Origin of the sequence: Steroidobacter denitrificans (genome assembly GCF_001579945.1) — a bacterium.
GTDB classification, from domain to species: domain Bacteria; phylum Pseudomonadota; class Gammaproteobacteria; order Steroidobacterales; family Steroidobacteraceae; genus Steroidobacter; species Steroidobacter denitrificans.
The window spans coordinates 885343-1116028 of the sequence record NZ_CP011971.1; the positions used below are offsets into that span (position 1 = coordinate 885343).

The window sequence follows — 230686 nt, forward strand, 5'->3', positions numbered from 1 at the left end:
AGCGTGAAGTAGGTGACGTACCCGCCGCCGCTGGGGCTGCAATCCAGCGCAACGTAGGGCGGTTCGATCGGCTCGAGCCATTCGGATGCCTTATGAAAGAAAGGATCTTCACCTTTGGCGGCGTGCCGGTTGTAATACTCCATCGTCTGCGCAAGCGCTCCGGCAGGTATTTTTAACTCTGCCTCCAATTCTTCGAGGGTGAAACCCGTTCCTGCAATGGGCGGATTGAAGAATTTAGGTGGCTTGAAATCGTCGCTTGCATGCAGGATCAGGTAGCAGCGGCTGTCCGGTTGTAGCATGGAATAATAGGCAACCCGGGTATGGTAGCTGTCTTCGTTCACGTAGCGTTGGCCGTTGGCGTTGACGAAGATGCCCGAACTGTTCCTGCCCGGAGGGTAGAATGCCATCGATATGAAGCCTTCCGTCATGTTGATGACCGAGGCGCCGAGCGCCATCCCCATACGGATGCCGCTACCGTTGTCGTTGGGGTTACCCAGCGGTGCATTGCCCTTGGCCAGCGTCGGCGCAAATTTCTTCAGCATTTTCTGGTTCATGGCGAAGCCGCCGGTGCAAAGCACCACGCCGCGCGTGGCTCTGACGTTGTATTCCTTCATGTCGTGCCTGATCGCGACTCCGGACACTTCATTGTGTTCGTCGGCAATCAACGCCAGGACGCGCGAATCGTATTGAACCTTGATCCCGCGCTGCTCGACGGCACCCGAGAGTGCCTGCCACAACAGCGGGCCCCCGTTATCCCCCTCGATCCGGCCTTTGTGCCCGCGCGGGCAGGGAAGCGCCTTGTCCCGATAAGGCCAGGCTTTTTCGTTGCCGGAGTAAATCAGGCAATCATCGGTCAATTGGATGATTTCCCGTGTGGCTACAAAAGACGGCTTGTAGCGTAGACCCTTGTCGACGATCCAATGATAATGATCGAGGCTGCCGTCTACGTACGCCCTGATCTTTCGTTCATCGGCATTGGGCCCACCCGACGCCATCAGGTAGTTGTACATATTCTCCGAGGAGTCCTCGAAGCCAGTGGCCTTTTGGATGGGCGTTCCGCCATTGCCGCCGTAGTAGATTTCGCCGCAGGACAGTGCAGTGGAACCGCCACCGCCGCTGGCGGTCTCGAAGATGATGACTTCGGCGCCGGCATCCTTCGCTTCGATGGCGGCGCAGGCTCCCGCGCCGCCATAACCGACGATGGCCACGTCGGTGACGATATCCCAATGCGTGATTTCCGATAAGCGGCGCGGCAGGATCGAAGTATCGCTCCGTCCAGTCTCCTCTGCCTGCTTGTCACCTAATCCGCGAGGCTCGCTCATATGCGTCACGCTGCGCCTGCCTGGGCGAGTTGCCGCCTCAGGGCATTAATATCCCAGTAGACCTTCAGGCTGATGATCTTGCCGCTCGCATTCACTTCATAGATGCCCACCATGTCGATGTAGGTCTTCAATTCATCGAGGATATTGGTCGCCGTCATGGCGACTGCAGCGATATTCTCTCCGCAAGGGAGGCGCTTGACGGGAGCGATGACGAGGTTGCCCTTACCGATCATCAGATCCCAGAATCTGGCGATTTCCTCTTTGCCGCGGAAGCCTACCCCGTTGGGGTCATGCGGTGAGGTGCCTACGGGGTCGTGCACGACGGCGTTTTCATCGAACAGTTCCAGCCACTGTGCTTTTTTTCCCGCCATGGCATTGGCGATGGAGTTCTTGTGGGCCGTGATGGCCAAGGTATCGGTGCTCACCTGTCGTCTCTCCTGCATAGATCAGACTTTTAGAATGACGCGTTCGGCATATTTCTCGAGCGCAATCAGCTTTTGTGCCAATGGCTGACCAGCCGATCGCGGATCATAGATATTACGAAAACCAACGATGACATCGGTCACTCCCATGTCTTCCAGTCGCCTGATCCCGTCGGGGGTGAAGGCGTCGACGGAAATCACGTGGATTTCGAAGGACTTGTCGGCGACCCCGAGTTCCCGCCGGATTTGTTGCAGCCGATCGAGCAGCGATTTCAGGTCATCCCTATCGCCTCCGGCATGCATCCAGCCGTCGCCCATCGACACGGCGCGGCGCAGCGCCGCCTCGGCATGCCCGCCAAGCAAAATAGGCATCGGTCTAGTGGGTGTCGGGTTGAGCTTGATCGGCCCGAAGTCATAGAATTTTCCATGATATTCGAAGAAGTCGCCGGCACACAGGCCGCGCACGATCTCGATCATTTCGCTCATGCGATCGCCACGTTTTTCCCAAGGCTGACCACACACGGCGAAATCCTCCGGCCAGGGGCTGAGACCGACACCGAACCTGAAACGGTTGTTGCTGAGCGCTGCGAGGGAGGATACGGTCTTGGCGACCAGGACCGGATTGCGAACCGCTAGTTTGGCGACGAAGGTAGTGAACTGCAGCGTCTGGGTGTATGCCGCCATGTGGGTGGCGAGAATGAACGGATCCAGCATCGGGGCATTGATGAAGGACCGGTCACCCGAAGACAAATAGGGATACTTGGAATCGGTTTCCTTGGGATACATGATGCTGTCGGGTAGCGCAAAAGAAGAAAAACCAGCCTTCTCGACAGCCACCGCGAGGGGACGAAAGTGGCTGATGTCGCAAAGACTTTCAAGATAAGTGAAACGCACGGTGCCTCCATTCGTTGAGATCGATCATCGCGCAGGTTGCACCAAAGCCCCCGTCATCATGCCGCGTACAAGTTCGCGGGTCGCGGACATCATGGCGACGCTCAGGCCAGCTGCTTTGCCGCAGTCGATAGCCAATCCGAGGTCTTTCTCGCCAATCCCGGCTTGGCTAGCCAGAAATTGATCGCGGACCGGGTTGGTGCCGGGAGGAGACTGCTGTTTGCCATCGAGCATGGCGGTGACGGTCGGAGTCAGATTGCCGTTCGCTGTCATGACGCGACGAAGCTTTTCATAGGTGACGCCATGGTAGGCAGCGAGGTTGGCGGCCTGCGAGCCGACGACCAGGTGTGTCCAGGTGACGAGATTGTTGGCTATCTTGGCCGCCATGCCCGCGCCCAAGGGGCCGAGATGCTCGACATCCGTTGAAAAAGCTGTGACCAGCGTGCGGGCTCGCTCCACATCGCGGGTATCGCCTCCTAGCAGGGTGAAGACGAAGGCTTCCTCATCGGTGCTGCGGGTACGTGAGACCGGCGCATCGACGAGTGCAATCCCGCGTGGCGCCAACTTTGCCTGCAGCGCATGCAGGGTGGCGATCTCCACGGTGCTGTGGATGAGTATCAGCGAGCCGGAGGCAAGCGTTTGGACGAGCCCGGCATCCCCCAGCACGACTTCATTGACTTGTCGATCATCCCGGACACATACGCAGGCGATCTCAGCGTCCTGTGCGGCATCGGCGGCGGAGTCGGCGATCCTGGCGAGGCTGCGAAACGCCGCGCGTGCAGCCGGGAAGGCATCGTGGACGGCGAGTTGGTGCCCGGCGCGAGCGATCAGGCGTGCCTGGGGGGCGCCCATGCTTCCCAACCCGATATAGGCGACTTTCATGATGCTCTCCTGGGGCTAATTCATCTCGATGCAGTAGGCGGCGGTGATCGGCGGCGGTTTCGCAGCGGTTATGATGCCTGGATGGGCGGCACAGACCGTGGGAATGGCGTGAACCGCATTCATCGCCGTGGTGGTGCCGCTGCCGGTCTTGCTCTTCTCGGTATAAAAACTTACCCGGACGCTGGGCTCGCCTTGGATCTCGATCACATAGCCCTCCACCTGCCAGTCGGGCGTCATCGCATAGCCGAGCCGCCAGATGAGTTGTAGCTCGACAATTGATTTGTCTCCGATGAGGCCGCAATAGGACATGCGCGGTGCTCTGACGCCGCCCTGCCGGGAATCGACGACGGTACGTACGGGTGAGGCGGGATCGACGATCGCGCGTACGGGTATCTCGGCGACGTGGATGGCGCCGTTTTGCAGAATGGCCGCCTTCATGTGCGGCTCCAGTCCTGCCTTCCCGCCCAGGTCCGCATATCGGTCATTTGGATCGGGATCAGCGCCAGCACCTTCTTCATGTCGGCTTGGAACGGCTTGAGCGGCGAGTGGTCGACAAAGTCATAGAAAGCTTCGAGGTCGGCCGCGTATTCATCGCGTGTCACACCTGCGAGCACGCCCCCGGTCCCTTGTCCGGCCACGGTCAGATCGTAAAGATCTTCGCCGAGTTTGCGGGAAGTGATGTACTCGTAGCGTATCGGCCGTCCAATAGCCTCGGAAAGAATGGCGATTACTTGTGCGGTGGTCAGCCGCTCCCGCCCGCCGAGATGGATTTTACGACCCGCCAGGTCCGGTCGCTGCAACGCCGCGATCATGAATTTCGCGAGATCCTCGTGACAAATCCAGTCGTAGGCGGCATCGAGCGTGTGCGGATAGCGATAAACGCCTTCGTTGACGAACATCGGTTTCATGAAGGGCGTTGCCAGGTTATCCATGAAGATTCCCGGCCGGAATATGACCAGCGGTACGCCTGTGGCGCGGAAGGTCTCCTCGAACTTCAGAACATAGTCGTAAATCGGCACGCCGCAGGGCGTATCCGGTCCCCAGTTGCTGGTGTTGTAGACGATGAGCCGGACGGTCGATTTTTTGATCGCGCTCGACAGGTTCGCACACTGTCCGAGCGTATGTTCGAGATTTCCCCCGGACGGCAGCTGGACGAGTACCGCGTCCATTCCTTCCAGCGCCGCCTCGAGCGAGGCAGGAACATCGTAATCGGCACTGAGCGTTTGGACATCCTTGTATTCAGGATCGTTGAAGGCGTCCAGACGACGGCTGACTGCCCTGATTCGATAGCCCTGGCGCAAGGCTTCCCGCACCTGTGGCCGCCCCTGTTGTCCGGCGGCACCGAAGATAATTACATTCTTGATGTTCACGGAGGCTTCCAATGGCGGCATCACCCAGCTGATGAGTCTACGTGTAGCGCAACAAGATATCCGCCAGCTCGCGCGGCCGAGATATGAAGGCATCATGTCCCGCCTCGAATGCCACCACTTCATCGACACCGGCGTTTCGCGCCTGCTCGCGCTGGTATGCAGGCGGTAATGCAGCGTCGCGTTCCAGAAGAATGTAGGTCGATTTCAAGCCGACGGCTGCGGCAACGGTGGGAACAGGCTCGCGCATGGGACCCGGCGGCTCGGGTTCGAGCTTCGAGAGCAGCCACGCCGCAGCATCGTCATCCAGGTCGTTGCAGAACATGCCCCGAGCGTCGAGGCGTCGCGAAACCGGTGACAGGGGGTGCCTCATGAGATCGGCGATCGACTGGCCGGCCGGGGGATTCGAAGTCGAGAGATAGATGAGCCGCCGGATCCGCCCGGTGATCCGCTCCGCGGCTCGAGGGAGGGTGATACCGGCAAGCGAGTGGCCGACGAGCACGACTTCATGAAGATTTCGGGTTTCGATCTCGCCGACAACATCGTCGATATAGTCGGCGAGAGTGATCGCATCGGAAGACTTCGCGCCGCGGCGCGTGCCATGACCGGTCAGATCGACGGCCACCACCGATTCGACACGGGAATCGGCCTGGAGATGAGGTATCAGACGTTCCCAGCACCATGCGCCGTGCGAGCCTCCGTGGACCAGTACAAAGCTCGTCATCGTGGGTGAGCCTCGAAAGGATTGGCGGAGCTGGCCGTTGCCTGGTTCCGAATCTGGTTCAGGACTTGGCGTCGTTCGCCGCGGCGATCGCTTCCTCGGTGACGGGTAGCAGCCCGCTGGCGCGCGGATAGCCCGCGTACTGGGCAAGATGGATCAGTGCCTCGCGCGCCTGTTCCGCTGTCAGTTCGCCATTGGCGAGCGCCGCACGCACCTGGATGCCCCAGGTGTTCGTCTCGCCCAGCGCGGCGATCACACCCATGGTGAGCAGGCGCCGGTCGCGGACCGAGAGTGCCTCGCGCGTCCATACTTCGGCGAACAGCTGCTCGAGCATCAGATCGGCGAAGGCACTTTTTCCCTCGGGCGGTACGGGTACGATGCCGGCGTACACCTTTTGCAGCATCGCCGCCCCCCGGGCCCGTCGATTCGAGTCGCTCATCGCCTCACCTTCTGTCATGACATCGTTGCGAATCATCCCGGCCGGGAGCGCGGCTATGAAGCCGGTCGTGAAAGCTGGCTACGAAGCCGGGAATTCATGTCGCGGCAACTCATTTAATATGAGTGCGTAATCGCCCGAAGCTATTCAGCTTCTGGTATGAAGGCATCGTCCACTTGGATTACTAGTCTTTGCCGGATTAAGGGTCTATGCTAGATGGCGTCCATCAAAGATTAATAAAGATTAAACTTGATCAGTGAACTGAACTCGGCTGGCGATGTAATTTCCGACTCATCCTCGAGTCGCCCCCGAGTTACCCCCCCCCAGAGCCACTGGGGAAGCCGGCCGGCATGGTGCTGGCCGGCGTAGTCTTGTCGGACGATGCTGCGGTCGAGGCGGGTTTGCAAGCTTGTCCTTTATTGCCGGCATCGGCGCACTTCGAACGTCTTTCGCGACGGATACCTAAGTTAATGGGGAGGATAGTAATGAAGAATCCTGGACATGCCATTCATGAGCTGTGCTTTGCGATGCTCGCCGCGCCCGCTCTGGCGCTGGCATCGACGAGCGTGCAGGCACAGTCGACCGGTCAATCTTTTGTGCTCGAAGAGATCGTGGTGACGGCGCAAAAGCGCGAACAGAACATCCAGGACGTGCCGGTGGCGGTGACCGCGCTGAGTGCCGATTCCATCATCGGTAATCGTATCCACGGTATCAGCGATCTCAATGCCGTCACGCCCAACCTGACGATCCGTCCCGGCGCCGGCGGAGCTCGTTTCCCGCAGTATTCGATGCGTGGTCTGTATACCTATGGTTCCGCCCTGGGAACGGACAAGGGCGTATCGCTGTACATCGATGATGTATACGTGCAGGCTGCCGGCGGTTCGCTGTTCGAGTTTGCCGATGTCGAACAGATCGAAGTGTTGCGCGGCCCGCAGGGAACACTTTTCGGCCGAAACTCTACCGGCGGCGCGATCAGCGTTCGCACGCGCAAGCCCACCGGCGAGTTCGGGATCCACCAGGAGCTCACCACCGGTAATTACAACCAGTTTCGTTCCAAGACGCGCATCGACTTCCCGCGTGTCGGACCGCTCAGCCTGACGGCCTCCTATCTGCGTTCCGAACGTGATGGCGACACCCGTAACCTCGGCGCCGGTACGGCCTGGGACCATAGCGTGAGCGGCAAGGGCATTCTGACCTCGCCCAAGCGGCTGGGCGATGAAAGTGTCGATGGTGTTTTCGTGGCGGCCGACCTGGATTTCCACGAGGATTTGGATCTGTCCTACAAGTTCGATCTGTCCGATACCGATTACACGCCGAATGCCTCGGGTATTGCCTATCTGGTGACCCCGGCTACCGGTATATATGGCGGTGTCCCGACTAATTTTTATAATGCCAATGCGTTCTATGGTGCCAGTAATCCGGCTCTGATGACGCCCATTACGACCAAGCGTCCGAAGGCCGTCAACAACTGGTACTCCACCGAAGGCACCAACAAGGTTTATGGCCACAATCTGACGGCCACCTGGCGAGTGAACGATTGGGCGACCTTGAAGAATGTTCTTGCCTATCGCAAGATGAATCTTTACACCAACTATCACTTTGACGGCCTGGGCGGCCTGTACATACCAGGTACCAGCCTGCCTTTCCTGTTCACGGCAACCAATGCCAAGGAAATAAACAAGCAGTGGAGTGACGAGCTGCAGCTGAACATTACCCACGACCGGTTCGATCTTACCGCCGGCGTCATTCATTTCCAGAATGACCAGGAAGTGTCCGGTATCGCCGGGGAATACAATATGATTGCGGGTGCGGCCATCATGGGCCAGGGTACGCCGCAGGTGGGAACTCCCTTCGTGGTGCCGGCCAATACCGGCTATGTTCCCCCGACCGTGAAGGCAAAGTCGGATGCCTTCTATATTCAGCCGGAAATCCATTTGACCGATCAAGTCGATTTCGTGGTCGGCTATCGTATCACTCGCGATAATAAGAAAGGCAAGGACGTCATTCCTGGGGTGATCCAAGGCACACTGCCGCCTAATGGTATATATGAGACCTCAAACGGTCGCTTTGAACCTATTCGTTATAAGGATACCCGCGATACCTATCTGGTCGGCTTCAACTACAAGCCGGTGGACAATATCCTCACCTATGTCAAGTATGCGACGGGCTTCATCTCCGGTGGCCAGCTGGCCACGATCGAATTTGCCCCGGAGAAGGCCAAGTCCTACGAGCTGGGTGTGAAAAGCGAGCTGTTCGACCGTCGTCTACGCAGCAATCTGGCGCTGTATCATGTCGATTACAGCCTGATTCAGCAGATTACGCTGGGTTCACAGACGGGTCAGGCGTCGGCGGCGAACTTCGGGCAGGCCGTCGTCCCCAGTGCCGATGCCACGGCCTACGGCTTCGAGTGGGAGAACACCCTGGTGGCCATGGACGGACTCACGCTGGGCGCCAATGTCGGCTTCACCCACTTCAAGTATGATCAGGACACCGTATTCAGGGGGTTTGACGGTAGTGGAGGTTTTGTCTATGTCTCCGGAGCGCCTGGGTTCCAGAGTTTCAATCGTCCGAAGTGGACGGGTAATCTTTTTGCCCAGTACGATGGTCCGCAGAACATCGCCGGCGGATACCTGTCGCTGCGCGTCGACGGGCAGTTCAAGGGCAAGTACTTGATGACTTCCGACCTGACTCCCGGTGCCGGTCCGACGGCGCAGGAGGATCCGGCGCTGCGCAAGGCGGCGACCTCGCCCGATCAGTGGCTCGTCAATGCACGTCTCGCCTTGAGCGATATCGAACTGCGCAATGCCAGACTCGGGGTCTCGCTCTGGGGTAAGAATGTCTTCAATAATCGTCATATAGCCCAGTATGTCCCGGCCGGCTTCATCGGCTTGGCCATCTATGAGCAGGCGCGGACTTACGGTTTGGATCTGACCGTCGATTTCTAGTCGGATCAGCAGGAAAGATCAGGCTTCGAAAGGTGAGCTGGAAGGGGTGCATACACCCCTTCCGCTCACCGCGGAAATCCAGCCTTCGATGGGCGCAACTTTGCGCCTCCAATCAAGAACCTCTACTTAGATATTAATTAGGAGGCTGCCGTTGACCGTGAGGCTCGGCTCCGATAGGCGTGGGGCGTCATGCCAAAGGATTGGTGGAAGCTCCGAGAGAAATACTGGGGATCAGCATAGCCTACGGTAAACGATATCTGCTTGATCGGCATCTGGGTCGTCTCGAGCAGGCTACAGGCGTGCTGCAGGCGCATACGAATGAAGTAACGCATCGGCGCAAGGCCGGTCAGCTTCTTGAAAGTCCTTAGAAAATGATAGGGTGAGAGATTGGCGATTCTCGCCATTTCTTCCAATCGCGGAGGATCATCGAGTCGCTCCACCATGAAACCACGAATCCGGTCTAGATCGATGCGATTCTTCTTCTCGTTAGCCTCGTGCGAAGCGAGCATGGGAATGCTGGTCAGAAGCGCCTTCAGAAGATTGGCACAGTTGACGAATCTATTGATCGTGAAATTTGCCAGTTGCAGATCATGTAGTTGGCACAGCTTCTCGAATTGAACGATCAACTCAGGATTCAGGCCGACGCGAGTCACCTGTTCGGAAGGATCGATGAACTGGATGTAGTCTGTGCTCAGAGTACCGGAGAATGCCAGCCAATAGAACGTCAGCCGCTTCCCCTTCGTCGTCGCCGTCAACTGAACTCTGCCCGGTGGGCTGACTGCGATTTCGCCGGGACCGAGCCGCCAGTCATAGTCGTCCGACCTCAACCTTACCTCGCCGCCGACACAATAATAGATGACGTGACACGCCTGTAGGAAGGCGTTGTGTCCAGGATCCCGGCGGTAATGACCGGCTGCTCGAGTGTAAAGATCGCTGCTCAGTGCGTGTCCGTGCAATGCCCGACGCAGATCGGTCGGCAGGATGAAGCGCGAGCATCCGTTCGGGATTGGGTACTCCCGGATCGGGTAATCGCGGATCCCGAGGTTGCGCACCTCGTGCAGGTTTGCAGGCATGTGGGCAAGAATCTCCATGCGTTGAGCAACCCCGTGTAGCGCAAAAAAATGCTACACCAGCTAGCCTTGACAGGCAATTCCAGCCAGGGGGTTCAGAGCATGATGATGAGCATAGCCCGGTCGGACGACATGGCGGTGAGAAAGGCCCACAGCCTGCGCTCTGTGATACTTGCAGGAGCGGCGCTGGCGACGGTTCTGCCTATCGTGCAGACGCTGGCAGCCGATCAGGCCTTTGTACTCGAAGAAATTGTGGTGACCGCGCAAAAGCGCAAGCAGAACATTCAGGACGTGCCGATCTCGGTCACTGCGTTGAGCTCCGATTCGATCGTCGCCAATCGCATCGAGAGCGTGAACGATCTCAGCGCGATCACACCGAATCTCACGGTTCGCCCTGCTGCAGGTGCCAACAGGAGTCCTCAGTATTCGATGCGCGGCATCTATACATTCGGTAGCGCTCTAGGAACGGACAAAGGCGTATCGCTCTATATCGACGGCGTGTATGTGCAGAATGCAGTGGGTTCGCTCTTTCAGTTCGCCGACATCGAGCAGATCGAAGTGTTGCGTGGGCCTCAGGGTACACTGTTCGGCCGCAACTCGACTGGTGGTGCGATCAGTATCACCACCCGCAGACCGACCGGAGAGTTTGGTTTCCGTCAGGAGCTGACCTCCGGTAACTACAGCCAGTTTCGGTCGAAGACGCGCATCGATTTGCCGCGCATGGGGCCGCTCAGCCTGACGGCTTCCTATCTATACTCCGATCGCGATGGCGACACCCGCAATCTCGGCGCCGGAACGGTGTGGGATCATGGTCCAGCGACCGGCGGTGCTAAGGGGTTTTTGACTTCGCCAAAGAGGCTGGGCGATGAGAAGGTCAAAGGTGTCTTTGTCGCCGCCGAGTTCGACTTTCATGAAGATTTCGATCTGTCCTATAAATTCGACTTATCCGACACAGATTTCACGCCGCCCGCCGTAGGGGTTGCCTACCTGGCGACGCCGGCTGCCGCGGAGCTCGGCGGCACCCCTCCTTCCACCACTCCATACGTATTTTACAACGCCAGCCCGAACCTGATGACACCCATCACGACAAAGCGCCCGGACGCCGTGAATAACTGGTATAGCACTGACGGTGTGACCAAGACCTATGGTCATAACTTGACGGCCAACTGGCGGGTAAACGATTGGGCAACGCTCAAGAACATCCTTGCTTATCGCAGGACGAGTCTATACATAAATAACCAAACCGATGGTCTGGGTGGACTAATCGTACCGGGTACCGAGACGCCATTCGTGTTCGTGGCGAACAATTCCGGAGGATTCGATAAGCAGTGGAGTGACGAACTACAGCTCAATATCACCAGGGATCGATTTGATCTTACCGCCGGACTGATCCACTTCCAGAACGATCAGGAAACGTTAGGCATTGCCGGTGCATTCAACTCGCTGCAGGGTGCGGCTCTGATGGGACAGGGAACACTCTTTGCGGGAACTCCCTTCGTGATACCTGCGAATTCCGGATTCTTTCGTCCAAGTGTAAAGGCGAAGTCCGACGCCTTCTATATTCAGCCGGAAATTCATCTTTCTGATAAGTTGGATTTCGTGGTGGGCTATCGCATCACCAAGGATGACAAGAAGGGAACGGAGGTCATGCCCGGTTCGGTTAGTCCCGTGTACTCGCCATCGTTGGGTCAGTCCTCTCCGATCCGCTACAAAGATACCCGTGATACCTATCTCGTCGGTTTCAACTACAAGCCGGCGGATAATCTGCTCACCTATGTCAAGTATGCTACAGGGTATATCTCGGGCGGGCAGTTAGCCACGATCGAATTCGCTCCGGAGACGGCCAAGTCCTATGAAGCCGGCGTGAAGAGCGAACTCTTAGATCGGCGACTGCGCAGCAATCTCGCCGTATATCACGTGAAATATGGCTCGATTCAGCAGGCCGCTTTGGGATCACAGACCGGCATTCCTTCGTCGATTCCTTTCGGTCAAGCCATTATTCCAACCGCTGATGCGACGGCTTATGGTTTCGAATGGGAAAACACGCTGGTTCCGGTCGATCGGGTGATGCTTGGCGCCGGTGTGGGATACACCCGCTTCAAGTACGATGACGACACGGTATTTTCGGGATATCGCATTACTCACGGGGCGCCTGGATTTCAGGAATACAATCGCCCGGAGTGGACCGGTAATCTTTTTGCTCAGTATGATGGCCCGCAGATCTTTGCTGGCGGTCATCTCTCGGCGCGAGTGGATGGACAGTTCAAAAGCAAGTATCTGATGACCTCCGATACGTCGCCTGGATCCGGGCTGACCGCACAGGAGGATCCTGTCTACCGTAAAGCTGCAACGGCGCCCGACCAATGGCTCGTAAATGCCCGGTTCGCGTTGAGCGGTCTGGAGGTGCGAGGTTCAAAGGTGGAGCTCTCGCTCTGGGGCAAAAATATCTTCGATAACGGAAATATCGTTCAGTATTCCGGGCTGGGTTTTGCGGGCGCGGTCATCTATGAGCGGGCGCGAACCTACGGTTTGGATTTGAATGTCGAGTTCTAGAAGGCCTCGATGCACTCAAATGCTGAAATGCTGATGTGAGGATTTTCGGATCATGAAAGTCTGGGCTACGGCGGACTTCCAGATGCCCTACAGGCAGTTGGGGGCATTTGCCCAGCGTGCTGAAGCGCTAGGCTTCGACGGCATTAAGGTTGCGGATCAAGTTTCCGATGGTTTTCTGAACGCGGCAGCAGCGCTCAGTGCCACGACCCGCATCACTGTTTGTGCGCCGGCATTGGTTGCTTTTGCTCGCAGCCCGATGATCGTCGCGATCGCAGCCTGGGATCTGCGCGGCGCCTTCGGGAAGCGATTCGAGCTTGGACTGGGTCCACAGGTTCGCGGCAACATCATCCGCCGCTACAGTGAACGATGGGTCCCTCCTGCGCCTCGTATGCGGGAGTATGTACAAGCGTTGCGCATGATTTTCGACTGCTGGCAACACGGTATCCCGTTACATTTCGAAGGGCGGCACTACACTTTTACGCGAATGCAGGAATTCGTCAAACCGCCACCCATCGAGTATCCCGACGTGCCGATCATCGTTGCGGGTATCGGCCCTCTCATGACCGCGGTAGCAGGTGAGGTGGCTGATGCATTGGCGACTCATCCTACCAATGTCGCGCCTCGCTTCATCCGCGAGCGAACTCTGCCGCAACTCGAGCGTGGTGCGGCAAGAGCCGGTCGCTCTCCAGATGACATTGATCTACGCATTAACTGTCTTTCGGCGACAGGTGTGGACGAGCGTGCGACACGAGAGAGTCGCGAGAAGCTGCGAACGATCATGGGCACGCTATTTTCGACCCCGAGCTACTGGCCGATTCTTGAACTGTACGGCTGGCAGGATCGCGGGGCACACTTAAACCGCCTCGTGCGCGAGGGGCGATGGCAGGATTTGGCTTGCGTGATCACTGACGAGATGCTCGACGTGTTGATCCCTACCGCACCTTACAGTGAGATCGCCGATGTCCTGCGTGAACGCTACGCCAATCTCGCCGACAATGTCTCGCTTGCGCTGCCCGAGAATCCGATGCTGGACACGGAGGTTGCCAGGGTGATCCAGCGATTGCACGAGTAACGCGCTACGATGAATGATGCATCGTTGCCAATAGTGCCGGCCTCCGGCGGCGCGCTCGAGGGTCTGCGCATCGTGGAACTGGCGCAAGGTGTCGCCGGACCCTTCTGCGGAAAGCTGCTCGCTGATTATGGAGCCGATGTTGTCAAGGTGGAGCCGCCGGAGAAGGGTGACGTCACGCGCAGCTGGGGACCGTTCCCCAGCGATCAGGCTGACGTAGAGAAGAGCGGCCTCTTCTTTTTCCTCAATACGAATAAGCGTAGCGTTACGCTCGACATAAACGTTGCAGGTGACAAGGAACGGTTGCTCGACTTGATAAGCAGAGCCGACGTGCTAATCGGTAGCTCACGTCTACGAGAGCTGCAAGAGCAAGGTCTTGACTACGACTCACTCGCACGCCTCAACCCGAAGCTCGTGATGATTTCGTGCACACCCTACGGTCAGACCGGGCCGTATGCGGAGTGGAACGGATATGATCTGAATGCCTACCATCTCTCCGCTACGGGTAGCCGCTACTGCGGACTTCCCGATCGTGAACCACTGGAGAACGGTACCTTCACCGCGGATTTCTTCGGCGGTTTTGCGGCAGCTGCATGGGGACTGGGTGTGGTTCTAGGGCGCGATCAAGTTGGTGGTGGTCAACACGTCGACTGTTCTTCGGCGGAAGTTCTAGCCGCACTTGTTGTCGGTTCCTTGAACGTCGGCGGCTACGTTCAGGATAGCGTTTTCAACCGGCGTACCGGCCAAGGAATGGGGCTGGCATGTCCTGCCCGCATCTATCCATGTCAGGATGGCTGGGTTTTCATCATCGCCCTGGAAACCCGTCAGTGGAAAGGTCTGTGCCGTGCGATGGGTGATCCAGATTGGGCCATGCCGGAGTTGTTCCACGAGTTGCATTCTCGTGGTGAAAACCGTGATCTGATCGACCCCATGGTCGAGAAATGGACGCTGGGACGCTCGAAGAACGAGATTATGGAAATTTGCCAGGCTCATGGCTGTCCTGCGACTGCACTCTACGATATGGCCGATCTCGCCGGGCTTCCGCATCTTCTGGAGCGGGGTTACTGGACGGAACTGGAACATCCTGCGCTGGGTCGCGTGCGTACCCTGGGTGCAGCCATGAGATTACCTGACTGCCCAGGCGGACCACGACTGGGCGCACCGTTGCTGGGGGAGCACAACGCGGAGATTTTCGCCGAGTGTAGATCGGCAAAAGCGGTGTCTGCGGTGCAGGTGGAGAGTGCATGCGCTACGAAACCGCAGGCTTCCAGCCAGCTTCCGCTGAGCGGCATGCGCGTAGCGAACTTCGGTTGGGGGCTGGTCGGTCCGATGGTGGGGCAGCTGCTGTCCTTCCTCGGTGCCGAGGTATACAAGATCGAGTCGAACGCCCGAATCGACTTCCAGCGTAAAGTACCGCCTTTTCATCGAGGCATACCGGATCCAGATCGTAGTATCCAGAATCATGCCTGCTGGGCGGGCAATGGCAGCGTTACTCTCGATCTGAAGCGGCCCGAAGCCCAGGAGTTGGCGCTGAAGCTCGTGGCGAAGTGTGACGTAGCGATCGAGAACTTCAGCCCCGGTGTGCTGCAGCGGATGAACCTTGGCTATGAGCAGCTGAAATCGGTGCGGCCGGATCTGATCATGGTGTCGATGCCAGCTGCGGGCTTTACTGGTCCGCTGCACAAGCTGCGTACCTACGGCAACAGTCTAGCGTGCCTTGCCGGGCTCGACTCCGTTACCGGCTACTATGATTCATCTCGACCATTGGGTATGGAGACCGCGCCGGCTGACATGTTGGGTGGAGTGATCGGTGCGCTCGCCGTGCTGATAGCCGCCTACCATCGCCGGCGCACCGGTAAGGGGCAGCATATTGAATGCTCGCAGCAGGAGGCGTTCATGCATTTGATCGGACCCGGCTTCCTCGACTACGTATTGAATGGACGCGTGGCTGGACCGCTCGGCAACCGGCATCCCCTCCAAGCGGCGGCGCCGCACGGCGTCTTTCGCTGCCGCGGCGAGGATCGCTGGATCGCTCTTGCGGTGACCACAGACGAAGAGTGGCGGGGACTCGTGGCCGCGCTAGGCAACCCAGCATGGGCGTTCGCTCCGGAACTGGCGGAGCTGCGCGGCCGATTGCGCGATATTGACGCCATACACATGCATCTGGCAGCGTGGACTCAGGGTCACGATGATTACGAACTGGCGCAGCTCCTGCAGCGTCACGGTGTCGCGGCAACGCCAGTTCTGAACGTTGCTGATCTGCTGAGCGACCCACATTTTCGCGCACGCAGCACTTTTATCGAGGTCATGCACCCACTCGGTTTCACTGAGACTATTTATGGAGCGTACGTTAAATGCAGCCGCAGCAAACCGCACGTGCATCCCGGTCCGGCGCGCGGCAGCGACAATGAACGAGTGTTTAAGGGATTACTTGGCCTGACGGAGGCGCGCTATAGGGAACTGGTCGAACGACAGATCATCTATTAGATCGCGCGAGGAGAAACGAAGTGTTTCATGGCTGGTGGATCGTGGGCGTGGCCATGCTGGCTCAGGCTGTCAGTATCGGGCTGGCCATCTACTCCTACGGCCTGCTAGTGGTTCCGGTCGGCGCCGAGTTCGATGCCAGCCGCCTGGAGATGATGTGGGGCAAGACCGGCCTGTCGCTGATGACCATGATGGTCTCGCCGCTTCTCGGTGCTCTGCTCGATAGCCGCTCGACCCGCCTGTTGATGGTTCTCGGTAGCCTGGCGCTGGGCAGCGCCTTTCTCTGGATCTCGCTGTCGCGCAGCCTGTGGGAATTCGTATTCGCCTATGCTCTGCTGCCTGCCGCAGCGGTCACCCTGCTTGGAACGCTCGGGACGAGCACCCTAGTAACGCGTTGGTTCATCGGCAAACGCGGCCGTGCATTGAGCCTGGCCGCCCTGGGCAGCTCCCTTGGCGGACTGTTCATTCCCTATGTTTTTCAGGCGCTCATCGATGCTTTGGGCTGGCGTGCCGCCTGTGCGTGGATCGGTGCCGGCACTGTGACTTTGTTGCTGCCCTTGATCCTGGTGCTGGTCCGTGACCGGCCTGCCGACCTTGGCCTACATCCGGACGGCGTGGCAACGACGGTAAATTTCACCGCTCACACTGCATCGACCTCGATGCCCGTGGATGGTCTATTGCGTAGCGGCCGCTTCTGGCAGATCGCGATCGCCATCGGTGCCGTGTTTGCCGTGAGTGCCGCGCTGCTGGTGAATATCGTGCCCTTCGCCCAGGGCCAGGGCATTGCCTCGAAGCCGGCTGCACTCCTGGTATCGGCCTATGCCATCAGCGGCGTCGGCGGCAAGCTGCTGTTCAGCCTCATCGCCGATCGTGTCGATCTCAAGCGCGCCCTGCTGGCAGTCATGACGCTGCTGGTTCCACCCGTCCTTACACTGACCTGGACGGATTCTTACGAGGTGATGATGATTTGCGCCATGGTGCTCGGTGCGGTCTCGGGTGGATTGATGCCCGGATGGACCGCTTTGCTGGCGTATCTTTACGGACCGATGCACTATGGTCGAGTCATGGGCCGGATGCTGCTGGTCATCGGCATTATGGCAGCCCTGATCGTTCCGCTCGTGGGTTTTCTTTTCGATCGGCGCGGCGACTACGATATCGCTTTCCTTTGCCTTGCGGTCCTGGTGCTTGCGGCGACGGCGCTACTGGCGCGAATACGCCAGGACGACCCTCCTGCGGCAGTGGCCGTGCTGCCGGTACGGGAAGGGACTTGATCGATTGATTTGGGAGGAGTAAGCAGATGCAGACCATCGAGCACGGTGCCATCCCGCTCCGGGAGATGGCGGATCGCATGGCCATCACCGAGGTGATTTACAGCTACTGCAGGGCGATGGATCGCATCGATGCCGAACTTGGCTACTCCGTCTGGCATGAGGACGGCGAGGCCGACTATGGCGCGATCTATCGCGGCAGCGGCCGTGGTTTCGTCGACTGGGTCTGCGAGGTGCATCGCACCATGCAGACGCTCTCGCATCAGGTGTCGAACGTGCTCATCACACTCGATGGTGATCGGGCGAGGAGCGAAAGCTGCGTCACCGCGACGCTGCGCCGCCAGGACGGCGGACGGCTCCTGCAGACCACGGCGTGGGGGCGTTATGTCGATCGCTGGTCGCGCCGCGGCGGACGCTGGGCGATCGACCGGCGCATCTATTTGCACGATTTCGATGAACTGCGTGAGGTCACGGCCAGCGCCACGCCGGTCACCGGTCGCCACGATCGTAGCGACCCGTCGTACTCGGTGCTGGACCCATGAAACTCGGCATCGAAGGCCGCCGGGCACTGATCGTCGGCTCGAGCAGCGGCATCGGCGCCGGCATCGCTGTCATGCTCGCCGCCGAGGGAGTCGAGGTGATCGTGCACGGCCGGAGTCTCGAGAATGCCGAGGCGGTGGTGGCGGAAATCCGGGCGGCAGGCGGCAGGGCGTCCGCATTGATCGGCGTGCTGGACAAGCCGGAGGCGGTCGAGCGGCTTGCCGCTGAAACGCTTGCTACAGGTCCGATCGATATCCTTGTCAACAGTGCCGGCGCCACGATCTCCGTCCGTGGCTGGTTCGAGGTGCCGATGGAGGTTTGGCAACAGCAATACCAGTTCTCGACGCTGTATGCGGTGCAACTGATCCGTGCCCTGGTGCCCGCCATGCGCGAGCGTGGCTGGGGACGGGTGCTGAACATCAGCAGCGGTGCCGCTTTCAAGCCGATGGCCTTTCATCCCGAGTATTCGGCAGCGAAACTGGCGCTGCACACCATCGCCTGCTCGCTGGCGCGCGAACTCGGTGACTGCGGTGTGACGATCAACACCTTGATCTCCGGGCTGGTGATGACCATGAACACTCGGGCGATGATACAAAAGACCGCCCAGGCACAGGGCTTCACCGAGACCGGTGTGGAACTGGAGCGGCGCGTGCTGCGGGAAGTGTGGCGTTCGGCCATTCCGATCGCCCGCGCCGGCAGGGTGGAGGAATTGGCCGCCGCAGCCTGTTTCCTGGTGTCGGAGCAGGCTGCCTATATCACTGGTGCATCGCTGCGTGTCGATGGTGGAGGGGCAGGCTACGTGAACTGAAAGGCGGCGGGTTGATTTTGAACGACTCACCCGCGATCGGATGGACCCACGAATAGATGCGCCCGCGCCAGGGTGACAGGCGCGCTTTCGTCGCTCTGCCAGCAGCTGATGCTGACTGCCGCCACCCGGCGGCCGACGCGCTGAAAACTGCAGCGGGCCAGGAGATCCTGCGGCTTGGCCTGACTCAAATAATCGATCGAGAAGTTGATGAAGCGGGGCGGGCGCTGTTCGCCGAGTTTGGCGAACGTGGTGACGAGGGCCGTGATCTGCATGAAACTGCCGATGGCTCCGCCATGGATGGACGGTAGATGGGTATTGCCGATCAGGCGCTGCTGGAATGGGAGCCGCAGCACGATACCGCGATCGTCGCTGCATTCATCGAGGCAGGCGCCTATCTGGCGCGCGTAGGGCATGCGGGCCAGGAGCAGTGCGGCACGCTCGGCGATGATCTGGGTGCCGGGCATCGCGGCACCTTCAGACCGGCCGTTCATCGGCATTCCCCTTGAATGAATAAAAAGTTCGCATGAAGGCTCCGGTGGCGCTGGCCACCAGCCGTTGGTGTGGTCCTGAGTGCAGCTCACAGCGGACAAAGATGACCGAGCGGGTGACTTGGCAGCAGTCGGCTTCGGCCACCAGATCGTATTTCAGGGGCGCCGACGCCAGGTAATCGACACGCAGATCCAGCGTAGACATGGGCTCGGGACGTTCGAGCTGTCGCCCGGCGGCGAGTCCGCAGGCCGTATCGGCCAGACTGAACAGGACGCCGGGAAAGAAATAACGCGCCTCGGGATCGGCCGCCAGCATCGGCTGCGCGGGAATGCGCATGCGAATTTTTCCGGGCGGCGAATCGAGATCCACTTTCATGCCCACATCCATTGCGTGCGGCATCTGCTGCTCGATGAGGCGCGCCATATCTTTGATTGATAGTTCGTTCATGCAGTGTCCTTTACGGCATCATAGACCATGCGGACGGCGCCGTAGTCCAGCATCGGTCTATAAGCCAGCGCCGGTTTATATTTCGAGCGGCTGTTCGAGGAGGTTTTCGGTGAGGTTGAAGGCATGAATGCAGCGACTGCACACATCGTCACTGAAAGACTTCAGGGGGTGTTGCGGGTGGAGATCCGCCGCCCGGAGAAAAAAAATGCCCTGACTGCGGCGATGTATGGGCAATTGGCCGATATTTTCCAGGACGCTGCCGGCGACAAGGACACCCGTGTGCTGCTGCTCCACGGACAGCCGGGCGTATTCACGGCCGGAAACGACCTCGGCGAGTTCCTGAATGATCCGCCCATGAACGAGGATGCGCCGGTCTTTCGGTTTCTAGCGGTCTTCCGGGACTTTCCCAAGCCCTTCATGGCCGCGGTGACGGGACCGGCCGTCGGCATCGGCACGACGATGCTGCTGCATTGCGATCTGGTCTACGCAGGCGAGGGAGCGAGGTTTCAACTGCCTTTCGTCGGCCTCGGTCTTTGTCCGGAGGCGGCTTCCAGCCTGTTGCTTCCGGCCTTGGTCGGTCACGCCCGGGCGGCGGAGATCATTCTGCTGGGCGAGCCTTTCGGCGCGCAGCAAGCCCGCGAAATCGGTCTGGTCAATGCAGTATTGCCCGATGCCGGACTGCTGGATCATGCGCTTCTCCAGGCCCGCAAGCTGGCGGCGCAGCCTCCGGCGGCGGTGCGGCTGTCGAAGCAGCTTCTGAAGCGCTCGCAGACGGCCCTGATCGCGGCGGCCATGGAGGAGGAAGATCGGCAGTTCAAGGTGCGGCTGGTTTCGCCGGAAGCCAAGGAAGCCTTCGGTGCATTTCTGGACAAGCGGCCGCCGGATTTTTCGCAGTTCTCGTGAGTCGAGTGCCGGGACAGCCCGGCCTCTACCATGATGCCGTAGCCTCCATGCATTTTTCTCCGGCAGCCGATTGTGTCCAGCAACGCAGACTGCCGTCGGTCTGACGCCGGCCGCAGACAAGAAATGTTCCGCCGGCAATCAACGGGGCGACACCGCGATAGTCGAAGATGCGCGGCGTACCGCCGCCGATCGTGGCCGCGAGATTCAGCAGCAGGCTGGCCTGTAGCGGGCCATGGACGACCAGACCTGCGTAACCCTCGGTGCCGGTTGCGTAGGGCAGATCGTAATGGATGCGATGGCTGTTGAAAGTCAGGGCGGAATATCGAAACAAAAGGACGGGCGATGCCGGTACGCTCCACATCAGATCGCATTGTGGGGCGGGAGCGCTTGTGGCTGCGTCCATGGCGCCTGTTCGAGGCTTGTCCGAGGCCGGGTCTGCGGCCGGGCTGGAGGCTGGCTTTGCGGCCGGCGGCGCGACGTCCCGATAGACCAGGTCCTGGCGTTCACGGATGGCCGGACCGCGTTCCGTGGTGAACTCGTGCTCGACGGTGACGAAACAGAGGGTGCCCGAACGGCCTTCCTTGCGGGTGATGGCACCGATCCGGGAGCGACGCATCACCGGGTCGCCCGGTTGCAAGGGGGCAATCGTTTCCACGCATCCGCCCGCCCACATGCGTCGCGGCAACGGTATCGGCGGCAGGAAATCCCCCGTCACCGGATGGCCGTCGGCGCCGATCCGGGAGGCCTCGGCGGCTTCGGGTGCAAGACACCAGTGGATCGCCGGCGGTGCCTCGCCGGGCGTGGCGCCGGCGAGATTGGGTGCCAGGGTGGCGCGGTAGGCGTCGATCAGGCGAGGCGTGAGCGTATCGGCATGCTCGCGAGTGCGGCCGATCCACTGTTCCAGGGCGGAGAGTTCCAAGGCGGCGTTCTCAATAACCGCTATACTTCGGCTCGCGGCCGTCGCGTATGGCGCGGAGCACTTCCTTGGCGTCCTCGCTCGCACTGCATTGCATCATGTTATAGGCCTCGAGTTCGATGACCTGCTCCAGCGTCATCGATTCCGCGGCATTGAGGCTGCGCTTGATATAGCGGTAAGCCACCGGCGGGCCGCGGTCCAGGCGGTTCGCGAACGCCTGGGTTTCGGTTTCGAGTTCGGTATCGGGGACGACACGATTGACCAGACCGATGCGCAGGGCCTCATCCGCTGCGATCTTGTCGCCGAGCAGATAGAGCTCCCGCGCCTTGGCGGGGCCGACGACACGGGGGAGAAGATAACTGCCGCCGAAGTCGCCGGGCCGTGCCGCCCTGACGTAGGCCGTGGCGAACGAGGCCGTCTGCGAGGCGATGCGGAAATCGCATGCGGCAGCCAGGCACAGACCGGCGCCGACGACAGGGCCGCGCAGCATCGCAATCGTCGGCTTGGGCATGGTGTGCAGCAGGATCGGCGATTGGCTGAGCCGCTTGACATGCGAAGCCCGCATGCCGACCGATTTCCACACCGGATCCGCGGACCATCGGACACTGACAGGATCCCCCGCATCGATCTGTTCGCGGCTGCGCAGATCCCCGCCCGAGCAGAATCCTCGGCCCGTACCGGTCAATACGACGACTCTCACGCCGGGGTCGACGCTGGCTTCTTCCAGCGCCTCGTTGAGCAGCCGCATCAGCTCCCAGGTCAGCGCATTGAGCTGCGCCGGCCGATTGAGCGTCAGGGTCAGAATGCCCTCGATCTGCTGTTTGAGCAGCACGGATGTCATGTCACTTTCTCGGGTCAGGCATACTGGGCGATGACCGTGCCGGCGAAGCGGCGCGGGGCATCGAGCTTGAGCTGCAGATCCTCACCGCCTTCGTGGCATTCCAGGGCGTGGCGCAGCCATCGGTGACGCCGGGTAAAGCACACGACGATCCTTCCTGATTGCAATCAGGCTAGTGTCGCAGATATTCACACTCATCGTCCATCCGGACTATCGTCTCGTTAGTCCGATCAGACGATGGGGCCGGACGATTCCGGGTCTAGCATGCTGTGTCCGACATCGGCGGAACAGTGCATAATTCTTACCGGATCCCGACCACAGCGTACGGATCCTGATCATAGAGGTGATTGTCAGATGCAGCGATTTCTCGCCGCCTGTGACGCAGGCGGGACGATGACCGACGTGATCCTTGTCGATGAAACGGGCCGTTCCGTCGTAGGCAAGGCAGCCACTACCCCACACGACGAGAGCATCGGCTACATGGAGGCGCTTTTCGAGGCGCTCGATTATTTCGAGATTCCCAAGGAAGCGCAGCAAAGCTTCGGAGCTCATCTCGAGACCGCGATCTATACCGGCACCTCGATGCTCAACTGCGTGATCAATATGTCCGGCTACAAGACGGGCCTGATCACCACGCGGGGCTTCGAGGATATCAATGCCCAGGGCCGCGGCAAGCAGACCTTCATCGGCCTGCAGTGGTCCGAGATCAGCCACATGCAGTACCGCCGGCATCGCACGCCGCTGGTACCGCGGAAGCTGGCGCGCGGCGTCACCGAGCGCATCGACATGTTCGGCAAGGTCATCATTCCACTCTACGAACACGAAGTGGAGCAGGCGGCCCGCGAGCTGATCGTCGATGAGCAGTGCCAGTCGATTGCCATCGTCTTTCTGCAATCCTACAAGAATGCCGAGCATGAAGAGCGTGCCGAGGCCATTGTGCGAAGCGTCATGCAGAAGGCCGGCCGCGATATCCCGATAGAACTCTCGAGCCGGGTCGCGCCGACCATGCGCGAGATCTCCCGCGCCAATTCGACCATCGTGCAGGCCTATGCGACCGATCCGGCCCGCAAGCAGCTTTTCCGCATCGAGGCCGAGCTCAAGAAGATCGGCTACCGGCACAGTCTCAAGACCGTGCTTGGTTATGGTGGCGTGACCAATATTCGCTATCCGCGTCTGTTCGAAGCCGCCATGTCCGGTCCGGTCGGCGGACTCATGGGAGCGAAATATCTCGGCAGTGTGATCGGCGAGCAGAACATCGTCTGCTCGGACGTCGGCGGCACCTCCTTCGATGCCGGCTGCATCACGGCCGGCGCCGTGCCGATCGAGCGGGAGCCTGGATTCCAGGACATGTATTTGACGGCGCCGATGCTGAGCATCACTTCGATCGGTGCCGGAACCGGCACTTACATCCGTATCGATCCGGCCACCAACCGCATCAAGCTGGGGCCTGATTCCGCGGGCGGTACGCCGGGACCGACCTTCATGGAAGCCGGCAATACCACGCCGACCATCAACGATGCCAATCTGCTCCTGGGCATACTCAACGAGCACAACTATCTTGGCGGCAAGGTCAACGTCAACAAGGAAACCTCCTATCGCCTGTTCAAGGAAAAGGTTGCCGAACCGCTGGGTCTCGATGTCTACGATGCCTGCGAAGTCTGTATCGACCTGCTGAACATCCAGATGCGCGAACATTTGGTGCGCAGTCTCATGGTCGGCCGGGATTTGCGCGACTATGTTCTGCTGGGCTATGGCGGCGGCGGGCCGCTGCACCTCCTGCCCTATGCGGGCGATCATCCCTATAAAGCCGTGATCACCGTTCCCTGGGCGGGCGGGTTCTCGGCCTGGGGTGGAGCCTGCATGGATTACGCCCATCGGCGTCACAAGACGGTATCCGTGGTCGTCGCACCCGACGCCAGCGACGCCGAGCGTCTGGCCGCGGTGCAGCCGATGGTGGAAATCTGGGATCAGCTGCGCAATGAACTGGTCGAGGAGCTGGTGGCCGAGGGTTTCGCCAAGAATTCCATACGCATTCAACCGGTGGCCTATGTGCGCTACTACGGTCAGCTGGAGGACGTCGAAGTTCCGCTGCCAGTGGCCAACATCGCCTCGACGAGCGATCTGCAGGCGCTGATCGCGCGCTTCGAGGAAATCTACACGCGCATGTTCACGCTTGCCGGCAAGCCGGATGTCGGGATCTACCACATCACCGAGGTCTGCGTGGTGGCCACGGTGGAAACCGTCAAGCCGCGGCTGGTCCGCAATGAGCTGGCGGACAAGGCTCCGCCGGCCAACGCCGTGAAGGGTACGCGCAAAATCTATCAGAAGGGCAAATGGCTGGATGCCAACATCTACAAGATGGAAAACATGCTGCCGGGCAATGAGGTGGACGGTCTGGCCGTGATCGAGGCCTCCAACACCACTTTGTTTGTTCCACCCGAGTGGCACGTCCGCATCGACGAGTACAACGTCTACTGGATGACGAGGAAGGATCGATAAATGACCAGCCAGCTGAAGCTCAAAGAGCAGCTCAAAGTAAATGATGAGCTGTTCGCGAAAACGGGCTGCATGTTCGGCCTCGAGAAGCTCACAGAAAAGGAAAACAATCCCGGGCTCTACGAAGCGGTGTGGCATATTCTGCTGAGTGTATGCAATACGGCGTGGGAAGTCGGTTGCAAGGTCTCGGCCTCGCCGGTCGCCGCAGAGGGCGGCGATGCGCTCTGGGCGCTGCACACCCCGACGGGTGAATGTATTTGTACCTCGTACGGCATCACTGCGCATGTCGGCTTGCTGGCCGCCATGGTGCGCAAGTTCATCGAGATGGGTTACGAGGATTCGCCGGGCTTCAAGCAGGGCGATATTTTCGAGAACAACGATCCGCACTATGGCGGCATCCACATGCCCGACATGGATACCGCCATGCCTATCTTTTACAAGGGCAAGCTGGTGGCCTGGGCATCCTCGGTGACCCACGTCGCCGATGCCGGCGCGGTGCTGCCGGGATCGATCAACTTCATGAATCCCGACACCTTCTCCGACGGCATGCCGGTATCGCTGGAAAGGATCGGTGAGAACGATCGTTACTATCCGTGGTATGAACTGCGCATCAAGTCGCGCACGCGGGCGCCGGATTGGGTGCTGGGCGATGCGCGCGGTCGTCTCGCCGGCCTCATCACCGTGCGCGAGAAGCTGCTGGAGACCATCGAGAAGTATGGTCTGGAATTCTTCGAGAAGGCTTCGCGGGAATATATCGAAGACAGCCGCCGCTATGCGGTGGCGCGCATCCGCAATCAGGCGGTGCCGGGACGCGTGCGCAAGTCGCAGTTCAAGGATCTGACCTTGAAGGGCAAGGTCGTCATCATGCCCAAGCAGGATATCGACCTGCTGTCCAATGTGCCGATGGAAATGCGCATCGATGCGAATGCCAATGTACACCTGTCTCTTGCCGGGGCCAGCGGCAGCGTACCCTTCGGCCAGAATATCACCCCGACGGCGTTGTCCTCCGCGCTGCTCATGGGCTATTCGCATGTCGTGGGCTTCGACATGTTCAACTCGGGGCCGACTTTTGCGCTGACGGTCGATACGCCGCCGCCGGGCTCGTGGTGCAATCCCTTCCCGGTCGACTGGTTCGCCTCCACCGGCATGGGCTGGTCATCGGCGATTCGCTGGCTGAGTTCGCTCTACGAAGTCACGGGACGGCTGTATTACATGCGTGGTTTCGTGGAGGAGATGTCCGCCGGTGCGGGCACCACCATGGCAGCCGAGTGGCATGGCACCAATCAGTACGGGCAGTATGCCGTTTGCCTGACGCTCGAGCAGGCCAGCAACGGCTCTCCGGCGCGCGGCATCGCCGACGGAGAACCAGCCGCCTGGTGTCTGTATACCGCGAACGCCGACTTCGGCAATGCCGAGGTGATGGAGCTGTATTATCCCTTCATGTATCTAGGCCGGAACATGGAGCCGGATTCGGGCGGCTATGGCAAGTTCCGCGGCGGCATGGGCCATACCACGGTATGGATGGTGATGAACACCCCGGAGATCCATTATTCGGCGGCCTGCGCCGGCGCAAACAGCAAGATCACGGCCAATCACGGCATGTACGGCGCATATCCGATGCCCGGCGATCGGGTTGCCTATGCGGCCGGAACCAACGTCAAGGAATTGATCGAACAACGTAAGCCGCTGGTGCATGAGCGCGGCCTGGATCCCGATTATCCGACACTGTCCCAAAATATCGTGGCGGATGTTCTGAACAACGATGTCGTCGTTCCCGCAAACATTCCCGAGACGCTGCACGAGTACGATCTCGTGATCAATCCGACCTCGGGCTCCCAGGCCATGGGGGATCCCATCGAACGGGATCCGGCGCTCGTCAAGGACGACCTTGACAAGGGGTTGACCCGGCCCTGGGTGGCCGAGAACATCCACGGTGTCATTGCCCGCAAGGAGGCCAACGGCGATTGGCTCGTGGATGAGGATGCGACGACGGAGAAGCGCCGTCTCATATGCGAGGCGCGCAAGCAGCGCGGCGTACCTTTCAGAGAGTGGTGGCAGCAGGAGCGCAAGCAGATCGTGGCGGGCGCGAACATGGATGAAGCCGTGAAGCGAATGTGGCGCAGCTCCATGAAGCTGTCACCCGGATACGCGGCCGAACTGCGCGCGTTCTGGAACCTCCCTGCCGATTTTGAATTTTGAGGAGGTCGCCATGGCCGAGTATGACATTTACGACGTCGAGGACATCCGCAAGCTGGTAGACGGGGAGCTTCCCTGGACCACTGTCCAGCAGATGATGAAGAACGGCAAGGATCGCGACCGCTTCGACAAGTGGCTCGTGATCCTGCAGGGGCGGGTGCCCTGGAAGGAGAAGATTCTGTTGCCGCTGACCCCGGCGCTGTTCATCGTGCAAAAGCCGAAGGAGCGCGTGGTGAAATGCCGTTGCGGGCATGAGTTCGGCGATTATCGCGTCAACTGGAAGCTTTCGGCGCTTATCTACGTGCGCGATAGCGACGAGAAGATCTCCGAGGTGTATCGCGGCCATGAAAAGCCCGACACCGAGTGGATTCAGTTGCGCGAATATTACTGCCCCGGTTGCGGCTCGCAGCTGGAAGTGGAAGCCATGCCGCGCGGCTGTCCGCCGGATTTCGAATTCCTGCCCGATCTCGACACCTTCTATCGGGAATGGATCGGCCGGCCGCTGCCCGAGACGGTCGAATTCGTCGATCGGACGCCGGAGCGAATCAAGGAGTGGACGTCTCGATAGCGCCGGGCATGACAGAGACCGTCATGCAACTGCATCAGGACGCGAGTAAATAACCAGCGCCGGCGTGTGCCGGCGGCCGGGCAGTCCCTCGACAGGGCGCTGCCTAATGTCCTTCCTGAAAAAATTAAGTAGGACCGAACCATGGATTTCGAATTTTCTTCGGAGGAACGCCGCTTCCTGGCAGAGGTGGACCAGTTCCTGCAGGATAACTATGACCCCAAGGCCATGGACGTCACGCGCGAGAACATGGCGCAGATCTGCGATACACCGGAGCGCCGGGCGTTCGCCAGAAAGCTTGCCAAGAAAGGCTGGCTGGGGATCACCTGGCCGAAAGCATACGGTGGACAGGAAGGCAGGGGCTTCTACGAGTATCTGTTGAACGAGAAGCTGTCTTCCGTCGGCGCGCCGCAAATCGGCAAGGGTGTCGGGATCATCGGCAAGACCTTGATCAAGGTCGGTTCGGAAAAGCTCAAACAGGAGTTTTTGCCGAAAATCCTTAACGCCGAAATCGAATTCGCAGTGGGCTACTCCGAACCCTCGGCGGGCTCGGACTCCGCCGCCATGCGCCTGAAAGCGGAGCGCCGCGGCGATGGTTGGGTGCTGAACGGACAAAAGGTGTTCAGCACCTCGGCGCACTTTGCCGACTGGTATTGGGTCGGCGCACGCACCGACCCGGAGGCGCCCAAGCATCATGGCATCACCCTGTTCCTGGTTCGCATGGACGATCCGGGACTCACGCTGCATGCCATGCCTACGATGGGCGGGGAGCGCACCAACGCGGTGTTCTTCGACGATGTATTCGTACATGACGACTATCGGGTCGGCCAGCTCAACAAGGGCTTCCAGTACATCGCCGAGGCGCTCGATATCGAGCGCTTCACCATGTTCACCTTTTCACCGATTCGCGCCCGGGTTGAACTGCTGTGCGACTATGTGAAGCAGGCCACGCAGGATGGCAAGCCTCTGAAGGAGGATCCCGTCATACGCCAGCGGGTGGCGCAGCTCGCCACCGAGTGCGAGGTGGCACGGCTGCTCGGCGTACGCTTCGTCGATTCCGCCCTCGATGCTTCGAAAACCCCGACGGTGCCGGCTTCGGAGTACAAGCTTTATGCCACCGAGCTGTCGCGCCGTGTGGCCGACGCCACCATGGATATCGCCAGCCCGGGTTCGCAGCTAGCCTTGGGTACCGAGGATGCGCCGCTCAAGGGTCGCGCGGAAAGCTGCTACACCTATACGGTGATCGACACCATCGGCGGCGGCTCCTCGGAGGTGCAAAAGAACATCATCTGCAAGCGCAAGCTTGGGCTGCCGCCGAACTTCTAGGTCGAGATTTCAGGCATGGCATTGCTCAGCGGTTATAAGGTTCTGGATCTCGCCAGTGTGGGGCCCGCGGCGCGCGCCTCGCGTATCCTGGCTGATTACGGCATGGACATCATCAAGGTCGCGCCGGTCTCGGCCAAGGGAGCCAAGCAGATCGAGCCCGTGTTCCATGCCTATGGCGCAGGACGCGGTACCCGGCAGATCCGTGTGGATCTGAAGTCGCCGGAGGGCAGGCGAGCCGTCGAACGGCTCGTCGAAGGCGTCGATGTGGTGATCGAAAGTTATCGCCCCGGCGTGGCGCACCGGTTGGGCGTCGGCTACGAGGATCTCAGGGCGATCAATCCCAGGATCGTTTATTGCTCGACCAGCGGTTACGGCCAGGATGGGCCCTGGTCGCAATGGGCGGGTCATGACATCAACTACGTGGCGGTCAGCGGCTACCTGGCCTGCAGCGGCCGCGATGCCGAGGGCCGCCCCGCCATGCCGGGAGCCACAGTCGGCGACAGCGCCGGAGGCGGCATGCAGGCGGCATTGGCCGTGATCGCCGCGTTGCTGCATGTGGCGAAGGGGGGTGAAGGCCGGCATCTCGATGTATCGATCACCGACGGCATGCTCAATCTGATGTCGCTGTATATCGATCGGTTCCTGGCGACGGGCGAAGAGACCCATCCGGGTTCCGATGTGCTGACGGGCAGGTACGCCTGGTATGGCGTTTACACTTGTGCAGACGGGCGATATGTCTCGATCGGCCCGGTCGAGGGGCATTTTTTCAAAAACCTTTGCCGCCTGCTGGAGCTGGAGCAGTACAGCGCCAGCCAATATGACGATGCCAAACAGGACGAGATGCGTGCGGCGTTCGCGCAGCGCTTCCTGACCAAGGAGCGCGATGCCTGGGTGGCTGCACTCGCCGGCCAGGATACCTGCCTGGCGCCGGTGCTTTCGATCGCCGAGGTTGCAGCGAGTCCGCATCTGCGGGCGCGCCGGAGTTTCATGCGTGCGCGCCATGCCGAGCGGGGCAGCTTCGAGCAGCTCGCGCCGGTATTGGCCGGCGGTGAGCGGCAACAGCCCGAACATCAGGTGCGTACCGCCGGCACGACGGATACGGAGACCGTACTGGCGGCGGCAGGATTTTCCACCGACGAAATCGCGGAGTTGCGCCGTTGCGGCGCGGTCGAGTAGGCGGCCAGCGAGTGGCCGGCGAAGTCAGGAGTAACGACAGGTGACAGAGATAGCGAGTGATCTGCCTGCAGTAGTGCGCGAGCTGATCGGCAAGCCGCACTACGTGGAGCAGACCGAGTTTCCCATCGAAATCGGCTACGTCTATAACATGTGCGCGGCGGTACAGGACGGTAATCCGCTGTACTGGGATCCGGAAGCGGCACAGGCCATCACCGGTGGGCAGATCGCACCGCCGGCGATGTTGTCGGCCTGGTTCAAACGGCATCATTGGATGCCGGGCGCCGAGGGCGATCGCAAGCCGATGCAGCTGTATTTCGACATCAAGGATATGGTCGGCCTGCCCGAGGGTATCGTCGCCAGCAACGAAGTAAGCTTCGGCGAGCCGGTGCGTATCGGCGATATACTGACCACCAGCCAGTACTGCCGTTCACTGGGTGAACTCAAAGACACCAAGCTCGGCCGCGGCCGCTTCTGCACCATGGATGTCGTGACGGTCAATCAGCACAACGACTGGTGCGGCACCGATACCTATCATTTCCTCATCTACATCAAGGGTGCCCGATGAGCACCGTGCGCAATCTGACTTTCGGCGAAGTCGAAGAGGGCCAGGAGCTGCCGCCGCTGACGTATCCGGTGACGGCCACCACGGTGGTGCTCGGAGCGATCGCCAGCCGCGACTGGCGGCCCATGCACCACGATCGGGATTTCGCGATCAACCGCAGCGGTACTAAGGACATCTTCATCAATACGCCGACCAACGCCGCTTGGTTCCAGCGTTTCGTGACCGATTGGACGGGCCCCAAGGGGCGGCTCGGCAAAATGAAGTTCAAGATGAAGATTCCGGTATTTCCCGGTGACGCGATGACTCTGTCGGGCCGTGTGACACGCAAGTCGGTGGATGATACCGGCTGTTGCTGGATCGATCTCGATCTCGCCGTGTCGGTGGGCGACAAGCTGAATACCGAGTGCCAGGCGCGCTTCGCGCTGCCTGCCGATGCCGACGATAACCCCTGGCAACGCCGCGGCGAACGCTGGCGGCCCTGACCCAGGCGCAAGACGAGGAACTCCGGATGGATCTGAAATTCACCGATGAACAAAACATGCTGCGCGAGACGACTCGAGCGCTATGCCGCGACACGAGCGGCGTGGACGTCGTGCGGCAGATGGAGAACGATCCTCTCGGCGTGCCCGAGAAGCTCTGGGCAAACATGCGGGAAGCCGGGTTGACGGGGATTCTCGTACCCGAGCAGTACGGCGGCCTGGGGCTGGATCAGCTGAGCTGCGTGGTCATCTATGAGGAACTCGGGCGGGCGCTGGCTCCGGGACCGCATTTTGGCTCTGCAGTCATGAGCGTGCTGGCGCTGCGCGAAGCCGGCAGTGCGGCACAGCAGGAGGCATTGCTGCCGGGGCTCGCCAGTGGAGAGACCATCATCGTGCCCGCCTGGCTCGAACCGGATCGCGGCTACGGTCCCGAGGGCGTGCGGCTCGTGGCCAAGCGCAGCGGCGAGGATTATCGGTTGACGGGTATCAAGCGCCACGTGTTCCATGCCAAGGCGGCCGAGAAGCTCCTGGTGCTGGCCCGCACGGGTGAGGGCGCCGATGGAATCGACCTGTTCCTGGTGGATACGAACGCCAAGGGCCTCACGCTCGAACAACAAAAAAGCATGGCTTCCGATACCCAGTATCGCGTCGCTTTCGACGACGTCGTGGTGTCGGCCGCCCAGCGCCTGGGGGCTTCCGGCTGCGGCTGGCGCAGTTGGGAGGCGGCCATGTACCGCGGCATCGTTCTGCTGGCTGCCTTTGCCGCCGGCGGGGCGGAGCGGGCACTGGAAATCACGGTGCAGTACTCGAAGGATCGCCAGCAGTTCGGCAAACCCATCGGCGCCTTCCAGTCGCTCGCCCACTACATGGCGGATGCCAGTCCGGTATCCGAGGGAGCGAAAATGCTGGCCTACGAGGCAGCCTGGGCGCACGATCAGGGCAAGGATATTCTGCGTCTGGCACCGATGGCGAAGCTGTTTTGCTGCAAGGCATTCCGCGACATCACGCATATGGCCCAGCAGGTGCACGGCGGAATCGGCTTCACGCTGGACTACGATATCCAGCTCTATTACCGCCGGGCCAAGCAGCTGCAGCTGAACTGGTGGGATTCGCGCTATCTGGAGAAACTGATCGCCGCGGATGTGCTCGACCGGCCGAACGTGCGCACCATAGCCGATCCATTTACGCCCTGAGCGGCGGCACCGTGCCAGTCCTGTCATCGATCAAGGATCAGCTGACACTGCCGGTGCTGTGCTCGCCGATGTTCATCGTGTCGACGCCGGCGCTGGTGTTCGCGCAATGCACGAACGGCATCATCGGCTCCTTCCCCGCGCTGAACGCACGCGGGGAAGGCATGCTCGAGGAATGGCTGACCGGCCTGGAGCAGCAGCTGGAAATCCATCGCGCGGCGAATCCGGAAAAAAAGGTCGCGCCGTTCGCCGTGAATCAGATCGTGCATCAGAGCAATACGCGTCTGGATGCGGATTTCGATGTACTGGAAAGGCACAAGGTGCCGCTGGTCATCACCAGCCTGCGTGCGCCCACCGAGTATGTGCCGCGCATTCATGCCTGGGGCGGGCGGGTATTGCACGATGTGACCAATATCCGGCATGCGGAAAAGGCGCTGGAGGCGGGCGTCGATGGATTGATCCTGGTCTGCGCGGGTGCCGGCGGACACTCGGGCGCACTCAGCCCGATGGCGTTGGTGAGCGAAGTGCGGCGCATCTACGACGGCCTGGTGGTACTGGCCGGCAGCATCACCCGGGGTGAGCATATTCTGGCGGCGCTGGCGATGGGTGCCGACCTGGCATATATGGGCACGCGCTTCATCGCCACCGAGGAGGCGAATGCGGTACCGGATTACAAGCGCATGATCGTCGAGGCAGGCGCCAGCGACATTCTGTATACGCCTTACTTCTCCAGCACCCACGGCAACTACCTGAAACCTTCCATCCGCGCTGCCGGCCTGGATCCCGACAATCTGGTGCGCGCGCCGGGCGAAACCGCAAAGATGGCCTTCATCAGCGCCGATGGTTCCCGCAGCGTGGGGGTCAAGACCTGGAAGGACATCTGGAGCGCCGGTCACGGTGTGGGGGCCGTCGATGACATCCCGTCCGTAACCAAACTGGTCGCGCGTCTGCAGACACAGCTCGCTGCAGCGCGGGCACATCTGTGCGCATCGCTGTAATGGAGGCGGCGCGAGGAGGTTCTCTTGAGTTTGTGGCGTGAGATCGTTGCCCGGCGCATAGCCACCCTCCACGACAGCGCAGCGGACAAGCGCATGGATCTGGCGGCGGCGATTCGGCGCTTCGTCCGGCCGGGGATGAAGATCAATCCTGTGACCATGCAGGCGCGGCCGCAGGCGGCCATGTATGAACTTTGTCGCCAGTTCGCCGGGACCCGGCCGGGCTTCGAGTTCGTTTCCTCGGCGCTCAGCGGCAGTTATCTGCAGCTGGCGCATCTTGGGCTGCTCAGGAAGGCCGTGGTGTCGTTCGCCGGTGAGGGATATCCCACTCCGGGCCCCAGCCCCGTGACGCGCTGGGCCCTGGAGCGCGGCGATTTCGAGCTCGAAAACTGGACCATGCTGACCATCTCCCAGCGTCTGCTGGCGGGCGCCATGGGAGTGCCGTTCCTGACCACCCGTTCCCTGATCGGCAGCTCCCTGGCCGAGGAGCGGCAGACGGCAGGCGGCTACGCCGAGCTGCCCGATCCGTTCAACCCGGGACAGGTTCAGGGTGTCATCAGCGCCTATCAACCGGACATTGCCTTCGTGCATGTCTGGGCGGCGGATCGTGCGGGCAATGCCGTTTGTTTTCCTCCGTATCAGGAAAACATCTATGGCGCGCTGGCGGCGCGACAGGGCGTGGTGCTTACGGCTCACCAGCTGGTGTCCACGGAGTTCATCCGCCGATATTCGCATCTGGTGCGCATTCCCGCCGAGATCGTGCTGTCGGTGAGCGAGGTACCCTACGGGTCGCACCCCTACGGCAACTACAGCGCAGGTATCCCGGAATTGCGCGCTTATGCCAACGACTACAGCTTCATGAAGGAGCATCGCGAAGCGCAAGGCAGCCGGGAGCGATACGATGCCTGGATTCGAGAGTGGATACTCGATAGCGCAGACCAGGATGCTTATCTCGCAAAAGTCGGCGACGAACGCTTGCGGGCGCTGCATCGGGCCGCCGAGCCTGACGCCTGGCAGGACGAGTTGGAACTTCACTCGGAATCCTTGGACCAGGTGCGCAGGGGGGGTAACGTCGAGGAAATGATCGTCCAGGCGTCCCGCGAAGTCGCCAAGCGTATCGTCGACAACGGCTACAAAACGGTGTTGGCCGGGGCGGGGCAGGCCTCGCTCATGTGCTGGCTGGCCGCTCATCGGCTGCGCGAGGAGGGCGTGGAATTTGCCCTGCTCGCCGAAACCGGCATGTACGGCTTCGATCCGCGGCCGGGCGATCCTTTCCTGACCAGCTATCGCAATCTTCCCACCTGCACCTTGCTGACGGATGTCTTCGAGGCGCTTGGGCTGCACGGCTGCGGCGGCGTCAATGCCTGCATGGGCACCATCGGCGCCGGTGAGATCGACAAGTACGGCAACGTCAATTCGACGCGCACTGCCACGGGCGAATTCCTCGTCGGCTCGGGGGGCGCCAACGACATCGTCACCTCGGCCGCCGAGACGGTGGTGGTTGCGGCTCAGCGGACCCAGACCTTCGTGGAGAAGGTCGGCTATGTGACCAGTCCGGGCGCCAAGATCCGCTGTGTCATCTCCACCATGGGCCGGTTCGAAAAACTGGACGGCGATGAACTGGTGCTCACCGGGTATCTTCCCGCCGCGGGCCGCGATCGCGAGCAGGCCATCGCGCAAATTCGCCGGCGCTGTGGCTGGGAGCTGAAGGTTGCCGATCAGGTCGAGGCGCTTCTACCGGCGAGCGAGGAAGACCTGGCCTTGCTCAGACTGTTCGATCCCGAACGCTTCTTTTTGGGCAAGCCGGCCGACAAATAGCGTCAGGCGACACCGATCCCATGGGGCATGCAGGCCGTAAATCCCACTGACCGGCGGGCACAGGTCACGGATGCCGATGCCGCTTTGGATGTTCCGGTCGATTTTTCCAGGGTTGCGTTGAAATGACTTCGAGCGAAGCCGGCCTGGCGGTACGCCGGGCCCGCCGGCATTCGAGTCATCGATACGTTGGATTGCGAGATCGAGGCAGGCGATTAGACTTTCATCGGCTGACTTGTATCGAGGCGTGTGCATGAACGCTGATGCTCCTTTGGAAACTTCCACCTTGCATGATTTGCATGGACGCTGGCCGCAGGCCGAGTCCGTGGAAGATTTTCAGCGAAACCTGGCCGCAGTCCGGGACCGCATCGCGGCAGCCTGCCGGCGGGTCGATCGCGACCCGGCCGGTGTGCGCCTGTTGCCGGTGAGCAAGACCAAGACGGAAGCCAGCATTCGCTTGTGCTATGCCGCCGGGTGCCGCCTGTTCGGCGAAAACAAGCCGCAGGAGGCTTACCGGAAATGGGCGGCGATGGCCGACTTGCCGGATCTGCGCTGGTCGGTGATCGGTCATTTGCAGACCAACAAGGCCAAGCTGGTAGCACGCTGCGCGACGGAATTTCAGGCGCTGGATAGTCTGCGGGTGGCCGAGGCGCTGGAGCGGCGCCTGCAAGCCGAGGGCCGCGGGTTGGACGTGCTCGTTCAGGTCAATACCTCGGGGGAGGCCGCCAAGTACGGTCTGCCGCCGGACGAGTTGGCGCCATTTCTACGCAAGCTGCCGGCTTTTTCCGCCCTGCGGGTGCGCGGTTTCATGACCTTGGCGCTGCTGTCGGCCGAGGCCGTGCGCGTGCGCCGGTGTTTCCGGCTGCTGCGCCGATTACGTGACCGATTGCGCCAGGATGTCCCGGATGGGATCGTGCTGGACGAGTTATCGATGGGCATGTCCGGGGACTATGAGATCGCCATCGAGGAAGGCGCGACCATCATACGTGTCGGACAAGCCATCTTTGGCGCGCGCAACACACCGGACACCCACTACTGGCCTGGTTTTTAAAAAGGGGACAGATTTATTTTCGCGTATTTTCGCGATCTTCGTTAACTCGGCTTGACTTTCTTCTAGACTCTCGATCAGGAGTGTCATGCTGAGGGAACGGTATGCTAAGGATCGGCCGGTTGGTAGTGGAAGGATATCCCCATCATGTGGTGCAACGCGGGCACAATCGACACGTCGTATTCGCAGCTCATGAGGATTACGAGCGGTACTTGAGCGACGTACGAGAGTTGAAGCAGACGTTTGGAGTTCGGCTGCATGCCTACTGTCTGATGACCAATCACGTACATCTGTTGTTGGAGCCGCGAGAGACACGTGCGGCGCTGGGCACGTTCATGAAAGCCCTGGCGGCGCGCGCCACTCGCTACCGCAACCGTCTGGAAGGGCGTTCAGGCACGTTGTGGGAAAGTCGCTACAAATCCAGTCTGGTTCAGACGGACACCTATCTGCTGGCCTGTTGCCGCTATATCGAACTCAATCCCGTTCGTGCTCGTGTAACAGCCAGTCCAACGGATTATCCGTGGTCGAGCGCGCCGGAGCGGTTGGGGCAGAAGCCCGCAGACCTGCTGGACTGGAGTCCAAGCTACCTGTCACTGGGGTGCAGCGAAGCCGAGCGCCAGAGCGCCTATGCACGCTATTTGCTGGAAGCCATCCCGGACAGCGAATGGGTGTTGATTCGAAAATCCCTGCAGCGCGGACAATTGACCGGAGCCGGCAAGTTCGTCGACGAAATCGAGAAAATCACGGGTATCCGAGTCGAACATCGAGGCCGGGGGCGGCCCAGGAAGCAGGTCGTTGAGGGGAGAGGGCAATAACAGGGGAGGGCGAATAATAAATCTGTCCCCATTTGTCCGCATTTGTCCGTGTCACGCAGCGATAATAAATCTGTCCCCATTTGGAGGGAGAGCCTGTCATGAATTCGATTCGTAAAATCGTCGCGGCGACCGACTTTTCCTTCAATGCGCATCGCGCTGCCCGCCGGGCGGGCGTGCTGGCAAAAGAACAGGCGGCTGCGCTCCAGTTGTTGCATATCTTGAATCGTCCCACGGGCAAGGCTCTGAAGATGATGCTGGGCGCATCGGCCGATATCGAATACGAATTGCTCGGCGAAGCGCAGCGCGCGTTGGATTCGCTGGCGCAAGACGTCGTCGCGGCCGGCGGTACGGTGGATGCGAGCAAGGTGCGGGAAGGTGTCGTCATCGACGAAATCCTGGCGGCAGCGGCCGGTGCGGACTTGCTGGTTCTTGGGCCGCGGGGCCTCAACCCGGTGCAGGATTTCGTTCTCGGCACGACTGCCGAGCGGATCGCGCGCATGATCGTGCGGCCTTTGCTCCTGGTGAAACAGGATCCCGCCATCCGCTACGAACATGTGTTGGTACCGGTCGATTTCTCGGAACATTCCTTGCCGGCGCTGCAATTCGCGCGCATCTTGGCGCCCCAGGCCGTCATCCACGTGTTCCATGCCTTCGACTGCCCCTTCGAGGGGCGGCTGCGCAGCGCCGGTGTGCCCGAGGACGCGATAAATGAGTACAGTGCGGCGACGGCCCGCGAGGCTCATGTCAGCATGACCGCGTTGCTCGAACGCGCTCAGGATCAAGGTGCCGTTCCGCTGATCGAGCGGGGGGATGCACGCAGTCTGATCACGGCCAGGGCGGCCGACCATGGCTGCACGCTGATCGTCATGGGAAAACAGGGGCGGTCATGGCTTTCGGAGTTCATTCTCGGCAGCGTTACGCGGCTCATGCTGGAGCGCTCGGCCTGCGATGTCCTGGTCGTGCCGCAGCCGCGCCCCCTGTAGAGCAGCAAACGAACGACTGCTTGCAAAGGAGCGCCTGTCGCGGGGTGGGGTAAGACGCCTCTCCGGTGATCTACTTAAGGAAGCGTCGGCTTTCACGACTGTGCCGACACCAACGTCGTGCTAACCTGAACTTTCAACTAATGGTTCAGTGCGCCTGGCGTGGGATGCCGCGCCGCCCGCGGAGATTCAATGATGAACGTCGCGACGAGTGGCAGCAGCCCAAAATCTGTCAATCCACATCGCTGGGCGCTCGTTCTTGCCGCCGGCGAGGGTCGCCGGCTACGGTCCTTGACGACGACCCCGGCGGGTATTTCGGTGCCGAAGCAGTTTTGTTCGTTGCACGGCGGTTCATCGCTGCTGGATGATGCGGTACGACGGGCGCAGGCGATTGTCATGCCGCAGCATGTTTGCGCCGTCGTTGCCGCCGATCATCGCCACTGGTGGACATCGCTGTCCGAGTCGATTCCGCTGGCGAATATCATCGTCCAGCCCGACAATCGCGGCACGGCGAACGGTCTGTTGCTGCCGCTGCTGCATATCTTTCGACGAGATCCTGAAGCGATTCTACTGGTACTGCCTTCGGATCACTATGTCCGCAATGAGGGTGTGCTGGCGGCGACGTTGGCTGATACCGCGGCGCATCTCGAATCCGGATGTGCGGACATCGTGATGCTGGGTCTGACGCCCGAGGAGGCCGATACGGAACTTGGATACATCCTGCCGGCCGGCGGTGCGGATGTCGGCGGCGCCAGCCATATCAGCAGTTTCGCCGAGAAGCCCGATGGACCGCAGGCGCGTGAACTCATCGGCCAGGGCGGCCTGTGGAATTCCTTCATTTTCCTGGCGCGCGCCTCGGCGCTGGTGCAGTTGTTCGAGCGGCAGTTCCCCGAGATCGTCATGGAAATGCGCGGCGTACTGGAGCATTCCGGTCACGATCCGCAAGGCGGACCGAGTTTGGCCGAATTGTATCGACGGCTGCCGGTGATCGATTTTTCACGCGATGTCGTCGAACGCTTCGCCAGGCAGTTCAAGGTCATGCGGGTACCGCCCTGCGGTTGGAGCGACCTGGGTACGCCGCGTCGTGTCGCCGAGGTGCTGAATCGGGCCGAGGTGCCGAATCGAGGCAGGCGTTCCCATCGTGCCGGGGTATCCGGCGAGCGTTATGTCGGTGGATTTCTCGATCTGGCCTCGCAGTACCTGGAATGGCAATCCCAGGTGCCAGCGTCCCGCGGGATGATGACGTGACGCTGCGCGTACTGCTGGCGGCGGTTTGCGCCGTCCTTGCGGGATGCATCAGTACCGAGCCGAATTCCCGTCGAATGACGGACTTGTCCGGTCCCGAACTTTTCGAACGATGGTGCGCGAGTTGCCATGGCATCACGGGGCGGGGCGACGGTCCGGTTGCGCCGCTCGTCAAGGCGGGGGTGCCGGATCTTACCCGTATCGCCTTTCGTGACGGCGGCGAGTTTCCCGGCGAAGATGTGCGTCGAATCATCGATGGCCGTGCCGAGCGTCCGGCGCATGGTCCTCGGGACATGCCGGTCTGGGGATGGCGGTTCTATGACAGCACGAATCCAGACGATTCCGCCGAGCGGGCGCGTGTCGATATGCTGATTTCCCGCCTGGTCGATTATCTACGTTCGATTCAACGGCAATAAATAATAAATCATGCGATCTATCTACCATGGGGTACTGGGCGCCGCGTTACTGATGACGGGTGCGATACTGCCCGGCGCTGCAAATGCTGCGGACTACGTGGCCTTGTCGGGCCGGCAGCTGTACGAGCGATTCTGTGCATCGTGCCACGGTGTGCAGGGGCGCGGCGACGGCCCTGTTGCAGATTCGCTGAGGGTCGAGGTGCCGGACCTGACGCGGATCGCCCAGCGCCGGGGAGCTGCGCTGCCGCGCGATCGTATTGCGCGAATCATCGACGGGCGGCATGTGCTCAAGGCGCATGGCTCGCGCACGATGCCCGTATGGGGCGAGGATTTGTCGCGAGCCCATGCCGGTGACCCGGATGCGGAGCGAAACACCGAAATCATCATCTCCAGGCTGGCCGAGTATGTTTGGTTCCTGCAGCGGCCTGGAGACCAGGACGTGCCCCTCGCGGCGCAGGCACCGGATGCACCGGCGGGCGTCGATCAATGGATCCATGCCGCGCTGGAACTCGACCGGAATGCCGAACGCGGTGCGCTGCTGTATGAGCAGCACTGCGCCGATTGTCACGGCGGGCAGGCCTGGGGCGATGCGGCCCGATCCATCCCTGCCCTGGCAGGCCAGCGGCGTGCCTATCTGGTGAAGCAATTGGCCGATTTCATCGAACTCGAGCGTCGGGGGGATCAGGAGGCACTTCGGGGGGAGCGTCAGGGACGGGATCAGGGCCGCTCGATGCATGAGGTGGTGTCGTCCGCGGGGCTCGATGATCCCCAGGTCTGGGCCGACATTGCCGCCTATGTGAATGGCCTGCCGCTTGCGCAGTCCACACAAACCGGCGATGGCACCGGTCTTGCTCTGGGCGAAGCCGTCTATCGTGAACAATGCGCCACCTGTCATGAAGAGGACGCCCGCGGCGATGATGAGGGATTCGTACCCTCGCTGCGCAATCAGCATTACGTCTACCTGCTGCGCCAGATGCGAGGCTTGACCGCCTGGCATCGATCGAATGCCGATGAAGGCCTCATACGCTTTCTGGACAGTCTCGAGACCGAGGAGATGACTGCCGTGGCGGACTACCTGTCGCGCTTTCGCGGGCCTGTCCGGGATCGCCTGCGAATGCATAATGATGGTACCGTCGGCGACTGACTAGCAGGAACCGTGTCGATGCGACAGATCAACAAAATCCTGGTAATCGTCGATCCGACGGCCGATACGCATCCGGGCGTGGAAAAGGCCGGTGCGCTGGCGCAAAAGCTGGATGCGCGCCTGGAACTGTTCATTTGTGATTCGAAAGCCGTCCGCCAGGCGCGCCTGGCGGCCCGTGCTCGTGTCAGGACGCCGCCCGATCCAGCTCGATCGTCCGCGGCCGATCCGGCAGCCCTGCTGGAGTCGCTGGCGGAACCGCTGCGTGCCGGCGGCATCGCGGTCACGACCGAGACCGAATGCGTGGACCTGCTCCTCCTGGGGCTGATCGATCGTACCCGCCGCACGACGGCCGATCTCGTCGTCAAGGATACGCATCATCACTCGCTGCTGCGCCGCACCTTGTTGACCAATACGGACTGGCAGCTGATCCGCAGTTGTCCGGCGCCGCTGCTGCTGACCAAGCCGGCGCCGTGGCGAGCGCCGCCGCAGATCGTCGCGGCCATCGATCCTGGACATGTGAACGACAAGCCGGAAGCGCTGGATCATGACATTCTTGGGTATGCCGCCGCCGTCGCCGCGGGCCTGCATGGCGACCTGCACGCCCTGCATGCATACCTGCCCATGGCCGTCATGGCGGCCGCGGCGGCGGTGCCGCCTCTGGTTGCGGCAGTCTCGGATCAGGATCTCAAGGCGGAGGAGGAGGCCAGGCGCAAGGAAATTGCGGCCCTGGTCGCCGGCTATGGGATCGATCTGAAAAGAATCCGGCTGGAGGTGGGCGGGCCTGTGGAAGTGCTGCCCCGCGCCGCGGCTTCGTTGCATGCCGATATCATGGTGCTCGGGGCGATTTCCCGCAGCGGCCTGCAACGTGCGTTCATCGGCAGCACGGCGGAAGACGTGCTCGAACAGCTGCCCTGCGATGCATTGATCGTCAAGCCGCCGAACTTCGCCGATCTGCTGCCCTTCTGAGCTGCCGTGGGAGGCAACGCAAAGCATAAAACGGTTCTCGCCGCATCCATCCTGGCCGCCATCGTGGTGGCCCTGGTGTTGTGGCGCGCACTGCAGCCCGCGGGGCCGGGCGAAGGCTTCATCAGCGGCAATGGCCGTATCGAGGCGACGGAAATCAACGTTTCCGCCCTGCTAGGCGGTCGAGTGGAGAGCATGCTGGTCAGGGAAGGTGATTTCGTGAAGGCCGGTGAACCACTGGTCCGGATGCAAACCACCGTTCTGGAGGCGCAGCGTGACGAAGCGCGTGCCTTCCATCAGCAGGCGATCACTGCGGTGGCGACGGCCAGGGCACAGCTCGCCATGCGCCGCAGCGAGGTGGCCGCAGCGCGGGCGAATGTCGTCCAGGCCGACAGTCAGCTGGATTCTGCGCAGCGGCGCCTCGCCCGTTCCGAAGCCCTGGCGCAGCAGGGCGCATCTTCGTTCCAGGAGCTCGACGACGATCGTACTCGTGCGGGTGCTGCGCGCGCCGTGGTCGCGGCGATGCAGGCACAGACAATTGCCGCGGAGGCTGCGGTTCAGGCGGCGCATGCGCAGATCGTGGGTGCCGAAGCCAACGTTGCCGCCGCTGCGGCCACGGTCGCCCGCATCGAGGCGGACATCGCCGATAGCACCCTCACTTCACCGCGCGATGGCCGGGTGCAGTATCGTATCGCTCAGCCCGGTGAAGTGGTCGGCGCCGGCGCACCGGTATTGAATCTGGTCGATCTAGGCGACGTATACATGACGTTCTTTCTGCCGGAGAGGGCAGCCGGACGCGTCGCCCTGGGCGCCGATGTGCGCCTCATCCTGGATGCCGCGCCGCATTGGGTGATTCCGGCGCAGGTATCGTTCGTGGCGGATACCGCGCAGTTCACGCCCAAGACGGTTGAAACCGCCAGCGAGCGCCAGAAGCTCATGTTCCGTGTGCGCGCCCATATCGATCGGGAATTGCTGGAGCGGCATATCACCCAGGTGAAAACGGGGCTGCCCGGCATCGCCTGGCTCAAACTCGACCCGCAGGCGCAATGGCCGGCGAATCTGGCAATCAAGGTACCTGAATGAACGATGCTGCAGGAGCCGACGCGGCGCCGGTGGCGGTGTTGAGCGGCGTCGGGCTGCGCTATGGCAGGAAGCCAGCCTTGAGCGGTATCGATTTGGAACTGCCCGGCGGCTGCATGATCGGTCTGATCGGCCCGGATGCCGTCGGCAAGTCCAGTCTGTTGTCCTTGATCGCCGGCGCCCGCGCGGTGCAGCAAGGCAGGGTGCAGGTGCTGGGCGGCGACATGGCGAACGCGCGGCATCGCCGCCGCGTCTGTGCCGAGATCGCGTATATGCCGCAAGGCCTGGGCAGGAATCTGTATCCGACCTTGTCGGTGGAAGAGAACCTGCAGTTTTTCGGCCGTCTGTTCGGTCATGATGCGCACGAGCGCCGCCGGCGCATCGAGGCACTGACGCAGGCAACGGGACTGCACGCCTTTTTGAGTCGGCCGGTCGGCAAACTCTCCGGCGGCATGAAACAGAAGCTGGGTCTATGCTGCGCGCTCATTCATGATCCGGCTTTGCTGATTCTCGATGAACCCACCACCGGGGTCGATCCGCTTGCAAGGCGCCAGTTCTGGGATTTGATCGATCGTATCCGCCGTGAGCGTGCCGGCATGAGTGTCCTGGTGGCGACAGCCTACATGGACGAGGCCAGCCGTTTCGACCGGCTGATCGGTATGGACGATGGCCGTATTCTCGCCATCGGTACGCCGCGCGAGCTCTATGAGCGCACCGGTACCCAGTCGCTGGAGGCGGCGTTCATCGCCCTGATGCCGGAGGCCAAGCGGCGCGGACATACACCGATCGTGACTACGCCGCCGCCGGACGGCAGGGATCGTGATATTGCTATCGAAGCGCAGGATCTGACCATGCGCTTCGGCGATTTTGTCGCGGTCGATCAAGTCAGCTTTCGTATTCCGCGCGGGGAGATCTTCGGTTTTCTAGGTTCCAACGGCTGCGGCAAGACCACCACCATGAAAATGTTGACGGGACTGCTGCCCGCCAGCGCCGGCCACGCCAGGCTGTTTGGCCGCAAGGTCGATCCGCACGACATGGCTACCCGACGCCGCGTAGGCTACATGTCGCAGTCGTTCTCTCTTTACAGGGAATTGACGGTGCAGCAGAACCTGGCGCTGCATGCAAGGCTCTTCCAGGTGCCTGCACACCGGATTCCAGCGCGCATCGAGGCGATGGCCGTGCGCTTCGGTCTGCAGAATGTACTCGGAAGCCTGCCGGGCAGCCTGCCGCTGGGCATGCGACAGCGTCTGTCGCTGGCGGTGGCGCTGGTGCATGGACCCGAACTGCTCATCCTGGATGAGCCGACGTCCGGGGTGGATCCCGTTGCACGCGATGATTTCTGGCGTCTGCTGCTGGATTTGTCCCGCAAGGATCGGGTCACAATTTTCATCTCGACGCATTTCATGAACGAGGGAGAGCGCTGCGATCGTATTTCGCTCATGCACGCAGGCAGGGTGCTGGTCAGCGATACGCCGGCAGCGCTGATGCGCGCGCGCGGCGCCGATACGCTGGAGCAGGCGTTCATCGCCTATCTGCAAGATGCGGGGCTGCAGCAGGATGGCGAGCGGGTTGGGCGGGCCGGGGACGAGAGCGCATCACATGGCGCATTGTCACGGGCTGCGCCGCCGCAGGGTGATACAGCGGCGCGGAGCGCGCCACCGCCACCGCCACCGCCGATGCCGATGCCGATGCCGGCGATGGCGCCGGCGATGGGGCACCGGCATCGCTTCAGTCTTCGCCGCGCGCTGAGCTACACCCGGCGTGAGACACTCGAACTGCAACGCGATCCGGTGCGCGGCACGCTTGCCTTGGCGGGGAGCCTGTTGTTGCTGTTCATCATCGGCTTCGGCATCAACATGGATGTGGAAAAGCTGCCTTACGCCGTGCTCGATCGGGATCAGACCGTTTTGAGCACCGACTATGCTTTGAACCTCTCCGGGTCACGCTATTTTGTCGAGCGAGCCTCGCTTGCGGATCATGCCGATATCGACCGGCGTATGCGCAATGGCGAGTTGGCTCTGGCCATCGAGATTCCCTCCGGCTTCGCGCGTGATGTACAGCGCGGCAAGCCGGTGCAGATCGGTGCCTGGGTGGATGGCGCGATGCCCCAGCGTGCCGAGACCGTGCGCGGCTATGTGCAGGGCATGCATCAATCCTGGCTGGTCGACACGGTAAAGCGAAGGTTGGGGCAGGTACCGGTTGCGCCGATCGACATCGAAACGCGCTTTCGCTACAACCCGGATGTGCGCAGCCTGCCGGCGATGGTGCCGGCGGTGATCCCGCTGCTGTTGCTGCTGATTCCGGCGATGCTCACGGCATTGTCGGTGGTGCGCGAAAAGGAATTGGGTTCGATCATCAATTTCTACGTCACGCCGGCCACCCGCAGCGAATTTCTGCTGGGCAAGCAGTTGCCCTATCTGGCGCTCAGCATGGTGAATTTCCTGCTGATGGTCTGGCTGGCGGTCAGCGTCTTCGGGGTGCCGATGACCGGCAGTTTTGCGACTCTGGCCCTGGCCGCACTCCTGTTCTCCGTGTTCGCCACGGGATTCGGCCTGTTGTGTTCCGTCTTCACCCGCAGCCAGATCGCGGCGATCTTCATCACCATGCTGGCAACGCTCATTCCGGCGGTCCAGTATTCGGGACTCCTCAACCCCGTTTCTTCGCTCGAAGGAGCCGGTTATCTGTTCGGTCGGGCGTTTCCCGCGACACACTTCCTGACCATCAGCCGCGGCGTATTCAGCAAGGCGCTGGGCTTCGCGCAGCTGCAATCCTCGTTCTGGCCGCTATTCATCGCCGGACCGCTGGTGCTGGGGTTGTGCATGGCGCTGCTGAAAAAGCAGGACGGCTGAAAGCAGGACGACGGAAAGCAGAACGGCGGAAAGCAGAATGACGGAATGGGCAGCGTAGCCAACATCTATCGCCTGGGCGTCAAGGAGCTGTGGGGCCTGCGGCGCGAGCCGATGATGCTGGTGCTGATCGTCTACAGTTTCACGATCGCCGTCTATACCGCCGCCACCGCCTTGCCGGAAACGCTGCACAAGGCACCTATCGCCATCGTCGATGAAGACCGCTCCCCGTTGTCGACGCGCATCGTATCGGCCTTCTATCTGCCGCACTTCACCGAGCCGGCCATGATTTCGCTCGCCGCGGTCGATTCGGGGATGGATGCCGGCGATTTCACCTTTGCGCTGAACATTCCGGCGAATTTCCAGCGCGATGTGCTGGCCGGCCGGCAGCCGGCGCTGCAGCTCAATGTCGATGCCACCCGCATGAGCCAGGCGTTCGCCGGCAGCGGCTACGTGCAGCAGATCGTCATGGGCGAGGTTACGGAATTCGTCCAGCGCGTTCGTGGCACGGCCGATCCGCCGATCGATCTGGCGCTGCGCATGCGCTTCAATCCCTCACTCGATCAGTCCTGGTTCGGCAGCGTCATGGAACTGGTCAACCTGGTCACCATGCTGTCGATCGTGCTGACCGGCGCGGCGCTGATCCGGGAACGCGAGCATGGCACCATCGAACACCTGCTGGTGATGCCGATCACGCCCATGCAGATCATGATGTCGAAGATCTGGTCGATGGGGCTGGTGGTGCTGGCGGCAACCGTGCTATCGCTGATATTTGTCGTCGAAGGCGTATTGCGTGTACCCATCGAAGGTTCGCGGCTGCTGTTTCTGCTGCTGGTGCTGCTGCATCTGTTCTCGACCACCTCCATGGGCATATTCATGGCGACTCTGGCACGCAGCATGCCGCAGTTCGGTCTGTTGCTCATGCTGACGCTGATGCCGCTGCAGATGCTCTCCGGCGGGGCGACTCCGCGTGAGAGCATGCCGGAAGCGGTACAGATTCTGATGCTGGCCGCACCGACCACCCATTTCGTCGCTGCCAGCCAGGCGATCTTGTATCGTGGCGCAGGGTTCGGCGTCGTCTGGCCGCAGCTGTCGGCCATCATTCTTATCGGCGCATTGTTTTTCAGCATTGCGCTACGACGCTTTCGCAAGACGCTGGCGCAGATGGCGTGACGGCGGGATAGCGGCACCGCGAGACAGCGGCACCGCGGCACCGCGGCACCGCGATACAAGACAAGCAAGCACTGGAAGCGTCTATCGGGGCCATTTCTCCAAGAATACCTAGGTTATCGGGGTTGAAGTTCTGCTCTCATCCGGTCTAATAATCCTAAAACAGAATTAATCCAGAGGAAGAGGTCTGGAGGGATATATCGATGCCGGATACACGGGTAGGAATGGCGCGATCCGCAATTCGATCCAGGACGATTCGCGACGGGCGGCTGGCGTCATGGTTCGTCGAATGGCGGGTGCCCATCCGCAAATGGCTGTCGAGCCGTTCGTCCGTACCCGCTGCGGACCTGGACGATGTGGCTCAGGAAGTATTTCTGCGCCTGCTGCGCTACAGCGACGACATTGTGATCGACAATCCGCAGGGCTATCTGTTTCGCGTGGCCGCCAATGTCGCCAGTGAATGGCGCGAACGGGCGCGTCTGCGCTGTCCGCACGATCAAAACTGGCTGCACGATCTATCGATCGAGCCTGCCAACGAACCGGAGAATGCCGTGGCCCGCGCCGTCCTGGGGCAGCATGTTCGGGCAGCGATCGATCGGCTGCCGCCGCGCCAGCGTACGGCCTTGCTGCTGCACGTCAACGATGGATTGACCTACATGCAGATCGCCGAGCGGCTTGGATTGTCCTACCGTGCCGTGATGCGGGATCTGACTCGCGCCTACAGCCGGCTGCGGCTGCAATTGAACGCCGAAGATCCGGGTGGCCCGAACCGCTGCTGAGGGTGTTGCTATGACGAGGCAACTCGATCGAATCAGGATTTCACTGACGAGCCGGGAAGCCGCCGAATGGTTCATCCGTCTCAAGGACACTGCGCCCAGCCGTGCCGACCATCGCGAATATCTGCACTGGTTGAAGGCCTCGCCCAGCCACATGGCGGAGGCGTTGCATATCGGACGAATGTATGGACTCCTGCGCCGCGCGCAGTCCGTTTCGAGCGATGCGCCGCAGCAGGCCGGCTCTTGACCCCAGTGCTTCCGCGGATGCTCCCGCAGGTACTCAAAAAGCCTTCGAACACGTAAGCTTCGTGCCTTTCGCGCCTCGTCAGGCCACGGTACCTATCCGGCGCCGTGGGCCGGCGCCGCGCCGGCCCGGCCGGTGGATGGCCGCATCCGAGGCGTTTCCCTCGCATCGGCGAGGATTTGCAGGAGCTGACGATGAGCTTCGATCTGGTGGCAACGGTGGCGCTTTCCGGGGGGCTGCTGTTCGTGGGTTACGGCATGCAGCGCCTGATTCCTTGGCTGGCGCGCTTGAATATTCCTGCTCCCGTGATCGGCGGCTTGATCGCATCCGTTGCGGTGTTGTTTGCGCGTATATATGGGCTGCCGGTGCCGATGTTCGACACGACATTGCAGCGGCCCTTGCTCGTGGCCTTTTTCACGACCATCGGCTTTTCCGCCAGCGTGGCGCTGCTGCGGGTGGGAGGGCCGCAGGTGGCCTTGTTGCTGGTGATCGTCACGGTGTTTGCGATCCTGCAAAATTTGATGGGCATGGGAATCGCGATCGCCTTCGGGCAGGATCCCTTGTTTGGCGTATTGACCGGCTCGGTGACCTTGATGGGTGGTCCGGCCACCGGATTGGCTTTCGCGCCCTTGTTCGAAGCGGCAGGAGTGGAGGGCGCGGCATCGATCGCGATCGCCGCCGCCATGGCAGGCATCGTCATCGGCGGGTTGGTCGGCGGGCCGGTGGCCACCTTCCTGATCGAACGCCATCGATTGCGTGGGCCGCGCGCCGCGGGGAATGCGCCTGTCGAGGCCGCTGCCATGCAGGTGCGGATCGATCCGCAGCCGGCGCTGCAGCCGGAGGATGATGCCGCGCGGGCATATGTAGCGCTCAAGACGGTGGTGATCGTCTTGATGGCGATGTGGTCAGGCTCATGGATCAGCGCAGCGATCAACTCGACAGGGGTGACCTTGCCGGAGTACATCGGGGCGATGCTGGCGGCCGCATTGATACGGAATTTCGATGACCGGACCGGCTGGATCGGTCTGCCTCACGCAGCTGTGGATCTGTTGGGCGCCGTTGCCTTGTCGCTGTTCCTGGTCATGGCCTTGATGACTCTGGATCTTACTCAGTTGGCAGGTCTCGCCTTGCCCTTGATCGTGATTCTGACGGCGCAACTGGCACTGGTGGCGGCATTGAGCATCTGGCCGATTTTTCAGCTGCTGGGCCGCGATTACGATGCGGCCGTGACCACCGGCGGCACGATCGGTTTTGCATTGGGCACGACTGCCAATGCCATGGCAGTCATGCGTACCCTGGTGGAGCGGTTCGGTGCTTCACCACGCGCCTTTCTGGTCGCACCGCTGGTGGGGGCATTCTTTATCGATTTCACCAATGCGCTGGTGATCACCGGCTTTCTGAATCTTTTCGGCTGATTCGTGCTGCCGGGCTCTACTATGATCCCCCGTAGGTTACCCGCGGGGCCAGGCTGCGCAGCACGGCCGGGAGCTCGTGTTCGGGAGAGATACCTTCGCCGGGAATATCCGGGTACTCGGGATCCCAGGGCATGATGACCGTCCGGGTGCCGGGGAGGATCTTCGGCATCATGGGGATGACGTTGCGCCGCGCCTCGGCGGACAGCAGGGCCGACAAGGTTGTATGTTCCTGCAGAGCCGCGATCAGTTCGATCGTGGTGCACAGGGTCGGCGTTGCGATCGGCAGCGTCCCTGCGGTTTTGGCGGCGACGAGTGCCGCGGGGCGCATCCATGCCTGCTCCACCGTCTCGACATCGTCGATCATGGAGGTTTGTCCCGGGGGTACCGCCGCGAGGAAAAAACGGGTATCGAAGCGTTTGGGAGCGAGTGAGGGCGTGATCCAATGCGCCCAGTAGATCAGCCGGTCGACCTCCAGGAACAACGATTCCTCCTTCAGCAGGCTGGCGAAGCATTCCGGTTGTGCGGCGATGGTGCGCCGGCTGGCTTGCAGCCGGGCCGTCTGCGCCTGGCTGCAGGGGACGCCGTCCGCCGTGGAGGCCAGCAGCACACCGCTTTCCTCGAAGGTTTCACGGCAGGCGGCAACGGACAGTCCCAGGCATTGCTCACGAAGCAGAGGCTCGCCGTACGGGCTGGCAAGACGGGCACAGGCTGCCTGAGAGGCAGGTGGAATACGCTGCAGTGTCGGGGGCGAAAAATCCGTTGTGGACAAGGCGCCGCCGGGAAAAACCCAGAGGCCGCCCAGGAATGCAAGTTTCTGGTGCCGGCGGGTCAGCAGGACTTCCACGCCTTCGGGCCCGTCACGCAGCAGCAGCACCGTCGCGGCATGTCGTAGCACGGGAGCTTGGGGTCGAGAGTCGATTGAAGTGTTCACAAGGCTATTCTTACATGAAATACAGCCGTCGAATCACGCCGGTTCACGCCGTTACAGGCGGATGCATGCCTGGCTCGAGGCCGCTCCACGGTAATCGGCCGGCCTCGCGCGCCACACGGAACCGATCGTGACGGGGAATCCGAAAAGGTTAAACTAGCCGTCCGATTCATCGCCGGCACGCACTCCCATGCCACACGAAGATCCGAGCCTCGAGACACTGCTCGAGCGCAACCGTTCATGGGCTCGCAACGTCAAGCAACAGGATCCCGGATTCTTCGAGCGTCTCGCCCGGCAGCAGGCGCCGCACTATCTATGGATCGGCTGCGCCGACAGCCGCGTGCCGGCCAACCAGATCATGGGCCTGTCTCCGGGGGAGATATTCGTCCATCGCAATGTCGCGAACATCGTGGTGCACAGCGACCTGAATTGTTTGTCGGTCATCCAGTATGCGCTGGAGGTGCTGAGAGTTCGTCACATCATCGTATGCGGTCACTATGGCTGCGGCGGCGTGCGCGCCGCGCTGCATGACAGGCGTTCGGGCCTCATCGACAACTGGCTGCGCCATGTCCAGGATGTGCGTAATCGTAATCGTGATGAATTACGGGAATTGAAGGATGATCATCTTCGCCTGACGCGGCTTTGCGAGTTGAACGCGTTGGCACAGGCGATCAATGTGGCGGAGACCACCTTGCTGCAGGACGCCTGGAGCCGTGAGCAGCCGGTCTCGATTCATGCGCTGGTCTATGGCCTCGAGGACGGCATCCTGCACAAGCTCGGCACCAGCCTCACGGATGAGGAATCCCTGCAGCGCCGCAAGCGCGAGTTGGGGTGGTAGCGGACGCAGGGTTGCCGATGGGCGCTCGGAACCAGACGCTCAAAACAGTTCGATGTCGTGCTGCGGTTCGGCCGGTGCAGCCGAATCGACGCTATCCTCGATCAAGCGCCTGAAGATCTGCTGCTCTTCTTCGGTGCGATACAGTTGCCGCAGGCTGATCAGCAATTGATCCCATTGCTTGCGTTGAGAACGTTGCGTGCGATCGCAGGTGAAGGCCGCGAGGCGCAACAGGCTGTGACGCACGTGATCGAGGCGTTGCGTGAGCTTGTCGTGGAATTGCAGGGCGATGACGGCCGAGTTCATCTGGCTGCGAATCGCGTCGAATTGTCGATTCAAGTTGCCGATGCCCTGCAGATGCAGCGTGTCCTGCAGTTCGCCGGCCGAGGCACGCATGCTGCGCGAAGTTTCCGATACGGCATTGAAGGCCTGCAGCAGCGTATCGATGGCTGTTTCGGCATCATGCATGGCGGCGCCGATTTGAGCCTCGCACAATTCGAGCAGGCGTACGATCTGCTGTTCCGGCGACCAGTCGTCAGTCCGGACTCTCGTCTCCAGCGAGGAGGGTAGGCCGAGTTCCGATGTATTCATCTTGGGAGCTTCCGTATCGATGACTTGCGCAGCCGCGGTGCGGGCGGACCGCGGCCTACAGCACCCGTTCGATCGTTTTGAGCAGCTGAGCCGGATTGAACGGCTTGACGATCCAGCCGGTCGCTCCCGCCTGCTTGCCGCGCTGCCGAGTCTCCTGCCCGGACTCGGTGGTGAGCACCAGCATGGGAGTGAACTTGTAATTGTCGAGCGCGCGCAATTCGCGCACCAGGGTGATGCCGTCCATGCGCGGCATGTTTACATCGGTGAGCACGAGGTCGGCACCGGCGTGCCGGGCGTAAGCAAGAGCATCGACACCGTCGGCGGCCTGCACGACGGTGTAGCCGGCGCCTTCCAACGTGTATTTGACCATCTGGCGCATCGAGGCCGAGTCATCGACGGCGAGAATCGTACGGTGGGGGAGAGGGCGGTTCGCCGCTGACATGCATCACGCTCCTTCCACGCAGACGGTCGAACCGGTGGATGCCGGATGCATCACGGGGGAGCCGGTAGCGACCGCGGTGGGCAGTTCTTGTAACGGCGTGCCGCAGATGGAATTGAGCCTGCCGCCCTCATGGCCGGGCAAATACGGGGAATCCCCTAACGGTGTCGTCAGGCTCCGGTGGTGAGGGGGATTTTGCCGATGTGTCTGCGCCATTGCGCCGGGCCGGTTTGGTGCACGGACTCGCCGCGCGCATCGACCGCGACCGTCACGGGCATGTCCTTGACCTCGAATTCATAGACCGCTTCCATGCCGAGGTCGCCGAAGGCGACGACCCGGCTGGAGCGGATCGCCTTCGATACCAGGTAGGCGGCGCCTCCAACGGCCATCAGGTAGGCGGCCTGATGCCGGCGGATCGCCTCGATCGCTTCCGGTCCCCGCTCGGCCTTGCCGACCATGGCGATCAGGCCGGTCTTGCCCAGCATCAGTTCGGTGAATTTGTCCATGCGGGTTGCGGTGGTCGGGCCCGCCGGGCCGACCGCTTCGCCCTTCACGGGATCGACGGGGCCGACGTAATAGATGACGCGGTTGGTGAAATCCAGACCCTCCGGCAGAGGCTGGCCCGCTCCGATCAATTGACTGATGCGTTTGTGCGCGGCATCGCGTCCGGTCAACATTCGCCCGGACAGCAACAAGCGTTCACCGGGCTGCCAGGCTGCGACTTGCTCGCGAGTCAGGGTATCGAGATTCACGCGCCGGGATTGCGCCGAAGCTTGATAAGTGAGTTTCGGCCACAGGTCCAGATCAGGAGGATCGAGCCTCGCCGGTCCGCTGCCGTCCAGGACGAAATGCGCGTGACGCGTGGCTGCGCAATTGGGAATGATCGCCACCGGCAGCGAGGCGGCATGCGTGGGATAGTCCTTGATTTTCACGTCGAGCACGGTCGTCAGTCCGCCCAGGCCCTGTGCGCCGATGCCCAGCGCATTGACCCTGTCCATGATTTCCAGGCGCATTTCCTCCAGCGTATTGCGCGGGCCACGGGCGCGGACCTCGTGAATGTCGATGGGTTCGAACAAGGATTCCTTCGCCATCACCATGGCCTTCTCGGCGGTGCCGCCGATGCCGATGCCCAGCATGCCCGGCGGGCACCAGCCCGCGCCCATCGTGGGTACCGTCTGCAGAATCCATTCGATGATCGAATCCGACGGATTCAGCATGACCAGCTTCGACTTGTTTTCCGAGCCGCCGCCCTTGGCGGCCACGGCGATTTCCAGCGTGTCGCCCGGTACGATTTCCATATGGATCACCGCGGGAGTGTTATCGCGGGTGTTCCTGCGGCTCGATGCCGGCTCGGTCACGATCGAGGCGCGCAGGGTATTGTCGGGATGGACATAGGCGCGGCGCACCCCCTCGTTGATCATATCGGCGAGGCTCATGGTGGCATCCCAGCGCACATTCATGCCGACCTTTGCAAATACAGTGACGATTCCGGTGTCCTGACAGATCGGGCGGTGGCCTTCGGCGCACATGCGCGAATTCACCAGGATCTGTTTTATCGCATCCTTGGCGGCCTGACTTTCCTCGCGTTCGTAGGCCGCGGCCATGGCTTGGATGAAATCCGGCGAGTGATAGTAGGAAATATACTGCAGGGCATCGGCGACGCTCTGGATGACGTCGTCTTGTCGAATGATGGGCATGGGCTCGAACAGTCTTTGAGTTGAGGGAACCGGGCCGGGAAACCGGGAATCCGGGAAACCGATAAAGGGTTGAAAATCCACCAAGGGCTGAAAATCTACCATCTGCGCCCGCGCAGCGCACTCGCCGAGACATAATGTTGCGATTGCGCAACATCATACCGTGGCGATGCTCTGTCAGGAACTCCGGGGCTTGGGGCCGGGATCGGCAGCGGCGCGACGGATCGCTGCCATGAGCCCGCGGGGCCGCAGGACCAGATTCAGGAGATGCCGCGCACGCGCTGCAGGTAGGCTTGTTCATCCGGGGGGCGCCCCGCCCGCTGCGCTTCCCACAGCGCCTCGGCCAGGCATTCGGCGAAGCGGTGTTCGGCATCGTGCTGCGAGGCCAGCCGGCGCACGGCCTTGTGGAATGCCTCGCGGATGCCGCGCGGCCGATCGGTCGCCAATTGATCACGTACGGCAAGGTGCAGGCCCATGTGCAGAAACGGATTGGATTCATCCCCTTCCGGCATATAGTCACGAGCGAGCGCGCCGACAGGCTGTTCCAGTGCCGCCTGATATTCCGGATGCAGTTCGATCACGTCTGCGATCTGTATTTCCAGCGGCTCCATCGGCAAACCTTCGCGGCGTTTGCGCCAGGCTTGCACATAGGCCTGCCGCAGCTGGTCGCGGGAATGGGTGTCGAAGAAAGGCATGAGGGTGATTGTACTGCGGGTGAGGTCCATGGGCATGGGCGCACCGGTGTGCCGGATATCGCGGCGCCTATCGCTGTGCCTCGGGGGTGGGGAGAGCCGTCAGTTCGATTCAGGCGGATGAGCCGGCGTCTTGTGCGGATACTCGCATAAATCGGCGATCAGGCATTGCGGACACTTGGGTGTGCGGGCGAGGCAGACATAGCGGCCGTGCAGGATCAACCAGTGATGAGCATCGTGCAGGTACTCCTGCGGCACGCGCTTCAGCAGCCGGTCCTCGACCGCGCGCACGGTGGTGCCGCGGGCGATACCGGTGCGGTTGGCGACCCGGAAGATATGGGTGTCCACGGCGATGGTGGGATGACCGAAGGCGACGTTCAGGATGACGTTCGCCGTTTTGCGTCCCACGCCGGGCAGGGCTTCCAGCGCCTCGCGCGATTGCGGTACCTTGCCGTCGTGCCGCTCGATCAGCAATCTACAGGTCGCAATGATATTGCTTGCCTTGGTGTTGAATAGGCCGATGGAGCGGATATATCCCGACAGGCCCTCCACACCCAACGCCAGGATCGCCTGGGGTGTGTTCGCATGTTTGTACAGTTCGCGCGTCGCCAGGTTTACGCTTCGGTCGGTTGCCTGTGCCGACAGGATGACGGCCAGCAGCAGTTCGAAGGAACTGCGGTACTCCAGTTCGGTCCTGGGCGCGGGATTGGCGGCTTTCAGACGCGCAAAGAGAGCGGCTATTTTCGTCTTGTTCATCGGCTGCAGGATGGATTCATTGCTGGGCGGTGGTCATTGCCGGGAAGCCGTTCTAGGCGGCAGCCGCCTCGACGAAACTGCCTCGACGAAACTGCCTCGATGAGAGTGGCCTTGACGGCAAGCTGCCCTCGACGGGAAGCCGTTCTGGATGGGAAGACATCATCGATGATGACTACCGTTTTGGTGCATTGTGTTTCGAGCCTGCCGCAGCTCGAGGCCGTTATTTGTGGATTCGGCGGCGGATATCGTTCTTCTTCGATGCAGCCGGTTGCGCAACGCCAGCAGCAGCCCTAGCGCCAGAAAGGCGCCCGGCGGCAGCGTTGCCAGCAGCAGGCCGTCGATCCGGAACACCTGGATTCCCAAGCCGCTTGCCCAGCTCCCGAGGAGGTGGGCATCGTGCAGCAGTGAGCCGTGTCCCACCAGTTCACGGACCGTGCCCAGCAGCAGCAGCAGGGCCATGCCGCCCGCTGTCCTCAGCGCCATCTTCAAAGCGATCCCGAGAGAGATTTCGTCCGCGATCTCCGAGGTACTCTCCGGGGCGGTCTCCCGAGTGGCTTCCGGGGTGACTTCCAGGACGATCGCGGGCGAAATCTCCGCGGTCGCCTGCGGAGCGGACACCGCGGCGGGCGGGGGCTGTGCAAACGCCGGCAGGTCGCCGATGCGCGTGGACCAGAAGCCTGCGACCTGATCCAGCAGCACCAGATTGACAGCCACCAGCGGCAGAAAAAGTCCGAACGACAGCCGCAGCTCCTGCAATCCGGCATCCAGCAGCAGTTCAGCACCGGCGGTCAGGCCGGCCAGGAGAAATGCCGCGGCGACGAGTCGGGCGGCTGTATCCAGCCAGCGTCGCAGGCCCCAGGACAGCACGACCGCGGCCGGATGGATGAGCAGGATCACACCGCTCATCGCGATCGCCTTGGCGAGCGTGTCGCCGACGGCCAGCAAGGGACACAGTGCGAGCAGCTGCACAACGGCGCCGTGTCGAGCACCGGCATCGATGTCATCGCCGGCCCACGGACCGGGCGCCTTGCCGTAGTAGGCGTGGCCGGATGAAGCCGCGCTCATCGCCGGCAGCTTCCGATCGCCAGCGGCATCGTCGCTGCGGCGGTCTGGAAGGATGAAGCCGCGCGCATCACGGCGCCTCCCCGGCGGGGCCGGCAGGCGAGTGTCCGGGTGAATCGGCGGGGACGTCCGAAGAGGGCAGCGCCGGGGCCCGATCCGGCCGTGCCGGGATGCCGCAGAGCTGTACGCGCTCCTGCTGGTGATATTCCAGTGCGCGCCGCACGGCGGTGACGATGGCGCGCGAGGTGATCGTTGCGCCGGTGAGCGCATCGAAGTCTCCGCCGTCGTGCTCGAGCGCCCAGCGCGCTTGCGGCGGATGGGACAGGGACAAGCCGCTGAATCGTTGCAGCCACTGCGGCTCGCGTTGTTCGAAGGCGTCGCCCAGGCCCGGCGTCTCATCGTGATTCAGCACCCGCACGCCGATCAGCGTGCCGTCGCAGTCAATGGCGACCAGCAGTTCGATAGGGCCGCGATAACCGGGCGCAACGGTGCGCATGACGATTGCGGTGGGCTCGCCCGCGCGACGCGCCCGGTAGATCGTGACGGGCCGGGTTGTGCCCAGCATGTCGGGCGCGGTCACGACGAGCCTATCGTTCAGCGGATCGTTGTCGGCCAGTTGCGCCGGCAGCAGGGCCTCGAGATGTTCCCGGATCCAGGCTTGCGAGTCATGCTCGCCATGATCGCGCGTACAATGCGCGATGCCGGCGAGCACGGCGCCGATCGATGCCGCCAGCAGGATGATCACCACTGCCTGCTTCCAGGGCGCCGGCGGCACGGTGGTCGGTCGTTCAGTGCGCATGGCCATAGATCCGTGGAATGGTGAGGCGATCGATCAAAGGTACCGATAGATTCATCAACAGTACCGCGAAGGCGACGCCGTCGGGATAACCTCCCCAGGTACGAATGACATAGGTCAGCACGCCGATGCCCGCCGCATAGATCAATCGTCCCCGATTGCTGGTCGCTGCCGATACCGGATCGGTGGCGATGAAGAAGGCGCCGAGCAGGCTGGCACCGGAAGTCAGATGAAATATCGGTCCGGCGCAGCTGCCAGGATCAAGCGCCGCCATGATCGATGCGCAGCCGGCGATCGCTCCCAGCATGGCCACCGGAATGTGCCAGCGGATGATGCGGGCGGCGAGCAGCCAGAGGCCGCCTGCCAGCACCGCGAGATTGATCCATCGCCAGGCATCGAGGCCGAGCGGATCGGCGGCGGGAGCATGCGGCTCGTCCAAGGTCATGTCCCTGTTCAGGCTCTCGCGCAGTGCCGTCAGCGGCGTAGGCGAGGTGACGGTATCCCAGCTCAATCTTTGCGGCAATGCACCGGTGGCGATCGTCTTCAAGGTTTCCGGCAGATTCAGCCGGGTGGCTTGCCGTTCCAGTATGTGATCCATCCGCTGAGTCGGCGGTTGCGGCGGCAGCCATTGCATCAACTGCAGCGGGAAGGACACCAGCAGGATCGCATAGCCGGCCATCGCCGGATTGAAGATATTTCTTCCCAGGCCGCCGTAGGCATGCTTGACGAGCAGGATGGCGAATGCGGTGCCGGTGACGATGAGCCACCAGGGCGCAAGCGGCGGCAGGCACAAGGCCAGCAGCACCGCGGTGAGAACCGCGCTGCCGTCGCTCAGGAACGGCATGAGCGGCCTGCGCCGCAGTTTCAGCGCCAGCGCCTCGCAGGCCAGAGCGGTGAGGGTGCCGAGCAGGATCTGGATCAACAGCCCTATGCCGAAACAGGCCACATGCATCAGCACCGCGGGTACCAGGGCGTACAGGACGGTGCGCATGACCCGCCCGACACTGTTGGACGCGACGACATGCGGAGGTGCCGCGGTGTCGAAGATCATGGCCGCTGCCGCCCGGCCGGTTGCCTCGTGGCATGGCGCGCGCGCCGTCCCTGCCGGGAGGGCGCCTGGGGGCGGCATGCGGGGCGGTAAGTCATCCGGACCGCGGCTCCCCGGGCCGCCGGCGTTTCGCGGCCAGCCTGGCGCGATGCTCCTCCTCCAGGCGCGCGAGCCGCACATTGCGCGCCTGGAAGCGAGCCCGGGCTGCGGCGGCTTCGACGGGCTGCATCCGTGCCCGTTCCAGCGCCGGCTTGGCCTCCCGGAAGCGTTCCACCAGCGGGATTTGACTGGGACAGACGTAATCGCAGCAGCCGCACTCGATACAATCCATCAGTCCATGGCGTTCCAGCGCCTCGAGATTCCCCGCGGCCTCGAGATTCTCCATGTGTACATGCCAGTGAAGCTGCTGGGGCAGCAGGCGTGCGGGACAGACCTGGGCGCAGTCGCCGCAGCGTATGCAGGGCATCTCGGCCGAGCGCGGCTGTAGATCCAGGGACGATGCCGCGATGATGCACTGGCTGGCCTTGATGATCGGCAGTGCATCGTGCGGCAGCGAGACACCCATCATGGATCCTCCCATGATGAGCCGGCTCATGCGCGGGGTATAGCCGCCGCAGTCCTCGATCAGCGTTGCGATGGGCGTACCGAGGAGAACCTCGAGATCGGCAGGCTCCCTGACACCGTCGCCCGTCACGGTGACGATGCGCCGGATGAGAGGTTCGCCATCGCGCAGCCAGCGCGCGGCGGCGGCGGCGGTGCCGACGTTCTGGCAGATCACACCCACATCGGCGGGCAGGCCGTCGAACGGGACTTCGATGCCGAATAGGGTCTCGATCAACTGGCGCTCGCTGCCGGCGGGATAACGCCGCGGCAGGATCACGATACGGATGCGTTCATCCGCGGCTTCGGCGAGCGCCTCGCGCACGGCCTGCTCGGCCTGCGGAGTGTCGTCTTCCAGGGCGATCGTACAATGCCGGGCGCCGATCGCATGCATCAGGATGCTAGCGCCCAGCAGCACGTCGCGAGCATGCTCGCGCAACAGCATGTCATCGCAGCTGATATAGGGTTCGCACTCCATGGCATTGAGCAGCAGCCATGTCGGTCTGTCGCCGGTCGTTGCCCGGCGGGTGTGGATGGGAGCGCTCAGCAGTTTCGAGGCGGCGGGAAAGGCGCCGCCGCCCAGGCCGACGATGCCGCCGCGGCCGATGTGTTCGCATAATTCGCGCGGCGAGTATTGCTCGAACGAACGCTTGGTCTGGTATTCACCCCGCCGGTCACGCCCGTCGTTGGCGATGACGACGCTGAGCGTGGGGGCACCGAGATGCTGCGCGGCAGGGCGCAGTTCGATCGCCTTGACGATACCCGAGACCGGCGAATGCAGCCAGGCACCCGCCGCCTCGCCGATCACCTGGCCTGTTAGCACCGATTCACCCGGGCGGACTCGTGGCGTGGCCGGTGCGCCGACGTGCTGGTCCAGCGGCAGCACATACATGTCCGACTCGCCGGCCGCGCGTAGCGGGCGGCGGGTCGAGCGTTGTTTATGGCCATCCAGGCGCAGGCCGCCGTGCATGCGACCGCCCGGCGCCGGCGGGACCGTGAGACTCGTGTCACGCGCCTCGCGCCGCGGTGCCGGACTCATGAGGATCTTTGCCGCGGCTGCGCCGGGGGTGGACGCATTTCGATGCAGTCCACCGGACAGGAAGGCACGCACAGTTCGCAGCCCGTGCAATGAGCGCTGATGACCGTGTGCATGTAGCGCGAAGCGCCGACGATCGCATCGACGGGACAGGCCTGGATACATTTGGTGCAGCCTATGCATGCTGCTTCATCGATCCAAGCCGCGAAAGGCACGGCGGGTACGACTCCGAACGCCGGATCCACCGGCTTGGGCTCGCGGCCCATCAGCCGTGCAAGCGCGGCAGCGGTCCGTGCGCCGCCCGGCGGGCATTGATTCGTGTCGGCCTCGCCCTGTGCGATCGCGTGCGCATAGGGCAGACAGCCGGCGTAGGTGCACCGGCCGCACTGGGTCTGCGGCAGCAGCGCATCGAGCCGATGGACCAGAGTGCTGCCGGGTTCCGTTTCCGTGATGCTGCGTTGCGCGCCCAGGATGCTCAGCATTGCCAGTCCCGCCAGCAGAGTCATCAGCAGCATGGCCGCCGGCACGGTGGCCGTAACCGGCAGTGCGGCGAGCAGACTCATTCCTGGAAAAGTCCCGTAAAGCCCATGAACGCCAGCGCCATGATGCCCGCGGTGAGCAGCGATAGCGGCGCATCGCCAAAGACTGCCGGTACGTCGGCATGACGCAGACGCACCCGCAGCGCAGTGAACGCGAGCAGCAGGAAGCCCAGCGCGACGGCGGCGGCCAGCGAAAAACCGAGTACAGCCAGGGGAGTCTGCAGTTGGCCGCTCGCCAGCAGCGCGGTGCCAAGTAGAGCGGCATTGGCGATCATCAGCGCCATGAAGCCCGGACGTTCGGGAATCGATCTGCCGCAGCGCCGCAACATGATTTCCACCAGCGGCACGATGGTCAACACCCAGGCGACAAAGACAGGCGTACGCAGGTAAGTCATCGCCAGGGGTTCCAGAAGCTGCGTGAACAACAACCAACTTCCCAGTACGAGCGGCGGCAGGGCGATCAGGTGGGCGAGGGCCAGTGTGCCCGCCGCCGCGAACTCATCGTTCATCGGTGTGAACGGACGCCAGTGCGGCGCGCCGTTCATGGCGACGACGTTGATCAGCATGCTGCCGAGCAGGAGCACCAGCAGTGTGCTCATGCTCGGCATACCCCGCATACCTGGCATACCCGGCCTGCGGCTGGACGCAACGAGATCATTTTACTTTCATCCCCGGCGCCGCGCCGGCATCCGGGGAAAGCAGGAAAATATCCTTGCCGCCCGGGCCTGCCGCCAGCACCATGCCCTCGGATACTCCGAAACGCATCTTGCGTGGTTTCAGGTTCGCCAGCGTCACCGTCAGGCGCCCCACCAGCTGCTCCGGAGCATAGGCCGAGCGCACTCCGGCGAAAACGATGCGCTGACCGCCGTCTTCATCCGGGCCGAGGTCGAGGCTGAGTTTCAACAGCTTGTCCGCACCCTCCACGGCTTCGGCAGCGACGATCTTCGCGATGCGCAGATCGATTTTCGCGAAATCCTCGATCGTGATCTCGGCGGGCCGGCTGGCGGCCGGCTCGGGTTGCCGGGCGGCCGTTTTCGCCGACTTGGCGCTCGCGCCGTCTGCCGGCGAGGCGCCGGTATCTATGTCCAACAAGGCATCCAGCTGCTGCGGATCCACGCGCGTCATCAGATGCTCATAGGCGTTGATTTCATGGCCGGCCGGCAGCGCCTCGAACGGTCCCCAGCGCAGCGGTCCGCTGCGCCGCAGGAAGGCCTGGACCTTGGCGGCGGTCTGTGGCAGGACCGGCGCCAGCAACACGGTGAGACACCAGAAAAAATCCAGGCTGCTGGAGCAGATGGCGTGCAGCCGCTGGTGTTGTGCCGGATCCTTGGCCAGTTCCCAGGGCTTCTGGCCATCGATGTACTGGTTGACGCGATCGAGCAGTTCGCCGATTTCGCGCAGCGCCTTGCCGAATTCGCGTGCCTCGTACAGTGCGCCGATGCGTGACCAGCAGGTATCGGCGCGAAACAGCGTATGCAGCGCTTCGGCCTGCGCATCGCACGGCCCCAGGCGGCCGTCGAAGCGCTTGGTGATGAAGCCGGCGGTACGGCTGGCGATATTGACGTACTTGCCGACCAGGTCGGCGTTGACCCGGGCGATGAAATCGTCCGGATTGAAATCGATGTCCTCGACATTGGCGTTTAGCTTGGCGGCGATGTAATAGCGCAGCCATTCCGGATTCATGCCGATATCCAGATAACGCAGGGGGCTGATGCCCGTGCCTCGCGATTTGGACATCTTCGCACCCGATACCGTGATGAAACCATGCACATAGACATGGTCGGGCACCTTGCGCCCCGCATATTTAAGCATCGCCGGCCAGAACAAGGTATGAAAGTAGATGATGTCCTTGCCGATGAAGTGGATCTGCTCGACCGTGTCGTCCGCCAGGAACTCCTCGAAGCTGCGCCTCTCGCCTTGTGCGCGTGCCTTGCCGCTTTCGAAATAGTGCTTGAGGGAGGCCAGATAGCCGATCGGCGCATCCAGCCACACATAGAAATACTTGCCGGGCGCATCCGGAATTTCGATACCGAAGTAAGGCGCATCGCGCGAGATGTCCCAGTCGCTCAACCGCATGTCGCCCTTGCCGCTCAGCCATTCGCCGGCTTTGTTGGCCACCGAGGATTGCAGGCGTCCCGGTTCGCCGACCCAGCGGGTCAGGAACTCGACGCAGCGCGGATCGGACAGCCGGAAGAAGTAGTGATCGGAGGATTTGCGCACCGGCGTGACGCCCGAGAGCGTCGAATAGGGATCGATGAGGTCGGTGGGTGTGTATACCGTGCTGCAGACCTCGCAGGCATCGCCGTACTGATCCTTGGCGTGGCATTTGGGACATTCGCCCTTGATGTAGCGATCCGGCAGGAACATCTGCCTGGCCGGATCGTAGAACTGCTCGATCGGCTTCACATAAATGAAGCCGGCCGCCTTCAGGCTGCGATAGATGGACTGGGACAGTTCGATGTTTTCCGGCGAGTGGGTCGAGTGCCAGTGATCGAAGCTCAGATGAAAGCCTTGCAGATATTTCGGCCGCTCCGCGGTCACCTTCGCGACCAGGGCCTCCGGGATGAGACCTTCGGCCTGCGCCTTGAGCATGATCGGGGCGCCGTGGACGTCGTCGGCACCCATGAAATGCACGGTATGGCCCTGCATGCGCTGAAAACGCACCCAGATGTCGGCCTGGATGTATTCCATGATATGGCCGATATGGAACGGCCCGTTGGCGTAGGGCAGGGCGGTGGTGACGAACAGGCTGCGGGGACTGGACATGGCGGATCGGTCGGAGCTGCGGAGGATGCAGTGGCCGATTATGCCATGGCGCTGCCGTCTGGACGGTCTTCGGCCTGCGGCGTCGGCAGTTGATTGTTGAATCCTGCTTTCGTTGAATATTTTTTCGTTGATATCGAGGCAGTCCCGCTCGAAGCCCTTGCCGGCCGTGCCTGCGGGATTCACCGCCGGCAAGGGCTTCGAGCGGGACTGTCGCTGTAAACGGGTTCGTGGAACGGTACCGAATTCGCGGCGCGGCCTCAGCCGCGGTCTTTCACGGCCTCGAACTTGCTCTTGTTGATTGCCTTCTTGTAGGCCTCCTTGCCGGTGATGATGGCCTTGTCGAGCAGATCCTGGATGGCCGAATCCATGGTGCGCATGCCGTGGGCAGCGCCGCTTTGCATGGTATTTTCGAGTTGATCGAGCTTGCCTTGGCGAATGAGGTTTGCCACTGCCGGCGTGTTCACCAATATCTCCAGCGCCGCGACCCGTCCGGGCTTGCCGGCCCGGGGAATCAGTTGTTGGGAGATCACGCCGCGCAGGGACGTGGAGAGCATAGCGCGCACGTGCGATTGCTTGTCGGCCGGAAAGGAGTTGACCATGCGATCGACGGTCTGTGCCGCGCCGTTGGTATGCAGGGTGCCCATGACCAGGATGCCCATCTCTGCGGCGGTGATGGCGATGCTCATGGTTTCATAGTCGCGCAACTCGCCGACCAGGATGACGTCGGGATCCTCGCGCAGGGCGGAATGCAGGGCGTGGGTGAAGGACGGGCTGTGGGTGCCGACTTCGCGCTGGCTGATCAGACAGTTCTTACGCGGATGCACGAATTCGATCGGGTCCTCGATCGTGAGGATGTGCCCCTTCAAGCGGGCATTCATGTCGTCGATCATGGCCGCCAGGGAGGTCGACTTGCCCGAGCCGGTCTTGCCGGTGACCAGGATGAGGCCGTTGTTCACCTTGCATAGATTGTGCACGGCGTCGGGCATATCGAGTTGTTCCAAGGTCAGCGCCTTGGAGGGGATGGCGCGGCACACGCAGCCCAGGCCGTACAGATGGCGCATGATGTTGACGCGAAAGCGCGAGACGCCGGGAATGATGTAGGCGAAGTCGGCGCCATGCTTTTCCTCGAGGCGCGCCAGCGCGGCGCGCGGCATCATTTCGCGCAGCGTTTCTTCCACGAATTGGGGCGAGAGAACCTCGGAACGCAGGGGTTGCAGCTCCCCATACAGGCGCACGCGCGGCGGATCGCCGGCGATGAAATGCAGGTCGGAGCCGTTCTTGCTCAGAACTTCCTTGAGGAACTCGTCGATCCGGCGCGGGACGTGGGTTCCGGTGGCGGCCAAGGTGGGTTGCTCTGCGCTCAAGTGTGAAAACCTCGGGATCTCTAACCCGGCGCCAGGTCGAGCTTGGGCAGGATGCTGGTGTCGGTTACATGACGGGCAAACAGGCGCTTGTCGGTGGCATAGACATAGGCGTCATCAGGGTCTATTTCCTTGGCCTGGATGTTGGCGAGCAGCGCTTGATCCAGCATCTGCATGCCCAGATCCTTGCCGGTCTGCAGCTGCGAGGGGATCTGGTGGGTCTGGTCGGTCATGATCAGCTTGGCGATGGCGCGCGTCACCAACATGACTTCGCAAATGGCCTTGCGACCGCGCTGATCGGCGGTTTTCACCAGAACCTGGGTGATGACGGCGATCAGGCTTTGCGCCAGGAAGCTCTTGGTCTGTTCGCGTTCATCGGCAGGCAGCGCATCGACGATACGGTCGATCGTTTTCACCGCTCCAGTGGTGTGCAGTGTGCCCAGGACCAGGTGTCCGGTCTCCGCCGCGGTCATCGCCCAGCGAATCGTGTCGGCATCGCGCAATTCGCCGACCAGGATGACATCCGGATCCTGGCGCATGGCGGCACGCACGCCTTCCGAGAAGGAGGGCAGGTGGGTGTCGAGTTCACGCTGGATGACCTGGCTTTGCTTGCTTTTATGCACGAACTCGATCGGATCCTCGAGGCTGATGATGTTCAGCCGGCGGGTGGCATTCAAATGATCGATCATCGCCGCGAGCGTCGTGGACTTGCCGGTGCCGGTCGAGCCGGTGACCAGGATCATGCCCTGATGATGATCGCACAGCTTTTTCACGATCGGCGGCAGGCCCAAGCGGTCGATCGTAGGCACTTCCGCGGGGATGGCACGGAAGGTGGCGCCCACACCGGTGTCCTTGCGAAATACGTTGACACGAAAGCGGCCGCCGTTGGCCGCGACATAGGAGAAATCCACGTCATGCCCGCGGCGCAGCTGGTCCTGGTGGGTACGGCTGGTGATCTCGGCGATATAGCCTTCCAGTTCCGGCTGACTCAAGTCGCGGAACTTGATGGGCAGCAAATCGCCATGCATCCGCAGCATGGGCGGCAGGCCCACGGCGAAATGGATGTCCGAGCAGCCTTGATCGGTGCCGAGCTTCAGGAATGCATCGATGCGTGCCATAGAGGTCCGTGCATGATCAGGAATGAACCTGGGTGCGTGGCAGTCCGCTCGCAGTTCTTGCCGGCCATGAATCCGCAGGCATGACCTCCAGGCGTTCTTGCGCGATGCCGCCCTGGGGGGGAGCAGTCCGCTCGTAGTCCTCGCCGGCCATGAATCCGCAGGCATGACCGGCGAGGACTACGAGCGGACTGCCGCAAGCTTCGATCGGAATGGACTGGCCGGCTGCTCACAGCAGCTTCTCCAGTGCCGTCCGCAGCTCTTCCATGCTCTGGAAGCGCTTGAGCTTGTCCACGGCCATGGCCTTGGTGACCAGGGCGGAGACTTCCGGCGGCAGCTGCGGGTTGACGTCGAGCGGCGATTTGGCCTTGCCTTGCACGTGCTGATACATCACGGACATGTGGTCGCCGCGGCTGTAGGGAGGCTGACCGGTCACCATCTCGTACAGGATCACGCCCAGGCTGTAGATATCGGCGCGCTCGTCGACTTTTTTGCCCAGGATCTGTTCGGGCGCCATGTATTTCGGCGAACCGATGACATAGCCGGTCTTGGTCAGCTGGGTATCGCCTTCCTTGTGAGCGGCGGCCACGCCGAAGTCCACGATCTTGAGCAGCCGCTCGTCGTTGATCAGGATGTTGGCGGGCTTGAGATCGCGATGCACGATGCCGGCCTGGTGCGCGATCGTCATGCCGGTGGCGATGTCGATACCGTACTGCAGCGCGACGGGCAGGGGCAGCGGCTTGTCGTTGACGATTTCCGCTCCCAGCGTGTGCGAGGGGAAATATTCCATGGAAATGGCATAGTTGCCGCGCATATACAGGAAATCGTAGATACGGATGACGTTCTTGTGCGTGATTTTTCGCGAATAGCGCAGCTCATGCACGAAGCGCTTCATCATTTCCTCGTCCTGGGACACGTTCGGATTCAGGAACTTCAGGATCAGACGCTCATCGACAACCGTGTCCTCGACCAGCACGACCGTGCCGAACGCGCCCTTGCCGATCTTTTCGATGTATTTGTAGCGCCCTTCGATGATGTCCCCGGATTTGAGCGTGGAAATATCGAGCTTCATCGTGGCCGCAGCGGCATCCTCCGCCTTCTTGATGACGGCATCGACGTCGCTGCGTTCGATCAGCAGGGTGCGGGCGGGCTCGGCCATGCGCGCGGCCTGCGCCTGCGCGGCCAGGGCGGTGCCGGAATAACGGCTGTCGATGTCCTCGATCGCGCGGATGGCGGCGTGCTGGATGGTCTGGTCGGCGATTTCCGCGCCGGCGGCCTGGATGTAATTGCGGACAGTATCGGCGCGCTTGTCGTCGGCCAGTCGTGCCAGTGCATTGATGGTCTCGACCTTGATTTCCTTCTCCGGACGATCGAGCAGGCGGACCAGAGGCTCGATGACCCGAGTGTCACCCAGTTTTCCCAGGGCACGGGCGATCGTCGGCAGGGACCGGGTGTTATTGGTATCGAGCAGTTCCAGCAGCGCCGGTACGGCTTTTTTACTGCCGATTTCGGCCAGTGCGTCCACTGCCCGTTCGCTGACCCACCAGTCCTTGTCCTTGGTGGCTTCGATCAGGAAGTTGACGGCACGTTCGTCCTTGGTCTGATTCAGGATTTCGATCGCCGCGCGCCGCACATCCTCGTCTTCGTCGCGAATGAGTTCGATCACGGCGTCCACCACCCGCGGACCGCCGATTTTGCCCAGCGCATCGGCTGCCCGTGTTCGCACCCACCAGTCGTCATCCTTGATGGCCTGCAGCAGATGCTTGATGTCCCTGGCGGTGCCGAGGTGATTGAGCACCTCCACCGCGGCGCGCCGGGCGTAATCGTTCTCATCCTTGAGCACATCGATCAGGTGCTTCATGGTGTCCGGATCCTTGGCGCGTACGACCACATCGATCGCGTGGTTCGCCACCTCCAGGTCCGGGTCGCGCAGCATCTGGCATACCGGGCCGACATTGACGGGGCCGCTGATGCGCGACAATGCGGCGAGCGCCGCCTGACGGATCATCTTGTTCGGATCGCGCAGCTGGTTTTGCAGTGCCGCGGATACTTCGGGCCGGTCGAATCGCCCCAGAATATTGATGATATGTATGCGCGCCGCGGAATCCTTGCCCTCGATGCGGCTGATCAGCTCCGGAATCGTGGACTCATCGGCAAGTTCGCCGATGATGCGAAACAGCGCGGCTTTCTCGTTTGCCTCCTGACCGTAGGCGTGCTGCAGCAGGTCGCGCACCGGATAGCGGTCTTTCTGTGCGCCGATGATTTCCAGCACCGCGGCCTTGGGGATGTCCGCGCGGCCGAGCAGCTCGATGAGCAGGCCGGGGGTGTAATTGGTGCTGCGGGTGAGCGCCCAGCCGATGGCCGAGATCGTACGCGAGTTGCCGTCGGCCAGTCCCTGCGCCAGATAGGGAAAGGATTTGTTGTCGATCAGCTGGGAAAGAATCTCCATGTACGAGGCGCTTTCCTTCTTGTCCGCGACGGCCAGAGCGTCGAGGATCTTGGGGATGGCGCCCGCGCCGAGACGGGCAAGCTTCTGGAACGCTTTTTGGGCGTTCGGATGCGTGGGATCGTTGATCCCGCGGATCTCCGCGATCAGGCGCTCGGCTCTCAGATCGGAAAAGAAGCTCATCGACTCGTTCCGGTACTCAATCTGGCGTATTGCGGAGCGCAGTTCCCCGGGGCGGCGCGTATTCCGCGACGGTCCGCAGGCCGGCTTTTTCTCCAGCGCGAAAACGGTGCCGTCGGGCAAAACGGCTATTTACATTAAGAGTTAGTCCGCATTATGCCATGCCCGTCGCATCGAAAAATGCGCACCGCGGCAGGTTATGACAAACACAAAGAGCCATACCGGATCTGCGGCCATGGAAAACCGGTTCGATGAGGCGGACAGGAATGCCGGCCGGAGCGGCGATACGGCCGTTCCGGTCCCGCTTGAAGCTACTTCAACGAGCAGGACCGGCTGCGCCGAGAGCGGCGGCACGGCCGTTCCGGTCCCGCCCGATGCCGTTTGCTGCTGGAGTGTCGGCGGCGCCAGGGCTGATTCGGCGCCACACCCGGCCCTGAGAGCGGTGCCGATCCATTATAATAAGAGCTCGTTCCCGGTGGCGCCTCCGGGATCCCGGACCGTTTGCTTGCTTCGGTGCCGCCGTTCGCCGGCTGTCCGACCGGGGTATATCCGGAGGCGGCGGGGACGGTCCTGGAGCCATCCCTGACAGCGATCCCATCCCGGATATGACCCCGGATATGATCCACAAGAGACATCATGAGCACACAGCGTGAAGCTGCCCTGCGCAGCGCGATGGAAACCTATACCGATCCCTACCTTGGCATCGACCTGGCAAGTGCCGGGGCGGTCAAGTCCGTCGAGATCGACGGCGATCGCGCGGTGGTGCTGGTGACGCTGTGCTTTCCGGCCGGGACGTACGGGACGGAACTGGCTGCCGCGCTCAGGGAGCGTGCATTGGGGATCGAGGGCATCCGCCAGGCCGATATCCAGGTCGATTGGCAGATCGGCTCGCATGCCGTCAAGCACAACCTGAAGCCGATACAAGGCATCCGCAATATCATCGTGGTCGCCTCGGGCAAGGGTGGAGTCGGCAAGTCGACCACGGCGGCGAATCTGGCGCTGGCGCTGGCGCACGAAGGCGCCAAGGTCGGCCTGCTGGATGCAGACATCTACGGGCCGAGTCAGCCGCAGATGATGGGACTGAGCGCCGAACGTCCCAGCACGACCGACCAGCGCAGCATGGTGGCGCCGGTCGCCTATGGGGTGAAAGTGATGTCGGTCGGGTTTCTGGTGGATGTCGACCAGCCGATGATCTGGCGCGGACCCATGGTGACTCAGGCGTTGGTGCAGTTGCTGGAGACGACTCGCTGGGAAGAGCTGGACTATCTGGTGGTGGACATGCCGCCGGGCACGGGCGATACGCAGCTTACGCTGTCGCAGCGGGTGCCCGTCAGCGGTGCGATCATTGTGACGACGCCCCAGGACATTGCACTGCTGGATGCCCGCAAGGGGCTGCGCATGTTCCAGAAGGTGGAGATACCCGTGTTGGGCATCGTGGAGAACATGAGCACGCATATATGCTCGAACTGCGGCCATGAAGAGCATATTTTCGGCGCCGGCGGCGGGCAGCGCATGGCGCAGCAGTACGGTGTGGCCTTGCTGGCCGAGCTGCCGCTGGATATTCGCATTCGCGAGCAGACCGACGGCGGCAAACCCACGGTCGTGGCCGAGCCCGACGGCCCGCTGGCGCGGGCATATATCGAGCTGGCACGACGGGCTTCCGCAGGTCTGGCGCGCAGCTCGCTGGAGGGCGGCGCGGCATTTCCCTCGATCAGCATCGAAGATACCTGATCGCCACGGACGTCCGCCCGGTTTTCGCAACGCGGTGCCGTTCACGGCGCATAAATTCCATTCGGGAGATTGCATGAGCATCAAGTCCGATCGCTGGATTCGGCGCATGGCCGGACAAGGCATGATCGAACCGTTTGCGGCGGATCAGGTTCGGACGGGGAAGGATGGCCAGCGGATCGTATCCTATGGCACATCGAGCTACGGCTACGATGTGCGCTGCGCGAGCGAGTTCAAGATCTTCACGAATATCAATTCCACGATCGTCGATCCGAAAAACTTCGAATCAGGCACTTTCGTGGACCTGACCGCGGAAGTCTGCATCATTCCGCCGAACTCGTTCGCACTGGCGCGTACGGTCGAGTATTTCCGCATTCCGCGCAATGTATTGACGATCTGCCTGGGAAAGAGCACCTACGCGCGCTGCGGCATCATCGTCAACGTCACGCCCCTGGAACCGGAGTGGGAGGGGCATGTCACGCTGGAGTTCTCGAATACGACACCGCTGCCGGCGAAGATCTACGCGAACGAGGGAGTGGCGCAGATGCTGTTCCTGGAGTCCGATGAGGTTTGCGAGACCTCATACAAGGATCGTGGCGGCAAGTATCAGGGACAGCGCGGCGTCACCTTGCCGCGCACGTGAGCTGAATGCCTGACCTGCGCACACGGCAAGATTCTGCATTGGCTGCCGTGAGCGCTACTGCGACAGTGACAGCAGCTCCATTACGGTTTCGGTCCGGCCTTTCCTGATCTGTTCGACACGCACCGGCAAAAAATCGAATTTGGGCGCGAGCCACAGGCGTGATACCCGGCTCGAGCCCGGGCGCGAGCTTTCATACATCAGCGTATCGAGCGTGCCTATTTTCGTCGACCGGCGTTCCTGGCCTTGCAGGACATAGCTGTAGTGCTTGATGCGATTATCGTCGACGAGCGGAATCGTACCGGGTTGGCGGCCTCGCAGCAGGGCGGTGCTCACGGCAATCTGCAGGGAGGAGCGGTCCTGCAATCCTGTTTCGATGGGCAGATCGACGGGTTCGGCTTCGACCTCGCCGCTGACGCGCCGGTCGATCCAATCGAAGTGCAGCTCGCCGTCCTTGTTACCGGATGTGCCGTCGTCCAAGGTCCAGAGCAGCGGCCGTACACCTTGCGAGTCGATCTGCATCACGCTGCGCTCCACGGCTCGGCGGCTTACGAACAGCCGCGCCAGTGCACTGGGATGCGGGCGGGTTTCGAAGTGATAGTGGCCGCCGGCGGCATCCTGGGCGAAGGTGAAGGTGATCGTGCCGGCGCCGAGACCGCGATAGGTCACCGTGTAGGTGGCGGCGAATGCGCGCGGGACGGCGGTCCGCACGCCGTTTTCGACTGCATCTTGAGCCGATGCCGGGTGCGGGACTTCGTGACCCGGGATTTTGTGACCTGGGGTTTCGCTGCCTGGGATTTCGTGGCCTGGTATTTCGTGACCCGGGGTTTCGTGACCTGGGGCTTCTCTGGCGGCGGCGTGCGCATGCACGGCCGGCAGGATGCAGGCTGCAACGCCGGCGAGCAGCGCCACCACCAGCTCCGAGGCACTGCGCCGCGCGGGATGCGGGACGAAAGATTTCGCGGCAAGTCTCGGGCTCATGCTCGACATCATCATTGCATTCACGCCTTTGCCCGGCTTTTCACCAGACCGGGCATTGTCGGGCGCCGCTCATGTTCATCGGCGCCGGCCATCGGTGCGGCTATTTCGTGGCGGGATCGAGCGGCTCGTCGAGACGCTTGCCGTCCAGCCAGGCATGGTGGTCCCGAAACGCCAGCCGACCTTGTGCGTACCACTCCAGAACCCGCGGATAGATTCTGTGTTCGCATTGCTGAACTCGGGCTGAAAGGCTGTCTTCGGTGTCCGCCGGCGTGACCGGGATGCGGGACTGGAGAATGACCGGGCCGCCATCGAGTTCCTCGGTGACGAAGTGCACACTCACGCCATGCTCGGCGTCTCCCGCCTCGAGTACGCGCCGATGAGTGTGCAATCCCCGGTATTTCGGCAGCAGCGAAGGATGGATGTTCAGGATGCGTCCGGCGTAGGCGCCGATGAAGTCCGGCGTCAGGATGCGCATGAAGCCCGCCAGCACGATCAGTTCGGGTGCGTAGCCTTGCAGCACTTCGAGCAGTGCCCGATCGAAGCTGGCGCGATCGGGAAACTTGCTTGGTTCGAGTACTTCGGTGGGGATGTTCATCGCACGTGCGATACCGAGCCCCGCGGCGGTCGGCTGATCGCTGAGGACGACCCGCACGTCGGTCATGAGCGCACCTTTTGCGGCCTGCTCCGCGATGACGCGCATGTTACTGCCGCGGCCTGAAATCAGGATGGCGATCGGCAGCCGCCTCGTCGCGGCCTCGGCTGTGACCATCAGCGGATGATCACGCCGCCGCTGCCGCGGCGTACCTCGCCGATGACGATGGGCCGCTCTCCATGCTGACGCAGCATTTCGAGGGCCTGATCGCAATGTTCCGATGCGACGCATACCGTCATGCCGATGCCGCAATTGAAGGTGCGATACATTTCATCGTCGGGGATGCTGCCGGTGCGCTGCAGCCAGTCGAAGATAGGGGGACGTTCCCAGGTCTGCGTGCCGATGAACGCTTCCAGGCCGCGCGGCATGACCCTGGGCAGATTCCCGGCGATGCCTCCTCCGGTGATGTGGGCGATGCCATGCACCGGAATGGTTTTGCTGAGCGCCAGCAGGGGCTTCACATAAATACGCGTCGGCGCCAGCAGCAGGTCGTACAGCGTGCCGCCCTCGATCCGGGTCATCGGCGTTGCCTTCGCGGTCTGCAGCAGCTTGCGGATCAAGGAATAACCGTTGGAATGCGGGCCGGAGGAGGGCAGGCCGATGATGGCATCGCCTGAGCGGGTACGGCTGCCGTCGATGATGGCGTCCTTTTCGACGATGCCGACGCAGAATCCCGCCAGATCATAATCGCCGGCGGCGTACATGCCGGGCATTTCCGCGGTTTCCCCGCCGATCAGGGCCGCGCCGGCCTGCACGCAGCCCTCGACGATGCCCTTCACGACCATCTCGGCGACATCCACGCTGAGCTTGCCGGTGGCGTAGTAATCCAGGAAAAACAGCGGCTCGGCGCCCTGTACGATTACGTCGTTCACACACATCGCCACCAGATCGATGCCGATCGTGTCGTGCCGCTCGGTATCGATCGCCAGCCGCAGCTTCGTGCCCACGCCGTCGGTGCCGGACACCAGCACGGGGCGACGATAGCGCTCGAGCGGCAGCTCGAACAATGCGCCGAAGCCGCCGAGACCGCCGAGCACTTCGGGGCGCAGCGAGCGTTTGACATGCGGCTTGATGCGCTCGACCAGCGCATCTCCAGCTTCGATGTCGACACCGGCGTCTTTATAGGTGATCGGCTTGTTGGGGGGCATACGGCCTCGAAGGAAGTGGGCCTGTGTTATTTTACACGACGTTTCTCATGGTCTCTCACAGGAATACCGAGCGTTTGCGTCCATGGCGTCCTTGGCCACCTCTTTCATCATCTTGTATACCCGGTTATTCGTCTCCTCGGTGCCGTGCGCGGACCCCGCCGGCCGGCGGGAGGACGTGGCGTTTGCGGGCCTCGGCGGTCCGGGATCCTGCCGGCGGGAGACGCCGCGGCGGCTTCCGGGGCGGATTCTACGAGGATGCGTGGCGCAGTTGCTCGCCGTCCTCGGCATCCTGCCGGCCGCATTGCTCGCACCGATGTCCGGCTCGCCGGCCTGGGCCGCTACGGTCCCCGACTTATACGAGGCCGTGCAGCCGCTCGGTACATCGCACGATGCCGCCTTCGTCGAGGCGCTGAAAAGCGTGGTGGTGCGGGTCAGCGGGCAGCGGGATGCGCCTGAGCGCCTGGGTGCCGCGCTCAATTCTGCCCGCCAGCATGTACAGCGCTTCGGTCAGACCTCCGAGGGCCTGTTGCAGGTCCGCTTCGACGCCATTTCCATCGATCGTCTCTTGACCCAGGCGGGGCTGCCGATCTGGGGTCATGAACGCCCGGCCATCCTGGTGTTGCTGGACATCGAGACCGATGAGGCAGTGCGCCAGCGCATCGCCGGCGTGGCCCGCGAACGAGGCTTGCCGCTGAGGTGGCCGCTCATGGATACACCGATGACGAATGATCCCGTCCTGCTGCGGCAGGCCGCTGCACGCTATGGCGCCAACGCCACTTTGCGCGGACATGTGCGCGGCGGCCTGGTGCACTGGACACTGTTGTCCGCCGAGGGCGAGAGCGATGCCAGCGGCGGATGGGACGAGGGCGTACATCTGGCCGCCGATACCTTCGCGCGTGTGTTTGCCGTGTCCGGCAGCGCCCTGGACAGCGTGACGGTCGAAGTTTCGGGTATCGCCGGCCTGGACGCTTACGCGGCCACGCTGAATTACCTGGAGGGCATGACCTTGGTGCGCTCCGTGGCGTTGGAACAGGTCGTGGGTGATACCATGCGCTTTCGCCTGCTGGTGCGGGGCGGCGCCGCCACCTTGCGCCGCGCGATCGCGCTCGACGACAGACTCGTGCCGCAGGGGATGCCGGCGCCGACGCCGGCCACAAGCCTTGCATTTCGCTATCGGCCCTGAGGATCGGCCCTGAGGATCGGCCCTGAGGACCGACCCTGAGGATCGATCCCGAGGATCGGTTTTGAGGGTCGACCCGGGGCTGGCCCTGGTCAGCGATTCAGGATCACCGGCTGCGATGATGAATCATGCGACATATTCCTAACGCACTGTGTGTATTGCGCATGTTGCTGCTGGTGCCGATCGCCGTTCTGCTGCTGGCGGACGAGTATCGCCTGACGCTGTTGCTGTTCGGTTTCGCCGCGGCGACGGATGGACTGGATGGTTTCCTGGCCAAGCGTTACGGCTGGACGTCGGATCTAGGCAAAATCCTGGATCCGCTGGCCGACAAGATCCTGCTGGTGGGCGTGTTCGTCATCCTGGCGGTGCTGGGCCGGGTACCGGTGTGGCTGGCCGGCGTGGCGGTTGCGCGTGATGTGGTGATCACGATAGGCGCGATCCTCTACCGGCGGCTCTACGGCCCTTTGCAGGGGCGGCCCACCATCGTCAGCAAGCTCAATACCCTGTGTCAGATCCTTTATTTGTTGTTGATCGTCGCCGCCGGTGCGCTGGCCGGCGACTGGCAGGTTGCCGCGACCGTGCTGGGAGCACTGGTATTCGTGACGACCGTCGTCAGCGGCCTGGATTACGTCATCACCTATATGCGCAAGGCGCTCGACGCGAGCCGCCGCCTGGAGCTGCCGGACTCCGGCCTGCGGTGATCTGCGCGATGACGAGTCATCGATGATGATCCATGGGGACGATGAGTCATGGGCAATGAATCATGGACGATGAGTCATTGCGGATGGATCGGGGGCAATTGCCGCTGCAGGTGCAGCTGCGCGACGCCTCGGTATTTTCGAGTTACTACGCGGGCCGCAACCGCTCCATCGTGGATGCCTTGCGCTCGCTCGATGCCTTGCGCAGCAGCGCCAACAAGGCCACGACCTGCATTTTTCTGCAAGGCGCCGTCTCGCTCGGTAAAACCCATTTGTTGCAGGCGTTGTGCGCGGGCGACGGCGACGGTGGTCCCGCCGCCTACATCCCGTTGCGCCTCAGCGTGGAGCTGGGCGAGGAGTTTTTGTCGGGTTATGGCGAGTATCCGCTGGTGTGTCTGGATGACGTCGAGGCTATCGCGGGTGACAAGGGCTGGGAACGGGCGTTGTTTCGCTTGCATCAGGAACTCGAGGAACAGGGCGGGCGCATGGTCGTCTCGGGATGTCAGCCGCCGGCGGCGCTGGGATTTCGCTTGCGCGACCTGGCCTCGCGCCTGAATGGCGGTTTGGTACTGAGCCTGCGGCCGCTGTCGGAGCAGGAGCAACTCGCCGCACTGCAACTGCGCGCGCAACTGCGCGGCTTCGAGTTGCCCGAGGAGACGGGTTGGTTCCTGTTGCGGCGGCTGCCGCGGGATATGGCCAGTCTGTGCGCGTTTCTGGACAAATTGGATGTGGCCTCGCTGATCGCGCAGCGGCGCCTTACGGTGCCCTTCGTGCGGGACGTGATCGAACGGATGCCTTAGAACTTCCAACAAAATGATATTCATGGTGATTTTGATGAACCTTCACGGCGTTGCCGCGGCCGAACAATCACCAAGAGCATTATTTCGTTGGAGCCTCCTGGAGGCGCGGGCGGCTTAGCCGCAGGTAGGCGATCACCAGGACGAAAACGGTCAGCGTGACGAACAGGCCCAGGGCCGCCCATCGGCGGGTGGACGGATTCGCCACCGTTTCCATCAGCGCCAACACCAGGTAGAAGGCGAGCGCAAGGCTCGTCCACGCATAGGTGCGGCGTGTGCCGCGCTGCAGTCCCGGCAGGGCCAGCCACAAGGGTGCGCTCAGCAATGCCGCCAGCGTGACGGCCGCAACGGAAAAGCCGTCTTCCAGGCAGCCCATCGCGACTTCGGCGATGAGCAGCACGACCCCGGCGAGCACGCTGCGGCGAATGCGGCTGGTGTGGCGGGCTGCCGCGGGCGGCGTGGCGGGCCGGTTCATGAGCGTAGTTTGCGTGCAAGTTCGGCCACGCGCCGGCCCAGCAGTATGGCCAGCACCCGTTCTTGCTCCGACAGCCGCGGTGCGGTGGTCTCGCCGGCGACATGGCTGGCGCCATAAGGCGATCCGCCGGTGCGCGTATGGGTCAACGCCGGTTCCGTATAGGGTAGACCGACGAGATACATGCCGTGATGCAACAACGGTATCATCATCGACAGCAGGGTCGATTCCTGACCTCCATGCTGGGTCTGTGTGGAGGTGAATACGCCGGCGGGCTTGTCGGCCAGCGCGCCGCTGGCCCACAGGGCGCTGGTTCCATCCAGGAAGTATTTCAGCGGCGCCGCCATGTTGCCGAAACGAGTGGGACTGCCCATGACCAGTCCCTGGCATTCGCGCAGGTCGTCATGGGTGGCGTAGGGCGGACCTTCCGCCGGCACCGGCGGCTGCGCCTGGCCGATGACCGTGGTCACTTGCGCAACGGTGCGCAATCGCGCCTGCGCGCCGGCGACGGATTCCACGCCGCGGCATACCTGTCTGGCCAGTTCGGCTGTGCTGCCTTTGCGGGAATAAAACAGAACCAGTATTTCGGTCATGCAGTGAACTCTGGAAATTCGCAGTGCCGTTTCATATCGGCGTTTTTGTGTGGGAGGAATGCAACGGGGAAAGTATGCCGCGCAATGCCTAGACCGCACATTGTATTCATGCCGCGGCTTGACGCTGTAGGCTTCGATTGCTACGGTCGATTGAACAATCCACCATGGCCCACTCCATTTCGCAACGTCTGGTTTCGTTTTGCCTGCTACTGGTGAGTATCGGGTTGAGCGCCTGTGTCGGCGCGCCGGTCCAGGAAATGAGCAATGCCCGCCAGGCGATCCGGGCCGCCCGGGATGCGGGAGCCTTGCAGAAGGAACCGCAGAAGCTGACCGAGGCTCAGGCGCTGCTCGATCGCGCGGAAGGCAATTTGCACAAGCGATCCTATCGCGACGCGCGCCGGGATGCGATCGCCGCACGCGACAAGGCCGCCGAGGTACTCGACGCGATGCAATTGGCGAGCCATACCGGCACCGGCAGCTGACGGTATCGTAGCGAATGCCGGTCACCGCAAGGCGTTGCTTGGTTGCAGGGCGAGTCCAGGGCGTTTTTTTTCGTGCTTCGACCCGGCAGCGTGCTCTGGAACTCGGTTGCTACGGCCATGTCCGTAATTTGGCGGATGGCCGGGTCGAGGTGCTGGTCGCGGGGGAAGCCGCGGCGGTGAATACCTTGATCGACTGGCTGTGGCTGGGGCCGCCGGCGGCGCAGGTGACCCATGTGGAGGTGCAGGAGGTCGATGCCGCCACGGTCGGGACGCCTTCCGAATTCACCATCCGCTGACTGAGTTCTGCTGATTGGGGTCCAGGCCCCAGGGGGGGTGCTGATCTCGGCGTGCCGCCGCTCAATGGAACTGCCAGCGATTGGCGAGACGAGTCAGAACCAGATCCGCGTAGTTGCGGCGTCCGACACTGCCGTTGTAGCGCGCCAGCGCCTTGGTGTAGTCGCCTTTCTCTCGATCCAGGTAGAACCTCAGGATGGTGCAGCCCATACGTACGTTCTGGGCAATGCGCACCAGTTCATGGTTCGTCATGCCGAGTTCCCCGGGCCAGAACGGCATGATTTGCATCAACCCCACCGCGCCGGCCGAGGAAACCGCCCAGCGGTCGAAGCGGCTTTCGACGTCGATGACGGCCATCACCAGGCCGGGCGGCAGGTCCAGACGGCGGGCCTCGCAATGCACATGATGAAGGATGTCGGCACGTTCCTGATCGTCCGCAACCAGTTTGAGGAGCTTGGGCTCCATCGCCGCCCGCCAGACCTGCTCGGTGAACTTGTCCTCGAAACAGGCATCGGCCGCCAGCGCCTGTTGCAGGAGCCGGCCCAGCCGGGGATCCTGCTGGCGGTCCGCGCAAGCCGGTGCGCTCAAAAAGCACAGCAATAAAAACATCAATGGGCGCAGTGGGTTCCGCATGAATCCGAATGCATGTTGTGTGCGCTGCGGGCGGCACAATATCATGTCGGACAATGAGCGCCGAGCACGAAAGTCACAGTGTCGCGCCGGTGACCCACGGTCGTGGTGTGTACTGGCTGCCCAATCTGTTTACCACCGGAACCTTGTTCGGCGGCTTCTACGCCATCGTGGCCGCGATCGACGGTAATTTTGGACGGGCCGGAATCGGCATCCTCATCGCCATGGTATTCGATGGCCTGGATGGCCGGGTGGCGCGCTGGACGAATACCCAGAGCCAATTCGGCAAGGAATATGACAGCCTGTGCGACATGGTCGCCTTCGGTGTGGCACCGGCGATCGTCGCCTACCAGTGGGGTATCGAGCGCATCGCCAGCGCCGACTACGGCATCGTATGGGAGCGTTTCGGCTGGCTGGCGGCTTTTTTCTACACTGTGGGCGCCGGTCTGCGCCTGGCGCGCTTCAATTCACGCGCCTCGAGCGAAGACAAGAAATACTTCGAAGGTCTACCCAGTCCCTCGGCGGCGGCAGTGGTGGCGTGCTTCATCTGGTTGGCGAGCAAGTTCGATGTCAGCGGCCTGCCGGCCCTGATCCTGGGCTTTGTGATCACGATCTGCGCCGGCTTGCTCATGGTCAGCCGGTTTTCCTATTGGAGCGGCAAGGAACTCGACCTGCGCGCCCGCATTCCCTGGGTTTACGCGGCCTTGATTCCGCTGATCTATATCGTCATTTCGCTCAGTCCCGAGTCCCTGTTCGTGATGTTCGGCACCTACGCCCTGTCTGCGCCGGCACAATGGGCATGGCGCCGATTGCGGCGCCGAAGACGGCACACGGACCCTGGAGCATGAACATGCGCCGCCTGGCTTACCTGCAGGCGCTGGGTGTGGATGCCTGGGTGCGCCGTGCGGGTGGGCTTTTGCCTGCCGCGGAGCAGCGAATGTCGGCTTTGGACCCGGCTGCGACCCCGATCCAAATCTCGACTTCGGCCCCGGTTCAGGCCGCGATTCCGGTTTCGATGTCTACTCCAGCATCCGCTTCGGCTTCAGCTTCGAGCCCGGCTTCTCCCCTGTCTCCAACTTCTCCAGCCCCGGTCTTGGCGCCGGCCGGCATCCATGCGCCCGAGGGCGATGCGGGTTGGACGGCGCAGATGGGATGGGAGGCGCTGGAGCAGGCGGTGCGCGGCTGCACTCGCTGCGCCTTGCATGCGACCCGTACCCAGGCCGTCTTCGGTGTCGGCGATCGGCTGGCGCGCTGGATGATCATCGGTGAGGCGCCGGGGGCGGAAGAAGATCGTCAGGGCGAGCCTTTCGTGGGCCGTGCCGGCCAGTTGCTCAATGCCATGCTCCAGGCTGCCGGCCTGTCGCGCGAGCAAGTATTCATCGCGAATGTCCTGAAATGCCGTCCTCCGGGCAATCGCGACCCCAAATCCGAGGAGACGCAAGCCTGTCTTTCCTACTTGTACCGACAGATCGAACTGATCGATCCGGTGGTGATCCTGTGTGTCGGACGCATAGCCGCACAAACCCTGCTTCGCACCGACGCGCCGATCGGTAAGCTGCGCGGTATGCTGCACCATATCGCACGTCGGCCGGCGATCGTTACTTATCATCCGGCTTACCTGCTGCGCAGCCCCGCCGAGAAGCGCAAGTCCTGGGCCGATCTGGTGCTGGCGATGCGTACCTTCGAGGAATACTCGGGAAGCCGACCATGAGTGCCGAACCTGGCCGCCAACGCGCCTATGATCGGGTGCGGTTTCGGCCCATGACCCTGAACGATGTCGAGGCGGTGCTGGCCGTCGAGCAGGCCTCCTACCCGTTTCCCTGGAGCGAAGGGATTTTCCGGGACTGCATCCGGGCGGGCTATTTTTGTCGTATCGTCGAGTGCACCGGGGAAATCACCGGCCATGCGATCATGTCCCATGGCGCCGGGGAGGCGCATATCCTGAATATTTGCCTGCGGGCCGACATGCGCGGCTTGGGGGTCGGCCGGCAGCTGATGGAATTCCTGCTGGAGCGTGCCCGCGCGGTGCATATGGAAGATGTCTTCCTGGAGGTCCGACCCTCCAATCCGATCGCGATCCATTTGTACGAGTCACTCGGCTTTGTCAGGATCGGCGTGCGCAAAGGCTACTACCAGGCGTCCGGCGGGCGCGAGGATGCCTGGATCTACAAGCTCGTTCTGGAGCCGCGCTGAAGCAAGGCTTTCGCGGATCACGCCTTCCTGGAGTGCTTGCGCGAGGCGCATTGAGCGCAATCACCATACAGGATGAGCGAGTGGTCGCGCAGTACAAAGCCCAGGCTCCTGGCGATGGCCTTCTGACGGTCCTCGATGAGTTCGTCGGTAAACTCCTCGATACGCCCGCAACCAAGGCAGACGATGTGGTCATGATGCTCGTCCGACTTGAGTTCGAAGACCGCCGTGCCGCCTTCGAAATGATGGCGTGTCACCAAGCCCGCAGCCTCGAACTGCGTCAGGACACGGTAGATCGTCGCCAGCCCGATATCCTCGTGCGACTCGAGCAGGATGCGATAAATATCTTCGGCCGACAGATGCCGCGTCGAGTTACGCTCGAGGATTTCGAGAATCTTGAGGCGCGGCAGCGTGATTTTCAGGCCGGCACTGCGCAGGGAATTGTCTTCCACATTCAGAATCTCCGATAGCCGTCCGGCGCTTCGGTGCGTGGGACACGATGCATTCTCCGCCGTGTGACATGGGCGCTCAAGAGGAAGAATACTTGGTAGCGGCATATCTTCATGGCCACCCCATAACTGTTCCATGACTGCCCGGCGGCTCTTGTCCGGCATCCGGCCGGCAATGAATGAAATGCACGAAGGTGCAGTCTGTTTGCGGTATATTCCGGTGCAAACGAGAACGGCCTGAACAAAAAAACAACCCAAGGGGGACCTGGCATGTCATCGCTCATTGCTGCAAGCGTCTTCTTCCTGGCGATTCATTTCGGTGTTTCGGGCACCCGACTGCGCGACGTGTTGACATCGCGAATGGGCGAAGGACCCTATCGCGGCATGTTTTCGCTCGCCTCCATTGTGGGAATCGTATGGATGAGCATGGCGTATAGTCGTGCGCCGGCCGTCGAACTATGGGGACAATTGATCGGTTTGCGGCCTCTCGCTTCCGCGTTGGTGTTGCTCGCCTTCCTGTTCGCCGGGATCGGACTGGTAACGCCGTCGCCGACCGGCATAGGCATGGAATCGAGGCTGACTCAGGGCGGGGAGATCATCCGGGGCATGGTGCGGATTACACGCCATCCGTTTCTGTGGGGCGTGGCACTGTGGGCGCTTGCGCATACGATCGTGAACGGCGATCTACCATCCTTGATCTTTTTCGGCTCGCTGCTGCTGCTTGCCCTGGGCGGCACGCTGTCCATCGATGCCAAACGTCGCCGCCATTGCGGCGAAGCATGGGAGCGCTTTGTGCGGGAAACCTCGAATGTGCCGTTCGCTGCGATCGTTGCCGGACGCAATCGGCTGGTGCCCGCGCTGCGTGAAATAGGTCTGTGGCGGCCGTTGATCGCCATCATAGCCTATGCACTGCTGCTGGTATTGCACGGCCGGTTGTTCGGTATGCCGCTCGTGTAACTCTGCTTTTGTCGGATAGCTCAAGCCGGCGAGCTGGTAAGCCGCCGCGTCCGCCGGCGTGATCGCGAACTCGCCGGGGGAGGGCTTCCCCCAGCGCGGATCGGGTACTGCGCCTGACGAAGCAACGGTCGCAACAGCGTCGAGCTGACCGACTCGATCTCCTGACGGCCAGCCAGGCGCGCGGGCAGCGTCGGGAGTGAGAAACGCCTCCAGAGTGCCTCCTCGGCCGTCTGCGGGCCGGTGCTCGGCTTCCCTTTGGTATCATTTCCACCTTTCCCTCGAGCGACTTGGTCGGCGTCCCTTGCATCGGAACCGCGGCGCCGCAGGGAGGTGTGCGCCGAGCGGCCTCGTAATTCCCTGTCTTCGGCCCCGGGGGCCGTCCTGGGCGGTCGAAATGGGGGACTTTCGGATTTGTGTCCTTAGATGTGTCCTTAATGGGGTGTGGCGGGTCATGTTGGATGATGTAAGTATCGGAAATATAAGGAAAAGAAGGACTTTTGCCATCATTTCCCACCCGGACGCGGGCAAGACCACGCTGACCGAGAAGCTGCTGTTGTTCGGGGGCGCGATCCAATTGGCGGGATCCGTGAAGGGTCGCAAGGCAGCCCGGCATGCGACCTCGGATTGGATGGCCCTGGAACAGCAGCGCGGTATTTCCGTGACCTCTTCGGTGATGCAGTTCCCCTACGACGGGCGCATGGTGAATCTGCTGGATACGCCCGGGCACGAGGATTTCTCGGAGGACACCTATCGCACCCTGACGGCCGTCGATTCGGCGCTGATGGTGATCGACTGTGCAAAAGGCGTCGAGGCGCGCACCATCAAGCTGATGGAAGTCTGCCGGCTGCGCGATACGCCGATCATGACCTTCATCAACAAATTAGACCGTGAAGGCCGCGATCCCATGGATCTGCTGGATGAGATCGAGAAGGTCCTGAGAATTTCCTGCGCCCCGATCACCTGGCCGATCGGCATGGGGCGGGAACTGCAGGGCATCTATCATTTGCTGGAGGATCGCATCTACATTTATCAGGAAGCCGCCAAGGGCCGTGCCGGCACCTATGCGACGATCGATGGATTGGAGAGTGATGCCGCACGTGACTTTCTGGGGCTGCGTGCGGCGGCCATGCGTGACGAGGTCGAACTGGTGCGCGGCGCGATGCCCGAGTTTTGCGCGCAGGAATACCTGGCCGGCCGCCAGACGCCGGTGTTCTTCGGCTCGGCGATCAGCAATTTCGGTGTGACGGAACTATTGTCCATGTTCGTGCGCCAGGCGCCCGGGCCGCAGGCCCGGGAAACCACCGTGCGCAGCGTCGAACCGCTGGAAGATAAGCTCACCGGGTTCGTGTTCAAGATCCAGGCGAACATGGATCCCGGGCATCGCGATCGCATCGCCTTCATGCGCATCTGCTCCGGGCGCTACGTGAAGGGCATGCGCCTGTTCCATGTGCGTCTGCGCAAGGAGATGCGCGTCAGTGACGCTCTGACCTTTCTGGCCTCCGACCGCCAGCACACCGATGAAGCCTATGCAGGCGACATCCTCGGTCTACACAATCACGGCACCATCAATATCGGCGACACCTTCACCGAGGGTGAATCATTGATGTTCACCGGCATCCCCAACTTCGCTCCCGAGTTGTTTCGCCGCACCGTGCTGCGGGATCCCTTGCGGATGAAAGCCTTGCAAAAGGGGTTGGATCAATTGTGCGAGGAGGGCGCTACGCAGGTGTTCCGGCCGCTGCGCAACAACGACGTGATCCTGGGCGCGGTCGGTCAGTTGCAGTTCGATGTGGTCGCCTTTCGTCTACAGGACGAGTACTCGGTGCAGGCCGCCTTCGACAACGTCAATGTATTCACCGCCCGGTGGGTCTATTTGAAGGACACCGGCGGGGCAAAGGATGCCAAGGGCCAAAAAAAGCTCGAGGAATTTCGCAACAAGGCCTATGAGAACCTGGCGCTGGATCATTCCGGCGCGCTGGTGTATCTCGCGCCCACGCGGGTCAATCTGCAGCTCACCATCGAGCGCTGGCCGGAACTGGATTTCCGGGAAACACGCGAACAGCTTGCCGCCGCGGCTGCCTGATGAAGGTGTCGCCCAGGCTGGCGCTGTTCGAGAAAAAGGTCTTTGCCTGGGCCCTGTACGACTGGGCGAACTCGGCGTTCGCGACCACGGTGATGGTCGTGTTTTTTCCGCTGTATTTCCGGCAGACCATGACGGCGGGACTGGATGGGGCCACCAGCACCTTCTGGCTGGGTATGGTCAACGGCATCTCCAGTTTCGTACTGGCCGTGCTGGCGCCCTGGCTGGGCGCGCTGGCCGATCGCGGTAATGCCCACCTACGTTTTCTGATCGCATTCACCGTGATCGGCGCGATCCCCACGGCGCTGCTGGCCTTCGTGGGACCCGGCGACTGGATTGCAGCGGCCGTGCTGTTTGCGATCGCCTCGCTGGGATTCTGGGGCGGATTGACGTTCTACGATTCGATGCTGGTGCAGATCGCACCGCGCGAGCGCATGGATCTGGTCTCGGGTTTCGGCTTTGCAATGGGTTATCTCGGCGGTGCGCTGCTGTTGAGCCTGAATGTGTCGATGTATGCCCGGCCCGCTCTGTTCGGGCTGGCGGATGCGCAGATGGCGATTCGCGCCTCGTTCATCACCGTGGCGCTGTGGTGGCTGGTGTTTGCGATTCCCTTGTTTCGCCATGGACCCAGGGGTGCGACGCGGCCCGCGATCGGCGCGCTGCGGGCGGCGCGCGAGGGCTTCGTGGAACTGGCGCGCACTTTTCGCGCAGTGCGGCGCTACCGCCCGATCGTGTTGTTCCTGCTGTCGTATTGGCTATACATCGACGGCGTGAACACCATCATGAAAATGTCCGTCGACTATGGCCTGGCGCTGGGGCTTCCCCCGGGCAGCTTGATCATGGCGATCCTGATGATCCAGTTCATCGGCTTTCCGGCAACGTTGCTGTTCGGCTGGCTGGGGCAGCGCGTCAGCCCGCTGGCCGGCATCTTTGTGGCGATCGGCGTCTACGGTGCAGTGACGTTCTACGCGGTCTCGATGACCACGGCCGGAGAGTTCTATGTCATGGCGGCCGCCATCGGCTGCGTGCAGGGGGCCATCCAGGCCATGAGCCGTTCCTATTACGGACGGCTGATTCCCGTCGAGCGGGCCGGCGAGTTCTACGGTTTCTACAACATGATGGGCAAGTTCGCCGCGGTACTGGGACCGTTGCTCATGGGAACCACCGCGCTGCTGACCGGCAATTCGCGTACGGCCATTCTGTCGGTCGGCGTGCTGTTCCTCGGCGGCGCGGTCATGCTGGTCGTGACCATGCGCGCGGCGGGCCGCGCGCCGTCGGCATGTCAGGCCGGTTCGGTGAAGGCGGGCCAGCGAGCGGGATCCACGCGATAGTAACGGCGCAACTGCTCGTACAGGCCAGGGTGCTGCCGTTCCAGTTCGCGCCCCTGCCGGTAGAATGCTTCGGTCACAACGGCAAAGAACTCCGCCGGTTCGCTGGCCGCATAGGGATTCAGGAAGGTCGGGCGTCCAGCTTCGAGGTCCGCACGCAGCCGCTCGTATTCGGCCCAGAAGACGCCGGCCCATTGCTGGTAGGCGCGCCGGCTGCCCAGCCGGGGGGCGCCATCCATGCTTTCATCCTCCATATCCAGATAGTGCGCGAACTCGTGCAGCACGACATTGTGTCCGGTGCGCATGCCCTCTTCGATATCTTCCCAGGACAGCAGGATGCGCTGGGCATTCCAGGCCTGGCCGGACAGGATCCGCGGGCCTTCCCTCACGACGCCATGGCCGAGATGCTGTGTTTCGCGAACCACGAAGGCGGTGGGATAGACCAGGATGGACATCAGCTCGTCATAGAAATGCACGCGGGGCACGTCGGGTCGGTTGACCAGCAACAGGCAGGCATAGGCGGCGATGACGACGCGCATTTCCTCGGTGACCGTCAGCCCGTTGCAGCCCACGAAGCGTTTTTCGTGCACGAAGATCCGGATCAGCCCTTGTAGTTGCCTCAGCAACATCGGCGGCAGCTGCTGCGTCAGATCCGTGCGTTCATACAGCCATTGTTGCCAGCGGGCGGGAAAGGGTTGCGCGGCGAGCGCCAAGCGCCGCCGACGGCGCCACCAGGGCTGTCCGAAAAACCAGCCGGTCGCGGTCAGTATCGCGCCTAGCAGCAATAAGGCAGGCAGCACGGCATTCCTGGCATCCTGAACTCGTTCATTCGTGTCATGGCAGACGGCACTCAGACTTTCAACCGGCCGATCAGGAATTTGAGCCGGCTCAACTCCGACTCCAGCGGATCGGGACCATAGCGCAATCTCACATACAGGCAGCGGATCTCCTCCAGAGGGTCAGCCAACCGCGGCAAGGCGGCCTGGGCGCGGGCCAAGTAGTCGTTCGGACCCTCATGCGGCTGCCGTGTCACCTGGCGGCGTGCAAGCAGGGCGCAGAGCCGATCATATAGCTTCGCCACCGGATCGCGCGCTGGAGGCCGGAACCGCCAGGCCAGCCAGACCGACAGGATCGCAAAAAATCCGCTCAGGATGGCCAATAGCGCCGCGCCCAGGTATTCCCAGCGCGGCTGTTGGATCGACAGGCGCTCCAGCAGCCAATGCTGCTGCTGTTCGCCGAATTCGACGATCTGATTGTTCCAGAAGGTGTTCACGGCATCCCAGGCCAGGCGCAGTTGCGATAGCACGGGGCTGGCGCGCAGCATCCGGCCGGGGACGGGTTCGCCCGCCGGCAAGGCGGCATCGATGCCGCGCTCTATACGTTCGGGGGCGATCGCGGCCGTGGGATCGACGCGCACCCAGCCACGCTCTTCCAGCCAGACTTCCGACCAGGCATGGGCATCGGACTGGCGGACGATCAGATAGCCGCCCAGGGAATTGAACTCACCACCCTGGTAGCCGGTGACGACCCGTGCCGGAATGCCGGCCGCACGCGCCAGCGTGGTGAACGCCGAGGCGAAATGCTCACAAAAGCCGCGGCGCGTGTTGAATAAGAGATCGTCGACGGCATCCGCGGCCAGGCGCGGCGGCTCCAAGGTGTAGAAGTAGTCCTGGTCCCGAAACAGCGCCAGCACTGCCTCGATGAACTGCATGTCGCTGGCTGCGCCTGCCCGCAGCGAATGCGCCAGGGCGATCGTGCGAGGATTGCGCTCCCGCGGCAGGCGCGTGTCCATGTTGCGCATCACTTGCGGCAATGCGCCGGTGATGCGATAGCGGGTACCGGAGCGCAATTCGAAGGAACTCAGGGTGGCGATCGGATCGCGGCTGAGCAACTGGAAATCGGCGGTGCGCGTAATGCCGCGGCCCTGCCAGCCGGTCACGACATCGAGCGGGAAGATCCAGCGGCGCTGGTGCGGCTGCAAGGTGATGCGATAGTCGTAGGCCTCGCCGTCGATTTCCAGCGGCTGTGCCACGAATCCGCTGCGTGTCATGCGCCAGGCGCGGCCATCGAAATCATGCAATACCGGCCCGCGCCAGTAGCGCTCGCGCGGCGGCGGCGGCGCTGCAGCGAAATGCACCCGAAAGGCGATCTCGCCGGACAGGCTGAGCTCGGACACGTCCCCGGGCGACATTTCCTCGCTCAATCCGGTGGTCGCGTGGCTGCGCGCGGGCATGGCCCAGAATTGCCCGGGCAGGCGCGGAAAAAACAAGAACAACAGTACGGCCAGGGGCAGCGCCTGCAGAAACATCCTGCCGGTGAGCGACACCGCTTCGCGCACCGGCATGTCGTCAGCGCTTTGATGGATGCGCATCAGGGTGGCGGTGAGCAGCCAGGCGCATAGCAGCATATAGGGCAGGCGCAGCAGTTCCTGGTTGTACAGGAACGCCGAAAATAGGGCGAAGTAACTCAAAAATACGATGACTGTCAGATCGCGCACCGTGCGCGTTTCCAGCAGTTTCATGCCGGCCATCACCACCAGCAAGGCGGTGCCGGCTGCCACGCCGTTGAGCGTGCGATAGGTGAACAGCACGCCGAACAGCGCACCGGCGGCGGCCACGATGCGCAGCCAGCGCGGCGGCAGCGGCCAGCGTTTCACTTCGATAGCGATACGCAGGATGGCGGCGGCGGCGGCAAACGAGAAAGTCCATGGGGAAAGGTGCGGCAGATGCGGCAGCACGGCCAGTGCCAGTCCGGCAATGACCCACAGCAGACGCTGGGCCGGCATCGAGAGGCGTGTATCGACCCTGCTCGGCACGCCGGCATGGATCGCGGGCTTCCGGCTAGGCATCGAATGTTCCGGAACCGAACGACGCTCCTGAATCGAACAAGGCCAGCGTCGTCAGGCAGCGTCGGCGATGCGCGGCACCGACATTCGGCGGGATTTCAGTGCCCGGCATTCTGAGGCCGTAAGCGCGCCCGGCCGCATGTGCATCCTCGATCCAGCGGCACAGCTGCGACAGGCGGGTTTCCACGTCCATACCGGTCAGGCCGTTCCAGGAAAACAGATGCGAGGTCACCGCTGTACCCGTATATTGCTTCACATACAGCCCTTGTTCCTTGGCGTAATTCTTCCAGGCGATGCGCTTGGGTGAATCGCCCGGGTGGAAGCTGCGCAGGCCGGCGAAGTCTTCTTCACCGCGGTGTGGATCCTGGGCGCTGCCGGTGTCCGTTTCTAGCGGCGGCGGTGCCAGGCCGTGCGGTGCGGGACGCGGATAGACGATACAGCCGATGTCCATGTGCAGGAACGCCCAGGCGCGAAACAGGCCGAACGGATAGCGAGTGGCGACCTCGAAGTGATCCAGCTTCAGCATGCCGCGCCGCGGCGCCGGCAGTTCGAGTTCCAGGATGGTGCGTTCGCCCGCGGCCATGCGTACCGCCGGCGCGCTGCCGTGTTCATTCACGATCGTGATCTCGTGACGGGCGAGGCGGGCGGAATTCTCCAGCGCGATGCGGAAACGCGCCAGCTGACCCGCAAACACCGGCGGACTGGCGGCGGCGCGCACACGCAGGCCGACAAGGTTGCGATGACAATGATGCATGGCCGTCAGGCTCAGAGCGCCGAGCAGGAACGTCAAGCCCAGCGCCAGGTTGTTGGCGTAGTTCATCGCGCCCAGAAACATCAGCAGCAGCATGAGCGCAAAGGCGATGCCGAGCGCGCTGGGCGCGATATAGATCCGGCGCGCGGACAGGATCACCGGATCGGCATCGATGCCATGACGCCGCCGTGCCCAGGCACGAATTCTGCCGCGCAACAGGCCGATGAGCCGCTCCCCCCGGCGATTGCCCCGACTATCCGGACGCTTGCCCAAGGGACGTCTCGTGTCGTCGGCTGGCGCTGTCTGCGCTGGATTCACGACGCTGATCCTGCTGAATACTACTTATGGGTGTCTTGGATTCACGGATTCCGGATTCCGGATCCCGGATCCCTGCTGGATGTTGCTTGGATGTCCGGTCGGCTTCGGGAGACTCAAGGCACCGGCACGGACTGGAGCAGTTCCTCGCCGAGGGCGGCGGCACCGAGGGTTTCCGTGGCGTCGCGCAATTTCAGCCGATGCCCGGCGACGGCGCCCAGCACGGCCTGGACATCCTCGGGAACCACTCCCGAGTGGCCATGGATCAACGCCCAGGCTTGGGCGGCGCGCAGCAGCGCGATTGCGGCGCGCGGCGACAGCCCGGCCTCGTAGCGCGGCGATTCGCGCGTGTGGCGCACGATCGCCTGCACATAGTCGAGCAGGGCGTCGGCGACATGGATCTTCGGCACCATGGTCTGCATCAGCAGTAGCTGTTGCGGAGTCAAAGCGGGAACGAGGGTGGCGAGCAGATCCCGGCGATCCTGTCCCATCAGCAGTTGCCGTTCCAGCGCCGGATCTGGATAGCCGAGTTCCAGGCGCATCAGGAAGCGATCGAGCTGGGATTCCGGCAAGGGATGAGTGCCGATCTGGTAGATGGGATTCTGGGTCGCAATCACGAAAAAAGGCGCAGCCAGCGGATAGGTCTGGCCATCGGCGGTGACCTGGTGCTCCTCCATCGCCTCCAGCAGGGCGCTTTGCGCCTTCGGCGTCGCCCGGTTGACTTCGTCGGCCAGTACCAGCTGCGAGAACACCGGACCCTTGTGAAAACGGAACTCGCCGGCATCGCGATCGAAGATCGAGACGCCGATGATATCGGCGGGCAGCAGATCGCTGGTGAACTGGATACGCTGGTAGGACAGCCCGAGGGATTCGGCCAGTGCATGCGCCAGCGTGGTCTTGCCCACGCCCGGAATATCCTCGATCAGCAGATGGCCCCGCGCCAGCAGACAAGACAGGCACAGGCGTAGCTGATGTTCCTTGCCCAGGATGATGCGGTTGAGCTGGGTGAGCGTCGCCCCGACCAGGGCGACCGGATCGGCCTGGGCGATCAAGGTCGGGATCGCGCCGTCCATTTCAGGACTCCTGCAGCAGTGCCACACGCCGCTCCTGTTCTTCCAGCTGCGCGATGTCGCGCTGAAATTCCGCCACGCGTCCATGTTCCTGTTCGATGATATGCGCCGGCGCATGAGCGGCGAAGTGCGGATTGGACAGCTTTGCCTCGCAGCGCGCCAGGTCCTGCAGCGCCTTCGTCTTGCGCTTGGCAAGGCGTGCAAGCTCTGCCTGCGGATCGTCGATCAGGCTGGCGAGCGGGGCGTGGATGCTGTAGCCGTCGATCAGCTGCATGGCTGTCGGCGGCAGGACGCTGTCGTGGGCGATCGCCTGCAGATCGCTGAGGTTGGCAAGATGGCGGATCAGCAGGGCGTTTGCCTCGATGAGTTCCCAGTCCTGCGGAGTGGGCGCCAGCACATACAGCGGTATGCGCCGCGAGCGCGGCACATCCAGCTGTCCGCGGATCTGGCGCGCGCCCAGGATGACTGCCTTGAGCGGTGCGATGGCGCGCTCGGCCGCCTCGTCGCGCGGAAAGTCGGTAATGTGCGGATAGGGCTGCAGCATGATGGTCGGCGGGCGCTCCCCGGTTGCCGGCATCGCGGCTTGCCAGATTTCCTCGGTGATGAACGGCATCATGGGATGCAGCAGACGCAGATAGGCTTCGAGGACTTCCAGCAGCGTGCGTCGCGTACCCTGTTTCTGCGCCTCGGCGGCATGTTCGCTCTGCAGCATCGGTTTGCTGAGTTCCAGGTACCAATCGCAGTATTCGTACCAGGCGAACTCGTAAAGCGCCTGCGCCGCCAGATCGAAGCGATAGTCGGCCAGGCGTGCGCGCACTTCCTGAATGGTCGCACCCAGGCGTGAGCGGATCCAGCGATCCGCAAGCGTGTATTGATACGGCGTCCGTGCCTGGTCCCGATCCCGGCCCGTGGCCGATTCCCCGGCCGGTGTTTGGCTCCAGGGACCGGCCGATTGCTGGTCGATTGAAGGAGCGGCCGAGGCGCCGGTCGTGTCTTCGACATTCATGAGCACGTAGCGCGCGGCATTCCACAGCTTGTTGCAGAAATGGCGATAGCCGTCGATGCGCCCCAGGTCGAAGCGGATATCGCGGCCCATGGTTGCAAGTGCGCAGAACGTGAAACGCAGCGCATCGGTGCCGTAAGCGGGGATGCCTTCCGGGAAGCGCTTGCGGGTGGCTTTTTCGATCTTGTCCCGAAGATGCGGCTGCATCAACCCGGTGGTGCGCTTGGCGATCAGTTCCTCCAGCGAGATGCCGTCGATCAGATCGAGCGGATCGATCACATTGCCTTTGGACTTGGACATCTTGTCGCCGTTCTCGTCGCGAATCAGGCCGGTGATGTATACCTCGTGAAACGGGACGTCGCCGGCGAACTTCATGCCCATCATGATCATGCGCGCGACCCAGAAGAAAATGATGTCGAAGCCGGTGACCAGCACGCTGGTCGGATAGAAGGTTTTCAGCTCGGTCGTTTCCTGGGGCCAGCCCAGCGTGGAGAACGGCCATAGCGCCGAGGAAAACCAGGTGTCCAGCACATCCTCGTCGCGGCGCAGCGCAACGGTTTTCTCGGGCGGCAGGCCTTTTTTTTCTCGTGCCTGAGCCAGGGCTTCGGCTTCGCTGCGAGCCACATAGACATCGCCCTGCTCGTCGTACCAGGCAGGGACCTGATGACCCCACCACAGCTGGCGGCTGATGCACCAGTCCTGGATGTTGTGCATCCACTGGAAATAGGTCTTGCTCCAGTTCTCGGGGACGAAGCGAATGCGTCCATCCTCGACTGCTTGGATCGCGGGCTGCGCCAGCGGTCCGATGCGCACATACCATTGATCGGTGAGCCAGGGTTCCAGCACGGCGCCGCTGCGATCGCCGCGCGGCACTTGCAGGGTGTGATCGTCGATCTTGTCCAGCAGGCCCAGGGCCTGCAGATCGGCGACGATGCGCTTGCGGGCCTCGTAGCGTTCCAGGCCTCGATAGGCGGGCGGTACGTTGTCGTTGAGGTTGGCGCTGGCGTCGAGAATGTTGATCAGCGGCAGGTCGTGGCGCTTGCCTAATTCGTAGTCGTTGAAGTCGTGACCGGGCGTGATCTTGACGCAGCCGGAGCCGAAGGCGGGATCGACATAGTCGTCGGCGACGATCGGGATCAGGCGTCCGGCGAGCGGCAGGCGGATCTGCTTGCCGACCAGGTGACGATAGCGCTCGTCCCGCGGATGGACCGCCACCGCGGTGTCGCCCAGCATGGTCTCGGGACGGGTGGTGGCGACCACCAGATAGGTCGTGCCGTCCGCGAGCGGCTCGGCGAGCGGATAGCGAAAATGCCATAAATGCCCCTGCTCCGGCTCGGCAAGCACTTCCAGGTCGGACAAGGCCGTATGCAATACCGGGTCCCAGTTCACCAGGCGCTTGCCGCGATAGATCAGGCCTTCCTGGTGCAGGCGCACGAATACTTCGGTGACGGCCTGCGACAGGCCTTCATCCATCGTGAAGCGATCGCGCGACCAGTCCACCGAGTTGCCCAGGCGCCGTTCCTGATGACAGATCGTATTGCCGGACTGGGCCTTCCATTCCCATACCCGCTCGATGAAGGCTTCGCGGCCTAGATCGCGGCGCTGCTGGCCGGTAGCGTTGAGCTGGCGCTCCACCACCATCTGGGTGGCGATGCCGGCATGATCGGTGCCGGGTTGCCACAACGTCTGGTCCCCCTCCATGCGGTGCAGCCGGGTAAGGGCATCCATGAGGGTGTGCTGGAACGCATGCCCCATGTGCAAGGTGCCGGTGACGTTGGGCGGCGGAATGACGATGCAGTAGGGTTTGCCCTGGCCCGCGGGCTTGAACCAGCCATGGGCCTCCCAGTGCCGGTATAGACGTTGTTCGATGTCCTTGGGGTCGTAGGTCTTTTGCATGAGGCGATGGGCCGCCGGCGGGCGCGGCAAAGGTGACGGGATGCAGCAAAGGCAAGTATAGGGGATGCGTCCGGAACCCGGCGTGACCGGGCACCGGAACCCTACAGATGATGTGATTCCAGGGTACAGCCGCGCTCGCGATATTGCTTGTAGCGCTCGCGCGCCAGACGCTTGTGTTCGGGGTCGAGTGCGACGATCTCGGCGATATGCTCGTAGTCCTCGAGTTTCTCCGGCAGGGCATCCCTCAGGTTGATGAGCAGCTGGCGGTGCGAGCGGGGCGCGGGCATGTCACCCAGCAGAACCAGGACGCGGGTATGGGAGGGCGCCGTGCCGGCGTAGATTTCGTGGGGCAGGAAGCTGCCGTCCCGAAACGACCACAGCAGTTCATCGAGCTGGCGTGCCTCGGCAGTGGAGGCCGTTTGCACATAGACGCGGCGGGTTTGCGCCGCGGCGTGTTCGGCCAGCCGGCAGGCCTGTAGCAGACGTGTCTCGGACTGCGCCTGTGACAGGATATAGAAGTCGACCCGGCTCATCGGACATCACTGACTCAGCAGGTAATCCACCAGCAGGGGTACGGGCCGGCCGGTGCTGCCTTTCTGGGCGCCGCTCTGGTAAGCGATACCGGCGATGTCCAGATGCGCCCACTTCAGCCCCGCGGTGAATTTTCCCAGGAAGCAGGCGGCGGTAATGGCGCCGGCCTCGCGTCCGCCGACGTTGGCGAAATCGGCAAAGTTGCTCTTGAGCGCCTCGAGGTATTCCTCGCTGGTCGGCATGCGCCAGGCGCGATCCTCGGCGCGCCGGCCGGCCTGCTCCAGAGCGGCGGCCAGTTCATCGTCGTTGCTGAACAAACCGCAGTAGTGATTGCCGAGCGCAATCACGCAGGCGCCCGTCAACGTGGCGATATCGATCACTGCCCTGGGCTTGAAACGGCGCGCATAGGTGATGGCATCGCACAGGATCAGACGGCCTTCGGCGTCGGTATTGAGTACTTCGATCGTCTGTCCCGACATGCTGGTGACGATATCGCCGGGTTTGGTGGCGCTGCCGCTGGGCATGTTCTCGCAAGTCGGGATGACGCCGACCAGGTTGATCGGCAGGCCGAGCGTCGCCACGGCCTTGAAGGCGCCGAACACGCTGGCGGCGCCGCTCATATCGAATTTCATTTCGTCCATGGCTGCCGGCGGCTTGAGCGAAATGCCGCCGGTGTCGAAGGTGATGCCCTTGCCTATCAAGGCGATGGGCGCCTGGCTGCGGGGGGCACCGTGATATTCGAGCACGATTAGATAGGCAGGCTGCTCGGTACCGGCGGTGACCGACAAGAAGGCGCCCATCTTCAGCCGGCGGCATTCGGCCTCGGTCAAGATGCGCGCATTCAGATTGCGATGCTGACCCGCCAGCGCTCTGGCGGCCTTGGTCAGGTAGGCGGGGGTGCAGACGCTGGCGGGCTGGTTGGCCAGATCGCGCATCAGCGACATTCCGGCCACGATGCCCTTGCCGTGGGCGATGGCGCGCTCGGCATCGTTGCGCTGACCGCGGCCGGCGACCGCCAGGCCGAAGCGAACCAGGCTGGGCTTGCGGCGCTTCTCGCCGGTCTTGTGATCCGGAATGTGATACTGGGAATTCGCCGCGACCTCGACCGCCGTGCGTGCCAGGGCATAGGTGTCGGCATCGCCGGGCGCTTCCAGCCCCAGGTAGCTGACGGCATCGCGCGCGCCGGTGCGTGCCAGCAGCGCCAGCGCGCCGCTCAAGGCCTTGCGGTACTGCTGGCGCTTGAAGGCATCACGAACGCCGAGGCCCATGACGATGATGCGCCGGCAGGGAGCACCGTCCAGGTCTGTCAGCAGCAGGCTCTCGCCGCTCTTGCCGGACAGATCACCCTGCTTGATCAGGCTGGCGATACGCCCGCCGATGCGCCGATCCAGGTCTTCGGCGGCCGAAGACAGGATGCCCTTGTCGTATACGCCGACGATGGCGCAGTCGGTACGTTGCCGGGAAACAGCGGTGGAGCTGACGAAAAAATCCATGAACCTGCCTCGTAACGATGCCAGCGGCGAGCGATTTTCGTTTGACGATGCCGTAGTCTACCGCATTCGCTGCTATGCTCGCCGTCCTCGCATCGCCGTCCTTGCACGGCCGTCCTTGCGCGGCCTTCCTTGCGGCAGAAAGGCCGGCGATGGATCTCGAGGCGCTCATGGATGCTCGTGAAACGGGTGCTCGTGTGTGTTCGCCGGTATGTTTGCCGGTCCCGCCGGTACAAGGGTGCCGGCGTCCTGCCGCTGAGCGTTGGCCGGCCAGGTTTCGTTGCAGGATTCATTCGTTGCGTACGCTGGATCGCTACATCTTTCGGGAAGTCACTCTGACCTGGATCGCAGTCACGGCCGTGCTGCTGGTGATCCTGTTGTCCAATCAGCTTGCGCGCGTCCTGTCGCAGGCGGCGGCGAACGATTTTCCGCGCGGCGTGGTGTTGTCGCTGATCGCCTTGACGTCGGCAGGCTACTTGACCGTGATCGTGCCGATCGGTTTTTTTCTGGCCATCATGCTGGCGTTGGGGCGGCTGTACCATGAGAGCGAAATGACGGCGATCCAGTCCTGCGGAGTCGGCCCGGCGGGTTTGTTTCGTCCCATTGCCATACTCGGCGCAATCATCGCAGCGCTGCTGGTATGGCTATCGTTTTGGGCGATCCCGGAGGCGATGGCGCGGGCCCGAAGCATCCGTATGGAGGCGCTGCAGGAGGCGCAGTTCGGGGCGCTGGAACCGGGCCGATTTCGTACTTTCGGCGGCGGCAACATCGTGTTCTATGCGGAGCGTGTCGATGACCAGGGCATCCTGCACAACGTCAATATATTCGTCGATCGGACCCAGGAAGAGGCCGGCCATGCCGGCAAGGGTGCCGGTGCGCCGGCCGACGGCGGGCGCATGGAGGTCTGGGTCGCGGATAGGGCCGAGCAGCGCGGAGTGGGGCAGGCCGAGCAGACCTTCGTGCTCTTTGACGGTGAACGTTATGAGGGTGTGCCCGGTAGCGGGGAGTTCAGGATCATGCGGTTCGCCGAGGGAGGCATCCCGCTGCGCATGGCGGCACCGGGCGGAGCAAGCCGCAAGGCGGAGATGAAGCCGACGCGGGAACTGCTGCAGTCGCACTCGGCCGAGGATCGGGCCGAATTGCAATGGCGCATGTCCACGCCGCTGTTGGCGTTGATCCTGATGCTGCTGGCAGTGCCCTTGTCGCGCCTGCGGCCGCGGCAGAGCCGTTTCGGACGCATCGGCATCGCGATCCTGGTGTATTTCGTGTATTCGCAACTGCTGGCGGCGGCGCGTACCTGGGTGGAGAGCGATGTGGCGCCGCGCTTCGCGGGGCTGTGGTGGGTACATGCCATCGCGTTGTGCGTGTCGTTGTGGCTGCTGGTGCGCGAGAATCCGCCGGGACGGACGCGCACCGCCGCGGTGACGGCATGAGGCCGATCCTGGCCCGCTACCTGAGGCGCGCGATCATCGGCCATACGCTGCTGGTCATGCTGGTATTGCTGGCCTTGAGCAGCCTGTATCTGTTCATTACCGAACAGGACGACATCGGCGTGGGTACGTACACGCTCCAGCATGCCTTGCTGTACGTGGGACTGAAGCTGCCGAAATACGCCTTCGATCTGTTGCCGATCGGCGCGTTGATCGGGGCGCTGCTGGCGCTGGGCAATCTGGCGCGCTCGATGGAACTGATCGTGGTGCGTGCCGCCGGAGTTTCAACGCTGCGTATCGGCGCCTGGGTGGCCGGCGCCGGCGTCATCCTGATGCTGCTGACGGGGCTGCTCGGCGACTTCGTGGCGCCGCAGATGGAACAATACGGCCGGCGCATGAAAACCTTCGAGAAATTTCAGGATTACAGCCTGACGGACAATCGCAGCGCCTGGGCGAAGGATGGCAATGCGGTGTTCTCGGTGCGCCAGCAGGCCGGCGACAATCGCTATGGAGGGGTATACGTCTTCCAGTTCGATGCGCAGCGCCGCCTGCGCAGCGTGGGTCAGGCCGGCAGTGCCAGTATCGATGCCGACAATCGCTGGCGCCTGGAAAATTTCCGTGAGTCGCGTCTCGAGGACGATCGAGTCGTCGCCTCGCAGCAGGCGGCTGCGGAAATCGAAACCGGGCTGTCACCGGAGTTCCTGGGCCTGGCGGTACTGGACGCCGAAGAGCTCAGCAGCCGGGGGCTGCTCAACTACATGCATCACCTGCGGGCGAATGGACTGGACTCGAGTGCGTATGAGACGGCGTTCTGGGCGCGTATCGCGCGGATCGCCGCAGTGGCGATCATTGTGGTGCTGGCGGTGCCCTTTGCCTTCGGTCCGATGCGCTCGATCGGAACGGGCGTGAGAACCGTGGTCGGGATCATGATCGGTGTCGGTTTTTTCCTGCTGGCGAAGCTGCTGGAAAACGGCGGAGCGCTGTTCAATCTGCCGCCGCTGGCCATCGCCTGGATTCCGACCGTGGTGCTGATGTTGATCACCGTCATCGCCATGGCACGCCTGCGATGAATCCGCCAAGTCCCCGTGCCTCTGCGGCGCCATCCCGGGCTCGGGATTCGGCCGGCGTCACGCGCCGCTTCGGCGCCATGCTGTACGACTCGCTGGTGGTGATCGCCTTGCTGATGGTCGTGACGGCCCTGTTGATGATACCGCTGGACGGAGAGCCGATCAGTGCCGAGCGCGTGGGCATCTTCGAGTATGTCTATCAAGGTCTGCTGGTGTCGATGACCGCGGGCTTCTTCGGCCTGTTCTGGACGCGCCGCGGACAGACCTTGGGGATGATGGCGTGGCGCCTGAAACTGCAGCGCATGGACGGCCGGCCGATCGGCTGGAGGGATGCATTGCTGCGCCTGGCAGGCGCCACGATTTCCCTGGGTCTGCTGGGGCTGGGCTATTTCTGGATCTGGATCGATCGCGACCGGCTCGCCTGGCATGATCGCTGGTCCCGCACGCGGGTGTGCGTGTTGCCCAAGCGCTGAGCGCAGTCGGGCGGGAGCGCATGGTTTTGCCGGAAGGGGTGCCGGGGAGCTTTGCCGGGGAATGGTTACTTCGCCAGCAGTTCCTCGGCCGGCCTGAAGATGCTCTCGTACTTGTAATCGGGAATCTCATAGACCCAGCCGGCGAGCCTGGCTTGCAGGGCCTGCGCTTGCCGGGCGATCTCATCGTTGTCGATCGGATCGCCGGCCGGCCGAGTCTCGGGTGAGCCCGTATCCGAGGCGTTTGCCGGCGCGAAGCGGGCCGCCTGTTGCGGATCGAAAGAGATCCGCGCCGCGATGAAGCGCCGGTCATCGCGCCGCCAGCCGTCCAGGCCGACGATCAGCCCGTCGAAGGTTCTGAATTCGGCATGCGCATCGGCGGCGCCGGCTGTAAATGCGGTGGCCGGCTGTACATCGTTGAGCGTCAGGCCGGTCAGCGCGGTGGCGGCGGAATTCGCCACGGAGGCTGAACCGAGCTTCTTGCCCCGAGGCAGTCCCTCGACCTTGAAATCGGTGTCCGTCCGAGCCGCCTTCGAGGCCGTATAGGTTTGTGTTCCTCGGCGAGTCACGGCCGCGGACTGGATGCGGTCGGCGGACACGTCGAGCAGATCCTTGTGCAGCCAGTCCGCGGGTGTGGCCGGAACGTCGATGGCGGCGTCGATGAGCCAGCTTTGCGGCTCGCCCGCGTGCCGAACGTAATACGACTGGGCGCCGGCACCGCGTTTGCCCACGATCAGGTTCACCGCTCCGGGATCGATCTGGATGCGCATGCCCTCGGCATGGGCGGCATCGAGATCCTGAACGCCCAGGCTGGCATATCGTTCGGGATCGGAGGTTTTTTCCTCGACGATCTTTGCCGCGGCGATGCTCAACAGAAGTTTGCGCAGCCTGGTGCCATCGACAGGATAGCCCGCGCGCTGCGCGACGCCCCAATGCATGCCTCTGCGCACATCCGATGCCGGCGCATCGTCCTGGTGAGCGTCCGTCGCTTGCGGCGATGCCGTTCCAGGATCGTCCCGGCGTGTCAGTTCGACGGCGAGCGTATCGCCTGCTGCGAACAAGCGTACGGTGGATACGGCATCGAGCTGCTGTTTGAGGTGTGGATAGAGCAGGCCCTGGGCGCTGCCACCGGAGGATATCTGCCGCCCGGCGAGCCACAGGCCGGCGGCGATCGCCAGGATCGCCGCGAACGACAGCAGCAGGAGTTTTTTCGAAGTCATCGGATGCGCCTCCCTGTTTCGGGGTATCAGCCCGTGTGCACGGCCGCGCGGCCCGCGCGCAGCCGGCGGCGGCGCGCAATCGTCAGTGCGACGGCGCCGATTGCCAGCAGCGCGGGGATGAGCGCGATGTTCAGTACCTTCAGCACGGTACCGAGCCGCTCGATTTCCACATCGAGGTTGCGGCGCACGTCGCGCAGATCCTTACGGATGCGCAGCCGCTCATGCTGGAAGCGTTCCAACTCCGCTTCCTGCTCGGGCGTAAACATCAGTGCGTTCTGGCTGCCGCGTCCGGCTTCCAGTTCGGACAGTTTTCGCTCGGTGTCCTTCAATTCCCGATCCAGCTCCGTTTCCTTGGCGCGCAGCCGATCATCGGCGCGGCGGCGCAACTCCTCCACCTTCGTGAAGGGACGAAAGAAGCTTTGACGGCCGCGGATGCTGATCAAATCGCTGCTGCCGGTGAGGTTGTCGAGCGCGTTCGCCAGGAAATCGCCATTGTTGGCCCAGGCCATTGCGACTCGCTGGCCGAACACGTTCTGAGTGCGCACCCACAGGGGGTCGGACAGGATATCGGTATCGGCCACGATGATCAGGTTTGCGGCATCGGCAGATTCGGTTCGATGCGGGGCGCCCGGCGCGGTGTCCGTCTCCGGTGTCGTTGTCTCGCCGGCTGCCGGCCTGCCTTCCGGATAGGCCGATTCAAGCTTGCCGCGCACGCGTGCCGCCACGATATAACGCTCACCCGTGGCCTTGAAGCCATCGAGCAGCGAGCGGCTGTCCTGCATGAACGCCAGCTGCAGGGCGGCCAGCGGCGCGGCGTTGGCGCTGGACTGGATCAAGGGCTCCAGTTCGATCGTCGCGCCCTCCCGCCTGCCCAGGAAACCCGCTGTCATGACGTTGATGCTGTCCAGCGAGGAGGTCACTACGTCCTCGGGATTCATGCTGCCGCGGTTGAAGCCGATGATCGCGATGTGCTGCGAGGGTGCTTCGCCCTGGCGCATGGCGACGGTCAGGCCGAGTTCCCGGTCTCCGAGCACCTGCGCCGGGTCGTACTGCACGCCCCAGGCCTCGAACAGCGGTCCCAGCGTGGAGGCGCGCGAGGCTGCGCCCATCGGCCCCATACCGGCGTCCTGCATGTCGTTCTCGGACAGGGGGTCGACGAAGACGGCGAGTTTGCCGCCGCGCATGACGAACTGATCGATGGCGTACAAGGTCCGTGGCGCGAGATCCTTGGGATGAACGATCATCAGCACGTCGATGTCTTCGCCGATCTCCTCGGTCGTGCTGGCCACGTTGCGCACCTCGAACTGCTCGCGCAGCTGCGCGATGCTGGTCCAGCCTTCGCGCATGCGTCCGCTCGCCGGGTCGAAGGAGGTATCGATCTGCAATGCGCTCATCAATCCCACGACGGGGCGCTTGGGGTTGCTCAAGCGATAAATCAGGCTGGCGACGTCGTACTCCAGGAATTCCTCCTTGTCGGGCAGGAAAAAACCGATGATTTCGCGCCCATCGGTGGAATTGGTCCCGGCAAGGCCGAAGTACAGCGACTCGCCGCGGGTGCCGAGCGGCATCGCCGACAAGCCGAATTCGGCGGCGCGGTCTTCTTCCTCGGAAAAAGGCTTGGGGTCGATGATGCTCAGGCGCAGCTTGCCGCCGGAGCGCTGCGCCATTTCCTCGAGCATCTCACGCACGCGTTGAGCATAGGTGCGCAACGGTGCCGTCTGGACACTGGCATCCTGCGAAAAAAAGAAATAGAGATTGATCGGCTCATCCAGCGAGCCGACGATTCGCTGTGTCCCCGGTGCGAGCGAATACAGCTTGCTTTCGGTCAGATCGAGGCGTGCGCCGCGCAGCGAGAACATGATCAGGATCGTGACGCCGATGAACAGCACGGCCAGCGCCACCAATGCGGATGTGCCGTAGGTTTTCTTTCCGGCGCCGCGCTTGCCGGATGATGGAGTGGAGGTCGTCATGATCAGTCGGCCTTTTTCATGTCGAGTACGATCGTGGTGGCGATGAGCCAGGCGATGATCAAGGTGCCGAAGTACAGCAGATCACGCAGGTCGATCACGCCCTTGGAGATCGATCTGAAATGGGTCAGGAACGACAGCGAAGCGATCGCGTCGACCAAGGCCTGCGGCGCCCAGCCTTCGAACAGGCTCAATACCATCGGAAAGCCGGCCAGCAGAAAGCCGAAGCAGATCACCACCGTGAATATGAATGCGATCACCTGATTGCGCGTGGCGGCGGACAGGCAGGCGCCGATCGCCATGAAACCGCCGGCCATCAGGAAGCTGCCGATGTAGGCGGCGAAAATCGCGCCGTTGTCGGGATCGCCCAGGTAATTGACGGTGATCCAGATCGGGAAGGTCAGGGCCAGAGCCACGCCGGCAAATGCCCAGGCGGCGAGATATTTGCCGACGACCGCCTGCCAGGTGGTGATCGGCAGGGTCATGAGCAACTCGATGCTGCCGGATTTGCGTTCCTCGGCCCACAGGCGCATCGACAGCGCGGGAATCAAGAACAGGTAAAGCCAGGGATGGTAGGTGAAGAACGGCGCCAGATCGGCCTGGCCGCGTTCGTAGAAGCCGCCCAGATAGAATGCAAACGCACCTGCCAGCGTCAGGAAGATGACGATGAAGACGAAGGCCAGCGGCGTGGCGAAGTAGCTGGCGAACTCGCGGCGAAAGACCGTCATGGCATTATGCATGGGCGCTCTCCCGTGCATCCCGGCGGCCGGCGCCGGGTGTCTTGCCGGGTATATCCGTATCCGTCCCGGGCGTATTCAAGGTGATCTGCCGGAAGATGTCGTCGAGCCGGCCGCTGGGCGCCCGGGCGGCCAGGCCCTCCGGCGTGTCATCGGCAAGAATGCGTCCGCCGGCGATAATGATCGCGCGATTACACACGGCGTCGACTTCCTCCAGGATGTGGGTCGAGATCACGATGATCTTGTCTTTCGACATGTCGTTGATGAGCGTGCGTACCTGATGCTTCTGGTTCGGATCCAGGCCATCGGTGGGTTCATCGAGAATGAGGACCCGCGGATCGTGCAGCAGCGCCTGTGCCAGGCCGACACGGCGCTTGAAGCCCTTGGAAAGAGTCTCGATCATCTGTTCCATGACGCTCTCCAGGGCAAGACGCTGGATGACGTCGTCGAGGCGGGCGCGGCGCAAGCCGGCGGACAGGCGACGGATGTCGGCGATGAAATCCAGGAAGGCGCGCACCGTCATTTCCGCATAGGAGGGCGCGCCCTCGGGCAGATAGCCCATGCAGGCCTTGGCCGCCAGCGGCGCGGCCTCCACGTCGTGACCGCACACCCGAACGGAACCTGACGTGGGCGTCAGGAAGCCCGTGATCATTTTCATGGTGGTCGACTTGCCGGCGCCGTTCGGGCCTAGAAAACCGAGAACCTGTCCGGCCTCGACATTGAACGAAATGTCGTCCACCGCGGTCAGCGCACCGTAGCGCTTGGAGAGATGGTTGATCTCGATCATCTTGCGGGTCTACCCCTTCACGAGAGTGTTTTCAGACTGCGCTGCGGCGCCTCGGTTCCGGACTTGCCAAGGGGCGCTGCGCGTTCATGCCTGTCTCGCGCTCGGCGACAGGTCATGCTGCGGTCGGCTGCAGTGTCCGCCTGGCGGCGGGAATTCTGGGCCAGGAAAGTTTTGATTTTCAAGCCATCGGGGCCAGAGAGCCGATGCATGAATGACTTTTAATGTCGCGGCGCGAGCGGTGCGCATAATATTGCGTCTCGACTTGCGTCCTGGCCGGATGGCGCTTGCGGGGTCGGCGAGCGTGCAATCGTGCGATGGCGGTCCATCCATGATGGCCGTTCGTGAAGGAATCCCGGGGCAGGCTGAAAGACCCAGGACGACCGGCTGCTTCGTTTTTTTGCAAGGACGCCTTTTTTGCAAGGAATCGAAAAAGATTCCGGGCGAGACTTGAAGCAGATCCTTTCGACCTCATATTTCATGTCACCGAATGCTGTGGCGCCGACGAGCCGCTGACATCCGGTCCCTTGGGACGGGTGGTCGGTGACGTCGGGGTTTAGCTCGAATCCCCCTGATTGGCCGGGTTATCGCAAGATTCCCGGCCTTTTTTTTCGGCTTTTTACTCCTCCCAGCCGGCCCGGTTCTTGCCGCCGCCAGGTCGCTCGGTAGCCAGGCGGCTCGATTTTTCCGCCTCCCGGCCTGTTCGATTCCTCACCCTGCTCGACGCTGACGGCCGGCGAGCCAGAGCAGAGGAAGGCGGCGCTACCATCGGCTCAGCGCAGTGCCGTCTTGGCTTCGATATCGCTCTTGTTGGCACGCAGGATCTTGCGCACCTCGCCCACCGGCGGACGCTCGGCGATGCGTGCGATCAGCTCGGCGAGTTCATGCCAGGGTCTGCCCCATTTCAGCAGGCGCACGGCATCGGCAATGATCCTGTCCCTCATATCGGCGGGGGTGCTCGTTGCGTGAGTCTTCGTGGCAACGGTCTTCGTGGAGTTGGACTTCACCGGAACCTTGGATGCTGGACTGCCCGGTGGCAATGCACCGGTGGATCCGCCGGGATTTTTTCCGGGATCCTTTTCCCGTTTTTTTTCGGGAGCGACCGGCGCGGCCGCCGGCATGCCGGCGGCGCGTGTCAGGCGCGGCATTTCCCGTGTCGTGTCATCGCCCACCGAGCGCACCGGCCGTGTCGCGGCGATCCCGGGTGCTTCGAGCGTCAGGCTCGATGCAGATACCGACGGTTCTTCTTGTTGTCCGGGGTGCGCGCCGGCCAGCGGAATGAAGCGCTGGATGTGCTGAATGCCGACGAGATTTGCCAGGAATGCCATCAGCTCCAGTGATTCGGCGAATTTGGCATCATTCATGTTGCGGCGGGATTCCGCGTGAGCCTGCAGCTCCAGTATTTTCTGACGCGCCACTTCCAGTACCCAGCGCGTCGGGCGGTCATGCTTCGGCCAAGGCTGCACATGCGCATAGTCGGTGTCGCCGAGCTCGACGTACTTCAGATGAAGATCGATGCTCGCGAGCCACTTGTCGATCAGTTCCTTGATACGCCGGTCCGCTGGGGTCATCGCAGGCTCCAGGAAGAAGCGTCCATTATGCACAAGCCGCCGTCACGCGGGCATGCCTCCCGACAGGCGGCGAGGATGAGCGGCGAGCGGCCACCGTGTGACGGATGGGCGAGCGAGGATGGCACGGCGGGGGAGCGGATCGTCCGGGATGGAACGGCCGGGGAGCGGGTCATGCGGAATGGGTGCATGGATGACATGTCGGATGCGGCCGGCTGCCGGCTTTTCGCCTGAGGCTAGGCGTCGATGGGCAGCGCCAGGGTTTCCTTGATCTCTTCCATCACCACGTAGCTGCGTGTCTGCGCGGAGGCGGGCAGGCGCTTGAGGATCTCGCCCAGCAACTGGCGATAGGCCGACATTGCGGAGATGCGCGCCTTGACCAGATAGTCGAATTCGCCCGACACCAGATGGCATTCCAGGATCTCCGCTATGTTCAGCAGTTCTTTTTTTACCTTGTCGAAGGCATCGCCGGACTTGGCCGATAGATTGATTTCCAGGAACACCAGTAGCGGACGGCCCAGGGCTCGAGGCGAGATGCGGGCGTAATAGCCGGAGATGACACCGGTGCGTTCCAGGCGGCGTACCCGCTCGGTGCAGGGCGTCGCCGACAAGCCGATCCGCTCGGCCAGTTCCGTCATCGATATACGGCCGTCGCGCTGCAGGATGTCGAGGATCCTGCGGTCGGTGCGATCGAGGGAGCGTGATCCGGGGTCCGGCATGACAGAAGGCCCGTATAGTGGAATTTTACGGTAGCGGTAAAAATGATACTGGAAATTCCCTGTTAATTTTCAATGAATGGGCTGTATCTACTGTCAGCGGGTTTGTCATGAACGAAATCTATATCAGCACGGATGTCGAGACGGACGGTCCTATTCCGGGGCCGCATTCCATGCTCAGCCTGGGTTCCGCCGCCTATCTTGCCGACAAGCAACGGTTATCCACGTTCTCGGTAAATCTGCAGACCTTGCCGGGTGCAAATGCGCACCCGCGGACAGCGGCATGGTGGGCCACTCAGCCCGAGGCATGGGCGGCCTGCCGGAAGGATCTGGAGGATCCGGCAACAGCGATGAAGCGCTACGTTGCCTGGATCAGGGCGCTGCCGGGGAAGGCCGTGTTCGTCGCCTATCCCGCCGGCTTCGATTTCCTGTTCGTCTACTGGTATTTGATACGCTTCGTCGGCGAGAGCCCCTTCGGCTTCTCCGCCCTGGACATCAAATCCTTCGCCATGGCGATGCTGAAAAAGGATTTTCGGCGGGTGTCCAAGAAAACCATGCCTGCGCGCTGGTTCGATCCCTTGGCGCACACCCATGTCGCGCTCGATGATGCCATCGAGCAGGGAGCGTTGTTCTGCAACATGCTCAGGGAGAATCGCGCCAACACTGCCGCGGACGGCCTGAGTGTGCCGATCGTGACCGGACCGGGGGAATGAGTCCGTCCTGCCCGGTGCCGGAGCGGCAGGGGTGCCGCCGTGCCTCGTCTCGATTGTCGAACGGGGCATGAGACTGTATATTGATACAGTCTCGTCTTTCGGGATGTGTGAGTTCATGCAAGATCTGGCATCTCAAGCATCCGCTGCGGATTTTCAGGCCCGCGCGATCATGCCGGCGCGGGAGCTAGGGGCCTACGAGGCGCTCTGGGCCAAAGAGGGGACGAGCTTCAAGACCCTGGCAGCGATGTTCCAGAGGCATCCGGAGTCCCTGCCGTCGGATTTCGTGCCGCCGTCGACGGCGCAGCGGTATGCGCTAATGGCGCTCGAGATGATTCGGGCGGCGGGCATCGGGCACTTCGGCATTCGTGTACATGGCGCGGGGGAGTATCCGGAGGGATTGCGCGACGCCCGCCATCCGGTCGAACTGCTCTACTTTCAGGGCCGTTGGGACATCGTCCGTTCACGCTGCGTGGCGATCGTCGGGACACGCCATCCCTCCGCCAAGGCAGTGAAACGAGCCGAACAGCTGGCGCGCCGCTTCGTCGCGGATGATTTCACCGTGGTGTCGGGATTGGCGCGGGGCATCGATACATGCGCACACAAGGCGGCCCTGAATGCAGGCGGGCGAACGCTCGCCGTGCTGGGCACGCCGATTACCTCCTGCTATCCGCCGGAGAATCGGCAGTTGCAGCGACGCATAGCCGATGAATTCCTGATCATCAGCCAGGTGCCGGTCGTGCGTCATTCACGCCAGGGATTGAGGCGCGATCGATGGTTTCCCGAGCGCAATGCGACCATGTCGGCACTGACGGATGCGACCGTCATCGTGGCAGCGGGAGACAGGTCGGGCGCGCTGATTCAGGCTCGGCATGCGATCCAGCAGGGGCGCAAGCTGTTTATCCTGAATAGCTGCTTCGAGAATTCTGAGCTGACATGGCCGGCCAGATACCTGGAAAAAGGCGCTATCCGAGTGTCCGATTTCGACGAAATCAGGGCGCATCTTGCGGCGCGGGCGGTTGAGGCCCGCATCCCACTAAGTCACTGATTTGTATGGCGCTCCCAGGGGGATTCGAACCCCCGTACCAGCCTTGAGAGGGCTGTGTCCTGGGCCTCTAGACGATGGGAGCGCAGATCGAAGATCCGGCGAACGCCGGTGCGGACGGGTTATTATACGTAGTGATCCCCCAGTCTCCAAGCAACAGTCTCCAAGCAACAGTCTTCAAGCGATCCGCTATTGAACGATACGAACACTCTTCTCGCCGATGACGTGAAAGGCCCCCGGGTCGTGGCGCGCAGCGAACACCCCATTTCACGGGCCAACATCTCTTCGAACGCACTGAAGGTACTGTACCGGTTGAAAGACGCCGGCTATCAGGCCTTTCTGGTGGGTGGCGCCGTGCGCGACCTCATGCTGGGCCTGAGTCCCAAGGACTTCGACGTGGCGACCAGCGCCCGTCCGGAGCAGGTCAAGCAGCTGTTTCGCAATTGCCGGCTGATCGGCCGGCGTTTCCGCCTGGCGCATGTGCGCTATGGCTACGAGATCATCGAGGTCGCGACGTTCCGGGCGGCGCATACCCAGATCGATGACGACAACGGCGTCGAGGAGGCGGGCCATCGGGTCCTGGACGAGCGCGGGCGGATATTGCGCGATAATCTTTATGGCCGCATCGACGAGGATGTCTGGCGTCGGGATTTCACGGCCAACGCCCTGTATTACAACATCGAGGACTTCTCCATCTGGGATTATGTGGGAGGCTTCGATGACGTCCGCAATCGAGTGTTGCGGCTCATCGGGGATCCGCAGACCCGCTACCGTGAAGATCCGGTACGCATGCTGCGGGCGGTGCGTTTTGCGGCCAAACTCGGCTTCACGATTCACCCGGACACGGCGGCACCGATTCCAGAGCTGGCCAGGATGCTGGACGGAGTACCGCCGGCGCGCCTGTTCGATGAGATCAACAAGCTGTTCCTGGCCGGCAGCGCCTTGCGCGGATTCAGCCTGCTGGTGGAGATGGATCTGCTGCGGCATCTGTTCCCCGACCTGGCCACGGCACTTGCGCGAGCGCCCGATCTGCCGGCGGCGCGCCTGTTGAGGCTGGGCCTGGCCGGTACCGATGAGCGGGTGCAGACCGACAAGCCGGTCACGCCGACCTTTTTGTTTGCGATATTGCTGTGGCCGGTCATCCAGCACCGCTTCGGACCGCTGCGTGGCGATACCGATGTGCAGGCGCTGCTTGCCGTGTGCGATCAGGTCATCGCCGCGCAGCAGTCGCGTATCGCGGTGCCCAGACGGTTCACGCTGCCGTTGCGCGAGATGCTGGCCTTGCAACTGCGTTTCGAACGCCGTGAAGGACGCCGGGCGCTGCGCCTGCTGGATCATCCGCGATTTCGCGCCGCCTATGATTTCCTGCTGTTGCGGGCGGCGGCGGGGGAGGTCGACGATGAACTGGCGCAATGGTGGACCGATATCCAGCCGCTGGACCCGCAGGCGCGCATCGCCCTGGTCGAGGGCAGGGCGGGCCAGGACCACGGCCAAGGTCACGGCCAGGGTCACGGCCAAGGACAAGACGAAGGCGCACTGCGAGCCGGGACTGGACGGGACAAGCCGCGCCGCCGCCGGCGCCGCCCGCGCCGCCCGCCTGCCGCCGTGTGACTACGGTTCCATCGCCTTGGGCAGCGGGTCCGCTCTGGGTGCCGGTCTACGTGGCGCTCGGCAGCAACCTGGATGGTCCTGCGACACAGATCGAGGCGGCGTTCACACGGCTGGCCGCCCTGCCGCAGACGCGGCTGGTACTGCGCTCGCGGCTATACCGTACGCGGCCGCTCGGACCGGTGGACCAGCCGGATTTCATCAATGCGGCCGCTGGTCTGCTGACCCGGCTGGGGCCGCGGACGCTGTTCGGCAAGCTGCAACAGCTGGAAACGGATCAGGGTCGTGCGCCGCCCATCCTGCGCTGGGGGCCGCGGCGTATCGATCTGGACCTGCTGCTGTATGGCGAGGATCGTCTGGACGAACCGGACCTGGTGATTCCCCATCCCGGCCTGACGCAGCGCAACTTCGTTCTGTATCCTTTACGTGATATTGCCGCCGAGTTGCGGATCCCCGGGTACGGGCGGATCGCCGATCTGGCGGCACGCGCGGGGCCGGACGGTCTCGTGCCCCATGAACCAAAGTGAGAGATGACCAGCGAGCCGCATGAGCGAACATCCTCCCGTTTCGACTCCGCATCGTCTGGTCGTCGTCGAAGGGCCGATCGGCGTGGGCAAGACCAGTCTCGCACGCCGCCTGGCACACAGTTTCGGCAGTGAATTGATCCTGGAACAGGCCGATGAAAACCCGTTCCTGGAGCGTTTCTATCGCAACCCGCGCTCGGCGGCCTTGCCGGCGCAGCTGTTCTTTCTGTTCCAGCGAACCCGCCAGCTCGAGGATATCCGCCAGCACGATCTGTTCGATACGGTGCGGGTCGCCGACTATCTGCTGGACAAGGATCGTCTGTTCGCGCAGCTGATTCTGGATGAGAAGGAGTTCGCTCTGTACGAGCAGGTCTATGCACGCGTCGCGGTCGATGCGCCGACACCGGACCTGGTGATCTATCTACAGGCACCGGTGGATGTGTTGCTGGACAGGATCGAGCGCCGCGGAATCCGTTATGAGCAAAAGATCGAACGCGGCTACCTGGAACGGTTGCAGGAAGCCTACGCGCGTTTTTTCCATGACTACGATGCCGCCCCGCTGCTGATCGTCAATGCCGCACAGGCCGATTTCGCCGCTAATGCGCGCGACTATGCCCAGCTTCTGGAGCAGGTGCTGAAGATCCATCATGGCCGGCACTACTACAATCCCTTGAAAAGCGCCGCCGATGACTGAACATGGACCGGCGGGCCAGGCTCGCTTGCCGTCGCTTCAGCGCCCGGTCCGAGGGTTCGCAATGCCCCTCGAGGCCGGCCGCCGCCGCCGGTGCCGGGCGGGATTCGAAGACCGAATATTGATGTTTGCGGCACCCTCGGTCATTCTTGCCGCCCCCTAGACTTGGCTCAGCGGCCGATTCCAGCCGGATCAACCATGTACAAGCATCTGCAAGAGCGCTATGCACCGCGGCCACCGGTCAATACCGCAAGCCTGACGCGCATGAAGGCGGACGGTGAGAAAATAGTCGCCATCACCGCCTATGACGCCAGCTTTGCCACCCTGGTGGATGATGCCGGGGTGGACGTGGTGCTGGTAGGTGATTCCCTTGGGATGGTGATCCAGGGGCACGATACGACGGTGCCGGTCACGCTGCAGGACGTCATTTATCACTGCCGGGCGGTGTCCCGCGGGCTGTACCGGCCGTTCCTGATGGCGGACATGCCGTTCATGACCTACGCCTCCAAGGAGCAGGCGCTGGAGAATGCGGTGCGCCTGATGCAGGACGGCGGCGCCAAAATGGTCAAGCTGGAAGGCGGCGCGAGCCAGGTGGAGATCGTCGACTTTCTCGCCAGCCACGATATCGCGGTGTGCGCGCATCTGGGCCTGAAGCCGCAGTCGGTGCACAAGGTCGGCGGGTTCAGGGTACAAGGGCGCGAGGACACTGCGGCGGCGCAAATGATGCACGATGCCAAGGCGCTGGAGTCCGCCGGCGCGGATGTGGTGCTGCTGGAATGCATTCCCGCGGAGTTAGGCAAGCAGATCACCGAGGCGCTGCAGGTGCCGGTGATCGGGATCGGTGCGGGTCCGGACACGGACGGACAGATTCTGGTGCTCTATGATGTCCTGGACATCACTTCCGGGCGCAAGCCGAAGTTTTCAAAAAATTTCATGGAAGGCCATGACAGCGCGCTCGAGGCGGTCAAGGCGTATACGGAAGCAGTCAGGACCGGGACTTATCCGGGGCCTGAGCACTGTTTCTCGGGGCTCACCCGGGTTCCGAACACCGTCTCCGTTCCGAACACCGTTTCTAAGGACACGTTGATTCAATTTCCCGTTACCGATCCTCCATGCAAGTAGTCGCTCGCCCGCAGGAGTTGCGTGAACGAGTCGCCCACTGGCGGCGCCACGGCGAGCGTATAGCGCTCGTACCCACCATGGGCAATCTGCATCCAGGCCATGGCAGCCTGGTTGCCGAGGCGCTGCGGCGTGCCGAGCGCGTCATCGTCAGCGTTTTCGTCAACCCGCTGCAATTCGGGCCGAACGAGGATTTCGCCTCCTATCCACGCACGCCGCAGGACGATCGCGAACTCCTGGAGCAGCTCAGGGTCGAGATGCTGTTCGTACCGGAAGTCGAGGATATCTATCCGCGCGGACAGGTTTCTACGGCGCGCGTGCATGTGCCGGCGCTCGAGGACATTTTGTGCGGCGCCTATCGGCCGGGGCATTTCATGGGCGTCGCCACCGTGGTGACCAAGCTGCTGAACATCGTGCAGCCCGATGTCGCCTTGTTCGGGGAAAAGGATTTTCAGCAACTGATGATCATTCGCCGGGCGGTGACGGATTTATACATGCCGGTGGAGATCGTCGGCGTACCCACAGCGCGTGAGGCTGACGGCCTGGCGATGAGCTCGCGCAATCGTTACCTGACGCCCGAGCAGCGTGTGCTGGCACCGCGCATCTACGCCGAGCTGTCGCGCGCGCGCGCGGCGATCGAGGCGGGCGGTGAAGACTATGCAACGATAGAGCGTTCCGGTTACGAGGCGTTGCAGCAGGCGGGATTCCGGCCGGATTACTTCAGCGTGCGCGATGCCGCGACATTGGCTGATCCGGGGATGCCCAAGGACTCCGCCCGGGAACTGGTGATACTCACCGCGGCACGCATCGGCCGGGCGCGCCTGATCGACAATATTCGCGTTCGGCCGCGCACGAAAACCCCGGCCGGCTAGACCCTCCGGTCCGACAGCCTCTCGATCCGGCGAGCCGTGGTGGATCGGAGGACTCTGCGGCGCCCTCGATCAGGGGGTGTCCCGATGCTGCGCGATGGCCCACTGCACATGTTCGCGCACCAGCGCGGAGGGATGCCGGGCACGGCTATGCAGGGCGGCGAGCACCTCGGGAGAGGTGGGTGCGTTGCCCAGTGCGACGGCGATATTGCGCAGCCAGCATTCATGACCGATGCGCCGGATCGCGCTGCCTTCGGTGCGCGTCAGAAACTCCGCCTCGCTCCAGGCGAACAACTGCGTCAACGCCGCCGCATCCAGGCCATGGCGAGGCATGAAGTCCGGCTCGATGCTGAGTTGTGCGAACTTGTTCCAGGGGCAGACCAGCTGACAATCGTCGCAGCCGTAGATGCGATTGCCCATGGCCTTGCGGAATTCCTCCGGGATCGCCTCGCGCAGCTCGATGGTGAGATAGGAAATGCAGCGCCGCGCGTCCAGTTCGTAGGGCGCGACGATGGCCTGGGTCGGACAAATATCGATGCAGGCGTGGCAGCTGCCGCAATGCGCGCTCGCCGGCGTGTCCGCCGGCAGGGGCAGATCGGTCAGTATTTCGCCCAGGAAGAACCAGGAGCCGGCGTGCCGGTTGATCAAGGTGGTGTGTTTGCCGATCCAGCCCAACCCGGCATTGCGCGCGAACGCCTTCTCCAGGACCGGTGCGCTATCGACGAAGGCGCGCTGTTCGAGCGCCAGGCTGTGCGACTGGATCCGTTCGGTCAGCCGGGCGAGACGCCGGCGCATCAGCTTGTGATAGTCGCGCCCCAGTGCATAACGCGAAACATAGCCAAGCGCCGGTTGGGCCAGGATATCGTACGCAGCCCGGGTGCCGGGCGGCAGGTAGTCCATGCGCGCCGAGATCACCCGCAAGGTGCCGGGCAGGAGTTCCTGGGGCCGGGCGCGCATCCGGCCATGGCGCTGCATATAGCCCATGGCACCGTGGCGCTGCTGCTGCAGCCATTGCATGAGGCGTTCTTCATCCTCGCGAATGTCGATGCCGGCGATGCCGATCTGCTGAAAGCCGAGTTCATGTCCCCAGTTGCGGATCGCCTGCTTCAGTTCAGTCATTTCCCCGGGCGTTGCCCCGGCTTCCCTCGAGCCGGCCTCGCTCGGGCCGTTCATGCCCGCATCATCCGATCCTTCACGGAAACGCACGGCCGCTCGAGCGGCTGGAGCCGGCGCAGGGACGGGTGGCGGCGAGGAGGATTCGGTCATCGTGCATCCGGCCGCCGGTGCAGCATCGATTCGCTGCCCTTCATGCGGCCCGGTGCAGTATACGGGCCGGTCATGATGATAGTCTGCGAGCATGAGCCATTTGCCGATCGCCATTCATACCGCCGCGCAGGTGCGGGCGCTGGATCGTCATGCGATCGACGATCTGGGAATACCATCCTATGTCCTGATGACTCGTGCGGGCGAGGCGGGGCTGGCGCTGCTGCGTCGCAGCTGGCCTGATGCACTGCGGATTCTGGTGCTGTGCGGACCGGGCAACAATGGGGGCGACGGCTATGTACTGGCGCGCGCCGCGCGTATGCGGGGAATGGAGGTGTCGCTGATCGCGCTGAGCGAGCCGCGGCGTCTGGGCGGGGATGCCCGCCGCGCCTACGAGGATTTCATTGCGGCGGGCGGGGCTGTCCTGGCATGGGATCCGCAGCATCTGGCGGGTTGCGAGGTCATCGTGGATGCCATTTTCGGCACGGGCCTGATGCGCCCGGTGGAAGGCGATGTCGCGGCCGCCATTCACCGGGTCAACGCCAGCGGCCTGCCGGTGCTGGCCCTGGATATTCCCAGCGGGCTGCACGCCGATACCGGAGAGGTGCTGGGCGGCGCCATCATGGCTCGGTGCAGCCTGTCCTTCATCGGACTCAAGCTGGGTTTTTACTTGGGCGCCGGTCCGGATCATGCCGGTGTCGTGCACTTCGATGCGCTGGGTCTGCCCGAGACGGCGCGCACCTGCGTCGATGCGGCGGCCCATCGTGTCGAGAGATCATTGCTGGCTCGAGTTCTGCCGCGCCGTACCCGCCTGGCGCACAAGATGCAGCAAGGCAGCGTGCTGGTGATCGGCGGCGGACCGGGCATGGCGGGCGCGGCCCGCATGACGGGTGAGGCGGCTTTGCGGGTGGGGGCCGGCCTGGTGAGCGTGGCCACCCATCCGCAAAACGTCACCGCGCTGGTGGCCGCCCGACCGGAGTTGATTTGCCGCGGAGTGGAGCAGGCTGCGGATCTGGAGGCGCTGATCCAGCGAGCCGATGTGCTGGCGCTGGGCCCGGGGCTGGGCCAGGACGACTGGGCGCGTGCCCTGGCGGCGGTGGCGCTGGCCAGCGGTCTGCCGATGGTCATCGATGCCGATGGCCTGAATCTGCTGGCTCACGGGTCGACTCATTGCTCGACTCACCGCTCGAGCGATACGCCGGCACCGGAAACAACCCGTCCGGCGATACCCGGACAGCCCGCGCCCCCCCGCGGCGCGGGCTGGATACTGACTCCGCATCCGGGTGAGGCGGGACGACTGCTGGGGTGCTCCACGGCACAGGTCCAGGCGGATCGTCTCGAGGCGGCGCAAGCCATTGCCGAGCGTTATGTCGCCACGGTCGTGCTCAAGGGAGCCGGTTCGCTGATCGCCGCCCCCGGCCGCCTGCCGTCGATCTGCGATCGCGGCAATCCAGGCATGGCCTCGGCCGGCATGGGCGACGTGCTCACCGGCGTCATCGCCGGAATTGCCGCGCAATATGTGCATCGACTGCCGCCGCGGACGGACGGATATCCTGAAGCGGCCCCGTCTTCAACCGGCGCATCCTGCGCCCCCATGTCATCGGCTTCGGCGGGCGGACAGGAATGGCTGTGGGATGCGGCCCGCGCCGGGGTGCTGGTGCACGCCATGGCGGGTGACGAGGCGGCCGGCCGGGGCGAACGCGGCCTGATCGCGACAGACCTGTTTGCGTATTTGCCTCTATGCGTCAATCCCGTTCGATAAGCTTGCATGCCGGCTCGGCCCCGGCGATGCATGCCCTGGGGAGAGCCCTGGGAAACGCCCTGGGGAGCGCCCTGGATGAGGCGCCTCGCGGCGGCGGCGCGCTGGTCATCGGCTTGGAGGGTGAACTCGGTACGGGCAAGACCACCTTGGTGCAGGGCGCCTTGCAGGCGTTGGGTGTCAGGGGTGTGATCCGCAGTCCGACCTATACCCTGATCGAGCCTTACGAGGCGGCGGGGCGACGGCTGTATCACCTGGATTTGTATCGCTTGGCGCAACCCGACGAAATCGAGGCGCTGGGTCTGCGTGATGCGCTGGAGGACAGGGCGATATTGCTTATCGAATGGCCCGCGCGCGGCGCGGGTTTTCTGCCGCCGGCGGATCTGGAGATCAGCATCGAATATCGGAGCGCCATCGAATGCCCGCGTGACGGCGAAGGCCAGGGCGCCGCTGAAGGCCAGGGCGCCGCTGAAGGCCAGGGCGCCGCCGAATATCAGGGTGGCGGCGATGACCTCGATCCGGCGGATGAACTACATCGCCCCGCCGGGGAGGGCCGCATGCTTTGCTTGCGGGCCGGCTCGCCGGCAGGCGTTCGATTGATCGAGCGATTCCTTGCGGCAACATCACAATAATGATGTCTATCCCCATAATTTAATTGAATACTTCCATGACTAAGGGGTAGATTACCGGCCCATGCGAGGTCGGTTTCCCAAATCCACTTGCCGGAGCCGGTGGGCGAGCCGCTGCCGGCGCGGCATGGCGGTGGTCCTGATGACCACGCTGAGCATCGTTCTTGTCACGGTTTCAGGTCTGGATCAGGTGCGGGCCCAGGTACCCGCCTCAGCGGCGCGGGCAACCTTCGAGCAGCCGGTGACGATCCAGGACCTGCGTCTTTGGGCCGGACCGCAAGCCACTCGTCTGGTGTTCGATCTGTCCGCGCCAGCCCGGTACAGCGTCATGACCTTGCGGAATCCCGATCGGGTGGTCGTGGATCTTGCCTCGGCTCGCCTGGCCGGCAGCCGGCTGCCCGAGGGTCAGGGGTTCGTTCGTCGCCTACGAATCGGCGAACAGACCGGTGGAGCCCTGCGAGTGGTCATCGACCTGACCGGCCCGGCGAAGCCGAATAGTTTCGCGGTGGCCCCGGACGGACCCTATGGACATCGCCTGGTGGTGGATCTGGCGGCGGCTGCCGGGCACGCCGCACCGCTGAGCGCCGCTTCGGCCGCACCGGGCCAGGCGCCTGCCGCGAGGACGTCCACTCCAAAGACGCCCGCACCGCCTACCATCGTGAAATCGACGCGCGATACACCGGGGCGGGACATCGTCATCGCCATCGACGCCGGTCACGGCGGCGTGGATCCAGGCTCGATCGGCAAGCGCGGCACCCATGAGAAGCATGTGACCCTGGCGATCGCCCGCCGTCTCAAGGAGCGTATCGACCGTGAACTCGGCATGCGTGCGGTGCTGACCCGCGATGGCGATCATTTCATCGGGCTGCGCGAACGGATCGTGCGCGCGCGCCGCCAGCAGGCCGATATGTTCGTCTCGGTACATGCGGATGCCTATCATGACCGCTCGGTCGCGGGCTCCTCGGTGTATGTGCTGTCCGCGCGCGGAGCCAGCGACGAGTCGGCACGCTGGCTCGCCGACCGGGAGAACGCCGCCGATCTGCTGGGCGGTGTAAGCCTGGATGACAAGGACAGCGTGCTGGCCTCGGTGCTGCTGGATCTATCCCAGGGCGCCAGCATGAGCGCCAGCATCAAGGCAGCCGATCTGGTCATGGATGAGTTATACGGCATCGGCAACGTGACCCGCCGCGGCGTCAAGCACGCCGGTTTTCTGGTGCTGAAGTCACCGGACATTCCCTCGATCCTGGTGGAAACCGCGTTCATTTCCAATCCGGCGGAGGAAGCCCGTCTGCTCGATCCGAAACACCAGCGGCGGCTGGCCGAAGCCATTCATGCCGGCGTACGCGCCTATTTCCATGCCAACCCGCCGCCGGACAGTCTGATCGCCCAGCGCCGTATGCAGGGCGGTTCATCCGTCATCGCCCGCGCCGGCGCGCGCGGTTCCGAGCCGGCCGCCGCGCTGCATTGAGCCGGGCGGGATCCGCATGCGGATCCCGAATCCCGCGCTGAAATGCACGGCGGCCGGGAACCTGGAGCGGGTCCGAGGCGGCGGGCATGCGCGCGCATCAGCTCTGTTATTCTCCCGGGCCCTTCCCGATCCTCTTGCATCCATGTCGATTCGTGTACTGCCTGAGCAATTGATTCATCAGATCGCCGCCGGCGAGGTGATCGAGCGCCCGGCATCCGTCCTCAAGGAGTTGATCGAGAACAGCCTCGATGCAGGAGCCAAGCGCATCGAGGTGGATATCGAGGAAGGCGGCGTGCGGTTGTGTCGCGTGCGCGACGATGGCAGCGGCATCGAACGCGGGGAACTGGCGCTGGCCTTGTCGCGCCATGCCACCAGCAAGATCGTGACGATCGACGATCTGGAGCGGGTGGGGACACTGGGCTTTCGCGGCGAGGCTCTGCCCAGCATCGCTTCCGTCTCGCGCATACAGTTGATTTCGCGCACGCCCGACAGTCCGATGGGCTACAAGGTCGGCGCCGACAATGGCCGGGTGAGCGAACTGGAGCCCGCCGCCCACCCCGTGGGCACCACGGTGGAAGTGCGCGATCTGTTTTTCAATGTGCCGGCGCGGCGCAAATTTCTGCGTACCGAGCGTACCGAGACCGGCCATATCTTACGCATGGTGGAACGCCTGGCTCTGTCGCGCTTCGAGACGGCGTTCGTACTGCGCGCCGGCCGGCGCGTGCTGGGAGACTATCCCGCGGCGGCGGCGCGACACGAACAGGAGCGGCGCGTGGCGCAGATCGTCGGCGATGAGTTCATCGCCAATGCGCTGTATCTGGAACACGAGTCGGCCGGCTGCAAGCTGCGCGGCTGGCTGTGCCAGCCGACCTTCGCGCGTGCGCAGCCGGACTTGCAGCACTTCTATTTAAACGGACGCATGCTGCGCGATCGCCTGGTCGCCAGTGCGATCCGATTGGGCTACCGGGATGTGATTTTTCATGGCCGCCATCCGGCGTTCGTGCTGTTCATGGGCATCGATCCACGGCAGGTCGACGTGAATGCGCATCCGGCGAAGCTGGAGGTTCGTTTTCGCGACGGCCGGCATGTCCACGATTTCCTGTTCCGCTCCGTGGAGCGGGTGATGCGCGATACCTTCGCCGGTACGACCCTTCGCGACCGCCCGCCGGCCGCGGCCGGCGCATTGCTGCCCGCCGGGGAGCCGGCCTCGCCGGACAGCGCCATGTGGCCGGCAGTCGGGCCGGGCGACTCCGGCGTAGGTGACGCTGCGCGCGGTTGGTCGGGTACGGGATACCGCCATCAGTCTTCATTGGCGCTACGCGAGACTCCGGCTGGAGACCGAGTGGAGGCCGCTGAGCATAGCGCGGCGCTCATCCCGGGCGCCGGCCAGGCCGATACCGCCGGACAGGTGCCGCCGCTGGGCTTTGCGCTGGCGCAGTTGCACGGCATCTACATCCTGTCCCAAGCCCAGAATGGGCTCATCCTGGTGGACATGCATGCCGCTCATGAACGAACCACCTACGAGCGCATGAAGGCTGCCCTGTCGAGCGGCGGCATCGCCAGCCAGCCCTTGTTGATGCCGGTATCGATCGCCGTCTCACCGGGGGAAGCCGAGGTCCTGGAAGATCATGGCGAGACCTTGCTGCGTACCGGACTCGATATCGTTCGATCCGGACCCGCCGGTGTCCAGGTAAGAGCCGTACCGGCCTTCCTGGCGGCGCTCGACCTGGCGGAACTGGTGCGGCGCATCGGTGCGGATCTGTCCATGGATGGCGCCAGCCGGGGAGTCGAGGAGGCGCTCAACGAGGTGCTCGGCACGATCGCCTGTCATGGCGCGGTACGGGCGCACCGCCATCTGACGGTGCCGGAAATGAATGCCCTGCTGCGGGAAATGGAACGGACCGTGCGCAGCGATCAGTGCAATCATGGCCGTCCCACCTGGACCTATGTGAGCTTGGATGAGCTGGACCGGCTGTTCCTGCGCGGTCGATGAACAAGATATCCGGCGAGGCTGCCGGCACCGATGAGCACAGCGCGCCGGCGAGGCGAAAACCGGTGGCGCTGATCATGGGGCCTACCGGCGCGGGCAAGACCGCGCTGGCGCTGCGCCTGGCCGAGCGGCTGCCGGTGGAAATCGTCAGCGTCGATTCGGCGATGGTCTATCGCGGCATGGACATCGGTACGGGCAAGCCGCCGCAGGTGGTGCTGCAGCGCCATCCGCATCACCTGGTGGACATCCTGGATCCCTCCCAGTCTTATTCGGCGGGCCGGTTCGTGCGCGATGCACGGCGGGCGATCGATGCCATCCATGCGCGCGGGCGGCTGCCGCTGCTGGTGGGCGGCACGATGCTTTATTTCCGGGCGCTGCGGCGAGGATTGGCCGAGATGCCGCCGGCGGATGAAGCGGTGCGCCGCGAGATCGATGCCCGGGCGGCGCAACTCGGTTGGCCGGCGCTGCATGCCTATCTTGCGCAAATCGATCCGCAGTCGGCGCAGCGTATCCAGCCGCGTGACGCGCAGCGCATCCAGCGGGCGCTGGAAGTACACCGGCTGAGCGGCAGGACACTGACCGAACTGCACGCCGCCACGCGTCCGCCGGATGCCGAGCTGGTCTTCGGCGCCTGGGCCTGGGTGCCCTCGGATCGCGAACGACTGTACGCGGACATCGAGCAGCGTTTTCAGGAAATGCTGCGGGACGGCTTGCTGGAGGAGGTGCGGGCTTTGCATGTCCGGCCTGATCTGCATGGCGACCTGCCGGCGTTGCGTTCGGTGGGGTACCGGCAGCTGTGGGAACATCTGTGCGGCCGGGACGATTTGGAATCCGCGGCACGGCGGGCCGTCCATGCGACCCGGCAACTGGCCCGCAGGCAACTGATCTGGCTGCGCGCGGAGGCCGGCGTGGATTGGATCGACTCCCTTGAATCCGGGGCGGCTGCCCGCATTGAACAAGCAGTGGCCCTCCTGCGCCGCAAAAGCGGGTGATGGCTGAACGAACCATTGAGCGAACAGTCCAAAGAAAATCGGCGTGAGAGCAAGAATCAGCCAGTGAGCGTTCGTCTCGGGCGAAATGACGCTGTGTTAAGCTGCGGCTTCGCAACGAGTCCTGGACGGTGGGCGCCGACTGTCCTCCGGCTGTATGGAAGCAGTGTCGTCGGAAACGCTCGTTGAAGAATTCTAAAGTCACAACAAGGAGATCAATGATGGCCAGAGGCCAGTCATTACAAGATCCGTTCCTGAATACGCTGCGCAAGGAGCGTGTCCCCGTATCCATCTATCTGGTCAACGGCATCAAATTGCAGGGTCAGATCGATTCGTTCGACCAATTCGTGGTCCTGCTCAAGAACAGCGTCAGCCAGATGGTCTACAAGCACGCGATTTCGACCGTGGTGCCGGCTCGGGCCATCCGTTTGCCGATCAGCGACGAGGATGGCGTGGAGTCCTCATCCTCAGGCGAATGATGGCGCTGTGGATGGCGGAGCGCCGGCTTGTTTGAGCGTCCCCGCAGCGGGGAGCGCGCGCTTCTGGTACGTATCGGTCTGGGTGCGCCTCCCGGTGAGGAAGAACTGAGCGAATTCGAGGCACTGGCGCGTTCCGCTGGAGCGGAAGTGGTGGGTGTCGTCACGGGCACACGGCGTGCGCCCGATCCGCGGCTGTATGTCGGCAGCGGTAAAGCGCAGGAGATCCGCACTCGGATCGAGGCCGAAGGAGCTGATCTGGCGGTATTCGATCATGCGCTTTCGCCCAGTCAGGAGCGTAATCTGGAAGCCCTTCTGCGCTGCCGGGTACTGGATCGTACCGGCCTTATTCTGGATATTTTTGCGCAGCGCGCCCGCAGTTTCGAGGGCCAGCTGCAGGTCGAGCTGGCGCAGCTGAAGCATTTGTCCACACGGCTGGTGCGGGGCTGGAGCCACCTGGAGCGTCAGAAAGGCGGTATCGGCCTGCGCGGCCCGGGTGAAACCCAGCTGGAAACCGACCGCCGCTTGCTGGGCAAGCGCATCAAGACCTTGAATGCCCGCCTTGACAAGGTCATCACCCAGCGCGAGACCACGCGCCGCGAGCGTCGGCGCGCCGAGATTCCCACGGTGGCGCTGGTGGGTTACACGAACGCCGGCAAGACGACCTTGTTCAATCGCCTGACCGGTGCGCAGGCTTATGCGGCCGATCAGTTGTTCGCGACGCTGGACCCTGCGGTACGCCGCATCGAATTGGCCGATGCGCGCCAGGCGTTGCTGGCCGATACCGTCGGATTCGTCCGGGAACTGCCGCACGAGCTCGTCGCGGCGTTTCGTTCGACGTTGCAGGAAGCACGCCAGGCGGCGTTGCTGCTGCATGTCATCGACGCCGCCGATCCCAACCGGGGCGAGCGTATCGCGCAGGTCAATCAGGTGCTGGCGGACGTGGGGGCTGCCGGATTGGCGCAGATCGAGGTATACAACAAGGCGGATCTCATCGGCGAGACGCCGCGGGTGGAACGGGACGAGTCCGGCGATGTGCGGCGTGTCTGGCTGTCGGCGCAGACCGGTGCGGGCATGCCGTTGCTGGTGGCGGCCATCGGTGATTTTCTGGGGCCCCGGATCGTGCGTCGCCGCATCGTGCTGTCGGCCGGGGAGGGCCGCGCCCGCGCGCGCTTTTTCGAGGCCGGCGCGGTCTTGTCAGAAAGCATTCGCGCCGACGGCGGCAGCGAACTGGAAGTGTCCATGCCCGCCCGGGCGTTCCAGCTGCTGTGTCGCACGGAGGGCCTGGAGTCCGGATTGGATGCTGCGGATCGGGATATTGATCGGGACATTGAGCTGGATGGCGCTGTTCGGGCCGCCGGATTGGATACCGTCGTTCCGGGGAGCGGCCTGGACATGAAGGGTCCTGAGCCTGCTTCCCTGGAGCGTCCGGATGCCGGACATGCGGTGGTGCATCCTTAGATGCGTGATGCAAAAGCTTGTGCCCATCCCGAGGCGTTCCTACAATCCCGCCTCCCTTGCACCCTCGCATTCTGAGGGGAAACCCTTGGCAGCCGCGGTCGACTGTACTTTCGGAATCAGAGCAACAATCCACTATGGCATGGAACGAATCCGGCGGTCAGCCCGGCAAGCGTAACCCTTGGGGCGGCGGCAACAAGTCCAACCAGGGCCCTCCGGACCTCGACGAAGTGGTCCGCAATCTGCAACGGCGCCTGGCAGGACTGTTCGGCGGCGCGGGCAGCGGCGGCGGCTCGGTGGTCCCCGGTCCGGGAGCCGGCGGCTTCAGTCTGGGTATCATTGCGCTGGTCCTGCTGGCAGTTTGGGCCTTTACAGGTCTGTATACGGTGGACGCCGCGGAGCGCGGCATCATCCTGCGCTTCGGCAAACACGTCGCCACCACCATGCCCGGTCTGCGCTGGCATCTGCCCTGGCCGATTGAAACCAAGCAGATCGTCAATACCCAGAGTGTCGAGAGCATCAGCGATCAGACTCGCATGTTGACCACGGACGAAAACCTGGTGGACATCAATCTCGAAGTGCAGTTCCGGCGTTTGAATGCGCTGGACTACGCCTTCAATGTGCTGCGGCCGGAGGACACGGTCAAGGACGTGACCGAAAGCGCCATCCGCGAGGTGGTCGGGCGCAGCACCCTGGACAGCGTGCTGGAGTCGGGCCGGCAGGACATCGTCGCGCGTACCAAGGAACTGGTGCAGCGCACACTCGATGCCTACAAGACCGGCATCGAAGTGACCTCGGTCAACCTGCAGGACGTCAGGGTGCCCAGCGAAGTGGCGCCGGCGCAGCAGGATGCGATCAAGGCGCGCGAAGACCGTGATCGCCTGTCGCTGGCGGCCCAGGCGTATGCGAACGATATCATTCCGCGTGCGCGCGGCGCCGGCGTGCGCCAGACCGAGGATGCGCAGGCCTATCGTGCCCGCAAGATCTCCAATGCCGAAGGTGAGGCGCAGCGCTTCCTGCATCTGCTGGATGAGTATCAACGATCTCCGGGGGTGACCCGCGAGCGTCTGTACATCGAGACCATCGAAGCCGTGCTGAAGTCCAGCAAGAAAGTCGTCATCGACACCGACGGTACCGGTAATCTGCTGTATCTGCCGATCGACAAGCTGCTGGAGCAGAGCCGTCGCAGCGCGCCGAGCAGTTCCGCGGCGAATATCACGATCGAACCGGCAGATGCCGCCGGCTCCGCAGCCAGCGCCGAGCGTCGCGCCCGAGGTACACGATAATGGCGAATCGCGCCTTTCTGGTTCTCATCGCCGGCATCGTTGCCGCCATGCTTGTTTCGATGGCCGCCTTCACGGTGCGCGAGACGGACCTGGCGATCAAGTTCCGCTTCGGTGAAATCGTGCGGTCGGATTACGCTCCCGGACTGCATTTCATGCTGCCCATGGTCAACAATATCCGCAAATTCGAGCGCCGCATCGTGACGCGCAATTATCCGTCCGAGCAGTTCTTGACCAGCGAAGGCAAAATCCTGCGCATCGACTTCTACATCAAGTGGCGTATCGCGGATGTGGCCAATTATTACCGCGCGACCGGTGGTGACGAAGAGGTGGCCGCGGGCCGTCTGGGGAGCATCGTCAAGGACGGCATCAAGGGGGTGATCGCGCGCCGCACCATTCAGCAGGTGGTCGCGGCGGAGCGCACGGAGTTCACCGGTGAGATTCTCAAGATTGCCGAGGCGAATACCGCCGGCCTGGGTTTGCAACTGGTCGATGTGCGTGTCAAGAAGATCGACTTGCCCGAGGAAGTCAGCGAATCGGTATTCAGCCGCATGCGCCAGGACTTCGACCGGCAGGCCAAGCGCCTGCGCGCCGAGGGTGAGGAGAATGGCGAGAAACTGCGCGCCGAGGCCGATCGCGAACGCACCGAATTGCTGGCGGAAGCCTATCGTCAGGCGGAAATCATTCGCGGCGAGGGCGACGCCAAGGCCGCCGAGGTGTATGCCGCCGCCTATGCGCGCAACCCCGAGTTCTACTCGTTCTTTCGCAGCCTGCAGGCCTACCAGGAGTCCCTGGGTACAGACAGCGATGTACTGGTGATCTCACCCGACAGCGATTTCTTCAAGTATCTCAATCGTTCCGGCAGACGCTGAAGCCGGCTGCCATGGATTGGTCGGATCTGCTGGCGGCGCTTGCCCTCTACCTCGTGCTCGAGGGTATCCTGCCTTTCCTGAATCCTCAGGCGATGAAGCGTGTGATGGCCTCGTTCGCCAATATCGCCGACGCGCGCCTGCGGGTATGGGGCCTGGTCAGCATGGGCGCAGGCATCATGCTGCTGTACTTGGTTCGTTCATAGAGATCGTCATGCACAGGAATGTCGTCGTCATCGGTGCCCAATGGGGCGATGAAGGCAAAGGTAAGATCGTCGACCTGCTGACCGGCGGGGTTTCGGGGGTGGTGCGTTTTCAAGGAGGGCACAACGCCGGCCATACACTGGTCATCGGCGGACGCAAGACCATCCTGCGCCTGATTCCTTCGGGTATTCTGCATGAGGGGGTCACTTGTTTCATCGGCAACGGCGTGGTGCTGTCGCCGCAAGCCCTGTTCGAGGAAATGGAGGAATTGCTGCGGGCCGGCGTCGATGTGCCCAGCCGCTTGCGCATTTCCGAGGCCTGTCCGCTGATCCTGCCATACCATATCGCCCTGGATCAGGCCCGCGAGGCGGCCATGGGCGCCGGCAAAATCGGCACCACGGGCCGCGGCATCGGTCCGGCCTACGAAGACAAGGTGGCGCGGCGCGCCATTCGCGTCCAGGATCTGTTTGCACGTGAGCGTTTCGCTGCGAAGCTCGGCGAGGTGCTGGACTTCCATAATTTCGTGCTGCGTAATTATTTCAAGGCGCCGACCATCGACTTTCAGGAGACCCTCGATGATGCCTTGCAGCTCGCGGAGCGGCTGCAGCCCATGGTGGCGGATGTTTCCGGCGAGGTGAACGCCCTGATTCGTGCCGGCCGGCGGCTGCTGTTCGAGGGGGCGCAGGCCGCGCTGCTGGATATCGATCACGGCACCTATCCATTCGTCACGTCCAGTAATTGCGTTGCCGGCCAGGCGGCGGCCGGTGTGGGCGTCGGCCCGCAGCAGTTGCACTATGTGCTGGGCGTGGCCAAGGCCTACGCGACACGGGTGGGCAGCGGGCCGTTCCCCACTGAACTGGAGGATGAGGTCGGCGAGCATCTGCGGGTGCGCGGCAACGAGTACGGTTCGGTGACCGGCCGACCGCGCCGCTGCGGCTGGTTCGATGCCGCCGGCTTGAAGCGTGTCGTGGAGCTCAACGGTATCACCGGGCTGTGCATCACCAAGCTCGATGTGCTCGACGGACTGGACACGGTGCGCGTCGCCGTGGGCTACAGGGTGCACGGCGAGTTTCGCGACCGCTTGCCGGTGGGCGCGGCGGCGGCGGCCATCTGCTCGCCGGTCTATGAGGAATTGCCGGGTTGGAAGGAAAACACCCTGGGTGTGAAATCCTTCGAGGATCTGCCGCAGAATGCCCAGGCCTACCTGCATCGGCTCGAAACGCTGGTGGGCGCACCCATCGTCATCGTCTCGACCGGTCCGGACCGCGAAGAAACCATCATTCGCTCGAATCCTCTGGCCTGAGCCGATCGGCATTCGCCGCTGCGGCGAGGCTGCGGTGTGACAATGCGGCGTCGGCACCTGGAAATGCGGCGCCGGCACCTGGATCGGACGGCCAGGCGGCGCGGCGGACTTACCGCGAAATCGCGTGGTACCTGCGGGAAATCCCGGGTTAGCGCGGGATGGCGGGTCTCGTTACCATGGTGAAACTTCTGTTTTTCGAACGCGTGGACTATCAACACCATGTATAAAAAGATACTCGCTCCGATCGATGGCAGCCCGACGTCGGCACGGGGGCTGGAGGAAGCAATCAAACTGGCGAAGGGCACAGGCGGCACATTGCGCCTGGTGCATGTCGTCAATGAGTTTGTGATGGACTCCGCCTACGCGTTCCCGCAGTACTACGAGCAGGTCATTGCAGCCATGCGTAAAAGCGGCGCCGACTTGCTGGCCGAGGCTGTCGCGGCCGTACGCAAGCAAGGCGTCGAGTGCGACAGTCAATTGATGGAAACCGTGGGTGGCCGGGCTGCGGACGCGATCGTCGCGGAGGCTCGGCGATGGCCGGCGGATCTGATCGTTCTGGGTACCCATGGACGCCGCGGTCTGCGCCGTCTTGCACTGGGCAGCGATGCCGAAATGGTGCTGCGCAGTTCGCCGGTACCGGTCCTGCTGGTGCGTGAAACACCAGAAGCGGCTTGATTGCGGCGGCGCCGCGCCGCAACGTCTTCGAAGTCCTGCATCACCCCGTCACCAATGCCCGCAAGCCGGGTCTGCAAGGAATACATCATGTCCGCAGCGAACATCCCGTCACGATATGCCGCCGATACCGACGAACTCAGGAAGGAATTCGCTTCGGTCGACAAGAATGGTGATGGACGTGTGAGTTTCGAGGAGTTCAAGCAGTTGCTCGATGGCCTCGAGAGCGGCCTGTCCGAGCCGGAAATGCGCATCGGCTTTCGTGAAGTCGACACGGACCGCGACGGACGTATCGATTGTCGGGAATTCATCGAGTGGTGGACCAGTGATTGACACCCGCAGGAGCTTGCCGCCGCGCAGGAAATCCGCGTTGCCGGGAAAACCGCAGGCAGTCGTTTGAAGCAGGGCGGGGCCGATCCGGAGCCGGACGCGGCGCTGGCGGCGATAGCCGACTATGCCGTGTCGTTCCGTATCGCCAATGATGCCGCTTACGAGACGGCGTATTACTGCCTGATGGATACGCTGGCATGCGGCTTCCAGGCATTGCAGTATCCCGCCTGCACCCGGCTGCTGGGACCGCTCGTGCCGGGGGCGACCATGCCGGGCGGTGCACGCGTGCCGGGCACCTCCTATGAACTCGATCCGGTGCAGGCGGCCTTCAATATCGGCGTCATGAGCCGGTGGCTGGATTTCAACGATACCTGGCTGGCAGCGGAATGGGGCCATCCGTCCGACAATGTCGGCAGCATCCTGGCGGTGGCGGATTATGTGTCGCGGCGTAATGCCGCCTTGGGTCAGCCGGCCCTGCCGGTGCGCGACGTGCTGACCGGCATGATCAAGGCATATGAGATCCAGGGTGTGACCGCACTGGAAAATGACTTCAACCGCGTCGGCCTGGATCATGTATTGCTGGTGCGGCTGGCGTCCACGGCGGTGACGGCCGTGATGCTGGGCGCCACGCGCGAGCAGGTCATCAACGCGGTGTCGAATGCCTGGATCGATGGTGGCGCGCTGCGTATTTATCGTCATGCGCCACACACGGGTTCACGCAAGAATTGGGCGGCCGGCGATGCCGGCAGCAGGGCCGTGCGTCTTGCGTTGCTGGCGCTGAGCGGTGAGACGGGCTGTCCGTCCGCGCTAACGGCCCGGACCTGGGGCTTCCAGGAGGTGCCGTTCAAGGGCCAGACGTTGAAGTATCCGCGCTCCTTCGGCAGCTACATGATGGAAAACATATTGTTCAAGATTTCCTATCCGGGGGAATTCCATGGACAGAGCGCGGTGGAGGCGGCGATGAGCCCGCATGCGCTGGTGAAGGACCGGCCGGAGCGGCTCGAGCGCCTGGCGGTGGACTGTCCGACCGGCCATCGCAGACGCCGCGCGGAGGGCGTGCCGTTATTGGTGAAGAAATTCGAAACCTCGGTGGCGGCACACTTCCGGCCTAAACAAACCGAGGCGATCAAGGCGCTGTTTGCTGATCGAGCACGGCTCGAGCGGTTGCCGGTACAGGAATTCATGGCCGGATTAGTCAGGAATTAGCGGGGTGGGTCGAGCAAGAACCAAAGGCGGTTCGTGTGGGCAAGGAGGGCTGGCGGTAGGATGGTTCAGGTACAGCGGGGCGACGTCGATACCGGACTTGCGCTAAGCTGCGGCACTTCCGCGGAGGAATCTTATGTCGGATCAGCCTACCTATTCCCGGAGCCCGGCCTGGAGCAGACGCCGTTTCCTGCGCTATTGGAGCGCGGCGGCGCTGGGCTCGACGCTGATTTCGGTAGCCGCTCCGGCGGCGCTGGCGCTCGGCCCGGAGCGGCGGACCTTGAGGTTCGTGCATACCCACACCGGGGAAAAGCTGGTCGCGCCCTATTCCCAAGGGGGATGCTATCTGCCGGAATGTCTGGATCGGGTCAGGCACTTCCTGCGTGATTTCCGTACCGGGGAGAGCCATCCGATCGATCCCGGCCTGCTGGACATCCTGTATGACCTGCAGATCCAGGCCGGCCGGGAAGATGCCTTCCAGATCATCTCCGGTTATCGATCACCGGCGACGAATGCAAATCTACGCAGCAAATCCACCGGGGTCGCCGAGCGCAGCCTGCACATGCAGGGCAAGGCGCTCGATATCCGGCTTACGGGGTTTTCGACGCGCAAACTCCGCGATCTGGCCCTGTCGCTGCAGCGCGGCGGGGTGGGCTACTACGCCAGCTCGGATTTCGTGCATATCGACACCGGACGCGTGCGTTTCTGGTGACCAAAAAGAATCCGATACTCGACTCTTTGTTCAATGAAAAGTCATCCTTATTCGAAAGGTAAGGATGCGCCGCATTTCGAGCCAGTCTTCAACGCGCGAGTCGCGCGTACGATTTTATCCATCCCTGCCTACGACGGTACATATCCATGCGCTGCGCCGGAGCGCATAGGCATCAGCTTGACGTTTGCGTGATATGTTTGTGCAGCTGCATGCATCGAGCATGCACGAGCGTATGACGGTTATTCGCAAAGAAAAGCTGAAGGAAAGCTGAAGGAAAGTCGTATGAGCAAGTGGTTGATCGGGCTGGCCGCATTGGCGCTGGCCCTGGGTGCCATTTTCGGCGGCAAGTACTATCAGAACAGACAGGCCGCAGCGGCTGCAGCCAGGCAGAGCTGGCCGGCTGCATCGGTGGCCACGGCCAGGGCACAGCAGGCATCCTGGGACACGCGGATACGTGCCGTGGGCACGCTGCGCGCGGTCAATGGCACGCGGGTCAGTGCGCAGCTCGCCGGCAACGTGACGCAAATCGCCTTTGAATCGGGTGCGCGCGTCAACAAGGGCGATCTACTGGTGCAGCTGGACGATTCCAGCCAACGCGCAGCACTGCGCTCGAATCAGGCGCGGCTCAAATCCGCGGTCATGGACCTTGAACGTGCCAGGAAGTTGATCCGATCGCATGCGGTCAGTCAGGAGCAGCTGCAGGCCGCGCAGCGGGAGCACGACATGGCTGCTGCAGCGGTGGCCAGCGACCAGGCTGTGCTGACCAAGCTGCGCATCACCGCGCCCTTCGACGGAATGCTGGGAATACGTGAAGTCAGTCTGGGCCAATACGTGGCGCCCGGCACGGGCATCGTGGATCTGCAGCACTGGAATCCGTTGCTGCTGGATTTTGCCTTGCCACAGGAGGTACTGATGCAACTGGAGTCGGGACAGGCTGTCGAGTTCAAAACCAGTGCCCGCCCCGATGAGGTCTTTACCGGCAAAATCGCGGCCATGGCCGCGCAGATGGATCCGCAGACACGCAACATCGAGGTGCAGGCGACGATCGACAACCAGGACGATAAGTTGCGCCCGGGCTTGTTCGGCCACGTGACGCTGAGTCTGGGACGCGCCATGACGGGTATTGCGGTGCCGCAGTCGGCGCTCACCTACAGCACCTTCGGCAATTCGATCTTCGTACTGGCCGGCGCCGAGCATGGAGAACAAGTGGTGCGCGCCAAGGTCGTACATGTACTGCACGAACGTCAGGGCCAGGTACTGCTCGAAGCCGATGATCTGGAGGACGGAGCCATCGTGGTGACAGCGGGGCAGAACAAGCTGCGGGACGGCGCTGTGGTGAGCATCGACAACAGCGTGTCGCCATGAAATTCACCGACTTTTTCATCCGGCGTCCGGCGCTGGCCACGGCGCTCAGCCTCATCATCCTGCTGCTGGGTCTGCGTGCCTGGACACAGATGGAAACGCGTCAGTATCCCAACATCACCAGTGCCGAGATTACCGTCACCACGGTCTACCCGGGTGCCGGTCCGGAGACGGTCCAGGCCTATGTCACCGTGCCTTTGCAGCAGGCCATCAGCAGCGCATCCGGCATCGATTACATGACCGCCACCAGCGAGCAGGGGCAGTCGGTCATCACGATCGAGATGCAGCTGGGGTTCGATCCGGATGCGGCGCTGGCGCAGATTCTGTCCAAGGTGAATCAGGTGCAGAACCTGCTGCCGGCCGGTAGCCTGGATCCGCGCATCGACTCCAAGGTCGGCGGTGCCAGCGCCAAGATGTGGATCATGTTCTATGGCGATGAGCTGGAGCAGGCGCAAGTCAACGACTATGTGCTGCGCGTCGCCAATCCTCGTATCCACAGCGTACCCGGCGTCGGTACGATCGACGTCGTCCCCGCCGGTACCGATCCCAACGCCAACGCCTATGCACTGCGCGTTTGGCTGGATCCGATGCGCATGACGGCACGCGGCGTCGTCGCTGCCGACGTGGCCGGCGCGCTGGCGGCCAACAACTTCGTCTCTGCGGTTGGACAGACGCGCAATCCGCAGCGGCAGATTTCAATCAACGCCAGTACGTCGCTGCACGATGTCGATGAGTTCAAACAACTCGTGGTACGCAGCGTAGGTACCACTCAAGTGCGCCTCGAGGACGTAGCCGACGTCACGCTGGATACGCAGAATCACAATCAGATGTCGTTCTTCAACGGCCACGAAGCGGTAGCCGTTGGCGTGAACACAACCCCGGCAGCCAATGAGCTGGAGGTATCGGCCGGAGTGCATGCTGTGATCGATGAGTTGCGCCAATCGTTGCCGCCGGGGCTGCACATCGGCATGGCTTACGATGCCGCCAAGTTCATCAACGCGTCGCTCGAAGAGGTGTTTCTGACCATTGGCATCACACTGCTGGTGGTGGTCGTGGTGATCTTCCTGTTCCTGGGTTCGCTGCGCTCATTGCTGCTGCCGGCGATCGCCATTCCGCTGGCGATCGTGGGGGGTGGCCTGCTCATGCTGGCGCTGGGGTTCACGATCAATCTGCTGTCGCTGCTGGCCATCGTACTGGCCATTGGCCTGGTGGTGGACGACGCCATCATCGTGCTGGAGAACATCCAGCGCCTGATCGATGAGGGGCAGCCGCCGTTTCAGGCGGCGATCAACGGCGCCCGCGAACTGGCGACACCCATCATCGTCATGACGACCACAGTCGTGGCGGTGTTTCTGCCCATCGGTTTCATGGGCGGCCTGACGGGCGCATTGTTCACCGAATTTGCATTCACGCTGGTGGCCGCGGTAGTGATCTCGAGCGTCATTGCACTCACGCTCACACCCATGCTGTGCTCCAGGGTACTGCAGCCGACTTCATCGACGGGACTGACGCACTGGCTGGAGCGCGGTTTCAACGCACTGCGCCGCGGCTATGACCGCTCGCTGGAAGAGGTGCTGACCGTGCGTCCACTGGTCCTGCTGGCGGTCGGCGCGGTGCTGGCCAGCACGCCGTTTTTGTTCCTGGGGAGTGAAAGCGAGCTGGCACCGGACGAGGACCAGAGCATCGTGACTTACGCCGGCGTCGGACCGGCCACCGCCACCCGCAGCTACCTGGACAAGTACAACGCGCAGATCCATGAATTTCTGAGTCCGGAGAATTATCCGGAAACCGAGCTGGTATGGCAGATCAGCGGCGTTCCGCCGCAGGGCGGCGCCGGTGCCAATGCCGTATTTGGCGGCGCCAATCTCAAGGATTGGAACGAGCGCGCGCGCACGCAGATGCAGCTCATGCCATTGATGCAAGGTGACTTGAGCAAGGTCACCGGCCTGCAGACGGTGGCGTTCTCACAGCCGGTGCTTCCAGGCGCCGCGGGACTGCCCGTACAGTTCGTGCTGACCTCGGCGCTCGGCTATGACGAGCTCAGCAAGGCCGCCGACACCCTCATGGGCGCGGCCTATCGAAGTGGTCATTTCGCCTTCCTGCAAAAAGATTTGCGCATCGATGCCCCGGCCATTTCCCTGGACATCAAGCGCGACGTGGCCGCCAGCCTGGGGCTGAGCATGAGCGATATCGGCCGGAATCTTGGGACCTTGCTGAGCGAAGGCATGACGGGCCGCTTCGAAATGTCGGGTCGCAGCTACCAGGTGGTTCCCCTGGTGCCCGACGCACAGCGCGCCGACATCAATGCTCTGAATGAATACTATCTGCGCGGCGCCGGCGGCGAACGGGTGCCCTTGAACACGGTGGTCGATACCCGCCGGACCGTGCAGGCTCAATTCCTGCCGCAGTTCCAGCAACTCAACTCGGTCACGCTCCAGGGCGTGGCCGCCCCCGGCGTTACGCTGGGGCTGGCGCTGGATACGCTCGGGAATCTGACCCACAGCGAGCTGCCTGGCGATTACAGCATCGATTACGGCGGCCAGTCGCGCCAGTTCGTACAACAGGGCAGTGCCGTGATTCTTACCTTCGTGCTGTCCATCCTGCTGGTCTACCTGTTGATGGTGGCGCAATTCGAAAGCTTCCGCGATCCATTCATCGTGCTGGCGGCGGTGCCTATGTCGGTCTTCGGCGCCCTGGTGTTCGTCTATCTGGGATTCACCAGCCTCAACATCTATACCCAGGTCGGCCTCATTACGCTCATCAGCTTGATCACCAAGCAGAGCATCCTGGTGGTGGAATTCGCCAATGTGATCCAGGAAACAGAGGGGCTGGATCGAATGGAGGCGGTCAAGAAGGCATCCAGCATTCGCTTGCGTCCCATCATCATGACCACCGCGGCCATGGTGTTTGGCGTGGTGCCTTTGTTGCTGGCCTCCGGCCCGGGCGCCGTCAGCCGCTATGCCATCGGCCTGGTGATCGCCACGGGACTTACCATTGGCGCGCTGATTTCGCTTTATGTGGTACCGGTCATCTACAGCTATATCGCCGTGGATAAACGCGCGCAACGTTCGGCCGGCGCTATTTCAGGGTCATGAGGATGTAATAGACGATGACGCCCACCATGCTCATGACGCCGCCCCAGATCAGAATGGGCCCGAAATTCCGCTCGCGGTTCGTATAGCCGATCATCAGACAGAGCAGACCCAGGAAGGTGATGGCGATACCCGTGCGTATGATTGGATCCATGGCTCCTATGCTCGTCTCTCGCGGGTTATGAGCCGTTCCACCACCACGAAAAACAGGGGGATGAAGAACAGACCGAGGAATGATCCGGCGATCATGCCGCCCACGACGCCGGTACCGATGGCGCGCTGCGCGCCGGAACCGGCGCCGGTGGCGATGGCCAGCGGCAGCACGCCCAGCCCGAAGGCAAGCGACGTCATCAGGATGGGGCGCAGGCGAATGCGTATCGCCGCCATCGTGGCGTCGATCAGATCCATGCCTTTTTCATAATTGGTCTTGGCGAACTCGACGATCAGGATCGCGTTTTTGCTGGACAAGCCGACGGTGGTCAGCATCGCTACCTGGAAGTAGATATCTCGCTCCATGCCGCGCAGCGTGTTGGCCAGTACCGCGCCGAGGATGCCCAGCGGGGCGACCAGCAGTACGGCGGTCGGTATGCTCCAGCTCTCGTACAGTGCCGCAAGACAAAGGAACACGACCAGCAGCGACAGTGTGTACAGCAGGGGTGTCTGGGCACCGGCCGCACGTTCCTGATACGACGTGCCGGTCCACTCCAGGCTGATACCCCGCGGCAGTTGCTCGACCAGTTTCTCGACCTCGGCCATGGCGGTGCCCGAACTCACGCCCGGAGCGGCTTCGCCGCTGATCTGCACCGCCGGTACGCCGTTGTAGCGTTCCAGCCGTGGCGAGCCGTAATCCCAGTGGGCGCTGCCGAAGGCGCTGAACATGACCATCTCGCCCCGTGCATTGCGCACCGACCAGCGCATGAAGTCCTCGGGTCTCATGCGAAATTCCGCATCCGCCTGCATGTACACCCGCTTGACCCGGCCGCGGTCGATGAAGTCATCGACATACTGGCTGCCCCAGGCGGAGCCCAGCACGGCATTGATATTCGCGGTGGACAGACCCAATGCCGCGGCGCGGTCGTTGTCGATATCGATGCGTAGCTGCGGAGCGTCGTCCTGGCCATTGGGACGAACATTGACCATCAATGGATTCCGCGCAGCGGCGCCCAGGAACTGATTGCGTGCCGCCAGCAGCGCCTCGTGGCCCAGGCTGGCATCATCCTTGAGGTAAAAAATGAAACCTGCCGATACGCCCAGTTCCGGCACGGCCGGGGGAGCGAACGCAAATACCATGGCGTCTTTGATCTGGCTGAATGCCCGCATGGCGCGTCCGGCGAGGGCTTTGACATGCAGCTCCGGCGCGGTGCGCTCGTCCCAGTTCTTGAGATGAATGAATGCCGCGCCGGTATTTTGCCCGGAACCGCTGAAGCTGAAGCCTTGTATCGTGAGCACGGAACCGATGGCTTCCTGTTCCTGCTCCAGGAAAAACTCACGGACCTGTTTCAACACTTCCAGCGTGCGTTCCTGTGTTGCACCGACGGGTGCCAGCACCTGGGTGAGCAGCAAGCCCTGGTCTTCCTCGGGCAGGAACGACGTCGGCAGGCGCAGGAACAGTACGGCCATCACCACGACCATGGCCGCAAATACCGCCAGATAGCGTCTGGTGCGGGACAGAATGCCCTGCACCGCGCCCTCATAGCTGCGTTGGCTGCGCTCGAAGAGGCGATTGAACCAGCCGAAGAAACCTTTTTTCTGGTTCTGCGGATTCTCGATCGGCTTGAGCATCGTGGCGCACAGTGCCGGCGTCAGGATGATCGCCACGATCACCGACAGGAGCATCGCGGCCACGATCGTGGCGGAGAATTGCCGGTAGATCACACCCGTGGATCCGCCCATGAAGGCCATCGGCACGAACACCGCCGATAGCACCATCGCGATGCCGATCAATGCGCCGGTGATCTGGTCCATCGACTTGCGTGTGGCTTCCAGCGGCGAGAGACCTTCTTCGGCCATGATGCGTTCGACGTTCTCGACGACCACGATCGCATCGTCGACCAGCAAGCCGATGGCCAGCACCATCGCAAACATGGTCAGCATGTTGATCGAGAAGCCCAGCGCCGCCAGCACCGCGAATGTTCCCAGCAACACCACGGGCACTGCGATCGTCGGAATCAAGGTGGCGCGGATGTTCTGCAGGAACAGGTACATCACCAGGAAGACCAGCACGATGGCCTCGATGAGCGTATGTACGACGCTGATGATCGAAACTCGCACGAACGGCGTGGTATCGAATGGCACGACCGCCTTCAAACCTTCGGGAAACGCCGGTTGGAGCTGCTCGATCATCTCCCTCACCCCGCGGGCGGTGGCCAGCGCGTTGGCGTTGGTCGCCAGCGAAATCCCGATGCCGGCGACGGGTTCGCCATTGTAGCTGCCGACGACGGTGTAGCTTTCCGAGCCCAGCTCGACGCGGGCGACATCGCCGAGCCTGAGCACCGAACCGTCGGTGTTGCTGCGCACGACGATGGCGCGGAACTGTTCGGCCGTGCGCAAGCGGCCGCGGGCGTTGATCACGACGTTGAGCTGCTGGCCCGTCATCGCCGGCGTGCCGCCGATCTGCCCCATCGCGACCTGCTGGTTCTGGCCGCGGATGGCGGCCATGAGATCGGCCGTGGTCAGCTTGTATATGTCGAGCTTGTTCGGATCCAGCCAGATGCGCATCGCATACTGGGAGCCGAGCAGATGTGTGGAGCCGACGCCGGCTACGCGCGAGAGCGGGTCGACGATGTTGGCGGCAAGATAGTCGGCAATGTCGATCCTGCTCATGCGCTCGCCCTCGGACACGAAGCCGACGATCATCATGAAGCCTTCGCTGGCCTTGGTGACGCTGACGCCTTGCTGTTGTACGTCCTGAGGCAGCAGCGGGAGAGCCAGCTGCAGCTTGTTTTGCACCTGGACCTGGGCGATATCCGGATCGGTGCCGCTGGCGAAGGTCAGCGTGACCGAGGCGTGGCCGTTGGATTCACTGGTCGCCGACATGTAGATCAGGCCATCCAGGCCCTTCATGTTCTGCTCGATGATCTGTGTCACCGAATCCTCGACGACTTGTGCCGATGCGCCGGGATAATTGGCCGAGATCGATACCGTCGGCGGCGCGATGGTGGGGTAGCGGGAAATCGGCAGCTGGAAAATGGACAGCGCACCGGCCAGCATGACGATGATCGCGATGACCCAGGCGAAGATCGGCCGGTCGATGAAGAATCGCGCCATGATGCGCTCCGTTTAATGTGCTGGGGATGCGGCAGGTGCGGAGGGATCGCCGGGAGCCGCGGCGGTGGGCAACTCGCTGGCCTGCACCGGGATACCGGGCTGGATCTTCTGTAGTCCCTCGACGATTACCCGCTCGCCCGCGGCCAGGCCGCTTTCGACCAGCCACTGATCCCCGATCGTCCGGTTGACTTGCACGACACGCCGTTCGACCTTGCCGTCGGCATCCACGATCAACGCGCTGGTATGGCCGGTGGCATCGCGCAGAATGCCGCGCTGGGGCACCAGCAGTGCGCCATGACGTATGCCGGCGGCGATGATCGTGCGCACGTACATGCCGGGCAACAAAAGATGTTTGGGGTTGGGTACGTCCACCCGCAGCGTAAAGCTGCCGGTGGTCGGATCCACGGTGACCTCGAGAAAAGCCAGCTTGCCGTCGTGATCGTAACGCGAGCCGTCTTCCAGCAGGATCGTCACCGGTAGATCGCTGGTCTTCTCGAGCCTGCCGGCGGCCAGTTCCCGGCGCAGCGATAGAATTTCGTTACTGGGAGCGGTGACATCGATATAGATCGGATCGAGTTGCTGGATGGTCGCCAGCGGTTCGGCCTGATTGGCGGTGACCAGGGCGCCCTGGGTGACCGAGGATCTGCCGATGCGGCCGCTGATCGGCGCGGTGATCCGTGCATAGCCAAGCGTGACCCGGCTGCTCTGCACGGCGGCTTCCGCAGCCATCACGTCGGCTTCGGCCTGGCGCGCGACGGCGGTGGCGTCCTCGAAGTCCTGGGCGCTGACCGCGTCGATCTTCACCAGTTCCGCCGTCCGCTTGAAATTGAGTTGTGCGGTCACGAGCGTCGCCTGTGCCCGCCCCAAGGCGGCCTTGGCGCTGTCGTAACCGGCCCGATAGGTTGCATCCTCGAGTTGGTAGAGCGCCTGGCCGGCCTTGACCAGGCTGCCTTCGGTGAACAGACGGCGCTCGACGATGCCGCTGACCTGAGGACGTACTTCGGCCACCAGGAACGGCACCGTGCGTCCCGGCAGTTCGCGGGTCAGCACGACGGTCTGGGGCTTGATGGTGACCACGTTGACCGCGACGGGAGCGGCCGGCGGCGGGGCCTTGGTGCCACAGGCGGCCAAGGTCAGAACGAGCGGTGCCGACGCAAATAGCGCTGTTAAGGCACGAGCGGGGACAGCCATCGAAACCTCGGGCGCCTAGGGATTAAAGGGAAAACGAGCGGAACGATACCGATGGGAAAAATAATAATGGAATGAAGCTATACGAAACCGGCGTGGGTACGCAACACAGGCAGGCGGTGAGCGGTGTGCGCAAGTGTCACCTCGAGCAGGGCGAACATGGAAAGCAGCCGTCGCAGATGAAGGATCATGGCTGTTCTCCCGGCCCGCCAGCCGATAACATTACCGCTGGAGCGAGCGATCGCGGGGAGAATTACATGACCATGTCCAGGAAACGCTTCAAGCTGGAGCGTCGCCTCAATTTCGGCAATGCCTATGAGGCGCAAAGCGGCGGCGGCCTGGAGCGAGTACTCGCCGAACCGGACTGGACCTGTATCCCGGAGCAGGTGCGGGAAACGGAGCATCTGGGTTATGACGCGCTGGTTGCCGCGGAGATCCCGATCGATCCCTACCTGCCGCTGGTCATTGCCAGTCAAGTGCCCGCTCGCCTGACCCTGGCCACGGGAATCGCCGTGGCGCTGGCCAGAAGTCCGGTCTCGACCGCGTATACCGCCTGGGAACTGCAACGCATGAGCCAAGGCCGCTTCATGCTCGGGCTGGGCTCCCAGGTCAAGGGGCACATCGTGCGGCGCTTCTCGATGCCCTGGTCCAGCCCGGCGCAACGCATGCGTGAGTATATAAAACTCGTCAAGGCTTGCTGGCATACCTGGCAGACGGGTGCGCCCTTGGATTTTCAAGGCGAGTGCTACCGCGTCAATCTCATGCCTCCGGCCATGTGTCTTCCGCCGCAGTCCCATCCGGATATTCCCGTGCAGCTGGCCGCAGTGGGCGAACACATGCTGGGGGTCGCGGGCGAGGTTTGCGAGGGGGTACGGCTGCATAGTTTTTGTTCGCGCAAGTATATCGAACAGATCGCCCTGCCCAGCCTCAGGGCAGGTTTCGCACGCTCGGGCCGGTCTGAAGAGGAATGGGAGCGTTTCGAGGTGGCCGGCGGCGGCATGGTGGTCACCGGCGCCGATGCGGACGAGGTGCAGCGCGGGGTTCTGGAGGTCCGCAAACGGCTGGCTTTCTATGCCTCCACGCCGGCCTACCGGATTCAGATGGAGATCGAGGGTTTCGGTGAGCAGGCGGAGAAATTGACGTGGATGTCGAAGGAGGGCCGATGGAACGAAATGCTCGAGGTCTTCACGGAGGAAATGGCGCATCGCTATGCCGCTATCGGAACTTATGACGCCATCGTCGAGCGTATCCGCGAGCGCTTCGATCTGGTGAGCGCGGTGCAGTTCTCGATTCCCATTCGTACCGCGGCCGATTCGGGCATGCTGCGAGAGCTCATCCAGGATCTCAAGGCTTAGGATCTCAAGGCCCAGGATCTCAAGGTTTAGGCAGGATCTCCCGGCCTTATCGTCTACTCTCCTTGCGATAAGTCCGGGGCGTCACGCCGGTCCATTGCTTGAAGGCCCGGATGAACGCGCTGGCTTCCGAAAAACCGGTCTTGAACGCGATTTCTTCCACGCTATGCCGGTGTCTGGCGAGCAGGTGGATGGCCAGGTCTCTTTTGACTTCCCTCTTGAGGTCGATGAAGGCATAGCCCTCTTTCGCCAGGCGCCGGCGAAGACTGTAGTCGTTGGTTCCCAGCCGGCGGGCAATTTCCGATAACGAGCCGGCGCCTGCCGGATCGTGGGCGATGAGTTCCCTTACGCGAGCGGTCCAGCTGGAACGATCGTAGTCCTGAACGATGATTTCGTACATGGGCTGGCGCAGGAATTCGGCGAGCGAAGCCGGATTCTGACGCACCGGCAGTGCCAACAGGCTGCGCTGGAAGCTGATCGAACAGCTGTCCTGATCGAAATATACCGGGCAACCCCGGAACATGTACTGGTACTCGCGATGATGGCCGGGCATGGGGTAGGGCAGATTCATGCGCTTGATGGGCACCTTTTCCCGGGTCATCCAGCACAGCAGACGGTGGAAGGTGAACAGGAACAATTCATAACCGTATACCGACGGCTTGTTCGAAGTCGCCCAGGGAGCGACCTCGACCGCCGCGGTATTCTTCGTCATCCTCAGGCGAGCATCGAAGCCGCGTTCCATCAAGGCGTGAAAATGGCAGAAACGCTTGATGGTCTGCCCCAGAAACCGGCTATGAATCAGCCAGTGGCACAAGACCGACCAGGAGCCGAGCCGCACCGCTCGAGCGCCATAGCCGAGAAATTCGTCCTCCATCGCCCGCATCACCGCGGTCTGCAGGTCCGCGAACTGGCGGGCGTTGACCCGGGCGTCCTCCAATTGGAGCAACTGGGGAAAGATGCCGCATCTGGCGAGCAGAGCATCGGTATCCAGGTGCTGCGCCCGGGCGTTTGCCAGCGTGACGCGGACAAAGTGGATGTGGACCGACTGATTGTGCATCTCGCTTGTTTTGCCGGCTCGCCTATCCTGATTGTCAGGAAATGTCTATTTTTATGTTTGCGGCTACCATTGTCTATCGAAATCCTCTCGTCATACTTGATATTTTCATGAGACTGGTAGCAGGCGATTTTCAGCCATGATGCGGTGATTTGGCGTCGTTCATGCACAGCGGCGTTCATCCGGAATCTATCGCGGGCAGGCTGGGCGCCGATTCCGTATTGGAACCTCGAGGTGTAAGGCATGGTCAACACGGCGTATATCTATGACGCAATCCGCACCCCGCGTGGGCGGGGCAAGGCGGACGGATCGCTGCACGAGGTCAAGCCCGTGGTGCTCGGCGCGGGCCTGCTTCGAGAGCTGCAACGCCGCCATGACCTTGATACCGCACGCGTGGACGACGTGGTCATGGGGTGTGTGACCCCGGTGGGCGAGCAGGGCGGCGACATCACCAAAACCGTCGTCCAGTATGCCGATTGGGACATCAGCGTTCCCGGCGTCCAAATCGACCGTTTTTGCGCCTCCGCTCTCGAGGCGGTCAACCTGGCGGCGATGAAGGTGGCTTCCGGCTGGGAAGAACTGGTGGTTGCCGGCGGCGTGGAATCGATGTCCCGGGTCAGGATGGGCGCGGCGGGCGGCTCCTGGTTGAATGATCCCGGGATCGCGATCAAGGAGCGCTCCATCCCACAGGGTGTCGGTGCCGACACGATTGCGACTCTCGATGGCTGGAAACGCCGGGATGTCGATGCATTCGCATTGCTTTCGCAACAGCGCGCTCATCATGCACAGGCCAACGGTTTTTTCGACAGGTCCGTGGTGCCGGTGCGGGATGTCCTGGGATCGATGATTCTCGAGAAGGACGAGTTCATCAAGCCGAATACGACGATGGAGGGGCTGGCGAAGCTCAAACCCTCTTTCGCCGCGATGGGCGCCATGGGTTTCGATGAAATGATGATCGGCAAATATCCGCAACTCGGCTGCATCGATCATGTGCACACGCCCGGCAATTCCTCGGGCATCGTCGATGGCGCTTCCGCGGCGCTGATCGGTAGCGAACAGGCCGGCAAGGATCTGGGCCTCACGCCGCGCGGGCGCATCGTGGCTACCGCAGTGATTTCCACCGATCCCACCATCATGTTGGCGGGGCCGGGTCCCGCCGCGAAAAAGTGCCTGGCCAAGGCCGGCCTCGAGGTGGCCGATATCGACCTGTTCGAGATCAATGAAGCCTTTGCATCCGTGGCGCTGCGCTTCATGCAGGATCTCGGTATCGATCGAGAGATCACCAACGTCAACGGCGGCGCGATTGCGATGGGGCATCCCCTGGGAGCCACGGGCTGCATGCTGATCGGCACGCTCCTCGACGAATTGGAGCGGCGCAAGCTCAGGCGTGGCCTGGTGGCCTTGTGCGTGGGCGGCGGCCAGGGTATCGCCACGATCATCGAACGCGTCTGAAGCGGCAATGCCGGCAAAGAGAGCAGGTACGAAGCCATGAGCGAGAATTTCAAAGGTTTCATCTACGACAAGGATGCCGACGGCATCGTCACGCTGACGATGGATATGGCGGGTCCCGTCAATGCCATGAACGCTGATTTCCGCGCTGCCATCGAATGGCTGGCGGACAGGCTGGAGGCTGAAGAGGGCCTGACGGGCGTGGTCATCACTTCCGGAAAAAGCACCTTTTTCGCCGGTGGCGACATCAAGGAGATGGCACAGGCTCGAGCCGCCGATGCCGGGCAGTGGTTCGAGATCATCGAACGCATGAAGGCGCAGTTGCGCCGCATCGAAAAATTGCCGGTGCCGATCGCCGCTGCCATCAACGGTGCCGCGCTCGGTGGCGGCCTGGAAATCTGCCTGGCCTGCAATTACCGCGTTGCCTGGAATTCCTCCAAGGTCGCGATCGGCCTGCCCGAGGTGACCTTGGGGCTGCTTCCGGGCAGCGGGGGGGTCGTGCGCAGCATCCATATGCTCGGCCTGGAGAAGGCCCTGCCGTTGATCCTCGAGGGCACACGCCTGGCGCCCGCCAAGGCGCGGGAATCGGGTCTCGTCGATGCCTTGGTCGATGACCTCGAGGAACTGCTGCCTGCCGCCAAGGCATGGGTCAAGGCGAATCCGGATGCCGGTCTCAAGCCCTGGGACAAGAAGGGCTATGCCATGAGAGACAGCATCTATGATCCCCGGGTCACCGGCCTTCTCAGCGCTGCCAGTCCGCAATATTTCGCCAAGACCCGCGGTCTCCTGCCGGCTCCGGCACGCATCCTGTCGCTGGCGCACGATGCGGTATGCGTGGATTTCGATGCGGCGCTGCGCATCGAGACGCGAAGCCTGGTGGAACTGATGCTTTCCCCGGTGTGCAAGAATCTGATCAACAGCACCTTTTTGCAGATGAACCGGATCAACAGCGGTGCCAGCCGCCCCAGGGATATCGGCAAGACCAGCGTATCCAGGGTGGGCATCCTCGGCGCCGGCATGATGGGTCAGGGCATCGCTTATGCCTGTGCGATGGCCGGTATCGAGACGGTGCTCAAGGATGTGTCGCTGCAGGCGGCCGAGAAGGGCAGGGCTTACACCGACAGTCTGCTTACCAAGCGGCTCGCCAAAGGCAGTCTGACCGAGGAACAAAAGGCGGTCATTCTCGCCCGGATCAAGGCCACTGCCGATAATGCCGACCTTCGCGGCTGTGACTTGATCGTCGAGGCGGTGTTCGAGAGCATCGATCTGAAAAAGAAAGTGATCCAGGAGACCGAGTCCCTGCTGGCCGAGGGCGGAGTATTCGGATCCAACACCTCCACCCTGCCCATTACGCTGCTCGCCGGGGCGAGCCGGCGGCCCGAGAATTTCATCGGCGTTCACTTCTTCTCGCCCGTGGACAAGATGCCGCTGGTCGAGATCATCTGCGGCAAGCAGACCAGCGAGGCGACGCTGGCCAAGGCCTACGACTTTGCCCGGCAGATCGGCAAGACGCCCATCGTGGTGAACGACTCGCTCGGTTTTTTCACCTCCAGGGTCTTCGGTACCTATCTGGATGAGGGCTGTCGTCTATTGGTGGAGGGATTGGATCCCATATTCATCGACAATATGGGGCGCCTGGTCGGCATGCCCGTCGGTCCGCTCACCGTGTTCGACGAGGTCAGCCTGGAACTCAACCGCAAGGTTGCCGAAACACAGCGGCAGCTCGGCATCTATGGTTCCAGGTCCGATAGCAGCGTGGCCGTCGAGGTGGCCGAGCGCTTGACGATGGAGTTCGGCCGCGGCGGCCGTCATCATGGCGGCGGATTCTATGAATATCCGGCCGGCGGCCCCAAGCTTATCTGGCCCGGACTCTACGAGCTTTATCGTAAGCACGATGTCGGCATCGACGCAGGCGACGCCAAGGACCGGCTGCTGTTTCGCCAGGTGGTGGAAGCCCTCAAGTGCCTCCAGGAGGGTGTGCTGCGTTCCGTGCCTGAAGGCAATATCGGCTCCCTCATGGGTATCGGCGCGCCGGTCTGGACCGGCGGTTTCATCCAGTTCGTCAACACCTACGGACTGCAGCGTTTCATCGACCGCTGTGACGAACTCGCGAGCCGGTATGGCGAGCGTTTCAAGGCGCCGGGCATCGTCGCCGAGAAGCTCGCCGCGGGTGAAGTCTTCGAATGACCGGGGCGCCGTCATACATCAATCATTCAACCGGATAAGGGGTTAGATGGACATCAAGGACAAAGTGGCAATCGTCACGGGTGGCGCCTCCGGACTGGGCCGCGGCACGGTCGAGCGCTTCATCGCCGATGGCGCCAAGGTCGCCATCTTCGACATGAACGAGAAGCTGGGTACCGAAGTGGCGGGCCGGATGGGTGAGAACTGCGCCTATTGCAGCGTCAATGTCACCGATACTGCGTCGGTTCAGGCGGCTCTGGACGGCGTGGTTGCCAAGTGGGGTGCCTTGCACATTTGCTGCAACTTCGCCGGGATCGGGTCCGCTCATAAGACCTATGGGAAGAAGGGACCGCACCCCATCGACGAGTACCTCAAGGTGATCAACGTCAATCAGATCGGCACCTTCAACATGTGCCGTCTCGCTGCGGAGAAAATGGCGGCGAACGAACCCGTCACCGCCGACGGCGGGCGGGGTGTGATCATCAACACGGCTTCGATTGCCGCCTACGAGGGGCAGATCGGTCAGGTTGCCTACAGTGCCAGCAAGGGCGCCATCGTGGCCATGTGCCTGCCAATGGCACGGGACCTCGAGCCGTATGGCATTCGCGTCAATACGATCGTTCCCGGCCTGATCCACACGCCCCTGTTCGAGACCGTGGGAGAGGCGTACTACAAATCCCTGGAAGCATCCGTCGTCTTCCCCAAGCGCCTTGGCAAGCCCGCCGAGATCGCGAAGCTTGCCGCCTTCCTGGTGGACAACGATTATATGAACGGTGAATGCATCCGCATGGACGGGGCGATCCGTATGCAGCCCAGGTAGGGGGTGGGCTCACGGGCCTGAGTGAGTGGATCCCTGGGTGGTCGGGTACAAGGCATGCGTGCTGAGCGAAGGTTTTCGTCCCGGCGCCGCTGGCGCCGCAGTAGATCGCTGGCGTAATATACTGAAAAATATATTATTTCTTGATTCCGCCCAAGCTGTTCGACCGATGCCACGCTCGCTGCTGGCTCTCATCGCAAGGTGGCCCGCCCGTCAGGGGCGGTAACCGAAAGGTTGCTTAGGCTAGACTGCGGCTATTCGATGGTTTTGGTTGGCCGCCGAAAGGCAGGCAACGGCCTCTTCATGAGTTCGGCAATTCGCTCTTCGGGTGCCCCCAGGCCTCGGAGGACCACGACGGTGATCTGGTCGCCGTAATTCTTCAGTTTCGGATTTTGATGCATACGGTGCATCGCGCTGGTGGCCGTGCCTTCCATTAGGTCGATGGCCGCCTCCAGCGACGGTATGGTCAACAGCCCAGCCTTTCGAGCCTGCTTCAGATCCCGGATCGGCCGTTCTCCCGCAGTGGTATTGGCAAGGCGAACCTGTGCCACGAAACCACACCACGCGCGATCGTTTTCCGCCTTTTGCATCCACATTCGGATGCCGGTGCCGAAGCGTAACAGAGGGTCCTCGATGCCCCGGATGGACTCACCGATGGACTGATGAAGGTCATCGGTGAGCCACTCACTTGCCGCGTGTAGCAGTTCATCCGTGCTGCGGAAATAGTTGTAGAAGGTTCCGCGCGCAATTCCCGCCGCCGTGATGAAATCGTCGATGACTGCGCCCTGTTTGCCTTTCTCGGCGAAGACATGAATTGCCGCAGCGAGTGAGAAGAAGTTGACACCCCCAGAGGTGTATAACTTCCGGCTTCGCTGAGATACCTCCGTTGATACCCCTGCGAAATTATTAAAATTATTAATATATCTGAATTATATATTTTAGTGTCGCGGGATGGTGTCCCGTAGGGATAGTAGTCAGCCGTCGTCGCGCAGTTCCTCGCGGATGGCGTAGTTGACGATGCCCCCGAGGTACTGACGCGCTTTGGCGGCCAAAGCGGGCGCCTTCGCGGCGATACCAGCCAAGGCGTCGGCCGCGTCCTTGGACTTCATGGTTGTGATCGACCGCCGGCGCAGGGTGGGGATGAGGTAGGTGTCGAGGACGTACTCGGCTTTGCGGTAGGTCTTGGCGGCCATCGGGTCAATCCCGTCGCGCAGGAGGGCGCGTGCCGCATTGCGATGGCGGCGCGCCTCGGCCAAGCTGACCTCCGGGTAGAGGTCCAAGGCCAACAACCTCTCGCGCCCGGCAAAGCGGTACTTCATTCGCCAGTAGCGAGCACCGTTCGATCGCATGTCGAGATACAGACCCCCGCCATCAATGTCCTTGGAGGACCCGCGCCTCATCTCCCGTCCAGTCGACCTGATTTAATTGGTATTTATTAAATAAATATCTATCAGGAATACCCGCTATTTGCATTAGTGGATTTCCCGCTAAACAGCTGCGGTGTTTGGCCGCTAATCCGCCCACGAATGAAATAAGGGTAACACCTTGTCCGCTTCCCCAAAAAATTTCGGGCGGCGATCAGGTGTGCTGCCAGGTAAATGCCGGTGGATGCAAATGAGTGACAACGTTCAGGATACAGCGAGCGTCGTGCGCGTGCAGGGAGAGATGACAATCTATCGCGCACATGAGCTGCTGCAGGAAGTGTTGGCGATCGTGCGTAAGCGATCGGCCACTACCTTGCTCGATCTGTCGAAAGTCATCGAATTCGATACAGCCGGATTACAGCTTCTGCTGATGGCGCATCGCCTGGCCGCGACCGCTGGCAATCGCCTCAGTGTGATCAATCCAAGCGAGTGCGTCAGCGACGTATTGGAACTCTGCAATCTGACAAATGATTTCGTTGCGCCGGAGTCGGAATCATGAAAGTCGACCTGGCGTTGAGCACTTTTGTAGTCGAAAGTTGCGAACTGCTGCGAGAGATGGAGGCCGCGCTGCTCGCTTGCGAGCATGGCGGGGCCGACGATGAGGCCATCAATGCCATCTTCCGCGCCGCACACACTATCAAGGGCTCCTCTGGTTTGTTCGGGCTCGATGCGATCGTGGCGTTCACGCATATCGTGGAAGGCGTTCTCGATCGAGTTAGAAGCCACGAAATTAAATTGGACCGGGAACTCGCCGCTGTGCTGCTGGAATGCCGCGATCACATGCAGTCACTGGTCGATGCGGTGACCAGCGCCGACTGCGGCAGCAACCCTCAGCACGAACTTACCGGCGCCGGTCTTCTCGAGCGCCTCACGGCGATGACCGACGGCGGCACCTCTCAGGAGCCCCGGAAGCCCGCAACAGTACCCGCGATGCACGCTCTGGAATCTGAATTCCACAATGGATGGCGCGCCCGTACCGATAGCTGGCACATATCGGTGCGCTTTCATGCCGACGTGCTCAAGAACGGTATGGATCCGCTTTCGTTCATACGCTACCTGACGACACTCGGCAGCATCACCGGACTGCAGGTCGTGGACGAGGCGTTGCCTGATCCGGAGCGGTTTGACCCGGAAAGCTGCTATCTCGGGTTCGAAATCAGTCTCAAGTCGGATGCAGAAAAACAGCAGATCGAGGCGGCGTTCGAGTTCGTGCAAGAAGATTGTGCCTTGCGCATTCTGCCACCGCGTTCCCTCATCGCAGAGTACGTCTCACTCATCCGGGATATGCCGCAGGCGCACGGGCGGTTAGGAGAATTGCTGGTGAACTGTGGCACGCTCACCCGTCGGGAACTCGATCGTTGTCTTGCACTTCAGAATGAATTGCAGGTGGATCCCGCACTAACACATCCTCTCGGGCAGCTGCTCGCGCAAAGCCACCTCGTACAGCCGCCAGTGATCAAGGCAGCACTGCAGAAGCAGCGCGAGGCCGGAGCCGCAGGCGAAGGCAGGGGCACGGACAGCCGTTCCCTTCGTGTCGATGGGGTCAAACTTGATCACCTCATCGATCTGGTCGGCGAACTGGTGATTGCCGGTGCCGCTACCAATCTGATCGCCCGCCGCGTCGGATTCGCCGAGCTGCACGAATCAACACAGCGGTTGGCGCGCTTGGTCGAGGACATCCGCGATCAGGCGCTACAGCTTCGTATGGTACCTATCGGTGCGACCTTCGCACGCTTCCGGCGCGTGGTGCGCGACGTGGCGCGTGAAACGGGCAAGCAGATCCGCCTCGAAGTCAGCGGTGCGGATACGGAACTCGATAAGACACTGATCGAAAGTATTGCCGACCCGCTCACGCATCTGGTGCGCAACGCCATCGACCACGGTATCGAACGGCCAGATATACGCCGTGAACGCGGTAAACGCATGGAAGGTCTGTTGCACCTGAACGCGTATCACGACTCCGGATCCGTGGTCGTTGAAGTGAGCGACGACGGTAATGGACTCAATCGGGAGCGCATCGAGCGCAAGGCGCTCGAGCGCGGCCTGATCAGCGACGCCGCCGGGCTTAGCGATGCGCAGGTCTATGCACTGATTTTCGAACCGGGATTTTCCACTGCTGAACAGGTGACGAATCTGTCCGGCCGCGGCGTCGGAATGGACGTCGTCAAACGCAATGTCACGGCACTGCGAGGGACGGTCGAGGTCGACAGCCGTGAGGGCGCCGGGACCCTGGTGCGCATACGCATGCCGTTGACGCTTGCCATCATCGACGGTTTCCTGGTCGGAGTCGGCCGTTCCTCCTTTGTGATACCGCTGGATCTGGTGGAGGAGTGCGTCGAGCTCACGCAAGACGAGCGGGCAGCAGCCGTCGGTCATCGTTATATCGACCTGCGCGGCTCTACTCTGCCGTTCATTCGTCTGCGTGAGCTGCTTGGCATCCCCGGAGTGGAGGCCAAGCGCGAGAGCATCGTAGTCGTACGCTGCGGCGAGCAGCGCGCCGGCATCGTCGTCGACGAACTGCTCGGTGAGCTGCAGGCGGTCATCAAGCCTTTATCGAAAATTTTCAGCGGACTGCAAGGCATCAGCGGCTCGACCATCCTGGGCAGCGGCGAAATCGCGTTGATCCTTGATGTCGGAGGGATGATCGAGCGCTCTCTTGCGCTAGGCGATCGGCACGCTGATCGTGGCAGTGCGGCTGCGGCGTCGAACATCCTTGGTTCTTTCTCTGCAAACAAGTTCTCCGGAGTCATGTCATGTTGAAGAATATGAAAGTCGGCATGCGCTTGAGCGTTGCCTTTGCACTGGTCCTGCTTTTGCTCGGTGCCGTGTCGATGCTGTCAGAGCAACGCCTCGAACAGATCAAGCTTGCAACGGATCAGATCGTCAACGATCGTTATCCAAAGATCGTGGCACTCAATCAGATTACCCGAAACATCGACGCGATGGATCTAGCACTACGAGATTCGCTTCTCACGACCGATCGCGAGCAGATGAAAAATCGTATCGCAGCGATGGACACCATGACCGCACAGATCACCAAGGCCTACGAGTATCTCGAAGGCGTCGAGCATCTCGCGGAGGACAGGCAGCAGCTGGAAATCATCAACGCCGCACGTATCCCCTATGTCAAGTTGCGCGCGAGCATAATGGAGAAACTACTGGCGGGTCAGCGTGAGGCAAGTACGATCGAGGTGCAGACACAACTGCAGCCGCTCCAGGATGCCTATTCGGCCGCTCTGCGAAAACTTGTCGATATGCAGGGCGAGCTCATGCAAGCGGATAGCGACAGCGTTGCGGCTGTGTATGTGCAGTCGCGCAAAATTGTACTGCTACTTTCCGGCGTGGCGGCTGTGCTGGCCTTGCTCGCCGCCGTCTGGGTGACCCGTTCGATCACCCGGCCGCTTACCGACGCTGCGCAAGTCGCCAAGCGTATGGCCGACGGCGATCTCACCATGCGCATTCAGAGTACCTCCAAGGATGAAGCCGGTTTGCTGTTGGCAGCGATGGGCGTCATGGTCGACAAGCTCTCGCAGGTGATCGGCGAAGTGCGCTCGGCCTCCGATCATCTATCCGCGGCAAGCGAGGAAGTTTCCGCGACCGCACAGTCCCTGTCGCAATCAGCAACGGAGCAGTCCGCTAGCGTCGAAGAAACCTCTGCCTCGGTGGAACAGATGAGGGCTTCGATCGGTCAGAACACCGAGAACTCCAAGGTGACCGACCAGATGGCGACCAAGGCAGCCGGCGAAGCGATCGAAGGCGGCGAGGCGGTCGGTAGGACCGTAGATGCGATGAAGCAGATCGCACAGAAGATTTCGATCATCGACGACATCGCTTACCAGACCAACCTGCTGGCTTTGAACGCTGCGATCGAGGCGGCGCGGGCCGGTGAACATGGCAAAGGCTTCGCAGTCGTAGCAGCCGAAGTTCGCAAACTAGCCGAGCGGTCACAGGTCGCGGCACAAGAGATCGGCGAAGTCGCCAGTTCCTCCGTACAGCTCGCCGAGAAGGCCGGCGAGCTTCTGGACGAGATGGTGCCATCCATCAAGAGGACTTCGGAGCTGGTGCAGGAAATTACGGCGGCGAGCCAGGAACAGTCCTCAGGCGTCAGCCAGATCAACACCGCCATGAATCAGCTTTCGCAACTCACCGAGCAGAACGCCTCCTCCAGCGAGGAACTTGCCTCGACGGCCGAGGAAATGAGCAGTCAGGCGCAGCAGTTACAGGCGGCGATGGCCTTTTTCCGGGTCGATGTCGACGGCGTCGCGCGTACGGTTACACCCGCGGCCAAACCGGAGCCGGCAGCGCGTCACTTTAAAGACGTTTCTAAACACGCATCCATTGCGCGCCATGCATCGGAGCAGCTGCAACCGCAACCTCTGGCTGCGATGGCGGCCTACGGTAACGGCAAGGCTAATGGACAGGGTAACGGTGTTCTGAACGAGCATCACTTCGTGCGCTTCTAGGAGCCGTCATGACCTATGCAGCAGCAAGTTCGAATGCAGCAGTACCCGCGCCGGTGGAGGTGGAGCCGCGGCACGATCTGCATCAATACCTGACCTTCATGCTCGGGCGCGAGACCTTCGCGTTCAGCATCCTAGGCATCAAGGAGATCCTCGAGTATACGTCCCCAACCGACATCCCCATGATGCCCGCGTTCATTCGTGGGGTCGTGAATCTGCGCGGGGCCGCCGTGCCAGTGGTCGATCTGTGCGCCCGATTTGATCGTTCCTGCACGCCGATTACCAAGAAGACCTGTATCGTCATCATCGAGAGCGGTACAGAAGACGAGCGGCACGTGCTGGGCGTGCTCGTCGATGCAGTCAATGAAGTGCTTGAAATTCCCGATGCCGATATCCAACCGCCACCGCGTTTCGGCGCCTCGATCCGGGCGGATTTCATTCACGGCATGGGTAAAGTACGCGGAAAGTTCGTGATCATTCTGGACCGTGCGAGCGTGCTGTCTGTCGAAGAAATGGCAGCGATCGCACATTCGGATGCAGCTGTTACCCAACCGGCTGATTGAGTGTGCGGCGATCATGCTGAATATCCTTAGGCGCCAGCCAGCCGCAGCAACACCGCAAAAGGAATCGATCGGCGCGGAGCATGTATGCATGGCGGCGTTGCCGATCTTGGCCAAACAGATCGAATCCGCTCGCGACCAGACTACGGAGGCGATCGTCTCATTGAGTCAACGCTTCGGTGGAATTGTCACGAGTCTCGATGCAGCGCTCACCGCATCCCAACATAACACGGGTGGTGACGATCTGATTGCCGCAATGAATGACGGCCTGCAGCAACTGGCTCACGTCATGAACACGCTTTCAGCGATTCAGGACTGTCGTACCACGCTTGCGGCGGAGATCCGCTCTCTGGCCATTTACACGAGTGAGCTCGGCAAGATGGTTGAACAGGTCGGGATGATTGCGTTCCAGACCAATATGCTGGCGCTCAACGCAGCAATCGAGGCCGCACATGCCGGTGAGTCCGGAAAGGGCTTCGCGGTGGTGGCGCACGAGGTGCGGCAACTGTCGAATGCATCACGCGACACCGGCAAAGAGATCGCCGAGAAGATCGGCGTCATCAACGTGAGGCTCGCGCGCGTCATCGACAGCAACGAGACGGCGGCGGCACGAGAACGGGAGGCGGTCCACGACTCGGGCGCGCGTATTCAAGGCGTACTGACCAGATTCCGTGACATAAGCCTGGATCTGTCGCGTTCCACCGAGGATCTCAGAGGTAGGAGTGCCGACATCAAGGATGAGGTCGCCGAATCCATGATTCAGCTGCAGTTTCAGGATCGCGTCGGTCAGATTCTCAGCCATGCCATTGCGGTTATGCACGATCTGTGCCGGCACACAAGTACGACAGCATCGGGCGGCGACCGTTCGCTACTTACCTCACAGTATCTGACAGAGATGGCGCGCGGATATACAACTGAAGAACAGCGGCTCAACCATCAAGGTGCATCGCCGGCAGCGGTGACGACCCCGGAAGTCGAATTCTTCTGAACGGAGCAACATAATGGCGAAGCGGATTCTGATTGTCGATGACTCAGCGTCGGTGCGGCAGGTCGCCGGCATCGCGCTCACGCGCGCCGGCTATGAAGTCGTCGAAGCCTGCGATGGACAGGACGCGTTGGCCAAGCTCAGTGGCAAACTGCATTTGATCATCAGCGATGTGAACATGCCGCGTATGGACGGCATCAGTCTGCTCAAGGCCGTCAAGGCACATCCGAGCTACAAATTTACGCCGGTGATCATGCTGACGACGGAATCGGGTGTAGAGATAAAGAACGAGGGCCGCTCCGCCGGCGCCAAAGCTTGGATCGTCAAACCATTCCAGCCACAGGCCATGCTGGATGCCGTTGCCAAGCTGGTTCTGGCATAAGCCGACGTTCGGCTCGATCACTGCCACGTTACTTGACCGCACAGTGGCTCGGAGGGAATCGTGGGTGGATCTTCAGCAAAGCATCGAGCGGACACGCTGGCGCAATCAGTAGGCCTCACGAAAGCGGAGTTCGACTGGATTCGTGCACTGATATTGCGTCTTACGGGTATCAATCTTCCGCCCTCCAAGAAGGCGCTCATCATCGGGCGTTGGAATCGGCGTCTGAATTATTTCGGCTACACGAGTTTCCGGGAGTACATCGAGCTACTTTCAAGTGAAGCGGCAGGCGACGAGCTGCAGATCGCGATCAATCTCCTGACGACCAACGAGACATATTTTTTTCGTGAGCAGCGTCATTTTGATTTCCTGCGCGATCAGGTGCTGCGACAAGTCTGTCGCGGTGACAAGTTCAGAGTATGGAGCGCCGCCTGCTCCAGTGGTGAGGAGCCGTACAGTATCGCAATGCTACTCAGAGCGGAGCTTGGGGAGTCCGGCTGGGAAGTGCTGGGCTCCGATATCAGCACGCGCGTGCTCGAAACGGCCCGCCTCGGCCTATATTCCATGGATCGCGCACGCTCGATTCCTCAAGAATATCTACAGCACTACTGCCTGAAAGGCGTTGGACCGCAGTCCGGAATGTTTATTGTCGATCGCGCCCTGCGCGAGCGCGTACAATTTCGTCAGATCAATCTCAACGAGCGGCTGCCCGATATCGGGCAGTTCGACGTAATCCTGCTGCGCAACGTGATGATCTATTTCGACGCCGATACGAAGTCAAAGGTGGTCGCGAGAATGCTGCCATTGCTCAAGCCATCCGGTCACTTCCTGGTCGGGCATTGCGAGACGCTCAATGGCGTGACAGACAGCTTGAATATGCTCAGCGCCTCCATTTACAGCAAGCTCCCGCTTCGTGGCGCCTCGAAAAGAGATGCCGTGATTGCTGTCGAGGCGCGCCCATGAGACGGATCCGCGTACTCCAGTGGATACGACCGCGATTCATCAGATGCCATCCGCACAGCTCATGCGCGACCCAGAGATCCCGGTGATGGCTGCGGCGGACGATCTGCCGTTTGCGAGGCACGCAGGCAGAAGGAATGGTTGGATGTCATCGTTTTGGCAATGAGATGCCTCGTAACGTTCAAGTGCAGCGGTACCTGCTATTACATACAAGCGATCGATGGATTGGTTGTGAACCGGCACCGCTCTTTTGTTGATGTCCTGTCGCGTTCGATCGCAGCGTGCGTCAGTGCGAATGCATTCGGTATCATCATGACCAGCACGGGGGATGACGAAGCCCGCGGATTGAAGGAGATGCGCGCTGCAATCGGCAGCACCATTGTACAGAATGAAGCAAGTTGCATGATGCCGGGAATACCGAAGGAGGCAATAAGTCTCGGTGGTGTTCGGCATATTTAGCTACTTTCGGCGCTGCTTCGAACGGTACAGGATAAGAGGTCATGGTTTCGCCCACTAGCCTAGCGCATCTCACCTCGGTGCTGATAGTTGATGACAGCGAGGTGCAGCGCAACCACAGTGCGAGCCTATGCAGCGAACTGGGTATCGCTACTATCCATCAAGCAGGCAACGGTCGTGAAGCCTTGGCGCTGCTTGCGACGCTTTCGCCCAGTCTGCTGATCGTGGATCTAGAGATGCCAACGATGGACGGGGCCGAGCTGTTGCATAGATTGCAGCAGCAGGCAATCGATATCCCGGTCATCGTCGTATCCTCGCACGAACGGATGCTGATCAACGCGGTGCGCGATATGGGCAGCGTACTCGGGCTGCGGATCGTAGGTGCGCTGCAAAAGCCATTGACTGTCAACTTACTGCACGAAATCTTGCACAATCACGCCGGCACCGGCACCGGCACCGGCACCGGCATCGAACCGCAAATCCGCGCACAACCGCCGGTCGATGCGGAAATGCTCCGCAGCGCTATCGAGAACGGCGAGATCCAGGTTCACTATCAGCCTAAAGTCGATGTCCGAACCGGGATCATGCGCGGCGTGGAGGCGCTTGCGCGCTGGCGGCATGCGACTCTTGGTGTTGTGCCGCCGGAGCAGTTCGTCCGGCTGGCCGAATGCAATGGGCTGATCCATGCACTTACACTGCACGTAATGAACTTGGCGATGCTGCAGATCAACGCCTGGAGAGCGCGCGGGTTGCACCTCTCCGTATCCATCAACCTTTCGCCGCTTTTGCTCGAGCATTCGGATCTCGCGCATGAGATATCCTCGCTCCAGCGGTGTTATGGATTGTCCGCGGATCAGATCGTGCTGGAAGTCACCGAAAGCTCGCTGGTGACACAACTCGGCGTAGCGCTCGGTGTGCTGACGCAGCTGCGGCTGCGGGGCTTCGGCTTGTCCATTGATGACTACGGCACGGGATTTTCCTCGTTGCAACAACTGGCAAGAATTCCCTTTACCGAACTGAAGATTGACCGCGAGTTTGTGCACGGCGCACATGAACGCAAGAATCTGCAGATAATCCTGCGCTCCGCACTGGAGATGGCTAATCAGCTCGGCCTCGTCACCGTCGCAGAGGGCGTGGAAACGATGCAGGACTGGCGCTTGTTGCAGGAGTTCGGCTGCAAGCTGGGGCAGGGCTGGTTCATCGCCAAGGCCATGCCCGCGGCGGAGGTCCTGCCTTGGCTGAGGATGTATCCTGCGCGGCGCCGGGCACTGGAACGCAAGCCGACGGAGTCCCCATCGCTGAATCGACCGGCATGACGGGCTTCTCCCGAAGATGAATAGATTAATTCATATCTGATGTTCATCCTTTCAAGAGCAATATTTTGACGAGATCGACATGAATCCGCGGGCTGTGGAGGTCTCCCGGTCGCTCGCGACGGTCTTGACTCCGCGAAATTGTATTTGTGTGCAGTAACTCCCGCCAATTTCAGGGAGTCGGTCATGTCAGCGGCCCCGCTGCCTTTGCCGATGATCGGTCGCCAAGCCTGGCCCCGTTTGAGCGGATTTTTGTCCAGACGGTCCTGGAGCGTCGTGGAACCAGCAATCAACCGACCGTGGCTGAAGTCACCGCAGCACTGAAGCGAATCTCATAGCCGTCCACGGCCTTGACTACGGCTCCCAAGGACGCCGGTTCGGTGGCGCCTAAGGACGTGTCGATTTGGTCAGTATTACTTCGACGCTGACGGTAACCTCAAGACGTTGCCACGTTAGTCATTTGTTTTCCGGTAACTCATAATGCTTTGGCAAGTCACTGGTTTCAACACACCATGATGCTTTTGAGCCCCAAAATATATTTTGCTCCGGTCTTATTTTCGGATCTTCGTCCAGCGTTCCTGCAGGGACCACCATGTTTTTACCGCTTTTCACCTCCCAAGGTAGAGACGACCCGCACTTATTGCAGAACGCCGTGGCCAGATATTTGGCCTGCGATAAATCATACTTGCCCACTTGCTCTGCGCCTTTTAACCAATGAAACTGGGCCAGTGGAACAAAGATGTTTGCCGAATGCAGACTTCCCGTAAATTTCCTGCATCTCGAACAATGGCAATACTGAAACCCTTTAAACGGCGGTTCAATTTCGTATTGAACACCACCACAAAGACAACTGCCTTTCATGTTTTCCTCATCCAAACAATACGATATTCAGGCTGAAGATGGGTAGATTGGATTGTATGATACCGCCACGCAGTACGGTTTCCGGGTAAGTAGTAACCTCGCGGCGTCCTTCCATGCTCTTCGCGCAAGCGGACTTAATGTCGCTCCGGATTACATACTCGCGGAGTGAACGATGAGCAAGCGACGATTGAGCGCGGAGATCTAGCGCGAGTTGGTGACACAGTGTAAGCGTCCGGTGTCGGGCGTGAAGTCTCACGCCTCCTGCACGGCGGCGACGCGCGCTTCATGCGGCCCTCGGCGGCCGATATCGATGCCCTGAAGCCGGACGACTTGCCCGCCCTGCTGAGCGCTGCGCTGGCGGGCCCGGCTGACATGACCGTCATCGGCGACATCACGGCGGACCGGGCGATCGCGGCGATGCAGTCCATCAAACCCGCATGCGTACGGAACGTCGCGGCATCTTCCTTGTCTGTATGAGTGCATGTGCCCAAACACGGGAGGGTTTCCCTTGTCACTGACCAATGCCCGGATTCCTGCCGGCACGGTGAATGCACCCGACGTGCCAGTGGGCCGGATACGCATCGTCGACTACGATCCGCAGTGGCCCGAATCATTTCGCCGCGAGGCTGGGAGGATCCGCCGGGCGCTCGGCGCACGGGCACGCACCCTTGTCGGCACACGATAGTTCCACCACGACACTGATCCGCTGCTACCGCAACAACAGGGAGCGTGTCTCATGACCGAATCCATCAGCCCGTTGGCCGGCAAACCGGCACCAGCCTCCATCCTCATTGATGTCGCCAAGCTCGTCGCAGCCTACGCGAACGTGCACCCCGACCCGGCCAACCCGGCCGAGCGCGTCAGCTTCGGCACCTCGGGGCACCGTGGCAGCTCCCTCAGCGCCAGTTTCAACGGCGACCACGTCGCCTGCATCACTCAGGCAGTGTGCGACTACCGCACCATGAGGGACATCGATGGTCCGTTGTTCATCGGCATCGATACCCACGCGCTTTCCGCTCCCGCCTTCGACACCGCGCTCGAGGTGCTGGCCGCCAATAACGTCACCACCATGGTGGCCAAGGGTGGTGAATTCACGCCGACGCCGGCCGTATCGCTGGCCATCCTCGAGCACAACCGCGGCCGCGAGCGCGGCCTCGCCGACGGCATCGTGGTCACACCCTCGCACAACCCGCCCGACAACGGCGGCTTCAAGTACAACCCGCCCAACGGTGGCCCTGCCGATACTGACATCACCGGCTGGATCGAGCACCAGGCCAACGGCTACCTCGACCGCAAGCTGATCGGCGTGCGACGCATACCGTTGGCCCGGGCCCGCCAGGCCGACAGCATTCGTGAATACGATTTCCTCGACGCCTACGTCGGTGCGCTGGTCGCGGTAATCGACTTTGACGCCATCCGCGCCGCCGGCGTACGCATGGGTGTCGATCCGCTGGGCGGTGCTGGCGTGCACTATTGGGCCCCGATCGCCGAGCGCTACCGCCTCGACCTCGACGTGGTCAGCGAGGAAGTCGATCTCCGCTTCGCCTTCATGAGCGTGGACTGGGACGGGTGCATTCGCATGGATCCATCCTCGCCCTACGCGATGCAACGCCTGATCGGCCTCAAGGACAAGTACGACGTTGCCTTTGCCTGCGACACAGACCACGACCGCCATGGTGTGGTTACCCGCAGCGCCGGCCTGATGACCCCCAACCATTATCTGGCGGTGCTGTCGCAGGATTTGTTCCAGCGCCGCACGAACTGGCCCACCCGCGCCGCGATCGGCAAGACCGTGGTCACCACCGTGCTGATCGACCGCGTGGCCCGCAAACTCGGTCGCGAACTTTACGAAGTTCCTGTTGGCTTCAAGTGGTTCTCCGACGGTCTGCTCGATGGCAGACTGGGGTTCGGTTGCGAGGAGAGTGCCGGTGCCTCGGTGCTGCGCCGCGACGGTTGCCCTTGGACCACCGACAAGGACGGTATCGTGTCGGCATTGTTGTCCGCCGAACTTATGGCGCACGGTGGCCGCGATCCTGGCGAACTTTTCGATGCCCTCACCGCCGAACTCGGGCGCTCTTGCACCGATCGTGTGCAGGTATCCGCCACGGCCGCGCAGCGCCAAGCGCTGAAGGGTTTGCACGCCTCCGACATTGCCATCGATAGCGTGGCCGGCGACAAGGTTACGGCCAAGATCGATCGTGCTCCCGGCAACGGTGCGTCCATCGGCGGCATTCGCGTCAGCAGTGACGGCGGCTGGTTTGCGGCCCGTCCCTCGGGCACCGAAGACGCCTACAAGATCTACGCCGAGAGCTTCCGTGATGAGGTCCACCTCAAGCAGATGCTCGAGGAAGCCCAGCACATCGTCGACAAGGCGATCGGGAGCGCATGATGCGCCGCGGCCATGGTGTTCGGCGTGATGCCCTTGATCACCGCAGCGGCGCGGGTGCGGTGAGCCGCTTCAGCATGGCCTGGTTTTGGTAAGGAGTGAGCATGAATAACCCCACCCCGTCCGGCCATCCGAAGGAATTTCTGCTTCCCACGGATATCGAGGGGTTCGATTCCCTGGCCGAACTAGCCCTGGACATGCGTTCGTCGTGGAACCATGCCACCGATCCGGTCTGGCGCAAGCTGGATCCCGAACTCTGGGCGCTGACGCGAAATCCCTGGGTCGTGCTGCAGACGGTGTCGCGCGAGAAACTGCGGAACGTGCTGACCGATCCCGTTTTCCGCAGGAATCTTGACACCCTCGTGCAGGCAAGGCGGGATGCCAGCGAGGCGCCGGCATGGTTTCAGCAGGCCCACCCGCACGCGCAACTCGGTTGTGTCGCCTACTTCAGCATGGAGTACATGTTGAGCGAGGCCTTGCCCATTTATTCGGGCGGGCTCGGCAACGTGGCGGGCGATCAGCTCAAGGCGGCCAGCGATCTGGGCATTCCGGTCATCGGGGTGGGACTGCTCTACCAGCAAGGCTATTTCCGCCAGGAGATCGACAAGGACGGCATGCAGCAGGCGCGCTTTCCCTACAATGACCCCGGACAGTTGCCCATTACGCCCCTGCGCAAACCGAATGAAGAGTGGCTGCGGCTGGAAATCGTGCTGCCCGGATACTCGGTTTGGCTGCGTGCCTGGCAGGTCCAGGTCGGCCGCGTGAAGCTTTACCTGCTGGACAGCAACGACGCCGCGAACTATCCCGCGCATCGTGGCATCACCAGCGAGCTATACGGTGGCGGTCCCGAGTTGCGGCTCAAGCAGGAAATACTGCTGGGAATCGGCGGCTGGCGGCTGCTCCAAGCGCTCGGCATCCAGCCGGAAGTCTGTCATCTGAACGAAGGGCATGCGGCCTTTGCGGTGCTGGAACGCGCCTGCAGCTTCATGCAGGCGAACGGGCAGCCGTTCGAAGTCGCGCTCGCCGTCACCCGCGCGGGGAATCTCTTCACCACGCACACGGCGGTCGCGGCCGGATTCGACCGTTTCGCGCCGGCCCTGGTCGAGCAATATCTGGGCGGATACGCCGAGCAGAAGCTCGGCATCATGCGTCATGACTTGCTGGCCCTGGGCCGGCAGAACCCGAACGACGCCTCGGAACCCTTCAACATGGCGTATCTGGCGATTCGCGGAAGCGGCGCGGTGAATGGCGTCAGCAGCTTGCACGGCCGGGTGAGTCGGCATCTGTTCGCGCCGCTCTTTCCGCGCTGGCCGGTGGACGAAGTGCCCGTCGGCCACGTGACCAACGGCGTCCATATGCCGACCTGGGACTCGGCCGCGGCCGACGTGCTGTGGACGGAAGCCTGCGGCAAGGACCGCTGGCTGGGTGGATCGGGTACGCTGGAGCAGGGCATACACCGGCTCTCCGACGCCAAGCTCTGGGAGTTCCGCACGGCCGCCAGCGCATCCCTGGTTGACTACGCCCGCGAACGCCTGTCCCGGCAGCTTACGGCGTCCGGCGCGCCACCCGAAGCCATCGCCGAGGCGAAGCACCTGTTCGACTGCAATACCCTGACGCTGGGTTTTGCCCGCCGTTTCGCGACGTACAAACGACCGAATCTGCTGCTTCATGATCCGGAACGCCTGCTGCGCCTGTTGTCCAATCCGCAACGCCCGGTACAACTCATCATCGCCGGCAAGGCCCATCCCGCCGACTTGGCCGGACAGGCCCTGATCCAGCAATGGATCCATTTCATCCGCCGTCCCGAGGCACGCCCGCACGTGATCTTCCTCAGCGACTACGATATGCGCCTGACCGAACACCTGGTGCAGGGCGTGGACGTTTGGCTCAACACGCCGCGACGCCCCTGGGAAGCGTGCGGAACGAGTGGTATGAAGGTGCTGGTCAATGGCGGCATCAATCTGTCGGAACTGGACGGTTGGTGGGCGGAAGCCTACACGCCGGAAGTAGGCTGGGCACTGGGAGACGGCCAAGAGCATCATGACGATCCGGTCTGGGACGCGACCGAAGCCGAAGCGCTCTACGACCTGCTTGAGCGCGAAGTGATCCCGGAGTTCTATACGCGCGACGGGCAGGGCATCCCCGGCGCCTGGGTGGCGCGGATGCGGGAAAGCATGGCGCAATTGACGCCGCGCTACTCCACCAACCGCTCGGTACGCGAATACACCGTCCAGCATTATCTCCCGGCCGCTTCGGCCTATCTCGCGCGCGCCGCCGAGCAGGGCGCGCTCGGTGCGCAACTGGTGAAAATGCGGCACACGCTGGAACAGGATTGGACGGCCCTGAGGTTCGGGGAAGTAAAACTGGACAGTGCGGACGGGCAGCACGTATTCGAGATCCAGCTGTACCTCGACGACGTCGATCCCGATACGGTGCGGGTCGAACTGTATGCCAACGGAGTGGACGGTGCGCCCTCAGTGAGGGTGGCGATGCAGCGGGTGCGGCAACTGGTGGGGGCGGCCAACGGCTATGCATATCGTGCCGTGCTCCCTGCAACCCGTCCGGCAACGGACTACACGGCGCGCCTCATTCCGTTCCACGACAGCCTGGCGGTCCCGCTGGAGGATGCACATATCCTCTGGCAACGTTGAGGCCGTACGATCGTGATCTCCCCGGAGCGCCCGCTGCACGACTACGCCGCCGAGGTGTCTGATGCATCGGCATACGGCGGAGCGTGCCTTGGCCACTGGGGATCCATGCGTCCGAAGGGAGCGCGAACTTCGTCATGTTCAGCCGATCTGGATCAGGTCCGCAATCGCACCGGCGGCGTCTGGTGCCCAAGGAGCCCACATGAATACCACGCCAAAGATCCTTCCGCGGGACCTGCTGAACAGGATGGACGCCTATTGGCGCGCAGCAAACTATCTCTCGGTCGGGCAAATCTATCTCTACTACAACCCGCCGCTATGGTCGCCGTGAGACATCCCGATACAAAAAAACCCGCGTTTGGCGGGGTTTCGGATCATTCAGAGACTTTGTGAGACGTCTCGGAACTCTGTCATGGTGCCCAGGAGAGGACTCGAACCTCCACGGTGTTACCCGCTAGTACCTGAAACTAGTGCGTCTACCAATTCCGCCACCTGGGCAGGAGGGGATGCCGGGGCCGGGCCCCGAGGAGGCGCGCAATGTACCGACGGCGTTTATGAGTGTCAATGACGCTCGCCGGCGCCGCAAGGATGACTCATCTCTCCCAAGGATCCGCTGCACGTGCGGATCGCGCCCGGCGGTATCCCCCACGGGTTACACTGACTTATATGCCATCCAGAAAAAAGACCAAGAAGCCCCCCCGATCAAAATCTCCCGGATCCGGTGCCAGGCACCCATTCCGGGAATCCCGGGAGCGATATCCGGTGGCGGAGGCGTTGCGCGAGGCCGGGCTGCCGCTGCAGTTCGACGAGTTGGCACAGCGCCTCGGCCAGACCGGCGCGGCCGCCCGCGGGCGCTTGACGGGCGAGCGCGGGCGCTTGACGGGCGAGTTGGAGAAGTTGATCCGGGCCGGGGACATCATCCGCAACCGCCGCGGCGAGTATTGCCTGCGCGAACGCCTGCCGCTGATCGTCGGCACCGTGAACGGCCACAAGGACGGCCATGGTTTCGTGATCCCCGACGATCGCGGCGCGCCGATCTTCCTGCCCCCCCGGCAGATGCTGGAAACGATGCATGGCGACCGGGTCGCCGTCCGCCTCAGCGGCACCGACCAGCGCGATCGTCCCCAGGGCTCGATCGTGAAGATCCTGGAGCACAATACCCAGGAGATCGTCGGGCGGCTATATGACGAGGGGGGCATCTGTTTCGTCGTGCCCGACAATCCACGCATCAGTCACCGGATCCTGGTGCCCCGTGCCCACCAAGGCGGCGCGGCGGCGGGCCAGATCGTACTGGTGCGGCTCATCGAGCGGCCCGCGCGCACCGCTCAGCCCGTGGGTCACATCACCCGCGTATTGGGCGAGCATGGCGCGCCCGGCATGGAAACCGAGATCGCCATTCATGCCCATGGACTGCCGTTTGAATTTCCCGTGGAAGCCGGCGCCGAAGCCGCGGCCTTCGGCAGCACCGTCGGTGCCGCCGCCAAGCGCGGCAGGGAGGACCTGCGCGACCTGCCCCTGGTGACGATCGATGGCGAGGATGCCCGCGACTTCGACGATGCGGTGTATTGCGAGCCGGCACGCGGCGGCGGCTGGCGCCTGATCGTCGCGATCGCCGATGTTTCCCACTATGTGGCGCCGGACTCGGCGCTGGATCGCGAGGCACAGCATCGTGGCACCTCGGTGTATTTTCCCAACCGCGTCCTGCCGATGCTGCCCGAGGCGCTGTCGAACGGCTTGTGTTCGCTCAACCCGGGCGTCGACCGTCTATGCCTGTGTTGCGAAATGCGGGTCGACACGAACGGCAAGGTGACCCGCGCACGCTTCTATGAGGGATTGATGCGTTCCGCGGCCCGGCTGACCTACACCCAGGTGGCGGCCTACCTGGCCAGCCCCGGCGCGGCGCATGAGCCGCAAGTCCGCGCTTTGGAGGCACAGCTCGGTCATCTGCACGGTGTGTTCAAGGCGTTCCTGGTCGAGCGTACCCGGCGCGGCGCGCTGGATTTCGATGCACCCGAGTTGAAGGTGCAATTCGGCCAGGACGGCCGCATCGCCGCCTTGGTCGAAACCACTCGCAACGACGCGCATCGTCTGATCGAGGAATGCATGATCGCCGCCAACGTACAGGCGGCACGGTTTCTGAAAAAGCATCGTCTCCCGAGCCTGTATCGGGTTCATGGCCAGCCCGAGGCCGACCGCCTGGAAACCTTGCGCCAGTTTTTGCAAGGCTTCGGCATGCATCTGCCGACGGATCGCGACATTACCCCGCAGGATCTCAGCGCGGTGCTGCAGCGGGCGCTGGGCAGCGAGGAAGCCCACCTGATCCAGACCGTGGTGGTGCGCTCCATGCCGCAGGCGGTGTACCAGCCCGAGAATATCGGGCATTTCGGCCTGTCGCTGGGAGAGTATGCGCATTTCACTTCGCCTATCCGGCGCTATCCGGATCTGATGGTGCATCGAGGCATCCGCCATGTGCTGCATGGCGGGAATGCCGCCTCGTTCGAAGGATCGACGGCGACGATGGCCGCGCTCGGACAGCAATGCTCCTTTACCGAGCGCCGCGCGGACGAGGCGACCCGCGACGCCATGTCCTGGCTGAAGTGCGAATACATGAGCGACAAGCTCGGCGAGGAGTTCGACGCACTGGTCACCGGCGTGGTGGACTTCGGCCTGTTCGTTCAGGTCAAGGGCATGCAGATCGACGGCCTGGTGCATGTCGCCAGCCTGGGCGCGGACTACTTCACGCGCGATCGTTCCGGGTTCCGGATGGTGGGCTCGCGCAGCGGCCGGACCTTCCGGCTCGGCGATCATTTGCGCGTGCGCTTGATCAACGTGGTCATCGATGAGCGCAAGATCGATTTCGAACTCGCCGAGGCCCGCACCGCGCAGCAGCGCGTTCGCACTCCCTGGCAGCGGCGGCGTCAGCGCTGAATCCCAGGCCGATGGCGTCGGTTCATTGGATACGGCATCGCCCTGGGAACCCAGGCCTCGGGCAGATCCCGTCTTGCATCATCACGCCGGGGGTATACTGCGCCGTTCAGACAGATCGACTTGACTAGACTGGCTTGATCAGATCGACTTGCCGGATCGACTTGACCGAGCCGACTTGACCGGCCCCGTAGGAGCTTCATGATGACATTTCCCAAGTCCAAACCTATCCCCGCAGAGTGTCATGACATCCTCAAGGACCGGCCGACCGGTCACCTGGCGACGCTGCATCCCAATGGCCGCCTGACAGTGAATCCCGTCAGCCCGATGTTCGATGGCCAGCATGTACGCATCAGCACGGTGAAGTCGCGCCAGAAGTACAAGAATCTGGTCGCGGATCCCCGGATCGCGATTTCGATCCCTCATCGCAACAATCCCAACCGCTATGTGGAGATTCGCGGCATCGCCGAACTCACGGACGATGTGGACCGGTCATTCGTCAATTCGATCGCGCGTCACTATATGAACGTCGACGTCTACCCGTTCGACAAGCCCGGGGATGAACGCGCCACGATCACGATCCACGCCGAACAGGTATTGAGCCCCGACATTCCGCTTGCCGCCGCGCCTCCCGGAGCGCCGGATCGCGGACGGGACCATGGCAAGAAAAAGCCCATGTGAGTGATCGCGTAGATCGCCTGGCCATCCCCCGCCTTACCTTGGCGGCCCGATCAACAGCCTGATCAGCAGCCTGGCGGGCTGCGGCCCGTCGGCATGCAAGCACATACTATGAGCGATCAGACGATCGTGTTCGGCATACACGCCGTACGCACCCTGCTGCAGCGCCGGCCGGAACGTGCCGCCAGGCTGATGCTGCAGAAAGGCAGGCAGGATGCACGTGTGAATGCATTGCTGACCCTGGCCCAGAGCGCCGGCGTCGATACCCGTTACTGCGACACGCGTGAACTGGATCGATTGGCCGGCCATCAACGTCACCAGGGCGCCTGCCTGCAGGTTCATGCCATGGGCGCGTTGGGCGAGGGCGCGCTGGATGAATTGCTGGACCGGGCCGCGGCGGCACCCTTGCTGCTGGTGCTGGACGGTGTTCAGGATCCGCACAACCTCGGCGCCTGCCTGCGCACGGCCGATGCGGCCGGTGTCACCGCCGTGATCGTGCCGCGGGATCGTGCCGCCGGGCTGTCGCCTGCCGTACGCAAGGTGGCGTCCGGCGCCGCGGAAACGATGCCTCTGATCCAGGTCGTGAACCTGGCGCGCACGCTGCGCTGGCTCAAGGAGCGCGATATCTGGATCGTCGGCGCCGATGGTCAGGCCACGACCCGCGCCTATCAGGCCACTCTGGATGGCCCTCTGGCGCTGGTCCTGGGCGCCGAGGAGCAGGGACTGCGGCGCCTGACCCGGGAACAGTGCGATCTGCTGGTCGGCATCCCCATGCAGGGCGTGGTGGAGAGCCTGAATGTATCGGTAGCCAGCGGGATCCTGCTGTACGAGGCCGTGCGCCAGCGCGAGACGGCCGCGGCGAGGAGACGCTGACGCCGATCTTGCCAGGCCGATCCGCCGAACCCGTTCGCCCCTGTATTTGCATGATCGGGTATTTGCATGACCGGGCTGCCTTCCGCTAACATGCGCGGCCCGCCGCAGGTATCTGCGGCGTTTTTCCCATCTCCTTGCCTCACTGCGGCCTTCCGGCTACCGGGAAGGACCGACGGGAGGCATTTCCACGAGGAGCGAGTGTGAGACATTACGAGATCGTGTTCCTGGTTCATCCGGACCAGAGCGAACAGGTTCCGGCCATGCTGGAGCGCTACAAGGGCCTGGTCACCGCCGGCAACGGCACGGTGCATCGACTCGAGGACTGGGGCCGGCGCCAGCTGGCGTTCCCGATCACCAAGGTCCATAAGGCCCATTACGTCCTGATGAACATCGAGTGCGACGGCAAGACTCTGAACGAGCTCACCGGCAGCTTCCGTTTCAGCGATGCCGTGTTGCGCCATCTGGTCATCAAGATGGATACCGCCGTGACCGAGCCTTCGCCGATGGCGAAGGGCGAGGAAGAGCGCGATGAGCGCTTCGTCGACGATGGCGATGACGATTCGGCGTCGCAGTCCGCGTAATTCTTGGCACGAGAGGTTGTAGCCATGGCCCGTTTTTTCCGCCGTCGTAAATTCTGCCGCTTCACTGCCGAAGGCATTGAAAGAATCGACTACAAGGATCTCGGCATCCTCAAGAGCTATATCACCGAAACCGGCAAGATCGTTCCGAGCCGGATCACCGGCACCAAGTCGCATTATCAGCGCCAGCTCGCGATCGCGGTGAAGCGCGCCCGCTACCTGGCGCTGCTGCCGTATACCGATCAGCACTGATCGGCCCGAGGTCTGCGCCGCGCTCGCGCCGCGCAGGACCGTATGCACCGCGCCATTGCTGCCTGGTTGACCACGCATCCCTGGCGCGCCGCCTGCGCCGGTGCGATCTGCGGCGCCCTGTCGCCGCAGATGATGCTGCCGTTCATGATTCTTGCCGGTGCGATTCCGGTACTGGCGGCATTGCGTTTCGATGCCAGAACCGCCCTGGGCATTGCCGCGACCGGTGCCGCGGCGGCGGCCTGGGTCGTCTTCTCGGCAAGCCAGCCGCTGTGGTGGATTCTGGCCGGGATCCTGGTGCTGTTCTTCAGCCCGGCGCTGCTGGCCTTGCTGCTGAAGCGTACCGGCTCGATGAATTTGTGCTTTCAAGTGGCGGTGCTGGGTAGCGCGGGCCTGCTGATCATGGTCTATCTTGCGCTGGCCGATCCGGTGGCGGTGTGGACCGAACTGTTGCTGCAGGTGCTCGATTCCATGGCGGCCGCAGGCTTGCGGATCGAGGGCGATCGTACGGCGCTCGTACAGGTCTGGGCACGGACCATGTGGGGTGCGTTGGCGGCGCTGACGCTGGCCATGACCTTGGGGGGATTGTTTCTCGGCCGCTGGTGGCAATCCCTGCTGCAGGCGCCGGGCGAGTTCGGCCGCGAATATCGGCAGCTGCGCCTGGGGCTGACGCTCGGGGCGATCATCACGGGCGTATTCATCCTGGCCCTGACGACGGAGAGCCCGCTGGCGGCCTCCCTGGCCTGGATCGCCTTCGTGTCGCTGGCCTTCCAGGGGTTGGCCGCAGCGCATCGCAGCAAGGCCGGGGGACGCCTGAATCGGGGCTGGCTGGCGGCGATCTATGTGCTGCTGATCGTGCCCTTGTCGATGTCCATTACGGTGTTTGTGCTTGCGATCTGGGGATACGCCGATAATTGGCTGCGGCCGCGGCCCGGGACAAGCCATTGAACTGCATTATGATCGAGACTGCTTGCGTCTTGATGAATAATGCAGATCATGGGTCGGAAAGGTTCGAGCAATGCTGTTCGCAGCCTAATGAATCGTTCAGATAAGGTGTGTCATGGAAATCATTCTTTTGCAGAAAGTGGCCAATCTCGGCAGCATCGGCGACCGTGTCCAGGTGAAGTCCGGGTACGCCCGCAATTTTCTGTTGCCGCAGGGCAAGGCGACTCTGGCCACGGCCGACAACATCGCCAAATTCGAAGCGCGCCGTGCCGAGTTGGAGAAGATGGCGCTCGATGAGCTCAACGAAGCCCGTGGCCGTGCGGCCAAACTCACGAGCATCAAGCTGACACTCAGCGCCAAGACCGGCGGGGAAGGCAAGCTGTTCGGTTCGATCGGCGTCACCGACATCGTCGAGGCTCTCAAGCAGGCCGGCCATGAGGTGGAGCGTTCCGAAGTGCGTCTGCCGCTGGGGCCGATCCGCCAAACAGGCGAGCATGTCGTACAGCTGCATCTGCATACGGACGTGAATGTCGAGATTCCGGTCATCATCGCCGCTCAGGAGTAGTCCGGCACTCATCCGGCGCAACCGGCTCCATCGCGGCAATGGCCGAGACCGGCTACAAGGTGGCGACGGGCGCGCGGCGTGCTCGTGAGCAGGCTGCGATCGAGGGTATACGGGTACCGCCCCACTCCGTGGAGGCGGAACAGGCGGTGCTGGGCGGCCTGATGCTCGATAACCGGGCATTCGACGCCATCGCCGATCGTCTGTCCGCGGAAGACTTCTATCGCCGCGATCATCAGCTCATTTACGAAGGCATCGCCGAACTCGCCGCCCGGGGCGAGCCCTACGACGCCGTCACCTTGTCGGACTGGCTCGAGCGCAAGGGCCTGGGCGAGGAGGCGGGCGGACTGGCCTATCTTGCCAGCCTGGTACGCGATACACCCAGTGCGGCGAACGTACGTGCCTACGCCGACGCGGTCCGGGAACGCTCCACGCTGCGTCAGCTGATTCATATCGGCGGGGAAATAGCCGCCAGCGCCTACGATCCGGAAGGCCGCGAGGCCGGTGAAATTCTCGACGAGGCCGAGCGGCGTGTATTTCAGATCGCCGAGAACCGCAACAAGGCCGGCTCGGGTTTCGTGGCGCTGCGCGATGATTTGGGCGCGCTGATCGATCGTCTCGACAGCTTGAATGCCGCCAGCGGTGCGCTCACCGGAGTGAGCACCGGCTTCAACAGGTTGGATGAAATGACCTCCGGGCTGCAGCGCGGCGACCTGGTGGTGATCGCCGGCCGGCCGTCCATGGGCAAGACCAGCTTCGCCCTGAATATCGCCGAGAATGCGGCGTTCGGCCCGCCGCGGGCGAAGGTCGGCGTGTTCAGCATGGAAATGTCGCGCGAGCAGCTGGCGTTTCGCATGATTTCATCGCTGGGCAGGGTGGATCAAAGTCATCTGCGCACCGGCCAGTTCGGTGACGACGAGTGGTCGCGCATCAACACGGCGATCCAGATGATGAAAACCTCGTCGATCTATATCGACGACACCGGCGCGCTGACGCCCACCGAGGTGCGCGCGCGCGCGCGGCGCCTGAAGCGCGAACACGGCCTGGACCTGATCGTACTGGATTACCTGCAGTTGATGCAGGTGGCGGGCACGCGCGAAAATCGCGCCACCGAGATTTCCGAAATCTCGCGTTCCCTGAAGGCGCTGGCCAAGGAGCTGTCGATTCCCGTGATCGCGCTGTCGCAGCTCAACCGCAGCGTCGAGCAGCGCACCGACAAGCGGCCCGTCATGTCGGACCTTCGCGAAAGTGGCGCGATCGAGCAGGATGCGGATGTGATCATGATGATCTATCGCGATGAAGTGTACGATGCCAATACCACGCGCAAGGGCATTGCCGACATCATCATCACCAAGCAGCGCAACGGTCCGATCGGCGATGTGCAGCTGACCTTCCTGGGCAAATACACCAAGTTCGAGAACTACGCGCCCGAAACCGCCTATGGCGATGCGCCGTTCGGCTGATCGTTCCGGCTTTCCGGCGGTAACGATCGACGCGACGGCGCTGCGCGACAACCTGGCCGTCGTGCGTCGCCTGGCGCCGCGCTCGCGCATCGTGGCGGTGGTCAAGGCCAACGCTTACGGACATGGGCTGGTGCCGGTCGCCCGGGTGTTCGCCGGGGCCGATCCTCACGGCGCCGGCGATGAAGCCGGCCAGGGCGTCGGTCATGAAGTCGACCCTGGAGTCGGGCAGGGCGTCGACCGGAGTGCCGGCCAAGGTGCCGGCCGGGGTGTGACCCAGGATGTTACGTTGGGAGTCGCGCGGCTGGAAGAGGCGCTGGCGCTGCGCGAGGCCGGCATCGCGGCGCCCATCCTGCTGCTCGAAGGCGTGTTCTCGGCCGCACAGCTGCAATGCGCCGCACGGCATCGTGTCGAGATCGTGGTGCATTCCGGCGAACAGATCCACATGCTGGAGCAATTCACCGGCGCATATCGTTTCACGGCGTGGCTGAAACTCGATACCGGCATGAATCGCCTGGGTTTCAGGGTCGGGGAGTTGGCGGCGGCGCGCACGCGGTTGAGCGGTTGCGCTGCCGTGGCGGGCATGCGTCTGATGACTCACCTGGCGTGCGCCGATGAACCGGACAGCGCGCTCACGCGCGCGCAGATCGAGACCTTCGGCGCCGTTGTCGATGCACTGGGAGGCGATGCGCTGGGACTCGATGAGCCGGGAGCCGGGGCACCTGGGGCCGGCGCATCGAGACTGGAGCGCAGCATCGCCAACTCGGCCGGATTGATCGCCTGGCCGCAGACCCGGCTGGAGTGGGTGCGCCCGGGGTTGATGCTCTACGGTCTTTCACCGCTCGCCGGACGCAGCGCCGCCACCCTGGGACTGCGGCCGGCGATGACGCTGTCCACCCGGCTGATCGCCCTGCATCGGCTGGCGGCCGGCGAAACCGTCGGATACGGAGCGATCTGGCGGGCGCCGCAGCCGGTGTCGATCGGCATCGCCGCGATCGGCTACGGCGACGGCTATCCCCGCGGCATGCGCAATGGCGCGCCGGTGCGGGTCGATGGTCACGAGGCCAGGATCGTGGGCCGCGTTTCCATGGACATGTGCGCGATCGATGTCACGAGTGTGCCGGGGGTGCACATCGGCAGCGCCGTCACGTTGTGGGGCGAAGGTTTGCCGGCGGAGCAGGTCGCTCCCCATGCGGATACGATCACCTACGAGCTGGTGTGCCGGATCACCGAACGCGTGAAGCGGCAGTGGCAGGGGATATGACAAAGAGTGAGTCGATCCGCGATCTTGTCCGTCGCGAGCAGGAGCGCGCTGCCGAGGCTGAGGTCATCCGGCAAGCGCTGATCGAAGGGGAACGGAGCGGGGCGCCGCGGCACTTCGATTCCGCCGCCTTTATGCGGCGCAAGACCAAGCGGTATCGCGGCTGAAGCATGGCTGAATTTCGCCTCGGCCCGGCCGTCCGGGACGGGTCTCAGGCCTCGAAGAAACCCATCTTGACGCCGGCCAGCAGGATCACATCGTTGTCCTGGAGCTTGCGCGCCTGTTCGCCGATCGTGACGCCGTTGACCTGGGGATAGTCCTTGGGTTTGCCGCTGTCGACATGCACGATGAAAAACCCGTCGGCGCGCCGCGTGATCGCGGCGACCTGCACGCCGGGACGTCCCAGGGTGGTCAGTGCCTTGTTGAGCTCCAACTCGCGGCCGGCGAAGGCGCCGCTGAGCACCTGGAGCTTCGCCTTGGCCAGCGCCACCGGGGGTTCCGTTCCGGCATGCGAAGGCACGGCGGCCGATGAGCGGGCCGGCGCCGGACCGGAGGTTGCGCCGAAGCTCGAGGCCTTGTGTGCCGCGGCGGCGGCCACGGCCGAGCCCGGCGTGATCACCATGGTTTTTTCGAATTCGTCCGGCTCGTTCTCGCTACTGTCGGTGTCGATGAAGCGCAACTGGTGATGGCCGACGGTCACGACGTCGCCATGCTGCAGGGCATGCTTCTTGATGAGCTTGCCGTTGACATAGGTACCGTTGGTGCTGTTGAGGTCTTCCAGGAACGAGTCGTTGAGGATATTGATCACCAGAGAATGGTGGCCGCTCACTGCCGGATTATCGATACGGATATCGTTATCCGGCAGCCGGCCCACCGTGTAGCGTTCCTTGTTCATGTTGTATTCGGCCAGTACCTGACTGTCCAGGCTCAGAATCAACCGTGCCATGTCTCGTCCCCACTACTCGGATTCGATTGCCAAATCACCGCCGGCCGGCCAGCCGCGGCTGGACCCGGATGATCACGAACGGCCCGCGGAGTACCCCTGAGGTCCACTAGCCGAACCATCGCAAGATTCTGTCAACCACGCCATTCCGTGCTGCGAACGAGTCGACAACTTGGGCAAGAATGATCGAGACATTATCCCGACCGCCATTATCGTTCGATAATTGAATCAATTGCTTGGCGGCGATTTCAAGATTGGTGCCGAAGGTGCTCATGGTCAAGTGGATATCCTCGTCCTCCACCATGTCGGGCAGCCCGTCCGAACACAGGACGAAAAAATCGCCTTTCTGCACCCCTAGCTCGTGCACCTCGACATCGACGGTCGGCTCCACGCCCAGCGCCCGGGTCACGTAGTTCTTGTTGGTGGCGCGCTGGGCCTCGGCCTGGGAATAGAAGCCGCGGTCGACCAGTTCCTGGAGCAGGGAGTGATCCAGGGTCATCCGCTCGAAGCGGTTGGCGCGCAGACGGTACAGGCGCGAGTCGCCGACGTGTGCGGTGGCCACCTTGTTGTCGTAGAACAGACAAGCAACGATCGTGGTCCCCATGCCCTCGCATTGCGGCTGGGTTCGGGCGGTCTGGTAGATGATCTTATTGGCGCGCACGATCGCGTCGCGCAATACGATGGCGCAGCGCGCCAGTCCCGTCTCGGGATCGGCGCTGTTCATGTCCTGGTGCTCCATGGCTTCCTTGACCAGGCTCATGACGGTTTTCACCGCGATGCCGCTGGCGACTTCCCCGGCGTTGTAGCCGCCCATGCCGTCGGCGAGTACGAACAGACCGATGTCGGCATCCACGCCGATGGTGTCTTCGTTGTGATCGCGGACGCGCCCGACGTCGCTCAAGCCGACCGAGCGGATCTTGCCCCTCATGACCGACATGGACAGCCTCCCTGGCGAGCGGTGAGGCCGGGCGGCATACCCCTCCTGGTGCGGTATAGGGTGCGACGCCCTTTCATGGGATGAGCCATTCGTGCTTCGGCTCGTGTTGCGGCGCCATTGCGCCGGCGCATTCGCGCAAGGCGGCGCCGAACTCGGCGCAGTTCACATAGCGATCATCCGCGGACTTGGCCAGTACCCGGGCAAAGATCGAATCGATGCACTCCGGCAATTCCGGTTGCAGTACCCGTATCGGCGCATGCGGCTCGGTCGCGATCTTGTGCATCAGGCGCGGCATGGAATCGGCGCGAAACGGCAGCTGTCCGCACAGCAGCTGGTACAGGCTGATACCCAGCGAGAACTGATCCGAACGTCCATCGATGCTGCGGCCTTCCAGTTGTTCCGGTGACATGAATGACGGGGTGCCCAGGACGATTCCGGTTTTGGTTCTGCTGACATCGGCCAGGCGTGCAATGCCGAAGTCGGTGATCTTCAATTCGTCGGTATCCGCATCGAACATTATATTAGCGGGTTTGATATCGCGGTGAATGACGTTCTGGCGGTGCGCATAGTGCAGTGCATCGGCAACCCTGGCGGCCAGTTGCATGACGCGCCGGGCGGGCAGCAGCTGCGCCGGCGCGGTGAAATGGCTCAGGTGCTGTCCGCGCAGGTATTCCATGGCGATGTAGGCGAGACCCTGATCCTCGCCGGCATCGTATACCGTGACGATGGCCGGATGATTCAGGCGGCCAGCCATTTCCGCTTCACGGAAAAAGCGGGCGCGAGCCTCCTCCAGATCATCCTCGGCGAACTCTTCGGCCAGCGGAATCGCCTTGATGGCGACCACCCGGTTGATGTGCGGGTCGCGCCCCAGGTAGACGGTGCCCATGGCGCCTTTGCCGAGCTCGCGTTCGATCTGGTACCGGCCCAGGGTACGCCCGCCGGAGCCGAGTGCATAGCGGTCGAACGGCGCCAGACTGTCTTCCGGCTCGTCCAGTGCGGGAATCGTGGTGGCCCAGGAGGAGGCGGCCGAGCCGGGATCGTTGCGGCCGATGCTTGCCGCTTCGCCATTGCCGCGTGTCTTCGAGGCAGCTCGACCGCCATTTTGCGCCAAGGCCGGCAGACCGGCCGGTCCTGGCCGCTCACCGCGCTCGACGTGGGTGCCGAAGTTTCCTGTCGGCCGGGCCAGGGGCTCCTCGCGGACCCGGCTCATGCGGTTCTTCAAGTCCCGGTAGTGCGGGTCGCGGCTGGCGATATAGGTATACACGGCAGAGGCTTTCGGGCGCTGCGCGCGCCGCTCGAAATCCAGTCCGAGCTGATACATGAGCTCCATCGTCGGGGCATCCAGCGGATAGCGCCGATAGGTCTCGAATGCCAGGTCGAGTTGCCCCTGGCGCTGGAAGGTCTGGCCCAGAGCGCGCAGGTTTGCCGCGGAATCCACCGCGTCCTTGGCATGGCGGATGTTTGCTCGCCGGAGCAGTTCGCTCACCAGGTAGGCGGCCAGGCCGGCCAGGGCAGCCGTGCAGGCCAGCATGAACTTGGCCCACAACTGTGCCGCGCCGAGCAGCCCCACCTCGGTGAGGGCCAGTACGGCGATCAGCAGGATCGTCGCCAGGGAACCCACGGCGGCGCCCATGGCAGGCAGGGCGAGGGCGGCGAAGGCGACGACCGCGGCCCCGGCGATCCATTCCGCCAGGACGATGGCGCTCGGGCGGGCATACAGGGTGCCGGACAGCAGGCTGGAGACCGTGCCGGCAATGATAAGTACCGGCGAGGAGGCCAGATTTTCATCGGTTCCGGCATACGGTGCGATATCCATCGGCAGGCGTTTGCTGGTGATGCCGATCAGCACGATCTTGTCACGCAGTTGCTCGGCCGGCACCTCGCCGGCCAGAACCTGCCAGTAGGGATACTGGCTGATCGCTCGTGAGCCGCTCTCGGGGAAGCGATGCGGGCGCAGCCGCAGGCCCGCCTCCAGGGGAACGTCGTGGCGGGCCAGTTGCAGCGTGTCGTCCACGAAACGCATCTCGTTTGGCGCCAGCCCCGTGGCGCGTGCCGCGATCGCAACGGCCAGCGAAGGCAGCAATACACTGCTGACGCGCGCCGCGGCCAGATCGGTGCGTACCTTGCCGTCGGCGTCCGCCGGCAAGTATCCGTGACCCACCGCGCCGGCGGCATTGGTGAAGATTGCTCCCGGCGCGCGCACGATCGCCGCGGCGGGAGCGGCTCGCGTCGGTGCGCTGCCGGCTTCCGGGAAGAAGCGTGTCGACAGATCGACGGGCTGGGTGCTGGGCTCGCCCACGCGCAATTCCACCGGCAGCACGACATTGCCGTGGGCGCCGATGAGCTTGGCCAGATGTGTATCGGGGTCGCGCCCGCGGCTGGGAGCGCCCAGCAGGCGGCGCAGTTGACGCGCCTGGTCGGAGGCCCCCAGATTGGAGGATTCCAGCAAGGCGAGCGCCGCGCGCAGACGTTCAGTCTCGCTGGTGCGCCAGGCATCGTCTATCGGCATGGTGAAGGCGACAACGCGGGCGTGTGCGCCGCGCAAGTGCTCCAGCAAGTCGGCGTGGACATCACGCGGCCAGGGCCACTCGCCCAGCGCCTCCAGGCTGGCATCGTCGATCGCGACGATGGCCACGTCCTGGGCTGGCTGGGTAGCCATCGTGGCCATCACCCGGTCGTACAGCCCGGTCTCCACCGACTCGCCGAGGGAGGGGAAGGCAATACGGCCGAAGGCGATGACCAGGGCTGCCGCCAAACCTCCGGGAATCCACGAAAAGCGCGCCAGTTTTACCGCCACGGCCGTACCGATATGTTAAGTCGGCGCGAGTATAGACGAACGTTCGGCCGTGAAATTGCAGCCGGCGTCACAGCTCGGAGTATCGCCTGCTTCCGACTTGCGATGGTTGCCGGATGCGTACACATAATGGCCGATGGCTGCCAAAACCAAATCCCGTGAAGTCTTCGTTTGCGATCAGTGCGGCAACGAAAGCCTGCAGTGGCAGGGGCTATGTCCCGCCTGCGGCGCGGGCGATGCTCTCAAGCGGGTCACGGTGGCGCGCGCCGCGCCGCCGCACCGGGCGCTGACGGCCGGCAGCGGGGAGCCGCGCCTGCTGTCGCAAGTCGCCGAACAGGATGAACCGCGCATTCCCACCGGGCTGGCCGAGCTCGACCGGGTGCTGGGGGGCGGACTGGTGCTGGGGTCGGTGACCTTGCTGGGCGGGGATCCGGGCATCGGCAAATCGACTCTGCTGCTGCAGGCCGGCGATACGCTCAGCCGCGCCACCCCCACCTTGTATGTCACGGGCGAGGAATCGCTGCGCCAGGTCAGTCTGCGGGCGCGGCGCCTGGAGGTTTCCGGGGAGCGTCTGCAGTTGCTGGCGGAAACCTCCGTGGAAACACTCCTGGAACAGGCGGTGCAGTCGGGCGCGCGCGTGCTGGTGATCGACTCGATTCAGACCATGTTCGCCGCCAACGTGGAGTCCTCGCCGGGCTCGGCCTCGCAGGTGCGCGAATCGGCGGCGGCGCTGGTGCGCTTCGCCAAAGCTTCCGGAGTGTCGGTGCTGATCATCGGCCATGTCACCAAGGAAGGAATCATCGCCGGTCCGCGCATCCTGGAGCATATGGTGGATACCGTGCTGTATTTCGAAAGTGACGCCGGCAGTCGCTACCGGCTGGTGCGTGCGGTGAAGAACCGCTTCGGCGCCGCCAACGAAGTCGGCGTGTTCGCCATGACCGAGCAGGGTCTGAAGGAAGTCAAGAATCCTTCCGCGATCTTCCTGTCGCAGCATGCGCAGCCGGTGGCGGGCAGTTCGGTCATGGTGGCGCGTGAAGGCAGCCGCCCCATGCTGATCGAGGTGCAGGCCCTCACGGATGAATCCCAGGGCATGAATCCGCGCCGCGTCGCCGTCGGTCTGGAAGCCAATCGGCTGGCGTTGCTGCTGGCGGTCCTGCATCGCCATGGCGGCATTTCCACAGCCGGGCGCGATGTGTTCCTGAACGTGGTGGGCGGCGTGCGTATTTCGGAAACGGCCGCCGATCTGCCGGCGGTGCTGGCCACCGTGTCCAGCGCGCGCGATAAACCTTTGGCAGGCCGTATCGTGTGTTTCGGCGAACTCGGTCTGGCGGGGGAAGTACGGCCGGTGCCCTACGGCGAGGAGCGCCTGCGCGAGGCGGCCAAGCATGGTTTCGAGCGGGCGATCGTGCCGGTCGCGAATGTCCCGCGCCGGCCGATCGAGGGCCTGGAGATCATCGGCGTGGAGCGCCTGACGGAAGCGCTGCACGGCGCATTCTGAAGTACAGGCGCACTTGGAAGCTGTTGCGCTGAATAGTGTGTGGAGATTGCTAAGAAGGTTGCGCAAGCTCGTTGACAGGCTTGATCGCGCTGATTGTCTTGCTGGCTAGCTCGATCCACTCGTTGCTGCCTTCATCCACACTAATCAACAAACGCCCCGGTTGCCTGACGGTAAGCGGCACAGCTGCAAATATGAGGACGCCATCGCTCATACCGGTAGGAGGCGCGTCGAACTTGGTTTCTACAAGTATTGGCTCGGCGTCCTCGTCCTGATCCGCGACTTCAATCTTGAACTTTGCAATTCCAGGGCGGGCATTCTTACGGGCGCGTCCTTGTAGCCAGAAGCTCAAGCGCAGATTCACCGGAAAGGCTGATACCAATATATCGCCAACATAGACGCCTATCAGAATCGCCTTTCCGTTATCCTCGCGACGAATATCATCACATACAAGAACTTCCCTGATTTCCAGGGGAATGCTCATCCGAGCTGCACCATCTTCCAGTTTCCGCCGTTGCTTTGTGCATCTTCGCCAGTGATCTTTGGGCTATTTCCCCAAGCAAACATTACTCTTGTTGGTGACTCGCGTAATTCCAAAGGCTCGATGCGGTGATCCAATTCGCTATTCATTGCCAAAAGAAGATCGCTGACGGTATCGAGCGTCCAATTACCAGGCCCGGAGAGCCAGCGCGTTATCTGCGCTGGATCTTTCCCCAGGCTCACGGCGAGATCTTTTTTCGTCAATCCTTCTTTCTCGGCTTTTTCGGCGAAGAAGGCCACGAGGGATTGAAACAGACGATTCTTGCATCGCTGTCTGAAGTAAAAGATTTCGCGCTCGCTCAGCGCACGTTTACCTGAAATATTTTCCATCGATCGCTCCTGTAACGAGATTCCTGGCGTCTGTATCCCGCATCGGATCGTAGGCTGGGAATAGGTGGCGCCAAGTTGTCTGCGCCACTTGCTTGACGTACTTCCACTGCGGTGTATTCCAACCCGGTAACTCATCTCTGGATGCAAAGTTGGTCGCCACAAAAACATCTTTAGCCGCGAACAGTCCTAGTGTTCTAATGCCCGGATCTGGCCGGATGATACGTATCTCCCAGACAGACTCTCTGATGGGGCTCAGCAAAAAAGATACTTGGGATCTAAGGTTCGGCTCGTCACGAACTCTCCCAGGTCGGCTTCCATTTGCGCATAACGCTCAATCTCTGCCGAGTCGGTTCTGTGCTTATTGATCGCGTCGAACACCTCCGCAGTCAGGTACATGAACCGCAACCTCGGCGCTCTTTTCGCTGACGGCACCAGTTGAAAGAGACGTCCTTCCTGCACCCTCCAAAATATGCTCTGAAAAATTGACATTAAAGTCAATCAGGTAATGATGAACGAGTGATGTGGTTCATACGGCCGGTACGGGTTCGTCCCGTCTCGATTGATCGTAAATAGTTTATCCCTGAATTACCCTCGAGAGTTGCCATGCCCTATGCTGACCGATCCAGTCGATATCTTGCGGCGGACTCCAAGGCGCCGGTCGCGGCCGTTCCTCAGCTACGTTAGACTGTCAGGCTATGCTGCAAAAGATTCGCGAAAAAATAACCGGGCTGGTGGCGTTCCTTTTCATCGGCCTGATCGCCGTGGTGTTCGTGTTCTGGGGTGTCGATTTCGGCGCCGGCGTGCAAAGCTATGCCGCCAAGGTCGATGGCGAGACGATTTCCGCGGACCTGGTGCGCCGGGCCTGGCAGCAGCGCCAGTCGCAGCTGCGGCAGGTGTTGCACGATGAGATTCCGGAGGAACTGCTGAAATCGCAGCAAGCCGCGCTGCTGGAACAGTTCATCCAGCAGAGCTTGCTGACGCAGCGCGCGCGGCAGTTCGGCTATCGCGTCAGCGACCAGGCGCTGGTCGAGCGTCTCAAGCAGGTGCCGGCCTTCCAGGTCGATGGCGAGTTTTCCAAGGACCGCTATCTGGCGCTGCTACGCTCCAGCGGTATGCATGAAACCCAGTTCGAAGCCGATCTGCAGTCGGAACTGCTCATCACCCAGTTGCAGGAGGGGATCGTCGAATCCTCGTTCGTGACACCGCAGGAATTGGACCGGCGCTATGCGCTCGAACAGCAGGCCCGCGAGGTGACCTATGCCCTGATTCCGGCCAGCGGATTCGCGCGCCAGGTCGAGATCGACGATGCACAGGTCGAGCGCTGGTATCAAGAGCATTCCGCCGATTATCTGCTGCCTGAAATGGTCGATCTGCAGTATCTGGAACTGACGCGCGCGCGGGCCGAGCAGGCCGTGGAGGTGACCGAGCAGGCTCTGCGCGAGTACTACCAGCAGGTCAAGGATCGCTACGAATCTCCCGAACAGCGTCATGGCCGGCATATCCTGATCACGGTCGATGACGGCGTGAGCGACGCGCAGGCGCGCGACAAGGCGCAGGAGCTCACCGCGCAGATCAAGAACGGCGCCGACTTCGCCGCCTTGGCCAAGGCGTATTCCAAGGATCCCGGCTCGGCGCAGCAAGGCGGCGATCTGGGCTGGGCACAGCGCGGCATGTTCGTGGGTCCGTTCGAGGATGCCTTGTTCGGCATGAGCGAAGGTGAAACCCGCGGTCCGATCAAGACGCAATTCGGCTATCACGTGCTGCAGCTCGAAGGCATCCGCCCCGGCAGCCTGCGCAGTTTCGAGGACGCTCGCGCGGAGGTCGAGGACGAGTATCGTAAGGAGCGTGCCCAGACGATTTTTTACGATGAGACCCAGAAGCTGGGTGACGAGGCGTTCGCCAGCCTGACCGAATTGGACTCGGTGGCGCAGTCGCTGGATCTGCCGTTGCAAACGCTCGAGGGCTTTACCCGTGAAGGCGGCGGCGAGTTCGACGCCAATCGTGACGTCATCGCGGCGGCATTCAGCGAGGAGGTGCTGGATCGCCGCGAAAACAGTCCGCTCATCACGATCGGCGAAGACCGTGCCCTGGTGTTGCGTGTGACCGGCCATACGCCGGCCACTCCGCGTCCGCTGGCACAGGTACAGGAGCAGATCCGTGCCACATTGAAGACTCAGCGCATGCGCGAACTGGCCAAGCAGCAGGGTGAGGATGCCGCGGGGCGTCTGCATCAGGGCGAGTCATGGGCGCAGGTCACCCATGCGCTGGGTGTCGATGCGATCGCCGCGCGTTTCGTGACGCGCGATGACAAGGTGATCCCGGGCGCGGTGCTCGCTGCCGCCTTCGCCGTGCCGACGGCACAGATCGGTACCGACAAGCCCTATATCGCCGGTGTGACCACCGATGAGGGTAACTATGCCGTGTATGCCGTCAGCCAGGCGCGTGCCGGCGACCCTGCCGCGGAATCCGAGCAGGAGCGCAGGGACCGCCGCCGGCGCGCCGAACGCCGGAACGGCAACCAGGAATTTTCCGCCTACCTGGCGCAGGCCGAGCGCCGCGCCAAGATCGTGCGCAACGACACGCTGTTCGACTGATGAGCCGGGAGATCCCCCTTCGGCTTGCCGGAAGAGGGTTGCTGCGAATGACAGGAGTGACGGGACTGCCTGAGGCGTGAGGAAAGCGTCGATGGCGTCCGCCGCCAGGCTCAGGACTCCGCCCCGACCGTCATGCCGACCGTGCTGTAGCCGTTGTCCACGTAGACGATCTCGCCGGTGATGCCGGAGGCGAGATCCGAGCACAGGAACGCGGCGGCATTGCCCACATCCTCGATGGTGACATTGCGCCGCAAGGGAGCCACCGCGGCCACATGGCCCAGGATTTTGCGAAATCCGCCGATGCCCGCAGCCGCCAGGGTGCGGATCGGGCCGGCCGAAATACCATTGATCCGGATTCCTCGCGGACCCAGATCGGAGGCCAGGAAACGCACGTTGGCTTCCAGGCTCGCCTTGGCCAGACCCATTACGTTGTAGCCCGGCAGGGAGCGCATCGCGCCGAGATAGCTCAAGGTCACCAAGGCGCCTTGGCGTCCCGCCATCAAGGGTTCGGCGGCCCTGGCGATCGCGGTCAGGCTGTAGCTGGAGATGTCATGCGCGATGCGAAAGTTCTCGCGTGTGGTGGACTCCATGAAGCCGCCGTGCAGCGCGTCCGAGGGTGCGAACGCCACGGCATGCACGACGATGTCCAGGCCGTCCCATATGCCGCGTAACTTGTCGAAGGCGCCGGCGATGCTCTCATCGCTGCCCACGTCCATCCCGAAGACCGCGCTCGAGCCGAACTCCTGGCCCAGGCGCTCGACCCGGTCCTTGAAACGTTCCTGGTAGCTGAACGCCAGTTCAGCGCCTTCGCGACGCATCGCCGCGGCGATGCCGTAGGCGATGGAGCGCTCCGAGGCCAGGCCAATGATCAGGGCGCGCTTACCGGCAAGAAATCCCATGAACTGCTCCGTATGGATGTGATGATGGACGCCGGATGGATTGTAATACAGCGCCGCTAGATTCCCGCGCGGCGACGCTCGTCGATGTACATCACCAGGCGCTGGCCTGGCATGATGATGCTGTCCGAGTGCAGCGAATTCCAGTTCATCAGGTCGCTCAGGCGGATCCGGAATTGATCGGCGATGCGCGACAGGTTGTCGCCGCGCCGTACCACGTAGGTCGTGGAGCGCGTCTCGCCGCCGGCGCTGAGCGCAGCCATGCGGGTAGTGCCCGGAATCGAAATGACTTGGCCGACCGATAGCGTGCCGTGGGTGGGCAGACCGTTGCTGCGGGCGAGATGGTCCATGTTCACGCCATGCCGGCGGGCAATGCTCCACAAGGTGTCACCCGGCTGCACGATATGCCTGCCGCCCTTGCCGCCGGCTCGGGGCGATGATTCGGCAGCCAGTGCTGCGGCGTGGATGGCGGCGGCAGGCGCTGCGCCACCGCCGGTGCGTGCACCAGGTGCGGCGGTCACCAGCAGGTCCTGCCCGGGGTGGATGAGGGTGCCGTGCAACTTGTTGCCGGCGCGCAGGGCGGCGACCGTGACGCCGTAACGGTTGGCGATCGCGCCCAGGGTATCGCCGGCACGTACCCGATGATAGACGACGCGTACCCGCTCGCCGGGCGGCAGCGCGGCGATGCCTCGGACGAAGCGGTCATGCCGGTCGACCGGCACCAGCAAATGGTGCGGACCTTCCGGATCGGTCACCCAGTGGTTGAAGGCGGGGTTCAGCGCCAGCAGTTCCTCTTTCGACAGCTCGGCCAGTTCGGCCGCCACCTGCAGGTCGATCTGGCCGCCGACTTCGACTTTGACGAAATAAGGCTGGTTGGCGATGCTGGAGAACGCCAGGCCATGGGCGGCCGGATCGGCGACGATGCGGCGCATCGCCAGCAGCTTGGGCACATAGGCGCGGGTTTCGCGCGGCAGCTGCAGATGAAAGAAATCCGTGGGCTTGCCGGCCGCGAGATTGCGCTTGATCGCGCGCGCCACGTTGGCCTCCCCGGTGTTGTAGGCGGCGACCGCCAGCAGCCAGTCGCCTTCGAACATCTTGGCCAGGGCTTCCAGATAGTCCAGAGCCGCCGTGGTGGCGGCGAGCACATCGCGCCGGCCGTCGTAGTACCAGTTCTGCTTCAGGCCGTAACGCAGCCCGGTGGCGGGAATGAACTGCCACAGTCCCGAGGCACGTGCCCGCGAGTAGGCGACCGGGTTGAATGCGCTTTCCACCACCGGCAGCAAGGCCAGCTCCGAGGGCATGCCGCGCGCTTCGATCTCGGTGACGATGTGATGCAGATAGCGCTCGCCGCGCTTGAAGGTGCGGTCCAGGTAGGCGGGGTGGCGGGCGAACCAGTCGACTTCATACTGTACCGCGGCCTGATCCACATCCGTCAGGCTGAAGCCGGCGCGAATCCGTTCGAACAGGTCATCGGGCGCCTGGCCGGCGGCGCCTTCGCCGAGTTCGCTCACCAGCGGGCGCTGCGATTCGGTGCGGGCATCCAGCACTTCGATGGCGTCCTCGATCTGCTCGGGGCCCAGGGTGCCGATGGACGCTTCATCCAATTTCGTCGGGTCGAACTCGATGGCCTGGAAATCATCATTCGCCGTATGCTGCGCCAGATGCCCGCAGCCTCCCAGCACCAGCGCCAGAGTCAGGGCGAGCAGCCGCGCGCCGATTCCGCGGCCGCCGGTTCGAGCGCCGCGTGGCCGGCGGCCGGTGGATCCGGAGCCGGAGAGTCGGAAATGCAGTGCGGCTAGTGGGGGGTGCGCGATGGACCATCGGCGTTGCGCCTCGATCATTGGACCTCTCTTCTTTTCACGCACGCCGCGCGCACGCTGTCATGCTTTGAGTTTGCAGATCCAGCGCCGAGAGGAATCCATTTCGATCCCACGGGATCGAAATGGATTCGCATCGGTCGCTCAGACCCCGGTAGCAGCTGCCGGAACGAACCCGGTTCAGGCACGAAAACCATCTTTCCAGCGGCGCAGCACCGCGAATACGTCCGTCGGACTATGTAGCGCGTGGCCTGCCCGGCGTTCCGCGGCCTGTTTCACAGTCCGCCGGTCACAGCGCAGGAACGGATTCACATTCCGTTCCCGCCCCAGTACCGAGGGTACCGTCGGCTCATCCCACGCTCGCCGCCGGCGGCATTCGTCGAGATAGTCGGCCACATCGGCATTGCCGGGTTCCACCACCCTGGCAAATGCCAGATTGCCGAGAGTGTATTCATGTGCGCAGTACACCAAGGTGTCGGGCGGCAATGACGCCAGCTTCGCCAGGGATGTGACCATTTGTTGTGGCGTACCCTCGAACAGCCGTCCGCAGCCGGCGACGAACAAGGTATCGCCGCAAAACAGCGCGCCATGCCCCACATAAGCGATGTGTCCGGCCGTATGGCCGGGTACATCCAGTACTTGAAACGACAGCCCCAGCTCGTCCAGCCGCACCTCGTCGCCTTCGCGCAGCGGCCGGGGCTGTCCCGGTATGGTCTCGCCCGCCGGACCGAACACCGGTACCGGGTGGTGCCGCAGCAACTCGGTCACGCCGCCGACATGATCACGGTGATGATGCGTGATCAGCACGGCCGCCAGGCGCAATCCGCGGGCCGCGAGCAGCGCCTCGACCGGGCCGGCATCGCCCGGATCGACAGCCACCACCTGGCTGGTATCCCGCGGCGCATGGATCAGCCAGATGTAGTTGTCGGAAAAAGCCCGAACCGGGGTGACCTGCAGCATCGATTTTCCCGGCCCGGATTTTCCAGTCTGGATTTTCCAGTCTGGGGCAGGTGCCGAAAGTACGGCGCCAAAAAACTGGCGGTATTAAACCCGTCATGCTCCGCGCGGGCAAGTGTCACGGTTTGCGGGAATTTTTTCGACCGGCCATCCCTGGTCTACCAGGAAGATCAAAGTGCGACCTCGCGCGGCAGGCTGCGGTCGCGCTCGAATTCGATGTCGTCCCGGCCCTGTGCGGCCTATCCGGGCTACGCACTCACTTGCGCCCGTAGGTTGCGTCGTGATCGGGCGGAATGGACAGCAGGCGGATGAAAGCGCCGTCGCGGTAGGCCACTGCTCGGCGAGCCTGGGTGATACGGAGGCTGTAGAGTGCGTTGATACTGGAGGGCGGCTTGACGCTGGCAATTTTCTCCCAGCGCAGTCCCTTGTCGCAATAAACCTGATTCCAGGTGAGCTGGTGCAGCTTGGCCAGCGTATCCAGCGCCGCGTGGCGTTCGGCCTTTTGCAGACCGAGCAGGTCGCGCTGAAAAACGGGGTTGTTCAGGTCCAGCCGTACCGTGGCGTCGCGCTCAGCCTTGCTCATCGCGCAGATGCTTCAATAAGCTGTCGGTGGCTTCGTCGCTGGCGGGATGGGTTTGTGCCCAGTGCAGTGCCTCACGCAGGTCGGCAGCGGCCACCTCGCCGTGCAGCCAGCGTTCGTTGTCGGGTACCACGGTGGCGGTACGCACCAGCCATACGCCGGGCTCGTGTTCTTCCACCAGCACCTGGCGTCCGGCATATTGCTTGCCCAGGGAAATCTGTCCGTTGGCACCAATGAGCTTTACTATGGGAGGGGATGAGGGTGTGGACACCAGCGTCTCCTGCTAATACTAAAATAGGAAGGCACTATAGCACGAAATAAAAAAGATGACTGGCGGAAGGTGGATTTTGGTTATCACCACGACCCGACGCGGGTCACACGCAACACCAAGGACTTCGTAGACCTGAACCTGCGTTTGATCGATCCCTGGGAGAGCTGATCGCGCGAGCTTTCCCTCATACCCTGCCTGTACAGAAACGTTCTCCCTTCGCTGCGCGGCCCGTGGGGCGTTCCGGCGCGCTATCCTTGTACGCATGCCGCCCGCATCCTCCTTTCAGCCACCGCCGAAACCTGCACCGGATCTGCACGCCTGGCTACGCACGCCACTGGGGCAACGGGTCTATGCGCTGGAGCGCCGGCTGGCCGCTGAAGCGCTGGCGCAGGTGTTCGGCTGGCAGATGCTGCAGATCGGCGTGTGGGGAGATGAGGATGGACTCATCGGCGAGGGCCGTACGCAGCGTCGCTGTATGCTCGCCTGGCATGGTGCGCACGCGAGCGATGCCCCTGCCTTGATCCGCTCACGTACCGATGCCCTGGCGATCGCCTCGGATAGCGTGGATGCCGTCATGTTGCCGCACACGCTCGAGTATGAGCCCGAGCCCCATGAAATCCTGCGCGAGGTCGAGCGCATCCTTTCGGGAGAGGGTCATTTGATCGTGTTCGGCTTTCGGCCTCTGTCGCTGTGGGGCATGCGCCATGGGTTCGCGAAACAAGGCTTTCCGCCTGGACTGGAGCGTATGATTTCCGAAGGGCGGTTGCGCGACTGGCTGAAGCTGCTGGGCTTCGAGGTCGTCGATGCCCGCCGCTACCTGTTCACGCGCCCCTGGGGTACAACGCCGCCCGCCCCGCACAGCGTCTTCGAGCGCATCGGTCCGCAAATATGGCCGGCATTTGCCGGCGGCTATATGGTCAAGGCACGCAAGCGCGTCTATGCATTGACGCCGATCCGGCCTCGCTGGCGCCTGCGCCCCAAGGTGGTCGGCGGTCTGATCGAACCCACCACGCACGGCTGATGCGGGCTGAGCGGCCTGAATTGAGCTGCAGCGGATTGAATCGGGTTGAACCGGGCCGTATCCGAGCCGGCGAAGGAACGGGCGAAGGAGCGAAGGTGACAAGAATGAATGGCAGAAGGATGCAACGGTGACGGTAGACGTCGTGATCTATACCGACGGCGCCTGCCGCGGCAATCCCGGGCCGGGGGGCTGGGGTGTGCTGCTACAGGCCGGCGCACACATAAAGGAGTTGAGCGGTGCGGAGCCGCAGACCACCAACAATCGCATGGAGCTGACCGCGGCGATCGAGGCGCTGGCGGCGTTGAAGCGGCCCTGTTCGATCGTGCTGTACACCGACTCGCAGTATGTACGCAAGGGTATCACCGAGTGGCTGGCGCAATGGAAGGCGCGCAACTGGCGCACCGCCGATCGCAAGCCGGTGAAGAACATCGATTTATGGCAGGCGTTGGAACACCAGATCGAACGCCATCGTATCGAATGGCATTGGGTCAAGGGGCATGCCGGCGTGCCGGGTAACGAACGCGCCGATGCACTGGCAAATCGCGCCATCGACCTGATGCAGCGGCATGCCGCGGCGGGCGGCAACGGTTGAGTTGGGGGATCGAACGGCCTTTCGGGAGCCATCGGCATTCGCCGAAATAGAAATTTGAAGACCCGATGAGTCGGCATAGGTACTCGATTGATAGCATGGGTGCTATCATTACTCCCGATGAGCCCACCCCGGATCGTCCTGGACACCAACGTTCTTGCCTCGGCCTTCACGAGTGGTCGTGGGGCATCGCGGGAAGTTCTGCGGTGCGTCCTGCGAAAAGAGGTGCATGCGCTGATTTCGGTGCCGCTGTTCACGGAATATGAGGACGTACTGGCCCGTCCGCAGGTGCAAAGGCGGTGCAGTCTAAGTTCGCGGGAGCAGCAAGTGCTGTTTGACGCATTCCTGGCCTGCACCGAGCTGGTGGAGGTCTACTACCGCTGGAGGCCGAACCTGCCGGACGAGTCCGACAATCATGTTCTGGAACTGGCCGTAGCGGCCGGAAGTGCAACGATTCTGACGTTCAACGGGAGAGATTTCTCACGTGGCGAACTGCGATTTCCGGATGTTGCCATCCGGTCGCCTGCGCAATGGCTGAAAGAGAATTGAAGGAGAATACATGTCGACTCTCACGATCCGACTGCCCGACACGAAGCACGAGCGGCTGAAGGCATTTGCCCGAACGCGTGGCGTCAGCGTCAATAAGTTGGTCGAGGAGTTGGCCACGATCGCACTTGCCCAAGCGGATGCCGAGAATCGCTATCTGCTGCGAAAGGCTCGCGGCAAGCCAGCGATGGGTCTGCAGCTGCTCGACAAGCTTGATCGGAAGACCAAATAGCCTTGGCAGTGGATGGCATCCGGTCCGGCGTCGATGCCTTTCGGGTTCTATCGATACATGGCGATTAAATCAATTAAATACAATTAAATAGATCCAATTAAATAGATCAGATTTAATTGTTGAATTGTTGGTTGCATCCATAATCAATTAAATGGATCAGATTTAATTGTTGACCGTCGCTCGCGACTGATCCAGTCGGTCCGCCAGCCAGAGCTTGATCAGGGACTGCCGAGTGACGCCCAAGCGGCGCGCTTCGCGGTCTATCGATTGCACCATCCACGCCGGGAAATCTACGTTGACACGCTTCGTTTTGGTGCCGACCCGACGCGCCTTGTCCACGTCCAGATGATCGATGATCGACTCGTCGGCATCAAACTTGCGGTCAAACGTTTCTGCCTTCGTTTTCGCCTTCATAGATCTTTACCTCTTCATTCCGGGATCGTCTGATCGAAATGAGATGGATATTCTTGTTTCTGCGCGTGAACACGGCGGACCAGTGCCTGTCGCCGATCATTCCAATCGCGATTCAGCGGGACTCGTCGGATACTCTGGCTGGATCTCGATCAGGGTGGGGTCGTTCCAAAGCGCCTGAGCCGCCGTGAAATCAATGCCATGTTTGAGCTGATTGGCACTGCTTTTATCCGGGTCGTACTCGAAGCCCATGGATGGGTTGTAGTATCTTTAAAGGTATAAATAAAGTATGAAAACTATACCTTTTCAATAGGGAAATACCAAATTTGGGCGGTAACAGATTCCTGTAGGGTGTTAACCGCACATCGCACTTCGGACGTGGATTTTCTACACTAGCGTGATCGAGGCGATCATCCGCCTGCCACGGCCACGGACTTCTCATGGATTTCATCGACCTGAAGACCCAGTATCAGCGTCTGCGCGAGCCCGTGAACGCGCGCATCCAGAATGTCCTGGATCACGGCCAGTATGTGCTGGGCGCGGAGGTCGTGGAACTGGAGCAGCGCCTGGCCGACTATGTCGGCGTGGCGCATTGCGTGAGTGCTTCCAGCGGTACCGACACCTTGCTCATCGCTTTGATGGCCTACGGCATCGGGCGCGGCGACGAGGTGATCACCTCGCCGTTCACGTTCATCGCCACGGGTGAGATGATCGTCCTGGCCGGCGCCACGCCGGTTTATGTGGACATCGATCCGCGGACCTACAATATGGATCCGGCCCTGATCGAGTCAGCCATCACGCCGCGTACCAAGGCCATCATGCCGGTGTCGTTGTATGGGCAGTGCGCCGACATGGAGGCTATCGGCGCGATCGCGCGGCGCCATGGGATTCCGGTGATCGAGGATGGCGCGCAGAGTTTCGGCGCCGAATATCACGGCCGGCGTTCCTGCGGGCTCAGTGAAGTCGGTTCCACCTCCTTCTTTCCCTCCAAGCCTCTGGGTGCCTACGGCGACGGCGGAGCGCTGTTCACCAACGACGAGGCGCTGGCGAAGCTGATGCGTGAAATCCGTGTGCACGGCCAGGACCGCCGCTACAACCATCCGCGCCTGGGAATCAACGGGCGCCTGGACACATTGCAGGCGGCGGTGCTGCTGGCCAAGCTCGACATCTTCGCGGAGGAAGTGCAGGCGCGCGCGCGTATCGGCGCACGCTACGGCGAGCTGATCACCGAGGCGTTCGCGCGGGAAAGCGATCCGGCACGGCGCGTGGGCGTGCCCTACCTGGCGCCGGGCCGCACCAGCGTCTATGCGCAATACACCGTGGAGCTCGATGAGCGGTCCAAGGTGGAGCAGGGCATGAAGGCGCGCGGGATTCCGACGGCGGTGCATTATCCCGTGCCGTTGCATCTGCAGCCGGTGTTCGCCGCAACGGGGCGGGGAGTGGGCAGCTTCCCGGTGGCCGAGGCCGCCAGCGCACGCGTGATGAGTCTGCCGATGCATCCGTACTTAAGCGAGGCTCAGCAGACGCAGGTCGTGCAGGCACTGTATGAAAGCGTGTGCGCCTGAGGCCATGCGCCAGATCATCCTCGATACCGAAACCACGGGCCTGGAACCCGCACAAGGCCACCGTATCATCGAGATCGGCTGTGTCGAGTTGGTCAAGCGGCGCAAGACCGGCCGCAGCTTTCATCGCTATCTGCGCCCCGATCGTGCGATCGATCGCGGCGCGCAGCAGGTGCATGGGTTGACCAACGAATTCCTGGCGCAACAGTCGCGCTTTGCGGACATCGTCGAGGAGTTCCTGGCGTTCATCCACGGAGCGGAGCTCATCATCCATAACGCGGCCTTCGACCTGGCATTCCTGGATGCCGAATTGGAGCGCCTGCCCGGGCCGCGGCGGATGATGCGTGAGCTGTGCCCGGTCATCGACACTTTGCCGCTGGCGCGCCAGATGCACCCGGGCCAGCGCAACAGCCTGGATGCGCTGTGCAAGCGCTATGGTGTGGATAATTCGCATCGCGAGCTGCACGGCGCGCTGCTGGATGCGCAAATCCTGCTGGACGTGTATCTGGCGATGACCGGCGGCCAGGAAGTCTTGGGACTGGGGGGGCACGCCGAGGCCGAGGCCGGCGAAGGTATCGAAACACCGGCGATGGCCGTTCGTCCCCGCGGCGAGCTGCGCATCGTGCGCGCCAGCGCCGAGGAACTGGCGGCGCATGAGCAGCAACTGGCGCTCATCGACCAAGCCAGCGGCGGCAAGACGGTGTGGCGCGGCCTGTAGCCGGTACCCCCAGGCAGTGACGCAGGTCTCCATCGGGATCCGGCGGCTATGGCATTCTTGACAATTCGAGATCCAAAGGAACAGGGGCTCAGGTCCCGGCAACACAGGTATGTCACAACTCGATCCGGCCAATTGCAGAATCGGTGTCGTGGGCCTCGGCTATGTGGGATTACCGCTGGCCGTGGAGTTCGGCAAGATCCATCCGACCGTCGGCTACGACATCAAGGCTGCGCGCATCGCCGAACTGAAGAAGGGGCGCGACAGCACGCGGGAAGTGGAGCCGGCCGAACTGCGCGCCGCGCACCGGCTGCGCTTCTCGGGCCAGCTCAAGGATCTGCGCGCCTGCCAAGTGTACATCGTGACGGTGCCCACGCCGATCGACGATTACAAGCGGCCCGATCTGGCGCCGATCGAGGGCGCCAGTGAACTGATCGGCCAGGTGCTCAAGAAGGGCGATGTCGTGGTGTTCGAATCCACGGTCTATCCGGGCTGTACCGAGGAAATCGCCGTGCCGATCCTGGAGCGGGTGTCGGGCCTGAAATTCAACCGGGATTTTTTCGCCGGCTACAGTCCCGAGCGTATCAATCCGGGCGACAAGCAGCATCGTCTGCCCACGATCCGCAAGATCACTTCCGGCTCCACGCCCGAGGTGGCCGATTTCGTGGATGCGCTGTATGCCGGCATCATCACCGCCGGCACCCACAAGGCCTCCAGCATCCGGGTGGCCGAGGCCGCCAAAGTCATCGAGAACACCCAGCGCGATGTGAATATTGCGCTGATCAACGAACTGGCGCTGATCTTCAACCGGCTGGACATCGACACCGAGGAGGTGCTGGAAGCCGCCGGAACCAAGTGGAATTTCCTGCCGTTTCGTCCCGGGCTGGTGGGCGGGCATTGCATCGGCGTCGATCCCTATTACCTGACCCACAAGGCGCAGGAGATCGGTTATCACCCGGAAATGATCCTGGCCGGGCGGCGCATCAACGACAACATGGCGATCTATGTCGCCTCGCGCATCGCGCAGCTGATGAACAGCAAGCGCATCCACATGAAGGGCGGGCGCATCCTGATCATGGGACTGGCGTTCAAGGAGAACTGTCCGGACCTGCGCAATTCCAAGGTGGCCGACGTGATCGCGGAGTTGCGCAAGTATGGCGCGCAGATCGATGTCTACGATCCCTGGGTGGATGCGCGCGAAGCGCAGCATGAATACGGCATCAAGCCGATCCGCACACCCGCCAAGGGCCGCTACGATGCCATCGTGCTGGCCGTGGCCCATCGGCAGTTCAAGGATATGAGCATCCGCGCCATCCGCCAGTTCGGCAAGCGCCCGCATGTACTGTACGACATCAAGTATCTGTTCGATGCCAGGAAGGTGGACGGACGGCTGTGATGGACGGGGCGGGGGCAGGTTTTAACTTCCCAATCCATATACAAAAACTTGCGATATAAGCAATGTTTTGCATATGATTCGGGAATGGCTAGGTTTGATACCTATCTAGATGACCGTCTGGCCCAAGGCTGCGCTTACTTCTCACGAGAAGAAGTACTGACGTCGCTCGGCCTGTCGCCAGCAGCCCTGGGCGCGGCACTGGCGCGCCAAGCCAAGAAGGGGCGAATTGCCATCCCGAAGCACGGCTTCTACCTGATCCTGCGGCCGGAGGATCGGGGGCTCGGTGTGCCCGATCCAGCACGCTGGATAGATCCGCTGATGCGGTACCTGAAGCTCGACTATCGCATTGGCCTGTTGCGGGCGGCGGCGTTCCACGGCTCCTCCCACCAGGCGGCGATGGTGTTCCAAGTGATAGTGCCGCGCCAGCTTCGAGCGTTCGAGATCGGGCGGCACCGGCTGGAGTACATCTTCCAGGGGCAGATGGCGTTCGAGCAAGTGAACCAGACGCAGTACCTGGGGCAACTGAAAACCGATGCGGGCTACGCCAAGGTATCGGGCATCGAGCTCACGCTGTTCGACTGCGCACGCTATTTTCACAGGGCAGCTGGCATCAACGGCTTGGCGCAGATCGCCAAGGACCTGGGCGGCATGGCTGATCCGTCGAAGCTGGCCCAAGTCGCGGAGCACTACGAGAACTCAAGTGTTCGCCGCCTGGGGTACCTGTTGGAAAGTATGGGGCATGCGCTGCAGGCCGATGCCTTGCGACCATTTGTCCGCAAGGCCAAGTCAGCAGTGTTGCTTGAGCCAGCCGTAAAGCCCCTGTCTCCGGAGTTGCCTGGTGTACGCGAACCACAGCCGGCGTGGGGCTTGGTGGTCAATGAACTGGTGGAGGTGGATTCGTGATCCCACTGGCCTACCTGCAAGCATGGAGCGCGAACGTGCCTTGGCCGAACTTGCTGCAGGTAGAACAGGACCTGATCATCAGCCGTGCGCTGTGCGATCTATTCAACTCACCGGCGCTGAGTGGGTGCATCGCCTTTCGTGGCGGCACGGCGATACACAAGTTGCTGTTCGAGAAGCCGCTGCGGTATTCCGAGGACATCGATTTGGTGCAGATCCGACCCGGCCCAATCGGGCCCACTGTCGATGCCATTAGGCAGGCATTGGAATGGCTGGGCAGTCCCGGTCGCCAGCAAGCTGGTCATTCCATGCACCTGAATTATCGCTTCGTACCCGAAGAGAATCCGGGATCGAGGCTGAAGTTGAAGGTGGAGATCAATACTCGCGAGCACGAAAATTTGTTCGGTATTCGCCACTACCCGTTCGCTGTCGATAATGACTGGTATCGTGGGAAGGTGGAGATCGCGTCTTTCGAGCCAGAAGAACTGTTTGGCACCAAGCTCCGAGCGTTACTCCAGCGGCGCAAGAACCGGGATCTCTTCGACTTGGGGCAGGGACTCGATCAGTTGCAACTGGATGTGTCGAAGCTGCTGGCGAGCTTCAATCACTACCTGGCGCTAGAAGGCGCGCCGATGACGCGGGCCGTTGCCGAGCAGCGGATGCTGGAGAAGCTGACACGCAGCTTGACCAGGGACATTGCCCCGCTTCTACCAGCCGGTGTCAGTTTCGACGATGAGGCCGCACTGCGGGCATTCGAGAGGGTCTGGACGGAACTAGTGAGCCAGCTGCGGGGCGAGGGCTGGAAATCGACGGAAAAGGCTGTTGCCGAACTACGGGCGGCAGGCCTTCCGTCCCTGCTGGCCGGGATGACGCCCGATACCTTCCATGACGAGGTGGATTTTGGCGCTCCCATGGGCAAGGAAATTTGGTGATGGCCCGCCTGGGTACCCGATAGCGGTGACATCGTATGGGCGAACTTCGATCCACAGGCAGGGTATGAGCAGGCTGGCTTGCCAGTTCGTTGGCTGGGCAGAGGCACCCCTGGGGCGTAGACTTGCGCTCCCGATTCCGTAGCCAGATGACAGGATTCGATTCTTCTCCATGAAAGTTCTCGTCACCGGCGCGGCCGGTTTCATCGGCTTCCATACCGCGCAATTGCTGCTGGAGCGCGGCGATGAGGTCGTCGGTCTGGACAATCTCAACGACTATTACGACGTCGCGCTGAAAGAATCGCGTTTAGCGATCCTGCAACGCTCGCCTAATTTTCGTTTCGCCAAACTCGATCTGGCCGATCGCGAGGGCATACCCGCGCTGTTCAAACGCGAGAAATTCCAGCGGGTCATCAATCTCGCCGCCCAGGCCGGCGTGCGCTATTCGATCCAGAATCCGCTGGCCTATGTCGACAGCAACGTGGTGGGCTTCGCCAACCTCCTGGAAGGCTGCCGTCACAACGGCGTCGAGCACCTGGTGTACGCCTCGACCAGTTCGGTCTACGGGGCGAACACGCGCATGCCGTTCTCGGTCCATCAGAACGTCGATCATCCGCTGTCGTTCTATGCTGCGACCAAGAAGGCCAACGAGCTGATGGCGCATACCTATGCGCATCTATATGGGCTGCCGGTCACGGGCCTGCGCTTTTTCACGGTCTACGGCCCCTGGGGCCGACCGGACATGGCGCTGTTCCTGTTCACGCGCAACATCCTCGCCGGCCAGCCGATCGATGTGTTCAATCACGGCCAGCATCGCCGCGACTTCACCTATATCGACGATATCGCCGAGGGTGTGGTGCGCTCCATGGACAAGGTTGCGCAGCCCAACCCCGGCTGGGACAGCGATGCGCCCGATCCCGCCAGCAGCAAGGCGCCCTACCGCCTGTACAACATCGGCAACAATCAGCCCGTCGAACTGCTGCGCTACATCGAATGCATCGAACAATGCCTGGGCAAGAAAGCCCAGAAGAATTTCCTGCCGCTGCAGCCCGGCGACGTGCCGGACACCTGCGCCGATATCGATGCCCTGGTGCAGGAGGTCGGCTATCGCCCGGCGACATCGGTGGAGGTGGGGGTGGAGAATTTCGTGCGCTGGTACGTGGACTATTACAAGTAAGGCAGGTATGGGCATGCCGCAGGGCAAGAAACCGATTGAGAATCGCCGCATCCGAATCGCGGTGGTGGGCTGCGGCCGGATTTCGGTCAATCATTTCGGTGCGATCGAAGCCCACAAGGAGCATCTGCAACTCGTCGGCGTGTGCGATACCGACGGGAAGGCGCTGCAGGCGGCCGAGGACAAGTACAAAGTCATGGGATTCGACTCGCTGTCGGAGCTGCTGAATGCCACCGACGCGGATGTCGTCACTTTGTGCACACCCAGCGGACTGCATCCCGAACAAGCGATCCAGGTGGCCAGGACCGGCCGCCACGTCATGACCGAGAAGCCCATGGCGACGCGCTGGAACGACGGTCTGCGCATGGTGCGGGCCTGCGACGAGGCGGACGTACACCTGTTCGTGGTGAAACAGAATCGGCGCAACGCGACCTTGCAGCTGCTCAAGCGCGCGGTGGACAGGAAACGCTTCGGCCGGATCCATATGGTGACCATCAACGTGTTCTGGACCCGCCCCCAATCGTATTACGACAGTGCGAAGTGGCGCGGCACCTGGGAGTTCGACGGTGGTGCCCTGATGAATCAGGCCAGCCACTACGTCGACCTGGTCGACTGGTTGATCGGTCCGGTGGAAAGCGTGCAAGCCTACGTCGCCACCCTGGCGCGCAATATCCAGGTCGAGGATACCGCGACGGTCGGTGTGCGCTGGCGTTCGGGTGCCCTGGGGTCGATCAATGTCACGATGCTGACCTATCCCAAGAATCTGGAAGGGTCCATCACCATCATCGGCGAGAAGGGCACGGTGCGCATCGGCGGCGTGGCGGTCAACGAGATCCAGGCCTGGGAGTTCGAGGACAAGCAGCCGGAGGACGAGCAGGTCAAGTCGGCCAATTACGAGACGACTTCGGTCTACGGTTTCGGACATCCCTCGTATTACGACAACGTGGTGAAATCCTTGCGCGGCGAGGCCGAACCCGAGACCGACGGCCGCGAAGGTCTGCGCTCGCTGGAACTGCTGATCGCCAGCTATCTGTCGGCCCGCGACGGCCGGCGCGTCGCCCTACCCCTGGAGTTCTAGGAATGGCCGCCGCACAGATCCATCCGACGGCGATCGTGGACGAAGGCGCATCGATCGGCGCGGACACGCGTGTCTGGCACTGGGTGCATGTCAGCGCCGGTGCCGTCATCGGAGCACGCTGCTCTCTTGGCCAGAATGTCTACGTCGGCAACCGAGTCAGGATCGGCAACAACGTCAAGATCCAGAATAATGTGTCGGTGTACGACAACGTCACGCTGGAGGACGATGTCTTCTGCGGCCCGAGCATGGTGTTCACCAATGTGTACAACCCGCGCTCGGCCATCACCCGCAAGGACGAGTATCGGGACACGGTGATCCGCCGCGGGGCGACCCTGGGCGCGAACTGCACAATTGTGTGCGGCGTGACGGTGGGAGAACAGGCCTTCGTCGGCGCTGGCAGCGTGGTCAATCGCGACGTGCCGGCCTTCGCCTTGATGGTCGGCGTGCCGGCCAAACAGATCGGCTGGATGAGCCGTTTCGGAGAGCGGCTGGAGTTGCCGCTCGCAGGCAGCAGTGTTGCAATCTGCCCCCATACGGGAGATCGTTACGAACTGCGGGACGGCGTGTGCCGCCTGGCGGTCGGGCCGTAGTTCATTCGTAACATCCATCCCTCCGGAACCGGGGGATGCCGAGAGCAGGAACGGGTGCGGTTCGTGAGCAATCCTGTGCAGCTTCCCCAATGGCAACGGCTGGCGACCCACGCAGCCGAGGTTCGCAAGCGTCCCCTGCGCGAGGCCTTCGCCACAGACCCCGGCCGAGCCGCCCGGTTCTCGCGCCAGGAACACAATCTGCTGCTGGATTTTTCCCGCCAGCTCATCGATGAACGAACGCTCGAACTGCTGCTGGACCTGGCGCAGGTGCGCGGCCTGAAGCCGGCCATCGACGCCATGTTCGCGGGCGAGCGCATCAACCGCAGCGAACATCGCGCGGTGCTGCATGTAGCATTGCGCAATCGCTCGGACCGGCCGATACAAATCGATGGCCAGGATGTCATGCCGGAGGTGCGGGCGTGTCTCGCCAAGATGCGTGATTTCGTCGCGGGCATTCATGGCGGGCGCATCCATGGTGCCACCGGCAAGGCTTTCACCGATGTGGTCAATATCGGTATCGGCGGCTCGGATCTGGGTATCGTGATGGCGACCGAGGCGCTGGCGGATTATCGTCATCGCAATCTGCGCCTGCACTGCGTCTCCAACGTCGACGGGGTGCAAATCGGCGATGTGCTGCACCAGGTCGAGCCGGAGCGCACCTTGTTCGTGGTGTGCTCCAAGACGTTCACCACGCTCGAGACTCTGAGCAATGCCCGCATTGCACGCCAATGGATCGTCGATCGGTTGGGTGAGGGCGCCCCGGCACGGCATTTCGCGGCCGTATCCACCAATGCCAAGGCGCTCGATGCCTTCTTGATTCCGCCGCAGAATCGCTTTCCGATGTGGGACTGGGTGGGCGGGCGCTACTCGGTGTGGTCGGCCGTGGGCCTGTCCGTTGCCTTGGCACTCGGCATGGATCAGTTCGAGCTGATGCTGGAGGGCGGCCATGAGATGGATCAGCATTTCCGCACGGCACCTTTCCAGGACAACCTGCCGGTGCTGATGGGCCTGCTGGCGGTGTGGAACCGCAATTTCCTGGGAATGGATTCGCTGGCGGTGCTGCCCTACGACCAGCGCCTGCATCGCTTTCCGGCCTATCTGCAACAGCTGGAAATGGAGTCCAACGGCAAACGGGCGACACCGGACGGTGGGCTTGTCGATTACGATACGGGCGCGGTGATCTGGGGCGAGCCCGGATCCAATGCCCAGCATTCCTTTTTTCAGTTGCTGCACCAGGGTACGGCGAACGTGGCGCTGGATTTCCTGGCGCCGGTGAACGGTTCGGGAGCTTATCCAGGACAGCAGACGCTGGCATTGGCGAATTGTTTCGCCCAGGCCCAGGCGTTCGCCTTTGGACAGACCGAGACCGATATCCGCAAGGATCTGCAGAGCAGGGGATTGCCCGATGGGCAAATCAGTCAACTGATGCCCCAGAAGCTACATCCCGGCAACCGGCCGAGTTCCGTGCTGCTGTTTTCCCGTCTGGGACCCAAGACCCTCGGCCGGTTGATCGCGCTGTACGAGCACAAGGTCTACACCCAGAGCGTCATCTGGGGCATCAATGCCTTCGACCAGTGGGGCGTGGAACTGGGCAAGAAACTGGCGGAGTCGCTGGTGCCGGTAATCGAGAACCCGCAGACCAATACCGATCCGGCGCTCGGGGGGCTCATGACGTATATCGCGCGCTGGCGAGTCTAAAGGCATACGTCGCTGGATGGAGAGCCTGTCCGTCCCGAGTGCCGTCACAGCCGTTGCGGCAAGCATAGGCCAGTCGTATCACACTGATAAATCGTGACCAAACTCATGGTGTTACACGATTTTTCTATCGCATCGTGGCAAGCCTCTGTGTAAACTCGCCACCTTCGTCGCAGGGACCAGAGCAAAAAGCGACCCTGATGGTCAGACTCAAACTTTCCAGCTTCATCTGCGGGCTGGCCGCAGCACTCGTATTGGTGGTTTCCGGGCCGGCCGTCCCGACGGCGTACGCCCAGACGCCCACGGCTGCGCAGATGGAGGCCTTCAAGAACCTGCCCGCGGACCAGCAGCGGGCGATCATGGAATCAGCGGGTCGGGGAGGGGCGGCGAATAGCCGTGCACAACCCGACCGGCAGGTGGAATTCCCACAAACCGTGATGCCCTTGTCGTCGGTGTCATCGGAAGACGCGCCTTATGTGGATGCGCGCACGGGCGAGCCGCGGCTGAAAGCGGGCGAGGCGATTCTGTTCTCGGTCGAGATCCGCCGCTACGAGCGTAGCGTGAGCGAACTCGAGGAGGCGCAACGCAGGGCGGTTCAGCAAGGGGTGCAGCCCGGTACCCAAGGTGTCGGCAGTGGGTCCGGTACGCTCCATGCGTCGGTGTCGGGCACTTCCGAGCCGAAGCTGCTGGTGCGCACGGCCGAAGAGGAGCAACGCCTGGAGGAATTCCGCCAGAACATCCTGCGCCGCAATCCTTACAAGCTGGATCGCTGGGGCATCCTCGATACGCCGGAGCTGGGTTCCATTCCACTTGCGGGTCTGACGGCTGAGCAGGCGACCGAGCGTCTCGCCGCCGAGGTTCGCCTCAAGGATTTCGTCGTACGTGTTACGCGATTGGCGCTGGAGCCGATCGGCACCGAAGCGCTGGAGCCCTTCGGCTATGAGCTGTTCGCAGGCATGCCGTCGACGTTCGCGCCGGCGACCGACATTCCGGTACCGTCCGAGTACGTAGTGGGGCCGGGGGATACGCTCGAGGTGCAGCTGCTGGGCAATACCAAGGGCCGCTATTCGCTGGTCGTCGGGCGGGACGGACGAATCGACTTTCCGGAGCTGGGGCCGATCGCGGTCAGCGGACGGCGTTTCGAGGAGGTACGCAAGGCGCTCGAATTCCGGGTCAGCGAGCAGATGCTGGGCACCCAGGCCAGTATTTCGATCGGCGAGCTGCGCTCCATCCGGGTGTTCGTGCTGGGTGAAGCCAATGTCCCGGGCTCCTACACCGTCAGCGGACTGTCCACCATCACCAATGCCTTGTTCGTCAGCGGCGGCATCAAGAAGATCGGCTCGCTGCGCAATATCCAGCACAAGCGTAACGGCAAGGTGATCGGTACATTGGATTTGTACGATCTGTTGCTCAAGGGCGATACCCGCACCGATGCCCGGTTGTTGCCCGGCGACGTGATCTTCGTGCCGCCCGTCGGTCCGACGGTGGGCCTTGCGGGCGAGGTGCGCCGGCCTGCCATCTACGAGCTCAAGGACGAGAAGACGGCCGCGGCTCTGCTGCGCCTGGGCGGCGGATTCACGCCCAAGGCGGATCCGGTGCTGGCCACGGTGGAACGGGTCAACGACCAACGTGTCCGTATCACGCTGGACCTGGATCTCACCAGCGCCGCCGGCAATGCCGCGCTGCTGCGTAACGGCGACACCTTGCGCATAGCGGCGATCCGGCCCACCCTGGAAAACTCGGTCGTACTGAACGGACATGTCTTCAGGCCCGGCGAATATGGTTTCACACCGGGCATGCATATCACCGACGTGCTGCGCGGGCTGGACGAGTTGAAACCCAATGCCGATCAGCATTACGTGCTGATCCGCCGTGAAACCACCTCGGGAGGCAGGATCCAGGTGCTTTCTGCGGATCTGAAGGCCGCCTTGGCCGATCCCCGATCGTCCTCGAACCTGGAACTGGCGCCGCGCGATCAGATTAACGTCTTCGACCTGGAAACTGGACGCGATCGTGTCATCGAGCCGCTGATGCGCGAGCTGCGCCTGCAGGCGCGGCTCGATGAGCCGACGCCCGAGGTCAGCGTCGCCGGCAAGGTGAAGGTACCGGGCAAGTATCCCCTGGAATCCGGCATGCGGGTGAGCGACCTGTTGCGCGCCGGGGGGCTGCTGGATGAGGCGGCGTTCAGAGGAGAGGCCGAGCTTACGCGCTATGATGTTCCGGATGGTGCTTCACGGCGTGCGCAACTGGTCGAGATCGATCTACAGCGGGTGCGCGCCGGCGATCCGACAGCCGATATCGCCCTACAACCCTACGACTACCTGGTCGTCAAGGAAGTTCCCATGTGGGGCGTCCAGGAAGAGGTCGAGATCCGTGGCGAAGTGCGATTCCCGGGACGCTATCCCATCCATCGCGGCGAGACGCTGCGCTCGCTGATGCAGCGGGCGGGCGGCCTGACGGAGCACGCCTTTCCCGCCGGCGCCGTGCTGACCCGCGAGGAGCTCAAGGAGCGGGAAAAGAGGCAGCTGGAGACCCTGGCCAACCGCATGGAGATGGACTTGGCGCAGCTGTCCATCATGTCTTCCCAGGAGGCCGGCATCCGCGATGCCGGCCAGACCATGTCGGTCGGGCAGTCCCTGCTGGCCAGCCTGCGCGAAGCGGAGCCCGTGGGACGCCTGGTGATCGATCTGCCGCGCGCCGCACGGGCGGCGCCCGGTTCCGATCGAGACGTCATCCTCAAGAACGGAGATACCTTGATCGTGCCGCGGATCACCCAGGAGGTGACCGTGATCGGCGAAGTGCAAAGCTCGACGTCACATCTGTATCGCAACGACCTGTCACGCAATGATTACATCGCCATGAGCGGCGGGCTGACGCCCCGGGCCGACGGCAAGCATATCTACATCGTGCGGGCCGACGGCAGTGTGGTGACCAGCGCCGGCAACCGCTGGTTCAGGAACAGCCCGGACATCCAGCCGGGGGATACCATCGTCGCGCCGCTGGATACCGAGCGCATGCGGCCGCTGCCGTTCTGGACCTCGGTGACCCAGATCATCTATCACCTGGCGATCTCGGTGGCGGCGGTGAATTCGTTCTGACGGCAATGATTGCTTTTTCACCGGTTCGGCGATTGTTGATCGCATGGAGTGTCTGATCTCTTCACGCGCCAGTACGGGTAGCTGGTCGAAGGATCGACTGAAGTCAATTCGTGAGGTGCTCAATTAAGATGGGCCAGCCAATCACAGTTTTGGGAGCTGGCAGTTCCGGGTTGGCAACGGCTGCTCATTTGGCACTATCTGGGCAAAGAGTCAGATTGTGGAATCGTTCTGCCACTACACTCGGTCAAGCACTGGAATCGAAGAAAATTCTGAGTATTGGTGCCGTGGCCGGTAGAGCAAAGCTGGAAGGCGTTACGACTGATATTCGCGATGCCATCGGCAATTCGAAGATCTTGATGGTAACGACCCCTGCTAATGCCCACATTGACATCGCACGTCTTGTGGCACCTCATGTGTCTTCGTCTATGAAGATCATACTTAATCCGGGTCGTACATTTGGCGCCTTAGAGTTTGCCCACGCACTTCGACAGCTTGGCATGGATAGGCTGCCGACGATCGCAGAGACTCAGACCATTATCTATACCTGCCGAAAACTGGCAGATGATTCGGTGACTATCCTAAAACTCAAGCAGAATGTGCTCATAAGTACGCTTGGGCAACCAGAAGAAACCCAAAGACTTGTTAGCTCACTGCCTGAATGCTTGCGTGCTCAATTTGTAGCCACTGATCATTGGGTAAGAACGTCCCTGGGTAATGTAGGGATGATTCTTCATTGTCTTCCGACCCTATTGAACGTCGGCTGGATAGAGTGTTCCGGGGCAGAGTTCAAGTACTACTACGATGGGATTACTCCATCGATCGCAGCGCTTGCTGAAAGACTTGATGGTGAGCGATTGAGCGTCGCGCGACATATGGGATGTGAAGTGGAGAGTATCATTGAGTGGTTTAGGCGAACCTACGCCGTGGCCGGAAATAATCTATTCGAATGTATTCGAAACAATGAGTACTACCGCACGATTGACGCCCCGACGAGCTTGGGGCACAGGTACTTGTCGGAGGATGTCCCGTGCGGTCTTGTACCTCTGGAAGCATTAGGAACTGTATTTGGCCTGCCTATGAGAATAACTAAACTGGCCATTGATCTGGCCAGTAATTTAATGAACGTCGATTTTCGCGCTCAAGGGAGAAATCTGGACCGGCTGGGACTTGGTGCGAATTCAATGGATGAAATCCGGACATTGCTGTTGCGTTCCGGCTGAACACTATGAACTTGAATCCTGAAGTTATTAAGCTGCTGGACAGCAGTCGCCCTGTGCCTATTATATTAGGGGGCTATGTGAATGGGCTGGGCTTGGCACGTGCTCTGGCTCGGTTGAACCTGACCTCAATAATTCTCGACTACATGCCGGAAATCGCTTTCTCCTCGCGATTCGTTGCGGGCCAGATTTGCCCCCATCCGGTAGACTTTGAAACCGATTTCATTCAGTTCCTCGTTGACCTGGGCGCAAGACTGCGTAGTCCTGGTTTTCTTCTGTGCACAAACGATATCTGGCTGATTCCGGTTAGCCGTAATCAGAGACTTCTCGAGCCGAATTTCTTGTTCCCCATGTCGCCATGGAAGGTGATCGAGAAGGCGATTACCAAGTCGGAACTGTATGCACAGGCCAAAGCAGCTGATGTTCCCTATCCAAACACATACTATTCATGCAACCTGAGTGAACTGCAGACGCTTCGCGATGTCCTTACTTATCCATGTGTGGTCAAGCCTTCTGTTACTGTAGGCTTCATGGAAGCCATGGGCCTGCCTGGACGTACTGTTGTGGTTCGCGGAACCGAGGAGTTCGATAGACTGGCCGCTAGGATTCTGGAGCATGGACTTCAGCTCACTGGCCTCATCATTCAGGAGCAAATTCCTGGTGGGGTGGAGAATCTGTACACGATTACAACCTACTCCAATCGTGACGGGGAGATCATCGGATACTCGATAGGCCATAAAATTCGTCAGTTTCCTCCAGATGCCGGAACAATTGTGGCCGGCCGTGTGAAAGACAGACCGGAGCTTTTTGTACTCGCACAGCGACTCATCGGTTTTCTGGGCTTTCACGGAATTGCCAACACCGAATTCAAACTCGATCCTCGTGATGGCATCTTTAAATTAATTGAAATCAACCCTAGACCAGGCATGTGGAATTATTCCGCGCTGGCGGCTGGTATAAATCTTCCGGCATTAGCGTACCGAGAGGCTTTAGGCGAGAAACTCTCCCCTGTTGGCGGTACGCAGAAAGAAATCGTCTGGATCCGAGCGTTGGATGACATCCGAAATAGCTTCTTTCTGATACGGCATCGCGGTTATTTGAACCATACCATTTCATTTCGTGCATGGCTCGATTCGATTCGAGGGAAGAAAGTTGATGCTGTATTTCAATGGAGCGACCCGCTGCCGTTCATTCATGATGTGATGAATCAGTTGTGGGGAGTCGCACGTGTTTTGAGAAGAAGGGCAAGCATCCCGTGGCGAATAGCCTTCGGCAAGCAACGCTAAGCAGTATCAGATGGGCCGCTGTCCTCCAGGTTGCTAGAGGGCTGTTGAATATCCTGATTGCTTTTGTCCTTGTCAGGCTGCTGGATCAAGCTGATTTTGGTCTGGTCGCCCTGGTGACTTCCATTCTTGTGCTGATGGCGACGGTCGTTGACCTGGGCTTCGGCGCTGCGCTGATTCAAAAACGTGAGATTAGCAAGGCAGACATTTCTACCGCATTTGTCGCCAATCTTATCCTGGGGTTGACGCTAACGATAATCGTTACTATTACAGCGCCATTGATCGCAAAATTCTGGAACGAACCCAGACTTACGAACGTGCTTATCGTCAGCAGTACCCTGTTGACAATTCGAGTATTTTCATCTGTACCGATGGCGCTCTACGAGCGGGAGCTGAATCTTAAGACGGTCACACATGTAACCATTAATTCGGTACTCGTGGGTTCGGTGATCAAGGTTATCCTTGCATGGATGGGGTACGGCGTGTGGAGTCTGGTGGCTGGTGAGTTGGCTACACAGGCTATCAGTGCGTTCCTGCTTAGGTCAGGGTTGCGTCATTCTTTGTCTATTCGATTTGTTAATGGCGCGAGCTTCAGGGACTTGTTTCGTTTTGGCCGCTCCATGGCGCTTACGAACTTGTTGAATAATCTTAGTCAGAATGTCGACGTATTGGTCGTTGGCAAGCTGGTTTCCAGCAGCATGTTGGGTATTTATTCGATCTCGTTGACAATTTCATCGCTTCTCGGAAGCGTGCTTAATGCAGTAGTCCAGCGTGTCTCATTTTCGGCTTTTAGCCGCGTACAGGACGATGCCGCGAAATTGCGCAAGGCGTATCTGGAGGCTCTGAGATACAGCACATTGATCGCTGTGCCACCTACCATCGGACTCGCCTTAGTATCCGATGAATTTGTGAGGGTTTTCTTGTCGAGTCGATGGGAAGAAGCAATTCCTGTAATTAGAATTCTGGCAATTTTCGCTGCCGCAAATGCGTTGGGGGGCGCGCTATGGGGGCAGGTTCTGAAGGCGAAAGGCCAAGTGAATCTGCTTCTTTGGATGAGCGTTGTGCGTGTGGTAGCCCTGCCACTTGCGATTCTCACAGGATCCCCATGGGGTATCATTGGAATTTGCACGGGCATTGCTGTGTATGCGTTGATATTCCGTTTTGTCTATCAGTTTGTGGTGAATCAGTACCTGGAAATCAGTATGTCCGATTTTTTCCGTATGGTAATGCCATCGCTGCTCAACTCGTTGGCAATGTCATGTTCCATTCTATTGACGGGGTCGATACTTCATCAACTTCAAGCTGATCCAATTCTCATGCTTGTCGTGAAAGCAAGCACCGGCGTAACTACGGTCGCTGGAGTAATGCTTTTCTTTGGACGACGTGATTTCACGACACTATGGAATGCAGTAGCACCTCAGTCACTTCACTTGCATGGCTCTTACTGGGGCCAAGGAATGGGAGTGAAAGAATGAGTAACCGGATTGAACGGAATGAGGTCTTCGGCTTCCTGCGTCCTGCGATTGATGCACATACACTTGGAATCAGCTATGTAGAAAGTCTGCTGGCGGAGCAAGGATGTCAGACGGTAATTGCCGACGCTTCTATCTGTGATGCGGCCAATAATCTATCTAGACTCGACTATGCCGATCGTTTAGTGAAATGGCTGAAGACGCAGCGTATTACACGCCTTGGATTCAGCTATAGACTGGATCCGAAGGACGGCGTCGGCATATTTGCGCGTCTGATGTACCAACTTGAGTCTCGTCGACTCTTGTCGGACGGTGGGCCGATCCGAGCTGTCTATTTCGCTGGGTTACCTAGCGCCTGCGAAGAAGTACGGTCACGGTACAAAGGACGTGTCGTAGTATTCTTCGGTGATGAAACACCGCGAGAGACACTCGAGAAACTCGGAATTCGACAGGCTGACGTGCAAGGCAGCTTCTCGGAAGAGTCGGAATATGATGCTTTCAGGATGAGCTTTGCGCGTGAGCTTATAATAAAGGAGAGATATCTGGCAGTAAAGGCACCAGATCGATCGGGTTACCCGACGTTTGGTACGCGGCAGGATCATGTCGTCTCAAGAATAGTCCATGCTCGGAAGTATCATCAACATCCTCTGATGCGCGCTCATGTCGGACCCTTCAGCTCGGATCGGCAGGCGGCTGTCGCCTTGTTTGGATCCTGGGTCAAGCAGTTAGCCAGTGCGGGATTTCTAGATGTATTATCAATAGGAACATCCCAGCTTAGCCAATCTCATTTTGATGAGATGTGGGATGGACTCCCAAATGGTGGTGGCGTACCGATTCAGAACCGAACAGAGCTCGCTGAGGTATGGGCGCTGTCGCGGCCAATGCTAGTGCGTACCTATGCCGGTACACGTGACGTGCCACAGCTAGCGCAGATATATGAGGATACGATCAACAACGCCTGGACTGCCATGTCTTTCTGGTGGTTCTGTCGCACGGATGGAAGAGGACCAAACGACGTTAGAACCAACCTTAAGGAGCATTTTGAAACCTTAAAGTTGCTGGCAAAATGGAAGAAACCATTCGAACCCAATATTCCACATCATTTTTCATTCCGGGGAGGGGATGATCTGACGTATGTGGTTGCAGCGGTGTTGGCTGCCAAGGCGGCAGCTATGCATGGGGTTCCGTATCTTATTCTGCAGCTAATGCTTAACACGCCTCGATTTACCTGGGGTGTTCAGGATTTGGCTAAGGCTCGGGCTACAATTCAACTTATCCGCGAGTTTGCGGGTCCGAATTTTCCTATTTTTCTTCAGCCTCGTGCCGGACTGGACTACTTCTCCCACGATATGGAAAAGGCGAAGATTCAGCTAGCTGCCGTAGCAGCGATGATGGATGACATCCAGCCGGATAACAGAGACAGTCCTTCAATCGTACACGTCGTAAGCTATTCAGAGGGCTCCCATTTGGCCACCCCTGACATTGTGGACGAAAGCGTGCGTATTACCGTCGCAGGAATCGAAGAGTATCGACGCCTGAAGAAAAGGACCGAAGCGCCTGATATGCAGAATTCTCAAGACGTAGAGAGACGGATGCAATCTCTCGTGGAGGAAGGAAGGCAACTCATTATGGAAATGCAACGGTTGATTGGAAATCTTTACTCGCCAGAAGGCTTTTATCGTGCATTTGCCGACGGATATCTGATTGCGCCCTTCCTATGGGAAGGGCGTGAAGAGTTCAGACGTGCTGTCGAATGGAAGACAAAAATACGGGACGGCGGCGTCTGTGTGACAGATGATGCGGGCGTGCCATTGAGCGTGAGATCGAGAATCGATCGGGTATTGCAGCGCCAGTCGAGGTCAATGTGAACATCCAGATACCCGCATAACTAACTGGATGAGCAGCATGTAACTTGCAATTGGAACTGGTCGATATGGGTTTGTTAGACGAATACTGGGAGAGCAGGGGACGACAAGAATACTCGTATCGTGGAGAAATATTTTATACGGTAACGCCAATCCCGATGTATTTCGAGCGCCGATCAATGCTGCTTGGAATGATGGACACTGCTATCGCTGGCATCAAGGCAGAACGCATATGCGATTTCGGGTGTGGAGATGGCTACTACATGGCTCATTTCTCAGCTAAATTTCCTGGTAAACAATGGACAGGCATCGATATGTCCGCATCGATGATTGAGAGGGCGCGGATCGGATGCCCTCACGCAGAATTTCACGTTTCCAATGACGGAATACCGACAGGAAAAAAGTTCGATCTTGTCTATGCAATAGCCGTGTTCGCTCACATACTGGATGATAAAATTTTGGACAAGTTGGTGAACGGAATAGCGGAAGCATTGCGTCCAGGCGGGCACTTCATACTCTTTGAGCAGACGGGGGCGGCGGCCAGCGGCAGTACCTGGAGGCGAAGGCCAGCAGAGGAGTACATCTCTTTGATGTCCCGAAATGGTCTGGACCTGACAAATAGAAGCTTGATTGCCTTTCCTATGCATCGGAGATTCGAAAAATCGATTCTCGGTTGGTACAGGAGATATCTTTGTTCAGGGGATGATCTGAATGCACGCGCGATATATTCAAATCGATCATTGTTGTTTCGATCGTTGAGCCGACTTGCCTTGATACTCGATGGAAAGAGGGTACGGTCTGACGATGGGCTCATTGATGGAAATACCTTCTACATTTTTAAAAGAAGGTCATATGTAAATTCGATGTAGTCTAGAAAGTTTCTTGCTAAGGATAGGTATGTTCTTGGTACCTAATCTGTCTTATAGGGAAGTGGAAGGTGGTTTCCTGAGCAGGTAGTACTCCAAGTTGGAATCAACGATTGGGAATCTCAAAATTGAAAGTTGACTGCTTTAGTGCGCCTAAGCGATGCTCGAAGAGCGTATGCGTCTGTTCCTAGGGACTGTAAAGGGGCGCGGTATTATTACTCGCTAGCGCCCCAAAGATTTTGGTTAAAGCATGCAAAGTATTAATTATAGCGAAATTAGTTTTGCCTATCGTACGTTGTCTGATGTTAGAAGAGAGACTGAAGGGCAACTCTATCCAGGAAGTTTCAGATCAGAAGAAGAATGGATCGGCTAGAGCAACGAGAAGCTCTGCTAGAAGTTTAGGCGTAAGGAATGTACTGGTAGATATTGTTGTACGGACCTAGGATCAGCGCGGTTACCAAAGATATAGACTAAGAGCTGGACGGAGTCTTTTGGTCAGATGAATTCGCCCTCAAATGAGCGATAGTTAGAAATTTTTGGGCCCTCGATAGAGGAAATTTGAATGACGCTACTTGAGTTTTTTTTTATCGTAGGACGATATCGCTGGTTGCTACTAGCGACGTCATTGACGATTGGGACGTTAGCTGGATTATACGCGGCAAGTAAGGAACCTTTATATGGGGCCGAGGTCACGATGATGCCGGCTGGGACAGCAGAGGAGCTAGGGGTCACGTCTCGTCTAGGGGGGCAGCTTGGAAGCCTCGTAAGTTTGGGCGGATTCGGTGTAAGTGTTGGTGCAGCAAAGGACGAAGCTCTAGCCATACTCAAATCGCGCCAGTTCACCGAGGAATTTATAGATGATATGGGTTTGATGAAAATTCTCTATTCATCCTTGTGGAATTCAAAAGAAGAAAGGTGGCTTGCTGAAGAAGGAACCCAAATTCCAACAATGGGATCAGCTTATCGCAGGTTTCGTGATTCCATACGATTCATTAAAGAAGACCAAAAGACCGGATTAGTATCTTTGGAGATTCGTTGGTTCGACCGAATCCAGGCGGCCGAATGGGCGAATGCCATGATTCAGCGGTTGAATGAGCGAATGCGCTTGAGATCTATTGAACAGGCAGAAAAAAGTATAGCGTACCTTAATAGTCAGCTTGAGGCGACAGCGCTAGTGGAAGTGCGGCAGTCCATCTTTGGACTGATCGAAAAGAATATTCGGCAGATTATGCTGGCAAGAGGAAGGGGTGAGTTCGCGTTCAAGATAATTGATCCTGCTGTTCCAGCTGAGGAAGATAACGTTTTGAATGTACATCCATCTCTATTCGTGGCATTGGGTACTATAGTTGGATTGATGTTTGGTCTCATGATCTCATTCGCTCACTTTTTCCTAATAGTTGACAGTCGTTGGAAACTAAGAGCTTCTAACGAAAAGGGTCTTCGCGGCGTTGCTGCGGCCGAAAAATCACCGTGAGCGTCATTTCGTTAGAGCCTCTAAATGAATCAAAGCGAATGAATGCAGATTTAGCCGAAACAGAATAACTCATCTTAGCCTACGACTTGATCTGGCGTTATCCTAACGCGTAGTGGGGCGCAGGGAAAAGTCAGATGATGCAAGATCAGAATATTATCAAGAACAAGCTCGGATTTTTGAAGCTGGCGCAAGCCCTTAGCGCCGTATCGGCAGCCTAATCATGGATTTCAGCTGTGACAACTTCTATTGAATCTAGGAGTTGTATGAAATTGGAGGTGAAGCGGCATTGGCGAATGTCTCGTGGAAGAGGTGGTAGTAGGATTTCGCAACAACCACGAAAACTTGTACAGGCGCTATGTTACGAACGAGACTACGAAGATGTTGATAGATGAGGAAATCAAGCACTGGACAGCTCGGCGCAAGAGTACACTAGGGCTCGAGATAATTCAGGCGAGACGATGGTGGTCGAGGCGGCGTTCGAGTAGGTTCTGATTGCCCGATTCGATATGCCGGGATACGCTTTCCGCTGCTCCTGCTTAGCTCCGATAACTGATTGGTCTTTAGCTAGTCGCGGCTATGCGAGGCTGGTTCACGGCTATGGGTTGTGCCAGAAGTGCATAACGCCGCACAGCCCAAGCAAACGGGATGATCGGAAGAGCGATCTGAAGACTCAAGGAGAAATGCATGCACCGGAGTTGATTCGAGATCCTGCAGGGTACTAAGCGGGTGATCAGTGGCCGGCTCAGTTTACTATAACAACTGGCGGCTACATTTGGCGCTTGAGATAAAAACATCCATTGAAGAATTCGCAATAGCGGCCCGACCTGTGCAGGTTCCATTGAGTCATTATATGGAGGGCCACGATGCCGAGCAAACGTACTCCGGAAGGTACCGCTATGGAAAGGTATCAATGCAAGCATTCATCGGGAATGCCAAGTTCACGTAATAAGCAACGAACGGATTCAGCCAATATCCGAATCAGAAGAGGAAGTCTAGTCTGTATCTTCATCAGATCAAATTTTGGGCGGCACAAAAAGCTGTAATTTGGAGAACGATGTGATACTTGCGCCTTCTGCAGAGCGTTCTACAGTATTTACTGTTGCTCGCAATTCCCTGTGGATGCTGGCATTGATTCTTCCTTTTCTGGGGCAGGCATTTCCTTATGGCGTACCGTTGTTTTTTCCTTGTGTCCTCATGTGTTTCGTTTTATCTATTCTGTGTGCTGCGTGGCATAACGGATTCTTGGCAATAAGAATCGGCTGTGGTGCCTTTCCACTGGCCGTAGTGCTTGCGCTAATGTTCTTCCTATACGGTCTACTTCTGTCGGCGAGTTGGGATATTTCCTTGCATTCAGAGATAGCCAATTCCGTAGCTATCATACTTCTTTGGATTGCTACGATAAATAGACCGTTTACCCAAGAAGGTATGAAACGTGTCGTCAACTGGTTTATGGTTTTTATGATCTTAGTTGCAATAATCCTAGCGCTGCTAGGGTTGATTAAGTTCTTACTCTTTCTTCGAGGTCATCGACTGGCGTTTGTCGAAGCGGCGTCCGCTGGGAGATATCCTTGGGGAACATCACTTACCGTTGACTATAATATGTATGCGTTATCGATACTCGCAGGGGCCATAGGTACGCTCTCATGGTTGCTTAGTACGCATAGCACTATTAGGCGCATCGTCGCGTCTGGACTTTTTATTGGATTGTGTGTTGTTGGATTTCTCGCCGGTTCCAGACGCTTCTGGATAATTGCACCAGTTTCCTTTGCTTTACTTACATTGGGATTGATCCGGCAGCGCAATGGATCAACCGCTAGAAGGGGCTTTGCGGTTCTTTTTATCATGTTAGCAGTCGGTGCCGTGGCGCTTTATAAGACTGACACTGTCGACTGGAATGAGCTCATGGGTACTGGTTGGGATCTCCAGTACCGTCTAGCTACGTTGCTGGATGCCGAGAGTAGTGGTGGGATGGAGGGCCGGTTTTCGAGGTGGCAATTTTCATTGCATCTCTTGACTGACATGAGAGTTTGGGTTGGGAATGGGTTCGATTATTTATCGTTATATAGTTGTAAATTTGAGGATTGTAGCGGAGCAGGGTATCCGCATAATCCTTTGATTTCAGCACTTTTGTATGCCGGTGTCCCTGGCATGCTGTCGGTGCTGGCGTTGGTTCTCTACTTTATGTATTGCGGCATGCGGTTACTGTTAATGGATCGCGGTATGCCTTTCTTAGGGACGCTATTGATTGTCCATTTACCGTTCACCATGATTTCTTCCAACGGCCCATTTGCTGTTAAATCGATTTTTGTGATTGGACTACTTTGTAGTTTTTATCTTTGGCAGGAGATGCGCTATCAAGAAAAGGATGGATCGATGCGCTTGCAACGCCTTTTTTCTGGTTTTCGTGGGGCTCTCTGAGAGCAAATCTCAAGACCATGAATTCTTTGATAATCGAAATTCCTCCTGGAATGGAAGTCGAGCGAATATATGCGGTTCGCACGATTTTTGGATTTATTACGAATGTTGATCTGGATATTGTAGCCGTTGAGGCGCCATCTCGTTTTATTCGGATCCGTTGTCTGGATAGGCTTGGTTGCGTAGAAGTTGTGGATCACTTCTTTCCACTATTTGAGCGTATGCCATTCGATGCCGCTACGCTTCCTGCAATCGAGCTAGATGAGTGGGAATTGCCCGATTCCTTTCAAGTCCATGAGAAACGTATTCCTGTGCTCTATGGAAGTCGTCTCGATCATGGTGAATACTTATACAAAACAGACAAAAAAATATGTTTAGGCGTTGATGTTTTTGGTAGTGCATTTGTAATGCTGACTCGATATGAAGAGTTAGTATTACAGGAAAGAGATAATCACGGACGCTTTCCCTGGAAGGCTTCTGTGGGAGTTCGCTCTAGTGTGCACGAGCGCCCTATTGTTGACGAATATGCTGAGGTACTGTTTCGTGCAATGTTTTCACTCTGGCCATCCTTGCCAAGAAAAGATGGCCAATATCGTGTCTCCCTAAGTCACGATATTGATCGTATGTTCTCGATGAAGAAAGCGTCATGGAATACGGTAGTGCGAAATTGTGCGGGAGACATCTTACGACGACGAGATCCGTGGTTGGCGGCAAAGCGTATGCTATCGCATACAGGTACAGCCTCAGCAGAATGGCGTTTCGAGCCGTATAACACGTTTAACTATATATTTAAGCAAAGCGAACGCTTCGGTCTGAGGAGTGCCTTCTTTCTAATACCGCATTCCACGGAGCCGAGGTGGGATGGCGACTATTCTCTGGAGGATCCTCGCGTACAGGAACTGATCACTGCCATCCATTCCCGTGGCCACGAGATTGGGCTACATGGGAGCTATCAATCGTTCGATCAACCAGAATTGCTATCCAGCCAATTTAAACAGTTACTCGATCTTACACGGAGTCTAGGAGTGCACCAAGAGAAGTGGGGAGGACGGCAGCACTATCTCCGCTGGTCTGCCGCCAACACATGGAGAGTTTGGGCGGATGCCGGCCTTGATTACGATAGTACCGTAGGCTTTGCAGAGCGAGCAGGATTTCGTTGCGGTACTTGCAGAGAGTATCCAGTTTTTGATTTACGGCGTCGAAAGGTGCTGACCTTGGTCGAAAGACCGCTGATCGCCATGGATGTTAGTTTTCAGTCTGCGCAGTATATGGCGCTTAGTTTAGAGCAATCGCTGGATAAACTGCGAAAGCTAGCAGATATCTGTCGCAGCTTCAGGGGGAACTTTACGTTACTTTGGCATAATACATCGCTGATTTCCCGATCAGAGAGGTCTTTCTACAATAAAGTTTTAGAGGCAGTTCAGTGACAGCGATCTGGCGTTAGATGCGAGTGGCAGACACGATATGATCACTATAGTGAACATCGATATTGGGAATGTTGGTTCGATTGTTAATATGCTCAGGAGAATCGGCGTTCGGACGCTCATCTCAGATATCCCTGATGATATATCGCAGGCGGAGAAATTGATTTTGCCTGGGGTCGGCGCATTTGGTGCGGGTATGGAGGGTCTGAAGCGCAAGGGGCTCGTGGAGGCATTGACGGAGGCCGTCATGCAGCGGCAAGTGCCGATATTGGGTGTGTGTCTTGGCATGCAGTTATTGGCGGAGTCCAGCAAGGAGGCGTCATGCCCTGGGTTAGGTTGGATAAGAGGAAAAGTGGTTCGGCTCCGTCCCGAAGACCGTTATCTGCGAGTACCACATATGGGATGGAATACCGTGAAGCCGATACCTGGCGCTGCCTTGTTCGATCCAACGGCGGATGAGCCGCGCTTCTATTTCGCACATTCATTCTATATGGACTGCGCTGATCGTGTGGATGTCGTAGCTGAAGCGACTTACGGCTTCACTTTCCCGGTTGCGGTCCAGAAAAGGAACGTCTTTGGGGTTCAGTTCCATCCCGAGAAGAGTCACCGCTTTGGCAGGGAGGTATTACGTCGGTTTTCGGAGTTTTCTATATGCTGATACCGAGAGTAATTCCGTGCTTACTACTAACGGGTTCTGGATTAATTAAGACGCGCCGATTCAGGCATCGACGCTATGTCGGTGACATCATCAATGCGGTCAGGATATTTAATGATAAAGAGGTTGATGAACTCCTAGTATTAGATATCGATGCAACGATTGTTGGCTACGAGCCACGGCTAGATATCATTACCAGCATCGCAGGAGAATGCTTTATGCCGTTGGCATATGGCGGTGGAATTAGTTCAATGAAGCAAGCGGAAGAGCTTTTCACTGCAGGGGTCGAGAAAGTCGTAGTTAATTCAGCAGCCATTCGTCAACCGGAATTGATAAAACAAGTCTCCTCAAACTTCGGATCTCAAAGCGTTGTTGTGTGCATTGACTATAAACGGAACTGGCTCGGTCGTGTACATACTTATATAGAAAGTGGCAGAAAATGTACGGGGATGACACCCCTGGAACATGCCGGCTATGTTGAAGCGCAGGGTGCCGGCGAGATTATAATTCAGTCGATAGAGCGTGATGGATGCCGTATGGGCTATGATCTAGATCTGATACGCCAGATTGCCTCTGCCACAAATGTTCCTTTGATTGCCTGCGGCGGTGCTCATCAGCTAACTGATTTTTCTGCAGCCATAGATCGCGGCGCTTCTGCTGTTTCTGCTGGAAGCATGTTCGTCTTTCACGGTAAGCATCAAGCGGTTTTAATCACTTATCCTGAGCGTCATGAACTCGAATCTATATTTCAACGTGCTGCCTGAAAAGCTCGCTGCTATCGAAGAACGTCGGTTGTGTACCCGCTGCATCATGGATACAAGCGATCCAGATATCAGCTTCGATGATAGAGGCATATGCAGCCATTGCAGGGATTACGATATATTGGTTTTACGCCAGCAGCGTTCCTGCACGACTCAATCGGCTTTCAAGCGTATCGTGGAGGAAATTAGTTCTCATGGAAAAGGACGACCGTATGATTGTTTGATCGGTTTGAGCGGCGGCGTCGATAGTTCATATTTAGCATATGTTGCACGGCAAGCAGGACTCCGGCCATTGGTTGTGCACGTTGATGCTGGATGGGATTCCGAGCTGGCAGTTAAGAATATAGAAAAACTAGTCAGGCGGCTTGATCTTGATCTGCATACTGTTGTTGTGGATTGGGATGAGATGCGGGATCTTCAAGCGTCATTCATGCGTGCGGAGGTGCCTAATCAGGATATTCCGCAGGATCACGTATTTGCGGCTGCCGTAATGAGTACGGCTGCGAAACACAATATTCGCTACGTGCTCAATGGCAGCAACACATCAACTGAATCGATCATGCCGAGAGCCTGGGGCTACAACTCTTTAGATTTACGACATCTTCGAGCGATACATCGTCGATTTGGAACTCGTAAACTTAGAACCTATCCGACGATTAGCTTCTTCGAATATTACGTTTATCATCCAAGAATCAGGGGTATCCGTACGATCCGGCTGCTCAATTTCCTTGAGTACGAGAAGGCGAAGGCCATAGACATACTACAGCAACAGCTGGGTTGGAAATACTATGGCGGAAAACATTATGAGTCCACATTCACAAAATTTTTTCAGGCGCACTATTTGCCGACAAAGTTCGGATACGACAAACGGCGGGCGCACTTATCGAGCCTGGTGGTCTCGGGTCAGCTGAGCCGCGAGCAGGCACTCCTGGAGATGCAGCAACCACTGTATGACCCACGTCAATTACTGGAGGATAAAGAGTATATAGCAAAAAAACTCGGAATCCCGTTCCAAGAGCTCGATGACATCCTCGCACGTCCAGGAAAGCCGCATGCTGATTATCCGAGCAACGAGCGATTGTTTCGTTTTAAGGATTGGCTTATTAAAAAAAATGGTTGATCAGCCGATGACAGATTCTCGTCGCACCATCGTGCACGTATTTCTTTCGCCAATACAACACGAAAGTCGCCTAGTTAAGGAAGCTAGAAGCATATTGGCTGCAAATATTGTGCATCACATATGCGTATTCGGCATCTGGCGGAAAGGCCTGTCCGAACTTGAGACACTTGAACCAGGGCTGATAGTTCGGAGAATTCACCTTCGCTCAGGCAATTGGCCAAATTGGCTTATCTTTCAGGCGTTCAAGTATCTTGAATGGTCGCTGAAAATTGTAAGACGAATTGGTAAGGAGATACCTATAGTTGTGCATGCTCACAGCCTGGCTGCGCTTCCTGTGGCTGTGCTGGCAAAACTTATGCATGGATTCCCTATAGTCTATGATGCACATGAGCTTGAAACTGAGAGAACGGGATTGCGCGGAATACGCCGTTGGCTAGCGAGGACAACGGAGTGTCTGCTGATTCGTAGAGCAGACGAAATAATGGTCGTTAGCGATGGTATCGCAGACTGGTACTCGCGTGTTTATAGGATACCACGCCCACATGTTGTAAGAAATGTTCCACTTGCGGCTATGTCTAACCGAAATACCAGTGAACTTCGTGAAAAATGTGGCATCGGTAAGAGCGAGATCTTATTCCTGTATCTAGGAGTGATTGGTCCAGGACGAAGCATTGAAAGATTATGCCGTGTGTTTTCTAGAGCAAGTTCTGGTCGACATTTGGTGTTTCTCGGTTACGGCGCTCTTGAGGGATTAGTGCATGACTTTTCAAGAGAGTATCCGAATATTCACTTCGTGGAGGCAGTACCTCCATCCGAGGTCGCATCAAATCTACGAAGTGCAGATGTGGGTATTTGTCTTATCGAGAATGTAAGTATGAGCTACTGGCTGTCGCTTCCGAATAAACTCTTTCAGTGTCTTGCTGAGGCTGTTCCAGTGATGATCAACGATCTTCCGGAGCAAGTGCGATTTGTTAAGGACTTCCAGTGCGGATGGATTGTTCCGCCGACAGACGAATCGCTATTGCAGCTGATTGATTCAATCGGTCGAAAAGACATAGAAGTATACAAGAATGGGGCATTGCAAGCGGCCGAGACACTTAACTGGGATGATGAGATTGTTCCTTACGTTGATTTTTGCCGCCGTGGCATCGTTTCGTAAACAGTATTTGACATGATCATCGGCCATCTAACATCGGCGCACCCAGTGCACGACGTAAGAATTTATATCAAGCAGTGTCGCACGTTGCAGAAAGCGGGTTATCAGGTTGTTCTTATAGCGCCAGGAAGTAATACGCATCAGCAAGGATCTGGAATTCAGATAATTTCTGTCAGGAAGTGGCGCAACAGGCTTGTGCGGATGATCGCCACTACCTGGGAGGTTTTTCTTCGAGCTATATCGTCGAAAGCGAAAGTGCTGCACTTTCATGATCCAGAGCTGATACCGGTTGGTCTAGTTCTCAAGTTATGCGGTAGACGAGTGATCTACGACGTACACGAGAACCTACCTGATCAAGTGATGAGTAAACCCTGGATTCCTAGGGTGCTTCGAAGGTCCATTTCAAAAGCGGTGAATGTAATCGAACTTGTAAGTGTACGAGCATTTGACGCAGTCGTAGCTGCAACCCCGAAAATTGCATCCAGATTTCCTGAAAGGAAAACTGTTGTCGTACAGAATTTTCCGATTCTTTCGGAGTTTTCTAGGAGAATAAAAGGTCAATCTAATATCCGGCATTGCACTTTGGTCTACGTGGGTGGCATAGCAGAAGCCAGGGGGATTATCGAAATGATTGCAGCCACAGAGATCGCGCGGCACATGGGATTAGATGTGCGATTGGTCATTGCCGGAGAGTTCCTCAGTGAGGAGTTGATGAGGCGAGTAATGGCGATGAATGGTTGGAAGTTCGTCGATTATCTCGGTTGGCAATCGCGTGAACAGATTGCAATGGTGTTGTCGGAGTCGCTGGCGGGCATGGTTGTTCTGCATCCGACATTAAGTTATGTAGATGCTTATCCGGTAAAGCTATTTGAATACATGGCAGCCGGAATTCCCGTAATTGCATCGGACTTCCCATTATGGAGAGAGATCATACAGGATGCGCATTGCGGATTGCTTGTGAATCCCTTGGACCCACAAGCAATCGCTAATGCGATACTTTGGCTTTCAGAGAATGAACAAGAGGTGAAACGTATGGGGGAGGCGGGAGCTTTAGCTGTCGAATCGAGGTTTAGTTGGGCGAACGAATCTGCCAAGCTTATTGATCTTTATTCAAGATTCGCGGTGTCGTAAATGAGCGTTGACTTGTCCAAATTAAGAAAATTCTTCGAAGTGTCGCTACTCATTCAAGATATTGATCGTAGATTGGCTTCATGCACGTTTGGCTGATTCAAATCGGCGAACCATTGCCAAGCGATCCCGGCAATCCTAGGCTGTTACGTACGGGGCTGTTGGCATCAGAACTTGCCCGGCGCGGCCATAGGGTTACCTGGTGGGCAACAACCTTTAGACATTCGTCCAAGACTCATCGATCCGATTGCGATACAGTTATTACTGTTTCCCCCCGATACCGGCTGATGCTCATGCATTCGCCGGGGTATTCGTCTAATGTTTCGCTGGCTCGCTTTCGAGATCATCGTGCCCTGGGCAGGCGCTTTCGAGAATGGGCATGTCAGGAAGATACTCCCGATCTTATCCACTGCGGATTTCCGACAATTGAGCTGGCCTATGAGGTGGCGCTGTATGCCGGGGAGCGAAGATTGCCCTGGGTAATCGATGCACGCGACATGTGGCCGGACATCTACGTCGAGGCGGTACCTTCCTTTATTCGGCCAGTCGCGCGACGTTTATTGCGATCGGATTTCGATATGACGCGTGAGGCGTTTCGGCGCGCGAGCGCGATTACAGCGCACGCACCTGGATTCGTTGAGTGGGGGCTGGATTATGCCGATCGTAGCCGGAGGACGATGGATCGCGATTTTCCCTTTGCCTATCCCATACATCCTCCAACTGCAGAGGAAGTCGCTGGGGCTGAGCGCTTCTGGATTGAGAAAGGTTTGACTGGCGTAGCCAATGAATTTGTCATTTGTTTCTTCGGCACATTTACTGAACGCAAGGAGCTGGATGTAGAAACCGTGCTGAGAACGGCTCGCGAGCTTCGACAACAATTGCCCCAGGTAAAGTTTGTCCTGTGTGGTACCGGTCCGGCGGAGGCACGCTACATTGCACTGGCTGCTGAGTTAGGGAATGTTCTATTCCCTGGTTGGGTCGACTACCCGCAGATTTGGACGCTTATGCGGCGGGCGAAGGTCGGGATACTGCCGTATCTGCCCAGCGCGGACTTCATCGCCAGTATGCCCAACAAGTCGATCGAGTATCTGTCAGCCGGACTGCCGGTGCTGACCTGTTTGCGGGGAGGATATCTGCAGACTGTATTGGAAGAGGGTGGATGTGGCATTTTCTACCACGGGGAAACACCGGGTAGTCTCAAGGAGGCCATCCAGCATCTGGTGTCGGACCGCGGCGGCTTGCAGACTCGACGTTCGGCCGCCGCACGCCTTTTTGAGCAGCGATTTCGCGAGGATCGCGTCTACAGTCAAATGGTTGACCACCTTGAGCTTATGCAAAGTAGCGACGCCTGAGGGGAGGATTTCAGAGAACGGACCTGTGCGACTGAGCAAGGCTAAGCGGCATTCTGGTATATTGCGCACCCAAATTTCACGCACCTCGGATCAATACGTGTCATCGATGGAAACGAATTACGCGGAAGTTACTGAGATCGCGGGTGAGCCTATTACCGCAGAGCAACTCTTCCGACTTAATCACCGATATGCGTGGGCGGTAGGCTATTGTGGCGGCCGGGATGTCGTCGAGTGCGGTTGTGGTACAGGCCCGGGACTGGGGTTGCTGCAAGGAGCTTCACGTACTTTCGAAGCTGGGGATATCAGTCCCTTAATGGTTGAAGTAGCGCGCCGTCACTATGGCAGCCGCGTGAGGGTGTCGCAGTTCAATGCGGAAACGTTGCCATTCGCTTCGGCGTCTAAGGATGTCGTACTCTTATTTGAGGCTATTTATTATTTGCCCGATGCGAGCCGGTTCGTGCGTGAATGTAGGCGGGTGCTCAGGCCGGGCGGGTATATGCTGATCGTGACCGCGAACAAGGACCTTTGGGACTTTCATCCGAGTCCCCACGCCTACCGCTATTATGGTGTACTGGAGCTGAGCGAGCTATTTGCGGAATACGGCTTCGAGTGCGAGTTCTTTGGCTTTCAGGACGTGCGACGTACTGGATGGCGTCAGCGATTGCTCCGGCCGGTCAAGCGATTCGTTGTTGCTATTGGGCTGATGCCAAAGACGATGGCCGGCAAACGCTGGATCAAGCGCATCGTATTTGGGCCGTCGCTATCGATGCCTGCCGAGTTGTCACCAGGGTACTCGCTTGAACTGCTCGAGCGAATAGATGCGGGCTGCCAAAATGAGCATCACAAGATCATTTACTGCGCCGCGCGACTTTGATGTTGACCAGCGATTCATATGATTACGCTAGACATTAGAGAGATATAGCATGATCGCGCACCGTCAGATTCCCTTCTTCGACTACCCCTCGCTCTTTTCCGAACTGGAAGATGAGATCATGACTTCCGTGCGCGATGTCTACGCGCGCGGCGCCTATATCATGCAGAGCGACTTGTTTAATTTCGAGGCGGAACTCGCCGCTTATCTCGGAGTCAGGCACGCCATAGGTGTAGCTGACGGAACCATGGGTTTGCTACTTCCCTTGCTCGCGCTCGAACTGAAGCCGGGTGATGAAGTTCTGGTACCTTCGCACACGTTTGTAGCGTCCGCCGCAGCCATTCACCACGCCGGCGGCACACCTGTATTGGTGGATTGCGGGCGTGATCATCTGATTGATCCTGCATCGGCAGGCGCTGCTATCACACATCGAACGAAGGGAATCATGCCTGTCCAGTTGAATGGGCGCACGGCTGACATGGACGTGATCACCGATATTGCTCGTGAACATAGTTTGTTTATCGTTGAGGATTCGTGTCAGGCGCTTGGTTCACGGTTCAAAGGAAAGTTTGCAGGGACGTTCGGCGTGGCTGGCTCAATCAGTTTTTACCCCTCGAAAACTCTGGGGTGTTTCGGGGACGGCGGAGCTGTCATCACTGACGATGACGAGATGGCCGAACGGGTGCGTATCTTACGCGACCATGGCCGGGGTCAGGATGGGGATGTTTTGGCGTGGGGTTTCAACTCAAGGTTAGATAACGTGCAAGCTGCGATACTGCGTATCAAGCTGAAGCGCTACGACGGGTATGTTGCACGCCGACGTGCTATTGCATCTATTTACCAGGAAAGACTTGGAGGCCGTCATGAATTGTTGTTGCCGCCAGCTCCTGGATTTCAGGATGAACATTTCGATATTTTCCAGAACTACGAAATTGAAGCGCAGAACCGTGATGAGTTACGAACGTATCTAGAATCGCGCGGGGTGAAGACCATTCTTCAATGGGGCGGCAAGGTTCTCCATCAATTTTCGAAACTAGGATTGGGAGCGCCCTTGCCCTACGCAGAGCGTATGTCGCAACGGTTCATGCTACTACCGATGAATACGGCACTCTCGAATGATGACGTACACTATATTTGTGATTGCATCGACGGGTTCTATGTTGCGAACTCTCAGGCGGCCGCGTCTGCCTGAGTTGGTAGGAAATTTACATGACCGATCAACCACCGATAGCTGTTTCAGGCGGACTTCGTACCCAGGCGGAGCAGGAAGAAGGAGCACGCAATCAGGCGTGTTTTGAAAGGAACCCATCTTCCTGGGAATCGAAGATGGAAAACTTCCCGAAATACGTGCGTCGCCAGAACATCACGCGTTTTTTGTCGCTGTACGAGATCTTCAAGCTGGCGCTACCTATAAAAGGCTCAGTGGTTGAGTGTGGTGTGAATCATGGCTTCGGGATCATGACGTGGGTTCGGCTTTCAGCAATTCTGGAGCCTGTCAATTTGACACGTAGAATATATGGGTTCGATACATTCGAAGGTTTCCCAAGCCTTTCGGAACAGGATCGCGCCGCAGCGAGCGACCACGTCAAGATTGGCGACCTGTTTGCGGACTCACATGATGAACTTCTTGAGCTGGCTTCTATTAATGACAGTACGCGTTTCCTCGGTCATGTGCCCAAAGTCAAACTCATAAAAGGCGATGCGACGCGCACGATCCCAGATTTTGTCCGGAACACGCCTCACCTGCTCGTCAGCTTGCTTTATCTCGACTTCGATCTTTATGAGCCCACAAAGGTGGCTCTTGAGAATTTTCTACCGCGCATGCCCAAGGGCGCAATCATTGCATTCGATGAACTGGATAATCCCTTGTGGCCGGGAGAGACAGTAGCCATGCTTGAGGTGCTCGACAAATATAAGCTGCGGATTCAGCGTTTGCCGTTCGATCCTTATGTTGGCTTTGCAGAGGTTTGTTGATCCCATGCAAAGAGACATACCAGTTGGGAAGGCTACAGCCCCTGGCGCACCTATAGATACCAGATCATTCGCGTTGCGGATTCGCCGGCACGCGCTGGAGATGACTAGTCGAGGAGGGAGCTCACATATCGGTGCAGTATTTTCGATGGCCGATATTGTCGCTGTGCTGTATGGCCACGTCATGATCGTGAATCCTTCGGATCCCTGCGATCCTGGTAGGGATCGCTTCATTCTGAGCAAGGGCCACGCAGGCGCCGGGATCTACGCAGCGCTTGCCGAAAGAGGCTTCTTTCCCAAGGAACTGCTCCGCGACCATTACAAGAACGGCTCAGTGATGAGCGGGCATGTTTCCCATAAGGGGATTGCGGGGGTGGAGTTTTCTACTGGCTCACTCGGCCATGGTCTCGGGGTCGCGTGTGGTATGGCATACGCAGCTCAGCTCGCCGGTAAAACCCATCGCGTTTTCATCTTGATGAGCGATGGGGAATGCGATGAGGGGTCAAATTGGGAGGCGATTCACTTTGCAGGACATCATCGGTTGGGGAGGGTGGTCGCGGTTGTTGATTACAACAAGATTCAGAGCTTGAAGGCTACAGAGGAAACGCTAGGGCTTGAACCGTTTGCCGAGAAATGGAGGAGTTTCCGTTGGGAGACCGTCGAGGTAGATGGGCATGATCATAGCGAACTGCGTCGAGTACTTGATGTACGTCGTCCCGCCCAAGCGAAGCCCTTGTGCGTCATCGCCCACACGATTAAGGGTAAAGGCGTCTCGTTCATGGAGAACAGTGTTCTATGGCACTATCGAACCGCCCGAGGAGCCGAACTACAAGCCGCACGGCGTGAGTTGGGGGTCGAAGAATGAGGAACGCATTCATCCAGCGTCTTTCTGAGCTGGCGGTAGGGGACAAGAGGATTCTACTGATCACCGGCGATCTTGGATTCGGTGTGCTAGATGATTTCGAGCGTCGTTTTCCAGCACAGTACCTCAATGCAGGCGTAGCTGAACAGAACATGACTGCTGTAGCGACCGGCCTTGCCCTGGAGGGGCACGTCGTTTTTACATACTCGATTGGGAATTTCCCCACGCTGAGATGTCTGGAGCAGATCCGCAATGATGTTTGTTACCATGATGCGAATGTCAAGATTGTCAGTATAGGCGGAGGATTCAGCTACGGGCAGCTCGGCATGTCCCATCATGCAACTGAGGATCTGAGTTTGCTGCGGGCGTTGCCAGGCATCGTGGTCTGCGCTCCAGGTAGCGCATTCGAGGCACGCGAATCTGTTGATGCTATGATTGCTCATGCGGGCCCGGCGTACCTGCGTCTTGAGCGGGCTGCGAATGACTTTACTGATGACTCAGCAAACATTTTCGTCTTTGGACATGCGCGGAAGTTACGTGAGGGATCAGATCTGACCCTGATGGGCGCGGGCGGGGTCGTTTCGGAGGTTGTGGCAGCGAGTGACTTGCTGAACTCCCAGGGTATCCACTGCCGGGTGCTGAGCCTGCATACCCTTAAGCCGTTTGACAAGGAAGCTGTCTTGGCAGCCGCGGAGCAGACAGGTGGAATACTAACGGTCGAGGAAAACTCGGTGTTAGGAGGGCTGGGAGGGGCTGTTGCTGAGATTTGCCTCGAACACGGGACGCGGCCTCGCAGATTTCTTCGGCTGGGTATCCAGGATACTTACACGAGCCTTGTTGGGGACCAGGCATATCTGCGCTCCTTGGTAGGGATAGACCGTGGTTCCGTAGCTCTAGCTGCACGCCGTCTGCTCGAGGCTTGATTGCGCCTTCCTAAAGAGATCGGGTCACGATGAAACGCGCCTTAGATATCGTACTGTCGCTATGCGGCCTGTTAATTTTGTCACCTGTTCTGTTGATTATATCTCTGTTGATTTTCTTCTACGACTTCCATTCGCCTTTCTACGTCGCGCCCCGTGTCGGTAAGGATGGAAAGCTGTTTCGTATGATCAAGTTCAGGTCAATGGTCGTCGACGCGGATAGTACCGGTGTCACTTCTACTTCCACTTCGGACAGCCGCATCACCCCGGTGGGCCACTTCGTGCGCCGCTGCAAGCTTGATGAAATTGTGCAGCTGTGGAATGTATTGCTGGGACATATGTCGCTCGTTGGCCCTCGCCCCAATGTGAAGAGCGGGACCGATGTCTATACTGCTGCTGAGCGGCACCTGCTGAGCGTTCGGCCGGGTATCACGGACTTTGCATCGATCGTTTTCGCCGACGAGGGTGATATTTTGCGAGGCCATGCTGATGCGGACGGAGCCTATGATCGTCTGATTCGTCCCTGGAAGAGCAGGCTCGGTTTGTTCTATATAGACCATTGCAGTCTGTTTCTGGATTGCAAGTTAATTGTCACGACGATACTTGCCGTCGTGTCGCGTCGTAGCGCTTTGCGGATCGTGGCAAGCGAACTGTCCCGGCGACATGCCCCTGATGATCTGATACGCATTTCGCTGCGCAACGAAGCGCTTATTCCGTGCGTGCCTCCATTGTGATGGTCAAGCGAAGTTGGGAAATCCGCCTTGCCGTTCCGAAGCTATCACGATAGTGTCGCCATGAATTTACGTGGCTGGCCAGCGACCGGCGTGCCTCTTCGTTCGCATGATTGTGCTGGGCCGTCCGGTATCGAGGCTGCCCATTATCGTCGTCATCTATGAGGTAATGACCTCTCATTGCGGCGGCGGAGACGCTCCGGGCGGTCCTGGTCGAGGCGACGCGCTGAGCGAAGGAGCCGCCGAAGCTTCTTGACCACGATGCGATTCGAATCGGGCAGGGCCGATCCTTCGGACCGCATGTTGTCGCCAAATGGAGTCAGTGCAATTGACTTACAATTCTGCCAGAATTCCCTCTCGGATCAGCATGTTCGGCCGATGACCTAATCAGAGCCGTACGAATTCTAAAAAAGGGATGCAGCGAGGGAACGAGCGGTGTGCAGCCGCATTCTCCTTGTTGGAGTGTGTAGCTGAGGAAGGAGTCACCGTGACGGAGTCGATGCCTCGATGGATTGAACGCTTCGCCAACAGTCTTGCGCATCTGCCGCGATCTCGGAAGCGGCTGCTGATGCTGGGCGCCGACGTTATCGGCATTCCCCTGGTTCTCTGGTTCGCGATTTCCCTGCGCCTGGGCACGGCCTATCATCATGTCGGCGGCACCGAATGGCTCTATGTGGCGGCGCTGCTGACCAGCGTTCCGGTCTTCGTTCGCATGGGCCTGTATCGGGCGGTTATCCGTTTCATGGGGCCGAAGGCCATCGTGGCGGTCTTCATGGGCGTTTCCTCGTCGGTGGTCCTGCTGTCGCTGCTGGCGCTGGCTTGGCCGAACCGTTCCATTCCGGTGACGGCGATCCCGATTTACTGGGCCTTTGCCCTGATCTATGTCGGTGGAACCCGGTTCCTGGTGCGCGGCTTGCTGAATTTCCGTTGGACCAACGCGGCCCAGCGGATGGTGATCTACGGTGCCGGGGCGGCCGGGGTGCAGCTGGCGGGGGGTCTGCGGCGCGAGGGGCGCTACTACCCGGTGGCCTTCATCGATGACAACGCCAGCTTGCACGGCAGCACGATCAGCGGCCTGGAGGTCTTTCCCATGGAGGAACTGGCGGGGCTGGTTCGCGAGGAGGGGGTCACGGGCGTGCTGCTGGCACTGCCGTCCCAGTCGCGGCGGCGGCGCCAGGAGATTCTCAAGGCCATCGAGCCGCTGTCGCTGCGGGTGCAGACGGTGCCGGACTACGGCGACATCCTGGCGGGCCATGCCAGGGTCGAGGATGTCCGCGATGTCGATGCCGGCGATCTGCTGGGCCGGGATCCGGTGCCGCCGAACACCCAGTTGCTGGACGCTTGTATCCGCGGAAAAGTCGTCATGGTGACCGGCGCGGGAGGCTCGATCGGCGCCGAGCTGTGCCGCCAGATCATTCGTCTGCAGCCGGCCCAGTTGCTGCTGCTGGAGATGTCCGAGCTGGCGCTCTACAACGTCGAGCGGGAGCTGCGGCTGCTGATCGCCTCCAAGGGATTGTCGGTCGACCTGGTGGCGCTGCTGGGAGACGCTCACCACAAGCACCGCATGAAGGAGATCCTGCAGGCCTACGGGGTGCAGACCATCTATCACGCCGCGGCTTACAAGCATGTGCCCATCGTGGAGCAGAACGTCATCGAAGGGATTTACAACAACATCTTCAGTACCTGGAATGCCGCCGAGGCGGCACTCGAGGCGCGCGTCGAGACCTTCGTGCTGATCTCCACCGACAAGGCCGTCAATCCCACCAATGTGATGGGTGCGACCAAGCGGTTTGCCGAAATCGTCCTGCAGGGGCTGCAGTCGCGTGGTTCGCATACTCGCTTTTGCATGGTGCGCTTCGGCAACGTGCTGGAGTCGTCCGGTTCGGTGGTGCCCTTGTTCCGGGAGCAGATCCGCCGCGGCGGGCCGGTCACGGTGACTCACAAGGACGTCATCCGCTACTTCATGACCATCCCGGAAGCTGCACAACTAGTGTTGCAGGCCGGTTCGATGGGCAAGGGAGGAGATGTGTTCGTGCTGGACATGGGCAAGCCGGTGCGCATCGCCGACCTGGCCAAGCGCATGATCAGCCTGATGGGCTTGACCGTGCGCGACGAGCTCAACCCCGATGGCGACATCGAGATCGTTTACACCGGGCTGCGCCCGGCGGAAAAGTTGTACGAGGAGCTGCTGATCGGCAACAACGTCACCGGGACGGAGCATGCGATGATCATGCGCGCCATGGAGCATTGCCTGCCATGGCCCGAGGTGCAACGGGTGCTGGATGAGATGTCCGTGGCGCTGTCGCGGTTCGATTGCGACCGGGCGCGCGAGGTATTGATGCAGACCGTCGCCGAGTACCGGCCTGCGGGAGCAATGCAGGATCTGGTGTGGAGTCGCAAGGTGGCGGTGGGGCTTGCGCAGGCGAAGAACGTTACCGCCATCGAGACTCGCCGTCCTCGCAAGCCGATGACTGCTCCCGCGGCGAGTCCTACGACGCATTGAGCCCGATGTATTGAGCCGTGGCCCGGCGTCCGGGCTGGCCCGGGGGCGCCGTGCCCATGCTCCTCGCCTTCGCCGGCCGGTGGGAACGCCTGGAAGACGGCACCCGCTTTGCCGCGCGGAATGTCCGTTCCGTGAAATATCTACGGGTGCCGGCCTTGAGTTTCTTCGGTAGTACGGGTATCGTCCGTACATGAAGGAGGGGTGATGGCACAGGTGCAATCCAATCGTGACGACCGCATCGAGTTGCGCACCACGCGTGATGAAAAGCGGCTTCTCACCGCCGCCGCCGCCCATGAGCGGCTGGACGTGACCAGCTTCATCATGCGCGCCGTTCTGCCGGCCGCGCGCGATGTGGTCGAGAATGCCGGGCGCATCTCGCTTTCGGAGCGGGATTCACTGCGCGTACTCGATCTCCTGGAAAACCCGCCGGCCCCGACGCCGGTCCTGCTTGCTGCCGCCCGCCGCCGCATCGCTCGGGGCGGCAAGAGTGCTTGACTGGCGGGAAGAACCCATCGGACGCAACCATGACCGCAAGGCGTTCGATTGCGGTACGCCGGAACTGAACGAGTATCTGCGCCGGCACGCCCGCCAGAACCATGAGGGTGGAGGCTCCAAGACTTTCGTGGCGGTGGCTCTATCCGCGCCCGTAACCATCCTCGGCTACTATTCCATCAGTCCCGCCTCGATTGCCTTCGAAAAAGTTCCCGCTGTCCTGACCAAGGGGCTGGGGTGCTATGAGGTTGCCGTGTATCGGCTTGCCCGTCTAGCGGTGTCGCTTCCGTTGCAGCGTCAGGGGCTTGGGGGCGATCTATTGCTGGCAGCGGGTGCAAGGGCGCTGGCCGTGGCGTCGCAGGTCGGCGGCGTGGCGTTGGCTATCGACGCCAAGGATGAGAAGGCTGCGCGCTGGTACGAGCGTTTCGGTGCGATGCCGCTGCTCGACAGCAGCCCTCTCAGCCTGATCCTGCCATTCAAGACCATTATTGACGCTCTGGACATTGCCCAAAGTGAAAGCTCCATCTGCCCCGAAACGCGCGAATGATCGATCAGAGGAGGGAACAACAAGAATGTGGGCAGTGCCTGGAAGACGGCTGTGAGTCGAACAAAGTCGTTACCTGAGCGTCCAGAGAATCAAGGGCTTAGGACTACTCCTATACGCGTGTGCGAGCCGAAAACCCGCAGGTAAAGCAGCGCGGCGAAATGGTTTATTGGATGTAAAATTACGACAGATCTGGCTGATTATGCGTAAATTTCCGACAACTGACGTCTTTCTCGTCCGGCAGGTAGAAAAATACGACAAATTGTACGTGTAAGATTACGACTAATTCTGGAAATTTTGCGTATAATTACGATATCACGGCACAAACTGTAGCAGTTGGGTGGAATATTCCGACATGGTACTGATTGCGTCGACGGGAGATCCGACGGGAGATCGTCTCCTGCAGCGCCGCGCCGAACATGGGGCGCTACGCCGACTGTACCAGGGGATCTACACCGACGATCTCAACACTCCGATCGATGTCGTGACGCGCCGCCACCTGAACGAGATTCTCAGTGTCCTGACTCCTGGGGCTGTCATTTCTCATCGTTCGGCCATCGAGCACCGACCCACCGCCGCCGGCCATTTCTATCTCACCGGCCCGTACCGTCGCGAGTTGGAGCTACCCGGAATCAAGATTCACATCGCCAAAGGCCCAGGGCCCACGCCCGGCGACATCCGCATTTCGTTCAAGTATGGCGACGCGTACATCTCCAACCAGACGCGTGCACTTCTCGAGAATCTTTCGCAGAGCAGGGGAGACCCCGATAATCGGCGCACGCTCGGTCCGGCATTCGTCGAGCAATGGCTCGAGCGATTCATTGCTCGCGATATCAAAAATGATATCGGCGGGATTCGAGATCAGGCGAAAGAGCTTGCGGGCATACTCGGGCTTCACGCCGAGGCCAAGAAGATCGACGCCTTGATAGGGGCCATGCTGGGGACGCGTACCGCGAGGCTGGTAACGCCGATCGCGCGTGCGCGCGCTGCCGGCCGGCAGTACGATGATGATCGACTTACGCTGTTCGAGCGGCTAGCAAATGAGTTGCAGCAAAATCCGCTGCAGATCCCTGACGCGGATCCTGCGGCAGACCTGCAGCTGCAGGCCTTTGTTGAAACCTACTTCTCGAACTTTATCGAAGGCACCGAGTTCGAGATCGAAGAAGCACATGACATCGTGGTCAATGGCCGACCGCTGAGATATCGCGAAGACGATTCACACGACATCCTGGGTACCTATCAGGCTATCTTACGTTCGAAGCAAGACCCAGCGCTTCCAGGTGGCGCCGAAAAGTTCGTTGCTCAAATCATGGATTGGAATCGTCTCGTCATCGAATCACGCAAAAACAAGTCGCCCGGTGAGCTCAAAACGCTCACTAATCGAGCGGGTCATACGGTGTTCGTGCAACTGGACAAAGTTGTGGGCACCCTCATGAAAGGGTACGAGATCATCATGAGCGCGGCGACACCCGCAAATCGTGCGGCTCTGGCCATGTTCGTGATTGCAGAGGTTCATCCGTTCAATGACGGAAACGGGCGTACGGCACGAATTGCGATGAATCACTTCCTGACGAATGCCGGTCTCACGCGTATCGTCATTCCGACAATCTACCGCGACGACTATATTTCCGCACTCAAAGCGATGACCCATGGTAATCCGGCTCCCCTGCCGCGCATGCTGAATCATGCCGGTAGGTTCAGTCGCTGGATCGACTTCAGCTCAAAGGAGCGATGTTTCCACATGCTGGAAAGGTCGAACGCCATGCAAGAAGACGGGCGGCAGTTTCGGCTCGAGTTCAATGACGAGGAAATGGAGCCTGGACCAGCCCCGTGAATGCCAGCCGGCCCCAAAATGTGCGAATGACCGACCAGATTCCTTTACGCTAGCAGAAGGCTTCGCTAAGCTGCGGATCATCGTAGAGAATTTTATTTTCCTCCAATAAACAGTAAGTTATACATGCATCTTACGATTTTTGGTTCAGGGTATGTGGGGTTGGTGACGGGGGCGTGCTTCGCCGAGGCCGGCAACGATGTGTTGTGCGTGGATGTCGATGAACGCAAGGTGGAGATGCTCAGACGCGGTGAATCGCCCATCTATGAGCCGGGTCTGGAGGAACTGCTCAACCGCAATCTGGCGGCGGGACGCCTGAACTTCACCACCGATGCGGCCGAGGGAGTCCGGCATGGGCTGTTCCAGTTCATTGCAGTCGGTACGCCGCCCGATGAGGACGGTTCGGCGGACCTCAAGTATGTGTTGTCGGTGGCCGAGTCCATCGGGCGCCATTTGTCCGAGTATCGGGTGGTGGTGACCAAGTCCACCGTGCCGGTGGGCACGGCGGACAAGGTGCGCGCCCGGATCGATGCGACGCTGGCGGAGCGGCATGCGCAGATCGAATTCGATGTGGTCTCCAATCCCGAGTTTCTGAAGGAAGGCGCGGCGATCAATGATTTCATGAAGCCCGATCGCATCGTCGTGGGAACCGACAATCCGCGCACGGCCGAGTTGCTCAAGGCACTGTACGATCCCTTCACGCGCAATCGCGATCGCATGGTGGTCATGGATGTACGCTCCTCTGAACTGACCAAGTATGCCGCCAACGCCATGCTGGCCACCAAGATCAGTTTCATGAACGAACTGGCGAATCTGGCCGAGCGCATGGGGGCGGACATCGAGAAGGTGCGCCTGGGTATCGGTTCGGACCCGCGCATCGGCTATCACTTCATTTATCCGGGCTGCGGCTACGGCGGCTCCTGTTTCCCCAAGGACGTCCAGGCGCTCGCCCGCAGCGCCCAGGAGCATGCCTTCGAGGCGAAACTGCTCAATGCGGTGGAGGCGGTCAACCTGCGCCAGAAGTCGCTGTTGTTCGACAAGCTCAGCCGGTATTTCGGCGGCGATCTGGCGGGCAAGACCATTGCGCTGTGGGGCCTGGCGTTCAAGCCCAATACCGACGACATGCGCGCGGCACCCAGCCGCACCTTGATGGAGGCCTTGTGGGCCGCGGGGGCCAAGGTGCGGGCCTATGACCCGGTGGCGATGCAAGAAGCCCGGCGGATCTACGGCGAGCGCGCGGACCTGGTCCTGGCCAAGAGCGCCAAGGAGGCGCTGAGCGGTGCGGATGCGCTGGCCATCGTCACGGAGTGGCAGGAGTTCCGCAGTCCCGATTTCGACATGATCAAGTCCGAACTCGGCCGGCCCGCGGTGTTCGACGGCCGCAATTTGTATGATCCGGCGTTCGTGCGACGCTTTGGATTGAAG

211 protein-coding genes, 2 tRNA genes and 3 pseudogenes (2 of these 216 running past the window's edge) are annotated in these 230686 nt (G+C 61.2%); 143 read left to right on the forward strand and 73 right to left on the reverse strand.

Features of this window, described 5'->3' with window-relative positions; genetic code table 11:
• The 8 genes in view from ACG33_RS03815 to ACG33_RS03850 are tightly spaced (at most 58 nt apart) and all read right to left on the reverse strand, a layout consistent with a single transcriptional unit that may run on beyond the window.
• A protein-coding gene (locus ACG33_RS03815) for an FAD-dependent oxidoreductase (protein ID WP_083537147.1) crosses the window boundary here: on the reverse strand, positions 1-1322 show its 5' portion. The gene continues 226 nt to the left of window position 1, outside the view; the window shows 1322 of its 1548 coding nt (coding positions 1-1322); its start codon is at positions 1320-1322; its stop codon lies off the left edge, out of view.
• 5 nt (positions 1323-1327) lie between these two features.
• Positions 1328-1747 carry a nuclear transport factor 2 family protein gene (locus ACG33_RS03820; protein WP_168160006.1) on the reverse strand — a complete coding sequence of 140 codons (420 nt, stop codon included), beginning with the start codon at positions 1745-1747 and terminating at the stop codon, positions 1328-1330.
• 21 nt (positions 1748-1768) lie between these two features.
• Positions 1769-2638 (reverse strand): TIGR03619 family F420-dependent LLM class oxidoreductase, encoded by an 870-nt coding sequence (locus tag ACG33_RS03825; protein WP_066918847.1) that lies wholly within the window; start codon positions 2636-2638, stop codon positions 1769-1771.
• Between the two features lie 24 nt (positions 2639-2662).
• The gene (locus ACG33_RS03830) at positions 2663-3517 is read right to left on the reverse strand and encodes an NAD(P)-dependent oxidoreductase (RefSeq protein ID WP_066918849.1); all 855 of its coding nucleotides are present in this window, start codon (positions 3515-3517) and stop codon (positions 2663-2665) included.
• A 15-nt stretch (positions 3518-3532) separates the two neighbouring features.
• On the reverse strand, positions 3533-3955 hold the full coding sequence (locus tag ACG33_RS03835; protein WP_066918851.1) for a hypothetical protein: 423 nt from the start codon (positions 3953-3955) through the stop codon (positions 3533-3535).
• Complete coding sequence (locus ACG33_RS03840) at positions 3952-4887, reverse strand: SDR family oxidoreductase (RefSeq protein ID WP_168160007.1); 936 nt, start codon at positions 4885-4887, stop codon at positions 3952-3954. The genes ACG33_RS03835 and ACG33_RS03840 overlap by 4 nt, the downstream gene beginning before the upstream one ends.
• 37 nt (positions 4888-4924) lie before the next feature.
• On the reverse strand, positions 4925-5608 hold the full coding sequence (locus ACG33_RS03845; protein WP_066918855.1) for an alpha/beta fold hydrolase: 684 nt from the start codon (positions 5606-5608) through the stop codon (positions 4925-4927).
• A 58-nt stretch (positions 5609-5666) separates the two neighbouring features.
• Positions 5667-6044 carry a carboxymuconolactone decarboxylase family protein gene (locus tag ACG33_RS03850; protein ID WP_168160008.1) on the reverse strand — a complete coding sequence of 126 codons (378 nt, stop codon included), beginning with the start codon at positions 6042-6044 and terminating at the stop codon, positions 5667-5669.
• Positions 6045-6526: 482 nt separating this feature from the next.
• Here ACG33_RS03850 and ACG33_RS03855 point away from each other — a divergent pair, with 482 nt between their 5' ends.
• On the forward strand, positions 6527-8986 hold the full coding sequence (locus ACG33_RS03855) for a TonB-dependent receptor (RefSeq protein ID WP_066918858.1): 2460 nt from the start codon (positions 6527-6529) through the stop codon (positions 8984-8986).
• A 137-nt stretch (positions 8987-9123) separates the two neighbouring features.
• Here ACG33_RS03855 and ACG33_RS03860 read toward each other — a convergent pair whose 3' ends face one another.
• A complete protein-coding gene (locus ACG33_RS03860) occupies positions 9124-10059 on the reverse strand; it encodes a helix-turn-helix domain-containing protein (protein WP_168160009.1) in 936 nt (311 codons plus the stop codon).
• Between the two features lie 99 nt (positions 10060-10158).
• Between ACG33_RS03860 and ACG33_RS03865 the strand changes: the two genes are divergently transcribed.
• The 6 genes from ACG33_RS03865 to ACG33_RS03890 all read left to right on the forward strand — a co-directional run bounded on the left by ACG33_RS03865 (position 10159) and on the right by ACG33_RS03890 (position 18778).
• Positions 10159-12609 carry a TonB-dependent receptor gene (locus ACG33_RS03865; RefSeq protein WP_066918862.1) on the forward strand — a complete coding sequence of 817 codons (2451 nt, stop codon included), beginning with the start codon at positions 10159-10161 and terminating at the stop codon, positions 12607-12609.
• Between the two features lie 52 nt (positions 12610-12661).
• Positions 12662-13681, forward strand: coding sequence for a TIGR03617 family F420-dependent LLM class oxidoreductase (locus ACG33_RS03870; protein ID WP_066918864.1), 1020 nt, complete (start codon positions 12662-12664; stop codon positions 13679-13681).
• Positions 13682-13753: 72 nt separating this feature from the next.
• Positions 13754-16165, forward strand: a complete 2412-nt coding sequence (locus ACG33_RS03875; RefSeq protein WP_168160010.1) for a CaiB/BaiF CoA transferase family protein — start codon at positions 13754-13756, stop codon at positions 16163-16165.
• 20 nt (positions 16166-16185) lie between these two features.
• Complete coding sequence (locus tag ACG33_RS03880) at positions 16186-17433, forward strand: MFS transporter (RefSeq protein WP_066918868.1); 1248 nt, start codon at positions 16186-16188, stop codon at positions 17431-17433.
• Between the two features lie 26 nt (positions 17434-17459).
• Positions 17460-17972: a nuclear transport factor 2 family protein gene (locus ACG33_RS03885; protein ID WP_066918870.1), complete on the forward strand. Its 513-nt coding sequence runs from the start codon at positions 17460-17462 to the stop codon at positions 17970-17972.
• On the forward strand, positions 17969-18778 hold the full coding sequence (locus tag ACG33_RS03890) for an SDR family NAD(P)-dependent oxidoreductase (protein WP_066918872.1): 810 nt from the start codon (positions 17969-17971) through the stop codon (positions 18776-18778). Before ACG33_RS03885 ends, ACG33_RS03890 begins: the two co-directional genes overlap by 4 nt.
• A 26-nt stretch (positions 18779-18804) precedes the next feature.
• Here ACG33_RS03890 and ACG33_RS03895 read toward each other — a convergent pair whose 3' ends face one another.
• Complete coding sequence (locus ACG33_RS03895) at positions 18805-19269, reverse strand: PaaI family thioesterase (protein ID WP_066918874.1); 465 nt, start codon at positions 19267-19269, stop codon at positions 18805-18807.
• Positions 19253-19714 carry a PaaI family thioesterase gene (locus tag ACG33_RS03900; protein ID WP_066918876.1) on the reverse strand — a complete coding sequence of 154 codons (462 nt, stop codon included), beginning with the start codon at positions 19712-19714 and terminating at the stop codon, positions 19253-19255. The genes ACG33_RS03895 and ACG33_RS03900 overlap by 17 nt, the downstream gene beginning before the upstream one ends.
• A gap of 123 nt (positions 19715-19837) precedes the next feature.
• Between ACG33_RS03900 and ACG33_RS03905 the strand changes: the two genes are divergently transcribed.
• Positions 19838-20617 carry an enoyl-CoA hydratase gene (locus ACG33_RS03905; protein WP_066918878.1) on the forward strand — a complete coding sequence of 260 codons (780 nt, stop codon included), beginning with the start codon at positions 19838-19840 and terminating at the stop codon, positions 20615-20617.
• 25 nt (positions 20618-20642) lie between these two features.
• Here the strand turns inward: ACG33_RS03905 and ACG33_RS03910 are convergent, their stop codons facing one another.
• The 3 genes from ACG33_RS03910 to ACG33_RS16875 are packed head-to-tail and all read right to left on the reverse strand — an operon-like array spanning position 20643 to position 22517.
• Positions 20643-21536, reverse strand: a complete 894-nt coding sequence (locus tag ACG33_RS03910) for an FAS1-like dehydratase domain-containing protein (protein WP_210399167.1) — start codon at positions 21534-21536, stop codon at positions 20643-20645.
• A gap of 10 nt (positions 21537-21546) precedes the next feature.
• The gene (locus tag ACG33_RS03915; protein WP_066918880.1) at positions 21547-22374 is read right to left on the reverse strand and encodes an enoyl-CoA hydratase; all 828 of its coding nucleotides are present in this window, start codon (positions 22372-22374) and stop codon (positions 21547-21549) included.
• A gap of 14 nt (positions 22375-22388) precedes the next feature.
• Positions 22389-22517 carry a hypothetical protein gene (locus ACG33_RS16875; RefSeq protein ID WP_257721743.1) on the reverse strand — a complete coding sequence of 43 codons (129 nt, stop codon included), beginning with the start codon at positions 22515-22517 and terminating at the stop codon, positions 22389-22391.
• Between the two features lie 208 nt (positions 22518-22725).
• Between ACG33_RS16875 and ACG33_RS03920 the strand changes: the two genes are divergently transcribed.
• From ACG33_RS03920 to gltS, 23 genes are all read left to right on the forward strand, one after another.
• Positions 22726-24870, forward strand: a complete 2145-nt coding sequence (locus ACG33_RS03920; protein WP_066918882.1) for a hydantoinase/oxoprolinase family protein — start codon at positions 22726-22728, stop codon at positions 24868-24870.
• On the forward strand, positions 24871-27066 hold the full coding sequence (locus tag ACG33_RS03925; RefSeq protein ID WP_066918884.1) for a hydantoinase B/oxoprolinase family protein: 2196 nt from the start codon (positions 24871-24873) through the stop codon (positions 27064-27066). It abuts the gene before it with no gap.
• 10 nt (positions 27067-27076) lie between these two features.
• A complete protein-coding gene (locus ACG33_RS03930; protein WP_066918886.1) occupies positions 27077-27631 on the forward strand; it encodes an acetone carboxylase subunit gamma in 555 nt (184 codons plus the stop codon).
• A 141-nt stretch (positions 27632-27772) separates the two neighbouring features.
• Positions 27773-28954 (forward strand): acyl-CoA dehydrogenase family protein, encoded by a 1182-nt coding sequence (locus ACG33_RS03935; protein ID WP_066918888.1) that lies wholly within the window; start codon positions 27773-27775, stop codon positions 28952-28954.
• A 15-nt stretch (positions 28955-28969) separates the two neighbouring features.
• Positions 28970-30130, forward strand: a complete 1161-nt coding sequence (locus ACG33_RS03940) for a CaiB/BaiF CoA transferase family protein (protein WP_066918890.1) — start codon at positions 28970-28972, stop codon at positions 30128-30130.
• A gap of 40 nt (positions 30131-30170) precedes the next feature.
• Entirely contained in the window at positions 30171-30695 is a 525-nt protein-coding gene (locus tag ACG33_RS03945) for a MaoC family dehydratase (RefSeq protein WP_083536427.1), read from the forward strand.
• Positions 30692-31174 carry a MaoC/PaaZ C-terminal domain-containing protein gene (locus ACG33_RS03950; RefSeq protein ID WP_066918892.1) on the forward strand — a complete coding sequence of 161 codons (483 nt, stop codon included), beginning with the start codon at positions 30692-30694 and terminating at the stop codon, positions 31172-31174. Before ACG33_RS03945 ends, ACG33_RS03950 begins: the two co-directional genes overlap by 4 nt.
• A gap of 26 nt (positions 31175-31200) precedes the next feature.
• Positions 31201-32364, forward strand: a complete 1164-nt coding sequence (locus tag ACG33_RS03955; protein ID WP_066918894.1) for an acyl-CoA dehydrogenase family protein — start codon at positions 31201-31203, stop codon at positions 32362-32364.
• Between the two features lie 68 nt (positions 32365-32432).
• Complete coding sequence (locus tag ACG33_RS03960) at positions 32433-33359, forward strand: NAD(P)H-dependent flavin oxidoreductase (protein WP_157071839.1); 927 nt, start codon at positions 32433-32435, stop codon at positions 33357-33359.
• Between the two features lie 24 nt (positions 33360-33383).
• Positions 33384-35174, forward strand: a complete 1791-nt coding sequence (locus ACG33_RS03965) for a CoA-transferase (RefSeq protein ID WP_066918899.1) — start codon at positions 33384-33386, stop codon at positions 35172-35174.
• 250 nt (positions 35175-35424) lie between these two features.
• Positions 35425-36222 (forward strand): YggS family pyridoxal phosphate-dependent enzyme, encoded by a 798-nt coding sequence (locus tag ACG33_RS03970; RefSeq protein WP_066918901.1) that lies wholly within the window; start codon positions 35425-35427, stop codon positions 36220-36222.
• A 101-nt stretch (positions 36223-36323) separates the two neighbouring features.
• Complete coding sequence (locus tag ACG33_RS03975; protein WP_066918903.1) at positions 36324-37034, forward strand: transposase; 711 nt, start codon at positions 36324-36326, stop codon at positions 37032-37034.
• Between the two features lie 98 nt (positions 37035-37132).
• Positions 37133-38017, forward strand: a complete 885-nt coding sequence (locus ACG33_RS03980) for a universal stress protein (protein ID WP_066918905.1) — start codon at positions 37133-37135, stop codon at positions 38015-38017.
• A 189-nt stretch (positions 38018-38206) separates the two neighbouring features.
• Positions 38207-39262 carry a sugar phosphate nucleotidyltransferase gene (locus ACG33_RS03985; protein WP_066918907.1) on the forward strand — a complete coding sequence of 352 codons (1056 nt, stop codon included), beginning with the start codon at positions 38207-38209 and terminating at the stop codon, positions 39260-39262.
• Complete coding sequence (locus tag ACG33_RS03990; RefSeq protein ID WP_066918909.1) at positions 39259-39675, forward strand: c-type cytochrome; 417 nt, start codon at positions 39259-39261, stop codon at positions 39673-39675. Before ACG33_RS03985 ends, ACG33_RS03990 begins: the two co-directional genes overlap by 4 nt.
• Before the next feature lie 10 nt (positions 39676-39685).
• The gene (locus ACG33_RS03995; protein ID WP_083536428.1) at positions 39686-40819 is read left to right on the forward strand and encodes a c-type cytochrome; all 1134 of its coding nucleotides are present in this window, start codon (positions 39686-39688) and stop codon (positions 40817-40819) included.
• Between the two features lie 18 nt (positions 40820-40837).
• Positions 40838-41785: a universal stress protein gene (locus ACG33_RS04000; protein WP_157071660.1), complete on the forward strand. Its 948-nt coding sequence runs from the start codon at positions 40838-40840 to the stop codon at positions 41783-41785.
• Between the two features lie 6 nt (positions 41786-41791).
• On the forward strand, positions 41792-42865 hold the full coding sequence (locus tag ACG33_RS04005) for an HlyD family secretion protein (protein WP_066918915.1): 1074 nt from the start codon (positions 41792-41794) through the stop codon (positions 42863-42865).
• Positions 42862-45711, forward strand: a complete 2850-nt coding sequence (rbbA, locus tag ACG33_RS04010; protein WP_066918917.1) for a ribosome-associated ATPase/putative transporter RbbA — start codon at positions 42862-42864, stop codon at positions 45709-45711. Before ACG33_RS04005 ends, rbbA begins: the two co-directional genes overlap by 4 nt.
• Before the next feature lie 45 nt (positions 45712-45756).
• Entirely contained in the window at positions 45757-46881 is a 1125-nt protein-coding gene (locus ACG33_RS04015; protein WP_066918919.1) for an ABC transporter permease, read from the forward strand.
• A 221-nt stretch (positions 46882-47102) separates the two neighbouring features.
• Positions 47103-47657 carry an RNA polymerase sigma factor gene (locus tag ACG33_RS04020; RefSeq protein WP_066918921.1) on the forward strand — a complete coding sequence of 185 codons (555 nt, stop codon included), beginning with the start codon at positions 47103-47105 and terminating at the stop codon, positions 47655-47657.
• Between the two features lie 10 nt (positions 47658-47667).
• The gene (locus tag ACG33_RS04025) at positions 47668-47901 is read left to right on the forward strand and encodes a FecR/PupR family sigma factor regulator (RefSeq protein ID WP_066918923.1); all 234 of its coding nucleotides are present in this window, start codon (positions 47668-47670) and stop codon (positions 47899-47901) included.
• A gap of 191 nt (positions 47902-48092) precedes the next feature.
• Positions 48093-49313, forward strand: a complete 1221-nt coding sequence (gene gltS / locus ACG33_RS04030) for a sodium/glutamate symporter (protein ID WP_066922781.1) — start codon at positions 48093-48095, stop codon at positions 49311-49313.
• 19 nt (positions 49314-49332) lie between these two features.
• Here the strand turns inward: gltS and ACG33_RS04035 are convergent, their stop codons facing one another.
• Positions 49333-50208, reverse strand: a complete 876-nt coding sequence (locus ACG33_RS04035; RefSeq protein WP_066918925.1) for an NUDIX hydrolase — start codon at positions 50206-50208, stop codon at positions 49333-49335.
• A gap of 223 nt (positions 50209-50431) precedes the next feature.
• Between ACG33_RS04035 and can the strand changes: the two genes are divergently transcribed.
• Complete coding sequence (gene can / locus ACG33_RS04040; protein WP_066918927.1) at positions 50432-51079, forward strand: carbonate dehydratase; 648 nt, start codon at positions 50432-50434, stop codon at positions 51077-51079.
• Between the two features lie 39 nt (positions 51080-51118).
• Here the strand turns inward: can and ACG33_RS04045 are convergent, their stop codons facing one another.
• The 15 genes from ACG33_RS04045 to ACG33_RS04115 form a co-directional block, all read right to left on the reverse strand.
• Positions 51119-51667: a hypothetical protein gene (locus ACG33_RS04045; RefSeq protein WP_066918929.1), complete on the reverse strand. Its 549-nt coding sequence runs from the start codon at positions 51665-51667 to the stop codon at positions 51119-51121.
• A 55-nt stretch (positions 51668-51722) separates the two neighbouring features.
• Positions 51723-52109, reverse strand: a complete 387-nt coding sequence (locus tag ACG33_RS04050) for a response regulator (protein WP_066918931.1) — start codon at positions 52107-52109, stop codon at positions 51723-51725.
• Between the two features lie 167 nt (positions 52110-52276).
• Positions 52277-53803: a fumarate hydratase gene (locus ACG33_RS04055; protein ID WP_066922783.1), complete on the reverse strand. Its 1527-nt coding sequence runs from the start codon at positions 53801-53803 to the stop codon at positions 52277-52279.
• Between the two features lie 257 nt (positions 53804-54060).
• On the reverse strand, positions 54061-54531 hold the full coding sequence (locus ACG33_RS04060; protein ID WP_210399169.1) for a DUF1841 family protein: 471 nt from the start codon (positions 54529-54531) through the stop codon (positions 54061-54063).
• A gap of 63 nt (positions 54532-54594) precedes the next feature.
• On the reverse strand, positions 54595-55248 hold the full coding sequence (gene nth / locus ACG33_RS04065; protein WP_066918933.1) for an endonuclease III: 654 nt from the start codon (positions 55246-55248) through the stop codon (positions 54595-54597).
• Between the two features lie 159 nt (positions 55249-55407).
• The gene (locus ACG33_RS04070) at positions 55408-56313 is read right to left on the reverse strand and encodes an Rnf-Nqr domain containing protein (RefSeq protein ID WP_066918935.1); all 906 of its coding nucleotides are present in this window, start codon (positions 56311-56313) and stop codon (positions 55408-55410) included.
• A gap of 67 nt (positions 56314-56380) precedes the next feature.
• The gene (locus ACG33_RS04075; protein ID WP_168160011.1) at positions 56381-57109 is read right to left on the reverse strand and encodes an RnfABCDGE type electron transport complex subunit G; all 729 of its coding nucleotides are present in this window, start codon (positions 57107-57109) and stop codon (positions 56381-56383) included.
• Positions 57099-58157 (reverse strand): RnfABCDGE type electron transport complex subunit D, encoded by a 1059-nt coding sequence (locus ACG33_RS04080; protein ID WP_066918939.1) that lies wholly within the window; start codon positions 58155-58157, stop codon positions 57099-57101. The genes ACG33_RS04075 and ACG33_RS04080 overlap by 11 nt, the downstream gene beginning before the upstream one ends.
• 91 nt (positions 58158-58248) lie before the next feature.
• On the reverse strand, positions 58249-59793 hold the full coding sequence (gene rsxC, locus ACG33_RS04085; protein ID WP_066918941.1) for an electron transport complex subunit RsxC: 1545 nt from the start codon (positions 59791-59793) through the stop codon (positions 58249-58251).
• Positions 59790-60353 carry an RnfABCDGE type electron transport complex subunit B gene (locus ACG33_RS04090; protein ID WP_237392683.1) on the reverse strand — a complete coding sequence of 188 codons (564 nt, stop codon included), beginning with the start codon at positions 60351-60353 and terminating at the stop codon, positions 59790-59792. Before ACG33_RS04090 ends, rsxC begins: the two co-directional genes overlap by 4 nt.
• Positions 60350-60928 carry an electron transport complex protein RnfA gene (locus tag ACG33_RS04095; protein WP_168160012.1) on the reverse strand — a complete coding sequence of 193 codons (579 nt, stop codon included), beginning with the start codon at positions 60926-60928 and terminating at the stop codon, positions 60350-60352. Before ACG33_RS04095 ends, ACG33_RS04090 begins: the two co-directional genes overlap by 4 nt.
• A 55-nt stretch (positions 60929-60983) precedes the next feature.
• Positions 60984-63095, reverse strand: coding sequence for a methionine--tRNA ligase (metG, locus tag ACG33_RS04100; RefSeq protein ID WP_066922789.1), 2112 nt, complete (start codon positions 63093-63095; stop codon positions 60984-60986).
• 257 nt (positions 63096-63352) lie between these two features.
• Entirely contained in the window at positions 63353-64459 is a 1107-nt protein-coding gene (locus ACG33_RS04105) for a type IV pilus twitching motility protein PilT (RefSeq protein WP_237392684.1), read from the reverse strand.
• 20 nt (positions 64460-64479) lie between these two features.
• The gene (locus tag ACG33_RS04110; protein WP_066918945.1) at positions 64480-65574 is read right to left on the reverse strand and encodes a type IV pilus twitching motility protein PilT; all 1095 of its coding nucleotides are present in this window, start codon (positions 65572-65574) and stop codon (positions 64480-64482) included.
• Positions 65575-65800: 226 nt separating this feature from the next.
• On the reverse strand, positions 65801-68200 hold the full coding sequence (locus tag ACG33_RS04115) for a HEAT repeat domain-containing protein (RefSeq protein WP_168160013.1): 2400 nt from the start codon (positions 68198-68200) through the stop codon (positions 65801-65803).
• Positions 68201-68833: 633 nt separating this feature from the next.
• Here ACG33_RS04115 and apbC point away from each other — a divergent pair.
• Both apbC and dcd read left to right on the forward strand, forming a co-directional pair.
• On the forward strand, positions 68834-69928 hold the full coding sequence (gene apbC, locus ACG33_RS04120) for an iron-sulfur cluster carrier protein ApbC (RefSeq protein ID WP_066918947.1): 1095 nt from the start codon (positions 68834-68836) through the stop codon (positions 69926-69928).
• Positions 69929-70001: 73 nt separating this feature from the next.
• Complete coding sequence (gene dcd, locus ACG33_RS04125) at positions 70002-70568, forward strand: dCTP deaminase (protein WP_066918949.1); 567 nt, start codon at positions 70002-70004, stop codon at positions 70566-70568.
• Positions 70569-70622: 54 nt separating this feature from the next.
• Here the strand turns inward: dcd and ACG33_RS04130 are convergent, their stop codons facing one another.
• The 3 genes from ACG33_RS04130 to purM form a co-directional block, all read right to left on the reverse strand.
• Entirely contained in the window at positions 70623-71546 is a 924-nt protein-coding gene (locus tag ACG33_RS04130) for a DUF3108 domain-containing protein (RefSeq protein WP_157071661.1), read from the reverse strand.
• A 100-nt stretch (positions 71547-71646) separates the two neighbouring features.
• The gene (gene purN, locus ACG33_RS04135; protein ID WP_157071840.1) at positions 71647-72285 is read right to left on the reverse strand and encodes a phosphoribosylglycinamide formyltransferase; all 639 of its coding nucleotides are present in this window, start codon (positions 72283-72285) and stop codon (positions 71647-71649) included.
• Between the two features lie 29 nt (positions 72286-72314).
• The gene (purM, locus tag ACG33_RS04140; protein WP_066918955.1) at positions 72315-73346 is read right to left on the reverse strand and encodes a phosphoribosylformylglycinamidine cyclo-ligase; all 1032 of its coding nucleotides are present in this window, start codon (positions 73344-73346) and stop codon (positions 72315-72317) included.
• A gap of 259 nt (positions 73347-73605) precedes the next feature.
• Here purM and ACG33_RS04145 point away from each other — a divergent pair, with 259 nt between their 5' ends.
• From ACG33_RS04145 to hda, 3 genes are all read left to right on the forward strand, one after another.
• Positions 73606-74529, forward strand: coding sequence for a DUF2066 domain-containing protein (locus tag ACG33_RS04145; protein ID WP_066918957.1), 924 nt, complete (start codon positions 73606-73608; stop codon positions 74527-74529).
• A gap of 125 nt (positions 74530-74654) precedes the next feature.
• Positions 74655-75227: a CDP-alcohol phosphatidyltransferase family protein gene (locus ACG33_RS04150; protein ID WP_083536432.1), complete on the forward strand. Its 573-nt coding sequence runs from the start codon at positions 74655-74657 to the stop codon at positions 75225-75227.
• 62 nt (positions 75228-75289) lie between these two features.
• On the forward strand, positions 75290-76024 hold the full coding sequence (hda, locus tag ACG33_RS04155) for a DnaA regulatory inactivator Hda (protein WP_066918961.1): 735 nt from the start codon (positions 75290-75292) through the stop codon (positions 76022-76024).
• Positions 76025-76103: 79 nt separating this feature from the next.
• Here the strand turns inward: hda and ACG33_RS04160 are convergent, their stop codons facing one another.
• On the reverse strand, positions 76104-76496 hold the full coding sequence (locus ACG33_RS04160; protein ID WP_066918963.1) for a DUF2069 domain-containing protein: 393 nt from the start codon (positions 76494-76496) through the stop codon (positions 76104-76106).
• Complete coding sequence (gene wrbA / locus ACG33_RS04165) at positions 76493-77086, reverse strand: NAD(P)H:quinone oxidoreductase (RefSeq protein WP_066918965.1); 594 nt, start codon at positions 77084-77086, stop codon at positions 76493-76495. Before wrbA ends, ACG33_RS04160 begins: the two co-directional genes overlap by 4 nt.
• A gap of 164 nt (positions 77087-77250) precedes the next feature.
• Between wrbA and ACG33_RS04170 the strand changes: the two genes are divergently transcribed.
• Positions 77251-77568, forward strand: coding sequence for a DUF4398 domain-containing protein (locus ACG33_RS04170; protein WP_066918967.1), 318 nt, complete (start codon positions 77251-77253; stop codon positions 77566-77568).
• A 14-nt stretch (positions 77569-77582) separates the two neighbouring features.
• Positions 77583-77864 (forward strand): acylphosphatase, encoded by a 282-nt coding sequence (locus ACG33_RS04175; RefSeq protein ID WP_066918969.1) that lies wholly within the window; start codon positions 77583-77585, stop codon positions 77862-77864.
• Between the two features lie 61 nt (positions 77865-77925).
• Here ACG33_RS04175 and ACG33_RS04180 read toward each other — a convergent pair whose 3' ends face one another.
• Positions 77926-78495 carry a lytic transglycosylase domain-containing protein gene (locus ACG33_RS04180; RefSeq protein ID WP_168160014.1) on the reverse strand — a complete coding sequence of 190 codons (570 nt, stop codon included), beginning with the start codon at positions 78493-78495 and terminating at the stop codon, positions 77926-77928.
• Positions 78496-78548: 53 nt separating this feature from the next.
• On the opposite strand from ACG33_RS04180, the gene pssA reads away from it, so the two are divergent.
• Genes pssA through rimI form a run of 3 tightly spaced genes read left to right on the forward strand, consistent with a single transcriptional unit; the run spans position 78549 to position 80685 of the window.
• On the forward strand, positions 78549-79340 hold the full coding sequence (gene pssA / locus ACG33_RS04185) for a CDP-diacylglycerol--serine O-phosphatidyltransferase (RefSeq protein WP_066918972.1): 792 nt from the start codon (positions 78549-78551) through the stop codon (positions 79338-79340).
• Positions 79337-80203: a uracil-DNA glycosylase gene (locus tag ACG33_RS04190; RefSeq protein ID WP_083537151.1), complete on the forward strand. Its 867-nt coding sequence runs from the start codon at positions 79337-79339 to the stop codon at positions 80201-80203. The genes pssA and ACG33_RS04190 overlap by 4 nt, the downstream gene beginning before the upstream one ends.
• Complete coding sequence (gene rimI / locus ACG33_RS04195; protein WP_083536434.1) at positions 80200-80685, forward strand: ribosomal protein S18-alanine N-acetyltransferase; 486 nt, start codon at positions 80200-80202, stop codon at positions 80683-80685. The genes ACG33_RS04190 and rimI overlap by 4 nt, the downstream gene beginning before the upstream one ends.
• 17 nt (positions 80686-80702) lie before the next feature.
• Here the strand turns inward: rimI and fur are convergent, their stop codons facing one another.
• Positions 80703-81134, reverse strand: a complete 432-nt coding sequence (fur, locus tag ACG33_RS04200; RefSeq protein ID WP_066918974.1) for a ferric iron uptake transcriptional regulator — start codon at positions 81132-81134, stop codon at positions 80703-80705.
• Between the two features lie 267 nt (positions 81135-81401).
• On the opposite strand from fur, the gene ACG33_RS04205 reads away from it, so the two are divergent.
• The 3 genes from ACG33_RS04205 (at position 81402) to ACG33_RS04215 (ending at position 85499) form a co-directional block, all read left to right on the forward strand.
• Positions 81402-82088: an NnrU family protein gene (locus tag ACG33_RS04205; protein ID WP_066918976.1), complete on the forward strand. Its 687-nt coding sequence runs from the start codon at positions 81402-81404 to the stop codon at positions 82086-82088.
• A gap of 451 nt (positions 82089-82539) precedes the next feature.
• A complete protein-coding gene (locus ACG33_RS04210; RefSeq protein WP_066918979.1) occupies positions 82540-84171 on the forward strand; it encodes a peptide chain release factor 3 in 1632 nt (543 codons plus the stop codon).
• Entirely contained in the window at positions 84171-85499 is a 1329-nt protein-coding gene (locus ACG33_RS04215; RefSeq protein ID WP_083536435.1) for an MFS transporter, read from the forward strand. Before ACG33_RS04210 ends, ACG33_RS04215 begins: the two co-directional genes overlap by 1 nt.
• Here the strand turns inward: ACG33_RS04215 and ACG33_RS04220 are convergent.
• From ACG33_RS04220 to ACG33_RS04250, 7 genes are all read right to left on the reverse strand, one after another.
• Positions 85451-86296 carry a M90 family metallopeptidase gene (locus ACG33_RS04220; protein ID WP_066918981.1) on the reverse strand — a complete coding sequence of 282 codons (846 nt, stop codon included), beginning with the start codon at positions 86294-86296 and terminating at the stop codon, positions 85451-85453. The two genes, ACG33_RS04215 and ACG33_RS04220, sit on opposite strands and share 49 nt — an antisense overlap.
• A 50-nt stretch (positions 86297-86346) precedes the next feature.
• Positions 86347-88344, reverse strand: coding sequence for a transglutaminase TgpA family protein (locus tag ACG33_RS04225; protein WP_066918983.1), 1998 nt, complete (start codon positions 88342-88344; stop codon positions 86347-86349).
• A complete protein-coding gene (locus ACG33_RS04230; RefSeq protein WP_066918985.1) occupies positions 88337-89410 on the reverse strand; it encodes a DUF58 domain-containing protein in 1074 nt (357 codons plus the stop codon). Before ACG33_RS04230 ends, ACG33_RS04225 begins: the two co-directional genes overlap by 8 nt.
• Before the next feature lie 113 nt (positions 89411-89523).
• Positions 89524-90480, reverse strand: coding sequence for an AAA family ATPase (locus ACG33_RS04235; protein WP_083536437.1), 957 nt, complete (start codon positions 90478-90480; stop codon positions 89524-89526).
• A 1-nt stretch (position 90481) separates the two neighbouring features.
• Positions 90482-93376, reverse strand: coding sequence for a valine--tRNA ligase (locus tag ACG33_RS04240; protein ID WP_066922801.1), 2895 nt, complete (start codon positions 93374-93376; stop codon positions 90482-90484).
• A gap of 101 nt (positions 93377-93477) precedes the next feature.
• A complete protein-coding gene (locus tag ACG33_RS04245; protein ID WP_066918987.1) occupies positions 93478-93909 on the reverse strand; it encodes a DNA polymerase III subunit chi in 432 nt (143 codons plus the stop codon).
• Between the two features lie 6 nt (positions 93910-93915).
• A complete protein-coding gene (locus ACG33_RS04250) occupies positions 93916-95400 on the reverse strand; it encodes a leucyl aminopeptidase (RefSeq protein WP_066918989.1) in 1485 nt (494 codons plus the stop codon).
• Between the two features lie 293 nt (positions 95401-95693).
• On the opposite strand from ACG33_RS04250, the gene lptF reads away from it, so the two are divergent.
• The 3 genes from lptF to ACG33_RS04265 are packed head-to-tail and all read left to right on the forward strand — an operon-like array spanning position 95694 to position 98367.
• A complete protein-coding gene (gene lptF / locus ACG33_RS04255; RefSeq protein ID WP_066918991.1) occupies positions 95694-96830 on the forward strand; it encodes an LPS export ABC transporter permease LptF in 1137 nt (378 codons plus the stop codon).
• On the forward strand, positions 96827-97897 hold the full coding sequence (gene lptG, locus ACG33_RS04260) for an LPS export ABC transporter permease LptG (RefSeq protein ID WP_066918993.1): 1071 nt from the start codon (positions 96827-96829) through the stop codon (positions 97895-97897). Before lptF ends, lptG begins: the two co-directional genes overlap by 4 nt.
• Entirely contained in the window at positions 97894-98367 is a 474-nt protein-coding gene (locus ACG33_RS04265; RefSeq protein ID WP_066918995.1) for an RDD family protein, read from the forward strand. Before lptG ends, ACG33_RS04265 begins: the two co-directional genes overlap by 4 nt.
• A gap of 65 nt (positions 98368-98432) precedes the next feature.
• Here ACG33_RS04265 and ACG33_RS04270 read toward each other — a convergent pair whose 3' ends face one another.
• The 6 genes from ACG33_RS04270 to ACG33_RS04300 form a co-directional block, all read right to left on the reverse strand.
• Positions 98433-99584 (reverse strand): DUF4340 domain-containing protein, encoded by a 1152-nt coding sequence (locus tag ACG33_RS04270; protein ID WP_066918997.1) that lies wholly within the window; start codon positions 99582-99584, stop codon positions 98433-98435.
• A 26-nt stretch (positions 99585-99610) separates the two neighbouring features.
• Complete coding sequence (locus tag ACG33_RS04275) at positions 99611-101554, reverse strand: GldG family protein (RefSeq protein WP_066918999.1); 1944 nt, start codon at positions 101552-101554, stop codon at positions 99611-99613.
• A gap of 2 nt (positions 101555-101556) precedes the next feature.
• Positions 101557-102291 carry an ABC transporter permease subunit gene (locus ACG33_RS04280; RefSeq protein ID WP_066919001.1) on the reverse strand — a complete coding sequence of 245 codons (735 nt, stop codon included), beginning with the start codon at positions 102289-102291 and terminating at the stop codon, positions 101557-101559.
• Positions 102284-103075, reverse strand: a complete 792-nt coding sequence (locus ACG33_RS04285) for an ABC transporter ATP-binding protein (RefSeq protein ID WP_083536439.1) — start codon at positions 103073-103075, stop codon at positions 102284-102286. The genes ACG33_RS04280 and ACG33_RS04285 overlap by 8 nt, the downstream gene beginning before the upstream one ends.
• A 770-nt stretch (positions 103076-103845) precedes the next feature.
• The gene (locus tag ACG33_RS04290) at positions 103846-104643 is read right to left on the reverse strand and encodes a hypothetical protein (RefSeq protein ID WP_157071663.1); all 798 of its coding nucleotides are present in this window, start codon (positions 104641-104643) and stop codon (positions 103846-103848) included.
• A 233-nt stretch (positions 104644-104876) separates the two neighbouring features.
• On the reverse strand, positions 104877-105359 hold the full coding sequence (locus ACG33_RS04300; protein ID WP_066919007.1) for a winged helix-turn-helix transcriptional regulator: 483 nt from the start codon (positions 105357-105359) through the stop codon (positions 104877-104879).
• Positions 105360-105466: 107 nt separating this feature from the next.
• Here ACG33_RS04300 and ACG33_RS04305 point away from each other — a divergent pair, with 107 nt between their 5' ends.
• Together ACG33_RS04305 and ACG33_RS04310 are read left to right on the forward strand one after the other, a co-directional pair.
• Positions 105467-106069 (forward strand): 3'-5' exonuclease family protein, encoded by a 603-nt coding sequence (locus tag ACG33_RS04305; protein WP_066919009.1) that lies wholly within the window; start codon positions 105467-105469, stop codon positions 106067-106069.
• A 115-nt stretch (positions 106070-106184) separates the two neighbouring features.
• Entirely contained in the window at positions 106185-107114 is a 930-nt protein-coding gene (locus ACG33_RS04310) for a DNA-processing protein DprA (RefSeq protein ID WP_066922803.1), read from the forward strand.
• A 6-nt stretch (positions 107115-107120) separates the two neighbouring features.
• Here ACG33_RS04310 and ACG33_RS04315 read toward each other — a convergent pair.
• Positions 107121-107196 (reverse strand) — tRNA-Glu (locus ACG33_RS04315).
• Between the two features lie 107 nt (positions 107197-107303).
• On the opposite strand from ACG33_RS04315, the gene pcnB reads away from it, so the two are divergent.
• The 5 genes from pcnB (at position 107304) to panC (ending at position 111925) form a co-directional block, all read left to right on the forward strand.
• A complete protein-coding gene (gene pcnB / locus ACG33_RS04320) occupies positions 107304-108722 on the forward strand; it encodes a polynucleotide adenylyltransferase PcnB (protein ID WP_083536440.1) in 1419 nt (472 codons plus the stop codon).
• Positions 108719-109246 (forward strand): 2-amino-4-hydroxy-6-hydroxymethyldihydropteridine diphosphokinase, encoded by a 528-nt coding sequence (gene folK / locus ACG33_RS04325; protein ID WP_083536441.1) that lies wholly within the window; start codon positions 108719-108721, stop codon positions 109244-109246. Before pcnB ends, folK begins: the two co-directional genes overlap by 4 nt.
• A 19-nt stretch (positions 109247-109265) precedes the next feature.
• Positions 109266-109937 carry a deoxynucleoside kinase gene (locus tag ACG33_RS04330; RefSeq protein ID WP_066919011.1) on the forward strand — a complete coding sequence of 224 codons (672 nt, stop codon included), beginning with the start codon at positions 109266-109268 and terminating at the stop codon, positions 109935-109937.
• A gap of 195 nt (positions 109938-110132) precedes the next feature.
• Positions 110133-111056, forward strand: coding sequence for a 3-methyl-2-oxobutanoate hydroxymethyltransferase (panB, locus tag ACG33_RS04335; RefSeq protein WP_083536442.1), 924 nt, complete (start codon positions 110133-110135; stop codon positions 111054-111056).
• A complete protein-coding gene (gene panC, locus ACG33_RS04340) occupies positions 111047-111925 on the forward strand; it encodes a pantoate--beta-alanine ligase (RefSeq protein WP_066919013.1) in 879 nt (292 codons plus the stop codon). The genes panB and panC overlap by 10 nt, the downstream gene beginning before the upstream one ends.
• A gap of 69 nt (positions 111926-111994) precedes the next feature.
• Here the strand turns inward: panC and queG are convergent, their stop codons facing one another.
• Complete coding sequence (queG, locus tag ACG33_RS04345; RefSeq protein WP_083537154.1) at positions 111995-113095, reverse strand: tRNA epoxyqueuosine(34) reductase QueG; 1101 nt, start codon at positions 113093-113095, stop codon at positions 111995-111997.
• A gap of 184 nt (positions 113096-113279) precedes the next feature.
• Between queG and ACG33_RS04350 the strand changes: the two genes are divergently transcribed.
• From ACG33_RS04350 to ACG33_RS04430, 17 genes are all read left to right on the forward strand, one after another.
• Positions 113280-114947, forward strand: coding sequence for a bifunctional ADP-dependent NAD(P)H-hydrate dehydratase/NAD(P)H-hydrate epimerase (locus ACG33_RS04350; protein WP_066919015.1), 1668 nt, complete (start codon positions 113280-113282; stop codon positions 114945-114947).
• Positions 114926-115576 carry a tRNA (adenosine(37)-N6)-threonylcarbamoyltransferase complex ATPase subunit type 1 TsaE gene (gene tsaE / locus ACG33_RS04355; protein WP_237392685.1) on the forward strand — a complete coding sequence of 217 codons (651 nt, stop codon included), beginning with the start codon at positions 114926-114928 and terminating at the stop codon, positions 115574-115576. The genes ACG33_RS04350 and tsaE overlap by 22 nt, the downstream gene beginning before the upstream one ends.
• Before the next feature lie 139 nt (positions 115577-115715).
• Positions 115716-117041, forward strand: coding sequence for an N-acetylmuramoyl-L-alanine amidase (locus ACG33_RS04360; RefSeq protein ID WP_168160016.1), 1326 nt, complete (start codon positions 115716-115718; stop codon positions 117039-117041).
• Between the two features lie 142 nt (positions 117042-117183).
• A complete protein-coding gene (gene mutL, locus ACG33_RS04365; protein ID WP_066922809.1) occupies positions 117184-119034 on the forward strand; it encodes a DNA mismatch repair endonuclease MutL in 1851 nt (616 codons plus the stop codon).
• On the forward strand, positions 119031-120023 hold the full coding sequence (gene miaA, locus ACG33_RS04370; protein ID WP_083536444.1) for a tRNA (adenosine(37)-N6)-dimethylallyltransferase MiaA: 993 nt from the start codon (positions 119031-119033) through the stop codon (positions 120021-120023). Before mutL ends, miaA begins: the two co-directional genes overlap by 4 nt.
• Before the next feature lie 218 nt (positions 120024-120241).
• A complete protein-coding gene (gene hfq / locus ACG33_RS04375; protein ID WP_066922813.1) occupies positions 120242-120499 on the forward strand; it encodes an RNA chaperone Hfq in 258 nt (85 codons plus the stop codon).
• Positions 120500-120526: 27 nt separating this feature from the next.
• Positions 120527-121957 (forward strand): ribosome rescue GTPase HflX, encoded by a 1431-nt coding sequence (gene hflX / locus ACG33_RS04380; RefSeq protein WP_083536445.1) that lies wholly within the window; start codon positions 120527-120529, stop codon positions 121955-121957.
• A gap of 134 nt (positions 121958-122091) precedes the next feature.
• Positions 122092-123240 carry an FtsH protease activity modulator HflK gene (gene hflK, locus ACG33_RS04385; RefSeq protein ID WP_066919021.1) on the forward strand — a complete coding sequence of 383 codons (1149 nt, stop codon included), beginning with the start codon at positions 122092-122094 and terminating at the stop codon, positions 123238-123240.
• A complete protein-coding gene (hflC, locus tag ACG33_RS04390) occupies positions 123240-124109 on the forward strand; it encodes a protease modulator HflC (protein ID WP_066919022.1) in 870 nt (289 codons plus the stop codon). The genes hflK and hflC overlap by 1 nt, the downstream gene beginning before the upstream one ends.
• An 11-nt stretch (positions 124110-124120) precedes the next feature.
• The gene (locus ACG33_RS04395) at positions 124121-124312 is read left to right on the forward strand and encodes a DUF2065 domain-containing protein (protein ID WP_066919024.1); all 192 of its coding nucleotides are present in this window, start codon (positions 124121-124123) and stop codon (positions 124310-124312) included.
• An 8-nt stretch (positions 124313-124320) separates the two neighbouring features.
• Positions 124321-125613 (forward strand): adenylosuccinate synthase, encoded by a 1293-nt coding sequence (locus ACG33_RS04400; RefSeq protein ID WP_066919026.1) that lies wholly within the window; start codon positions 124321-124323, stop codon positions 125611-125613.
• Positions 125614-125832: 219 nt separating this feature from the next.
• Complete coding sequence (locus ACG33_RS04405; RefSeq protein ID WP_066919028.1) at positions 125833-126288, forward strand: universal stress protein; 456 nt, start codon at positions 125833-125835, stop codon at positions 126286-126288.
• A gap of 87 nt (positions 126289-126375) precedes the next feature.
• Positions 126376-126618, forward strand: a complete 243-nt coding sequence (locus ACG33_RS04410) for an EF-hand domain-containing protein (protein WP_168160017.1) — start codon at positions 126376-126378, stop codon at positions 126616-126618.
• Positions 126619-126681: 63 nt separating this feature from the next.
• Positions 126682-127821 carry a 2-methylcitrate dehydratase gene (gene prpD, locus ACG33_RS04415; protein WP_066919032.1) on the forward strand — a complete coding sequence of 380 codons (1140 nt, stop codon included), beginning with the start codon at positions 126682-126684 and terminating at the stop codon, positions 127819-127821.
• A gap of 133 nt (positions 127822-127954) precedes the next feature.
• Positions 127955-128530, forward strand: a complete 576-nt coding sequence (locus ACG33_RS04420) for a YcbK family protein (RefSeq protein WP_066919034.1) — start codon at positions 127955-127957, stop codon at positions 128528-128530.
• A gap of 282 nt (positions 128531-128812) precedes the next feature.
• Entirely contained in the window at positions 128813-129895 is a 1083-nt protein-coding gene (locus ACG33_RS04425; RefSeq protein WP_066919036.1) for an efflux RND transporter periplasmic adaptor subunit, read from the forward strand.
• Positions 129892-132987, forward strand: a complete 3096-nt coding sequence (locus ACG33_RS04430) for an efflux RND transporter permease subunit (protein ID WP_066919038.1) — start codon at positions 129892-129894, stop codon at positions 132985-132987. Before ACG33_RS04425 ends, ACG33_RS04430 begins: the two co-directional genes overlap by 4 nt.
• On the opposite strand, the gene ACG33_RS16310 is transcribed toward ACG33_RS04430, so the two are convergent.
• From ACG33_RS16310 to ACG33_RS04440, 3 genes are read right to left on the reverse strand one after another with little or no spacing between them, the layout of a single operon-like run.
• On the reverse strand, positions 132971-133138 hold the full coding sequence (locus ACG33_RS16310) for a hypothetical protein (RefSeq protein ID WP_168160018.1): 168 nt from the start codon (positions 133136-133138) through the stop codon (positions 132971-132973). The genes ACG33_RS04430 and ACG33_RS16310 overlap by 17 nt on opposite strands.
• A gap of 5 nt (positions 133139-133143) precedes the next feature.
• Positions 133144-136251 (reverse strand): efflux RND transporter permease subunit, encoded by a 3108-nt coding sequence (locus tag ACG33_RS04435; protein WP_066919040.1) that lies wholly within the window; start codon positions 136249-136251, stop codon positions 133144-133146.
• 12 nt (positions 136252-136263) lie between these two features.
• Positions 136264-137442: an efflux RND transporter periplasmic adaptor subunit gene (locus ACG33_RS04440; protein WP_066919042.1), complete on the reverse strand. Its 1179-nt coding sequence runs from the start codon at positions 137440-137442 to the stop codon at positions 136264-136266.
• A gap of 71 nt (positions 137443-137513) precedes the next feature.
• On the opposite strand from ACG33_RS04440, the gene ACG33_RS04445 reads away from it, so the two are divergent.
• Positions 137514-138794, forward strand: a complete 1281-nt coding sequence (locus tag ACG33_RS04445; protein WP_066919044.1) for a TIGR03617 family F420-dependent LLM class oxidoreductase — start codon at positions 137514-137516, stop codon at positions 138792-138794.
• A gap of 46 nt (positions 138795-138840) precedes the next feature.
• Here the strand turns inward: ACG33_RS04445 and ACG33_RS04450 are convergent, their stop codons facing one another.
• Positions 138841-139848 (reverse strand): AraC family transcriptional regulator, encoded by a 1008-nt coding sequence (locus tag ACG33_RS04450; protein ID WP_066919046.1) that lies wholly within the window; start codon positions 139846-139848, stop codon positions 138841-138843.
• 240 nt (positions 139849-140088) lie between these two features.
• Here ACG33_RS04450 and ACG33_RS04455 point away from each other — a divergent pair, with 240 nt between their 5' ends.
• From ACG33_RS04455 to ACG33_RS04465, 3 genes are read left to right on the forward strand one after another with little or no spacing between them, the layout of a single operon-like run.
• Entirely contained in the window at positions 140089-141297 is a 1209-nt protein-coding gene (locus ACG33_RS04455) for an acetyl-CoA C-acetyltransferase (protein WP_066919048.1), read from the forward strand.
• Positions 141298-141333: 36 nt separating this feature from the next.
• Complete coding sequence (locus ACG33_RS04460) at positions 141334-143481, forward strand: 3-hydroxyacyl-CoA dehydrogenase NAD-binding domain-containing protein (protein WP_066919050.1); 2148 nt, start codon at positions 141334-141336, stop codon at positions 143479-143481.
• 46 nt (positions 143482-143527) lie between these two features.
• Positions 143528-144298: an SDR family oxidoreductase gene (locus ACG33_RS04465; RefSeq protein WP_066919052.1), complete on the forward strand. Its 771-nt coding sequence runs from the start codon at positions 143528-143530 to the stop codon at positions 144296-144298.
• 251 nt (positions 144299-144549) lie between these two features.
• Here the strand turns inward: ACG33_RS04465 and ACG33_RS16645 are convergent, their stop codons facing one another.
• The 3 genes and pseudogenes from ACG33_RS16645 to ACG33_RS04475 all read right to left on the reverse strand — a co-directional run bounded on the left by ACG33_RS16645 (position 144550) and on the right by ACG33_RS04475 (position 145614).
• Complete coding sequence (locus ACG33_RS16645) at positions 144550-144885, reverse strand: hypothetical protein (RefSeq protein WP_237392686.1); 336 nt, start codon at positions 144883-144885, stop codon at positions 144550-144552.
• A 159-nt stretch (positions 144886-145044) separates the two neighbouring features.
• Positions 145045-145215: pseudogene (locus tag ACG33_RS17010) on the reverse strand (hypothetical protein); the annotation flags it as partial.
• A 54-nt stretch (positions 145216-145269) separates the two neighbouring features.
• On the reverse strand, positions 145270-145614 hold the full coding sequence (locus tag ACG33_RS04475) for an integrase arm-type DNA-binding domain-containing protein (RefSeq protein WP_237392687.1): 345 nt from the start codon (positions 145612-145614) through the stop codon (positions 145270-145272).
• Between the two features lie 295 nt (positions 145615-145909).
• Between ACG33_RS04475 and ACG33_RS04480 the strand changes: the two genes are divergently transcribed.
• The 9 genes from ACG33_RS04480 to ACG33_RS04520 all read left to right on the forward strand — a co-directional run bounded on the left by ACG33_RS04480 (position 145910) and on the right by ACG33_RS04520 (position 154835).
• Entirely contained in the window at positions 145910-146218 is a 309-nt protein-coding gene (locus ACG33_RS04480; RefSeq protein ID WP_066919058.1) for an STAS domain-containing protein, read from the forward strand.
• A complete protein-coding gene (locus tag ACG33_RS04485) occupies positions 146215-148479 on the forward strand; it encodes a chemotaxis protein CheA (RefSeq protein WP_083536447.1) in 2265 nt (754 codons plus the stop codon). Before ACG33_RS04480 ends, ACG33_RS04485 begins: the two co-directional genes overlap by 4 nt.
• A complete protein-coding gene (locus tag ACG33_RS04490; RefSeq protein WP_083536448.1) occupies positions 148473-150182 on the forward strand; it encodes a methyl-accepting chemotaxis protein in 1710 nt (569 codons plus the stop codon). Before ACG33_RS04485 ends, ACG33_RS04490 begins: the two co-directional genes overlap by 7 nt.
• An 8-nt stretch (positions 150183-150190) precedes the next feature.
• Positions 150191-150742 carry a chemotaxis protein CheW gene (locus ACG33_RS04495; protein WP_066919060.1) on the forward strand — a complete coding sequence of 184 codons (552 nt, stop codon included), beginning with the start codon at positions 150191-150193 and terminating at the stop codon, positions 150740-150742.
• Positions 150714-151727 carry a methyl-accepting chemotaxis protein gene (locus tag ACG33_RS04500; RefSeq protein WP_066919062.1) on the forward strand — a complete coding sequence of 338 codons (1014 nt, stop codon included), beginning with the start codon at positions 150714-150716 and terminating at the stop codon, positions 151725-151727. The genes ACG33_RS04495 and ACG33_RS04500 overlap by 29 nt, the downstream gene beginning before the upstream one ends.
• 13 nt (positions 151728-151740) lie before the next feature.
• A complete protein-coding gene (locus ACG33_RS04505) occupies positions 151741-152106 on the forward strand; it encodes a response regulator (RefSeq protein WP_066919064.1) in 366 nt (121 codons plus the stop codon).
• Between the two features lie 96 nt (positions 152107-152202).
• Entirely contained in the window at positions 152203-153066 is an 864-nt protein-coding gene (locus ACG33_RS04510; protein WP_066922815.1) for a CheR family methyltransferase, read from the forward strand.
• A 159-nt stretch (positions 153067-153225) separates the two neighbouring features.
• The gene (locus ACG33_RS17015; RefSeq protein ID WP_083537161.1) at positions 153226-153522 is read left to right on the forward strand and encodes a chemotaxis protein CheB; all 297 of its coding nucleotides are present in this window, start codon (positions 153226-153228) and stop codon (positions 153520-153522) included.
• A gap of 41 nt (positions 153523-153563) precedes the next feature.
• The gene (locus ACG33_RS04520; protein WP_066919069.1) at positions 153564-154835 is read left to right on the forward strand and encodes an EAL domain-containing response regulator; all 1272 of its coding nucleotides are present in this window, start codon (positions 153564-153566) and stop codon (positions 154833-154835) included.
• A gap of 453 nt (positions 154836-155288) precedes the next feature.
• Here the strand turns inward: ACG33_RS04520 and ACG33_RS15625 are convergent, their stop codons facing one another.
• Positions 155289-155693, reverse strand: a complete 405-nt coding sequence (locus ACG33_RS15625) for a GFA family protein (protein WP_083536449.1) — start codon at positions 155691-155693, stop codon at positions 155289-155291.
• A 285-nt stretch (positions 155694-155978) separates the two neighbouring features.
• On the opposite strand from ACG33_RS15625, the gene ACG33_RS04525 reads away from it, so the two are divergent.
• The 5 genes and pseudogenes from ACG33_RS04525 to ACG33_RS16010 form a co-directional block, all read left to right on the forward strand.
• The gene (locus tag ACG33_RS04525) at positions 155979-156170 is read left to right on the forward strand and encodes a hypothetical protein (protein ID WP_066919071.1); all 192 of its coding nucleotides are present in this window, start codon (positions 155979-155981) and stop codon (positions 156168-156170) included.
• Between the two features lie 31 nt (positions 156171-156201).
• Positions 156202-156378 (forward strand): GrpB family protein, encoded by a 177-nt coding sequence (locus ACG33_RS16005; RefSeq protein ID WP_157071664.1) that lies wholly within the window; start codon positions 156202-156204, stop codon positions 156376-156378.
• A gap of 51 nt (positions 156379-156429) precedes the next feature.
• Positions 156430-158082: a phosphoglucomutase (alpha-D-glucose-1,6-bisphosphate-dependent) gene (pgm, locus tag ACG33_RS04530; protein WP_066919073.1), complete on the forward strand. Its 1653-nt coding sequence runs from the start codon at positions 156430-156432 to the stop codon at positions 158080-158082.
• Between the two features lie 101 nt (positions 158083-158183).
• On the forward strand, positions 158184-160730 hold the full coding sequence (glgP, locus tag ACG33_RS04535; protein WP_066919075.1) for an alpha-glucan family phosphorylase: 2547 nt from the start codon (positions 158184-158186) through the stop codon (positions 160728-160730).
• A gap of 199 nt (positions 160731-160929) precedes the next feature.
• A pseudogene (locus ACG33_RS16010) lies at positions 160930-161055 on the forward strand (phosphoketolase family protein); the annotation flags it as partial.
• A gap of 85 nt (positions 161056-161140) precedes the next feature.
• Here ACG33_RS16010 and ACG33_RS04540 read toward each other — a convergent pair.
• Positions 161141-161225 (reverse strand) — tRNA-Leu (locus tag ACG33_RS04540).
• Between the two features lie 264 nt (positions 161226-161489).
• Here ACG33_RS04540 and rnr point away from each other — a divergent pair.
• The 10 genes from rnr (at position 161490) to ACG33_RS15630 (ending at position 170425) form a co-directional block, all read left to right on the forward strand.
• Positions 161490-163655, forward strand: coding sequence for a ribonuclease R (gene rnr, locus ACG33_RS04545; protein WP_066919077.1), 2166 nt, complete (start codon positions 161490-161492; stop codon positions 163653-163655).
• Between the two features lie 198 nt (positions 163656-163853).
• On the forward strand, positions 163854-164333 hold the full coding sequence (locus ACG33_RS04550; protein ID WP_210399172.1) for a PPOX class F420-dependent oxidoreductase: 480 nt from the start codon (positions 163854-163856) through the stop codon (positions 164331-164333).
• A 108-nt stretch (positions 164334-164441) separates the two neighbouring features.
• On the forward strand, positions 164442-165203 hold the full coding sequence (gene rlmB, locus ACG33_RS04555) for a 23S rRNA (guanosine(2251)-2'-O)-methyltransferase RlmB (protein WP_066919079.1): 762 nt from the start codon (positions 164442-164444) through the stop codon (positions 165201-165203).
• A gap of 200 nt (positions 165204-165403) precedes the next feature.
• A complete protein-coding gene (gene rpsF / locus ACG33_RS04560) occupies positions 165404-165784 on the forward strand; it encodes a 30S ribosomal protein S6 (protein ID WP_066919082.1) in 381 nt (126 codons plus the stop codon).
• A 24-nt stretch (positions 165785-165808) separates the two neighbouring features.
• On the forward strand, positions 165809-166033 hold the full coding sequence (gene rpsR / locus ACG33_RS04565; RefSeq protein ID WP_066919084.1) for a 30S ribosomal protein S18: 225 nt from the start codon (positions 165809-165811) through the stop codon (positions 166031-166033).
• 42 nt (positions 166034-166075) lie between these two features.
• Positions 166076-166978: a hypothetical protein gene (locus ACG33_RS04570; protein ID WP_066919086.1), complete on the forward strand. Its 903-nt coding sequence runs from the start codon at positions 166076-166078 to the stop codon at positions 166976-166978.
• A gap of 112 nt (positions 166979-167090) precedes the next feature.
• Entirely contained in the window at positions 167091-167540 is a 450-nt protein-coding gene (gene rplI, locus ACG33_RS04575) for a 50S ribosomal protein L9 (RefSeq protein WP_066919088.1), read from the forward strand.
• 38 nt (positions 167541-167578) lie between these two features.
• Complete coding sequence (gene dnaB, locus ACG33_RS04580; RefSeq protein WP_066919090.1) at positions 167579-169000, forward strand: replicative DNA helicase; 1422 nt, start codon at positions 167579-167581, stop codon at positions 168998-169000.
• A complete protein-coding gene (gene alr, locus ACG33_RS16315) occupies positions 168984-170261 on the forward strand; it encodes an alanine racemase (protein ID WP_210399173.1) in 1278 nt (425 codons plus the stop codon). Before dnaB ends, alr begins: the two co-directional genes overlap by 17 nt.
• On the forward strand, positions 170258-170425 hold the full coding sequence (locus tag ACG33_RS15630) for a ribbon-helix-helix domain-containing protein (RefSeq protein ID WP_083536451.1): 168 nt from the start codon (positions 170258-170260) through the stop codon (positions 170423-170425). Before alr ends, ACG33_RS15630 begins: the two co-directional genes overlap by 4 nt.
• A 44-nt stretch (positions 170426-170469) precedes the next feature.
• On the opposite strand, the gene ACG33_RS04590 is transcribed toward ACG33_RS15630, so the two are convergent.
• The 3 genes from ACG33_RS04590 to ACG33_RS04600 all read right to left on the reverse strand — a co-directional run bounded on the left by ACG33_RS04590 (position 170470) and on the right by ACG33_RS04600 (position 174935).
• On the reverse strand, positions 170470-171204 hold the full coding sequence (locus ACG33_RS04590) for an FHA domain-containing protein (protein ID WP_066919094.1): 735 nt from the start codon (positions 171202-171204) through the stop codon (positions 170470-170472).
• A gap of 106 nt (positions 171205-171310) precedes the next feature.
• Positions 171311-172138, reverse strand: a complete 828-nt coding sequence (locus tag ACG33_RS04595) for a Stp1/IreP family PP2C-type Ser/Thr phosphatase (RefSeq protein ID WP_066919096.1) — start codon at positions 172136-172138, stop codon at positions 171311-171313.
• A 73-nt stretch (positions 172139-172211) separates the two neighbouring features.
• The gene (locus ACG33_RS04600; protein ID WP_066919098.1) at positions 172212-174935 is read right to left on the reverse strand and encodes a CHASE2 domain-containing serine/threonine-protein kinase; all 2724 of its coding nucleotides are present in this window, start codon (positions 174933-174935) and stop codon (positions 172212-172214) included.
• 133 nt (positions 174936-175068) lie between these two features.
• On the opposite strand from ACG33_RS04600, the gene radA reads away from it, so the two are divergent.
• Positions 175069-176430 carry a DNA repair protein RadA gene (radA, locus tag ACG33_RS04605; RefSeq protein WP_066919100.1) on the forward strand — a complete coding sequence of 454 codons (1362 nt, stop codon included), beginning with the start codon at positions 175069-175071 and terminating at the stop codon, positions 176428-176430.
• Positions 176431-176479: 49 nt separating this feature from the next.
• Here radA and ACG33_RS04610 read toward each other — a convergent pair whose 3' ends face one another.
• Positions 176480-176911 carry a DUF6941 family protein gene (locus tag ACG33_RS04610; protein WP_066919102.1) on the reverse strand — a complete coding sequence of 144 codons (432 nt, stop codon included), beginning with the start codon at positions 176909-176911 and terminating at the stop codon, positions 176480-176482.
• Complete coding sequence (locus tag ACG33_RS04615) at positions 176908-177297, reverse strand: helix-turn-helix domain-containing protein (RefSeq protein WP_066919104.1); 390 nt, start codon at positions 177295-177297, stop codon at positions 176908-176910. The genes ACG33_RS04610 and ACG33_RS04615 overlap by 4 nt, the downstream gene beginning before the upstream one ends.
• A 695-nt stretch (positions 177298-177992) precedes the next feature.
• Between ACG33_RS04615 and ACG33_RS04625 the strand changes: the two genes are divergently transcribed.
• A complete protein-coding gene (locus ACG33_RS04625; RefSeq protein WP_066919108.1) occupies positions 177993-179891 on the forward strand; it encodes a SurA N-terminal domain-containing protein in 1899 nt (632 codons plus the stop codon).
• 110 nt (positions 179892-180001) lie between these two features.
• Here ACG33_RS04625 and ACG33_RS04630 read toward each other — a convergent pair whose 3' ends face one another.
• The 5 genes from ACG33_RS04630 to ACG33_RS04650 form a co-directional block, all read right to left on the reverse strand.
• On the reverse strand, positions 180002-180790 hold the full coding sequence (locus tag ACG33_RS04630; RefSeq protein WP_066919110.1) for an enoyl-ACP reductase FabI: 789 nt from the start codon (positions 180788-180790) through the stop codon (positions 180002-180004).
• A 56-nt stretch (positions 180791-180846) separates the two neighbouring features.
• Positions 180847-182628 (reverse strand): lytic transglycosylase, encoded by a 1782-nt coding sequence (locus tag ACG33_RS04635; protein WP_157071667.1) that lies wholly within the window; start codon positions 182626-182628, stop codon positions 180847-180849.
• 156 nt (positions 182629-182784) lie between these two features.
• Positions 182785-183564 (reverse strand): hydroxyacylglutathione hydrolase, encoded by a 780-nt coding sequence (gene gloB, locus ACG33_RS04640; RefSeq protein ID WP_066919114.1) that lies wholly within the window; start codon positions 183562-183564, stop codon positions 182785-182787.
• Positions 183565-183817: 253 nt separating this feature from the next.
• Positions 183818-184144, reverse strand: coding sequence for a hypothetical protein (locus ACG33_RS04645; RefSeq protein ID WP_066919116.1), 327 nt, complete (start codon positions 184142-184144; stop codon positions 183818-183820).
• Positions 184131-184412 (reverse strand): hypothetical protein, encoded by a 282-nt coding sequence (locus ACG33_RS04650; protein ID WP_066919118.1) that lies wholly within the window; start codon positions 184410-184412, stop codon positions 184131-184133. The genes ACG33_RS04645 and ACG33_RS04650 overlap by 14 nt, the downstream gene beginning before the upstream one ends.
• Positions 184413-184481: 69 nt before the next feature.
• Between ACG33_RS04650 and ACG33_RS16880 the strand changes: the two genes are divergently transcribed.
• The 5 genes from ACG33_RS16880 to ACG33_RS04670 all read left to right on the forward strand — a co-directional run bounded on the left by ACG33_RS16880 (position 184482) and on the right by ACG33_RS04670 (position 186800).
• On the forward strand, positions 184482-184580 hold the full coding sequence (locus ACG33_RS16880) for a type II toxin-antitoxin system VapC family toxin (protein WP_168160019.1): 99 nt from the start codon (positions 184482-184484) through the stop codon (positions 184578-184580).
• Positions 184581-184674: 94 nt separating this feature from the next.
• Complete coding sequence (locus ACG33_RS04655) at positions 184675-185433, forward strand: class I SAM-dependent methyltransferase (protein WP_066919120.1); 759 nt, start codon at positions 184675-184677, stop codon at positions 185431-185433.
• Positions 185434-185560: 127 nt separating this feature from the next.
• Positions 185561-186025 carry a ribonuclease HI gene (gene rnhA / locus ACG33_RS04660; RefSeq protein ID WP_066919123.1) on the forward strand — a complete coding sequence of 155 codons (465 nt, stop codon included), beginning with the start codon at positions 185561-185563 and terminating at the stop codon, positions 186023-186025.
• Between the two features lie 117 nt (positions 186026-186142).
• The gene (locus tag ACG33_RS04665; RefSeq protein ID WP_066919125.1) at positions 186143-186571 is read left to right on the forward strand and encodes a putative toxin-antitoxin system toxin component, PIN family; all 429 of its coding nucleotides are present in this window, start codon (positions 186143-186145) and stop codon (positions 186569-186571) included.
• A gap of 10 nt (positions 186572-186581) precedes the next feature.
• Positions 186582-186800 carry a toxin-antitoxin system HicB family antitoxin gene (locus ACG33_RS04670; protein WP_066919127.1) on the forward strand — a complete coding sequence of 73 codons (219 nt, stop codon included), beginning with the start codon at positions 186582-186584 and terminating at the stop codon, positions 186798-186800.
• A 162-nt stretch (positions 186801-186962) separates the two neighbouring features.
• Here ACG33_RS04670 and brnA read toward each other — a convergent pair whose 3' ends face one another.
• On the reverse strand, positions 186963-187214 hold the full coding sequence (gene brnA / locus ACG33_RS04675; protein ID WP_066919130.1) for a type II toxin-antitoxin system BrnA family antitoxin: 252 nt from the start codon (positions 187212-187214) through the stop codon (positions 186963-186965).
• Positions 187183-187463, reverse strand: a pseudogene (locus tag ACG33_RS17020) (BrnT family toxin). Before ACG33_RS17020 ends, brnA begins: the two are co-directional and overlap by 32 nt.
• Positions 187464-187651: 188 nt before the next feature.
• Here ACG33_RS17020 and ACG33_RS04685 point away from each other — a divergent pair.
• The 36 genes from ACG33_RS04685 to ACG33_RS04845 form a co-directional block, all read left to right on the forward strand.
• The gene (locus ACG33_RS04685) at positions 187652-188776 is read left to right on the forward strand and encodes a DegT/DnrJ/EryC1/StrS family aminotransferase (protein WP_066919132.1); all 1125 of its coding nucleotides are present in this window, start codon (positions 187652-187654) and stop codon (positions 188774-188776) included.
• A 4-nt stretch (positions 188777-188780) separates the two neighbouring features.
• Positions 188781-189491, forward strand: coding sequence for a DNA polymerase III subunit epsilon (gene dnaQ / locus ACG33_RS04690; protein ID WP_066919135.1), 711 nt, complete (start codon positions 188781-188783; stop codon positions 189489-189491).
• Between the two features lie 109 nt (positions 189492-189600).
• The gene (gene tviB, locus ACG33_RS04695) at positions 189601-190884 is read left to right on the forward strand and encodes a Vi polysaccharide biosynthesis UDP-N-acetylglucosamine C-6 dehydrogenase TviB (protein ID WP_066919137.1); all 1284 of its coding nucleotides are present in this window, start codon (positions 189601-189603) and stop codon (positions 190882-190884) included.
• An 84-nt stretch (positions 190885-190968) separates the two neighbouring features.
• On the forward strand, positions 190969-191787 hold the full coding sequence (locus tag ACG33_RS04700; protein ID WP_066919138.1) for a type IV toxin-antitoxin system AbiEi family antitoxin domain-containing protein: 819 nt from the start codon (positions 190969-190971) through the stop codon (positions 191785-191787).
• Entirely contained in the window at positions 191784-192716 is a 933-nt protein-coding gene (locus tag ACG33_RS16445) for a nucleotidyl transferase AbiEii/AbiGii toxin family protein (protein WP_066919140.1), read from the forward strand. Before ACG33_RS04700 ends, ACG33_RS16445 begins: the two co-directional genes overlap by 4 nt.
• A gap of 169 nt (positions 192717-192885) precedes the next feature.
• Complete coding sequence (locus tag ACG33_RS04710) at positions 192886-193890, forward strand: NAD-dependent epimerase (RefSeq protein ID WP_066919142.1); 1005 nt, start codon at positions 192886-192888, stop codon at positions 193888-193890.
• A gap of 7 nt (positions 193891-193897) precedes the next feature.
• Positions 193898-194965: a Gfo/Idh/MocA family protein gene (locus ACG33_RS04715; RefSeq protein WP_269465498.1), complete on the forward strand. Its 1068-nt coding sequence runs from the start codon at positions 193898-193900 to the stop codon at positions 194963-194965.
• A 2-nt stretch (positions 194966-194967) separates the two neighbouring features.
• Positions 194968-195555: an acyltransferase gene (locus ACG33_RS04720; protein WP_066919144.1), complete on the forward strand. Its 588-nt coding sequence runs from the start codon at positions 194968-194970 to the stop codon at positions 195553-195555.
• A gap of 63 nt (positions 195556-195618) precedes the next feature.
• The gene (gene pgi, locus ACG33_RS04725; RefSeq protein WP_066922819.1) at positions 195619-197253 is read left to right on the forward strand and encodes a glucose-6-phosphate isomerase; all 1635 of its coding nucleotides are present in this window, start codon (positions 195619-195621) and stop codon (positions 197251-197253) included.
• A gap of 197 nt (positions 197254-197450) precedes the next feature.
• Entirely contained in the window at positions 197451-200348 is a 2898-nt protein-coding gene (locus ACG33_RS04730) for an SLBB domain-containing protein (RefSeq protein ID WP_066919146.1), read from the forward strand.
• A gap of 128 nt (positions 200349-200476) precedes the next feature.
• A complete protein-coding gene (locus ACG33_RS04735) occupies positions 200477-201568 on the forward strand; it encodes an NAD/NADP-dependent octopine/nopaline dehydrogenase family protein (protein WP_083536452.1) in 1092 nt (363 codons plus the stop codon).
• Positions 201569-201573: 5 nt separating this feature from the next.
• A complete protein-coding gene (locus tag ACG33_RS04740; RefSeq protein WP_066919150.1) occupies positions 201574-202851 on the forward strand; it encodes a carboxylate--amine ligase in 1278 nt (425 codons plus the stop codon).
• Between the two features lie 44 nt (positions 202852-202895).
• Positions 202896-204323, forward strand: coding sequence for a lipopolysaccharide biosynthesis protein (locus tag ACG33_RS04745; protein WP_168160020.1), 1428 nt, complete (start codon positions 202896-202898; stop codon positions 204321-204323).
• On the forward strand, positions 204320-206188 hold the full coding sequence (locus ACG33_RS04750) for a hypothetical protein (protein ID WP_066919153.1): 1869 nt from the start codon (positions 204320-204322) through the stop codon (positions 206186-206188). Before ACG33_RS04745 ends, ACG33_RS04750 begins: the two co-directional genes overlap by 4 nt.
• A gap of 50 nt (positions 206189-206238) precedes the next feature.
• Positions 206239-207054 carry a class I SAM-dependent methyltransferase gene (locus tag ACG33_RS04755; protein ID WP_210399175.1) on the forward strand — a complete coding sequence of 272 codons (816 nt, stop codon included), beginning with the start codon at positions 206239-206241 and terminating at the stop codon, positions 207052-207054.
• Between the two features lie 559 nt (positions 207055-207613).
• Positions 207614-208525 carry a GumC domain-containing protein gene (locus ACG33_RS04760; protein WP_066919157.1) on the forward strand — a complete coding sequence of 304 codons (912 nt, stop codon included), beginning with the start codon at positions 207614-207616 and terminating at the stop codon, positions 208523-208525.
• A gap of 1056 nt (positions 208526-209581) precedes the next feature.
• Entirely contained in the window at positions 209582-210943 is a 1362-nt protein-coding gene (locus ACG33_RS04765) for an O-antigen ligase family protein (protein WP_157071669.1), read from the forward strand.
• 17 nt (positions 210944-210960) lie between these two features.
• Positions 210961-212367 carry a polysaccharide deacetylase family protein gene (locus tag ACG33_RS16025; protein ID WP_157071670.1) on the forward strand — a complete coding sequence of 469 codons (1407 nt, stop codon included), beginning with the start codon at positions 210961-210963 and terminating at the stop codon, positions 212365-212367.
• Between the two features lie 49 nt (positions 212368-212416).
• Complete coding sequence (gene hisH / locus ACG33_RS04770) at positions 212417-213022, forward strand: imidazole glycerol phosphate synthase subunit HisH (protein WP_210399176.1); 606 nt, start codon at positions 212417-212419, stop codon at positions 213020-213022.
• A complete protein-coding gene (locus ACG33_RS15635) occupies positions 213016-213783 on the forward strand; it encodes an AglZ/HisF2 family acetamidino modification protein (protein WP_083536455.1) in 768 nt (255 codons plus the stop codon). Before hisH ends, ACG33_RS15635 begins: the two co-directional genes overlap by 7 nt.
• Positions 213749-214900, forward strand: coding sequence for an N-acetyl sugar amidotransferase (locus ACG33_RS04775; RefSeq protein ID WP_083536456.1), 1152 nt, complete (start codon positions 213749-213751; stop codon positions 214898-214900). Before ACG33_RS15635 ends, ACG33_RS04775 begins: the two co-directional genes overlap by 35 nt.
• The gene (locus ACG33_RS15640; protein ID WP_168160021.1) at positions 214833-216059 is read left to right on the forward strand and encodes a glycosyltransferase; all 1227 of its coding nucleotides are present in this window, start codon (positions 214833-214835) and stop codon (positions 216057-216059) included. Before ACG33_RS04775 ends, ACG33_RS15640 begins: the two co-directional genes overlap by 68 nt.
• A 12-nt stretch (positions 216060-216071) precedes the next feature.
• Positions 216072-217187 (forward strand): glycosyltransferase family 4 protein, encoded by a 1116-nt coding sequence (locus ACG33_RS04785; RefSeq protein ID WP_083536458.1) that lies wholly within the window; start codon positions 216072-216074, stop codon positions 217185-217187.
• An 80-nt stretch (positions 217188-217267) separates the two neighbouring features.
• Positions 217268-218536 carry a glycosyltransferase family 4 protein gene (locus ACG33_RS04790; protein ID WP_083536459.1) on the forward strand — a complete coding sequence of 423 codons (1269 nt, stop codon included), beginning with the start codon at positions 217268-217270 and terminating at the stop codon, positions 218534-218536.
• Positions 218537-218642: 106 nt separating this feature from the next.
• Positions 218643-219410: a class I SAM-dependent methyltransferase gene (locus tag ACG33_RS04795; RefSeq protein WP_083536460.1), complete on the forward strand. Its 768-nt coding sequence runs from the start codon at positions 218643-218645 to the stop codon at positions 219408-219410.
• Between the two features lie 49 nt (positions 219411-219459).
• Positions 219460-220599: a DegT/DnrJ/EryC1/StrS family aminotransferase gene (locus tag ACG33_RS04800; protein WP_066919169.1), complete on the forward strand. Its 1140-nt coding sequence runs from the start codon at positions 219460-219462 to the stop codon at positions 220597-220599.
• 17 nt (positions 220600-220616) lie between these two features.
• Positions 220617-221381: a class I SAM-dependent methyltransferase gene (locus ACG33_RS04805; RefSeq protein ID WP_066919171.1), complete on the forward strand. Its 765-nt coding sequence runs from the start codon at positions 220617-220619 to the stop codon at positions 221379-221381.
• Positions 221382-221481: 100 nt separating this feature from the next.
• Positions 221482-222243 (forward strand): transketolase, encoded by a 762-nt coding sequence (locus tag ACG33_RS04810; RefSeq protein WP_066919173.1) that lies wholly within the window; start codon positions 221482-221484, stop codon positions 222241-222243.
• On the forward strand, positions 222240-223163 hold the full coding sequence (locus ACG33_RS04815) for a transketolase family protein (protein WP_066919175.1): 924 nt from the start codon (positions 222240-222242) through the stop codon (positions 223161-223163). Before ACG33_RS04810 ends, ACG33_RS04815 begins: the two co-directional genes overlap by 4 nt.
• Before the next feature lie 29 nt (positions 223164-223192).
• Entirely contained in the window at positions 223193-223894 is a 702-nt protein-coding gene (locus ACG33_RS04820) for a sugar transferase (RefSeq protein WP_066919177.1), read from the forward strand.
• A gap of 484 nt (positions 223895-224378) precedes the next feature.
• Positions 224379-226394, forward strand: a complete 2016-nt coding sequence (locus ACG33_RS04825) for a polysaccharide biosynthesis protein (protein ID WP_210399177.1) — start codon at positions 224379-224381, stop codon at positions 226392-226394.
• Positions 226395-226411: 17 nt separating this feature from the next.
• Complete coding sequence (locus ACG33_RS16030; RefSeq protein ID WP_210399178.1) at positions 226412-226588, forward strand: hypothetical protein; 177 nt, start codon at positions 226412-226414, stop codon at positions 226586-226588.
• A gap of 10 nt (positions 226589-226598) precedes the next feature.
• A complete protein-coding gene (locus ACG33_RS04830; protein WP_066919179.1) occupies positions 226599-226889 on the forward strand; it encodes a type II toxin-antitoxin system TacA family antitoxin in 291 nt (96 codons plus the stop codon).
• Positions 226882-227433 (forward strand): acetyltransferase, encoded by a 552-nt coding sequence (locus ACG33_RS04835; protein ID WP_066919184.1) that lies wholly within the window; start codon positions 226882-226884, stop codon positions 227431-227433. The genes ACG33_RS04830 and ACG33_RS04835 overlap by 8 nt, the downstream gene beginning before the upstream one ends.
• A 481-nt stretch (positions 227434-227914) precedes the next feature.
• The gene (locus tag ACG33_RS04840; RefSeq protein ID WP_210399179.1) at positions 227915-229264 is read left to right on the forward strand and encodes a Fic family protein; all 1350 of its coding nucleotides are present in this window, start codon (positions 227915-227917) and stop codon (positions 229262-229264) included.
• Positions 229265-229387: 123 nt separating this feature from the next.
• Positions 229388-230686, forward strand: partial view of a UDP-glucose dehydrogenase family protein gene (locus tag ACG33_RS04845; RefSeq protein ID WP_066919188.1) — the 5' portion only. Its footprint extends 36 nt past the window's final position; only the first 1299 of its 1335 coding nucleotides appear in the window; its start codon is at positions 229388-229390; its stop codon lies beyond the right edge, outside the window.

Coding starts and splice junctions, on each gene's coding strand:
- ACG33_RS03830 (WP_066918849.1), bottom strand. CDS start 3,517: ATGAAAGTCGCCTATATCGGGTTGGGAAGCATGGGCGCCCCCCAGGCA.
- ACG33_RS03835 (WP_066918851.1), bottom strand. CDS start 3,955: ATGAAGGCGGCCATTCTGCAAAACGGCGCCATCCACGTCGCCGAGATA.
- ACG33_RS03845 (WP_066918855.1), bottom strand. CDS start 5,608: ATGACGAGCTTTGTACTGGTCCACGGAGGCTCGCACGGCGCATGGTGC.
- ACG33_RS03850 (WP_168160008.1), bottom strand. CDS start 6,044: ATGAGCGACTCGAATCGACGGGCCCGGGGGGCGGCGATGCTGCAAAAG.
- ACG33_RS03855 (WP_066918858.1), top strand. CDS start 6,527: ATGAAGAATCCTGGACATGCCATTCATGAGCTGTGCTTTGCGATGCTC.
- ACG33_RS03860 (WP_168160009.1), bottom strand. CDS start 10,059: ATGCCTGCAAACCTGCACGAGGTGCGCAACCTCGGGATCCGCGATTAC.
- ACG33_RS03865 (WP_066918862.1), top strand. CDS start 10,159: ATGATGATGAGCATAGCCCGGTCGGACGACATGGCGGTGAGAAAGGCC.
- ACG33_RS03870 (WP_066918864.1), top strand. CDS start 12,662: ATGAAAGTCTGGGCTACGGCGGACTTCCAGATGCCCTACAGGCAGTTG.
- ACG33_RS03885 (WP_066918870.1), top strand. CDS start 17,460: ATGCAGACCATCGAGCACGGTGCCATCCCGCTCCGGGAGATGGCGGAT.
- ACG33_RS03890 (WP_066918872.1), top strand. CDS start 17,969: ATGAAACTCGGCATCGAAGGCCGCCGGGCACTGATCGTCGGCTCGAGC.
- ACG33_RS03895 (WP_066918874.1), bottom strand. CDS start 19,269: ATGAACGGCCGGTCTGAAGGTGCCGCGATGCCCGGCACCCAGATCATC.
- ACG33_RS03900 (WP_066918876.1), bottom strand. CDS start 19,714: ATGAACGAACTATCAATCAAAGATATGGCGCGCCTCATCGAGCAGCAG.
- ACG33_RS03905 (WP_066918878.1), top strand. CDS start 19,838: ATGAATGCAGCGACTGCACACATCGTCACTGAAAGACTTCAGGGGGTG.
- ACG33_RS03915 (WP_066918880.1), bottom strand. CDS start 22,374: ATGACATCCGTGCTGCTCAAACAGCAGATCGAGGGCATTCTGACCCTG.
- ACG33_RS03920 (WP_066918882.1), top strand. CDS start 22,726: ATGCAGCGATTTCTCGCCGCCTGTGACGCAGGCGGGACGATGACCGAC.
- ACG33_RS03925 (WP_066918884.1), top strand. CDS start 24,871: ATGACCAGCCAGCTGAAGCTCAAAGAGCAGCTCAAAGTAAATGATGAG.
- ACG33_RS03930 (WP_066918886.1), top strand. CDS start 27,077: ATGGCCGAGTATGACATTTACGACGTCGAGGACATCCGCAAGCTGGTA.
- ACG33_RS03935 (WP_066918888.1), top strand. CDS start 27,773: ATGGATTTCGAATTTTCTTCGGAGGAACGCCGCTTCCTGGCAGAGGTG.
- ACG33_RS03940 (WP_066918890.1), top strand. CDS start 28,970: ATGGCATTGCTCAGCGGTTATAAGGTTCTGGATCTCGCCAGTGTGGGG.
- ACG33_RS03950 (WP_066918892.1), top strand. CDS start 30,692: ATGAGCACCGTGCGCAATCTGACTTTCGGCGAAGTCGAAGAGGGCCAG.
- ACG33_RS03955 (WP_066918894.1), top strand. CDS start 31,201: ATGGATCTGAAATTCACCGATGAACAAAACATGCTGCGCGAGACGACT.
- ACG33_RS03960 (WP_157071839.1), top strand. CDS start 32,433: ATGTTCATCGTGTCGACGCCGGCGCTGGTGTTCGCGCAATGCACGAAC.
- ACG33_RS03970 (WP_066918901.1), top strand. CDS start 35,425: ATGAACGCTGATGCTCCTTTGGAAACTTCCACCTTGCATGATTTGCAT.
- ACG33_RS03975 (WP_066918903.1), top strand. CDS start 36,324: ATGCTAAGGATCGGCCGGTTGGTAGTGGAAGGATATCCCCATCATGTG.
- ACG33_RS03980 (WP_066918905.1), top strand. CDS start 37,133: ATGAATTCGATTCGTAAAATCGTCGCGGCGACCGACTTTTCCTTCAAT.
- ACG33_RS03985 (WP_066918907.1), top strand. CDS start 38,207: ATGATGAACGTCGCGACGAGTGGCAGCAGCCCAAAATCTGTCAATCCA.
- ACG33_RS03995 (WP_083536428.1), top strand. CDS start 39,686: ATGCGATCTATCTACCATGGGGTACTGGGCGCCGCGTTACTGATGACG.
- ACG33_RS04000 (WP_157071660.1), top strand. CDS start 40,838: ATGCGACAGATCAACAAAATCCTGGTAATCGTCGATCCGACGGCCGAT.
- rbbA (WP_066918917.1), top strand. CDS start 42,862: ATGAACGATGCTGCAGGAGCCGACGCGGCGCCGGTGGCGGTGTTGAGC.
- ACG33_RS04015 (WP_066918919.1), top strand. CDS start 45,757: ATGGGCAGCGTAGCCAACATCTATCGCCTGGGCGTCAAGGAGCTGTGG.
- ACG33_RS04020 (WP_066918921.1), top strand. CDS start 47,103: ATGGCGCGATCCGCAATTCGATCCAGGACGATTCGCGACGGGCGGCTG.
- ACG33_RS04025 (WP_066918923.1), top strand. CDS start 47,668: ATGACGAGGCAACTCGATCGAATCAGGATTTCACTGACGAGCCGGGAA.
- gltS (WP_066922781.1), top strand. CDS start 48,093: ATGAGCTTCGATCTGGTGGCAACGGTGGCGCTTTCCGGGGGGCTGCTG.
- can (WP_066918927.1), top strand. CDS start 50,432: ATGCCACACGAAGATCCGAGCCTCGAGACACTGCTCGAGCGCAACCGT.
- ACG33_RS04045 (WP_066918929.1), bottom strand. CDS start 51,667: ATGAATACATCGGAACTCGGCCTACCCTCCTCGCTGGAGACGAGAGTC.
- ACG33_RS04050 (WP_066918931.1), bottom strand. CDS start 52,109: ATGTCAGCGGCGAACCGCCCTCTCCCCCACCGTACGATTCTCGCCGTC.
- ACG33_RS04055 (WP_066922783.1), bottom strand. CDS start 53,803: ATGCCCATCATTCGACAAGACGACGTCATCCAGAGCGTCGCCGATGCC.
- ACG33_RS04060 (WP_210399169.1), bottom strand. CDS start 54,531: ATGCCCATGGACCTCACCCGCAGTACAATCACCCTCATGCCTTTCTTC.
- nth (WP_066918933.1), bottom strand. CDS start 55,248: ATGAACAAGACGAAAATAGCCGCTCTCTTTGCGCGTCTGAAAGCCGCC.
- ACG33_RS04070 (WP_066918935.1), bottom strand. CDS start 56,313: ATGAGCGCGGCTTCATCCGGCCACGCCTACTACGGCAAGGCGCCCGGT.
- ACG33_RS04075 (WP_168160011.1), bottom strand. CDS start 57,109: ATGCGCACTGAACGACCGACCACCGTGCCGCCGGCGCCCTGGAAGCAG.
- ACG33_RS04080 (WP_066918939.1), bottom strand. CDS start 58,157: ATGATCTTCGACACCGCGGCACCTCCGCATGTCGTCGCGTCCAACAGT.
- rsxC (WP_066918941.1), bottom strand. CDS start 59,793: ATGAGTCCGGCACCGCGGCGCGAGGCGCGTGACACGAGTCTCACGGTC.
- ACG33_RS04090 (WP_237392683.1), bottom strand. CDS start 60,353: ATGAGTCTGCTCGCCGCACTGCCGGTTACGGCCACCGTGCCGGCGGCC.
- ACG33_RS04095 (WP_168160012.1), bottom strand. CDS start 60,928: ATGAGCACACTGCTGGTGCTCCTGCTCGGCAGCATGCTGATCAACGTC.
- metG (WP_066922789.1), bottom strand. CDS start 63,095: ATGTCCAGTCCCCGCAGCCTGTTCGTCACCACCGCCCTGCCCTACGCC.
- ACG33_RS04110 (WP_066918945.1), bottom strand. CDS start 65,574: ATGGCACGCATCGATGCATTCCTGAAGCTCGGCACCGATCAAGGCTGC.
- ACG33_RS04115 (WP_168160013.1), bottom strand. CDS start 68,200: ATGAGCTTCTTTTCCGATCTGAGAGCCGAGCGCCTGATCGCGGAGATC.
- apbC (WP_066918947.1), top strand. CDS start 68,834: ATGAGCACACAGCGTGAAGCTGCCCTGCGCAGCGCGATGGAAACCTAT.
- dcd (WP_066918949.1), top strand. CDS start 70,002: ATGAGCATCAAGTCCGATCGCTGGATTCGGCGCATGGCCGGACAAGGC.
- ACG33_RS04130 (WP_157071661.1), bottom strand. CDS start 71,546: ATGAGCCCGAGACTTGCCGCGAAATCTTTCGTCCCGCATCCCGCGCGG.
- purM (WP_066918955.1), bottom strand. CDS start 73,346: ATGCCCCCCAACAAGCCGATCACCTATAAAGACGCCGGTGTCGACATC.
- ACG33_RS04150 (WP_083536432.1), top strand. CDS start 74,655: ATGCGACATATTCCTAACGCACTGTGTGTATTGCGCATGTTGCTGCTG.
- hda (WP_066918961.1), top strand. CDS start 75,290: ATGGACGATGAGTCATTGCGGATGGATCGGGGGCAATTGCCGCTGCAG.
- ACG33_RS04160 (WP_066918963.1), bottom strand. CDS start 76,496: ATGAACCGGCCCGCCACGCCGCCCGCGGCAGCCCGCCACACCAGCCGC.
- wrbA (WP_066918965.1), bottom strand. CDS start 77,086: ATGACCGAAATACTGGTTCTGTTTTATTCCCGCAAAGGCAGCACAGCC.
- ACG33_RS04170 (WP_066918967.1), top strand. CDS start 77,251: ATGGCCCACTCCATTTCGCAACGTCTGGTTTCGTTTTGCCTGCTACTG.
- ACG33_RS04175 (WP_066918969.1), top strand. CDS start 77,583: ATGCCGGTCACCGCAAGGCGTTGCTTGGTTGCAGGGCGAGTCCAGGGC.
- ACG33_RS04180 (WP_168160014.1), bottom strand. CDS start 78,495: ATGCGGAACCCACTGCGCCCATTGATGTTTTTATTGCTGTGCTTTTTG.
- pssA (WP_066918972.1), top strand. CDS start 78,549: ATGAGCGCCGAGCACGAAAGTCACAGTGTCGCGCCGGTGACCCACGGT.
- ACG33_RS04190 (WP_083537151.1), top strand. CDS start 79,337: ATGAACATGCGCCGCCTGGCTTACCTGCAGGCGCTGGGTGTGGATGCC.
- rimI (WP_083536434.1), top strand. CDS start 80,200: ATGAGTGCCGAACCTGGCCGCCAACGCGCCTATGATCGGGTGCGGTTT.
- ACG33_RS04205 (WP_066918976.1), top strand. CDS start 81,402: ATGTCATCGCTCATTGCTGCAAGCGTCTTCTTCCTGGCGATTCATTTC.
- ACG33_RS04210 (WP_066918979.1), top strand. CDS start 82,540: ATGTTGGATGATGTAAGTATCGGAAATATAAGGAAAAGAAGGACTTTT.
- ACG33_RS04215 (WP_083536435.1), top strand. CDS start 84,171: ATGAAGGTGTCGCCCAGGCTGGCGCTGTTCGAGAAAAAGGTCTTTGCC.
- ACG33_RS04225 (WP_066918983.1), bottom strand. CDS start 88,344: ATGCCTAGCCGGAAGCCCGCGATCCATGCCGGCGTGCCGAGCAGGGTC.
- ACG33_RS04235 (WP_083536437.1), bottom strand. CDS start 90,480: ATGGACGGCGCGATCCCGACCTTGATCGCCCAGGCCGATCCGGTCGCC.
- ACG33_RS04240 (WP_066922801.1), bottom strand. CDS start 93,376: ATGCAAAAGACCTACGACCCCAAGGACATCGAACAACGTCTATACCGG.
- ACG33_RS04245 (WP_066918987.1), bottom strand. CDS start 93,909: ATGAGCCGGGTCGACTTCTATATCCTGTCACAGGCGCAGTCCGAGACA.
- ACG33_RS04250 (WP_066918989.1), bottom strand. CDS start 95,400: ATGGATTTTTTCGTCAGCTCCACCGCTGTTTCCCGGCAACGTACCGAC.
- lptG (WP_066918993.1), top strand. CDS start 96,827: ATGAGGCCGATCCTGGCCCGCTACCTGAGGCGCGCGATCATCGGCCAT.
- ACG33_RS04265 (WP_066918995.1), top strand. CDS start 97,894: ATGAATCCGCCAAGTCCCCGTGCCTCTGCGGCGCCATCCCGGGCTCGG.
- ACG33_RS04270 (WP_066918997.1), bottom strand. CDS start 99,584: ATGACTTCGAAAAAACTCCTGCTGCTGTCGTTCGCGGCGATCCTGGCG.
- ACG33_RS04275 (WP_066918999.1), bottom strand. CDS start 101,554: ATGACGACCTCCACTCCATCATCCGGCAAGCGCGGCGCCGGAAAGAAA.
- ACG33_RS04280 (WP_066919001.1), bottom strand. CDS start 102,291: ATGCATAATGCCATGACGGTCTTTCGCCGCGAGTTCGCCAGCTACTTC.
- ACG33_RS04285 (WP_083536439.1), bottom strand. CDS start 103,075: ATGATCGAGATCAACCATCTCTCCAAGCGCTACGGTGCGCTGACCGCG.
- ACG33_RS04290 (WP_157071663.1), bottom strand. CDS start 104,643: ATGACCCCAGCGGACCGGCGTATCAAGGAACTGATCGACAAGTGGCTC.
- ACG33_RS04300 (WP_066919007.1), bottom strand. CDS start 105,359: ATGCCGGACCCCGGATCACGCTCCCTCGATCGCACCGACCGCAGGATC.
- ACG33_RS04305 (WP_066919009.1), top strand. CDS start 105,467: ATGAACGAAATCTATATCAGCACGGATGTCGAGACGGACGGTCCTATT.
- ACG33_RS04310 (WP_066922803.1), top strand. CDS start 106,185: ATGCAAGATCTGGCATCTCAAGCATCCGCTGCGGATTTTCAGGCCCGC.
- ACG33_RS04330 (WP_066919011.1), top strand. CDS start 109,266: ATGAGCGAACATCCTCCCGTTTCGACTCCGCATCGTCTGGTCGTCGTC.
- panB (WP_083536442.1), top strand. CDS start 110,133: ATGTACAAGCATCTGCAAGAGCGCTATGCACCGCGGCCACCGGTCAAT.
- panC (WP_066919013.1), top strand. CDS start 111,047: ATGCAAGTAGTCGCTCGCCCGCAGGAGTTGCGTGAACGAGTCGCCCAC.
- queG (WP_083537154.1), bottom strand. CDS start 113,095: ATGAACGGCCCGAGCGAGGCCGGCTCGAGGGAAGCCGGGGCAACGCCC.
- ACG33_RS04350 (WP_066919015.1), top strand. CDS start 113,280: ATGAGCCATTTGCCGATCGCCATTCATACCGCCGCGCAGGTGCGGGCG.
- tsaE (WP_237392685.1), top strand. CDS start 114,926: ATGCGTCAATCCCGTTCGATAAGCTTGCATGCCGGCTCGGCCCCGGCG.
- ACG33_RS04360 (WP_168160016.1), top strand. CDS start 115,716: ATGACCACGCTGAGCATCGTTCTTGTCACGGTTTCAGGTCTGGATCAG.
- mutL (WP_066922809.1), top strand. CDS start 117,184: ATGTCGATTCGTGTACTGCCTGAGCAATTGATTCATCAGATCGCCGCC.
- miaA (WP_083536444.1), top strand. CDS start 119,031: ATGAACAAGATATCCGGCGAGGCTGCCGGCACCGATGAGCACAGCGCG.
- hfq (WP_066922813.1), top strand. CDS start 120,242: ATGGCCAGAGGCCAGTCATTACAAGATCCGTTCCTGAATACGCTGCGC.
- hflK (WP_066919021.1), top strand. CDS start 122,092: ATGGCATGGAACGAATCCGGCGGTCAGCCCGGCAAGCGTAACCCTTGG.
- hflC (WP_066919022.1), top strand. CDS start 123,240: ATGGCGAATCGCGCCTTTCTGGTTCTCATCGCCGGCATCGTTGCCGCC.
- ACG33_RS04395 (WP_066919024.1), top strand. CDS start 124,121: ATGGATTGGTCGGATCTGCTGGCGGCGCTTGCCCTCTACCTCGTGCTC.
- ACG33_RS04400 (WP_066919026.1), top strand. CDS start 124,321: ATGCACAGGAATGTCGTCGTCATCGGTGCCCAATGGGGCGATGAAGGC.
- ACG33_RS04405 (WP_066919028.1), top strand. CDS start 125,833: ATGTATAAAAAGATACTCGCTCCGATCGATGGCAGCCCGACGTCGGCA.
- ACG33_RS04410 (WP_168160017.1), top strand. CDS start 126,376: ATGTCCGCAGCGAACATCCCGTCACGATATGCCGCCGATACCGACGAA.
- ACG33_RS04420 (WP_066919034.1), top strand. CDS start 127,955: ATGTCGGATCAGCCTACCTATTCCCGGAGCCCGGCCTGGAGCAGACGC.
- ACG33_RS04425 (WP_066919036.1), top strand. CDS start 128,813: ATGAGCAAGTGGTTGATCGGGCTGGCCGCATTGGCGCTGGCCCTGGGT.
- ACG33_RS04430 (WP_066919038.1), top strand. CDS start 129,892: ATGAAATTCACCGACTTTTTCATCCGGCGTCCGGCGCTGGCCACGGCG.
- ACG33_RS16310 (WP_168160018.1), bottom strand. CDS start 133,138: ATGGATCCAATCATACGCACGGGTATCGCCATCACCTTCCTGGGTCTG.
- ACG33_RS04435 (WP_066919040.1), bottom strand. CDS start 136,251: ATGGCGCGATTCTTCATCGACCGGCCGATCTTCGCCTGGGTCATCGCG.
- ACG33_RS04440 (WP_066919042.1), bottom strand. CDS start 137,442: ATGGCTGTCCCCGCTCGTGCCTTAACAGCGCTATTTGCGTCGGCACCG.
- ACG33_RS04445 (WP_066919044.1), top strand. CDS start 137,514: ATGAAGCTATACGAAACCGGCGTGGGTACGCAACACAGGCAGGCGGTG.
- ACG33_RS04450 (WP_066919046.1), bottom strand. CDS start 139,848: ATGCACAATCAGTCGGTCCACATCCACTTTGTCCGCGTCACGCTGGCA.
- ACG33_RS04455 (WP_066919048.1), top strand. CDS start 140,089: ATGGTCAACACGGCGTATATCTATGACGCAATCCGCACCCCGCGTGGG.
- ACG33_RS04460 (WP_066919050.1), top strand. CDS start 141,334: ATGAGCGAGAATTTCAAAGGTTTCATCTACGACAAGGATGCCGACGGC.
- ACG33_RS04465 (WP_066919052.1), top strand. CDS start 143,528: ATGGACATCAAGGACAAAGTGGCAATCGTCACGGGTGGCGCCTCCGGA.
- ACG33_RS16645 (WP_237392686.1), bottom strand. CDS start 144,885: ATGCAAAAGGCGGAAAACGATCGCGCGTGGTGTGGTTTCGTGGCACAG.
- ACG33_RS04475 (WP_237392687.1), bottom strand. CDS start 145,614: ATGAAGTACCGCTTTGCCGGGCGCGAGAGGTTGTTGGCCTTGGACCTC.
- ACG33_RS04480 (WP_066919058.1), top strand. CDS start 145,910: ATGAGTGACAACGTTCAGGATACAGCGAGCGTCGTGCGCGTGCAGGGA.
- ACG33_RS04485 (WP_083536447.1), top strand. CDS start 146,215: ATGAAAGTCGACCTGGCGTTGAGCACTTTTGTAGTCGAAAGTTGCGAA.
- ACG33_RS04490 (WP_083536448.1), top strand. CDS start 148,473: ATGTTGAAGAATATGAAAGTCGGCATGCGCTTGAGCGTTGCCTTTGCA.
- ACG33_RS04495 (WP_066919060.1), top strand. CDS start 150,191: ATGACCTATGCAGCAGCAAGTTCGAATGCAGCAGTACCCGCGCCGGTG.
- ACG33_RS04500 (WP_066919062.1), top strand. CDS start 150,714: ATGCAGCTGTTACCCAACCGGCTGATTGAGTGTGCGGCGATCATGCTG.
- ACG33_RS04505 (WP_066919064.1), top strand. CDS start 151,741: ATGGCGAAGCGGATTCTGATTGTCGATGACTCAGCGTCGGTGCGGCAG.
- ACG33_RS17015 (WP_083537161.1), top strand. CDS start 153,226: ATGAGATGCCTCGTAACGTTCAAGTGCAGCGGTACCTGCTATTACATA.
- ACG33_RS04520 (WP_066919069.1), top strand. CDS start 153,564: ATGGTTTCGCCCACTAGCCTAGCGCATCTCACCTCGGTGCTGATAGTT.
- ACG33_RS15625 (WP_083536449.1), bottom strand. CDS start 155,693: ATGAAAGGCAGTTGTCTTTGTGGTGGTGTTCAATACGAAATTGAACCG.
- ACG33_RS04525 (WP_066919071.1), top strand. CDS start 155,979: ATGCGGCCCTCGGCGGCCGATATCGATGCCCTGAAGCCGGACGACTTG.
- pgm (WP_066919073.1), top strand. CDS start 156,430: ATGACCGAATCCATCAGCCCGTTGGCCGGCAAACCGGCACCAGCCTCC.
- glgP (WP_066919075.1), top strand. CDS start 158,184: ATGAATAACCCCACCCCGTCCGGCCATCCGAAGGAATTTCTGCTTCCC.
- ACG33_RS04550 (WP_210399172.1), top strand. CDS start 163,854: ATGATGACATTTCCCAAGTCCAAACCTATCCCCGCAGAGTGTCATGAC.
- rlmB (WP_066919079.1), top strand. CDS start 164,442: ATGAGCGATCAGACGATCGTGTTCGGCATACACGCCGTACGCACCCTG.
- rpsR (WP_066919084.1), top strand. CDS start 165,809: ATGGCCCGTTTTTTCCGCCGTCGTAAATTCTGCCGCTTCACTGCCGAA.
- ACG33_RS04570 (WP_066919086.1), top strand. CDS start 166,076: ATGCACCGCGCCATTGCTGCCTGGTTGACCACGCATCCCTGGCGCGCC.
- rplI (WP_066919088.1), top strand. CDS start 167,091: ATGGAAATCATTCTTTTGCAGAAAGTGGCCAATCTCGGCAGCATCGGC.
- dnaB (WP_066919090.1), top strand. CDS start 167,579: ATGGCCGAGACCGGCTACAAGGTGGCGACGGGCGCGCGGCGTGCTCGT.
- alr (WP_210399173.1), top strand. CDS start 168,984: ATGCGCCGTTCGGCTGATCGTTCCGGCTTTCCGGCGGTAACGATCGAC.
- ACG33_RS15630 (WP_083536451.1), top strand. CDS start 170,258: ATGACAAAGAGTGAGTCGATCCGCGATCTTGTCCGTCGCGAGCAGGAG.
- ACG33_RS04590 (WP_066919094.1), bottom strand. CDS start 171,204: ATGGCACGGTTGATTCTGAGCCTGGACAGTCAGGTACTGGCCGAATAC.
- ACG33_RS04595 (WP_066919096.1), bottom strand. CDS start 172,138: ATGTCGGTCATGAGGGGCAAGATCCGCTCGGTCGGCTTGAGCGACGTC.
- radA (WP_066919100.1), top strand. CDS start 175,069: ATGGCTGCCAAAACCAAATCCCGTGAAGTCTTCGTTTGCGATCAGTGC.
- ACG33_RS04610 (WP_066919102.1), bottom strand. CDS start 176,911: ATGAGCATTCCCCTGGAAATCAGGGAAGTTCTTGTATGTGATGATATT.
- ACG33_RS04615 (WP_066919104.1), bottom strand. CDS start 177,297: ATGGAAAATATTTCAGGTAAACGTGCGCTGAGCGAGCGCGAAATCTTT.
- ACG33_RS04625 (WP_066919108.1), top strand. CDS start 177,993: ATGCTGCAAAAGATTCGCGAAAAAATAACCGGGCTGGTGGCGTTCCTT.
- ACG33_RS04630 (WP_066919110.1), bottom strand. CDS start 180,790: ATGGGATTTCTTGCCGGTAAGCGCGCCCTGATCATTGGCCTGGCCTCG.
- ACG33_RS04635 (WP_157071667.1), bottom strand. CDS start 182,628: ATGATCGAGGCGCAACGCCGATGGTCCATCGCGCACCCCCCACTAGCC.
- gloB (WP_066919114.1), bottom strand. CDS start 183,564: ATGCTGCAGGTCACCCCGGTTCGGGCTTTTTCCGACAACTACATCTGG.
- ACG33_RS04645 (WP_066919116.1), bottom strand. CDS start 184,144: ATGAGCAAGGCTGAGCGCGACGCCACGGTACGGCTGGACCTGAACAAC.
- ACG33_RS04655 (WP_066919120.1), top strand. CDS start 184,675: ATGCCGCCCGCATCCTCCTTTCAGCCACCGCCGAAACCTGCACCGGAT.
- ACG33_RS04665 (WP_066919125.1), top strand. CDS start 186,143: ATGAGCCCACCCCGGATCGTCCTGGACACCAACGTTCTTGCCTCGGCC.
- ACG33_RS04670 (WP_066919127.1), top strand. CDS start 186,582: ATGTCGACTCTCACGATCCGACTGCCCGACACGAAGCACGAGCGGCTG.
- brnA (WP_066919130.1), bottom strand. CDS start 187,214: ATGAAGGCGAAAACGAAGGCAGAAACGTTTGACCGCAAGTTTGATGCC.
- ACG33_RS04685 (WP_066919132.1), top strand. CDS start 187,652: ATGGATTTCATCGACCTGAAGACCCAGTATCAGCGTCTGCGCGAGCCC.
- dnaQ (WP_066919135.1), top strand. CDS start 188,781: ATGCGCCAGATCATCCTCGATACCGAAACCACGGGCCTGGAACCCGCA.
- tviB (WP_066919137.1), top strand. CDS start 189,601: ATGTCACAACTCGATCCGGCCAATTGCAGAATCGGTGTCGTGGGCCTC.
- ACG33_RS04700 (WP_066919138.1), top strand. CDS start 190,969: ATGGCTAGGTTTGATACCTATCTAGATGACCGTCTGGCCCAAGGCTGC.
- ACG33_RS04710 (WP_066919142.1), top strand. CDS start 192,886: ATGAAAGTTCTCGTCACCGGCGCGGCCGGTTTCATCGGCTTCCATACC.
- ACG33_RS04715 (WP_269465498.1), top strand. CDS start 193,898: ATGGGCATGCCGCAGGGCAAGAAACCGATTGAGAATCGCCGCATCCGA.
- ACG33_RS04720 (WP_066919144.1), top strand. CDS start 194,968: ATGGCCGCCGCACAGATCCATCCGACGGCGATCGTGGACGAAGGCGCA.
- ACG33_RS04730 (WP_066919146.1), top strand. CDS start 197,451: ATGGTCAGACTCAAACTTTCCAGCTTCATCTGCGGGCTGGCCGCAGCA.
- ACG33_RS04735 (WP_083536452.1), top strand. CDS start 200,477: ATGGGCCAGCCAATCACAGTTTTGGGAGCTGGCAGTTCCGGGTTGGCA.
- ACG33_RS04740 (WP_066919150.1), top strand. CDS start 201,574: ATGAACTTGAATCCTGAAGTTATTAAGCTGCTGGACAGCAGTCGCCCT.
- ACG33_RS04750 (WP_066919153.1), top strand. CDS start 204,320: ATGAGTAACCGGATTGAACGGAATGAGGTCTTCGGCTTCCTGCGTCCT.
- ACG33_RS04760 (WP_066919157.1), top strand. CDS start 207,614: ATGACGCTACTTGAGTTTTTTTTTATCGTAGGACGATATCGCTGGTTG.
- ACG33_RS16025 (WP_157071670.1), top strand. CDS start 210,961: ATGAATTCTTTGATAATCGAAATTCCTCCTGGAATGGAAGTCGAGCGA.
- ACG33_RS15635 (WP_083536455.1), top strand. CDS start 213,016: ATGCTGATACCGAGAGTAATTCCGTGCTTACTACTAACGGGTTCTGGA.
- ACG33_RS04775 (WP_083536456.1), top strand. CDS start 213,749: ATGAACTCGAATCTATATTTCAACGTGCTGCCTGAAAAGCTCGCTGCT.
- ACG33_RS15640 (WP_168160021.1), top strand. CDS start 214,833: ATGCTGATTATCCGAGCAACGAGCGATTGTTTCGTTTTAAGGATTGGC.
- ACG33_RS04785 (WP_083536458.1), top strand. CDS start 216,072: ATGATCATCGGCCATCTAACATCGGCGCACCCAGTGCACGACGTAAGA.
- ACG33_RS04790 (WP_083536459.1), top strand. CDS start 217,268: ATGCACGTTTGGCTGATTCAAATCGGCGAACCATTGCCAAGCGATCCC.
- ACG33_RS04795 (WP_083536460.1), top strand. CDS start 218,643: ATGGAAACGAATTACGCGGAAGTTACTGAGATCGCGGGTGAGCCTATT.
- ACG33_RS04800 (WP_066919169.1), top strand. CDS start 219,460: ATGATCGCGCACCGTCAGATTCCCTTCTTCGACTACCCCTCGCTCTTT.
- ACG33_RS04805 (WP_066919171.1), top strand. CDS start 220,617: ATGACCGATCAACCACCGATAGCTGTTTCAGGCGGACTTCGTACCCAG.
- ACG33_RS04810 (WP_066919173.1), top strand. CDS start 221,482: ATGACTAGTCGAGGAGGGAGCTCACATATCGGTGCAGTATTTTCGATG.
- ACG33_RS04815 (WP_066919175.1), top strand. CDS start 222,240: ATGAGGAACGCATTCATCCAGCGTCTTTCTGAGCTGGCGGTAGGGGAC.
- ACG33_RS04820 (WP_066919177.1), top strand. CDS start 223,193: ATGAAACGCGCCTTAGATATCGTACTGTCGCTATGCGGCCTGTTAATT.
- ACG33_RS04830 (WP_066919179.1), top strand. CDS start 226,599: ATGGCACAGGTGCAATCCAATCGTGACGACCGCATCGAGTTGCGCACC.